The 226,332-nt window shown below is 64.4% G+C and carries 213 protein-coding genes, 1 tRNA gene, 2 pseudogenes and 1 riboswitch; of the genes and pseudogenes, 147 read left to right on the top strand and 69 right to left on the bottom strand.

Annotated elements, in window-relative coordinates:
• Window positions 1–139: 139 nt before the first annotated feature.
• Complete coding sequence (locus IVA81_RS21910) at window positions 140–1,024, top strand: hypothetical protein (protein WP_247321765.1); 885 nt, start codon at window positions 140–142, stop codon at window positions 1,022–1,024.
• A gap of 57 nt (window positions 1,025–1,081) precedes the next feature.
• Here IVA81_RS21910 and pepT read toward each other — a convergent pair whose 3' ends face one another.
• The 6 genes from pepT to IVA81_RS21880 form a co-directional block, all read right to left on the bottom strand.
• Window positions 1,082–2,332: a peptidase T gene (gene pepT / locus IVA81_RS21905; protein ID WP_247321763.1), complete on the bottom strand. Its 1,251-nt coding sequence runs from the start codon at window positions 2,330–2,332 to the stop codon at window positions 1,082–1,084.
• A gap of 102 nt (window positions 2,333–2,434) precedes the next feature.
• Window positions 2,435–2,779 carry an HU family DNA-binding protein gene (locus IVA81_RS21900; RefSeq protein ID WP_247321762.1) on the bottom strand — a complete coding sequence of 115 codons (345 nt, stop codon included), beginning with the start codon at window positions 2,777–2,779 and terminating at the stop codon, window positions 2,435–2,437.
• 207 nt (window positions 2,780–2,986) lie between these two features.
• Window positions 2,987–3,063, bottom strand: a tRNA-Asp gene (locus IVA81_RS21895).
• A 159-nt stretch (window positions 3,064–3,222) separates the two neighbouring features.
• Complete coding sequence (locus tag IVA81_RS21890; protein WP_063194782.1) at window positions 3,223–3,426, bottom strand: hypothetical protein; 204 nt, start codon at window positions 3,424–3,426, stop codon at window positions 3,223–3,225.
• Window positions 3,427–3,563: 137 nt separating this feature from the next.
• Window positions 3,564–4,859 carry an MFS transporter gene (locus tag IVA81_RS21885; protein ID WP_346659410.1) on the bottom strand — a complete coding sequence of 432 codons (1,296 nt, stop codon included), beginning with the start codon at window positions 4,857–4,859 and terminating at the stop codon, window positions 3,564–3,566.
• A gap of 57 nt (window positions 4,860–4,916) precedes the next feature.
• Window positions 4,917–6,107, bottom strand: a complete 1,191-nt coding sequence (locus IVA81_RS21880) for an aromatic ring-hydroxylating dioxygenase subunit alpha (RefSeq protein WP_247321758.1) — start codon at window positions 6,105–6,107, stop codon at window positions 4,917–4,919.
• Window positions 6,108–6,275: 168 nt separating this feature from the next.
• Between IVA81_RS21880 and IVA81_RS21875 the strand changes: the two genes are divergently transcribed.
• The 26 genes from IVA81_RS21875 (at window position 6,276) to mtnK (ending at window position 31,333) form a co-directional block, all read left to right on the top strand.
• Window positions 6,276–6,791, top strand: a complete 516-nt coding sequence (locus IVA81_RS21875; RefSeq protein WP_247321756.1) for a MarR family transcriptional regulator — start codon at window positions 6,276–6,278, stop codon at window positions 6,789–6,791.
• 171 nt (window positions 6,792–6,962) lie between these two features.
• Window positions 6,963–9,215, top strand: coding sequence for a TonB-dependent siderophore receptor (locus IVA81_RS21870; protein WP_247321853.1), 2,253 nt, complete (start codon window positions 6,963–6,965; stop codon window positions 9,213–9,215).
• A gap of 22 nt (window positions 9,216–9,237) precedes the next feature.
• Window positions 9,238–10,374, top strand: a complete 1,137-nt coding sequence (locus IVA81_RS21865; RefSeq protein WP_247321755.1) for a PepSY-associated TM helix domain-containing protein — start codon at window positions 9,238–9,240, stop codon at window positions 10,372–10,374.
• A complete protein-coding gene (locus IVA81_RS21860) occupies window positions 10,374–10,604 on the top strand; it encodes a hypothetical protein (protein ID WP_247321753.1) in 231 nt (76 codons plus the stop codon). The genes IVA81_RS21865 and IVA81_RS21860 overlap by 1 nt, the downstream gene beginning before the upstream one ends.
• 246 nt (window positions 10,605–10,850) lie before the next feature.
• On the top strand, window positions 10,851–11,216 hold the full coding sequence (locus IVA81_RS21855) for an NADH-quinone oxidoreductase subunit A (RefSeq protein ID WP_008136158.1): 366 nt from the start codon (window positions 10,851–10,853) through the stop codon (window positions 11,214–11,216).
• Window positions 11,207–11,794: an NADH-quinone oxidoreductase subunit B gene (locus IVA81_RS21850; RefSeq protein ID WP_247321751.1), complete on the top strand. Its 588-nt coding sequence runs from the start codon at window positions 11,207–11,209 to the stop codon at window positions 11,792–11,794. The genes IVA81_RS21855 and IVA81_RS21850 overlap by 10 nt, the downstream gene beginning before the upstream one ends.
• 11 nt (window positions 11,795–11,805) lie before the next feature.
• The gene (locus tag IVA81_RS21845) at window positions 11,806–12,420 is read left to right on the top strand and encodes an NADH-quinone oxidoreductase subunit C (RefSeq protein ID WP_247321750.1); all 615 of its coding nucleotides are present in this window, start codon (window positions 11,806–11,808) and stop codon (window positions 12,418–12,420) included.
• A gap of 2 nt (window positions 12,421–12,422) precedes the next feature.
• Window positions 12,423–13,619 (top strand): NADH-quinone oxidoreductase subunit D, encoded by a 1,197-nt coding sequence (locus IVA81_RS21840; RefSeq protein WP_247321749.1) that lies wholly within the window; start codon window positions 12,423–12,425, stop codon window positions 13,617–13,619.
• Complete coding sequence (locus IVA81_RS21835; RefSeq protein ID WP_247321748.1) at window positions 13,619–14,581, top strand: FkbM family methyltransferase; 963 nt, start codon at window positions 13,619–13,621, stop codon at window positions 14,579–14,581. Before IVA81_RS21840 ends, IVA81_RS21835 begins: the two co-directional genes overlap by 1 nt.
• Before the next feature lie 12 nt (window positions 14,582–14,593).
• Window positions 14,594–15,205: an NADH-quinone oxidoreductase subunit NuoE gene (nuoE, locus tag IVA81_RS21830; RefSeq protein WP_007603551.1), complete on the top strand. Its 612-nt coding sequence runs from the start codon at window positions 14,594–14,596 to the stop codon at window positions 15,203–15,205.
• On the top strand, window positions 15,205–15,411 hold the full coding sequence (locus tag IVA81_RS21825; RefSeq protein ID WP_246929283.1) for a hypothetical protein: 207 nt from the start codon (window positions 15,205–15,207) through the stop codon (window positions 15,409–15,411). Before nuoE ends, IVA81_RS21825 begins: the two co-directional genes overlap by 1 nt.
• 15 nt (window positions 15,412–15,426) lie before the next feature.
• Window positions 15,427–16,752 carry an NADH-quinone oxidoreductase subunit NuoF gene (gene nuoF / locus IVA81_RS21820; protein ID WP_247321747.1) on the top strand — a complete coding sequence of 442 codons (1,326 nt, stop codon included), beginning with the start codon at window positions 15,427–15,429 and terminating at the stop codon, window positions 16,750–16,752.
• A 5-nt stretch (window positions 16,753–16,757) separates the two neighbouring features.
• Window positions 16,758–18,833 carry an NADH-quinone oxidoreductase subunit NuoG gene (nuoG, locus tag IVA81_RS21815; protein ID WP_247321746.1) on the top strand — a complete coding sequence of 692 codons (2,076 nt, stop codon included), beginning with the start codon at window positions 16,758–16,760 and terminating at the stop codon, window positions 18,831–18,833.
• A gap of 10 nt (window positions 18,834–18,843) precedes the next feature.
• Window positions 18,844–19,911, top strand: a complete 1,068-nt coding sequence (gene nuoH, locus IVA81_RS21810; RefSeq protein ID WP_018320148.1) for an NADH-quinone oxidoreductase subunit NuoH — start codon at window positions 18,844–18,846, stop codon at window positions 19,909–19,911.
• Window positions 19,912–19,925: 14 nt separating this feature from the next.
• Window positions 19,926–20,414, top strand: a complete 489-nt coding sequence (gene nuoI / locus IVA81_RS21805; RefSeq protein WP_028149056.1) for an NADH-quinone oxidoreductase subunit NuoI — start codon at window positions 19,926–19,928, stop codon at window positions 20,412–20,414.
• A 9-nt stretch (window positions 20,415–20,423) separates the two neighbouring features.
• The gene (locus IVA81_RS21800) at window positions 20,424–21,062 is read left to right on the top strand and encodes an NADH-quinone oxidoreductase subunit J (RefSeq protein ID WP_247321745.1); all 639 of its coding nucleotides are present in this window, start codon (window positions 20,424–20,426) and stop codon (window positions 21,060–21,062) included.
• A complete protein-coding gene (gene nuoK / locus IVA81_RS21795) occupies window positions 21,059–21,367 on the top strand; it encodes an NADH-quinone oxidoreductase subunit NuoK (RefSeq protein WP_008547737.1) in 309 nt (102 codons plus the stop codon). The genes IVA81_RS21800 and nuoK overlap by 4 nt, the downstream gene beginning before the upstream one ends.
• A gap of 8 nt (window positions 21,368–21,375) precedes the next feature.
• Entirely contained in the window at window positions 21,376–23,481 is a 2,106-nt protein-coding gene (gene nuoL / locus IVA81_RS21790; protein WP_247321737.1) for an NADH-quinone oxidoreductase subunit L, read from the top strand.
• A complete protein-coding gene (locus IVA81_RS21785) occupies window positions 23,482–24,990 on the top strand; it encodes an NADH-quinone oxidoreductase subunit M (protein WP_247321735.1) in 1,509 nt (502 codons plus the stop codon). It abuts the gene before it with no gap.
• Window positions 24,991–25,012: 22 nt separating this feature from the next.
• Window positions 25,013–26,449, top strand: coding sequence for an NADH-quinone oxidoreductase subunit NuoN (gene nuoN, locus IVA81_RS21780; protein WP_247321725.1), 1,437 nt, complete (start codon window positions 25,013–25,015; stop codon window positions 26,447–26,449).
• Window position 26,450: 1 nt separating this feature from the next.
• The gene (locus tag IVA81_RS21775; protein ID WP_247321723.1) at window positions 26,451–27,257 is read left to right on the top strand and encodes a biotin--[acetyl-CoA-carboxylase] ligase; all 807 of its coding nucleotides are present in this window, start codon (window positions 26,451–26,453) and stop codon (window positions 27,255–27,257) included.
• Complete coding sequence (locus IVA81_RS21770; protein WP_247321721.1) at window positions 27,257–28,927, top strand: ribonuclease J; 1,671 nt, start codon at window positions 27,257–27,259, stop codon at window positions 28,925–28,927. The genes IVA81_RS21775 and IVA81_RS21770 overlap by 1 nt, the downstream gene beginning before the upstream one ends.
• A gap of 12 nt (window positions 28,928–28,939) precedes the next feature.
• The gene (gene mce, locus IVA81_RS21765; RefSeq protein ID WP_247321720.1) at window positions 28,940–29,344 is read left to right on the top strand and encodes a methylmalonyl-CoA epimerase; all 405 of its coding nucleotides are present in this window, start codon (window positions 28,940–28,942) and stop codon (window positions 29,342–29,344) included.
• A gap of 9 nt (window positions 29,345–29,353) precedes the next feature.
• Window positions 29,354–29,629, top strand: a complete 276-nt coding sequence (locus IVA81_RS21760; protein ID WP_247321719.1) for a DUF1467 family protein — start codon at window positions 29,354–29,356, stop codon at window positions 29,627–29,629.
• Between the two features lie 34 nt (window positions 29,630–29,663).
• Window positions 29,664–30,011 carry a hypothetical protein gene (locus IVA81_RS21755; protein WP_247321718.1) on the top strand — a complete coding sequence of 116 codons (348 nt, stop codon included), beginning with the start codon at window positions 29,664–29,666 and terminating at the stop codon, window positions 30,009–30,011.
• A 35-nt stretch (window positions 30,012–30,046) separates the two neighbouring features.
• Window positions 30,047–31,333: an S-methyl-5-thioribose kinase gene (mtnK, locus tag IVA81_RS21750; protein ID WP_247321717.1), complete on the top strand. Its 1,287-nt coding sequence runs from the start codon at window positions 30,047–30,049 to the stop codon at window positions 31,331–31,333.
• Between the two features lie 150 nt (window positions 31,334–31,483).
• Here mtnK and IVA81_RS21745 read toward each other — a convergent pair whose 3' ends face one another.
• Complete coding sequence (locus tag IVA81_RS21745; protein ID WP_247321716.1) at window positions 31,484–32,368, bottom strand: hypothetical protein; 885 nt, start codon at window positions 32,366–32,368, stop codon at window positions 31,484–31,486.
• A 289-nt stretch (window positions 32,369–32,657) separates the two neighbouring features.
• Here IVA81_RS21745 and IVA81_RS21740 point away from each other — a divergent pair, with 289 nt between their 5' ends.
• The 5 genes from IVA81_RS21740 to IVA81_RS21720 are packed head-to-tail and all read left to right on the top strand — an operon-like array spanning window position 32,658 to window position 38,065.
• Entirely contained in the window at window positions 32,658–34,250 is a 1,593-nt protein-coding gene (locus tag IVA81_RS21740) for an ABC transporter substrate-binding protein (RefSeq protein WP_247321715.1), read from the top strand.
• A 60-nt stretch (window positions 34,251–34,310) separates the two neighbouring features.
• A complete protein-coding gene (locus IVA81_RS21735) occupies window positions 34,311–35,234 on the top strand; it encodes an ABC transporter permease (RefSeq protein WP_247321852.1) in 924 nt (307 codons plus the stop codon).
• A complete protein-coding gene (locus tag IVA81_RS21730; RefSeq protein ID WP_247321714.1) occupies window positions 35,231–36,052 on the top strand; it encodes an ABC transporter permease in 822 nt (273 codons plus the stop codon). Before IVA81_RS21735 ends, IVA81_RS21730 begins: the two co-directional genes overlap by 4 nt.
• The gene (locus IVA81_RS21725; RefSeq protein WP_247321713.1) at window positions 36,049–37,029 is read left to right on the top strand and encodes an ABC transporter ATP-binding protein; all 981 of its coding nucleotides are present in this window, start codon (window positions 36,049–36,051) and stop codon (window positions 37,027–37,029) included. Before IVA81_RS21730 ends, IVA81_RS21725 begins: the two co-directional genes overlap by 4 nt.
• Window positions 37,022–38,065, top strand: coding sequence for an oligopeptide/dipeptide ABC transporter ATP-binding protein (locus IVA81_RS21720; protein WP_247321712.1), 1,044 nt, complete (start codon window positions 37,022–37,024; stop codon window positions 38,063–38,065). Before IVA81_RS21725 ends, IVA81_RS21720 begins: the two co-directional genes overlap by 8 nt.
• 166 nt (window positions 38,066–38,231) lie before the next feature.
• Here the strand turns inward: IVA81_RS21720 and IVA81_RS21715 are convergent, their stop codons facing one another.
• Window positions 38,232–39,308: a serine hydrolase gene (locus tag IVA81_RS21715; RefSeq protein WP_247321709.1), complete on the bottom strand. Its 1,077-nt coding sequence runs from the start codon at window positions 39,306–39,308 to the stop codon at window positions 38,232–38,234.
• A 172-nt stretch (window positions 39,309–39,480) separates the two neighbouring features.
• Window positions 39,481–40,107 carry a LysR family transcriptional regulator gene (locus IVA81_RS21710; RefSeq protein WP_247321707.1) on the bottom strand — a complete coding sequence of 209 codons (627 nt, stop codon included), beginning with the start codon at window positions 40,105–40,107 and terminating at the stop codon, window positions 39,481–39,483.
• Between the two features lie 128 nt (window positions 40,108–40,235).
• Between IVA81_RS21710 and IVA81_RS21705 the strand changes: the two genes are divergently transcribed.
• Window positions 40,236–40,628: a RidA family protein gene (locus IVA81_RS21705; RefSeq protein WP_247321705.1), complete on the top strand. Its 393-nt coding sequence runs from the start codon at window positions 40,236–40,238 to the stop codon at window positions 40,626–40,628.
• Window positions 40,629–40,660: 32 nt separating this feature from the next.
• Window positions 40,661–41,362: an L-2-amino-thiazoline-4-carboxylic acid hydrolase gene (locus IVA81_RS21700; RefSeq protein ID WP_247321703.1), complete on the top strand. Its 702-nt coding sequence runs from the start codon at window positions 40,661–40,663 to the stop codon at window positions 41,360–41,362.
• 234 nt (window positions 41,363–41,596) lie between these two features.
• Here IVA81_RS21700 and IVA81_RS21695 read toward each other — a convergent pair whose 3' ends face one another.
• The 4 genes from IVA81_RS21695 to IVA81_RS21680 all read right to left on the bottom strand — a co-directional run bounded on the left by IVA81_RS21695 (window position 41,597) and on the right by IVA81_RS21680 (window position 45,727).
• Window positions 41,597–42,625: an ABC transporter permease gene (locus IVA81_RS21695; RefSeq protein WP_247321700.1), complete on the bottom strand. Its 1,029-nt coding sequence runs from the start codon at window positions 42,623–42,625 to the stop codon at window positions 41,597–41,599.
• 12 nt (window positions 42,626–42,637) lie between these two features.
• Window positions 42,638–44,140, bottom strand: coding sequence for a sugar ABC transporter ATP-binding protein (locus tag IVA81_RS21690; protein WP_247321698.1), 1,503 nt, complete (start codon window positions 44,138–44,140; stop codon window positions 42,638–42,640).
• 21 nt (window positions 44,141–44,161) lie between these two features.
• A complete protein-coding gene (locus tag IVA81_RS21685; protein ID WP_247321696.1) occupies window positions 44,162–45,184 on the bottom strand; it encodes a sugar ABC transporter substrate-binding protein in 1,023 nt (340 codons plus the stop codon).
• Window positions 45,185–45,322: 138 nt separating this feature from the next.
• Entirely contained in the window at window positions 45,323–45,727 is a 405-nt protein-coding gene (locus IVA81_RS21680; protein ID WP_247321694.1) for a globin, read from the bottom strand.
• Window positions 45,728–46,209: 482 nt separating this feature from the next.
• Between IVA81_RS21680 and IVA81_RS21675 the strand changes: the two genes are divergently transcribed.
• The 10 genes from IVA81_RS21675 to IVA81_RS21630 all read left to right on the top strand — a co-directional run bounded on the left by IVA81_RS21675 (window position 46,210) and on the right by IVA81_RS21630 (window position 57,067).
• On the top strand, window positions 46,210–46,584 hold the full coding sequence (locus tag IVA81_RS21675) for a DUF2946 domain-containing protein (protein ID WP_247321691.1): 375 nt from the start codon (window positions 46,210–46,212) through the stop codon (window positions 46,582–46,584).
• A 95-nt stretch (window positions 46,585–46,679) separates the two neighbouring features.
• The gene (locus IVA81_RS21670; RefSeq protein WP_247321682.1) at window positions 46,680–49,106 is read left to right on the top strand and encodes a TonB-dependent receptor; all 2,427 of its coding nucleotides are present in this window, start codon (window positions 46,680–46,682) and stop codon (window positions 49,104–49,106) included.
• Window positions 49,107–49,132: 26 nt separating this feature from the next.
• Window positions 49,133–50,344, top strand: coding sequence for a sialidase family protein (locus IVA81_RS21665; protein ID WP_247321680.1), 1,212 nt, complete (start codon window positions 49,133–49,135; stop codon window positions 50,342–50,344).
• Window positions 50,341–50,838 carry a TlpA disulfide reductase family protein gene (locus tag IVA81_RS21660; protein WP_247321851.1) on the top strand — a complete coding sequence of 166 codons (498 nt, stop codon included), beginning with the start codon at window positions 50,341–50,343 and terminating at the stop codon, window positions 50,836–50,838. Before IVA81_RS21665 ends, IVA81_RS21660 begins: the two co-directional genes overlap by 4 nt.
• A 27-nt stretch (window positions 50,839–50,865) precedes the next feature.
• A complete protein-coding gene (locus IVA81_RS21655) occupies window positions 50,866–51,402 on the top strand; it encodes a copper chaperone PCu(A)C (protein ID WP_247321678.1) in 537 nt (178 codons plus the stop codon).
• 28 nt (window positions 51,403–51,430) lie between these two features.
• Window positions 51,431–51,958 (top strand): YcnI family protein, encoded by a 528-nt coding sequence (locus tag IVA81_RS21650; protein WP_247321676.1) that lies wholly within the window; start codon window positions 51,431–51,433, stop codon window positions 51,956–51,958.
• Window positions 51,958–53,520 carry a CopD family protein gene (locus IVA81_RS21645; protein ID WP_247321674.1) on the top strand — a complete coding sequence of 521 codons (1,563 nt, stop codon included), beginning with the start codon at window positions 51,958–51,960 and terminating at the stop codon, window positions 53,518–53,520. Before IVA81_RS21650 ends, IVA81_RS21645 begins: the two co-directional genes overlap by 1 nt.
• Window positions 53,521–53,664: 144 nt before the next feature.
• Complete coding sequence (gene proS / locus IVA81_RS21640) at window positions 53,665–54,984, top strand: proline--tRNA ligase (RefSeq protein ID WP_247321672.1); 1,320 nt, start codon at window positions 53,665–53,667, stop codon at window positions 54,982–54,984.
• Window positions 54,985–55,074: 90 nt separating this feature from the next.
• Window positions 55,075–56,355 carry a lipoprotein-releasing ABC transporter permease subunit gene (locus tag IVA81_RS21635; protein ID WP_247321670.1) on the top strand — a complete coding sequence of 427 codons (1,281 nt, stop codon included), beginning with the start codon at window positions 55,075–55,077 and terminating at the stop codon, window positions 56,353–56,355.
• A gap of 7 nt (window positions 56,356–56,362) precedes the next feature.
• Complete coding sequence (locus IVA81_RS21630) at window positions 56,363–57,067, top strand: ABC transporter ATP-binding protein (RefSeq protein ID WP_018320184.1); 705 nt, start codon at window positions 56,363–56,365, stop codon at window positions 57,065–57,067.
• 91 nt (window positions 57,068–57,158) lie between these two features.
• Here the strand turns inward: IVA81_RS21630 and IVA81_RS21625 are convergent, their stop codons facing one another.
• Window positions 57,159–58,238, bottom strand: a complete 1,080-nt coding sequence (locus IVA81_RS21625) for a zinc-binding alcohol dehydrogenase family protein (RefSeq protein WP_247321668.1) — start codon at window positions 58,236–58,238, stop codon at window positions 57,159–57,161.
• 110 nt (window positions 58,239–58,348) lie between these two features.
• Here IVA81_RS21625 and IVA81_RS21620 point away from each other — a divergent pair, with 110 nt between their 5' ends.
• The gene (locus tag IVA81_RS21620) at window positions 58,349–59,122 is read left to right on the top strand and encodes a helix-turn-helix transcriptional regulator (protein ID WP_247321666.1); all 774 of its coding nucleotides are present in this window, start codon (window positions 58,349–58,351) and stop codon (window positions 59,120–59,122) included.
• Between the two features lie 118 nt (window positions 59,123–59,240).
• On the opposite strand, the gene IVA81_RS21615 is transcribed toward IVA81_RS21620, so the two are convergent.
• A complete protein-coding gene (locus IVA81_RS21615) occupies window positions 59,241–60,149 on the bottom strand; it encodes a LysR substrate-binding domain-containing protein (protein WP_247321664.1) in 909 nt (302 codons plus the stop codon).
• A gap of 107 nt (window positions 60,150–60,256) precedes the next feature.
• Here IVA81_RS21615 and IVA81_RS21610 point away from each other — a divergent pair, with 107 nt between their 5' ends.
• Together IVA81_RS21610 and IVA81_RS21605 are read left to right on the top strand one after the other, a co-directional pair.
• Entirely contained in the window at window positions 60,257–61,633 is a 1,377-nt protein-coding gene (locus IVA81_RS21610; RefSeq protein WP_247321661.1) for an FAD-binding oxidoreductase, read from the top strand.
• Between the two features lie 112 nt (window positions 61,634–61,745).
• The gene (locus tag IVA81_RS21605) at window positions 61,746–62,645 is read left to right on the top strand and encodes a GNAT family N-acetyltransferase (RefSeq protein ID WP_247321659.1); all 900 of its coding nucleotides are present in this window, start codon (window positions 61,746–61,748) and stop codon (window positions 62,643–62,645) included.
• Window positions 62,646–62,735: 90 nt separating this feature from the next.
• On the opposite strand, the gene IVA81_RS21600 is transcribed toward IVA81_RS21605, so the two are convergent.
• On the bottom strand, window positions 62,736–63,992 hold the full coding sequence (locus IVA81_RS21600) for a hypothetical protein (RefSeq protein ID WP_247321657.1): 1,257 nt from the start codon (window positions 63,990–63,992) through the stop codon (window positions 62,736–62,738).
• Between the two features lie 232 nt (window positions 63,993–64,224).
• Here IVA81_RS21600 and map point away from each other — a divergent pair, with 232 nt between their 5' ends.
• The gene (gene map, locus IVA81_RS21595) at window positions 64,225–64,974 is read left to right on the top strand and encodes a type I methionyl aminopeptidase (RefSeq protein WP_247321655.1); all 750 of its coding nucleotides are present in this window, start codon (window positions 64,225–64,227) and stop codon (window positions 64,972–64,974) included.
• A 22-nt stretch (window positions 64,975–64,996) separates the two neighbouring features.
• Here the strand turns inward: map and IVA81_RS21590 are convergent, their stop codons facing one another.
• The gene (locus tag IVA81_RS21590; protein WP_247321850.1) at window positions 64,997–66,406 is read right to left on the bottom strand and encodes a PLP-dependent aminotransferase family protein; all 1,410 of its coding nucleotides are present in this window, start codon (window positions 66,404–66,406) and stop codon (window positions 64,997–64,999) included.
• Window positions 66,407–66,521: 115 nt separating this feature from the next.
• On the opposite strand from IVA81_RS21590, the gene IVA81_RS21585 reads away from it, so the two are divergent.
• The gene (locus tag IVA81_RS21585; RefSeq protein WP_247321653.1) at window positions 66,522–66,983 is read left to right on the top strand and encodes a carboxymuconolactone decarboxylase family protein; all 462 of its coding nucleotides are present in this window, start codon (window positions 66,522–66,524) and stop codon (window positions 66,981–66,983) included.
• Window positions 66,984–67,027: 44 nt separating this feature from the next.
• Window positions 67,028–67,666, top strand: a complete 639-nt coding sequence (locus IVA81_RS21580) for an HD domain-containing protein (protein WP_247321652.1) — start codon at window positions 67,028–67,030, stop codon at window positions 67,664–67,666.
• Between the two features lie 20 nt (window positions 67,667–67,686).
• On the opposite strand, the gene IVA81_RS21575 is transcribed toward IVA81_RS21580, so the two are convergent.
• Window positions 67,687–67,953, bottom strand: a complete 267-nt coding sequence (locus IVA81_RS21575) for a DUF3551 domain-containing protein (protein WP_247321650.1) — start codon at window positions 67,951–67,953, stop codon at window positions 67,687–67,689.
• A 1-nt stretch (window position 67,954) separates the two neighbouring features.
• Window positions 67,955–68,275 carry a DUF3551 domain-containing protein gene (locus IVA81_RS21570; RefSeq protein ID WP_247321649.1) on the bottom strand — a complete coding sequence of 107 codons (321 nt, stop codon included), beginning with the start codon at window positions 68,273–68,275 and terminating at the stop codon, window positions 67,955–67,957.
• Window positions 68,276–68,527: 252 nt separating this feature from the next.
• Here IVA81_RS21570 and IVA81_RS21565 point away from each other — a divergent pair, with 252 nt between their 5' ends.
• The 16 genes from IVA81_RS21565 (at window position 68,528) to fabZ (ending at window position 89,708) form a co-directional block, all read left to right on the top strand.
• The gene (locus tag IVA81_RS21565) at window positions 68,528–69,247 is read left to right on the top strand and encodes an outer membrane beta-barrel protein (protein WP_247321648.1); all 720 of its coding nucleotides are present in this window, start codon (window positions 68,528–68,530) and stop codon (window positions 69,245–69,247) included.
• Between the two features lie 486 nt (window positions 69,248–69,733).
• On the top strand, window positions 69,734–73,237 hold the full coding sequence (gene dnaE / locus IVA81_RS21560) for a DNA polymerase III subunit alpha (RefSeq protein WP_247321647.1): 3,504 nt from the start codon (window positions 69,734–69,736) through the stop codon (window positions 73,235–73,237).
• A gap of 116 nt (window positions 73,238–73,353) precedes the next feature.
• Window positions 73,354–74,097 carry a carbonic anhydrase gene (locus tag IVA81_RS21555; protein WP_247321646.1) on the top strand — a complete coding sequence of 248 codons (744 nt, stop codon included), beginning with the start codon at window positions 73,354–73,356 and terminating at the stop codon, window positions 74,095–74,097.
• Between the two features lie 140 nt (window positions 74,098–74,237).
• On the top strand, window positions 74,238–74,765 hold the full coding sequence (locus IVA81_RS21550) for a DUF2846 domain-containing protein (protein WP_247321645.1): 528 nt from the start codon (window positions 74,238–74,240) through the stop codon (window positions 74,763–74,765).
• 221 nt (window positions 74,766–74,986) lie between these two features.
• A complete protein-coding gene (locus IVA81_RS21545) occupies window positions 74,987–77,662 on the top strand; it encodes a caspase domain-containing protein (protein ID WP_247321644.1) in 2,676 nt (891 codons plus the stop codon).
• A gap of 198 nt (window positions 77,663–77,860) precedes the next feature.
• A complete protein-coding gene (locus tag IVA81_RS21540) occupies window positions 77,861–78,856 on the top strand; it encodes a 30S ribosomal protein S2 (RefSeq protein WP_247321643.1) in 996 nt (331 codons plus the stop codon).
• A 131-nt stretch (window positions 78,857–78,987) separates the two neighbouring features.
• A complete protein-coding gene (gene tsf / locus IVA81_RS21535) occupies window positions 78,988–79,911 on the top strand; it encodes a translation elongation factor Ts (RefSeq protein WP_247321642.1) in 924 nt (307 codons plus the stop codon).
• Window positions 79,912–79,971: 60 nt separating this feature from the next.
• Entirely contained in the window at window positions 79,972–80,688 is a 717-nt protein-coding gene (gene pyrH, locus IVA81_RS21530) for a UMP kinase (protein WP_247321641.1), read from the top strand.
• A gap of 66 nt (window positions 80,689–80,754) precedes the next feature.
• The gene (gene frr, locus IVA81_RS21525; protein ID WP_246931230.1) at window positions 80,755–81,318 is read left to right on the top strand and encodes a ribosome recycling factor; all 564 of its coding nucleotides are present in this window, start codon (window positions 80,755–80,757) and stop codon (window positions 81,316–81,318) included.
• Window positions 81,319–81,330: 12 nt separating this feature from the next.
• On the top strand, window positions 81,331–82,089 hold the full coding sequence (locus tag IVA81_RS21520) for an isoprenyl transferase (protein WP_247321640.1): 759 nt from the start codon (window positions 81,331–81,333) through the stop codon (window positions 82,087–82,089).
• Window positions 82,086–82,928 (top strand): phosphatidate cytidylyltransferase, encoded by an 843-nt coding sequence (locus IVA81_RS21515; RefSeq protein ID WP_247321638.1) that lies wholly within the window; start codon window positions 82,086–82,088, stop codon window positions 82,926–82,928. Before IVA81_RS21520 ends, IVA81_RS21515 begins: the two co-directional genes overlap by 4 nt.
• Before the next feature lie 4 nt (window positions 82,929–82,932).
• Entirely contained in the window at window positions 82,933–84,156 is a 1,224-nt protein-coding gene (gene dxr / locus IVA81_RS21510) for a 1-deoxy-D-xylulose-5-phosphate reductoisomerase (RefSeq protein ID WP_247321636.1), read from the top strand.
• A gap of 44 nt (window positions 84,157–84,200) precedes the next feature.
• A complete protein-coding gene (gene rseP, locus IVA81_RS21505) occupies window positions 84,201–85,352 on the top strand; it encodes an RIP metalloprotease RseP (protein WP_246926325.1) in 1,152 nt (383 codons plus the stop codon).
• Window positions 85,353–85,528: 176 nt separating this feature from the next.
• Entirely contained in the window at window positions 85,529–88,057 is a 2,529-nt protein-coding gene (gene bamA, locus IVA81_RS21500; RefSeq protein ID WP_247321634.1) for an outer membrane protein assembly factor BamA, read from the top strand.
• A gap of 125 nt (window positions 88,058–88,182) precedes the next feature.
• On the top strand, window positions 88,183–89,250 hold the full coding sequence (gene lpxD, locus IVA81_RS21495) for a UDP-3-O-(3-hydroxymyristoyl)glucosamine N-acyltransferase (RefSeq protein ID WP_247321632.1): 1,068 nt from the start codon (window positions 88,183–88,185) through the stop codon (window positions 89,248–89,250).
• Window positions 89,247–89,708 carry a 3-hydroxyacyl-ACP dehydratase FabZ gene (gene fabZ / locus IVA81_RS21490; RefSeq protein ID WP_018320213.1) on the top strand — a complete coding sequence of 154 codons (462 nt, stop codon included), beginning with the start codon at window positions 89,247–89,249 and terminating at the stop codon, window positions 89,706–89,708. The genes lpxD and fabZ overlap by 4 nt, the downstream gene beginning before the upstream one ends.
• Before the next feature lie 25 nt (window positions 89,709–89,733).
• Here fabZ and IVA81_RS21485 read toward each other — a convergent pair whose 3' ends face one another.
• Window positions 89,734–90,057, bottom strand: coding sequence for a KTSC domain-containing protein (locus IVA81_RS21485; RefSeq protein WP_247321630.1), 324 nt, complete (start codon window positions 90,055–90,057; stop codon window positions 89,734–89,736).
• 176 nt (window positions 90,058–90,233) lie between these two features.
• Between IVA81_RS21485 and lpxA the strand changes: the two genes are divergently transcribed.
• From lpxA to lpxB, 3 genes are read left to right on the top strand one after another with little or no spacing between them, the layout of a single operon-like run.
• On the top strand, window positions 90,234–91,025 hold the full coding sequence (gene lpxA, locus IVA81_RS21480; RefSeq protein ID WP_247321628.1) for an acyl-ACP--UDP-N-acetylglucosamine O-acyltransferase: 792 nt from the start codon (window positions 90,234–90,236) through the stop codon (window positions 91,023–91,025).
• Window positions 91,026–91,044: 19 nt separating this feature from the next.
• Window positions 91,045–91,902, top strand: coding sequence for a UDP-2,3-diacylglucosamine diphosphatase LpxI (gene lpxI / locus IVA81_RS21475; RefSeq protein ID WP_247321626.1), 858 nt, complete (start codon window positions 91,045–91,047; stop codon window positions 91,900–91,902).
• Window positions 91,899–93,077 carry a lipid-A-disaccharide synthase gene (gene lpxB, locus IVA81_RS21470; protein WP_247321624.1) on the top strand — a complete coding sequence of 393 codons (1,179 nt, stop codon included), beginning with the start codon at window positions 91,899–91,901 and terminating at the stop codon, window positions 93,075–93,077. Before lpxI ends, lpxB begins: the two co-directional genes overlap by 4 nt.
• Window positions 93,078–93,190: 113 nt before the next feature.
• On the opposite strand, the gene IVA81_RS21465 is transcribed toward lpxB, so the two are convergent.
• The 8 genes from IVA81_RS21465 to gltX form a co-directional block, all read right to left on the bottom strand.
• Complete coding sequence (locus tag IVA81_RS21465) at window positions 93,191–93,958, bottom strand: SDR family oxidoreductase (protein WP_247321622.1); 768 nt, start codon at window positions 93,956–93,958, stop codon at window positions 93,191–93,193.
• Window positions 93,955–95,070, bottom strand: a complete 1,116-nt coding sequence (ugpC, locus tag IVA81_RS21460) for a sn-glycerol-3-phosphate ABC transporter ATP-binding protein UgpC (RefSeq protein WP_247321620.1) — start codon at window positions 95,068–95,070, stop codon at window positions 93,955–93,957. Before ugpC ends, IVA81_RS21465 begins: the two co-directional genes overlap by 4 nt.
• A gap of 10 nt (window positions 95,071–95,080) precedes the next feature.
• Window positions 95,081–95,938, bottom strand: a complete 858-nt coding sequence (locus tag IVA81_RS21455; protein WP_247321618.1) for a carbohydrate ABC transporter permease — start codon at window positions 95,936–95,938, stop codon at window positions 95,081–95,083.
• Window positions 95,931–96,836, bottom strand: a complete 906-nt coding sequence (locus tag IVA81_RS21450) for a sugar ABC transporter permease (RefSeq protein WP_247321849.1) — start codon at window positions 96,834–96,836, stop codon at window positions 95,931–95,933. The genes IVA81_RS21455 and IVA81_RS21450 overlap by 8 nt, the downstream gene beginning before the upstream one ends.
• Window positions 96,837–96,850: 14 nt before the next feature.
• A complete protein-coding gene (locus IVA81_RS21445; RefSeq protein WP_247321616.1) occupies window positions 96,851–98,137 on the bottom strand; it encodes an ABC transporter substrate-binding protein in 1,287 nt (428 codons plus the stop codon).
• Between the two features lie 58 nt (window positions 98,138–98,195).
• Entirely contained in the window at window positions 98,196–99,374 is a 1,179-nt protein-coding gene (locus IVA81_RS21440) for an ROK family transcriptional regulator (protein ID WP_247321615.1), read from the bottom strand.
• A 279-nt stretch (window positions 99,375–99,653) separates the two neighbouring features.
• Entirely contained in the window at window positions 99,654–100,958 is a 1,305-nt protein-coding gene (gltA, locus tag IVA81_RS21435; protein ID WP_247321613.1) for a citrate synthase, read from the bottom strand.
• 147 nt (window positions 100,959–101,105) lie between these two features.
• Window positions 101,106–102,533 (bottom strand): glutamate--tRNA ligase, encoded by a 1,428-nt coding sequence (gltX, locus tag IVA81_RS21430; protein WP_247321611.1) that lies wholly within the window; start codon window positions 102,531–102,533, stop codon window positions 101,106–101,108.
• A 155-nt stretch (window positions 102,534–102,688) separates the two neighbouring features.
• On the opposite strand from gltX, the gene IVA81_RS21425 reads away from it, so the two are divergent.
• From IVA81_RS21425 to IVA81_RS21410, 4 genes are all read left to right on the top strand, one after another.
• Window positions 102,689–104,365, top strand: coding sequence for a glutamine--tRNA ligase/YqeY domain fusion protein (locus IVA81_RS21425; protein WP_247321602.1), 1,677 nt, complete (start codon window positions 102,689–102,691; stop codon window positions 104,363–104,365).
• 7 nt (window positions 104,366–104,372) lie between these two features.
• The gene (locus tag IVA81_RS21420) at window positions 104,373–104,759 is read left to right on the top strand and encodes a nuclear transport factor 2 family protein (protein WP_247321600.1); all 387 of its coding nucleotides are present in this window, start codon (window positions 104,373–104,375) and stop codon (window positions 104,757–104,759) included.
• An 87-nt stretch (window positions 104,760–104,846) separates the two neighbouring features.
• Window positions 104,847–105,080, top strand: coding sequence for a DUF2171 domain-containing protein (locus IVA81_RS21415; RefSeq protein WP_024341296.1), 234 nt, complete (start codon window positions 104,847–104,849; stop codon window positions 105,078–105,080).
• Between the two features lie 93 nt (window positions 105,081–105,173).
• On the top strand, window positions 105,174–107,450 hold the full coding sequence (locus IVA81_RS21410) for a ComEC/Rec2 family competence protein (protein WP_247321598.1): 2,277 nt from the start codon (window positions 105,174–105,176) through the stop codon (window positions 107,448–107,450).
• A gap of 127 nt (window positions 107,451–107,577) precedes the next feature.
• On the opposite strand, the gene IVA81_RS21405 is transcribed toward IVA81_RS21410, so the two are convergent.
• The 3 genes from IVA81_RS21405 to glp all read right to left on the bottom strand — a co-directional run bounded on the left by IVA81_RS21405 (window position 107,578) and on the right by glp (window position 110,495).
• Window positions 107,578–108,012, bottom strand: a complete 435-nt coding sequence (locus IVA81_RS21405) for a hypothetical protein (protein ID WP_247321596.1) — start codon at window positions 108,010–108,012, stop codon at window positions 107,578–107,580.
• A 393-nt stretch (window positions 108,013–108,405) separates the two neighbouring features.
• The gene (lexA, locus tag IVA81_RS21400; RefSeq protein ID WP_247321594.1) at window positions 108,406–109,107 is read right to left on the bottom strand and encodes a transcriptional repressor LexA; all 702 of its coding nucleotides are present in this window, start codon (window positions 109,105–109,107) and stop codon (window positions 108,406–108,408) included.
• Window positions 109,108–109,283: 176 nt separating this feature from the next.
• Entirely contained in the window at window positions 109,284–110,495 is a 1,212-nt protein-coding gene (glp, locus tag IVA81_RS21395; RefSeq protein ID WP_247321592.1) for a gephyrin-like molybdotransferase Glp, read from the bottom strand.
• 134 nt (window positions 110,496–110,629) lie between these two features.
• Between glp and IVA81_RS21390 the strand changes: the two genes are divergently transcribed.
• On the top strand, window positions 110,630–110,857 hold the full coding sequence (locus tag IVA81_RS21390; protein WP_247321590.1) for a hypothetical protein: 228 nt from the start codon (window positions 110,630–110,632) through the stop codon (window positions 110,855–110,857).
• A 70-nt stretch (window positions 110,858–110,927) separates the two neighbouring features.
• A complete protein-coding gene (locus IVA81_RS21385) occupies window positions 110,928–111,131 on the top strand; it encodes a type II toxin-antitoxin system RelE/ParE family toxin (protein WP_247321588.1) in 204 nt (67 codons plus the stop codon).
• 102 nt (window positions 111,132–111,233) lie between these two features.
• Here the strand turns inward: IVA81_RS21385 and IVA81_RS21380 are convergent, their stop codons facing one another.
• From IVA81_RS21380 to IVA81_RS21370, 3 genes are all read right to left on the bottom strand, one after another.
• Window positions 111,234–111,440: a hypothetical protein gene (locus IVA81_RS21380; RefSeq protein WP_246929868.1), complete on the bottom strand. Its 207-nt coding sequence runs from the start codon at window positions 111,438–111,440 to the stop codon at window positions 111,234–111,236.
• Window positions 111,441–111,606: 166 nt separating this feature from the next.
• Window positions 111,607–112,230: an HAD family phosphatase gene (locus IVA81_RS21375; protein ID WP_247321586.1), complete on the bottom strand. Its 624-nt coding sequence runs from the start codon at window positions 112,228–112,230 to the stop codon at window positions 111,607–111,609.
• Window positions 112,231–112,297: 67 nt separating this feature from the next.
• Entirely contained in the window at window positions 112,298–113,431 is a 1,134-nt protein-coding gene (locus IVA81_RS21370; RefSeq protein ID WP_247321584.1) for an alpha-hydroxy acid oxidase, read from the bottom strand.
• 291 nt (window positions 113,432–113,722) lie between these two features.
• Between IVA81_RS21370 and IVA81_RS21365 the strand changes: the two genes are divergently transcribed.
• A complete protein-coding gene (locus tag IVA81_RS21365) occupies window positions 113,723–115,060 on the top strand; it encodes a S41 family peptidase (protein WP_247321583.1) in 1,338 nt (445 codons plus the stop codon).
• 135 nt (window positions 115,061–115,195) lie between these two features.
• On the opposite strand, the pseudogene IVA81_RS21360 reads toward IVA81_RS21365, so the two are convergent.
• A pseudogene (locus tag IVA81_RS21360) lies at window positions 115,196–117,928 on the bottom strand (EAL domain-containing protein).
• A 314-nt stretch (window positions 117,929–118,242) separates the two neighbouring features.
• Here IVA81_RS21360 and IVA81_RS21355 point away from each other — a divergent pair.
• The gene (locus tag IVA81_RS21355; RefSeq protein WP_247321581.1) at window positions 118,243–118,407 is read left to right on the top strand and encodes a Flp family type IVb pilin; all 165 of its coding nucleotides are present in this window, start codon (window positions 118,243–118,245) and stop codon (window positions 118,405–118,407) included.
• Between the two features lie 3 nt (window positions 118,408–118,410).
• Here the strand turns inward: IVA81_RS21355 and moaC are convergent, their stop codons facing one another.
• From moaC to IVA81_RS21335, 4 genes are read right to left on the bottom strand one after another with little or no spacing between them, the layout of a single operon-like run.
• On the bottom strand, window positions 118,411–118,938 hold the full coding sequence (gene moaC, locus IVA81_RS21350) for a cyclic pyranopterin monophosphate synthase MoaC (protein WP_247321579.1): 528 nt from the start codon (window positions 118,936–118,938) through the stop codon (window positions 118,411–118,413).
• A gap of 1 nt (window position 118,939) precedes the next feature.
• On the bottom strand, window positions 118,940–119,761 hold the full coding sequence (trpC, locus tag IVA81_RS21345; RefSeq protein ID WP_247321578.1) for an indole-3-glycerol phosphate synthase TrpC: 822 nt from the start codon (window positions 119,759–119,761) through the stop codon (window positions 118,940–118,942).
• Between the two features lie 8 nt (window positions 119,762–119,769).
• A complete protein-coding gene (gene trpD / locus IVA81_RS21340) occupies window positions 119,770–120,783 on the bottom strand; it encodes an anthranilate phosphoribosyltransferase (protein ID WP_247321576.1) in 1,014 nt (337 codons plus the stop codon).
• A 14-nt stretch (window positions 120,784–120,797) separates the two neighbouring features.
• On the bottom strand, window positions 120,798–122,696 hold the full coding sequence (locus IVA81_RS21335; protein ID WP_247321573.1) for a SurA N-terminal domain-containing protein: 1,899 nt from the start codon (window positions 122,694–122,696) through the stop codon (window positions 120,798–120,800).
• A 223-nt stretch (window positions 122,697–122,919) separates the two neighbouring features.
• Here IVA81_RS21335 and tpiA point away from each other — a divergent pair, with 223 nt between their 5' ends.
• The 9 genes and pseudogenes from tpiA to IVA81_RS21290 all read left to right on the top strand — a co-directional run bounded on the left by tpiA (window position 122,920) and on the right by IVA81_RS21290 (window position 132,810).
• Entirely contained in the window at window positions 122,920–123,675 is a 756-nt protein-coding gene (gene tpiA, locus IVA81_RS21330; RefSeq protein ID WP_247321571.1) for a triose-phosphate isomerase, read from the top strand.
• A 138-nt stretch (window positions 123,676–123,813) separates the two neighbouring features.
• Window positions 123,814–124,200, top strand: a complete 387-nt coding sequence (gene secG / locus IVA81_RS21325) for a preprotein translocase subunit SecG (protein ID WP_247321569.1) — start codon at window positions 123,814–123,816, stop codon at window positions 124,198–124,200.
• 166 nt (window positions 124,201–124,366) lie between these two features.
• Window positions 124,367–125,998, top strand: coding sequence for a CTP synthase (locus IVA81_RS21320; RefSeq protein WP_247321568.1), 1,632 nt, complete (start codon window positions 124,367–124,369; stop codon window positions 125,996–125,998).
• A gap of 82 nt (window positions 125,999–126,080) precedes the next feature.
• On the top strand, window positions 126,081–126,407 hold the full coding sequence (locus IVA81_RS21315) for an NIPSNAP family protein (protein WP_247321567.1): 327 nt from the start codon (window positions 126,081–126,083) through the stop codon (window positions 126,405–126,407).
• 117 nt (window positions 126,408–126,524) lie between these two features.
• Window positions 126,525–127,373 (top strand): 3-deoxy-8-phosphooctulonate synthase, encoded by an 849-nt coding sequence (kdsA, locus tag IVA81_RS21310; RefSeq protein WP_247321566.1) that lies wholly within the window; start codon window positions 126,525–126,527, stop codon window positions 127,371–127,373.
• A complete protein-coding gene (locus IVA81_RS21305) occupies window positions 127,373–128,581 on the top strand; it encodes an MFS transporter (RefSeq protein WP_247321563.1) in 1,209 nt (402 codons plus the stop codon). The genes kdsA and IVA81_RS21305 overlap by 1 nt, the downstream gene beginning before the upstream one ends.
• Before the next feature lie 65 nt (window positions 128,582–128,646).
• Window positions 128,647–128,862 (top strand): hypothetical protein, encoded by a 216-nt coding sequence (locus IVA81_RS21300; RefSeq protein WP_247321562.1) that lies wholly within the window; start codon window positions 128,647–128,649, stop codon window positions 128,860–128,862.
• A 91-nt stretch (window positions 128,863–128,953) separates the two neighbouring features.
• A pseudogene (locus IVA81_RS21295) lies at window positions 128,954–129,139 on the top strand (glutaminase); the annotation flags it as partial.
• Window positions 129,140–129,429: 290 nt separating this feature from the next.
• Window positions 129,430–132,810: an autotransporter outer membrane beta-barrel domain-containing protein gene (locus tag IVA81_RS21290; RefSeq protein WP_247321561.1), complete on the top strand. Its 3,381-nt coding sequence runs from the start codon at window positions 129,430–129,432 to the stop codon at window positions 132,808–132,810.
• Between the two features lie 17 nt (window positions 132,811–132,827).
• On the opposite strand, the gene queF is transcribed toward IVA81_RS21290, so the two are convergent.
• A complete protein-coding gene (queF, locus tag IVA81_RS21285; RefSeq protein ID WP_165637764.1) occupies window positions 132,828–133,280 on the bottom strand; it encodes a preQ(1) synthase in 453 nt (150 codons plus the stop codon).
• Between the two features lie 159 nt (window positions 133,281–133,439).
• On the bottom strand, window positions 133,440–134,417 hold the full coding sequence (locus tag IVA81_RS21280) for a lyase (RefSeq protein ID WP_247321560.1): 978 nt from the start codon (window positions 134,415–134,417) through the stop codon (window positions 133,440–133,442).
• A 176-nt stretch (window positions 134,418–134,593) separates the two neighbouring features.
• Here IVA81_RS21280 and eno point away from each other — a divergent pair, with 176 nt between their 5' ends.
• The 16 genes from eno to IVA81_RS21200 all read left to right on the top strand — a co-directional run bounded on the left by eno (window position 134,594) and on the right by IVA81_RS21200 (window position 151,516).
• On the top strand, window positions 134,594–135,877 hold the full coding sequence (gene eno, locus IVA81_RS21275; protein ID WP_247321559.1) for a phosphopyruvate hydratase: 1,284 nt from the start codon (window positions 134,594–134,596) through the stop codon (window positions 135,875–135,877).
• Window positions 135,878–135,926: 49 nt separating this feature from the next.
• Window positions 135,927–137,060, top strand: coding sequence for a zinc-binding dehydrogenase (locus IVA81_RS21270; protein WP_247321558.1), 1,134 nt, complete (start codon window positions 135,927–135,929; stop codon window positions 137,058–137,060).
• 118 nt (window positions 137,061–137,178) lie between these two features.
• The gene (locus IVA81_RS21265) at window positions 137,179–138,177 is read left to right on the top strand and encodes an MBL fold metallo-hydrolase (RefSeq protein ID WP_247321557.1); all 999 of its coding nucleotides are present in this window, start codon (window positions 137,179–137,181) and stop codon (window positions 138,175–138,177) included.
• Between the two features lie 270 nt (window positions 138,178–138,447).
• Window positions 138,448–138,999, top strand: coding sequence for an NADPH-dependent FMN reductase (locus IVA81_RS21260; RefSeq protein ID WP_247321556.1), 552 nt, complete (start codon window positions 138,448–138,450; stop codon window positions 138,997–138,999).
• A gap of 105 nt (window positions 139,000–139,104) precedes the next feature.
• Window positions 139,105–139,422 carry a septum formation initiator family protein gene (locus IVA81_RS21255; protein WP_028141594.1) on the top strand — a complete coding sequence of 106 codons (318 nt, stop codon included), beginning with the start codon at window positions 139,105–139,107 and terminating at the stop codon, window positions 139,420–139,422.
• Window positions 139,423–139,634: 212 nt separating this feature from the next.
• Window positions 139,635–140,594, top strand: coding sequence for a GAF domain-containing protein (locus IVA81_RS21250; RefSeq protein ID WP_247321554.1), 960 nt, complete (start codon window positions 139,635–139,637; stop codon window positions 140,592–140,594).
• 330 nt (window positions 140,595–140,924) lie between these two features.
• Window positions 140,925–142,442 (top strand): aldehyde dehydrogenase, encoded by a 1,518-nt coding sequence (adh, locus tag IVA81_RS21245; protein ID WP_247321552.1) that lies wholly within the window; start codon window positions 140,925–140,927, stop codon window positions 142,440–142,442.
• A gap of 268 nt (window positions 142,443–142,710) precedes the next feature.
• Window positions 142,711–143,733, top strand: a complete 1,023-nt coding sequence (gene pdhA, locus IVA81_RS21240; RefSeq protein WP_247321550.1) for a pyruvate dehydrogenase (acetyl-transferring) E1 component subunit alpha — start codon at window positions 142,711–142,713, stop codon at window positions 143,731–143,733.
• A gap of 29 nt (window positions 143,734–143,762) precedes the next feature.
• Window positions 143,763–145,151, top strand: coding sequence for a pyruvate dehydrogenase complex E1 component subunit beta (locus IVA81_RS21235; RefSeq protein ID WP_247321549.1), 1,389 nt, complete (start codon window positions 143,763–143,765; stop codon window positions 145,149–145,151).
• Window positions 145,152–145,154: 3 nt separating this feature from the next.
• Complete coding sequence (locus IVA81_RS21230; protein WP_018320291.1) at window positions 145,155–145,457, top strand: DUF5076 domain-containing protein; 303 nt, start codon at window positions 145,155–145,157, stop codon at window positions 145,455–145,457.
• Window positions 145,458–145,459: 2 nt separating this feature from the next.
• Complete coding sequence (locus IVA81_RS21225; protein ID WP_247321548.1) at window positions 145,460–145,912, top strand: nucleoside deaminase; 453 nt, start codon at window positions 145,460–145,462, stop codon at window positions 145,910–145,912.
• Between the two features lie 62 nt (window positions 145,913–145,974).
• Window positions 145,975–147,324 carry a pyruvate dehydrogenase complex dihydrolipoamide acetyltransferase gene (locus IVA81_RS21220; RefSeq protein ID WP_247321547.1) on the top strand — a complete coding sequence of 450 codons (1,350 nt, stop codon included), beginning with the start codon at window positions 145,975–145,977 and terminating at the stop codon, window positions 147,322–147,324.
• Between the two features lie 22 nt (window positions 147,325–147,346).
• On the top strand, window positions 147,347–147,580 hold the full coding sequence (locus tag IVA81_RS21215; protein WP_247321545.1) for a hypothetical protein: 234 nt from the start codon (window positions 147,347–147,349) through the stop codon (window positions 147,578–147,580).
• 17 nt (window positions 147,581–147,597) lie between these two features.
• On the top strand, window positions 147,598–149,019 hold the full coding sequence (gene lpdA, locus IVA81_RS21210) for a dihydrolipoyl dehydrogenase (RefSeq protein ID WP_247321543.1): 1,422 nt from the start codon (window positions 147,598–147,600) through the stop codon (window positions 149,017–149,019).
• Window positions 149,020–149,220: 201 nt separating this feature from the next.
• Window positions 149,221–150,462, top strand: a complete 1,242-nt coding sequence (locus IVA81_RS21205; protein ID WP_247321542.1) for a threonine synthase — start codon at window positions 149,221–149,223, stop codon at window positions 150,460–150,462.
• An 82-nt stretch (window positions 150,463–150,544) separates the two neighbouring features.
• On the top strand, window positions 150,545–151,516 hold the full coding sequence (locus IVA81_RS21200; protein WP_247321539.1) for a tripartite tricarboxylate transporter substrate binding protein BugD: 972 nt from the start codon (window positions 150,545–150,547) through the stop codon (window positions 151,514–151,516).
• A 150-nt stretch (window positions 151,517–151,666) separates the two neighbouring features.
• Here IVA81_RS21200 and IVA81_RS21195 read toward each other — a convergent pair whose 3' ends face one another.
• From IVA81_RS21195 to IVA81_RS21180, 4 genes are all read right to left on the bottom strand, one after another.
• Window positions 151,667–152,053, bottom strand: coding sequence for a response regulator (locus tag IVA81_RS21195; protein ID WP_247321537.1), 387 nt, complete (start codon window positions 152,051–152,053; stop codon window positions 151,667–151,669).
• Between the two features lie 95 nt (window positions 152,054–152,148).
• The gene (locus IVA81_RS21190) at window positions 152,149–152,820 is read right to left on the bottom strand and encodes a response regulator transcription factor (protein WP_247321536.1); all 672 of its coding nucleotides are present in this window, start codon (window positions 152,818–152,820) and stop codon (window positions 152,149–152,151) included.
• Window positions 152,817–154,802 carry a PAS domain S-box protein gene (locus tag IVA81_RS21185; protein ID WP_247321535.1) on the bottom strand — a complete coding sequence of 662 codons (1,986 nt, stop codon included), beginning with the start codon at window positions 154,800–154,802 and terminating at the stop codon, window positions 152,817–152,819. Before IVA81_RS21185 ends, IVA81_RS21190 begins: the two co-directional genes overlap by 4 nt.
• 805 nt (window positions 154,803–155,607) lie before the next feature.
• Window positions 155,608–155,832, bottom strand: coding sequence for a hypothetical protein (locus IVA81_RS21180; protein WP_247321534.1), 225 nt, complete (start codon window positions 155,830–155,832; stop codon window positions 155,608–155,610).
• A 155-nt stretch (window positions 155,833–155,987) separates the two neighbouring features.
• Here IVA81_RS21180 and IVA81_RS21175 point away from each other — a divergent pair, with 155 nt between their 5' ends.
• On the top strand, window positions 155,988–156,176 hold the full coding sequence (locus IVA81_RS21175; RefSeq protein WP_247321532.1) for a hypothetical protein: 189 nt from the start codon (window positions 155,988–155,990) through the stop codon (window positions 156,174–156,176).
• Window positions 156,173–156,514, top strand: coding sequence for a hypothetical protein (locus tag IVA81_RS21170; protein WP_247321529.1), 342 nt, complete (start codon window positions 156,173–156,175; stop codon window positions 156,512–156,514). Before IVA81_RS21175 ends, IVA81_RS21170 begins: the two co-directional genes overlap by 4 nt.
• 75 nt (window positions 156,515–156,589) lie before the next feature.
• Here the strand turns inward: IVA81_RS21170 and IVA81_RS21165 are convergent, their stop codons facing one another.
• Window positions 156,590–158,779 carry a lytic transglycosylase domain-containing protein gene (locus IVA81_RS21165; protein ID WP_247321527.1) on the bottom strand — a complete coding sequence of 730 codons (2,190 nt, stop codon included), beginning with the start codon at window positions 158,777–158,779 and terminating at the stop codon, window positions 156,590–156,592.
• A gap of 318 nt (window positions 158,780–159,097) precedes the next feature.
• Here IVA81_RS21165 and IVA81_RS21160 point away from each other — a divergent pair, with 318 nt between their 5' ends.
• From IVA81_RS21160 to IVA81_RS21120, 9 genes are all read left to right on the top strand, one after another.
• Window positions 159,098–160,834 (top strand): adenylate/guanylate cyclase domain-containing protein, encoded by a 1,737-nt coding sequence (locus tag IVA81_RS21160; protein WP_247321848.1) that lies wholly within the window; start codon window positions 159,098–159,100, stop codon window positions 160,832–160,834.
• A gap of 105 nt (window positions 160,835–160,939) precedes the next feature.
• Complete coding sequence (locus IVA81_RS21155; protein ID WP_247321525.1) at window positions 160,940–161,116, top strand: hypothetical protein; 177 nt, start codon at window positions 160,940–160,942, stop codon at window positions 161,114–161,116.
• A 135-nt stretch (window positions 161,117–161,251) separates the two neighbouring features.
• Window positions 161,252–161,461, top strand: coding sequence for a hypothetical protein (locus IVA81_RS21150; RefSeq protein ID WP_247321523.1), 210 nt, complete (start codon window positions 161,252–161,254; stop codon window positions 161,459–161,461).
• 149 nt (window positions 161,462–161,610) lie between these two features.
• On the top strand, window positions 161,611–161,862 hold the full coding sequence (locus tag IVA81_RS21145; protein ID WP_247321522.1) for a hypothetical protein: 252 nt from the start codon (window positions 161,611–161,613) through the stop codon (window positions 161,860–161,862).
• A 48-nt stretch (window positions 161,863–161,910) separates the two neighbouring features.
• A riboswitch (cobalamin riboswitch) is annotated at window positions 161,911–162,125 on the top strand.
• A gap of 114 nt (window positions 162,126–162,239) precedes the next feature.
• Entirely contained in the window at window positions 162,240–164,477 is a 2,238-nt protein-coding gene (locus tag IVA81_RS21140; RefSeq protein WP_247321520.1) for a TonB-dependent receptor, read from the top strand.
• 48 nt (window positions 164,478–164,525) lie between these two features.
• Window positions 164,526–165,107 (top strand): hypothetical protein, encoded by a 582-nt coding sequence (locus IVA81_RS21135; RefSeq protein ID WP_247321518.1) that lies wholly within the window; start codon window positions 164,526–164,528, stop codon window positions 165,105–165,107.
• Window positions 165,108–165,209: 102 nt separating this feature from the next.
• Window positions 165,210–165,542, top strand: coding sequence for a hypothetical protein (locus tag IVA81_RS21130; RefSeq protein WP_247321516.1), 333 nt, complete (start codon window positions 165,210–165,212; stop codon window positions 165,540–165,542).
• A 541-nt stretch (window positions 165,543–166,083) separates the two neighbouring features.
• Window positions 166,084–167,805 carry a dihydroxy-acid dehydratase gene (gene ilvD / locus IVA81_RS21125; protein ID WP_247321514.1) on the top strand — a complete coding sequence of 574 codons (1,722 nt, stop codon included), beginning with the start codon at window positions 166,084–166,086 and terminating at the stop codon, window positions 167,803–167,805.
• A complete protein-coding gene (locus tag IVA81_RS21120) occupies window positions 167,792–168,619 on the top strand; it encodes a tetratricopeptide repeat protein (RefSeq protein WP_247321513.1) in 828 nt (275 codons plus the stop codon). The genes ilvD and IVA81_RS21120 overlap by 14 nt, the downstream gene beginning before the upstream one ends.
• Window positions 168,620–168,764: 145 nt before the next feature.
• Here the strand turns inward: IVA81_RS21120 and xth are convergent, their stop codons facing one another.
• On the bottom strand, window positions 168,765–169,562 hold the full coding sequence (xth, locus tag IVA81_RS21115; RefSeq protein WP_247321511.1) for an exodeoxyribonuclease III: 798 nt from the start codon (window positions 169,560–169,562) through the stop codon (window positions 168,765–168,767).
• Window positions 169,563–169,696: 134 nt separating this feature from the next.
• Between xth and IVA81_RS21110 the strand changes: the two genes are divergently transcribed.
• On the top strand, window positions 169,697–172,027 hold the full coding sequence (locus tag IVA81_RS21110) for an ATP-binding protein (protein WP_247321509.1): 2,331 nt from the start codon (window positions 169,697–169,699) through the stop codon (window positions 172,025–172,027).
• Window positions 172,028–172,115: 88 nt separating this feature from the next.
• Here IVA81_RS21110 and erpA read toward each other — a convergent pair whose 3' ends face one another.
• The 3 genes from erpA to IVA81_RS21095 all read right to left on the bottom strand — a co-directional run bounded on the left by erpA (window position 172,116) and on the right by IVA81_RS21095 (window position 173,790).
• The gene (erpA, locus tag IVA81_RS21105; protein ID WP_247321507.1) at window positions 172,116–172,445 is read right to left on the bottom strand and encodes an iron-sulfur cluster insertion protein ErpA; all 330 of its coding nucleotides are present in this window, start codon (window positions 172,443–172,445) and stop codon (window positions 172,116–172,118) included.
• A 185-nt stretch (window positions 172,446–172,630) separates the two neighbouring features.
• Entirely contained in the window at window positions 172,631–173,302 is a 672-nt protein-coding gene (locus tag IVA81_RS21100) for a hypothetical protein (protein WP_247321505.1), read from the bottom strand.
• A complete protein-coding gene (locus tag IVA81_RS21095; protein WP_247321503.1) occupies window positions 173,299–173,790 on the bottom strand; it encodes a helix-turn-helix transcriptional regulator in 492 nt (163 codons plus the stop codon). The genes IVA81_RS21100 and IVA81_RS21095 overlap by 4 nt, the downstream gene beginning before the upstream one ends.
• Before the next feature lie 1,399 nt (window positions 173,791–175,189).
• Here IVA81_RS21095 and IVA81_RS21090 point away from each other — a divergent pair.
• The 12 genes from IVA81_RS21090 to surE all read left to right on the top strand — a co-directional run bounded on the left by IVA81_RS21090 (window position 175,190) and on the right by surE (window position 187,301).
• Entirely contained in the window at window positions 175,190–176,398 is a 1,209-nt protein-coding gene (locus IVA81_RS21090) for a deoxyguanosinetriphosphate triphosphohydrolase (protein ID WP_247321501.1), read from the top strand.
• 9 nt (window positions 176,399–176,407) lie between these two features.
• Entirely contained in the window at window positions 176,408–178,198 is a 1,791-nt protein-coding gene (gene argS / locus IVA81_RS21085) for an arginine--tRNA ligase (protein ID WP_247321499.1), read from the top strand.
• A gap of 140 nt (window positions 178,199–178,338) precedes the next feature.
• Window positions 178,339–179,931 carry an SPOR domain-containing protein gene (locus IVA81_RS21080; RefSeq protein WP_247321497.1) on the top strand — a complete coding sequence of 531 codons (1,593 nt, stop codon included), beginning with the start codon at window positions 178,339–178,341 and terminating at the stop codon, window positions 179,929–179,931.
• Window positions 179,932–179,977: 46 nt separating this feature from the next.
• Window positions 179,978–181,006, top strand: a complete 1,029-nt coding sequence (nagZ, locus tag IVA81_RS21075) for a beta-N-acetylhexosaminidase (protein WP_247321496.1) — start codon at window positions 179,978–179,980, stop codon at window positions 181,004–181,006.
• Window positions 181,003–181,842, top strand: a complete 840-nt coding sequence (locus IVA81_RS21070; protein ID WP_247321495.1) for a ScpA family protein — start codon at window positions 181,003–181,005, stop codon at window positions 181,840–181,842. The genes nagZ and IVA81_RS21070 overlap by 4 nt, the downstream gene beginning before the upstream one ends.
• A 21-nt stretch (window positions 181,843–181,863) precedes the next feature.
• Window positions 181,864–182,628 (top strand): SMC-Scp complex subunit ScpB, encoded by a 765-nt coding sequence (scpB, locus tag IVA81_RS21065; protein ID WP_247321493.1) that lies wholly within the window; start codon window positions 181,864–181,866, stop codon window positions 182,626–182,628.
• A gap of 166 nt (window positions 182,629–182,794) precedes the next feature.
• Window positions 182,795–183,028, top strand: coding sequence for a twin-arginine translocase TatA/TatE family subunit (locus IVA81_RS21060; protein WP_018317874.1), 234 nt, complete (start codon window positions 182,795–182,797; stop codon window positions 183,026–183,028).
• Between the two features lie 86 nt (window positions 183,029–183,114).
• Window positions 183,115–183,630 (top strand): Sec-independent protein translocase protein TatB, encoded by a 516-nt coding sequence (gene tatB / locus IVA81_RS21055; protein WP_247321490.1) that lies wholly within the window; start codon window positions 183,115–183,117, stop codon window positions 183,628–183,630.
• Complete coding sequence (gene tatC, locus IVA81_RS21050) at window positions 183,627–184,442, top strand: twin-arginine translocase subunit TatC (protein WP_247321488.1); 816 nt, start codon at window positions 183,627–183,629, stop codon at window positions 184,440–184,442. The genes tatB and tatC overlap by 4 nt, the downstream gene beginning before the upstream one ends.
• A gap of 139 nt (window positions 184,443–184,581) precedes the next feature.
• On the top strand, window positions 184,582–185,913 hold the full coding sequence (serS, locus tag IVA81_RS21045; protein ID WP_247321470.1) for a serine--tRNA ligase: 1,332 nt from the start codon (window positions 184,582–184,584) through the stop codon (window positions 185,911–185,913).
• 152 nt (window positions 185,914–186,065) lie between these two features.
• On the top strand, window positions 186,066–186,428 hold the full coding sequence (locus tag IVA81_RS21040; protein ID WP_247321468.1) for a hypothetical protein: 363 nt from the start codon (window positions 186,066–186,068) through the stop codon (window positions 186,426–186,428).
• 105 nt (window positions 186,429–186,533) lie between these two features.
• The gene (gene surE / locus IVA81_RS21035) at window positions 186,534–187,301 is read left to right on the top strand and encodes a 5'/3'-nucleotidase SurE (RefSeq protein ID WP_247321466.1); all 768 of its coding nucleotides are present in this window, start codon (window positions 186,534–186,536) and stop codon (window positions 187,299–187,301) included.
• A gap of 3 nt (window positions 187,302–187,304) precedes the next feature.
• Here surE and IVA81_RS21030 read toward each other — a convergent pair whose 3' ends face one another.
• Window positions 187,305–187,676 carry a response regulator gene (locus IVA81_RS21030; protein WP_008547195.1) on the bottom strand — a complete coding sequence of 124 codons (372 nt, stop codon included), beginning with the start codon at window positions 187,674–187,676 and terminating at the stop codon, window positions 187,305–187,307.
• A 227-nt stretch (window positions 187,677–187,903) separates the two neighbouring features.
• Here IVA81_RS21030 and IVA81_RS21025 point away from each other — a divergent pair, with 227 nt between their 5' ends.
• Complete coding sequence (locus IVA81_RS21025; RefSeq protein WP_247321464.1) at window positions 187,904–188,551, top strand: protein-L-isoaspartate(D-aspartate) O-methyltransferase; 648 nt, start codon at window positions 187,904–187,906, stop codon at window positions 188,549–188,551.
• 109 nt (window positions 188,552–188,660) lie between these two features.
• The gene (locus IVA81_RS21020) at window positions 188,661–190,034 is read left to right on the top strand and encodes a peptidoglycan DD-metalloendopeptidase family protein (protein ID WP_247321462.1); all 1,374 of its coding nucleotides are present in this window, start codon (window positions 188,661–188,663) and stop codon (window positions 190,032–190,034) included.
• A gap of 181 nt (window positions 190,035–190,215) precedes the next feature.
• On the opposite strand, the gene IVA81_RS21015 is transcribed toward IVA81_RS21020, so the two are convergent.
• The gene (locus IVA81_RS21015; RefSeq protein WP_247321460.1) at window positions 190,216–191,208 is read right to left on the bottom strand and encodes an ATP-binding protein; all 993 of its coding nucleotides are present in this window, start codon (window positions 191,206–191,208) and stop codon (window positions 190,216–190,218) included.
• Window positions 191,209–191,390: 182 nt separating this feature from the next.
• On the opposite strand from IVA81_RS21015, the gene yajC reads away from it, so the two are divergent.
• From yajC to IVA81_RS20985, 6 genes are read left to right on the top strand one after another with little or no spacing between them, the layout of a single operon-like run.
• Window positions 191,391–191,768, top strand: coding sequence for a preprotein translocase subunit YajC (yajC, locus tag IVA81_RS21010; RefSeq protein WP_247321458.1), 378 nt, complete (start codon window positions 191,391–191,393; stop codon window positions 191,766–191,768).
• Between the two features lie 47 nt (window positions 191,769–191,815).
• Window positions 191,816–193,420: a protein translocase subunit SecD gene (gene secD, locus IVA81_RS21005; RefSeq protein WP_247321456.1), complete on the top strand. Its 1,605-nt coding sequence runs from the start codon at window positions 191,816–191,818 to the stop codon at window positions 193,418–193,420.
• Between the two features lie 11 nt (window positions 193,421–193,431).
• Window positions 193,432–194,451 (top strand): protein translocase subunit SecF, encoded by a 1,020-nt coding sequence (secF, locus tag IVA81_RS21000; RefSeq protein ID WP_247321454.1) that lies wholly within the window; start codon window positions 193,432–193,434, stop codon window positions 194,449–194,451.
• A gap of 60 nt (window positions 194,452–194,511) precedes the next feature.
• On the top strand, window positions 194,512–194,895 hold the full coding sequence (locus IVA81_RS20995; protein ID WP_247321452.1) for an Mth938-like domain-containing protein: 384 nt from the start codon (window positions 194,512–194,514) through the stop codon (window positions 194,893–194,895).
• Window positions 194,896–194,902: 7 nt separating this feature from the next.
• Complete coding sequence (locus IVA81_RS20990) at window positions 194,903–195,766, top strand: phytoene/squalene synthase family protein (protein WP_247321450.1); 864 nt, start codon at window positions 194,903–194,905, stop codon at window positions 195,764–195,766.
• Between the two features lie 45 nt (window positions 195,767–195,811).
• On the top strand, window positions 195,812–197,056 hold the full coding sequence (locus tag IVA81_RS20985; protein WP_247321448.1) for a threonine ammonia-lyase: 1,245 nt from the start codon (window positions 195,812–195,814) through the stop codon (window positions 197,054–197,056).
• Between the two features lie 7 nt (window positions 197,057–197,063).
• Here the strand turns inward: IVA81_RS20985 and IVA81_RS20980 are convergent, their stop codons facing one another.
• The 5 genes from IVA81_RS20980 to IVA81_RS20960 form a co-directional block, all read right to left on the bottom strand.
• Window positions 197,064–198,245: an aminotransferase class V-fold PLP-dependent enzyme gene (locus IVA81_RS20980; RefSeq protein ID WP_247321447.1), complete on the bottom strand. Its 1,182-nt coding sequence runs from the start codon at window positions 198,243–198,245 to the stop codon at window positions 197,064–197,066.
• 89 nt (window positions 198,246–198,334) lie between these two features.
• A complete protein-coding gene (locus IVA81_RS20975; RefSeq protein ID WP_247321847.1) occupies window positions 198,335–198,889 on the bottom strand; it encodes a CAP domain-containing protein in 555 nt (184 codons plus the stop codon).
• Window positions 198,890–198,983: 94 nt separating this feature from the next.
• The gene (locus IVA81_RS20970; protein ID WP_247321445.1) at window positions 198,984–200,078 is read right to left on the bottom strand and encodes a serine/threonine protein kinase; all 1,095 of its coding nucleotides are present in this window, start codon (window positions 200,076–200,078) and stop codon (window positions 198,984–198,986) included.
• 7 nt (window positions 200,079–200,085) lie between these two features.
• A complete protein-coding gene (gene trmFO, locus IVA81_RS20965) occupies window positions 200,086–201,513 on the bottom strand; it encodes a methylenetetrahydrofolate--tRNA-(uracil(54)-C(5))-methyltransferase (FADH(2)-oxidizing) TrmFO (protein WP_247321443.1) in 1,428 nt (475 codons plus the stop codon).
• A 126-nt stretch (window positions 201,514–201,639) separates the two neighbouring features.
• Window positions 201,640–201,792, bottom strand: a complete 153-nt coding sequence (locus IVA81_RS20960; RefSeq protein ID WP_007590701.1) for a DUF1127 domain-containing protein — start codon at window positions 201,790–201,792, stop codon at window positions 201,640–201,642.
• A gap of 625 nt (window positions 201,793–202,417) precedes the next feature.
• On the opposite strand from IVA81_RS20960, the gene IVA81_RS20955 reads away from it, so the two are divergent.
• On the top strand, window positions 202,418–202,747 hold the full coding sequence (locus IVA81_RS20955; protein WP_247321441.1) for a hypothetical protein: 330 nt from the start codon (window positions 202,418–202,420) through the stop codon (window positions 202,745–202,747).
• A 57-nt stretch (window positions 202,748–202,804) separates the two neighbouring features.
• Here IVA81_RS20955 and IVA81_RS20950 read toward each other — a convergent pair whose 3' ends face one another.
• Together IVA81_RS20950 and IVA81_RS20945 are read right to left on the bottom strand one after the other, a co-directional pair.
• On the bottom strand, window positions 202,805–203,629 hold the full coding sequence (locus IVA81_RS20950) for a lytic murein transglycosylase (protein WP_247321439.1): 825 nt from the start codon (window positions 203,627–203,629) through the stop codon (window positions 202,805–202,807).
• Window positions 203,630–203,759: 130 nt separating this feature from the next.
• Window positions 203,760–204,668: a DUF2189 domain-containing protein gene (locus IVA81_RS20945; RefSeq protein ID WP_247321438.1), complete on the bottom strand. Its 909-nt coding sequence runs from the start codon at window positions 204,666–204,668 to the stop codon at window positions 203,760–203,762.
• Between the two features lie 335 nt (window positions 204,669–205,003).
• Here IVA81_RS20945 and IVA81_RS20940 point away from each other — a divergent pair, with 335 nt between their 5' ends.
• Window positions 205,004–205,396, top strand: a complete 393-nt coding sequence (locus IVA81_RS20940; RefSeq protein ID WP_247321428.1) for a DUF3597 domain-containing protein — start codon at window positions 205,004–205,006, stop codon at window positions 205,394–205,396.
• Window positions 205,397–205,448: 52 nt separating this feature from the next.
• Here the strand turns inward: IVA81_RS20940 and IVA81_RS20935 are convergent, their stop codons facing one another.
• Window positions 205,449–205,724 (bottom strand): GNAT family N-acetyltransferase, encoded by a 276-nt coding sequence (locus tag IVA81_RS20935; protein ID WP_247321426.1) that lies wholly within the window; start codon window positions 205,722–205,724, stop codon window positions 205,449–205,451.
• Between the two features lie 316 nt (window positions 205,725–206,040).
• On the opposite strand from IVA81_RS20935, the gene IVA81_RS20930 reads away from it, so the two are divergent.
• Window positions 206,041–206,436, top strand: a complete 396-nt coding sequence (locus tag IVA81_RS20930; protein ID WP_247321424.1) for an SPW repeat protein — start codon at window positions 206,041–206,043, stop codon at window positions 206,434–206,436.
• A gap of 49 nt (window positions 206,437–206,485) precedes the next feature.
• On the opposite strand, the gene IVA81_RS20925 is transcribed toward IVA81_RS20930, so the two are convergent.
• Both IVA81_RS20925 and IVA81_RS20920 read right to left on the bottom strand, forming a co-directional pair.
• Window positions 206,486–206,761 carry a GNAT family N-acetyltransferase gene (locus tag IVA81_RS20925; protein ID WP_247321422.1) on the bottom strand — a complete coding sequence of 92 codons (276 nt, stop codon included), beginning with the start codon at window positions 206,759–206,761 and terminating at the stop codon, window positions 206,486–206,488.
• A gap of 87 nt (window positions 206,762–206,848) precedes the next feature.
• Complete coding sequence (locus IVA81_RS20920; protein ID WP_247321420.1) at window positions 206,849–207,208, bottom strand: hypothetical protein; 360 nt, start codon at window positions 207,206–207,208, stop codon at window positions 206,849–206,851.
• 94 nt (window positions 207,209–207,302) lie between these two features.
• Here IVA81_RS20920 and IVA81_RS20915 point away from each other — a divergent pair, with 94 nt between their 5' ends.
• The 6 genes from IVA81_RS20915 (at window position 207,303) to IVA81_RS20890 (ending at window position 213,808) form a co-directional block, all read left to right on the top strand.
• On the top strand, window positions 207,303–207,800 hold the full coding sequence (locus IVA81_RS20915; protein WP_247321418.1) for a hypothetical protein: 498 nt from the start codon (window positions 207,303–207,305) through the stop codon (window positions 207,798–207,800).
• A 105-nt stretch (window positions 207,801–207,905) separates the two neighbouring features.
• Window positions 207,906–209,513 (top strand): acyl-CoA synthetase, encoded by a 1,608-nt coding sequence (locus tag IVA81_RS20910; RefSeq protein WP_247321416.1) that lies wholly within the window; start codon window positions 207,906–207,908, stop codon window positions 209,511–209,513.
• 9 nt (window positions 209,514–209,522) lie between these two features.
• On the top strand, window positions 209,523–210,383 hold the full coding sequence (locus tag IVA81_RS20905) for a DUF296 domain-containing protein (protein ID WP_247321414.1): 861 nt from the start codon (window positions 209,523–209,525) through the stop codon (window positions 210,381–210,383).
• An 88-nt stretch (window positions 210,384–210,471) separates the two neighbouring features.
• A complete protein-coding gene (locus IVA81_RS20900; RefSeq protein ID WP_247321412.1) occupies window positions 210,472–211,239 on the top strand; it encodes an AAA family ATPase in 768 nt (255 codons plus the stop codon).
• Between the two features lie 1,031 nt (window positions 211,240–212,270).
• On the top strand, window positions 212,271–212,837 hold the full coding sequence (locus IVA81_RS20895) for an SRPBCC family protein (protein WP_247321410.1): 567 nt from the start codon (window positions 212,271–212,273) through the stop codon (window positions 212,835–212,837).
• A gap of 17 nt (window positions 212,838–212,854) precedes the next feature.
• Window positions 212,855–213,808, top strand: coding sequence for a cytochrome D1 domain-containing protein (locus tag IVA81_RS20890; protein WP_247321845.1), 954 nt, complete (start codon window positions 212,855–212,857; stop codon window positions 213,806–213,808).
• Between the two features lie 48 nt (window positions 213,809–213,856).
• Here the strand turns inward: IVA81_RS20890 and IVA81_RS20885 are convergent, their stop codons facing one another.
• Window positions 213,857–214,531, bottom strand: a complete 675-nt coding sequence (locus tag IVA81_RS20885) for an HAD family hydrolase (RefSeq protein ID WP_247321409.1) — start codon at window positions 214,529–214,531, stop codon at window positions 213,857–213,859.
• A 72-nt stretch (window positions 214,532–214,603) separates the two neighbouring features.
• On the opposite strand from IVA81_RS20885, the gene IVA81_RS20880 reads away from it, so the two are divergent.
• Together IVA81_RS20880 and IVA81_RS20875 are read left to right on the top strand one after the other, a co-directional pair.
• A complete protein-coding gene (locus IVA81_RS20880; RefSeq protein ID WP_247321408.1) occupies window positions 214,604–214,825 on the top strand; it encodes a DUF433 domain-containing protein in 222 nt (73 codons plus the stop codon).
• A gap of 3 nt (window positions 214,826–214,828) precedes the next feature.
• Window positions 214,829–215,179, top strand: coding sequence for a DUF5615 family PIN-like protein (locus IVA81_RS20875; RefSeq protein WP_247321407.1), 351 nt, complete (start codon window positions 214,829–214,831; stop codon window positions 215,177–215,179).
• A gap of 22 nt (window positions 215,180–215,201) precedes the next feature.
• On the opposite strand, the gene IVA81_RS20870 is transcribed toward IVA81_RS20875, so the two are convergent.
• The 6 genes from IVA81_RS20870 to IVA81_RS20845 form a co-directional block, all read right to left on the bottom strand.
• Entirely contained in the window at window positions 215,202–215,525 is a 324-nt protein-coding gene (locus IVA81_RS20870) for a hypothetical protein (RefSeq protein WP_247321406.1), read from the bottom strand.
• Between the two features lie 70 nt (window positions 215,526–215,595).
• The gene (locus IVA81_RS20865; RefSeq protein ID WP_247321405.1) at window positions 215,596–216,165 is read right to left on the bottom strand and encodes a DinB family protein; all 570 of its coding nucleotides are present in this window, start codon (window positions 216,163–216,165) and stop codon (window positions 215,596–215,598) included.
• Between the two features lie 128 nt (window positions 216,166–216,293).
• Complete coding sequence (gene uvrA, locus IVA81_RS20860; RefSeq protein WP_247321404.1) at window positions 216,294–219,275, bottom strand: excinuclease ABC subunit UvrA; 2,982 nt, start codon at window positions 219,273–219,275, stop codon at window positions 216,294–216,296.
• 286 nt (window positions 219,276–219,561) lie between these two features.
• Window positions 219,562–220,314: an outer membrane beta-barrel protein gene (locus IVA81_RS20855; RefSeq protein WP_247321403.1), complete on the bottom strand. Its 753-nt coding sequence runs from the start codon at window positions 220,312–220,314 to the stop codon at window positions 219,562–219,564.
• A 227-nt stretch (window positions 220,315–220,541) separates the two neighbouring features.
• Window positions 220,542–221,207, bottom strand: coding sequence for an outer membrane protein (locus tag IVA81_RS20850; RefSeq protein ID WP_247321402.1), 666 nt, complete (start codon window positions 221,205–221,207; stop codon window positions 220,542–220,544).
• A gap of 229 nt (window positions 221,208–221,436) precedes the next feature.
• Complete coding sequence (locus IVA81_RS20845; RefSeq protein WP_247321400.1) at window positions 221,437–222,192, bottom strand: outer membrane beta-barrel protein; 756 nt, start codon at window positions 222,190–222,192, stop codon at window positions 221,437–221,439.
• A gap of 447 nt (window positions 222,193–222,639) precedes the next feature.
• Between IVA81_RS20845 and IVA81_RS20840 the strand changes: the two genes are divergently transcribed.
• Both IVA81_RS20840 and gyrA read left to right on the top strand, forming a co-directional pair.
• Entirely contained in the window at window positions 222,640–223,137 is a 498-nt protein-coding gene (locus IVA81_RS20840) for a single-stranded DNA-binding protein (protein ID WP_018317913.1), read from the top strand.
• A gap of 355 nt (window positions 223,138–223,492) precedes the next feature.
• Window positions 223,493–226,225 carry a DNA gyrase subunit A gene (gene gyrA, locus IVA81_RS20835; protein ID WP_247321399.1) on the top strand — a complete coding sequence of 911 codons (2,733 nt, stop codon included), beginning with the start codon at window positions 223,493–223,495 and terminating at the stop codon, window positions 226,223–226,225.
• Window positions 226,226–226,332: the final 107 nt, after the last annotated feature.

Here is a 226,332-nt window from a genome sequence, read left to right as displayed (position 1 = left end):
ACGTTCCTCATTCCTCCTGATTAGCCACCATAAATGCCTGAGGAGGATGGGACTATGGACGGACTGATTTATCTCATCGGCTTGATCGTCGTGATCATGGCGATCCTGTCGTTCTTCGGCCTGCGCTGAGAGAACGGCAATGGAAACCCTCGTACGGGACAACATGATGGAGGGCGGTGCCGCTGCCGACGACCGCCGGACCATCCAGTGGAGTTCGGTGTTCGCAGGCGCGCTCTCCGCCGGCGCGATGTCGTTCATCCTGGTCGGCTTCGGCGTTGCCATCGGCCTCGGTGTCAGCTCGGCCTCGCCGACCTGGCGCGATGCCTCGGCGGCGCTGGCGCTGCTCTCCGGGCTGTATCTGATCATCCAGGCGATCATCAGCTTCGGCTTCGGCGGCTACATCGCCGGACGGACAACCCGCCCGGCGCCTGCGCTGGCAACGATCGAGGAAGATGGCGAGCGGCGCGACGGGCTGCATGGCCTGACCTCGTGGGCGCTGGCCGTGCTGGCTGGCGCAGCTCTGCTGGCGCTTCTTGGCGCTGCTGCGATCGACCGTTCGCCGCTGCGCAGCTCGGCGAGCAATACGTCCGCGGCTGAGCCTCTGTTGAGCTATGAACTCGACAAGCTGTTCCGCGCACCCCGCCGCGCGCCAAACACTGATCTGAGGGAAGTCCGCGCCGAAGCGGGTCGTGTCCTCATGACGTCATCCAGCCACAGCGGCGTCAGCGCCGATGACCGGACCTACCTCATCCAGCAGGTCGCCGCGGTGACGGGACTGGCAGCCCCCGACGCCGAACGGCGCGTCGATGCGCTGATCGCAGACTCCAAGACGGCCATCAACCGCGCACGGCGCAACTCGATCATCGTGGCCTTCTCGGTCGCAGCCGCGACCCTGATCGGCGCCGCGGTGGCTTGGGCTGCGGCTGTCGCTGGCGGGCGCCATCGCGATGGAGAGCCGTTGCCGAACTGGATGGCGAGCTCCAACCGCTTCCATCGCAGCCCGCGCGCAATGCCGGTGCCGTAAATCTCCAGGCGGATTGGCCGGGCGCGAGCCCGGCCATAACGGAGAATTGCCGCTAGCTCAGGCCTTCTCTTCCCAGATCATGGCGAGGTGCACGATGGTCTGCACGGCTTTCTCCATGTCCTGCCGGCTGACCCATTCGAGCCGCGAGTGAAAGGCGTGCTCGCCGGCAAAGATGTTGGGGCAGGGCAGGCCCATGAAGGACAGGCGCGAGCCGTCAGTGCCGCCGCGGATCGCGGTGCGCATCGGGCGCAGGCCGGCACGGCGGATCGCCTCGATGGCGTATTCGAGCACGTGCGGGTGACGGTCGATCACCTGCTTCATGTTGCGGTACTGCTCCCGGACCTCGAGCTTGTAGGTCGAGCGCGGATAGTCCTTCATCACGTCCTTGACGATGGACTCGAGCAGGTCCTCTTTCTCCTTCAGCCCTTCCTCGGTGAAGTCGCGGACGATGAAGGACAGCCTTGCCTGTTCCAGTGTGCCCTCGATGCCGATCGGATGCAGAAAGCCCTGCTTGCCTGAAGTCGTCTCCGGTGAGCAGCCTTCCTTCGGCAGCCGCTCGACGATGGCGGCCGCGATCTTGATTGCGTGCTCCATCTTGCCCTTGGCGTAGCCGGGATGGGCGCTGACGCCGTTGATGGTGATGGTGGCGCCGTCGGCGGAGAAGGTCTCGTCCTCGACGCAGCCCGCGCTTTCGCCGTCCATGGTGTAGCCGAAATCGGCGCCCAGCTTCTTCAGGTCGACATTGTCGACGCCTCGGCCGATCTCTTCGTCCGGCGTGAACAGGATCTTGATGGTGCCGTGCTTCACATCGGGGTTGTTGATGAAGAAATGCGCGGCATCCATGATCTCAGCGACGCCGGCCTTGTTGTCAGCGCCCAATAGCGTCGTGCCGTCGGTGGTGATGATGTCGTTGCCGATCTGGTTCTTCAGCGCAGGGTGCTCGGCGAAGCGGATCACCTGGCTGGTGTCGCCCGGCAGCGTGATGTCGCCGCCGCGATAGTTCTTCAGCAGTTGCGGCTTGACGTCCTTGCCGGTCACGTCGGGCGAGGTGTCCATGTGCGAGCAGAAGCAGATCACCGGCACCTTCTTGTCGGTGTTGGCCGGGATCGTGCCGTAGACGTAGCCATACTCATCGAGATGCGCGTCCTCGACGCCCATGGCTTTCAGCTCGGCGGCGAGCACGCGGCCGAGATCTTTCTGCTTCTCGGTCGAGGGCGAGTGAGGGGATTCCGGATCGGACTGGGTGTCGATGGTGACGTAGCGCAGGAAGCGCTCGGTCACGGTATGCGAGAAGGTGAGGGAGGACATTTCTGGTCAAACCGCCGGGGTCAGGGGGAAGCGGCGGTATATCAGAAAAAGCGGGCCAGGATGCGGCCGGAACGGCGCGGATCGGCTTAACGAACGGCTACCTCAGATCGCCTCTTTCAGTTCCTTGACCGGGCGGAAGGTGACCTTCTTGCTGGCCTTGATGTGGATCGGCTCGCCGGTGGCGGGATTGCGGCCGGTGCGGGCGGCGCGCTTGCGGACCTGGAGGATGCCGAGCCCGACAATGCGGACGCGGTCGCCCTTCTTCAGGTGCTTGGTGACCAAATCGACCATGTCGGTGAGGACAGCTTCGGCGTGCTTTTTCGACAGGTCCTGGCTCTCGGCGATATCGGCAGCGAGGTGCTTGAGGGTGATGGTGGCGGGAGCGGCTGCCTTCTTTGCCGTATCCTTCTTAGCCAAATCCTTCTTAGCCAAATCCTTCTTAGCCATGACTGGCCTCCTCGATGGTCCAATGACGGGGCATCCCTGGAAAAGCCGAGAATGGATGGGGATCCCTCCAAGTCCTTTGACGCCTAGACGATTCGGGCGCGGGCCGACACCGCCGCGAGCCCAGCCGGGCGAACGTCGTCCACGGCTCGCCGCAGCTGCGACAGGCCTCAAGGAGTTCAGGCTAAGACTATGAAGGGATTGCCAAAATGGCGCGAGAGACGGGGCTCGAACCCGCGACCTCCGGCGTGACAGGCCGGCGCTCTAACCAACTGAGCTACTCCCGCGTGGTTCGCTTGATGCGCGCGGAACGAGGGGGACTTAAAGGCGGGGCTGGGTGAAGTCAAGGACGTTGCGCTTCACCGGTGTATCTCGGCTAAGCATTGCTCTGGAAAACGAAAAAGGCCGCCCGGAGGCGGCCATGGGTCAGCCCGGAAGAGGACGTTTCAGCGAATCTCCGACGTCCCGGCGCTCGTCACCACCACCGGCTTGCCGGCCTTGATCACGTGGGTGGACTGGGCGGTCTGGCTGTAATCGGCATTGGTGCGGGCTGCGATGCCGAAGCCGGCCACCATGATGCCGGCCACCAGCGCCACCACCACGATCTTCAGGTGGGTCGCACGATCAGCAGAGTGGATGGAGTGGTTCATCTGAGCCTCCCGACGGGCTTTGCCGCCGTCTATGGCTCTGTCTTAAGGACCATCTGTTTCCGGATGGTTTCGCGGGTTCCGCAAAATGGTTTCATCTCGCCGCCCGGCTGGTTTCGCCGGGCGGGCCGGGTCCGGTTTCAGGCGGCGGCACGGCCGATGTCATCCCGGATCGCGCGGGCGGCCCAGATGAACAGCAAGGCGCCGAGCGTGGTCGTGACCGCCGCCGAGAGCAGGGAATAGCGCACGGCCTCCGCGCCATAGCTGCCCTTCAACGCGTCGTTGACCATGCCGACCGCGAGCGGGCCGATGCCCTGGCCGAAACAGGTGGCCGTGAGCGCGATCAGCGCGGAGGCGAGCGCGCGCATACTCGGTTTCGCCACCGTCTGTGCGATCGCGAAGATCGGGCCGAGATGGAAGCCGACCAGGAACGAGGTCAGTGCGAGCATGGCGACCATCATCGCGAAATCCTGCGTCAGCATGCACAGCGCGAACACCGGGCCGGCGAGGCCAGAGGTGATTGCGGGCGCCCACAGCTTCCAGCGGTCGTCGCGGCGGCTCACTTGCGCCACCACGAAGCCGCCGAACAGGGTGCCGGCCATGCCGGCGAGGCCCTTGAAGGTGCCGGCATAGGTGCCGATCTCGGCGCTCGACAGATGGTGCACGCGCGCCAGGAACGGCGGGATCCAGGCCGCGGTCGCGTAGTTGGTGTAGGTGGTCAGGCAGAAGCCGATCAGCACGATGATGAAGCTGCGCTGCGAGGCCAGGAAGCGCAGCGTCGGCCCGAGTGGCTCGGGCACAAAACTCTCCTGCATCGCGCCGCGCTTCGGCTCGGAGATCGTCAGCCATAGGACCAGCGCGAGCAGGATGCCGGGTAGGCCGGCGACGTAGAACGCCGTCCGCCAGCCATAGTGCTGGTTGACGTAGCCGCCGACGAAATAGCCGAGGAAGACGCCGAGATAGGTGCCAACGGCGTAGATGCCGAGCGCGCGCGGACGCTCGTTCTTGGCAAAGAGATCGGCGACGATCGATTGCGACGCGGGTGAGCCCGCGGATTCGCCGATGCCGACACCGATCCGCGCCAGCGCCAGCGAGGTCACGCTGGTGGCCGCGCCGCACAGCGCCGTCATCGCGCTCCAGAACGCAAAGGCGACGGCCACGATGTTGCGCCGGTTGAGCCGGTCGGCGACGCGCGCAATGGGGATGCCGAGCAGGGAATAGAACAGCGCAAAGCCGAAGCCCGCGAGCAGGCCCATCATGGTGTCGCTGAGCGCAAACTCCTTCTTGATCGGCTCGATCAGCACGTTGAAGATGGTGCGGTCGAGGAAGTTCAGCGCGTAGATGATGGTGAGCAACCCCAGCGCATAGTAGCGCCGCGCCGAGGGTTTTGCCGCGGCAGCCGTTTGCACCGACATCTGTGACGTCACATCCACCATAGCTTCCCCCAATTTGTCTTTGTTATCTTTGGCGGTCCAGCTCTTCGAGCTGGCAGCTCAGCCTTCGCGGATGTAATTCCCCGCTTCGAATTCGACCGGAGGCGCGCTCGCATCGAACGAGACGCCGATCGGATCGCGGCCTGCGGCGAGCGCGTCGAGCTGATCGCTCAGCATGCGCCGGATCATGAGGATGCCGCGGTCGCTCTGGCCGAAATGCTCCTCGGAATGAACCGTCACCTCGCCCTGGCCGACCTGGGCCTCGTAATCACCCGGGAATTGCTGGTGCTCCTGCTCGGTCATATCCCACCAGAACTTGCCGTTGAATTTCGAGCGCATGCGGCCGATGTCGCCGGAGTTCTTGACGCGGCCGGCGACATAGATGCGGAAAGACGTGTCGTCGATCGGCAGCGTCCAGCCGATCGATTCGACGCGGGCGAATTGCGCCACACGCGGGTTCGGCACGACGCGCAACGTCGGCAGCGCGGCTTCGGTGACGCGATAGAACACCTTGCCGTCGTCTTGCTTGCGGATCGAGCGCACCGCGATGCCGCGCGGCGTCTTGTCGAACTTCACCTCCGGGATCGAGGCCATCATGTTGGTGAACTGCGGCCCTGAGAACGAGCCATGCAGCACCGGCACGTGATAGGGATCGACCACGTTTTCGAAATGCTGCAGCCAGTTGCAGGGGATGATGGCGGGGCCGCCGCCGCCGATCGAGGTATCATCGGCCTCGACGAGCTCGCCGTCGTCCATCTTCTCCAGGCATTCGTAAGCCGGCAGCACCGGGCGTTTCTCGGCCGGGCCCATATAGGCGAAGATCAGGCCGTAGCGCTCCTCGACCGGATACCAGGGCTGGCGCACCTTGTCCTTGAACTGACCGCCATCGGGCTCGCAGGGCTGCTCCAGGCAATGGCCCTCGGTGTCGAATTTCCAGCCGTGATAGCAGCAGCGGATGCCGTCCTCCTCGACCTTGCCGTAATAGAGCGTGGTGCCACGATGGCAGCAGCGGGCGTGCAGCAGGCCGGCGCGGCCCTGCTTGTCGCGAAACAGCACCAGATCCTCGCCCAATGCGCGCACCTTTTTCGGCGTGTCGCTGGCATCACCGACGAGCCCGACCGGGTGCCAGTAGCGGCGGAGCAGCTCGCCCATCGGTGTGCCGCGCACGACCGAGGTCAGCTCGGTGCGGGTGTGCGCCGGCTTCATCGCATAGGCCGTGCCGAGATCGCGATCCCGCTGGGTGATGGTCATGCCGGTCCTCCCGCTTCGGCCAGTGACGGCCGGGCCCTTTCTGGGCGTCTTGCTGCCAGTGGAAAATAATTCGATGACAATGTCAACGATACTCCAAATGCCTCTTAGTCGCATTTGATGAGGCGGCCGGCGCTTGGCAGGTCCCGGCTTTCTTGGCAGAGGTGGATCATGAGCCAGACCGAGAGCAGGGGCGGGGTGACGTCGCCCGCAGCGGACGAGAGCGAACCGTCGGCCCCGATCACAGTAATGCTGTCGTCGCGACTGATGGTGCTTGCCAATTTGCTCAAGCGTGGCGCGATCCTGCGCTACAAGCGCCTCACCGGATTGTCCTCGGTCGAATTCGGTCTCGTCGCCTCGCTCGGCCGCCGGCCGCCAATGAGCGTGGCGCGGCTCGCCGAGGCCGTCGGCCAGGACAAGGGACAGATCAGCCGCGCGCTGGCCAATCTGCTCTCGCGCAAGCTGATCGCGAAGTCGGCTAATCCGAAAGACAGCCGCGAGGTGCTGATCTCGCTGACCCCTGCGGGCCTCGCCGCGCATGACGCGATCGTCGAAGGCGCGCAGGAGCGCAATCGGCGCCTGCTGGAACAATTGAGCGAAGCCGAGTTCCATACGCTGATGCGGCAGGTCGACCAGCTCACGGCGATCGCCGCCGACATGCTCGAGAGCGAGAAGAGTTCGCGCTGATCTCGCAGCAATCTCCGGAATTGTTGGAGCGCTTCTAAGAGTCGTTCTAAGAAGCTTTCAATTAGGGAAATCGCGTTCCCTCCCATAAGCGTCATCGCAGTGCACGCCGTCACGGGACTGACGGCATGACGCATGCAGATACGTTTGGGGTGGCGCGTGAACAGTCTGGGAATGCTGCGGTCGGTCGTGTTGGCGACCGCGTCCGCTTTGGTTTTGGTGCCGCAGGCATCGCTTGCACAATCCTCCGCGCAGAGCGGCGCAACGAGCCTGCCGTCGGTCACCGTCACCGCGCCGGAAGCGCGCCGGCGTGCTGCCGCGACGCCGCAGCGTCGCGCGCCGCGGTCGGTGCAGACCGCCGCCAGGAGCAAGCCCCAGCCGCAGCGCAATGTCGGCTTCGTCGAGACGCCGCGTGGCCCGGTGAACGGCTACGTCGCGGGCCGCAGCTCGTCCGGCACCAAGACCAACACGCCGATCATGGAGACGCCGCAGTCGGTGTCGGTGATCGGTGCCGAGCAGATCCGCGACCAGAAGCCGAACAAGCTCGACGAGGTGCTGCGCTATACCGCCGGTGTGCGGGCAGGAACGTTCGGCACGGACACCCGCAACGATTGGTGGCTGATCCGCGGCTTCAAGTCCGAGGACATCGGACTGTTCCTCGACGGCATGCAGCTGTTCTACACGTCCTATGCGAGCTGGAAGCTTCAGACTCCCAACATGGAGCGGGTCGAGGTGCTGCGCGGTCCGTCCGCGGTGCTCTACGGCGGATCGAGCCCGAGCGGCATCGTCAACGTCATCAGCAAGATGCCGCCGGCCGAGCCGATCCGTTACGTCGAGACCGGCGTCAACAATTTCGGCAACGCTTATGTCAGCTTCGACATGGGCGGACCAGTCACGGTCGCGCCCGAAAACGGCAAGCTGTTCTACCGTGTCGTCGGCCAGGTCCAGAACGGCCCCACGCAGGTCAACTTCACGCCCGACAACAACTACTTCATCGCGCCGTCCTTCACCTGGAAGCCGGATGCCGATACGAGCTTCACGGTGCTTGCCTCCGCCTCGAGGCAGGACACCCGCGGCATCAACTTCCTGCCTTACCAGGGCACGGTGACCAACGCGCCGTTCGGCAAGATTCCGACCAGCTTCTTCGTCGGCGACCCCAGTGTCGACAAGTTCACGCGCGAGCAGGAGATGCTCGGCTATCAGTTTTCGCGCAATCTCACCGACGACCTGACGTTCCGTCAGAACGCCCGCTTCGCGCATGTCGACATCACCTATCGCGGCTATGTCGGCAACGGCTGGGATAACATCAATACGGCCACAATGGGCCGCTATAATTGGTATGCGAAGAACACCGCCAACCAGGCCAATCTCGACAACCAGCTCGAGTACCGCTTCAACACCGGTGCGGTCAGGCACACGATGCTGTTCGGCGTCGACCTGAGGGGCTACCAGATCGACGATTATCAGGCCTTCGGCTTCGGCGTGCCCGCGATCAATGTCTTCAATCCCGCCTACGGGGCGGCCGAGGTTCCGCTACCGAGCGCGCCGTTTCGGAACTTCCTGATTACGCAGAAGCAGGCCGGCACGTATCTTCAGGACCAGATGAAGCTCGGCAACTTCACGCTGGTGCTGAGCGGCCGCAATGACTGGGTGGAAACGACGCAGGAAGCGCGCGACACCGGCGCTATGGTCGGCAGCCGTGACGACAGCAGGTTCAGCGGCCGCGCCGGACTGATCTACAATTTCGACAACGGCATCGCGCCCTACGTCTCCTATTCGACAAGCTACAATCCGATCATCGGCCTCAACGCCCAGAACCAGCTGTTCCTGCCGGAGACCGGCAAGCAGGCTGAGATCGGCGTGAAGGTCGCGCCAAAGGGCTTCGACGGCTATTTCACGGTCTCGGCTTTCGATCTCGTCCGTCAAAATGTCGCGACGACATTGCCGGGCAGTGTTCCCGTGCTGCAGAACCAGACCGGCGAGGTGACCTCGCGCGGCATCGAACTCGAGGCGGTGGCCAATGCCACGAAGGAGCTGAAGTTCATCGGCGCCTTCACGGCCTATCATCTCTTCAACAGCCGGGATCTCGATCCGTCGCTGGTCGGCAAGACGCCGACCAACACGCCTGAACTCCTGGTCTCGGGCTGGGCCGATTACACCTTCAAGGACGGGCCGCTGGAGGGATTTGGTTTCGGCGGCGGCGTACGCTACATCGGCTCGTCCTGGGCGGACGCCGCCAACACCCTTGAGGTTCCCGCGGTCGTGCTCGGCGATCTCGCGGTCCACTACGAATGGCAGAACTGGCGGACGGCGCTCAACGTGATCAACCTGACCGACAAGATGTATGTCGCGAGTTGCGCGTCGGCGACCTCCTGCTTCTACGGCGACCGCCGGCGCGTCACCGCCAGCGTCTCCTACAAGTGGTAAGCGCCGGCGAGGGGAGCGCCTCGTGAAGGCGCGCACGGTCAGGCTCTGGTCCGTGGTCCACACCTGGACCAGCCTGATCTCGACCGTCTTCCTGCTGCTGCTCTGCCTCACCGGCCTGCCGCTGGTGTTCCACCACGAGATCGATGAGCTCCTGGGCTATGCCCCCCAGCCCGAAGCTCATGCGAGCGCGGCGCGCGCGAGGCCGCAAGCCATCGCCGACGCCGCGCTCGCCGCCGATCCGGGCCGGGTGATGCAGTATATCTCCTGGGACAAGGACGAGCCCGGGATCGTGATGGCGTTCACCAACAACGCGCCTGACGGGCTTCCCGACAATGCGACGGTGCGGGCCTTCGACGCCGTCTCGGCAAAACTGCTCGGGCCGGTCGGTGTCGGGCCGATGCTGATCGTGCTCAAGCTGCACACCGACATGTTTGCCGGGCAGGCCGGAAAGCTGTTTCTCGGCGCGATGGGGCTGCTGTTCGCCGTCGCCATCGTCTCCGGCGTCGTGCTGTATTGGCCGTTCACTCGCCGCTTGCGCTTTGCCACCATCCGCGATCATGCGTCCCGACGCGTGCGCTGGCTCGACTGGCACAATCTGATCGGAGTGGTGACGGTGGCCTGGGCGCTGGTGGTCGGACTGACCGGTGTGGTCAACACCTGGGCCGAGCTGATGCTGAACCAGTGGAAGGCGACCGAGCTCGCCAGCATGGTCGCACCCTATGCCGGCAAGCCGCCGCCGACCCATCTCGCCTCGCTCGATGATGTCGTCTCCCGCGCGAAGGGGGCGGCACCCGGCATGGAGATTGCCTTCATCGCGTTTCCGGGCACGCCGTTCACGTCCTCGCATCATTTTGCCGCCTTCATGCGGGGCGACTCGGCGCTGACATCGCGGCTGCTCAAGCCGGTCCTGCTGGACGGCGAAAGTGGGGAGGTCGCCGACAGCAGGGCACTGCCGCTTTATCTCCAGGTCTTGCTGATCTCGCAGCCGCTGCATTTCGGCGATTACGGCGGCATGCCGCTCAAGGTGATCTGGGCCGCGCTCGACCTGCTCACCATCGTTGTGATCGGCAGCGGGCTCTACCTCTGGCTGGCACGGCGGCGGAAGCGGACGTCCGTCCGCGCCGACGCATTCGCCAGACGAGCCCCGGTCCCGTCGTGATGCATGGCTCGTCTGACCACTCGCGTCTGTGGATACGTGTCTTTGCTGCACCAATCCTGCTCGGGGCCGCGACCATCACCGGCCTCCTGGCTGCGCTGCTGTGGGGGACGGCCGGCCAATATGTCGCCTGGGTGACGGTGGGGGCTCCCGTGCTGGTCATTGCCTCAGTTTGGGTGCGCTGCCGCACCAAGAAAACCGAGCAGTTTTCGCGGACACTACGCGGCAAATAGCCGGCTCGGTCCTCGAGCCGCAATCTCAGAGCTGCTACCCTGCAAAACTGTGGCTGCCCTTGCTGGGCCCAGCGATCTGCTCCATACCAACGCGGGGTGATTCCGGGATTTTCACCGTTCTGGGGGCGGCAAAGGGCCTAAAAAGAGCGTGTCTTGCGCCCATTGGTGCACTGCGCTAAGGCTCAGAATAATTCCAAATCGGACGAATCCGTGGCTGTCCCGAGGCTGCGGGAAAAAGGGCTCGCCATGAGCGGCATTCTGCAGAACTATCTTCCACTCGTCGTCTTTATAGGGGTAGCGGGCCTCATTGGCCTTGTGCTGCTGATTGCGCCCTTCATCGTGGCGTTCCAGCAGCCGGACCCGGAAAAGCTGTCGGCGTATGAGTGCGGTTTCAACGCGTTCGACGACGCTCGCATGAAGTTCGACGTCCGCTTCTACCTGGTCGCCATCCTCTTCATCATCTTCGACCTCGAGGTGGCGTTCCTGTTTCCCTGGGCGGTGGCGTTCGGCAAGCTTGGCGCGACCGGTTTCTGGTCCATGGTGGTGTTCCTCGCCGTGCTGACGGTCGGGTTCGCCTATGAATGGAAGAAGGGAGCACTCGAATGGGATTGAACCCTGCATCGTCCACAGGTCCGGTCGTCGCGCCGGCCCCCAAGGGCATCCTGGACCCGTCGACCGGCAAGCCGGTCGGGGCCACTGATCCGTTCTTCCTCGAGGTCAATTCCGAACTGTCCGACAAGGGCTTCTTCGTGGCCGCGACCGACGACCTCATCACCTGGGCGCGCACCGGCTCCTTGATGTGGATGACCTTCGGTCTCGCCTGCTGCGCGGTCGAGATGATGCAGGTGTCGATGCCGCGCTACGACGTCGAGCGCTTCGGCTTCGCGCCGCGTGCCTCGCCGCGCCAGTCCGACGTGATGATCGTCGCGGGCACGCTGACCAACAAGATGGCGCCCGCGCTGCGCAAGGTCTACGACCAGATGCCGGAGCCGCGCTACGTCATCTCGATGGGCTCCTGCGCCAATGGCGGCGGCTACTATCACTATTCCTACTCGGTCGTGCGCGGCTGCGACCGCATCGTGCCGATCGACATCTACGTGCCGGGCTGCCCGCCCACGGCGGAAGCGCTGCTTTACGGCGTGCTGCTGCTGCAGAAGAAGATCCGGCGCACCGGCACCATCGAACGCTAAGGTTTTACGTCATGGACGACGCCAAGCTCGACGCCCTGGGGCAGACGATCGTTAGCGCGCTTCCGGGCGCCGCCACCGGTCATTCGGTGGCCTTCAACCAGCTCACGGTTGATGTCGAGGCCAGCAAGATCGTCGAGGTGGTCAAGTACCTCCGCGACGACCCGAATTGCCGATTCATCAACTTCACCGACATCACAGCCGCGGACTATCCGGCGCGCGAGAAGCGCTTCGACGTGATCTATCACTTCCTGTCCCCGACCCTGAATGCGCGGATCCGGCTCAAGGCCCAGGCCGACGAGACCACGCAGGTGCCGTCGCTGATCGAAGTGTTCCCCGGCGCCGACTGGTTCGAGCGCGAGACCTACGATCTTTACGGCGTGTTCTTCGTCGGCCATCCCGACATGCGCCGCATCCTCACCGATTACGGGTTCGAGGGTCATCCGCTGCGCAAGGATTTCCCGACCACCGGTTTCGTCGAGGTCCGCTACGACGACCAGGAGAAGCGGGTGGTGTACGAGCCCGTCCGGCTCAACCAGGAATTCCGCAAGTTCGACTTTTTGTCGCCGTGGGAGGGGGCCGATTACCCGGTCCTTCCAGGCGATGAAAAAGCAGGGCCGAAGGTCTGATCATGAACGAGCAACCCGAACAGCTTCGCAATTTCACCATCAACTTCGGGCCGCAGCATCCTGCGGCGCACGGCGTGCTGCGCCTCGTGCTGGAGCTTGACGGCGAAGTCGTCGCCCGCGTCGATCCGCATATCGGGCTGCTTCACCGCGGCACCGAAAAGCTGATCGAGCAGAAGACCTATCTGCAGGCGATCCCTTATTTCGACCGCCTCGACTACGTCGCGCCGATGAACCAGGAGCACGCCTTCTGCATGGCGGCCGAAAAGCTGCTCGGCATCGAGGTGCCGCGCCGCGGCCAGCTGATCCGCGTGCTCTATTGCGAGATCGGCCGCATCCTGTCGCACCTGCTCAACGTCACCACGCAGGCGATGGACGTCGGTGCGCTGACCCCGCCGCTGTGGGGTTTCGAAGAGCGCGAGAAGCTGATGGTGTTCTACGAGCGCGCCTCGGGCAGCCGTATGCACGCAGCTTACTTCCGCGTCGGCGGCGTGCATCAGGACCTGCCGCAAAAGCTGGTCGACGACATCGAGGCCTGGTGCGATCCGTTCCTCAAGGTGGTGGACGACCTCGACCGTCTGCTCACCGCCAACCGCATCTTCAAGCAGCGCAACGTCGACATCGGCGTGGTGCCGCTGAAGGAGGCCTGGGAGTGGGGGTTCTCGGGCGTGATGGTGCGCGGCTCGGGCGCAGCCTGGGACCTGCGCAAGTCGCAGCCCTATGAGTGCTACGCCGAGATGGATTTCGACATTCCGATCGGCAAGAACGGCGACTGCTACGACCGCTACCTGATCCGCATGGAAGAGATGCGGCAGTCCATCCGCATCATGAAGCAGTGCATCCAGAAGCTGAACGCGCCTGATGGCAAGGGCCCCGTCGTCGTCGAGGACAACAAGGTCGCTCCGCCGCGCCGTGGCGAGATGAAGCGCTCGATGGAAGCGCTGATCCACCACTTCAAGCTCTACACCGAAGGCGTCCACGTGCCGGCCGGCGAGGTCTATGCCGCGGTCGAGGCGCCCAAGGGCGAGTTCGGCGTCTATCTGATCTCCGACGGCACCAACAAGCCCTACAAGTGCAAGATCCGCGCGCCGGGCTTTGCGCATCTGCAGGCCATGGACCACATCTGCCGCGGCCACCTGCTCGCTGACGTCTCGGCGATCCTCGGCTCGCTCGACATTGTGTTCGGAGAGGTCGATCGGTGATGGGGCAGGCGCCAATCCAGTTTGACCGTGCCTCGGGGGCCCTTGAAGGGGCCAACCTGTGGGAGCGGACGGCTGCCTTGGCGCTGGTGACGGGATCGAAGATCTCCTCGCACTTCTCGCATATGGGCTACATCGCCTGTGCCAACCTGCTGCGGAAGACGCTGCCCGAGCGCAACATCGCGATCAGGCTCAATCCCGACGCCGTGTTCGAATTCCCCTACGGCGACGGCTATTGGAGCAAGCTGCTCAACCGCTCCTACAACTACGAGGACGAGCTCGAGCTGCTGTTCGCCGACTCCATCGACGTCGACTACACGTTGCTCGATTGCGGCGCCAATTACGGCTATTGGTCGGTGCTGGTCTCGAGCAAGCCGTTCGGTTCGCACAAGGCGATCGCGATCGAGCCGTCGGGGCAGAACTACCCGAAGCTCGCCAACAACGCCCGCGTCAACGGCAATCGCTTCGAGACCATGAAGTGTGCGATCGGCGCATCGCGCGGCACCGCGCGGCTGTCGGGCACCAAGCACGAAGCCTTCAGCATCGCCGGCGATCCCTCGGCCGGCGGTGAGGACGTGCCGGTCATCGCGCTCGACAATCTGATCGAGGACGGCAAGGTCGCGAGCACCGGCAAGTACCTGATCAAGCTCGACGTCGAGGGCGTCGAGATCGAGGCGATCAAGGGCGGCGCACGGCTGCTCCAGGCCGACAGCGTCATCATGTGCGAGGAGCACGGCAGCGACCGCTCTCATGCCGTGTCGCGCTTCATCCTCGAACAGACCCCGCTGAAGCTGATCGTGTTCGATCCGCGCAGCAACCGGATGGAGACCGTGACCGAGCTGTCGATCCTCGACCGCATCAAGGTCTCGACCCACGTCGGCTACAACGTTTTCGGCACCGCAAGCGCATTTTGGCAGGACAGGATCGAAGCCCTGAATGCGAAAACAGCGCGCCGCATGCAGTGAGAGATTGAAGAGATGTCCGTTCGCCGATTAGCACCGAAGGAAGTACAGCCCGCGAGCTTCGCGTTCACGGAGGAGAACCTCGCGTTCGCCAAGCAACAGATCGCGAAATATCCGGCGGGACGTCAGGCCTCCGCGGTCATCGCGATCCTCTGGCGCGTCCAGGAGCAGCATGAGGGCTGGGTCTCGGAAGCCGCGATCCGCGCGGTCGCCGACCTGCTCGACATGCCCTATATCCGCGTGCTGGAAGTGGCGACCTTCTACACGATGTTCCAGCTCGCGCCGGTCGGCAAGAAGGCCCACGTCCAGGTCTGCGGCACCACGCCGTGCCGGCTGCGCGGTGCCGAGGATCTGATCCACGTCTGCGAGCACCGCATCCATCACGAGCCGTTCCATCTGTCCAAGGACGGCAATTTCAGCTGGGAAGAGGTGGAGTGCCTGGGTGCCTGCGTGAACGCGCCGATGGTGCTGATCGGCAAGGACACCTATGAGGACCTGACCAAGGAGAGTTTTGGCAAGGTGCTGGACGGCTTCGCCTCCGGCAATCCGCCGAAACCCGGTCCGCAGAACGGCCGCCAGTTCTCGGCGCCGACGGGCGGACCGACCACACTGAAGGAGATCACCTGATGCGTGATCTCTCGTCGCAGGCCATGCAGGGGAGCGGTGCCATGAAGAAGTGGGGCTTCATCGCGATGCATGCCGCTGTTGCGGCCGCCTTCATTTTCCTGCTGCAGCGTTTCAGCCTGAACGCGTCGCTGGAATCCAGTCTGCTCTGGGCGCTGACCTTTGGCATCTGCGCCGCCGGACTTGCCTACAAGCAGTCCAATAGTTGATCGGAAAGCACTGATATGCTCGAGGACAAGGACCGCATCTTCAAGAACCTCTACGGCCTCCACGATTGGGGGCTCGAGGGTGCGCGGCGCCGCGGCGCCTGGGATGGTACCAAGAACATCATCGACAAGGGCCGCGACTGGATCATCAACGAGATGAAGGCCTCGGGCCTGCGCGGCCGCGGCGGCGCCGGCTTCCCGACCGGTCTCAAGTGGTCCTTCATGCCGAAGGAATCGACCGACGGCCGGCCGAGCTATCTCGTCGTCAACGCCGACGAATCCGAGCCCGGCACCTGCAAGGATCGCGAGATTATGCGGCACGATCCGCATCTCTTGATCGAGGGCTGCCTGATCGCGAGCTGCGCGATGAACGCGCATGCCTGTTACATCTATGTCCGCGGCGAGTTCATTCGCGAGCGCGAGCATCTCCAGGCCGCGATCGACCAGGCCTATGAGGCCAAACTGGTCGGCAAGGACAACGTCCACGGCTGGCCGTTCGATATCTACGTCGCCCATGGCGCCGGCGCTTACATCTGCGGCGAGGAAACCGCGCTGCTCGAAAGCCTCGAAGGCAAGAAGGGCCAGCCGCGGCTGAAGCCGCCGTTCCCGGCCAATGTCGGCCTGTTCGGCTGCCCGACCACCGTCAACAACGTCGAGTCCATCGCGGTTGCGCCGGACATCCTGCGCCGTGGCGCGGCCTGGTTCGCCGGCATCGGCCGTCCGAACAATGTCGGTACCAAGCTGTTCTGCATCTCCGGTCACGTCGAGCGGCCCTGCAACGTCGAAGAGGCCATGGGCATTCCGTTCCGTGAGCTGATCGACAAGCATTGCGGCGGCGTTCGCGGCGGCTGGGACAACCTCAAGGCCGTGATCCCCGGCGGCTCGTCGGTGCGCATGGTGCCGGCCGAGCAGATTATCGACACGCCGATGGATTTCGACTCCTTGAGCAAGCTGCGCTCGGGCCTCGGCACCGCGGCCGTGATCGTGATGGACAAGTCGACCGATTTGATCCGCGCGATCGCCCGCATCTCCTATTTCTACAAGCATGAGAGCTGCGGCCAGTGCACGCCGTGCCGCGAGGGCACGGGGTGGATGTGGCGCGTGCTCACCCGCATGGCCGAAGGCCGCGCCCACAAGCGCGAAATCGACATGTTGCTCGAGGTGACGAAACAGGTCGAAGGCCACACCATCTGCGCGCTCGGCGACGCAGCCGCTTGGCCGATCCAGGGCCTGATCGCGCATTTCCGTCACGAGATCGAAGCGCGCATCGACCAGTATTCGCACAGGGCTGACATTGACGATATCGGCGTCCGCGATCCCATGAACATGGTCGCGGCGGAGTAAGAAGAATGACCAAGCTCATCATCGACGGCAAAGAGATCGATGTCCCCGCCGAGTTCACGCTGCTGCAGGCGTGCGAAGCGGCCGGCGCCCAGATTCCGCGCTTCTGCTATCACGAGCGGCTGTCGATCGCCGGCAATTGCCGGATGTGCCTCGTCGAGGTGAAGGGCGGCCCGAAGCCGGTCGCAAGCTGCGCCTGGGGCGTGCGCGACTGCCGTCCGGGTCCCAAGGGCGAGCCGCCGGAAATCTCCACGCGATCGCCGATGGTGAAGAAGGCGCGCGAAGGCGTGATGGAATTCCTTCTCATCAACCATCCCTTGGACTGCCCGATCTGCGATCAGGGCGGCGAGTGTGACCTGCAGGACCAGGCGATGGGCTACGGTGTCGACACCAGCCGCTTCGCCGAGAACAAGCGCGCGGTCGAGGACAAATATCTCGGCGCGCTGGTCAAGACCTCGATGAACCGCTGCATCCAGTGCACGCGCTGCGTCCGCTTTTCGGCGGAAGTCGCCGGCGCTCCCGAAATGGGCGCGACCGGTCGCGGCGAGGACATGGAGATCACGACCTATCTCGAGCACGCGCTGACGTCGGAATTGCAGGGCAATCTCGTCGACATCTGCCCGGTCGGCGCGTTGACCTCGAAGCCTTATGCCTTCGCGGCGCGCCCGTGGGAGCTCGGCAAGACCCAGTCGATCGACGTCATGGACGGCATTGGGTCTGCGATCCGCGTCGACACCCGCGGCCGCGAGGTGATGCGCGTGCTGCCGCGCATCAACGAGGCGGTGAACGAGGAGTGGATCTCCGACAAGACCCGCCACGTCGTCGACGGCCTGCGCACCCAGCGTCTCGATCGGCCCTATATCCGCGAGGCCGGCAAGCTGCGCGCGGCGAGCTGGACCGAGGCCTTCGCTGCGATCGCGGCCAAGGCGGCGCGCAGCGACGGCAAGCGCATCGGCGCGATCGCCGGCGACCTCGCCGGCGTCGAGGAGATGTTCGCGCTGAAGGATCTCCTGGCCAAATACGGCTCGGGCAATCTGGCGGTGCAGGGCGGCGACGCCTTCGACCCCGCGCTCGGCCGCGGCTCCTACATCTTCAACCCGACGCTGGCAGGCGTGGAGCAGGCGGATGCACTGCTCATCATCGGCGCGAATCCGCGGAAAGAGGCGGCCGTGTTCAACGCCCGCATCCGCAAGCGCTGGCGCGCCGGCGGCTTCAAGGTCGGCGTGATCGGTGCTAAAGCCGATCTGACCTACGATTACGATCACCTCGGCGCGGGCACCGAGACGCTCAGTGAGCTCGCGGCGGGCAGGCACTCCTTCATGGACGTGCTGAAGAACGCCAAGAAACCCATCATCCTGGTCGGCGGGGGCGCGGCCTCGCGCCACGACGGCGCCGCCATTCTCGCGGCCGCTGCCAAGCTCGCGCTCGATGTCGGCGCGCTCAAGGATGGCTGGAACGGCTTTGGCGTGCTGCACGAGACCGCCTCGCGCGTCGGTGCGCTCGATATCGGCTTCTCCGCAACCGGTGGCGGGCTGAACGCTGCGCAGATGACGACGTTCGGCACGCTGGACTTGCTGTTCCTGCTTGGCGCCGACGAGATCAACGCGCCGGACGGCACCTACGTCGTCTATATCGGCACCCATGGCGACCGCGGTGCACACCGCGCCGACGTGATCCTGCCTGCGGCGGCCTACACCGAGAAGTCCGCGATCTACGTCAACACCGAAGGCCGCGTGCAGATGGCAGGCCGCGCCGCGTTCCCGCCGGGCGAGGCCCGCGAGGACTGGGCGATCGTCCGCGCACTGTCGGAGGCGCTCGGCAAGAAGCTCGGCTATGACTCGCTTGCCGCCCTGCGCCAGGCGATCTTCAAGGCCGTGCCGCATCTGATCCGTCTCGACCAGATCGAGGCCGGTTCGGCCGACCAGATCAAGAAGCTGGCGGGGAAGGGCGGCACGCCGGAGAAGGCGCCGTTCAAGCCGCTGGTCGAGGACTTCTACCTGACCAACCCAATCGCGCGTGCCTCCGCCGTGATGGCGGAATGCTCGCGCCTCGCCTCCGGGCATATGCTGACCGCAGCGGAGTGAGCGTGATCTGATGGAATTTTTCGAAAGCGCATTCTGGACCGGATTCCTCTGGCCGCTGATCATCATGGTCGCGCAGAGCGTCCTCGTGCTCGTCGTCCTTCTGGTCGCGATCGCCTACATCCTGCTCGCCGACCGCAAGATCTGGGCGGCGGTGCAGATCCGGCGCGGCCCGAACGTGGTCGGCCCCTGGGGCCTGCTGCAATCCTTCGCCGACCTGCTCAAGTTCGTGCTGAAGGAGCCGATCATCCCGGCCGGCGCCAACAAGGGCGTGTTCCTGCTGGCGCCGCTGGTGTCGTGCGTGCTCGCACTTGCCGCCTGGGCGGTGATCCCGACCAATCTCGGCTGGGTGATCTCCGACATCAATGTCGGCATCCTCTTCATCTTCGCGATCTCGTCGCTGTCGATCTACGGCATCATCATGGCCGGCTGGTCGTCGAACTCGAAGTATCCGTTCCTGGCCGCGCTGCGCTCCGCGGCGCAGATGGTGTCCTACGAGGTCTCGATCGGCTTCGTCATCATCACGGTGCTGCTCTGCGCCGGCACGCTGAACCTGTCGGCCGTGGTCGAGGCCCAGCATGTCCGCGGTCTTGCCAGCCTGATCGGGCTGCCGCAGCTCACCATCCTGAACTGGTACGTCTGGCCGCTGTTCCCGATGTTCGTGGTGTTCTACGTCTCGGCGCTGGCCGAGACCAACCGTCCGCCCTTCGACCTCGTCGAAGCGGAATCCGAGCTCGTCGCCGGCTTCATGGTCGAGTACGGCTCGACGCCGTATCTGCTGTTCATGCTGGGCGAGTACGTCGCGATCGTCACGATGTGCGCGATGGCCACGATCCTGTTCCTCGGAGGCTGGCTGCCGCCGGTCGACCTGCCGCCCTTCAACTGGGTGCCGGGGATCATCTGGTTCTCGCTCAAAGTCTTCTTCATGTTCTTCCTGTTCGCGATGGCAAAGGCGATCGTGCCGCGCTACCGCTACGATCAACTGATGCGCCTCGGCTGGAAGGTGTTCCTGCCGCTGTCGCTGGCGATGGTGATCGTGGTGGCCGGCGTGCTGCATTTCGCCGGCATCGCGCCGAAGTGAGGGCCGTCATGGGTATCAACGTCAACGCCACTGCACGCTCGCTTCTGCTGTCGGAATTCGTCTCGGCGTTCTTCCTCGCCATGCGCTATTTCTTCCAGCCGAAGCCGACGCTGAACTATCCGTTCGAGAAGGGCCCGATCTCGCCGCGCTTCCGCGGCGAGCACGCGCTGCGTCGCTATCCGAACGGCGAAGAACGCTGCATCGCCTGCAAGCTGTGCGAAGCGATCTGTCCGGCGCAGGCCATCACCATCGAGGCCGGCCCGCGCCGCAACGACGGCACCCGCCGCACCGTGCGCTACGACATCGACATGGTGAAGTGCATCTATTGCGGCCTCTGCCAAGAGGCCTGTCCGGTCGACGCCATCGTCGAAGGTCCGAACTTCGAGTTCGCGACCGAGACCCGCGAGGAACTGTTCTATGACAAGGCCAAGCTGCTCGCCAACGGCGACCGCTGGGAACGCGAGATCGCGAAAGCGATCGAGCTCGATGCGCCGTACCGGTGAGGTGAGGGCATGATCCTTCCCGCGCTGTTCTTCTATCTCTTCGCCGGCGTCTGCGTCGCCTCGGCCGTGATGGTGATTGTCTCGCGCAATCCCGTGCACTCCGTGCTGTACCTGATCCTGGCCTTCGTCAACGCCTCCGGCCTGTTCGTGCTGATGGGCGCCGAATTCCTGGCGATGATCCTGATCGTCGTCTATGTCGGCGCCGTCGCGGTGCTATTCCTGTTCGTGATCATGATGCTCGACGTCGATTTCCTCGAGCTGCGCGAGGGCTTCATCGAGTACCTGCCGGTCGGCCTGGTGATCGGCGGCATCTTCATGTTCGAGCTGCTGCTCACCGTCGGTTTCTGGGTCATCAACCCCGGCGTCGCCAAGACGATCACGGCGGCGATCCCGGCCAACGTCTCGAACACCGAGGCGCTGGGTCTCGTGCTCTACACGAAGTACATCCACTACTTCCAGCTCTCGGGCATGGTGCTGCTGGTCGCCATGATCGGCGCCATCGTGCTGACGCTGCGCCACAAGGCGAGCGTGAAGCGGCAGGACATCAACGTTCAGAACGCGCGCACGCCCGATATGGCGATGGCGATGCGCAAGGTGGCTCCGGGGCAGGGGCTCTCGGATGCCGATGCGGCGGAGTGGGTGAAATGACGATCGGGCTCGGACATTATCTGGCGGTCGGCGCGATCCTGTTCACGCTCGGCATTCTCGGCATCTTCCTGAACCGCAAGAACATCATCGTCATCCTGATGTCGATCGAGCTGATCCTGCTCTCGGTCAACATCAACCTCGTCGCGTTCTCGACCTTCCTCGGCGACATCGTCGGCCAGGTCTTCGCGCTTTTGGTGCTCACCGTCGCAGCCGCTGAAGCCGCGATCGGTCTCGCCATCCTGGTGGTCTATTTCCGCAACCGCGGCTCGATCGCGGTTGAGGACGTCAATCTGATGAAGGGCTGAGCTCAGTCATGGTTCAGGCAATTGTCTTTCTGCCTCTGCTGGGCGCCATTCTGGCCGGCTTCATCGCGCTGTTCGGCGCGCATGCCCGCAATCCCTCAGGCGACGAGCTCGAGCATCACGGCGACCATGGTCACGGTGCGCATGCGCATGCGTCCGATACGATCAACGAGGATGCCTCCGTCATCCACGAGACGCATCATGAGCCCGGCGACGGGCACGATGATCACGGTCATGGCCCGGCCGAGCCGGCGGCGGCTGGCTCGCGCGGCGCCGAGCTGATCACGACGGCTTTGCTGTTCGTCTCGGCGGCGCTGTCCTGGATGACGCTGGTCGATGTCGGCTTCATGCACCACGACTACAGGATCCAGCTGCTGCCCTGGATCTTCTCCGGCGACCTCCAGGTCTGGTGGACGCTGCGGGTCGACACGCTCACGGCCGTGATGCTGGTGGTGGTGACCACCGTGTCCTCGCTCGTGCACCTCTATTCCATCGGCTACATGGACGAGGATCCGAACCGGCCGCGCTTCTTCGGCTATCTCAGCCTGTTCACCTTCGCCATGCTGATGCTGGTGACGGCGGACAACTTGGTGCAGCTGTTCTTCGGCTGGGAAGGCGTGGGTCTGGCGAGCTATCTGCTGATCGGCTTCTGGTACCAGAAGCCGTCGGCGAACGCCGCGGCGATCAAGGCCTTCGTCGTCAACCGCGTCGGCGACTTTGGTTTTGCCCTCGGCATCTTCGCGGTCTTCATGCTGGCCGGCTCGACCGATCTCGAGACGATTTTCCACGCCGCGCCTGGCCTTACCGGCAAGACCATCAACTTCCTCGGCTGGCACGCGGACGCGCTGACCCTGACCTGTCTCCTCCTGTTCATGGGCGCGATGGGCAAGTCGGCGCAGTTCCTGCTGCACACCTGGTTGCCGGACGCGATGGAGGGCCCGACCCCGGTCTCCGCGCTGATCCACGCCGCGACCATGGTCACCGCCGGCGTGTTCATGGTGGCGCGCCTGTCGCCGCTATTCGAGCTCGCCCCGAACGCGCAGGCCGTCGTGATGTTCTTCGGCGCCACCACGGCGTTCTTCGCCGCGACCATCGGCCTCGTCCAGAACGACATCAAGCGCATCGTCGCCTATTCGACCTGTTCGCAGCTCGGCTACATGTTCGTGGCGATGGGAGCAGGGGCCTACTCGGTCGGCATGTTCCATCTGTTCACGCACGCCTTCTTCAAGGCGCTGCTGTTCTTGGGCTCCGGCTCGGTGATCTACGCGATGCACCATGAGCAGGACATCCGCAACATGGGCGGCCTCTGGAAGAAGATCCCCTACACCTATGCGGTGATGGTGGTCGGCACGCTGGCGCTGACCGGCTTCCCGCTCACCGCCGGTTACTTCTCCAAGGACGCGATCATCGAGTCCGCCTACGCCTCGCACAATCCGTTCGGGGTGTACGGCTTCCTGATGACGGTCGTCGCCGCCGGCTTGACCTCGTTCTATTCCTGGCGCCTGATCTTCAAGACCTTCCACGGCGAGCCGCATGACGAGCATCACTACGAGGCCGCGCATGAAGCTCCGATCTGGATGCTGATCCCGATCGGCGTGCTGGCGGTCGGCTCGATCCTGGCCGGTTTCCCGTTCAAGGAATTGTTCGCCGGTCACGGTATCGAGGAGTTCTTCCGCGAGTCCGTGAAGATGAACCCGCACATCATCGAGGAGATGCACCACATCCCCGCGACCATCGCTTTCCTGCCGACGGTGATGATGGTGCTGGGCTTCCTGATCTCGTACCTGTTCTATATCCAGCGGCCTTACATCCCGGTCCAGCTCGCCAAAGAACAGCCGGGGCTGTACCAGTTCCTGCTCAACAAATGGTACTTCGACGAGCTCTACGACGTCATCTTCGTCCGTCCGGCGAAGTGGATCGGCTACCAGCTCTGGAAGAAGGGCGACGGCTTCATCATCGACGGCCTCGGCCCCGACGGCGTCTCGGCCCGCGTGCTGGACGTCACCCGCAACGTCGTGAAGATCCAGACCGGCTATCTCTATCACTACGCGTTTGCCATGCTGATCGGCGCCGCCGGCCTGATCACCTGGTTCATGTTCGGCTTTGGAGGCCAGTAAATGACAACCTGGCCCATTCTTTCGGTCACGACGTTTCTGCCGCTGGTCGGCGCGCTGATCGTCTATCTCAGCCGCGGCGATGACGAGGCGGCCAAGCGCAATTCGCGCTGGATCGCGCTCTGGACCACGCTGATCACCTTCGCGGTGTCGGTGATTCTGGTCATGCGCTTCGACCCGTCGAACCCCGACTTCCAGTTCGTCGAGAAGGCGAATTGGCTTGCCACCGGCATCACCTACCATATGGGCGTCGACGGCATCTCTCTGCCGCTCGTGATCCTCACCACCGCCGTGATGCCGTTCTGCATCATCGCGAGCTGGAAGGCGATCACCAACCGCGTCCGCGAATACATGATGGCGTTCCTGATCCTGGAAACGCTGATGATCGGCACTTTCTCGGCGCTCGATCTCGTGCTGTTCTATCTGTTCTTCGAGGGTGGCCTGATCCCGATGTTCCTGATCATCGGCGTCTGGGGCGGCCCGCGCCGGGTCTATGCATCCTTCAAGTTCTTCCTCTACACGCTGCTCGGCTCGGTCCTGATGCTGCTCGCCATCATGGCGCTGTACTGGAACGGCGGCACCACCGACATCCCGACCCTGATGCACACCGCCGTGCCGCGGTCCTTGCAGACCTGGGCCTGGCTCGCCTTCTTCGCTTCGTTTGCGGTGAAGATGCCGATGTGGCCGGTGCACACCTGGCTTCCCGACGCGCACGTCGAGGCGCCGACCGCGGGCTCGGTGGTCCTGGCCGCGATCCTGCTGAAGATGGGCGGCTACGGCTTCCTGCGCTTCTCGCTGCCGATGTTCCCGCTGGCCTCGCATGATTTTGCGCCGCTGATCTTCACGCTCTCGGCCATCGCCATCATCTACACCTCGCTGGTGGCGCTGATGCAGGAGGACATGAAGAAGCTGATCGCGTACTCCTCGGTCGCGCATATGGGCTTCGTCACCATGGGCATCTTCGCCGGCACCATGCAGGGCGTTGCCGGCGGCGTGTTCCAGATGATCTCGCACGGCATCGTCTCCGGCGCGCTGTTCCTCTGCGTCGGCGTCGTCTACGACCGCCTGCACACCCGCGAGATCGCGGCCTATGGCGGCCTCGTCAACCGGATGCCGCTCTACGCGCTGACCTTCATGGTCTTCACCATGGCCAATGTCGGTCTGCCCGGCACGAGCGGTTTCGTCGGCGAGTTCATGACGCTGCTCGGCACCTTCAAGGTCTCGATCCCGACCGCGTTCTTCGCCAGCTTCGGCGTCATCCTGTCGGCGTGCTACGCGCTGTGGCTCTACCGCAAGGTCGTGTTCGGGGCGCTGGTCAAGCCCTCGCTGGCGAGCATGAAGGATCTCACCTTCCGGGAGTGCTTGACGCTGTTCCCGATGATCGCGCTGACGATCCTGTTCGGCGTCTATCCGAAGCCGGTGCTCGACATGTCGGCCGCCTCGGTCCAGCAACTCGTCAACAATTACAACACCGCTGTGACGGCCGTGAAGGCCGCCGCACTGCTCCAGTGATCGAGCAGGTCAGGATATCGCCATGAGCTTTGAGACTGCAGGTTATCAACTGGCGCCGGTGCTGCCCGAGATCGTGCTCGCGATCGGCGCCATGGCGCTCCTGATGCTCGGCGCCTATCGCGGGCAGGAGACGACCAAGACCGTCACCTCGCTGGCGGTCGTGCTCCTGGTCGTGGTCGGCGTGCTCGAATACATGCTGCCCGCGGGCAAGCATGTGACCTTCGGCGGCAGCTTCATCGTCGACGACTTCGCTCGCTTCATGAAGATCCTCGCCCTGATCGGCTCGGCGGTGACGCTGGTGCTGTCGACCGAGTTCCTGTCCGACCCCTCGCGCCGCATCTTCGAGTACGCCATCCTGGTGCTGCTCTCGACCCTCGGCATGATGGTGCTGATCTCGGCCGGCGACCTGATCTCGCTCTATCTCGGCCTCGAATTGATGTCGCTGGCGCTCTACGTCGTGGCGGCCTCGAACCGCGACAACGCCAAGTCGACCGAAGCCGGTTTGAAGTACTTCGTGCTGGGCGCGCTGTCCTCGGGCATGCTGCTGTACGGCGCCTCGCTCATTTACGGCTTCACCGGTACCGTCAGCTTCACCGGCATCGCGGCGGCCGCGACGGTCTCGAATGTCGGCCTCGTGTTCGGCCTCGTCTTCCTGCTTGTCGGCCTCTGCTTCAAGGTCTCGGCCGTGCCGTTCCACATGTGGACGCCGGACGTGTATGAGGGCGCGCCGACCCCGGTCACCGCCTTCTTCGCTTCGGCGCCGAAGGTGGCCGCGCTTGCCGTGTTCACCCGCGTCACGCTGACCGCATTCCCGGGCATCGTCTCGCAGTGGCAGCAGATCCTGGTGTTCGTGGCGATCGCCTCGATGGCACTGGGTTCGTTCGCCGCGATCGGCCAGAGCAACATCAAGCGCCTGATGGCCTATTCCTCGATCGGCCATATGGGCTTCGCGCTGGTCGGCCTTGCCTCGGGTACGGTCGAGGGCGCGCAGGGCGTCTTGATGTATATCGTGATCTATGTCGCGATGACGCTGGGTTCGTTCTCGATCATCCTCGCGATGCGCCGCAACGGCCAGGCCGTCGAGCAGATCAGCGATTTCGCAGGTCTGTCGCGGACCAATCCGCTGCTCGCCTTCATGTTCGCGATGCTGCTGTTCTCGCTGGCCGGCATCCCGCCGCTCGCCGGCTTCTTCGCCAAATGGTACGTCTTCGTCGCGGCCATCAAGGCGAACCTGTTCACGCTCGCCGTCATCGGCGTCCTGACCAGCGTGGTCGGCGCCTACTACTACCTCGCCATCGTCAAGACGATGTATTTTGACGAGCCGGCCGGCGAGGTCGATCCGGTGCGCGTTGAAGTGAAGACAGTGCTGGCGGTCGCGGGCCTGTTCAACATCCTGTTTGCGCTGTTCGCAGGTCCGGTGGTGAGCGTCGCCTCCGCCGCCGCAAAGTCGCTGTTCTAGGATGGCTTTCGCGCTCGGTCCTCGCGCATCGGCCGCGGGCTACAAGCTCGCGGCGTTCGAACGGACCGGTTCGACCAATACCGAGGCGATCGAGCACGCGAGGGCCGGGGAGCCCGGTCCGATGTGGTTCGTCACATCGGAACAGACCGCCGGTCGCGGCCGCCGTCAGCGCGCCTGGATCGCGCCGAAGGGCAATCTCGCCGCCAGCATCCTCGAAGTCATGGACGTCGCCCCTGCCATCGCCGCCACGCTCGGTTTTGCCGCCGGGCTCGCCGAAGAGGCGGCCCTGGAGAAGGTCAGCCTCGAGGCGGCGCTGCGCCTCGGCGAGGGTCGTCCCCGTTACGCCCTGAAATGGCCCAATGACGTGCTCGCCGGCGGCAAGAAGCTGGTCGGCATTGCGCTCGAAGCCGAGGCCATCGGGGATCGCCTCGCTGTGGTGGCGGGCATCGGCACCAATGTCATCGCTGCACCCGAGGGCACGCCAACGCCCGCCGTGTCCTTGGCTGCGCTCGGCGTCCAGATCAGTGCGGAGGAGCTGTTCTCGGCGCTATCCGACGCCTGGGTCGAGTTCCGAGGTATCTGGGACAATGGCCGCGGCTTTGCCGAGATCCGCAAACTGTGGCTGGAGCGCGCCGCCGGTCTCGGCGAGAAGGTCGCAATCCACACGGGAACGATGACGCTGGAAGGCATTTTTGACACCGTCGACGACACTGGCTGCCTGATCGTCCGCACCGCGGAGGGCCGCCTTGTGCCCGTGGCCGCGGGCGAGGTGTTCTTCGGCCCGGTCGCCTCCGTGGGAGCTGCGTGATGGCGAAGCCCGAGGAACTTGTATTTGCGCCGCTCGGCGGCGTCGGCGAGATCGGCATGAACCTGTCGATCTACGGCCTCGGCAACCGCCAGCAGCGCGCCTGGCTCGCGGTCGATCTCGGCGTTTCCTTCGGCGACGAGGAGCATCTGCCGGGCATCGACCTGATCATGCCCGACATCAGCTTCCTGGAGAAGGAACGCAAGAACCTGATGGGCCTGGTGCTGACCCACGCCCATGAGGACCATTTCGGCGCCATCATCGATCTCTGGCCGAAGCTGAAATGCCCGATCTATGCGACGCAGTTCAGCGCCGCGCTGTTCGAAGCCAAATGCGCCGCCGAGCGCAACGCGCCGAAGATCCCGGTGACGGTGGTGCCGTCGGGCGGGCGTATCGATGTCGGCCCGTTCAACGTGGAATTCATCCCCGTCGCGCATTCGATTCCCGAGGCGCACGCGCTGGCGATCCACACCTCGGCCGGCACGGTGCTGCATACCGGCGACTGGAAGATCGACCCGACCCCGACCCTGGGACGTCCCACCGACGAGAAGCGGCTGCGCGAGCTGGGCGAGGAGGGCCTGCTCGCTCTGATCGGCGATTCCACCAACGCGGTGCGCGACGGTCGCTCGCCCTCGGAAGCCGAGGTCGCCCGGACCATCATCGACCTCGTGAAATCAGCCAAGGGCCGCGTCGCCGTCACGACCTTCGCCTCCAACGTCGCGCGCATCAAGGCCGTGGCCGCCGCCGCGAGAGCCGCCGACCGTGAGGTCGTCGTGGTCGGCCGCGCCATGGAGCGCGTGGTTCAGGTGGCGCGCGAGACCGGCTATCTCGACGGCGTGCAGAATTTCCGCTCGCCCGACATCTACGGCCACCTGCCGCAGGACAAGGTGCTGGCGCTCTGCACCGGCAGCCAGGGCGAGCCGCGCGCGGCGCTGGCGCGCATCGCCAATGACGACCACCCCGAGATCACGCTCAATCGCGGCGACAGCGTCATCTTCTCCTCGCGCACCATCCCGGGGAACGAAAAGGCCGTCGGCTCGATCGTCAACAATCTGGTGCTCCAGGGCGTCGAAATCATCACCGACCGCGACCATCTGGTCCACGTCTCCGGCCATCCCCGTCGCGACGAATTGCGCGACCTGATCGCCTGGACCAGGCCGCAGCTCCTGATCCCCGTCCATGGCGAGGCCCTGCATCTGCACGAGCACGCCAAGCTGGCGCGCGCTGCCGGCGTGCCGCGCGTGCTGGTCTGCCGCAACGGCGATCTCGTCAAGCTCGGCCCCGGCGATCCCGGCATCGTCGGCGAGGTGCCGTCGGGCCGCCTCTACAAGGACGGCACGATCCTGGAGGATTCCAAGTCCCGCGCCGTGGTCGAGCGGCGCCGCATGGCCTTCTCCGGCTGCGCCTTCGTCGCCATCGCCATGACCGAGCAGGGCGAGCTCGCCGACGATCCCGCGGTCGATCTCGTCGGCATCCCCGAGAAGAACAGGGCAGGCGAGCCTTTCGACGACATGGTCTTCGATGCCGTGATGGCGACGATCGAGGGACTGCCGAAGGCGCGCCGCCGCGATGCGGACGCTCTCGCCGAGTCGGTGCGGCGCGCTGTCCGGGCCGTCATCAACGAACATTGGGGCAAAAAGCCCCCCTGTCTGGTACACGTACTGACAGTTTAACGGGAGAGAACCATGCTGGGCCGGCTCAACCATGTCGCCATCGCGACCAAGGATGCCGTCAAGGCCGCCAAGATCTATGGCGCGGCGTTCGGGGCCGAGATTTCCGAGGCCGTCCCGCTGCCCGAGCATGGCGTCACCACCGTGTTCGCGACGCTGCCCAACACCAAGATCGAGTTCATCGAGCCGCTCGGCGAGACCTCGCCGATCGCAAAGTTCCTCGAGCGCAATGCCGACGGCGGCATCCACCATGTCTGCTACGAGGTCGTGGACATCATCGCCTCGCGCGACACGCTGGCGAAGGAGGGCGCGCGGGTGCTCGGTGACGGCGTGCCGAAGATCGGCGCTCACGGCAAGCCGGTGCTGTTCCTGCACCCGAAGGATTTTTCCGGCGCGCTGGTCGAAATCGAGCAGGCATAAGGCCGTCCCATGGCCATCCAGATATCGACCGCGATCGCGATCTACTTCGTCATCTGGTGGGTCGCGCTGTTCCTGACGCTGCCGTTCGGCGTGCGCAGCCAGCACGAGGACGGCGTCGGCGCGCCCGGCACCGACCCCGGCGCCCCGATCCTGACCCGGATGGGCCGCAAGCTGATCTGGACCACGATCATCTCGGCGATCATCTATGGCTTGGGCCTCGCCGCCTATCACGCCGGCTATCTCTCGATCGAGCGCCTGTCGAAGATGATGGGAATGCCGTTTTAGTCACTTTTGCTGACGACATTGTTTTGGGGGACACATGACTTTTCAGAGGATCGTCATTGCGCTTCTGGTGCTGATCGTCGCGGGCCTCGGCGCCATCGGCTATGTCGAGTGGAAGATGGCGGCGCAGGTGCGGACGTTGAAGGCATTCGTTGAGGGCTATGTCTTCAACGAAGCCGTGATGGCCTGCGAGCAGACCAAGAGCTCGACGCCGTTCAAATGGAACGGCGGCAAGAGCACCTCGGTGATCGGCCTGAACTCGGTCAAAACGGACAAATACACCGTCAGCGCCAGCTACACGCTGGTGGCGGACCTCGTTTATTGTGATTACGATCCGATCAAAAGAAAGGCCGAGATCGGCTCGAGCTTCCTGGAGCGGGAGTAACGATCCGGCCGTGCCAAGCATGGGATGGGATCGTCATGGCGCAGGGGCAGGGGGACTACCGGATTCTGCATGAGGCGGCCTTGCGGGATTATCTCGCGGGCTTGCCGGAGCTCAAGGCGGTTCTTGGCGGCGAGCCGGCCCGCTGGACGATCACCGAAGTCGGCGACGGCAATCTCAACCTCGTCTTCATCGTCAAGGGCGCGAGCGGCGGCGTCGCCGTCAAGCAGGCGCTGCCCTATGTCCGCCTCGTCGGCGAAAGCTGGCCGTTGCCGCTGTCGCGGGCCCATCACGAATATCTGGCGCTGTCGAAGCAGGCCCAGCTCGCGCCCGGCCTCGTGCCGGCTTTGCTGCATCACAACGAGAGTCTGGCGCTGACGGTGATGGAGCTGCTCGAGCCCCACATCATCATGCGCAAGGGGCTGGTTGCGGCAACGCAATATCCCGGCTTCGTCGGTGACATCTCAACCTTCATGGCGCGAACGCTGTTCTTCACCTCCGATCTCGCGCTGACCGCGGCCGAGAAGAAGGAGGGCATCGCGGCTTTCGCCGGCAACCACGCGCTCTGCAAGATCACCGAGGATTTGATCTTCACCGATCCCTACCGCATCGCCGAACAAAACCGCTGGACCGCGCCGTATCTCGACGCGCTCGCTGCGAGCCTGCGCGATGACATGGAGCTGCATGTCGCGATCTCCCGGCTCAAGCTGAAGTTTATGGCAAGCCCCGAGGCGCTGCTGCACGGCGACCTCCACACCGGATCGATCATGGTCACGGACAGTCAGACGCGGGTGATCGATCCCGAATTCGCGTTCTATGGCCCGATGGGGTTCGACGTCGGCGCCGTGCTCGCCAACCTCTTGATGGCCTATTTTGCATCGAGCGGCCACGAGCGAGCGCCGGGCGGGCGGGCTGCGTTCGAGGCCTGGGTGCTGGAGACGGTCGAGCAGGTCTGGAACGAGTTTTCCCGCAAATTCCTCGACCTCTGGCGCGCGGGCGCCGCCGGCGACGCCTATCCGGTTTCGCTCTTCGCCAGCGAGAAGGGGGCCGCGCGGCTGGAGGTCGAGCGCCAAACCTACATGCAGCGCCTGTTCACGGATGCGGTCGGCTTCGCCGCCGCAAAAATCACCCGGCGCATCTTCGGCCTCGCCCACAACATCGATTTCGAGCTGATCGAGGATTCGAAGAAGCGCGCCATCAGCGAAGCCCGCGCTGTGCGGCTGGCGCGCGCGATGATGGTGGAGACGGGGGCATTTCGGACGATCGCCGACGTCACCGGCGCCGCGCGAAAATTGCGGGTTTGGCGTCCGGAATTGTCAAGCTGAAGACGTCGCGCCAGCGTTCCGTCATTGCGAGCGCAGCGAAGCAATCCAGACTGCCGCTCCGGGAAGACTCTGGATTGCTTCGTCGCAACGGCTCCTCGCAATGACGGTGGAGAGAGCTGCGCTCGCAATGACGAGGTGAGAGAGGCGCCTTCAATAAAGCCGTATCGGCAGCGGTGCACCCTCAGGACCGACCAGCAGGCCCCAGGTCTCGTCGGCCGCGACCTCGAATTCCCGCTTCTGCGCCGCGCTGCCTTCGAGCTTGAGGGTGACCTTGTACCTGCCCGGCGGCAGATCGATCTTCTGGCTCTCAGGCAATTCGTCCGCGGCGGCGTCGGAGTTGATCAGTTTCTCTCCGGCGTGAGCCGCCAGTCTGATGGTTCGCTCATCGACGGTGATGTCGGCCGCTTCATCCGTCTTGTTGCCGAGCAACAACGTCACTCGGCCCGGCGCCGGCCGGATGCTGGACGTGGCGGCCAACAGCTTGCGCAGCGACAGGTCGGCAATCGTCGTGTTGTCCTGACGGACAAGCCGGAGCAGCGCCGGCCCATCTGACGTCGTGAAGGTGACAACGGCCCTATCAGGCCCGACGACCGCACCGTCGTTTTCAGTCCAGCCGCGCTTTTCGAGTGCAATGCGATAGAAGCCGAGCACGGCCTCGAGACCGAGCGGCGTCTCGACGTGAGCCGACCGGATGAAGGGTGAATTCTTCGCGGTCATCAGGCCCCAACGGTCGGCCAGCGGCAGGCCCACATCGTCGGACATTTTGGCTTCGAACGTTCGGCTGGTGGCCCCCGCCAAAAGCCCGATGGCATCGCAGAGCAGGCGCTCGCCAAGGTAGTCCGGGGCGCAACGGTCCCTGAGGGCCCACCATGTATCGTCGACATACCCGTTGGACCGCGTGGTGTGGGACCAGTTGATATGGATGGTGTTCGTCGGGCGGTCGCGGACAGGGTCCGGCGTGACCGGGATCGCCATCGCCGCCGTCGCGGCGACCAGACTGCCGGCGAGCAGGATACCTAGCTTTCGGCGTTTCATGTTTCCCGCGATCCGTGTTTTTCGCGATTCCTGAGGCTCAGGTAACGATCCAGAGCTTGGTCGCGTCGACCGCGAAAAATGTTCACTGGTCCCGGCCGCCTGATGACGCACCGCGTCAATCGGCGGCTTGTATCGCTGCGGGGATGCAACCCGGTCTCGGAGGTTTCCTCGTTGAAAACGGGCCGCCCTCGGAACCGACATTGGTCTCCATCAAAAACGAAGCTTGCCTTCGACTGGCTGCGAATGATCAAATCTCTGATCGGCATGCACCTGCGTTGTTGGGGGACTCATGATGTTCAGGATGATTGCGATCGTCGCTGGTTTGGGACTGGCGCTCGCCGGATCGGCGGCGGAGGCCCAGACCCCACGCAAGGGCGGAACCATCCGCATGACCGCGCCGTATGGCTCGAGTTTCACGAGCCTCGACATTCACACCACGCAGCGCGCCCAGGACGAGATCTACGCCAAGGCGCTGCATCGCTCGCTCTACATCTGGAATTCCGCTGAGGGTAAGCCGGTGCTGGAACTGGCCAAGGAGGATTTGGTCTCGGGCGGCGGCCTCGTTCACACCTTCAAGCTGCGCGACGACGCCTATTTCCACAACGGCCGCAAGATGACGGCTGACGACGTCATCTGGTCCTACACCCGCATCATGGACGGCACCAAAGCCTTTCCCGGTGCGCGTTTCGTCCGCGTGATCGAGGGCGCGGCCGCGGTCGAGAAGGGCCAGGCCAAGGAGATCTCCGGCCTGAAGAAAATCGACGATTTCACTCTCGAAATGAAGCTGACAGAGAAGGTCGATCCCGGCTTCTACTTCTTCACCGCGCTGACCTCGATCTATCCCGCCGACGAAGGGGCCAAGGAAAGCTTTATCCAGAAGCCGATCGGTCTCGGACCGTTCAAGTTCGTCGAGCACGTGCCGGGATCGCGCATCGTGCTGGAGCGGTGGGAGCGGTTCTACAAGCCCGGCAAGCCCTATGCCGACAAGATCGTCGTGTCGGTCATGGGCGAAGCCGCGGCCCGCGATGTCGCCTTCCGCAACAAGGAGATCGACACCTCGGTGCTGGGGCCGGCGCAATACGTCGCCTATCAATCCGACGCCGCCCTCAAGGGCACCATCGTCGAGGTCGCCGAGGTCTTCACGCGCTACATGGGCATGAATCCCTCGTTCAAGCCGTTCGCCGATAAGCGCGTCCGGCAGGCCATCAACTACGCGATCGACACCGATTTGATCATCAACAAGCTGGTCAAGGGCAAGGCCTACCGCGCCACCAGCTGGCTGCCGCTGACCGCTCCGGCCTACGACAAGGCGATGAAGCCGTACCCCTACGATCCCGCCAAGGCCAAGCAACTGCTCGCCGAGGCCGGCTATCCCAACGGCTTCGAATTTGAATGGACCACCAGCCAGAATGAAAGCTGGGGCCTGCCGATCGTCTCAGCCGTCATCCCGATGCTGGACAAGGTGGGCATCAAGGCCAAGGTCAAGCAGGTCGAGACCGCGGTGCTGGCGGAGGTGGTTCGCAGCGGCGACTATCAGGCCTTCATCTATTCCCAGGCGAGCGGTCCGGATCCGCAGGCCGCGCTCAAATGCTTCCACTCGTCGACGCCGCAGCCGGCCTGCAACTACATGACCTTCAAGAACGCCGAGTTCGACAAGATCGTCGACGAGGCCGGGCAGGCCGACGATCCCGCCAAGCGCATCCAGCTGCTGCAAAAGGCCAATGCGCTGCTCTATGAGGAGGCGCCGGTCTGGTTCTTCAACTACAACAAGGCGGTCATGGCGGTGCAGCCTTGGCTCAAGGGCGTTCAGCTGAATGCGACGGAGCTGACCCATCAGAACGTCGAGGACCTCTGGGTCGACGAGACCTCGCCCGCGAAGTGACGCGCGCTGTCGCGCTCCCTCCATCGCGTCATGTGATGGAGGGAGAGAGGAAAAGTGCCGATGCTCTCGTTCCTGTTCCGTCGACTCCTGCAGACCATTCCGACCGTGCTTGCCGTCGTGCTGCTGGTCTTCGTGCTGTTCAGCGTCGTTCCCGGCAGCATCGCTTCGAGCATGAGCGATGATGCGGATCCCCAGGTCGAGCTGCGCATGAAAAAGCAGCTCGGCCTCGACGATCCCGTCTATGTGCGCTTCGGCGTCTACATTGCCAAGCTCGCGACCGGTGATTTCGGGACCTCGTTCCGAACGCGCGAGCCGGTCACGGCCATGATCGCCAAGCGGGCATGGCCGACGCTGCAACTCATATTTGCCGCCATGGCGTTTGCCGTCGTGATCGGCGTGCCGCTTGGTTTCATCGCAGCGCTCCGCCCCGGCGGTATCGTCGACACGCTTGCGATGGTCGTGGCGGTCTCGGGCCTGTCCATCGCCAAATTCTGGCTCGGACTGGTGCTGATGTATCTATTTGCGTTGAAGCTCGGCTGGCTGCCGAGTTTTGGCTATGGCGACGGCGGACTGAAATATCTGCTATTGCCGGCCGTGACGCTCGGTGTCTCGCCCATGGCGCTTTTCGCCCGCACCACCCGCGCCGCGGTCCTCGAGATCATGACCGCTGATTTCGTCCGCACCGCACGCTCGAAGGGCATGAGCGAGACCAGGGTCGTGAAGTGGCACGTGATGCGCAATGCGCTCGTCATCATCCTCACGACCGTCGGCCTGCAATTCGGCGGACTGATGGGGCAGGCCGTCGTCGTCGAAAAGCTGTTCTCCTGGCCAGGCATCGGCTCACTACTGGTCGACAGCGTGCTCCAGCGTGACATTCCAGCCGTCCAGGGCTCCATTCTCGTGGTGGTGCTGGCCTTTCTCGCGATCAATCTGCTGATCGACGTGCTCTACGGCGTGATCGATCCCAGGATCAGATACGCATGAAGCTCCGCGCCAATCTCGTCATCGGTGGGGTGTTGTTCGCGCTTGCGATCTTCGTCGGCCTGCTAGCGCCCTGGCTGGCGCACACCGATCCCGTCATGGACGCCAACCTCATGAACGCGGAGGAGCCGCCGAGCTGGACCTGGTGGTTCGGGACCGATGACCAGGGCCGCGATATCTATTCCCGCGTCGTGTACGGCGCGCGGGTCTCGCTGACGGTTGGCATCATCTCGCAGCTGATCAACAGCGTCATCGGCGTGGCCCTGGGCCTGAGCGCCGGCTATTGGGGCGGCTGGTGGGACGATGTCGTCAACGCCCTGACCAATGTCATGCTCGCGATCCCCTCGCTGATCTTCGCGCTCGCCATCATGGCGGTGCTCGGTCCTGGCCTGACGAGCCTGCTCATCGCTCTCGGTCTGACCAACTGGTCCTTCACCTGCCGGATCGCACGGGCCTCGGCGCTGTCGCTCAGGAGCCAGGGTTATGTGCAGGCAGCAACCGTGCTCGGCTATGGCGATTTGCGGATCATGATCACGCAGCTGCTACCCAACATGCTCGGACCGATCGTCGTCATCGGCACGCTCGGCATGGGCAGCGCGGTGCTGTCCGAGGCCGCATTGTCGTTCCTCGGCCTCGGCGTCCGTCCGCCTTTTCCGAGCTGGGGCAGCATGCTGTCGGAAGCCCGCGAGCAGATCACGACGGCGCCGTGGCTCTCGATCTTTCCGGGCCTTGCCATCTTCCTGACGGTGCTCGGCCTCAATTTGCTCGGCGACGGCCTGCGCGACATCCTCGATCCCCAATCGCGGAGCCGGCGGACATGACCGGCACGCCGCTGATCGAAGTCGAGGATCTGCGCATCGATCTCGATGACGGGTCCAGGCGCGTTGCGGCAGCCGAGGGCGTTTCGTTCCGCATCGATCGCGGCGAGACGTTTGGCCTCGTCGGCGAATCCGGCTGCGGCAAGAGCATCACGGCGCTCGCTTTGATCGGCCTGTTGCGGCACCCCTTGTCGATCGGCGGCGGCGTCATCCGGTTCGAGGGGCGGGAGATCCAGCACCTGTCCGCCGCCAGGCAGCGGGAGCTCCGCGGCAATCGCATCGCCATGATCTTCCAGGAGCCGATGACGGCGCTGAACCCGGTCTCACCCGTAGGCCGGCAGATCGCCGAGATGTTCGTGCTGCACAAGGGCAAGAGCTGGCGGGAGGCCGACCAACTCGCGGTCGAGGCGCTGGCGAGTGTGCGCGTTCCCGCACCCGAGCGGCGCGTAAAGGACTATCCGCATCAGCTGTCCGGCGGCATGCGCCAGCGCGTGATGATCGCCATCGCGCTCGCATGCGGCCCGGATCTGCTGATCGCCGACGAGCCGACCACCGCGCTCGACGTGACCGTGCAGGCCGAAATCATCGAACTGATGCGGAATTTGTGCGCGGAGCGAGGAACGGCGACCCTGATGATCAGCCACGATCTCGGTCTGGTCGCCAATGTCTGCCGCCGCGTCGCCGTCATGTATGCCGGCCGCATCGTCGAGGAGCGCGGCTCGGCGGATATCTTCCGCTCGCCCTCGCATCCCTATACGCAAGGCCTGGTCGCCTCGCTGCCGCGGCTCGGCAGCCGCGCCGCGCTCGGGCGCAGCAGGCTCAAGGAGATCGCGGGCGTCGTCCCGGCCATCACGAATTTCCCTGATGGCTGCCGGTTCAACCCGCGCTGCGCGCAGGCGACCGATATTTGCCGGACCCGCGCGCCGGAGACAGATCCGCTGGAGGCGGGCGGTCTGGTCAGGTGTCATCACCATGCATGAGCCGCAACTCGTGCAGGGCAAGGCGAGGCCGGACGACGATCTCATCCTCGGCGTCGAGGATCTCGCGGTGCATTTTCCGCTGGGCGGCGGCTTGCTGGGCGGCGGCCGGCGGCTGCTCCGGGCCGTCGACGGCGTCGACCTCAGCTTGAGGCGGGGTGAATGCCTCGGCCTCGTCGGCGAGTCCGGCTCCGGCAAGTCGACGGTCGCATTGTCGATCCTCGGCCTCCTGACGCCGACGCGCGGCCGCATCGTGCTGGATGGCGAGGTCGTCACGAACCGGCAATCCGGCGATCGCAAGGCGTTGGCCCGCACCGTGCAGATGGTGTTTCAGGATCCCTACGCTTCGCTCAATCCGCGCCAGACCGTGCGTCGCACGCTTGAAGATCCGCTGCGCGTGCACGGCGTGACCGCGAAAAGCGAGATCGAGGATCGCGTTGCGACGATGCTGCGACATGTGGGCCTGCGGCCGGAACAGTCGGGCCGCTACCCGCATGAATTCTCCGGCGGCCAGCGCCAGCGCATTGGCATTGCGCGCGCCCTGATCCTCAATCCCAAGATCGTCATCTGCGACGAACCGGTCTCGGCGCTCGACGTCTCCATCCGCGCCCAGATCATCAATCTGCTGCTGGAGTTGAAGGAGACGCTCGGCCTCTCCTACATCATGATCAGCCACGACCTCGGCGTCGTCGAGCACATGAGCGACAGGGTCGCCGTGATGTATCTCGGCCGCATCGTCGAGAACGGCGACTGGCGCGAGATATTCGAACGCCCGGCGCACCCGTACACGCAAGCCCTGATCGCCGCCATCCCCGATCCGCTGCGCCACGCACCGCTGGCGACGACGGGCGGCGATCTTCCCAACCCGCTCAACCCGCCGAACGGATGCGCCTTCAGCCCGCGCTGTCGGTATGCGGAAGACATGTGCCGGAGAGAGCCGGGGCCGTCGCTGGAGACGCGCGCCGACGGGCATGCGGTGAGGTGCTGGCGGAGTGAGGAGATCGGTGCAGCGAGCCTCGCTCTATCTCCGTCACCCTAAGGTGGCCGTTTCTTCAGCGGCCCTCGAAGGGCGATGGCCCCGGCCTGTGCATCTCGGCCGTTCATCCTTCGAGGCTCCGCATGCGATGCTTTTCGCATCGCTCGCCTCGCACCTCAGGATGACGGGTCATCGCTTGCGGTGAACTGCGAAGTTCGAAGTGCTCCGCTCACCTCAGCCCGGCCAATACGACGTCGCGGATCACCCGGATCGGCGGCATCCATTGCTTCTCGTCGGCGTAATTTCCGCAGGTGATGGCGACCACGACGCCGAGGTCAGCCATTGCGAACAGACGCTGGCCGCCATAGCCGAAGCCGCCGACCCAGTGTGTGATCGGGCGGTTCGGCGGATGGCCGTACTGCAGATCGCCGCTGTACCAGAAATAGCCGTATCGGCGCTGCTCGTCGCAGGGCACGCAGGGCTGGAACGATTTCGCGAGCCAGTCCGCCGAAACGATCTGACGCCCGTCCCATTGCCCGCGGTTGAGGATCAATTGGCCGATGCGGGCAAGATCGCGCGGCGTCATGCGCAGGCCGGATGCGGGCGCGGGTTGCCCGTTGAATCCCTTGGTCCATTCGGTCGGGCCGATACCTATAAGATCGAACAGGTTTGCGCGCGCAAAATCCGGCAGCGATTGGCCGACGCCTTTCACCAGCAACTGTCCGATGAGTTCGGTGCCGGCCGCGCCGTAGATCCAGCGCGTGCCCGGATCGGAAATGAAGGGGCGGCTGAAGATGTAGCGCAGGCGATCGGGCGCCTTCTCCATCTGAATTTCGCTGTTGTTCGGCTCCTGGTAGGGAATGTCCTCGTTCCAGTCGAACCCCAGCGTCATGGTGAGCGCGTGCGCGATGGTGAGACGCTGGAGGCGGGGATCAGTAGCGGCGTCGGCATAGTCGGGGAATTGCGCGATCAGCTTCTGGTCAGGTGCGGGCACCTTGCCGAGATCGAGCGCGATACCATAGAGCAGGCCGAGAATGCTTTTCGTGACCGAGCGCAGGTCGTGCAGCGTTTCGGGACCGAACGCGACGCGGCCGCGAGGAGCGCCCCAGACTTCATCCTCGCCGGCGAAATAACGTTCGAGCACGAGCTTGCCCATGCGCGTCACGACGACGCCATGCAGGCCCCAGGCGCGATTGTCCGTGATCAGCTTGTCGAGCCGCGCATCGAGATCAGGCGCAAAGCCTGCATCGGGCGGCGTTACCGACTGCCACTCGAATAGAGCGGCCGCAAGCGGGTTTGTCGCCATGAGAAGGGCTCCCCCACCCATGAGAACGGTTCGACGATCGATTGCAGCCATCACGAGCTCAGGGCTCCCCCAGACATAAGACCGGCGTCACGTTGAATTTGTGATCCTGTTTCGCCCGACGTGTCAAACGTCCTTCGCGCCAGCTCAAACCACGGCCTGTCAGCAAGCCCCCTCAGCGTCCGCTGATGCCGACCAGGCGAGGGCGGTGGCTTGCGCGCGGCTTCTCAGCCTGCAGGGTGCGCAGCCATTCGCGAAAACTGACGACCTCGGGGCAGTCCGCCGTGCCTTCGGGCGCAACCAGCCAATCACCCAAACCCGATCCCTCATCGATCCGGTCGCAGCGATAGCCGGGATGGTGGCCAAGACCGCGAGCTATCAGCAGGTCGACCTTGCCTTCGACCAGCTCGTGCAGGCCGGCGGGCTGCAGCACCCGCAGACCGATCTCCGCATGCGTGCTGCGAAACTCTTCCAACGCGAGGCGGCGCAGGTCGAGGCTGCCATGGACCCCCAATTGCAGCAGCACCGCACCTGCCGGCTTCAGCTGTGAGGTCGCCTCTGCAATGTGACGAAAGCCTTCGGATATCCCGGGCAGATAGGCCTGGCCGGCCGCGGTGAGGATGAGCTGCTTATGCAGCCGATCGAACAGGCGCACGCCGAGGCGTGCCTCCAGCGCCTTCACCTGCTGCCCCACGGCGGCCGGCGTCACATGCAACTCGTGCGCGGCGAGCTTGAAGCTGAGATGCCGGGCGGCGGCCTCGAAGGCGAGGAGCGCGTTGAGTGGGGGAAGGGCGTAGGTCATCGCGCCGCACTTTGACACCGATGGAGCACGGCCTTGCAATAGATTTTCTTGCGCTGAACCGCAGGAATGATGCTTTGCGCCGCCGCGATGCCGCCGGATAGGGTTCGGCCCGCAACCCGGAGAAGCCCATGCCCCCAGCTCACATCGTCAGCCACAATCCTGCAACGGTCCACGCGCCCGCCGGCGGCTACAGCATGGGACTTGAACTGAAGCAGCATCGCCGCCTGTTGTTCATCAGCGGCCAGGTGCCTGAAAGCTCCGACGGCGCCGTGCCCGAAGGCTTTGAGGCGCAATGCGAGCAGGCCTGGCGCAACGTCAAGGAAGTGCTCGCCGCAGCCGGCCTCGGCGTCGCGCATCTAGTCAAGGTCACGACGTTCCTGACTGACCGCAACCAGGTTGTGACCAACCGTACCATTCGGCGCGCGATGCTCGGCGATCATCAGCCCGCGTTAACTGTCGTGATCGTCGAGACCGTTGACAGCAAATGGCTGCTGGAGATCGAGGCGATCGCCGCGGAATGAAGTGACAGTCCAACCCGATCGAGAAACATCCAATGCCTGAGACGATCCATCCCTTTTACGAAGCGCATCGCGGTGCCATGGAAGCCGTCATGCGCCATCGGCTCGACCTCGCCGAAACGATGTTGTCCAAGCGTGCCCTTCTGTCCGATACCAACGCCATCCGGCGGGAGGTGATGGACGAATTCGAGCTCGTGCTCACCCAAATGCCCTATGTCGGGGGCGCGGCAAGCCGCATGAGCGATTTCTTCATGCGTCTCATGGGCTTCATGGCCATCAGCCGCGTGCTCCGGCGACACGGCGTGCCGCTGCCCGTGATCGGCGACATCGAGCGGGAAACCTACAAGGCACAATTGCTCACGGTGCCCGAGGCGGAGCGTCTCGCCGCGGGGCGCCAATTCATGTCGCCGGAGAACCAGGCGTTGCTCCGCGAGCAGGCCGCAGAAAGCGTCACGAAGAGCCATCGGGACGCGTTTCCGGGAGATTTCGTCTACGATTTCGTCGAACCGGGCCCGGGTGACCACTTTGAGTTCGGTATCGACTACAAGGCTTGCGGCTTCTGCAAATTCGCCGCGCGCCACGGAGACAAGGACATCCTGACGAACATCTGCGGGCTCGATTTCGACGCCTACGCAACGCGCGGCATCCGCCTGGAGCGGACGCAAACGCTGGCCGGCGGCGCAGACCACTGCGATTTCAGATTTTCGCGGCTAGCGGATATCGAACCGTCACCCTGAGGTGCCGGAGCCTTGCGGCGCAATTGCGCCGCTGGGCGGAGGCCTCGAAGGGCGATGGCCCGGCTGAATCTCGGCCTTCATCCTTCGAGGCTCCGCAGGCGATGCGTTCGCATCGCCTGCCTCGCACCTCAGGGCGACGGATCACCCTTTGTGCGTCGCCGGCAAGCCATTGATTCCGCTAGCCCCGGCTACTGTGCATGGGGTTGTTTTCGCACTTTTTGTTTTGAGGGAAGGCTACTCCGCCGCTTTTTCCCTCAGTCGCTGCGCATAGACGTTGATGACCAGTGCTGCCAGCAGGATCAGGCCGCGGATCAGGATCTTCAGGAAACTGTCGATGTTGACGTGGTCGAGGCCGTTGTTGAGAACGCCGAGAACCAAAAGCCCGACGATGGTGTTGCCGATGCCGCCGCGGCCGCCGAACAGGCTGGTGCCGCCGACGACGACGGCGGCGATGGAGTCGAGCAGATAGGTGTCGAACTCGTTCTGCTGCGCGCTGCCGAAATGGGCGACGCCAAGCATGCCGCCGATGCCGGAGCAGACCGCCGAGATCACCATGACGGCGCCGAGGATGAGCTTGACGTTGAGGCCGGAATATTCGGCCGCCTCGCGATTGCCCCCGACCATGTAGACGTAGCGGCCGAAGCGCGTGTAGGTCAGCACCAGATGGCCGGCGAGCAGCATGATAGCTGCGACGATGACGAGCCAGGGGATGCCGCCGATCGAGCCCGAGCCGAGCGTCGTGATCAGGCTCGGAACCTTGTAGGCGATCTGGCCGCGCACCAGCAGCGCCGAGATGCCGGCGGCGATCTGCATCATCGCCAGCGTCATGATGAAGGAGGGGATTCCGATCACGGTCAGCCCGAGCGCATTGACGAGGCCGAGCAGGGCGCAGAGCAGGATCGACACGATGATCGCGACGGCGCCGGGCAGCGGGATGTTGGCGATGTTGACGTAGGAGTCCTGGAGCGTGAAGTAGGCGACCGCGATGCCGGTGACGTTGGCAATGCTGGCGATCGACAGATCGATCTCCGCGCACAGGATCACGAAGGTGAGGCCGACCGCGATGATGCCTGTCACCGACACCTGGGTCAGGATGTTGCCGAGATTGTCCAGTGTCGCGAAGGAGGGGCTGGCGAAGGCGAAGAAGCCGGACAGGAAGATCAGCGTCAGGAACGGCGCGATGTTGCGCATCTGCGAGCGCAGGAAGGGCGCGAGGCCCCGCGCCCGCTGACCAGCCGCCGGAACCGTTTCACTGCTCGCCATGGTGCTTCTCCGTCACGCCGCTTCCAGCAGGCGGTCCTTGCTGACCGGCTCGTTCCTGAATTCCCGTACCACTGCGCCGCGCTTGAGCACGAGAATGCGGTCGGCCAGCGACAGCACCGTTTCCGGCTCGGTCGACAGCACGATGATCGCAAGGCCCTTGGCGCGGAGGTCGCGGACGATGTTGATGACGTCGTTCTTGGCGCCGACATCCATGCCGCGGGTCGGCTCGCACAGCACCAGCAGCTTGGGCGGGTAGGTCAGCCACTTTGCCAACGCGACCTTCTGCTGGTTGCCGCCGGAGAGCATGCCGAGGTCGAGGCCGACCACCGGCGGCCTGATCTGGAGTTGCTCGACCTGGCGCTGCGCAATGTCGCGCTCCTGGGCCGGCTTCAGCAGCAGGGCCGAGATACGGTCCAGAATGCTGATCGAGATATTCTTGTAGACCGGCTCCTGGTGAAACAGCATGTCGCGCCGGCTTTCGGGCACCAGCGCCACCCCGGCACGCCGCGCTGCCGCCGTGCTGGCGAAGGTCTTTGGCCTTCCCTCGACGGCGAGCGTGCCGCTGTCCGGCTTCAGCTTGCCGAACAGGATACGCGACAGCTCCTGCTGGCCGCAGCCCATGAAGCCGTAGATGCCGAGCACTTCGCCGGCACGGGCCTCGAAGGAGACGTCCTGAAGACTGCGGGCGAGGGACAGCTGGTCGACTTTCAGGATCACCGAGCTTCCGCTCGGCTGTGGCAACATCAGATCGTCGGTGTAGCTGTGCTCGAGCGCCTCGCCGCCGCGGCCGATCATCGCTTCGATCAGGGCGCCCTTGCTGGTCGCGGCGCTCGCTGTCTCCGCAACCTTCCGTCCGTTGCGGAACACAGTCACCGTGTCGGACACGCGCAAAATGTCCTCGATGAAATGCGAGATGAAGACGATGGCAGTGCCTTCCTCGCGTAATCGTCGGAGTGTTGAGAAGAGCCGCTCGACCTCGGGCGGGGAGAGGGCGGAGGTCGGCTCGTCCAGGATGACGATGCGAGCGCCGGAGAACAGCACGCGGGCGATCTCGATCAGCTGCTGCAGCCCGATGGGTAAGTCGCCGAGCCTGCTCATCGGATCGACGTCGATGCCGAAGCGGGCGAGCTGCTCGCCGGCCTCGCGCGCCATGCGCCGCCATTGCACGAGGCCAAACCGGTTGGTCGGCTGGTTGCCGAGGAAGACGTTCTCGGCGACCGTGAGGTCAGGCGCGACAGAGAGCTCCTGATGCACCATGGCGATGCCGGCCGCGTGCGCGTCGCGGGCCGAACGGAAATGCGTTTCCGCGCCGTCGATCAGGAAGCGGCCGGAGAACTCGGTGTGCACGCCGGCGATGATTTTCATCAGCGTGCTTTTCCCAGCGCCGTTCTCGCCGACGAGACCGTGGATCTCGCCGGGAAGAAGCGCGAAGTCGACACCACGAAGCGCTTCGACACCGCCGAAGCTCTTCGTGATGCCCTGCAGTTCAAGGATGGGCGAGCGACCCTCTGACATGAAGGTTCAGATCTTGCAGGCTCAGATCAGGAAGTGATCCTGCATCCACTGCATCCCGGCGGCGTTGGCCTTGGTCACGACCGGGCCGTCAGTGACGACGTTCTTGGGAATGCCCTGTCCGCTCTTCTCGCCGCCGACCACGGCCGAGACGCCCGCGATGATGGCGCCGCCATGGATGCGGCATGAGGGATTGCGGACGGTCGCGAACATGCGGCCTTCGCTCACCGCCTGGATCGCCGGCGGCATGGCGTCGACGCCGCCGATCAGGATGTTGGTGCGGCCCCGTGCCTTCATGATGTTGGCGGCGGCGAGCGCCATGTCGTCATTGTGGAAGAACGCCGCATCGATCTGCGGATACTTGGTCAGATACGTTTCCCAAAGACGCGCCGTCTTGGAGACGTCCCAGTCGGCCGGCTGGGTGTCGAGCACCTCGATCCCCGGGAATTGCTTGACCACCGAGGTGAAGCCCTTGGCCCGTCCTTGCGCGCCGGTATGGCCGAGCGCGCCTTGCGTCATGATGATCTTGCCCTTGCCGCCCATGGCGTTGCAGAGGGCCTGGGTCACCGAAGCGCCCATGAACTCGTTGTCGGGAGCGAGGAAGGAGTGGACGTTGATCTGATCGAGCGGCGCAATCAGCGTGTCCATGTCGATCATCGGCGTGCCGGCGTCGATCATCTTCTGCACGGGTTGGGTGAGGGTGCCGATGCCGAAGGCCTGGATCGCGACGAAATCCCATTTCTGCGAGGCCATGTTGTCGATCGCCGCGCGCTGCTTCACGGCGTCGAGCTGGCCATCGAACCAGGTGACCTCGACGTTGAACAGCTTGCCCCAGAATTCGGCGGCCTGCTTGCCCTGCGCGCACCAGGTGGCCTGGAGGCCCGCATTGGAGAACGCCGCCTTCAGTGGTTTCTCGCTGCGTCCGACTTCGGCGGCCAGTGCTGGATTTATGCCCATGCTGCCGAAGAGGGCAGCTCCGGCGCCGGCGGTCGCTGCCGCCTGAAGAAGATCGCGCCTCGTCGTCGAGAAATCTTTCGTCCCGGACATCGCTCGCTCCCATACATTTTATCGTCGGCGCGTCATTGATTGCGCGACCGATGTCCGAAAGTGTCTCACAAGAGTTGACGCCACTCAATCTGCAATCACTCGCCATCGCAGCAAGCCGGGTTGGTGCAGCGCAAAGCGTCAGGCCGTCGTCCCGGTGAGTGCGTCGATGTCGACGAGCAATGTGTCCCAGGCCTGCGCGATCTCGGTTGACCATTCATCGCCGAGCAGATCGCGCAGCGTATCCCTGATGATAGTGAAGAAGGCGCTGAACAGCTGGCGCGACGTGCCATAGGCGTCGTGGGAGGCGACCTCGCAGGCAATCAGCCGGAAATGGCCATGACGCGCGCCGGCGAAATCGAGAATGGCCGCGATCGTCAGCGCGAGCATCGAGCCCTTCACGAGGTCACTGCCGTCCGAGCGGAACATCGCTTGTGCTTCGGGATGCGCGTCGAACAGGCGTTGGTAGACGAGGGGCGTGAGATCCGCGCAGCGCGAGGCCGCGAGTTCGAAGCTGATTTCGATCGGATGGGACGAAGCCTTCATCGGGACTTCAGCCTCGTGGACAAAAAAAGAGCGGGGCCCTAGCCCCGCTCAAAAATTGTGTCGACCCTATTTTCCCCGATTCTAAGATTTGCTCTTGATTGACGGGGCGACGCTGCGTTTTGCGCGCCAGGGGCTCCTCCCGAGACTTGGACCACCAGACTTCGACCTCACGGTCTGTCTGAGCAAGAGGATGCTAGATCAACTTTTCTCACTTGTCATCATTTTCGGCAACGAATGTTCAAAATTCGAGCAGTTGACGAAATGATCGGGCTTTTTGCCTCCCAAGTATATGACAAATATAAGAAATCTGTGGGTGGCGGGGCGGTTTGACATGCCTCAAATGCCCGACTCCGGTCCCGTGGTGGGTTAGTTCCGCCCACGGTTCTCGACCAAATTTGCGCTGGGCCAAGAAGGCGGCGGAACTGTCCTCGACTTGGGCCGGGCACGGTGTTTAGTTAGCGGGCGAACGAATGGTTCGGCGGATGCGCGCACGGCTACAGAAATTCTTACCCTTGGTCCTGCTCGCCCTGGTGATGCAGGTGCTGGCGCCGATTGCCGCCTGCTGGGCTACCGGCCTGGCCGTTGCCGATCCACTGTCCGCCGCCGTCATCTGCCACAGTGCGAGCGATCAAGGCGGCCTGAGCGACCAGACCGGCGCGCCGATCGCGCATGCCGGTGCGTGCGCCCTGTGTTGCCTGGCCCAGGCCAACGCGTCGCTCGATTCGCCGGCGCACGCGGCGCTTCCGATCCCCTTCCGCCATGCCGAGCCCGTGGTGTGGCATCCGGCGGATGCGCTCGCCATCGCCGTTCACGAGGGCTCGAGCGCCCAGGCGCGCGCCCCGCCTCAACTTTCCTGACGTAGCAACAAACCGAACCGTTGGCGCGAGCCGTTGCCGTGCCGATGGCGTGCTCAATAGACCGGCCGACGTGCCGGATGTCAGGAATTCAAGTGATGTTACGCATTCGTGCGATCGGAAGCGCGGGTTTGCCCGTGCTTTTCGGGCTGGTGTCCCCGATCGGTTCAGACGCGCTCGCCCAGGCTGCCTCGGAAACGCTGCCCGCGGTGACGGTCGAGGCGCCACAGGCCACCCGTCCCAAACCAATCACCCGGCCATCGCGATCGCGCGCCGCTTCGGCGGCTCGCGTCGTGAGGCCGGTCGCGCGGAACGCGAGCGATGGCGCCCAGGGGCAAAACAACACGAGGAGCGCCGGCGAGTTGCGGGCTAGCCTCAATCAGTCGCCGGCCGGCCAGACCGCGACGACCATCGATCGCAGCCAGTTCGACAATCGCCCGTCGTTTTCGGTCAGCGACGTCTTGCGGGACAGTCCGGGCATTTCGATCAAGCAGGGCAACGGTCCTCGGGACTTCGGCATCTCGATTCGCGGATCCAACGCCCGGAACGGTTTCGCGATCCGCAATCTCGTGATCTTCGAGGACGGCTTCCCGGTGACGCAGCCGGACGGCCTGTCGCGCAGCGACCTGATCGATCCTCACGCCTATGGTGCGATCGACGTGATCCGCGGCCCCTCGTCGGCGCTCTATGGCAATTACGCAACCGGCGGCGCGCTCAATTTCCGGACACGGCCGGGCGGCACGATCGACGGCGTCGAATATGGCGTCGACGGTGGCAGTTACGGCTACCTCAACAATTACCTCGCTGCCGGCAAGAAGGTCGGGAATTTTGAGGGCTCGCTGTTCGCAAGCGAGACGCGGGGCGACGGCTATATCGGCAACAGCTGGTTCAATACCCAGACCGTCAATTTCCTCGGCACCCTCCAAGCGACGCCGGACGACCGCTTCACGGTCAAGATCATCAACAACGACCTCAGCGCGCGGCTGCCGATCCGGCAGTCGCTGAACCAGTTCTACACCAATCCCTTCCAGCAGGGGTGCACGACCGGTGCGACGGCGGCTGCCGGATGTCCCACCGTGTCTCTATTCAGGAACGGCTTCAACGCAAGAACGGGCGTCGCCGCCGACAGAGACCCGGAGACGGCGACGCAAGCAGGTCTCGGGCGAAACGATCGACGGACCATTGTCGGAGCACGATGGGAGCACGACTTCGATAACACGATGATTTGGCGGAACCAGTTCGTCTTCGACGACAGGAACATCAGCCAGCCTACCGGCGCGACCAGCGCGATCGGCGATTTCCCCTCGTACAACTACATGAGCGACATTACGAAGCGCGGCGAAATCTTCGGCATGGAGTCCACCACATTGGTCGGCGCCTGGTACAATACACTCGTGGCGTCGAGCGATACGCGTAACGTCATGCCGGGCGGAAACGCCACGTTGGGGCTGCCCTCGGCCAATACCTTCAGCGATACATCCAACTACGGGATACGTGCGAGGGAGGAACTGAAGCTCACTCCTGACTTGACCGCGATCGCCGGAATTGGGTGGGAAACCACCATCCTGAAGGGTGTCAATACCCTCTACAAATACAACACGTTCAACGTTCCGGTAGCTACGATACCTACGCCCACCACCGTCGATCGCAGGATTGAGAATACGGCTCCCGAGTTGGCGCTGCTCTACAGGCTCAATCAAGAATGGCAGTTTCGCGGACGGGTAGCGACCGGATACGGAACGCCGCAGGTGTCGAATCTGTTCGTTCTTCCAAACGGTGATTTCGGCAACAACACTCAGCTCCAGACGCAAACCAATGTCGGCTATGATCTCGGCTTTGATTGGACGCCAAGCAATGCGGTCAAGCTGAGTGCAACGGCATTCTACGAGTTCTTCCGGAATGAATTGGTCAGCCAAGCCGCCAGCAATCCCAGCGCGAGCAACGCGACCTATATGTTCAACGCGCCGCGATCGGAGCACCGAGGCTTCGAGCTTGCAGCCGACTGGAAATTCTATCCGGGCTGGCGGTTCATGGCGGCGTACACCTATCTCGACGAGGTCTATACCGAATATGTCGAGAACATCACCAATGGCGCCATCTTCAGCTTCAACCGTGCGGGCAACAAGATTCCCGGTATCTCGCCTCATGAACTGACAGCCCGCATTGGCTACGACGAGTTCGCCGGGCCGCTGGCAGGCCTCGGGGGCTTCGTCGAGGTCCAGTGGAAGGACTCCTTCTACATGGACAATGCGAATCTGCTGAAGGCGCCGGGCTATGAACTGGTCAATGTGAACGTCCACTACAAGACCGATCTGGTGTCCGACACTTTCAGGTCACTCAATCTGTTTCTCGAAGTCAGGAACGTATTCGATCGCACCTATGTTGCGTCGGCAAACAACATCGCAAATACGGTGACGGCGGCCGGCCTTCAAATTCCCGGGAGCACGCTCGCAAACACGACGGGATCGATCTATGCGGGCTCGCCGCGCCTGTTCGTTGCGGGTATGAAGGTGGCGTTCAAATGATCCGGGCTCTCGAAGGGAGTAGGGCCATGATCCGAACTGGCTTGCTTGGGATAGTCGCCTGCGTGTTCCTGCAAAGTGCGGCACAGGGACAGATGCACGGCAAGCACGCGTCCGAAGCGGCCTGTGAGGAGCCGACGCTGCGCTGTGCGACCAAGGCGACGCCCGCCTTCGGCCCGGACGGAACGTTGTGGCTGGTCTGGATGGCGGGAGGGCAGGTCTCGGTCGCAAGTTCGCAGGATGCGGGCCGCAGTTTTTCGGTGCCCACCCAGGTCACGACGACACGGCTGAACCTCGATTGGGGGCCGGATGCGCGGCCGAAGATCGTGGTCGATCGCAAGGGCGGCATCGCGCTCGCGTTCTCGACCTTCAGAGACGAGGCCTTCAACGGTCAGGTGCTCTACACGCGCTCGGCCGACGGGGGTAAGAGCTTTGCGAAGCTGAAGCCCATCACTGCAAACAATGAGAGCCAGCGGTTTGAAGCGCTGGCGCTTGATCAGGATGGAACGGTCTTTGCGGCGTGGATCGACAAGCGCAATCGTGTCCCTGCCAAGGAGGCAGGACGCAAGTACGAGGGAGCGGGGTTATTCTTTGCCTCGTCGCGGGATGGCGGTGCTACCTACACAGAGGCCGGTCTCGCGCGTGACAACACCTGCGAATGTTGCCGATTGGGGCTGACGTTTGCGGCGCCCGGGCGGCCGGCAGTGATCTTCAGAAATATCTTCGACGGCGGCGTGCGCGACCACGCCGTCATGACCTTCACCGACCTGTCGACACCGGGTGAAATCCGTCGGGTCAGCGACGACGACTGGCAGATCAATGCCTGCCCGCACCACGGGCCGAGCCTCACCGTTGCGCCGAACGGAACCTATCACGTTGCCTGGTACACGAACGGGAAGGCGCGGAAGGGATTGTTCTACGCCCACTCGCGCGACGAAGGACGGACCTTCTCCGCGCCCATGGCGCTGGGGCACCCAGGCCGCAACCCGACGCGCCCCTACGTGCTTGCGGGCGCGAAGGGAACGGTGATGGTCTGGAAGGAGTTCGATGGCGAGACGACTTCGGTCCAGATCGCGACCTCCCGCGACGATGGCGAGACCTGGTCGCCGCCGAAGGCGATATCGATCACGACCGACACCTCCGATCATCCCTTGCTCGTTTCCAACGGCGGGCAGATCTACCTGTCATGGATGACGAAGGCGGATGGCTATCGTCTTATAGCGATCGAGGACCAACCATGAGACGTCGACTTGCAGCTATTCTGGGTCTGGGTGTCCTGATCGCATCGGCGTCGGCGCTTGGGGCGCCGCCCAGCCTTAAACCGTTCGAACGCGGCACCTGGCAAAGCGTACTGAGGGGGCATACGGGGCGTCCGACGCTCGTGCACTTCTGGGGCGTGACCTGCGGGCCGTGCAAGGTCGAGTTGCCGTTGCTCGGGCGGTTTGCAAAGGACCATCCGGAGATCGACGTCGTCACGATCAGCGCCGATCTCGTGCCAAACCTGCCGGCCGCCACGCAATCGATGCTCGACAAGGCCGGGCTGTCGTCGACCGAGAACTTCGTCTTCAACGACGGCTTTGCCGAGCGCTTGCGGTTCGAGATCGACCCTGCCTGGCAGGGCGACATCCCCAGGACCATGCTCATCTCCCGGGAAGGGGCCATCACGACGATCGAAGGCTCCGCCGAAATTGCCGATCTCGAAAAATGGTCGGCGCAACAACTCTCCAAACACTGAAGTTCAGTCTGCAAAGGGATTACCGATATGAAGACAATGTTGAAAGGCGTGCTGCTCGCTGCGTTCGCTGTTGCGCTCTGCGCGGCACCGGCGGTCGCGGACGACGTCAAGGCCGGTGATCTCGTGATCTCGCAGGCGTGGAGCCGCGCGACGCCGGGCGGCGCGAAGGTCGCCGGCGGCTATCTGACCATCGAGAACAAGGGGACGGCGGCGGACAAGCTGGTCAGCGTGTCCGCCGATATCGCAGGCAAGGCCGAGATTCATGAGATGGCGATGGACAATGGCGTCATGAAGATGCGTCCGCTCGACAAGGGGGTCGCGATCGATCCCGGCAAGACGGTGAAGCTCGCGCCCGGTGGCAATCATTTGATGCTCCAGGAGCTGAAGGGCCCGTTCAAGCAGGGCGACAAGGTGCCTGTGACGCTGCAATTCGAGAAGGCCGGCAAAGTCACCGTCTCCCTCGATGTTCAGGGCGTCGGTGCGCAGGCGCCTGGCGATGCCGGGCATTCAGGTCATATGGACATGAAGAAGATGCCAGATCATTCGGGAATGAAGATGAAATGAGATTGATCTGGGCTCTCGGAGACCGAACATGAAGCGATCCTGCCTGTTCCTGATTGCCGCGCTCGCCGCCTCGCCGGCGGCGGCGCATGTCTCGCTCGAGACCAAGCAAGCCACAGTCGGTGCGTCGTACAAGGCTGTGTTCACCGTGCCGCACGGCTGCTCGGGCTCGCCGACGGTGAAGATCCGCGTTCAGATCCCGGAAGGGGTGATCGCAGTGAAGCCGATGCCAAAGGCGGGCTGGAATGTCGACGTTGTCGAGGGCAAATATGCCGGTGAATATGACTATCACGGCAACAAGCTCTCCTCCGGCGTCAAGGAGGTGGCGTGGTCCGGCGGCAAGCTGCCGGACAAGAACTATGACGAGTTCGTCCTTAGCACGTTCCTTACCGACAGCCTGAAGGCGAACACGACCCTGTACTTCCCCGTCGTCCAGGAATGCGAGACCGGCGTCAGCCGCTGGATCGAGATTCCCGCGGAGGGGGCAAAACATTCGCACGAGGGCAAGTCCGAGGGCAAGTCGCCGGCGCCGGGCGTGAAATTGTTGCCAAAGCCCTGATGCGCCTGCTCGCCGCGCTTGCGACGCTGCTCCTCGCTGCCGGCTTCGCGAGCGCCGCGTGGGCGCACGCCGCGCTGATCTCGGTCGAGCCGGCGAGCGGCAGCATGCTCAGGTCCGCGCCCAAAGCGGTGGAGCTGCGCTTCAACGAGACGGTGACGCCGGGCGCAATCCGGCTGATCGACGGTGCGGGCAGGGCGCGGAACGATACCCGTGTCAGTGCATCGGGCGAGACGATTTCGGTCGCGATGCCGGCGGATCTGCCTGAGGGGACCGCGGTCGTCAGCTATCGCGTGATCTCGCAGGACGGTCATTCCGTCACGGGATCGGTGACCTTCTCGATCGGCGTGCCGACGGCGACGAAACCTCCGGCCGCCGCGGACGACCGGTTGGGCGTGCTGATCTGGCTGGCGCGGGTCGGCCTTTATGTCGGACTGTTCGTCGGAATCGGCGGCGCGTTCTTCGCGCGCTGGGTTGCGTGGTCGATGACCGGGATGGCCGTTCCGCGCCTGGCGCTCGCCATCGGCCTTCCGAGCGCGGTGGTCTCCGTTGGCGCATTAGGCCTCGATCTCCTCGGGCTGCCTCCGACTGCTCTCGCGACGGCTGGTCCCTGGAAGGTGGCATTTGCGACCAGCGCAGGCCCTGCCTTGATGGTTGCCCTCGCAGCCATGCTGTTCGCATGGATGGCGCTGCGCAGCGCATGGTACGCGCGCGCTTTTGCGATGATCGCATTCATCGGTGTCGGACTGTCGCTCGCCATGACCGGGCACGCCGCAACGGCACCGCCGCAGGCGTTGACACGTCCGGCGGTCTTTCTCCATGGCCTCGGTGTTGCCTTCTGGATCGGTGCTCTCGCCCCGCTCGTCGCGCTGGTGTCGAAGCCGACGACTGCGACGATCGCCGTCGTGAGCCGATTTTCCCGCGTTGCCGTGCCGGCAGTCGGAGTTCTGGCATTGACCGGCCTTGGACTCGCGATCGTTCAGCTCGACAAGCCGGCTGCGCTGATCGAGACGCGTTATGGCCTCATCCTCGTGGTCAAGCTGATGTTGGTCGCAGTGTTGCTGGCGCTGGCCGCGTTCAACCGCTTCCGCCTGACCCCGGCACTTGCGGGAGCTCGCAAGGCCGCGGCCACCCTCAAGCGCTCGATCATGCTCGAAAGCATTGTCGCTCTTGCCATCCTGGCTGTGGTCGCCGGCTGGCGCTTCACGCCGCCGCCGCGGACAATGGTTCCCGAGACCCCTTTGGCGATCCACATCCACAGCGACAAAGCGATGTTCCAGGTCCTGGTCTCTCCGGGCAAGCCGGGGCTCGACGATTTCGTGCTCCAGCTCATGACCGGCGAGGGGACGCCGCTGGCGGCCAAGGAGGCGACGTTGACGCTGAGCCTGCCCGAGCGCGGCATCGAGCCGATGGAGTGGAAGGCCTCGCTAGGGCCGGATGGCTATTGGCATGTGCGCAAGGTGGAGCTTCCCTTTGCGGGCCGCTGGCATGTGCGCATCGACGCGCTGGTAACCGACTTCGAGCAAATCACGCTCGAAGATGAACTCGACGTCACGTTGCCATAACGCACAGCTCAAGCTGAACCTGAAGTCCGACGGAAAAATGACAGGAATTCCGTTGCCTTAGCGGCTTTTCCTCATTCCCGGTCTTGTGTTTTCGCTCTCAATCCGGTTTCACTGCAGGCGATCACTGATTCCCAGAGTATTGCCATGCGGTTGTCGCGGTTCTTTCTGCCCATCCTGAAGGAAAATCCGAAAGAGGCGGAGATCGTCTCGCATCGGCTGATGCTGCGTGCGGGCATGATCCGGCAGGAGGCGGCCGGCATCTATGCCTGGCTGCCGCTCGGCTTCCGCGTGCTGAAGAAGATCGAGCAGATCGTGCGCGAGGAGCAGGACCGCTCCGGTGCGCTGGAACTGTTGATGCCGACGCTCCAGCTTGCCGACCTCTGGCGCGAGAGCGGCCGCTACGACGCCTATGGTCCGGAGATGCTGCGCATCGCCGACCGTCACAAGCGCGAGCTGCTGTACGGGCCGACCAACGAGGAAATGATCACCGAGATCTTCCGCGCCTATGTGAAGTCCTACAAGAACCTGCCGCTGAATCTCTATCATATTCAATGGAAATTCCGCGACGAGCAGCGTCCGCGTTTCGGCGTGATGCGCGGCCGCGAGTTCCTGATGAAGGACGCCTATTCGTTCGACCTCAACGAGGCCGCCGCGCGCGTTGCCTACAACAAGATGTTCGTGGCTTACCTGCGCACCTTCGCGCGGATGGGGCTGAAGGCGATCCCGATGCGGGCCGAGACGGGCCCGATCGGCGGTGACCTCAGCCACGAGTTCATCGTGCTGGCCGAAACCGGGGAATCCGGCGTCTTCATCAATCGCGACGTGCTGGACCTGCCGGTGCCCGGCGAGGACGTCGATTATGAGAGCGACCTGACGCCGATCATCAAGCAATGGACATCGGTCTATGCTGCGACCGAGGATGTGCACGATGCCGCGCGCTTCGAGCAGGAAGTGCCCGCGGACAAGCGGGTGAACACACGCGGCATCGAGGTCGGCCAGATCTTCTATTTCGGCACCAAATATTCCGACGCAATGAAGGCCCTGGTCGCCGGCCCCGACGGCGTCGACGTGCCGATCCATGGCGGTTCCTACGGCGTCGGCGTCTCGCGCCTGCTCGGCGCCATCATCGAGGCCTGCCATGACGATGCCGGCATCAAATGGCCGGAGGCGGTGGCACCGTTCCGCGTGTCCATCCTCAACCTCAAGCAGGGCGATGCCGCCGTCGATGCGGCTTGCGAGAAGCTCTATGCCGAGCTCGCCGCCAAGGGCGTCGACGTGCTCTATGACGACACCGATCAGCGTGCCGGCGCCAAGTTTGCCGCCGCCGACCTCATCGGTATCCCCTGGCAGATCATGATCGGGCCGAAGGGGCTCGCCGACGGCAAGGTCGAGATCAAGCGGCGAAGTGACGGCTCCCGCGAGACCATGTCGCCTGCCGACGCGGTCGCAAGACTTGTGGGCTGATAAGGCTGGTCGGCTGAATATTGTTCATCGCGCGAGATCGCGGCCGCCAATCCGGCCACATTTGACCCCGAATCATGGGATTATCGATCGATGGATGAGACCATGACCGAAACCGTGCAGACCGCGCCTTTTGCGCCATTCGAGTGGATGCTGTCGGGGCGCTATTTGCGGGCGCGCCGCAAGGAGGGATTCATCTCGGTCATCGCCGGGTTCTCCTTTCTCGGCATCATGCTGGGCGTGGCGACGCTGATCATCGTCATGGCCGTCATGAACGGCTTCCGCAAAGAGCTGCTCGACAAGATCCTGGGGCTGAACGGCCACATCCTGGTCCAGCCGCTGGAATCGCCGCTGACGGACTGGAAGGACGTCGCCGACCGCCTCAGCCAGGTCCAGGGCATCCGGCTCGCCGCGCCCGTGGTCGACGGTCAGGCGCTGGCGTCATCGCCGTGGAACGCCTCTGGCGTGCTGGTGCGCGGCATCCGCTCCGACGACCTCAACAACCTCACCTCGATCGCCAAGAACATCAAGCAGGGTTCGCTGGAGGGCTTCGACGACGGGCAGGGTGTCGCGATCGGCCGGCGCCTCGCCGACCAGCTCTCGCTGCATGCCGGCGACAGCATCACGCTGGTGGCGCCGAAGGGCGCGGTCACGCCGATGGGCACGACGCCGCGCATCAAGCCGTACAAGATCGCCGCCGTGTTCGAGATCGGCATGTCCGAATACGATCTCGGCTTCGTGTTCATGCCGCTCGCCGAAGCGCAGGCCTATTTCAATCGCAGCAACGACGTCACCTCGATCGAGGTGTTCACCACCAACCCCGACAAGATCGACGCCTTCCGCAAGGCGGTGACGGAGGCCGCGGGCCGTCCGGTCTTCCTGGTCGATTGGCGGCAGCGCAACTCGACCTTCTTCAACGCGCTCCAGGTCGAGCGCAACGTGATGTTCCTGATCCTGACCATGATCGTGCTGGTCGCGGCGCTGAACATCGTGTCCGGCCTGATCATGCTGGTGAAGGACAAGGGCAGCGACATCGCGATCCTGCGCACGATGGGCGCCTCGCAAGGATCGATCATGCGGATCTTCCTGATCACGGGCGCCTCGATCGGCGTGGTCGGCACGCTGGTCGGCTTCTTCGTCGGCCTCGTGATCTGCCTCAACATCGAATCGATCAGGCAATTCCTGTCCTGGCTGACCAGCACAGAGCTGTTCTCGCCGGAGCTCTATTTCCTGTCGAAACTGCCCGCCGAGATCGACGTCGGCGAGACCACGGCCGTCGTCATCATGGCGCTGACGCTGTCGTTCCTGGCGACGTTGTATCCGTCGTGGCGCGCCGCGCGCCTCGATCCCGTCGAAGCGCTCCGGTACGAGTGAGGGGCTGATGGAGCAGCAGCAGGGGGCTGAAGATGTACCGGTCATTTATCTCCACGAGATAAAGCGGCAGTACTTGCAGGGCGAGGTGCCGCTGACGATCCTCGACGGCGCCAAGCTTGCGCTGTGGGCCGGCCAATCGGTCGCGCTGGTCGCGCCATCAGGCTCGGGCAAGTCGACGCTGCTGCACATCGCAGGGCTGTTGGAGGCACCCGATTCCGGCGAGGTCTATGTCTCGGGCGCGCCGACCTCGCAGCTGCCCGACATCGAGCGCACGCAGCTGCGCCGTACCGATATCGGCTTCGTCTACCAGTCGCACCGGCTGCTGCCGGAGTTCTCCGCGCTCGAGAACGTCATGATGCCGCAGATGATCCGCGGCCTCAAGAAGTCCGAGAGCGTCAAGCGCGCCAAGGAGATCCTTGGCTATCTCGGCCTCGGCGACCGCATCACCCATCGCCCCGCCGAGTTGTCGGGCGGCGAGCAGCAGCGCGTCGCAATCGCGCGTGCGGTTGCCAATGCGCCGCGCGTGCTGTTTGCGGACGAGCCGACCGGCAATCTCGATCCGCACACCGCCGATCACGTGTTCCAGGCGCTGATGCAGCTCGTCAAGGCAACCAAGGTCTCGATGCTGATTGCGACTCACAACATGGAGCTCGCCGGCCGCATGGACCGGCGCGTCTCGCTGTCGAACGGCCAGGTGGTCGAGCTCGAATAGAAACGCGAAAACAACCCCATGCACAGTAGCCAAGTGCCTGGTTGGACTGACGAAAAAAGTTGGCGACGTCGCTCCGTCGCCGCCCGAATGCTCAAGGCCTGATCACCGTCATTTTGAACGGTCCGCCGTTGGCGGCGGCATGAGCGATGGCTTCGTTGGCATGGTCGAGGTCGAAAGCCGTGGCCTCGTACTCGTCGAGCCGCAACAGCTCCGCGCGCACCAGCGCGATCAGGCGGCTCGCAGCATCCGGCGGGTACATCCAGACGCCGTGAATGCTGATGCAGTTGCGCATGATCCAGGGGTAGGGCAGCTCGAGCCCCGGACCGCCCGCCATGCCGACGCCGCCCATCAGCACGACTCGGCCATAGGGGCGCACCGTCATGACCGCCGCCCGCACGACGTTGGTGCCGACCGAAGGCGGCATGATGTCGAACACGCAGTCGACCGGGCCTGATGCGGCGCGCTTCATGCTTTCGCGGTCGTCGTCCTCATTGCCGGTGAGCTTCACCGGCTTCACGCGGGGGCCGAAGCGGCGGACGAGGTCGGCCAGGATCGTCTCGTTGCGGCCGGGCGCGACCACGCAGGCGGCGCCCGTCGCCAGCGCGACCGAGACGGCGGCGCTGCCGAAATTGCCGGTGGCCCCGCTCACCAGCACGGTTTCGCCTGGTCGCAGGTTCGCAGCGAGGAAGCCGCCGTAAGGCACCAGCATTGTCCCGAGGGCACACCAGTGCGTCGCTTGCTCCGACGTGATTGCGCCGAGGGGTTTGACGTTCTCGGTCGGCAGGCGCATCTGCTCGGCGAACGAGCCGTGGCGGAAATGCTTTTGCAGGCGCATGCCGCCGGCGCCGGCAGCGGTCAGTCCTTGCAGCGCGATGTCGGGCGCGATGGCGTCGTCGCGCGAACGCACCGTCGGATCGCAGAACACCCAGTCGCCGACAGCAAGCTTGGTTGCGTCCGGCCCGATCGCACGCACCCGGCCGATGCCGCCGGGGCCCGGGATGATCGGCAGGTCGAGTGCGTAATTGCGCGCCCCGCTAAAAACCTCGTTCATGTAGGACAGCACGCGCGTGGCGACGATATCGACGATGACCTCGCCGGTGCCAAGCACCGGTTCGGGGACATTCTCGATCACCAGCGGCGATCCAAAGGATTTGAGTACGGCAGCTTTCATGATGTTCACCTCAAAGTCGGGTGAAGCCCATATGCGCCGCCTTGGAGGAGCCAAGAAGGCCTGGTATTATCCTAGTATTCCAGAGGCCCTCCATCGCGGGAGCGACAGCAATGGCCGACCCACGCCGCGTCGAATTCGGCGATTTCCTTAGGTCCCGCCGCGAAAAGCTGTCGCCGAAGACCGTGGGCCTTCCGGCGGGCCACCGGCGGCGCACCGCGGGCTTGCGGCGTGAGGAGGTCGCGCAGCTCGCCGGCATCGGCGTCGACTGGTACATCCGCCTCGAGCAGGGCCGCACCGTCAGCCCGTCCGTCACCACCATCGACGCGCTGGCCCGCGCTCTTCGTCTCAGCAAGACCGAGCACGCGCACCTGAAGGCGCTGGCCCGCGACGGCGCAACAAGCGCGTTCACGCGCGAAATCGTGCCGCCGCCGATCCGGCGGATGATCGAGAGCCTGCCCCAGCCGGCCTACATCACCGGGCGGCGCTGGGACGTGCTGGCCTGGAATGCGGCGGCCGAGGAGATTTTCGGTTTCGGGCAGTTGCCGGAGCGGGATCGCAATACGCTGCTCTTGGTGCTGACGAACAAGCAAACGCGAAAGTTCTACGGCGCGAGCTGGACGGATGTGGCCAAGAGCATGGTTGCGATGTTTCGCGCCACCCACGACGTCTGGGCCGGCGATCCCGCCTTCACCGAGCTGCTGACGCGGCTGCGCCAGGGCAGTCCGGAATTCGTCAAATGGTGGGAAGCTCACGACATCCGCAACACCGCCTCGGGCCTCAAGACCATGAACCATCCGACCAGGGGCGTGCTGAATTTCGAGCACACGAGCTTTCAGGCCAACGACGATCCTGCGCTGAAGCTGGTGATTTACACGCCCGTGTGAGGTGTGGAGACTTGAAAGGTCAGCGCGTCTGCCGTCGAAAGGCAAGGTGAGGCGTTGCGGTCAGTCCGGATGCACCGCTTGAGCCGCATTGGACATGTCGAGGGCACCGAGCCGCGGATCAAGGACTTGACCGCAACCACTCCGAGAAAGCGCGGATGGTCCGCGCGCGAGGATGGCTCGGCTTGCTGACCACATGGAAGCCGTAGCCAGGCAAGCTCAACTTGAACACTTTCACGAGCGTCCCAGCTGCGAGGTCGTTTGCGACGAGCACATCACTGAAAACCCCCACTCCCTGTCCGGCGATCACCGCCTCGATGGCGTGCAGTTCCTCCCTGAAGCTCAAGTGCTGCATGTCCTTGAATTGGGGCACTTCGCGCCACCTGCGCTGGGCCGTGGCGAGCCATCTCTGCCATGTGGGTGGCTCGCGATCGGCAGGCGACCAATAGGAGTGGATCAGAACGTGGCTCGCAAGGTCGAGAGGTCTCTTCAGCCGCCCCGTTGCAAGGAGACGCGGGCTGCAGACCGGCCAGAATGTATCGGTGAAGAGATCATCGACGAGCCCGTCTGTCGGCCGGGCTCGGCTGGTCGCATAGCGAATGGCCACGTCGCCATCTCCGGCCTGCAGATCGAGCACAGTGTCAGTGCCGATGACTTCGAGCCGCACGTCGGGATGCAACTTCCGCCAGAGCGGCAGGCGGGGCACGAGCCAGCGGCTGGCGAAAGCGTTGGTCGTCGTCACCCGAAGAGGCTGTTGGTCGCCTTCCTGCCTGACGGCCATGATTGCAGCCGCAAACCCCTCGAGCCCGTCGCGAATGGCGGGAAAAAGCCGCGCTCCGGCATCGGTCAGGGAAAGAGGCCGTGGCCTGCGGCGGAACAGAGCGCGACCGCAATACTGCTCAAGCAGCCCGATCTGGTGGCTGATCGCCGTTGGCGTCACGCCGAGTTCTGCCGCGGCCTTCTTGAAGCTCAGGTGGCGGGCGGCAGCTTCAAAGGCGCGAAGCTCGATCAGGGGCGGCAGCTTGTGCATGGGGTCAGTCTAGGTGAAATCAATTCACCGTCACCTGAATTCTTCGGATTTGCGCCGAGACAGCCCACGATCGAGGATATCGCCAGTCAGGCTGAGGAGACCATGTCATGTCGTCGATCGCATCTGTCGCCAGCGCTGCCGCCGATCTTGGCGCCTCCTTCGGAGGCCAACTCCTCAAACCAGCGGACGAGGGCTACGAGGAGGCGCGAAAGGTTCACAATGGGCTGGTCGACAAACGGCCGGCATTGATTGCCAGATGCCGCAGCGTGGCCGACGTCGTTGATGCCGTGGCGCTTGCGACCAAGCTCGGCCTCGAGGTCGCGGTTCGCGGCGGCGGCCATAATGTGGCAGGGCGCGCAACCATCGACGGCGGGATCATGATCGACCTCTCGCCCATGAAGGGCATTCGGGTCGACCCTGTCGGCAAGACCGTATGGGCGCAGGGCGGGGTCACCTGGGGCGAGGTGAATCGCGAAACGCAACTTCACGGGCTTGCGGTCACCGGCGGCGTGGTCTCGACCACCGGGATCGCCGGCCTGACCCTCGGCGGAGGGCTGGGCTGGCTGATGGGCAAGTACGGCCTCGCGCTGGACAATTTGAGGGCGGTCGAACTCGTCACCGCCGACGGCAAGGTTTTGCGGGCCAGCAAGCAAGAGGAGCCCGATCTGTTCTGGGCCATCCGCGGAGGCGGCGGAAACTTCGGGATCGCCACCGGCCTCGAGTACGATCTTCATACGGTCGGGCCAATCATCACCGGCGGCCCGATCATCCACCCGATCGAGCGCTCCCGGGATGTGCTCGAATTCTTCAGGGCCAGTACGCGATCGCTCGCGGACGAGCACATGCTGTTTGCATCCCTGACCCACGCGCCCGACGGGTCCGGCACGGAGGTCGCCGCCCTGGTCACCAGCCATTGCGGTCCGGTGGCGGATGCCGAAGGCGCGATGCGGCCGCTGAAACAGTTCGGGACTCCGATCCTGGATGCGGTCGGACCGATACCCTATTGCGAGCTCAACCGAATGCTCGACGCCAACTATCCGAAAGGCGCCTTCAATTACTGGAAATCGAACTTCCTCGCGGAGCTGAGCGATGGTGCGATTGCGACGATGATCGAATGTTTTGCGCGTTGCCCGACGTCCATGGGGCAGTTCCTCCTCGAACACATCCATGGTGCGGCGGCCCGCGTCGATACAGCGGATACGGCATTTCCGCACCGGCAGGAGGGCTATAATTTCCTGATCCTTGCGCAATGGATGCAGCCCAGCGACACGAGCCGCAGCATCTCATGGGCACGCGAGACCTACGAAAGGATGCGGCCCTTCTTTGCCTCCGGTCGCTATGTCAATTATCTCGATGACGACGAGACAGGCGATCCGGTCGTTGCCGCCTATGGACCGAACTACCGGCGTCTGCAGCGGATCAAAGCGAAATACGACCCGGCAAACTTCTTCCGGATGAACCAGAACATCCGCCCCCTGGCTTGATGCTCAGATCAGGATTTCGTCGCTCTCATCGTGTTAAGATGTCGGTAGAAGATGACCATGGTGCGACCGGCTTGGTAGTTTGCCGGGCGTAGCGATTCCTGGGAGGACTCGAATGGCTATCGTGTGCCGGCCCGCTCGCATGGAGGACTTGAAGCAAGCCGACGAGATGGTGGTCGCCAGTATCAACGAACTCACCGAGCGGCGGGGCTTCGGAAGGATGGCGTCCTCTCGCCCGCAGAATTTCCAAGCCTTCTCGCTAGCGGACGATCCCGAGGGTCTTTGGGTAGCCGATGACGACGGAGAAGTTGTCGGTTTCGCGTGGAGCTGGGTCTGTGGGGAGCTTTGGTTTCTGGCGCAGCTGTTCGTGGCCCCTGATCGCCAGAGCGATGGCATTGGCAATCAACTCATCAGTAAAACGTTCGCCCAGGCAGAGATGCGCGGAGCATCCATCAAGGCGCTGATCACCTTCACATTCAACAACGTTTCTCAAGGATTATACATCCGCCACGGACTGTTCCCGCGGTTTCCGATCTACATGGTCAGCGTACCCCGTGACCGCCTGGCGTCACGGTTGACTGAGCCGCGGCTCCGTCTTGAATCTCTCGCGGCCGGGACCGCCGGGTTCGATGAGCTGGGACTGATCGATGTCGGCGCTCTCGGCGTTTCCAGGGCGAAGCATCATCGCTATCTCCTGCGCGAGGGCACGACGAGCGGGTTCACCATTCAATCGGACGGCGAGTGCGTTGGGTATGTCTATATTTCGGATGGACACATTGGCCCGCTTGCAGTCCGCCGGCCAGATCTCGTGGGCTCCGCGCTTGCTGCTACGTTGTCGTACGCGGCGAAGAGTGATTTTCCGACCATTTCGGCCTTCATACCCGGCGCGAGCGAGCCAGCGCTCAAGGCCGCGATCGACCACGGGATGCATCTGACATTCCCGATGCTGCTGATGTCGAATCGACCATTCGGAGATTGGGCCAGCTACCTCCCGCGCAATCCGGGTTTCATGTAGTTCAATCCAGGCCTGTGCTTGGACCCGAGTTCGAGTGGCGACACGGGCGAAATCGAACGTTCGAAGCCGATCAGACCAATTCGGCCCCTCTTATGGCGACGGCGCGGACGCGGGCGTTGTGCCGACGTTCGGCACCGTGGCGGGCCAAGGGCTGATCGGACTGAGCGTCGACAAGGCGCACGATGACTTGAGCTGGGTCCACGCCGACGCCAGGCCGGTCAAGTCAATGTCGAATCTCGTCGTGTCCGTCTTGTCGTCCGGCATCGTCGTGGTTTCGCGGACATGCAGGGCGCGGGACGCCAACATCGCCTTGACGGTGTCGGAGTCGATGCTGCCCCGCCAGAGCTCGTACTTGCCGGACCGCACTGGGGATCCTCCGGCCTCCTTGCCCATCTCCGCATCCGCCGTCATCAGGATCGTGCTTTTTCCGACGGCCGCCTCGTCGACCTCGCCCGCGAATGTCAGCGGCACACGCTTGCTGCTTTCGCAAGACAGCCGCCACTCCATCGTGCGGAACGAGGTGCCGTTCTCCTTCTTCATGACCGCGACCTTGCGGACGAACGGCCGCGCTTGCTTCTCCAGCTTCCACATCGTCTCGGCAAGCGGCCGCGTGTCGATTCCGAAACGATGGAGCTCGGGCCGCGTCAGCACGTGCAGGCTTTCGAACTTCACGGTGCGGATCAGAGCATCAAGCTCGCTGCTGATTCCCATCGCAGCAATGAAGGCGGCGCGGTCGCGGTCGGCGCTGGCGATCCGACGCTGCCTTAGCTCCGCGACCACCTCCGGAGGCGGACTCCCTCGAAAGCGGAGGATCAGCCTGGAGTTATGGACTGCCAGCGCGGCATCGGGGGCAACCTCGCGCGAGGTCGCTCCGAGAAACAGATAACCGCAGGCCGAGTTGCACATCGCGTGGTGGGTGGTGAGTTCGGCCTCGACCTCGCCGGTCGCGTTCTTGATCTTCAGGCACGCGGCGTCCACCTGCGTGCCCGCGGCGCACGCCGTCGCGATCGTTCGGCCAACCCGCGCGACCGCCTTGCGGCTGCGTAGCAGCCGGCCGATCACATAGGACTGCTCCACGTTTCCACCGGGCGAATGAAGGTAGATCGGCCGCTGCGTGTCCTTGACGCCGGCGAGGAAGCGGCGAACGCGCGACGCTGCGTCCTGATCGACCTCGCCCTCGATTGCGATCCAGCGGTCGCAACCCGGCCCGCACGCATCGGGAGCGCCCTTGGCCAGATAGATCGTCAGCTTGGATGCAAATCCGGGTTTCTCGGCTGGCGCTGCCGCGGCATGCAATGCGCCTGGAAACAACAGCGAGGCCAGGAGAAACAATATTCGGGAGAGCATGAAACGATCGACTACGTAAGATGAGGGACCGTGACTGACGCTATACGACGATTGGCGCGATCACAACTTGCGGTGGCATGACGGTTCACGTTTATTCGCCGTCGTCCGGGCTGCGGGCCTGCACCCCCCGCGGAATTGCCGGCGCGTCTGCGGCAAGATTCTCCGGTGCGCGCTCCGGTTTGCAAGCCGCCTTCACAAGCGCTATGTCCCGGTTTTCGTAGAGAGCCCTGACATGACGATCTCTGATGACGACGACCTCATGCGCCTGAAAGAGATCGGACGCATCGTCGCCAATGCGCTGGAGGCGATGGGGAAGGCGCTCGAGCCGGGCATGACCACCTCTGAACTCGACCTGATCGGGCGAAAGCTCCTGGAGGCCGCCGGGGCGCGTTCGGCCCCGGAGCTGGCCTACGAGTTTCCCGGGGCGACCTGCATCAGCGTGAACGAGGAGATCGCTCACGGCATCCCTGGCGAGCGGCGGATCGCGCGCGGCGACCTCGTGAACATCGACGTGTCAGCCGAGAAGAACGGCTTGTTTGCCGATACTGGCGCCTCGTTCGCCGTTCCGCCCGCAACCCGCGCTGTCGAACGTCTTTGCAGGGATGGCCGGCGCGCGATGTGGACGGGCCTCCAGCAGGTTGGAGCCGGCAAACCGATTGCCGGCATCGGTCAGGCCATCGGGACGTTTGCGCGCAAGAACGGCTACAGCCTGGTTCGCAATCTCGCCAGTCACGGTGTCGGCCTGTCACTCCACGAGGAGCCGACCGAGATCGCAACATGGCCCGACCGCTCCGAGCGCCGCATCATGAACGAAGGCCTGGTGTTCACCGTCGAGCCATTCCTGTCTCTTGGCGCCGAGTGGGCAGAGGATGGCGATGATCCGTGGACGCTCTACAGCAGCCCCGCGGCACCGACGGTCCAGTACGAGCACACCGTGATCGCGACGCGAAACGGGCCTTTGATCGTGACGCTGGCGGGTTAAGACCATCGAGGCCGGAGTCGGATCACGTCAGGCGGTCGATGATCTGAAGGAGCCGGTCGCAGGACGCCTCGATCCTCTTGAGCGGAGACGTTGCGACGCCCAGCAACAATCCTTGGCGCGCCGAAGCCTTCGACGCATACCAGAGCGACAGCGGCGTAGGCGCCAGTCCAAGCGGTGCTGCTTCCTTGGCGATGGCAAGATCGGATGCCCGCCCCGGCAATCGCAGCACCGCCGCCAATCCGTTAATCGCAACGTTTGCGGTGCGCGGGCGAAGGTATTTCAGCAATGCATCGCCTTGCGCGGCGTAGGCGCGCTTGGTGCGTCGCAGATGCCTGAGATAATGGCCCTCGCGCATGAAATCGGCCGTGGCGAGCTGCACCCCGGGCCCAGGCGCCGGCGCGAGGCACGCCGCCGTCTCGGCAAACCGCGACGCCAGAGCGGCCGGTGCAACGATAAAACCGAGCCGTAAGGCAGGAGTTACGGTCTTGCTGAAAGAGCCGATGTGAATGACGCGGCCGGCGCGATCGAGCGAGGCGAGCGCCGGCGTGGCCCGGCCCTTGAGTTGAAGTTCGCTGAGATAGTCATCCTCGATCACCCATGCCTTGTTTTGGGCCGCCCAATCGAGAAGGCGCGAGCGCCGCACCAATGACAGCGTGGATCCAAGCGGCGCCTGCTGCCCTGGCGTCACGACAACCAGCGCCGCGTCGGGTGCATGTTGCAGGCCGAAATCGACATCGATGCCATCAGCGTCAACCGCGATCGGCACGATCGACAATCCCGCAAGCCCGAGCCCGTGCCGGGTGAAGGGAAAGCCGGGATCCTCCATCCAGACCTTCTGCTTTTGCTCGATGCCGAGGACACGAAGCGTCAGGCCGAGGCCGCCGCTGAAGCCGCTGGTGATAACGATCTGGGACGGCGCGCACTCGATCCCGCGCGCCAGCGCAAGGTAAGCCGCGATCTCGCGTCGCAAGTCCGGCTCGCCGCGCGGGTCGGGGTAAATCGCAGGAGCGCTCATTTCGGCACGAACCGCCCGCGCCCGCATTCGCGCGAGCAGCGTCGCAGGAAAGGTCTCCTGTGCAGGCACGCCCATCTGGAAGATCGCCGGGCCCGCCGTGAGCTCCTGGTACATTTCCATGAATGAGCCGGGGGCCGGGGCCTTGTCCCGCCGCACGGGGAAGCGCGGCCGGTCGGCAACATGCGTGCCTGTCGCGCGGGCCGCGACGATCAGTTGGGCGGATGCGAGCTTTTCATAGGCTGAGCGCACGGTGCCGCGCGCGACGCCAAGCTGGGCCGCCAAGTCCTGCCATGAGGGCAGGCGCGCGCCCGGGGCGAGCACGCCGCTCTCAATGGCGGCCCTGATCCCTTTGTGGATCTGCTCTGTCAGCGGTGTCTTCGCAGACCGATCGAGCTCAAGCCGCAGCGGTTTGGTCATGGTCCTTGGTACATGATTTTCGTGCGTTCTTGGTCCTTTTTTATGGACCATGGCAGGGGCATCTGAGGCATGAAAGGGAGTGCTTTGCTCCCCTCGGTCATCAAGGAGAAAGCGGATGAGTGAACGCCTCAACTACAACCACATTGCACCGGCAGGCGCGAAGGCGCTGGGCGGCGTCTATGGCTACGTCATGCAGAGCGGGCTTCCCGCGACGCTGGTGACCCTCGTTTACCTGCGCGTCTCGCAGATCAACAACTGCGCCTATTGCCTCGACATGCACACCCGCGAGCTGCTCAAGAGCGGAGTGAGGGTCGACAAGCTCGCGCTGCTGCAGGCATGGGTGGAGGCCGGCGATCTCTTCGAGGAACGCGAGCGCGCGGCCCTCGCATGGGCCGAAACGGTGACCAGCGTCGCCGAAACCGGCGTGCCGGATGAGGCGTATCAGGCCGCGCGCGCGGTCTTCGGCGAGCGCGAGCTAGTCGATCTCACGATCGCCATCAGCCTGATGAATGCGTACAATCGCATGTCGATCAGCTTCCGAAATACGCCGCAGGCCGCGATTGAGAAGGCAGCCTGACGGATCGCGCGGCATCAGCCGAAACGCAAAGCAGGAGCTTGAAAATGACGAGCGTGATTTCCGGCGTCAAAATTCCCGACAGCCAACTGGCGCGCGAGGCCACTGAGCTGGTGCGCAGCTACGAAGACGAGATGCTGTTCAACCATTCCGTCCGCGTCTACGTGTTCGGCGCGATGAAGGGGCTGCGTCAGAAGCTGAAATTCGATTCCGAGCTGCTCTATGTCGCGGCGCTGTTTCACGATCTCGGCCTTGTCGATCACTACCACACGCAGACAAAGCGATTTGAGGTCGACGGAGCCGACGCTGCGCGTGAGTTTCTCCGGGCGCGCGGTATCGCCGAGCCGCAGGCCGATCTGGTCTGGGAAGCAATCGCACTGCACACCACGCCCGGCATTCCACAATATATGAGGCCGGAGATCGCGCTCACCAACGCAGGCGTTCTGGTGGACGTCGTCGGCGTTGGATATGACGACTACACACCGGAGCAGCGCGACCAGGTGATATCAGCGTTTCCGCGCGGCGACTTCAAGAACGAATTCCTCAAGGTGCAGACGTGTTCAGCCCTGAGGAAGCCGCAGACGACGTTCGGGACAGTCAATTTCGACTACATCGAAGATCACGATCCGAGCTTCCGCAAGCCGAACGCATGCACGCGCATCCGCAATACCCCTTGGCAAAGCTGAAGCCGAGCGATAGTGCGGACTCATTCAGCGCTAGTAGCGTCGCGTCTGGAGCGACGAGGGGGCGGCGGTTTCTTCCGCGGAAAATACGGGTTCACCACACAACTCGCCGAACGTCCAACGGCGAGATATCTGCACTGCTCGAGCGAACCGTAACGGCAGTCGAAATAGCCGACGGGGCCGTAGATCTGCATGCACACGGGATAGCTCGGATCATAGGTCTGCGCGCGTGCAGATCCGCCCACGAGGAGCAGGACTATCGCAGCGACCGCGTGACAGGCGCCGCGCATCTCAGCGCGGCAGGTAGTAGCCGGGCGAATAACCCGGCATCTGCCCGCGCGGACGATTTTGATACGCGTAGGGATCATCGCTCTGTCCGGCGAAGAAGGGATTCGCGATGCAGGTCAGCGCGCGTCCCGATGCGCTTGCTTGACACTGCGCGTAGGTGTCGAACCTGCAATTGCTCAGACCCGGCCATTCATCACCGGTAAGGCAGAACGGATGGTGCGTGCCGAACGCGCGCGCCGGTGTGCTTGCACTCGACGCGAGTCCAAATGTGGCGAGTGCGAGCGAAAATGTGGCGACAATGGGGAGGGCGACTCGTCTAGGCATCTCAATTCTCCATCACGCGAACGTGCGCGCGACGTCGTTACGCGCGCATGCAATTTATCTCGTCTCGCCGACATTGGAACTACAGAAAACACTTGTTTCAAAGGGTTTCCAGCACGCGCTGATAAACCTTCATTCATGAAGCGCGGGCCTTTGGAGCGAACTGTTGCGTCGAGGTTACAGCAATTCCGTTGTCCGCTGTTATGACCACTGCGTGGCCAGGGGGCCTAACGACGAAACTGGAACGGGACTCAAATGAAGAAGAATTTGTTGCTTGCCGCTGTGAGCCTTGTCGCGCTGAGCGCGACTGCGCCGGCGCTGGCTGCTGACCTCGCGGCACGGCCCTACACCAAGGCGCCTGCGATGGTCGCCGCGGTCTACGACTGGAGCGGTTTCTACATCGGTATCAACGGTGGCGGCGGTTCGGCCGACACGTCGTGGAACCTCGTCGGCTTCGGCTCCGAAGGCTCCCACAACTCGACCGGCGGCACGGTCGGTGGTCAGGTCGGTTACCGCTTGCAGTCGGGCCAGTTCGTGTTCGGCGTCGAAGGCCAGGGCAACTGGGCCGACTTCTCGGGCGACAACATCAGCGGCATCACCGGTTTCCGGAACCGCACGCGCATCGACTCGTTCGGTCTGATCACCGGCCAGGTTGGCTATGCCTGGAACAACATCCTGCTCTACGCGAAGGGCGGTGCGGCTGTCGTCAGCAACAAGTACGACGTCTACAGCACCGTCACGGGTGCGAACCTCGACCGGGCCGACGAGACCCGCTGGGGTGGGACGATTGGCGCGGGCCTGGAGTTTGGTTTTGCTCCGAACTGGACGGTCGGCGTCGAATACAACCACATCTTCCTCGGCGACCACGACGTCACCTTTGCCAGTGGCGCTGTCGAGCGCGTCAAGCAGGACGTCGACATGGGCCTCGTCCGCCTGAACTACAAGTTCGGTGGCCCGATCCTCGGCCGCTACTGATATCAATCGCTCCTTTCGAGCGCTTGTCGAAAGCCCCGGCCTTGCGCCGGGGCTTTTTTATTGTTCGAATTCAACGAGTTAACCATTCGATTGCGGGATGGTTGAGGTGGCTTGACTCCTGAGAACAAAATGAGAACAATGTTCTTCATACGTTCTAGCAAGGGAGCGAGATCATGTTCAAGATTTTCGTGGAAGAAGCGGCAGCCCTGGCGTCCATCACGCTGTTCGTCGGGATGATCGCGATCTGGGCCCAAGTCATACCGCAGCTCTGATTCCGCAGCTCCAGGGCAGCGGCTTGTGAACCGGTGTTCCTCCTTACCGGTACCCCATGGGGAAAAGCGGGACGACGCGGCCAATTGGCCGCTCCGGCGTGGACTCTGGAGCAGTGACGCCCCACCATTGTGAGGCGAGTCGGCCGGGCGGTGCATGATGCCTTGAAGAGCCGGCGACCGCTCCATCTCATCTGCAAGAGGCCGTCACGCGACCATGCCGAGCGCCGGATTTGTTCACCTTCACGTTCACTCGGCCTATTCGCTGCTCAAGGGCTCGATCAAGATCGCCAAGCTCGCCGAGCTTGCCAAGAAGGATCACCAGCCGGCCCTGGCGCTGACCGACACCGACAATTTGTTCGGTGCGCTGGAGTTCTCCGACAAGATGGCGGGCTCCGGCATCCAGCCGATCGTCGGCTGCGAGCTGGCGATCGATTTCGGCGACCAGGATCCGAATGCGCGCAGCGCAATGGGGCCCTCGCGCGTGGTGCTGCTGGCGGCGCAGGAGCGCGGCTATCGCAGCCTGATGCGGCTGAACTCGCGCGCGTTCCTCGAATCGCCGGACAGCCATGCTCCGTTCGTCAAGCTCGACTGGTTCGACGGCGAGACCGAAGGACTGATCGCGCTGACGGGCGGACCGGACGGGCCGATCTCGCTGGCGCTGGCCGGCGGTCACGCCGAGCTCGCCGCGCTGCGCTGCGAGCGTCTGGCCGGCCTGTTCGGCGACCGCCTCTACATCGAATTGCAGCGCCACAACACCGACAAGGAGCGGCGCGTCGAAAGCGGCCTGATCGACATGGCCTACGCCAAGGGATTGCCCCTGGTTGCGACCAACGAGCCGTATTTCGCCTCGACCGACGATTACGAAGCGCATGACGCGCTCTTGTGCATCGCCGGCGGGCGGCTGATCGCGGAGACCGAGCGCGAGCAGCTCACGCCCGATCATCGCTTCAAGACCCGCGCCGAGATGGCGGTGCTGTTCGCCGACATTCCGGAGGCGCTGGCCTCGACGGTGGAGATCGCCGAGCGCTGCTCGTTCCGACCGATGACGCGCAAGCCGATCCTGCCGTTCTTCACCGTCGGCGCGGCGCAGAGCTCGGACGCCGCCGCGGTCGAGTCGGCGGAATTGAAGCGCCAGGCGGAGGCGGGTCTTGCCAACCGCCTCAGTGTCCACGGCCTGTCGCAGGGCACCACGGAAGAGGACTACAACAAGCGCCTGGCGTTCGAGCTCGACGTCATCATGCGCATGAAATACGCGGGCTACTTCCTGATCGTGTCGGACTTCATCAAATGGGCGAAGTCGCAAGGGATTCCGGTCGGGCCGGGCCGCGGCTCCGGCGCAGGCTCGCTGGTCGCCTGGGCGCTGACCATCACCGACCTCGATCCGATCAAGTTCGGCCTGCTGTTCGAGCGCTTCCTCAATCCCGAACGCGTCTCGATGCCGGACTTCGACATCGACTTCTGCCAGGACCGCCGCGGCGAGGTGATCAGTTACGTGCAGCAGCGCTACGGCCGCGACCAGGTCGCGCAGATCATCACCTTCGGTACGCTGCAGGCGCGCGGCGTGCTGCGCGACGTCGGCCGCGTGCTGCAGATGCCCTATGGCCAGGTCGACAAGCTGACCAAGCTGGTGCCGCAGAATCCGGCCGCGCCGGTGACGCTGGCCGCCGCGATCGAGAGCGAGCCAAAACTCCAGGCGTTTCGTGATGAAGACCCGGTGGTGGCGCGCGCCTTCGACATCGCCCAGCGCCTGGAAGGCCTGACGCGCCACGCCTCGACGCATGCGGCCGGCATCGTGATCGGCGATCGTCCCCTGAGCGAGCTCGTGCCGCTCTACCGCGATCCCAAATCCGACATGCCGGTGACCCAGTTCAACATGAAGTGGGTCGAGCCGGCCGGCCTCGTCAAGTTCGACTTCCTCGGCCTGAAGACGCTCACCGTGCTCGACGTCGCGTGCAAGCTGCTCAAGCCGCGCAACATCGACGTCGATCTCGCCACGCTGCCGATCGACGATGCCGAGAGCTACCAGATGCTGGCGCGCGGCGAGGTGGTCGGCGTGTTCCAGGTTGAAAGCCAGGGGATGCGGCGCGCGCTGGTCGACATGCGCCCGGACCGTTTCGAGGACATCATCGCGCTGGTCGCGCTGTATCGCCCGGGCCCGATGGCGAACATCCCGACCTATTGCGCGCGCAAGCACGGCGACGAGGAGCCGGAATATCTGCATCCCGTGCTGGAGCCGATCCTCAAGGAGACCTTCGGCGTCATCATCTACCAGGAACAGGTGATGCAGATCGCGCAGGTGATGTCGGGCTATTCGCTCGGCGACGCCGACCTGCTGCGCCGCGCCATGGGCAAGAAGATCCGCGCCGAGATGGACAAGCAGCGCGACATCTTCGTCGCGGGCGCGGTGAAGAACGGCGTGCCGAAGGGACAGGCCGAGACTATCTTCGAGCTGCTCGCCAAGTTCGCCGATTACGGCTTCAACAAGAGCCACGCGGCGGCCTATGCGCTGGTGTCCTACCACACCGCCTACATGAAGGCGCATTATCCGGTGGAGTTCATCGCGGCGTCGATGACGCTGGATCTCAACAACACCGACAAGCTCTCCGAATTCCGCTCGGAGGCGCAGCGCCTCGGCATCAAGGTCGAGCCGCCGAACATCAACCGCTCCGGCGCAACCTTCGAGGTCGGCGAGAAGACGATCTACTATGCGCTTGCAGCGCTCAAGGGCGTCGGCATACAGGCGATCGAGCAGATCATCGATGAGCGCACCAAGCGGGGATTGTTCACCTCGCTCGCCGACTTTGCCGCACGGGTCAATCCGCGCGCGATCAACAAGCGCATCATCGAAAGTCTCGCGGCCGCCGGCGCCTTCGACACGTTGGAGCCGAACCGCGCGCGAGTCTTCGCCGGCGCGGACTCCATCCTTGCCGCCTGCCAGCGCGCGCACCAGGCCGAGACCGTCGGCCAAAACGACATGTTCGGGATGTCGGCGGATGCACCGACCATCATGCTGCCGCAGATCGAGCCCTGGCTGCCGGCCGAACGGCTGCGCCGCGAATATGATGCGATCGGCTTCTTCCTGTCGGGACATCCGCTGGACGACTACGCCACCGTGCTGAAGCGCCTGCGGGTGCAGAGCTGGGCCGAGTTCTCGCGCGCGGTGAAGACCGGCGCCACCGCCGGCAAGGTCGCAGCCACCGTGGTCTCGCGCATGGAGCGGCGCACCAAGACCGGCAACAAGATGGGCATCATGGGCCTGTCTGATCCGACCGGCCACTTTGAGGCGGTGCTGTTCTCCGAAGGCCTCGCGCAATATCGCGACGTGCTGGAGCCCGGCGCCGCCGTGCTGCTGCAGCTGGGGGCCGAGCTTCAGGGCGAGGACGTCCGCGCCCGCGTGCTGCATGCCGAGCCGCTGGATGATGCCGCCGCCAAGACGCAGAAGGGGCTGCGCATTTTTGTGCGCGACACCAAGCCGTTGGAGTCGATCGCCAAGCGGTTGGCCAACCCCGACATGGCCGCATCGAATGGCGCCGCGCCAAAGATCGGCAGTCCGGGCATCGCACCGCGCTCGAACGGCGACGGCGAGGTCTCGCTGGTGATGATGCTCGACCTCGAGACCGAGGTCGAGATGAAGCTGCCCGGCCGCTTCAAGGTCTCGCCGCAGATCGCCGGCGCGATCAAGGCGGTCGCGGGCGTGGTGGACGTGCAGCAGCTCTGAGCTTGCCTGCGCTTTGCCGCAAACCAAAGCTTAACTATCAAGCTCGCGCGTGGTTTCGAAGTCTGCCGGGCACAGCTATCAGTTGTTGCCCGGCGCAAAACCAAGGAGGAAGAATCATGTGTGACAAATGCTCTGAAAATCTGCATCAATCGCATGCTCCCTCCCGGCGCTCGATGATGCTGTTCGCCGCCTCCGCGCTCGGGGTGGCGGCGTTTGGCGGGGGCGCGTCGGCCAAGGAGGCGAAGGCGCCGCCAAAACCCCAGAACGTGCTGTCGCCCGATGCGTCGCTGAAGCGGCTGATGGAGGGCAATTCGCGCTATGTGTCGGGCGTGTCGCGCCGCCACGATTTCACGCATGAGCGCGAGGCTCTGGTTGGTGGTCAGAATCCCTACGCAGCCGTGTTGAGCTGCGCCGATTCTCGGATCGCGCCTGAATATGCCTTCGACAGCGGGCGCGGAGACCTGTTCGTGTGCCGCGTCGCCGGAAACTTTGCCGGCGATGAGACGGTTGCGAGCATGGAGTACGCGGTCGCCGTGCTCGGCACGCCCCTGATCCTGGTGCTCGGCCACGACAATTGCGGCGCCGTCGACGCGACGATCAAGTCGCTGAAGGACGACAAGCCGCTGCCGGGGCACATCCCCACGCTGGTCTCCGCGATCGCGCCGGCGGTGAAGACGGCGGCCCAGCAAAGCGGGAACGCGCTCGACAACGCCATTCGCCAGAATGTCCTCGACAACGTTGCCAAGCTGAAATCGGCCGCCCCGATCCTCAACGCAGCGGTCGAGCAGGGCAAGCTCAAGGTGGTCGGCGGCATCTATCGGTTGAGCACCGGGACCGTCGAGTTGCTTGCCCAGGGCTGAGCCCGGCTTGGAGAATCGGGCGTCGTGTGCAAGCAGCTCGACGCCCGGTCTGCCCCATCCACGTAGGGGTCGTCGGACTTGTTGCAACCTGTCGCTGATTCCAGCTAGCGTGCATCCCGGGGAATAGGCTGGGGTGTGCGATGCTGCGACGGGGCGCGTTGTTGTTGGCCGTTGGTGCGATGCTGGTGGGCTGTGTCAGCGATCAGGTCGGAACCGACTTTGCATCGGTGTCAAAGAAGGTCGGGCCTCCGCGCGCCGGGCACTCGCGCGTCGTCCTGCTCCAGGACAAGAGGAATGGCCTCAGCATGGCTATCTGCGCCTGTGAGGTGAAGCTCGACGGTGCGCCGCTCGGCAAGGTCGTGGCTGGGAAATATGCCTATGCTGATCGGCCGGCGGGTCGCCACGAATTGCTGGTAACGGAGCTGATGTTTCCGGGGGACACCAAGCGCGAGATTGCGATGGAAGCCGGCCGGACGCACTTCTACCTCATCAAGAGCAGCCCCAGGCACGATGCCGCGACGGGCGGCGCGATCCTCGGCGGCCTGGCCGGGCTTGCCGTCGTTTCCGTCGCGACGGCAGGAGAGGCCAATCCCGGGCCGGCCGAACTCGTTGCGCTGGACGAGGCGACCGCGCGAACGAAGCTCGCCGAGCTGCAAGCTGTCGAGTAAGCTGTGCTGCAAAACGGATGCTCGATCTGATCGCGCAAGGTCGGGACTCCGAAGGAGCCTTGCGCCGTTTCGAAGCTGATTTGAGGCTGACCTCGAGCTGACGCCGGCAGCGGCGTGGCCACGTCACCGCCTCAATCCGAGCTTTTCGTTCAACCGCCGTTCAGCCGGCTGCGCGCCTCTTGCGTGGTGGCACCTCAACTAGAATAGTGGGCAAGCAAGCCATGCGTGGGACGCTCAGGGTCTTTATCTGCCTTCTGCTGCCGATCGTGGCCTTTGCCGCCGGCGCGCCGGGATCGGTACGCGCCCAGCAGCAGGAAAAGCGCATCGCGCTCGTTGTCGGCAACGGTGCCTACGCCAAGTCGCCGCTGGCGACGACCGCGAACGATGCCGGCCTGATCGCCCAGACGCTGCAGGCGGCGGGCTTCGACGTGGTCGGCGCGCGCGACCTCGACGGCGACACGCTGCGCAAGAGTTTTCGCGATTTCGTCCAGAAGGCGCAGGCGTCGGGACCAGGCACAGTCGCGATGGTCTATCTGGCGGGCTATGGTGTGCAACTCGCCGGCGAGAACTATTTCATCCCGGTCGACTCCAACATCACCCGCGACACCGACATCCCGACCGAGGCCTTGCGCATCAGCGACTACGCGCGCCAGCTTGCGGCCGTTCCGCTCAAGGCCAACATCGTCGTGCTCGATGCCGCCCGCGCGCAGCCCTTCATCGAGGGCGGCCAGCCGATCGCCAGTGGTCTGGCGCTGGTCGAACCTGATCCGAACATGCTGATCGCCTTCAACGCGGCGCCCGGCACGGTGGCGCCGGAGGAGCCGGGGCCCTACGGCATCTACGCCCAGTCGCTGGCCGAGATGATCCGCACCGGCGGCCTGCCGCTATCTGAAGTATTCGACCGGGTCCGCCTGCGCGTCAACGAGGCCTCCAAGGGTGCGCAAGTGCCCTGGAACGAGCAGAAGATCACTGCCCCGTTTTCGTTCTTCGAGCGTGGGCCCGACGCGCCGCCGCCGGAGGCCGCGCCCGACCAGGTCGCCGCGATCAGGAGCAAGCCGATCCGCGATCTCGGCGTGCAGGATGCCTATGCCGCCGCGCTCGAGCGAGACACGCTGCCGGCCTATGAGGAATTCCTCGCGGCCTATCCCGGTGATCCCTTGTCGAAGCGCGTGATGGCGATCGTCGCGGCGCGCCGTGAGGCGATCACCTGGCGGCGCACCTACCGGAACGATACGCCGGAGGCCTATTGGTCGTATCTGCGCCGCTATCCGCGCGGGCCGCACGCGGCCGATGCGCGTCGGCGCCTTGCGATTCTGACCGCGCCGGCCGAGCCGCCGCCGACCTTTGCGATGATCGACTACGACGTGCCGCCACCGCCGCCGGAGGAGGTGGTCTATGTCGATCGCCCGGTGCTGTATTTCAGCGACCCCGATTTCGGCTTCGCACCGCCACCGCCGCCGCCGGTCTATTACCTGCCGCCGCCGCCGCCGGATTTCGTCGTGCTGCCGCCGCCGCTGCCGGTGGTCGGCCTGTTCGTGCTGCCGCAGCCGGTGTTCGTGCCGATCCCGGTGTTCGTCAGGCCGCCGGTCTATGTCGCGCCGCCGCCGAACAACATCATCTACCAGAACATCCACAACACCACGGTCATCAACACCGTGATCAACCGCCCGCCGGCACCGGCTGCCGGGGCAGGGGCCGGACCCGGCAATCTGGCGCCCGCCGTGGCCGGCCGTGCCAACCCGGCCGGGCCCGCCGTGCCGCAGGCGGTCGTGCAGCGAGCCGCGCTGATCCAGCAGGGCAAGGCGCCGATGCCGCCGAGCGCGACCATCCAGCCGACGGCAAGGCCTGCTCCCGCGGCACCGTCTCCGGCCAATGTCTCTCCTCTCACAACTGCGCAGCCGCCGGCCGGCGCCAAGCCGCCGCAGGCCAATACCTTGCCGGCGCCTGGGACTCCTGGCGCTCCGCCCGCCGCGGCGGGGGTGATGCCCGGCGTTGTCACGCCGAACGGCACGCCGAGTCCGACCGCGACGGTCCCAGCTGGCAACGCTGCTGCGAGCCCGCAAGCACCGGCACCGGCCAAGTTGCCGCAGGCCAATACGTTGCCGCAGACTAATACGCTGCCGGTGCCCGGAACACCTGGCGGACCGCCGCCCCCAGCACGGGCAGGGGGCACGCCCGGCGCCGCCCCATCCCATGGCAAACCCGTTGCGACCACCACGTCGCCCGCCGGCAATATCCCCGCGGCGCAGCCGAACGCGGCAACCTCTACGGCGCCCAACCAGCCGCCGGCTCCCGGAGGTGCGACCCCGTCCGCTGGGCTGCCCAGGCCGGCGGCATCGCCTCCATCCGCGACTGACCCGCGCGGCAGGCCGACCGGCCCCCCGCCGGGCGGTTTGCCGCCGCCGAGCGCGGCTGCGGGCAAACCGGCCGCCCCGCCGAACACGGTCAAGCCGGTGGCACCTCCACCGCCACCAGTGGCAGCACGGGAGCCGTCCAGGGTTCAGGGTCAGCGGCCCGCTGCGCCGCCGCAGGCCGCCAAGCCCGTTGCGCCCCCAGCCCATCCACAAGCTCTGGCGAGACCGACCCCGCCGCCACCGCCACGGGTCGCACCCCCTCCGCCGCCAAGGGCTGCGCCTCCGCCCGTGGCCGTGGCGCGCCCGGCACCACCACCGCCCATTGCCCGGCCCGCACCGCCCCCCATGGCGCGTCCAGCGCCACCTCCGCCGATGGCGCGTCCAGCGCCACCTCCGCCGATGGCACGGCCTGCGCCACCGCCACCTCCCGTGGCGCGGCCGGCGCCGCCTCCCATAGCCGCCGCGCCGCGTGCGGCACCACCGCCGCCGCGGCCGGCCGGACCGCCGCCAAAGCCTTGCCCGCCCGGCCAGCCGAAGTGCTAGGCGTCCGGGGCGCCCGGGAAGCGAAGCTTCCAGGTGCCCAGATGGACCGTTATTTCCTTGCTTCTGGCCGAAATGGCGCTATATAGCGCGCCATCTCACACGGAAACATGGCTCACAAGGCCGTCCGGTGGCAGCCGGGGCGACAACGCTCCGTCTTGCTCACACGTTTCCGGAGGAACCAACCGGAGAATTAGAACGATGGCGCTACCCGATTTCACTATGCGTCAGCTGCTTGAAGCTGGCGTGCACTTTGGTCACCAGTCTCACCGCTGGAATCCGAAAATGGCTCCGTTCATTTTCGGCGCTCGCAACAACATTCACATCGTCGACCTCGCGCAGACCGTGCCGATGCTGCACACGGCCTTGCAGGCGGTCAGCGATACCGTCGCCAAGGGCGGCCGCATCCTGTTCGTCGGCACCAAGCGCCAGGCGCAGGACGGCGTCGCGGACGCGGCCAAGCGCTGCGCGCAGTATTTCGTCAATTCGCGCTGGCTCGGCGGCACGCTGACCAATTGGAAGACGATCTCGGCTTCGATCAAGCGCCTGCGTCACCTCGACGACGTGCTGGCGGGCGGCGATGCCAGCTCCTACACCAAGAAGGAGCGCCTGACGCTTCAGCGCGAGCGCGACAAGCTCGACCGCTCGCTCGGCGGCATCAAGGACATGGGCGGTCTGCCCGACCTGATCTTCGTGATCGACACCAACAAGGAAGACATCGCGATCCAGGAGGCCCAGCGCCTCAACATCCCGGTCGCCGCGATCGTCGACACCAATTCGGACCCCAAGGGCATCACCTATGTGGTGCCGGGCAACGACGACGCCGGCCGTGCCATCGCGCTCTATTGCGACCTGATCGCGCGCGCGGCGATCGACGGCATCTCCCGTGCCCAGGGCGATTCGGGCATCGACGTCGGCGCGTCCGCCCGTCCGCTCGCTGAAGAGCTGCCGGCGGCCTCGTCGAGCGGCTTCCAGGGCCTTGCAGGTCCGCGCGGCACCGCCGACGACCTCAAGAAGCTCCCGGGCGTGTCGGGCGCGATCGAGAAGAAGTTCAACGACCTCGGCATCTTCCACTACTGGCAGCTCGCCGAGCTCGACCACGACACCGCGCACAAGATCGGCGAAGAACTCGGTTTGCCGAGCCGTGCGGACGCCTGGGTGGCCAAGGCCAAGGCGCTGACCGCGGAAGCGGAATAGTCAAAAAGAGCGAAGGATTGGCCGGATAGGATCCGGCCACCACTTCAGTTGACGCGAATCCCTGAGATGGACCGCGGCGAGGCGATCAGGCCGCGCCGCGGCGAACCGGCAGGCACAAAGGATTTTCAACGATGGCAACGATCACAGCTGCGATGGTCAAGGACCTGCGCGAGTCGACCGGCGCGGGCATGATGGACTGCAAGGCCGCGCTGACCGAGAACGACGGCAACATGGAAGCCGCGCAGGATTGGCTGCGCAAGAAGGGTCTGTCCAAGGCCGCCAAGAAGTCGGGCCGCGTTGCGGCCGAGGGTCTGATCGGCGCGCTCACCAAGGGCACCAAGGGCGTCGTGGTCGAGGTCAACTCCGAGACCGACTTCGTGGCGCGCAACGGCCAGTTCCAGGGCCTGGTCAAGATGGTCGCCCAGGTCGCATTCGACGCAGGCTCCGACGTCGAGAAGATCAAAGCCGCCAAGGTCGGTGACGTCACGGTCGAGGCCGCGATCAATGACGCGATCGCCACCATCGGCGAGAACATGACGCTGCGCCGCGCGGCTTCGCTCGAAGTGGGCCAGGGCGTGGTGTCGAGCTACGTCCACGGCGCGGTCGTCGAGGGTGCCGGCAAGATGGGCGTGATCGTTGCGCTGGAATCGCCGGGTAAGGCCGACGAGCTCGCGACTCTCGGCCGCCAGATCGCGATGCATATCGCGGCCACCAATCCGCTGGCGCTCGATCCGTCCGGCCTCGATCCGGCGGTCGTCAAGCGCGAGAAGGACGTGCTCGCCGACAAATATCGCCAGCAGGGCAAGCCCGAGAACGTGATCGAGAAGATCGTCGAGTCCGGCCTCAAGACCTACTACAAGGAAGTCTGTCTGCTCGAGCAGGCCTTCATCCACGACACCGGCAAGTCGGTGGCGCAGGCGGTGAAGGAGGCCGAGGGCAAGGTCGGCGGCGCTGTGAAGATCGCGGGCTTTGTGCGCTATGCTCTCGGTGAGGGAATCGAGAAGCAGGAAAGCGACTTCGCAGCCGAGGTCGCCGCGGCCAGCGGCAAGAAGTAAGCGCCGGAACGTTCCTTCCGGCGTGCCGCCGGAAGCGGCGCCCGGACAAGGAAAGTGCTCATGACTGATCCGGTCTATCGTCGCGTCGTGATCAAGCTGTCCGGCGAATATCTCGCGGGACAGCAAGGCTTTGGCATCGATCAGCCGACCGTCGACCGGGTTGCGGACGACCTGATCGCGGCCCGCAAGCTCGGCACCGAGGTTGCGGTCGTGATCGGCGGCGGCAATATCGTGCGCGGCGTCGAGGTCTCGGCCCGCGGCGTGTCGCGCCCGACCGGCGACACCATGGGCATGCTCGCCACCATGATGAACTGCCTCGCCCTGGAAGCGGCGATCGAGCGGAAGGGCACGCCAGCGCGCACGCTGTCGGCCTTCGTCATGCCCGAGATTTCCGAGCTGTTCACCCGCACTGCGGCGCACAAATATCTCGCCGAGGGCCGCATCGTGCTGCTTGGCGGCGGCACCGGCAATCCGTTCTTCACCACCGATACGACCGCGGTGCTGCGCGCCGCCGAGATCGGCGCTCAGGCGGTGCTGAAGGCGACCAATGTCGACGGCGTCTACTCGGCCGATCCGAAGAAGGATCCGTCCGCCACGCGGTTCGACCGGCTGTCCCATTCGCAGGCGATCGAGGGCGGCTACAAGGTGATGGATGCGACCGCCTTCGCGCTTGCCCGCGAGACATCGCTGCCTATCATCGTATTCTCGATCGCGGAGCCGGGGTCGATCGGCGCGATTCTGCGCGGCGTCGGCCACGGAACCATCGTCGCCGGCTGACGGCTCATCTGGCGCGTCCGAGGGAAGGGCGTCGAGCAGCCGCCGGGATTTTGAAGGAGAAACGTGATGCCCACGGAAAATTTCGACCTCAACGAAGTGAAGCGCCGCATGCAGGGCGCCGTCGCCTCCCTCAAGCACGAGCTCGGCGGCCTGCGGACGGGGCGCGCCTCCGCCTCGATGCTCGATCCGGTGCAGGTCGACGCTTACGGCAGTCACATGCCGCTGAACCAGCTCGCCACCGTCAGCGTGCCGGAGCCGCGCCTGATCTCGGTGCAGGTCTGGGACAAGTCGATGGTCAAGGCGGTGGAGAAGGCGATCGTCGATTCCAATCTCGGCCTGTCGCCCGCGACCGAGGGCCAGGTGCTGCGTCTGCGCATCCCCGAGCTCAACGAGGAGCGGCGCAAGGAGCTGGTGAAGGTCGCGCATAAATATGCGGAAGCCGCCAAGGTCGCCGCGCGCCACGTCCGCCGCGACGGTCTCGACGTCCTCAAGAAGCTCGAGAAGAACCACGAGATGTCGGAGGACGACCAGAAGCGCCACGCCGACGAGGTGCAGAAGGCGACCGACAGCACGATCGCCGAAATCGACCAGCTGCTGGCCGCCAAGGAAAAAGAAGTCCTCACTGTTTAAGGCATCGTCTTCATGTCCAACGCCGCCGCGCCCGCAACGGAAGGACCGGATCGGTCCGAGGCGCCCGCGCATGTCGCCATCATCATGGATGGCAACGGGCGTTGGGCGGCCGCGCGCGGTCTGCCGCGTGCGGAGGGGCATCGCCGCGGCGTCGAGGCTCTGCGCCGCGTCGTGCGTGCCTCGCACGAGCTCGGCATCCGCTATCTCACCATCTTCTCCTTCTCTTCGGAGAACTGGTCGCGCCCGGCGAGCGAGATCGGCGATCTCTTCGGTCTGCTCCGCCGCTTCATCCGCAACGACCTGGCGAGCCTGCATCGTGACGGCGTCAAGGTCCGCATCATCGGCGAGCGCGAAGGGCTGGAGAGCGACATCTGCGCGCTTTTGAACGAGGCCGAAGAGCTGACACGCGACAACACGCGCCTCACGCTCGTCGTCGCCTTCAACTACGGCTCGCGGCAGGAGATCGCGAAGGCGGCGCAGAAGCTCGCCCGTGAGGTCGCGGAGGGCAGGCGCGACCCTGATTCGATCGACGCCGAGACGCTTGGCGCGCATCTCGATGCGCCCGATATTCCAGATCCCGACCTCATCATCCGCACCAGCGGCGAGCAGCGCCTGTCCAATTTCCTGATGTGGCAGGCCGCCTATAGCGAGCTCGTGTTCGTGCCGATCCACTGGCCCGATTTCGACAAGGCGGCGCTGGAAAGCGCGATCGCCGAATTCGCCAGGCGCGAGCGCCGTTTCGGCGGTCTGGTCGCGAAAACCGCCTCGTGAGCGAACAAGACGCCGCACCGGCGGGCGCCAAGCCTGCCCCGAGCAATCTCGTGATGCGAGTCCTCGCAGCGCTGGTGCTTGCGCCGCTCGCCATTGCGCTGGCTTATGCCGGCGGCTGGTTGTGGGCGCTTCTCGTCACCCTGGTATCGATCGGGCTGTTCGCGGAATGGCTGACGGTGGTGGGCGCGGGATCGGCCGCGCTGACCGGGGCAGGGACGGTGGTCATCGCGATGATGGGGGCCGCTGTCGCTTTTGGCGCACTCAAGACCTCCGTCATCGTCGGCCTCATCGGCGGCGCGATCGTAACGCTGATGGCGCGCGGCAAGTTCGTTTGGGCTGCGACCGGGTTCGCGTATGCGGCGGCGGCGCTACTCGCCTCGATCCTGCTCCGGAAGGATCTCGTCAACGGCTTCTCGGCATTGATGTTCGTGCTGCTGGTGGTGTGGGCGACCGATATCGGCGGCTATTTCGCCGGCCGCAGCATCGGCGGACCGAAGCTCTGGCCGCGCGTGAGCCCCAAGAAGACCTGGGCGGGCGCTCTCGGCGGCTTTGTCGCAAGCCTCCTGGTTGCGGTCGGCTTTGCCGCTTGCGGGCTCGGAAAGATGGCGCCATTGCTGCTCGTCAGCGCCATCCTCTCGGTGGTGTCGGCGCTCGGCGATCTGTTCGAATCCGCGGTGAAGCGGCGCTTCGGTGTCAAGGATTCCAGTCACTTAATTCCCGGCCATGGCGGGCTACTCGACCGCCTGGACGGCTTTGTCGCCGCCATCCTGGCGGCATGGATTATCGGCTTTCTCCGCCATGGTGTGCATAGCGCCGGAAGCGGTCTTATGGTTTGGTGAGGATATGAGCGCGGTCCCATTGCGTAACAACAAGGCTGCGGCGGCGACCGTCCGCAGCGTCACGGTTCTCGGCGCCACCGGCTCGATCGGCGACAGCACGATGGATCTGCTGCGCGCCTCGCCCGAGCGCTACCGCGTCGAGGCGCTGACGGCGAACGGCAACGTCGAAGCGCTGGCGAAGCTCGCGAAGGAATTTTCCGCGCGTTACGTCGCAATCGCCGACACCTCCAAGCTCGCCGAGCTCAAGTCCGCACTCGCGGGAACGAGCACGGAATGCGGCGCCGGTGAAAGCGCGGTGATCGAAGCCGGCGCGCGTCCGGCCGATTGGGTGATGGCGGCCGTGAGCGGCGCCGCCGGATTGAAGCCGGCACTGGCAGCGGTCGATCGCGGCGCGCATGTGGCGCTGGCCAACAAGGAATGTCTGGTCTGCGCCGGTGACTTCTTCATGCAGCGCGCGGCCAAGGCGGGGGCCTGCATCCTGCCGGCCGATTCCGAGCACAATGCGCTGTTCCAGGCGCTCGCTTCAGGCAATCGCGATGAGCTCGTCCGCGTCATCATCACGGCCTCGGGCGGCCCGTTCCGGACCTGGAAGCCGGCCGACATCGAGCAGGCAACCCTCGCGCAGGCCCTGAAGCATCCGAACTGGAGCATGGGCCAGAAGATCACGATCGATTCCGCCTCGATGATGAACAAGGGGCTCGAGGTGATCGAGGCGTCCTATCTGTTCGCGCTCACGCCCGACGAGATCGACGTCCTCGTTCATCCGCAGTCGATCATCCACGGCATGGTTGAGTTTTCCGACTGCTCGGTGGTGGCCCAGCTCGGCGCGCCCGACATGCGCACCCCGATCGCGCACTGCCTCGGCTGGCCCGATCGCATCAAGGGGCCGGCGGCCAAGCTGGACCTCGCCAAGATCGGCCAGCTGACCTTCGAGGCGCCCGATTTTGAGCGCTTCCCCGGGCTTCGGCTGGCTTTCGATTCGCTCCGGACCGGGAAGGGGGCGACCACCGTCTACAACGCGGCCAACGAGGTTGCGGTCGCCGCGTTCATCGCCGGCAAGATCCGATTCGGCGCGATCGCCCGGCTGGTGGAGGCGACACTGGACGACTGGATCCGCAGCGGGAACCAGGCGCCCCTGACGTCCGCCGACGATGCAATCTCTGTTGACCATGTCGCTCGAAATAGGGCTGCCGCCCTATTGCCTCAAATTGCCTTAAAGGCATCCTAGATGGTTCGCGGCCAGGGCCTTGCGGCGCTGGATGAGGGAATTCGATGATCGACTTTTTCGTCCATAGTTTCAATACGTTGAGCCATGGGCTCCTCGGCTACGCGGTTCCCTTCCTGTTCGTCCTGACGATCGTCGTGTTCTTCCATGAGCTCGGCCACTTTCTGGTCGCGCGCTGGGCGGGCGTTCGCGTGCTAACTTTTTCGCTCGGTTTCGGGCCTGAGCTGGTCGGTTTCAATGACCGCCACGGCACCCGCTGGAAGATCTCGGCAATCCCGCTCGGCGGCTACGTCAAGTTCTTCGGCGACGAGAGCGAGGCCTCGACCCCGTCCGCCCAGACTCTCGCGGCGATGACGACCGAGGAACGCGCCGGCAGCTTCCACCACAAGAAGGTCGGCCCGCGCGCCGCCATCGTCGCGGCCGGACCGATCGCCAATTTCATCCTGGGCGCGCTGATCTTCGCGGGCATGGCGCTGTACTACGGCAAGCCGAGCACGATCGCGCGCGTCGACGGCGTCGTCGCCGACGGCGCCGCGGCGGCGGCCGGCTTCAAGATCGGGGACGTCGTCGTCCAGATCGACGGCAAGCCGATCGAGAGCTTTGCCGACATGCAGCGAATCGTTGCGATGAATGCGGGTTCGGCGCTTGCCTTCCAGGTGAAGCGGGACGGTACCATCGTCTCGCTGACCGCAACGCCGGCGCTGCTCGAGCGCAAGGATCCGTTCGGCAACAGCCACCGTCTCGGTGTGCTCGGCGTCGAGCACAAGTCGCAGGCCGGCGAGGCCTCGACCGCGCCGGTGGGCGTCGGCGAGGCGCTCAAGATCGGGGTCGAGCAGGTCTGGTTCATCATCACCAGCACGTTCAAGTTCCTGGGCTCGCTGTTCGTCGGAAACGGCAATCCCAACGAGGTCAGCGGCGTCCTGGGAATCGCGAAGATGTCGGGGCAGGCGGCCAGCGCCGGGTTCCAGTTCGTGATCAACCTGTGCGCGGTGCTGTCGGTGTCGATCGGCCTGTTGAACCTGTTCCCGATCCCGCTGCTCGATGGCGGTCACCTTATGTTCTATGCGGCCGAAGTGGTTCGCGGCCGGCCCTTGTCCGAGCGGACTCAGGAGATGGGGTTCCGGATCGGGCTCGGCTTGGTGCTGATGTTGATGGTGTTTGCGACCTACAACGACATCCTGCGGATGGCGGCATCTTGATGGAGGCTTTTTTGTGGCGTTGCTGTTGAGCAACGTCTTGGAATGAAATTGAAATCACGACGCTTTCGGCCGTTTGCGGCGTCGGCGAAATTGGCTACAAGCGGCCTCGACTTGGGGAATCTCCGGACCGGCGTTGGGGTTGGGTCTGGCTCGGAATGATAAGGGCGCGTTGCGCGATGAAGTTTGGACTGCGACTCCGGGGGGGCTTGCTCGCAACCCTGATCATGTTCGGCGCGCCGGTGGTTGCCCCGGTCGGGGCTGTTTTTGTGTCTTCGTCTGCGCTCGCTCAGACCGTTCAGTCGATTTCCGTCGAAGGAAATCGCCGCGTCGAGGTGGAGACGATCCGCTCCTATTTCAAGCCGGGTCCGGGCGGTCGCCTGGATCAAGGCGCCGTCGATGACGGCCTCAAGGCGTTGATCGAGACCGGCCTGTTCCAGGACGTCAGGATCAACCGCGGCGCCGGCGGCCAGATCATCGTCTCGGTGGTGGAAAACCCGGTGATTGGCCGGGTCGCCTTCGAGGGTAACAAGAAGATCAAGGACGAGCAGCTCACCACTGAGGTCCAGTCCAAGGCGCGCGGCACCTTCTCCCGCGCCATGGTGCAGTCCGACACGCTGCGAATCGCCGAAATCTATCGCCGGTCCGGCCGCTACGACGTGCGCGTCACGCCCGAGATCATCGAGCAGCCGAACAACCGCGTCGACCTCATCTTCACGGTCGAGGAGGGCGCCAAGACCGGCGTCAAGTCGATCGAGTTCGTCGGCAACGTCGCATTCTCGTCGTACCGCCTCAGGGACGTCATCAAGACCCGTGAATCGAACCTGCTGAGCTTCCTCGCCAGCGGTGACATCTACGATCCCGACCGCGTCGAAGCCGACCGCGACCTGATCCGCCGCTTCTATCTCAAGAACGGTTTCGCCGACGTCCAGGTGGTAGCCGCGCTCACCGAATACGATCCCGAGAAGAAGGGCTTCAACGTTACCTTCAAGATCGAGGAAGGATCCCAGTACCGCGTCGGCGCGATCGACTTCCGCTCCAGCATTCCGAACTTCGATCCCTCGTCGATGCGCGGCTATTCGCGCGTCAATGTCGGCTCGCTCTACAATGTCGAGTCGGTCGAGAAGTCGGTCGAGGAGATGCAGATCGAGGCCTCGCGCCGCGGCTATGCCTTCGCCGTGGTCCGGCCCGGTGGCGACCGCAACTTCGAGGCGCACACCGTCTCCGTCGTATTCAACATCGACGAGGGCCCGCGCACCTATATCGAGCGCATCAACCTGCGCGGCAACACGCGCACGCGCGACTACGTGATCCGCCGCGAGTTCGACATCTCCGAGGGCGATGCCTACAACCGCGCCCTGGTCGACCGTGCCGAGCGGCGCCTGAAGAACCTCGACTATTTCAAGAGCGTGAAGATCACGACGGAGCCCGGCTCGTCGAGCGACCGCGTGATCCTGATCGTCGACATGGAAGAGAAATCGACCGGCGACTTCTCGATCTCGGGCGGCTACTCCACCACCGACGGCGCGCTGGCCGAAGTCTCGGTCTCCGAGCGCAATCTGCTCGGCCGCGGCCTGTTCGCCAAGGCGGCGGTGACCTATGGCCAGTATGCACGCGGCTACTCGCTGTCGTTCGTCGAGCCGTATCTGCTCGACTACCGCGTCGCGCTGGGCCTCGACCTCTATCAGCGCCAGCAGCTGTCCAACAGCTACATCTCCTACGGCACCAAGACGCTCGGCTTCTCGCCGCGCCTCGGCTTCTCCCTGCGTGAAGATCTGGCGCTGCAGCTGCGCTACTCGATCTACCAGCAGGAAATCACGCTGCCGAATTACCTGGCGAACTGTAACAACAATCTGGGTACGTCGGCGTTCAATCCGAGCCCGGCTTTCGCCGCGTCGCAGATTCCGCCGATTGACCTGACCTCCTCCAACGGCCTCGGCTGCTACAGCGACGGCGAAGCCTCGCTGCCGGTGCGCAAGGAGCTTGCCAACGGCAAGACCCTGACCTCGGCGCTCGGCTACACGCTGACCTACAACACGCTGGACAACAACAAGAACCCCAGCGACGGTCTGCTCGTCGACTTCCGTCAGGATTTCGCCGGCGTCGGCGGCGACGTCTCCTACCTGAAGTCGGTCATCGATGCGAAGTACTACACTCCGCTGGTGTCGGACATCGTCGGCCTCGTCCGCCTGCAGAGCGGCATGCTGAACAAGATCGGCAGCGATCTGCGCATGCTCGATCACTTCCAGATGGGTTCGAACCTCGTCCGCGGCTTTGCCCCGAACGGCATCGGCCCGCGCGATTTGAACCCCTTCGGTACGCAGGACGCCCTCGGCGGCACCAAGTACTGGGGCGCATCGGTCGAACTGCAGATGCCGTTCTGGTTCCTGCCGAAGGAAGTGGGTCTGAAGGGTGCGGTTTATGCCGATGCCGGCGGCCTCTACGACTACAAGGGACCGACCAGCTGGACCACGACCAACGAAGTCAATGTGCCGGGCTGCATCCCCTCGAGCATCAATCCGTCGTCTGCGGGCACCTGTACCGGCCTCGTGTATGACGACAGCAAGGTGATCCGCTCGTCGGTCGGCGTCGGCCTGATCTGGCAGTCGCCGTTCGGTCCGCTGCGCTTCGACTACGCCGTGCCGCTCAGCAAGGGCAAGTACGACCGCACGCAGGAGTTCCGGTTCGGCGGCGGCACCACGTTCTAATTCGATCAGCACGGCACGATCCGGATCACTGGAGCCGGTTTCCGAAAGGGATCGTGCCATTCCAAGAGATGGGGCATGATGCGGCCTGACCGCTTCATGCCGAAGCCGGACCGCGACGGGGTGGAATGGCGCAGCCGATCTTCTTCACAAAGCCGCCTGCCTCCGCGCTGGCTGACATTGCCGCGCTGACCAAGGCAGAGCTGGTCGATCCCGGCAGGGGCGGCCAAATCATCACGGGCCTTGCTTCGCTTGACGAAGCGGGCCCGATGCATTTGGCGTTCTTCGACAACCTGAAATACGCCGACGAGCTCAAGGCGACCAAGGCTGGCGCGTGCCTGGTGAGCCCGCGCTTCGAAGCCCAGGTGCCCGCGCATGTGGCCGTGCTGCGGGTGGCGCAGCCGTTCCGGGCCTTCGTCAGGCTCGCGCGGGAATGGCATGGCGACGCGCTCAGGCCGCAATCCTGGGTCGGCAATGACGGCATCGCGCCGTCGGCGATCATCGATCCCACGGCCCGGCTCGAGGACGGCGTGATCGTCGATCCCCTGGCCGTGATCGGCCCGGACGTTGAGATCGGCAGCGGCACGGTGGTCGGCGTCGGGGCGGTGATCGGTCCCGGGGTCAAGATCGGCCGCGATTGCAACGTCGGCGCCCGTACCGCCATCCAATGCGCCCTGATCGGCAACGACGTGCTGATCCATCCCGGCTGCTCGATCGGCCAGGACGGCTATGGCTTCATCTTCTTCGGCCCCGAGGGCCACCTGAAAGTGCCGCAGACCGGCCGCGTGCTGATCCAGAACAATGTGGAGGTCGGCGCCGGCACCACCATCGATCGCGGGTCCTTGCGCGACACCGTGATCGGGGAGGGCACCAAAATCGACAATCAGGTCCAGATCGGCCACAATGTGACCATCGGCCGGAATTGCCTGCTGGCGGCTCAGATCGGGCTGGCCGGCAGCCTGACCATCGGCGACAACGTGGCGCTGGGAGCCAAGGTTGGCATCAACAACCACCTCAAGATCGGAGATGGAGCCCAGGTCACCGCGATGAGCGGCGTCAAGGACGACATCCCGGCGGGCGGACGCTGGGGTGGTTTTTTTGCCAAACCGACCAAGCAATGGTTCAAGGAGATCATCGCGGTGGAGCGCCTGGTACGCGACACCAAAGCCGATGCGAAGGACGAGGGACGGGAATGACGGCGGAATCACCTGTTAAATTCGAGCTGGTGGATATCAACGCCATCCTCCAGACCCTGCCGCACCGCTTTCCGATGCTGCTGATCGACCGCGTGATCAATATCCGCGCCGACTACAGCGGCATCGGCATCAAAAACGTCACCTTCAACGAGCCGGCCTTCCAGGGGCATTTCCCGGAGCGTCCGGTCTATCCCGGCGTCATGATGATCGAGGCGATGGCGCAGACCGCGGGCGTGATCGGCATCAAGTCGGTCGAGGGCACCGAGAAGCCGCGGGCGGTCTATTTCCTCACCATCGACAAGTGCAAGTTCCGCAAGCCCGTGCTGCCCGGCGACACCATCGAGTACCACATGCGCTCGGTCGGCCGCCGCAAGGCCATGTGGTGGTTTCACGGCGACGCCAAGGTCAACGGGCAGGTGGTTGCGGAAGCCGATGTCGGCGCCATGCTGACAGACTGAGCGCCTTCGGCCCGCGGTACGGGGCTCACGCGCTGCAATCGTAGCGGGTGCCGGCGGCCTCGCGCCTGATATGCCGGTTGAAGAACTGGCCCATGGACGGCGCCCCCAGAAGGTGGTCGACCGTCTCGGCCGCGACGCCGCAATAGCGCGCATAGAAGCCGCCAGTGGCGACGACGAGGTCGTGCTGCGCGCGATCATAGCAGACACGCTGAAGCACCGTGCTGCGACTGATGTCGTGGCATTCGAATGTCGCGAGATCGATGGGCCGGCGATCGCCGGTCTCGACCGTCTCGGACACGATCGGTGCGGTCACAAGCTGTGCGAGCAGAAGTGCCAAGGCCCTGACCACGAGTGCTGAAACTCCACATGAACGTGTTGACGGACCGGGAAGGCCGCCTCATCCAGTACTTCACACAGGCAGAGATGATACGTCACTGGACAGATCGGGCATAGTCGCGCTAACCACCGGAAAACTGAGCGACTTCAACACATAATCAGAGCTTCCTAACGAGTAAGATTTGCTTGATGAGCAAGATTGATCCCACCGCACGGGTCGCGGACGGCGCCGTGATCGGCGAGGGCACCGAGATCGGACCCTATTGCATCATCGGCCCGAATGTCGTGATCGGCGCGAACTGCAAGCTGATCGGGCATGTGCATGTCACCGCGCAGACCACGATCGGCGACGATTGCACCATCTACCCGTTCGCCTCCCTCGGCACGCCGCCGCAGTCGCTCAGTTATCGTGGCGAGCTGACACAGCTCAAGATCGGCTCGAGCTGCACCATCCGCGAATCCGTGACCATGAATGCCGGCACCGTCGCCGGCGGTGGAGTCACCACGGTTGGCGACCGCGGCTATTTCATGAACTGCAGCCATGTCGGCCACGATTGCCATGTCGGCAATGACGCAATCTTCGCGACGTCGGCAACGCTCGGCGGTCATTGCGAGCTTGGCGACTTCGTCTTCATCGGCGGACTGTCCGCCGTGCATCAGTTTACCCGCATCGGGCCGCAGGTCATGGTCGGCGGCGTATGCGGCGTGCGCGACGACATCATCCCGTTTGGCCTCGCCAACGGCCAATATGCAGTGCTCGAGGGCCTCAACCTGATCGGCATGAAGCGGCGCAAGTTCACCAAGCAGAGGCTCGCGACCGTGCGCGGGTTCTACCAAAAACTCTTTCACGGCTCCGGCACCTTCGCCGAGCGGTTAGAGGCGTCCAGGCCGCTCGCGGGCGAGGATCCGGCGATCGCCGAGATCCTCGACTTCATCGGTAAGGGCAAGCGCCCGCTCTGTCTTCCCGCCATAGCGAAGTGATGTTGGGATGGCCGCGGGCATGACATCGGCGGCGTCGGAAATTGCATCGCCGGTCGGCATCGTCGCCGGCGGCGGCGCGATGCCGTTCGCGGTCGCCGACTCGCTCGCCGCCCGCGGCATCACGCCGGTGCTGTTTCCCCTTCGCGGCGCCTGCGATCCGGCGCGGCTGGAGAAATTCCGCCATCGCTGGATCTCGGTCGGCCAGCTCGGCCGCGCCATGCGGCTGTTTCGCGAGGAAGGCTGCCGCGACCTCATCTTCATCGGCACGCTGGTGCGGCCTTCGCTCTCCGAGATCAGGTTCGACGTCAAGACGCTGCGCCTGCTCGGCAACGTCATCCGCGCCTTTCGCGGCGGCGACGATCATCTCTTGTCCGGCGTCGGCCGCATCCTCGAGCAGGACGGCTTTCGCATGGTCGGCATCAAGGACGTCGCGCCTGATCTTTTGATGCCCGAGGGCTGCATCAGCCGCGCCTGGCCCAGCGACACTGGCAAGACCGACATCGCGCGCGGCCGTGCGGTGCTGACCGCGCTCGGTCCGTTCGACATCGGCCAGGCTGCGGTGGTGATCGACGGCCATGTGGTGGCGGTCGAGGACATCGAGGGCACCGACGCGCTGCTCGCCCGCGTTGCGCGGCTGCGCGAGGAGGGGCGCATCCGCGCCGCAATGGGCCGCGGCGTGCTGGTGAAGGCGCCCAAGAGCGGCCAGGATCTGCGCTTCGACCTGCCGACGATCGGGCCGCGCACTCTTGAAGGTGTTGCCGCCGCGGGCTTGGCCGGCATCGCCGTCATCGCCGGCAACACCATCGCCGCCGAGCCGCAGGCGATGATCGCCTTCGCCGACGCGAAATATCTCTTCGTCATCGGCCTGCCGGCGTGATGCAGTCGCGCGATCCCAAGCGCAAGATCTTCCTGATCGCCACCGAGGAATCCGGCGACCGGCTCGGCAGTGCCTTGATGAAGGTGCTGCGCCAGCGCCTCGGCGACGGCGTGCAGTTCGTTGGCGTCGGCGGCCGCACCATGGCGCGCGAGGGGCTGGAATCCCTGTTTCCGATCGAGGAGCTGTCGATCGTCGGCTTCGCCGCGGTGGTGCAGCAATTGCCGAAGATCCTGCGGCTGATCCGCGAGACGGCCGACGCCGTGACCGAGGCCGCGCCGGACGCGCTCGTCATCATCGACAGCCCCGATTTCACCCATCGCGTCGCGCGCCGCGTGCGCGCGAAGAACCCCGCGATTCCGGTCATCGATTACGTTTCGCCGCAGCTCTGGGCGTGGCGGCCGGGGCGCGCGCGGACCATGCTCGGCTATGTCGACCACGTTTTAGGTCTCCTGCCGTTCGAGCCGGAGGAATACCGCAAGCTCGGCGGACCGCCATGCAGCTATGTCGGTCATCCCCTCATCGAGCAATTGCCGTCGTTGCGGCCAAACGCAGAGGAGCAGGCCCGCCGCAACAGTGAGCCGCCGGTACTGCTGGTGCTGCCCGGCAGCCGCCGCAGCGAGGTCAGGCATCATCTCGAGGTGTTTGGGGCAACGCTCGGCCGGTTGCAGGCCGAGGGGCGTGCGTTCGAGCTGATACTACCGACGATGCCGCATCTCGAAGCCACCATCCGCGAGGGCATCGCGAACTGGCCGGTCAAGCCAAGGATCGTGACCGGCGAGAACGAGAAGCGTGCCGCGTTTCGCATCGCGCGTGCGGCACTGGCCAAATCCGGCACGGTGACGCTGGAGCTCGCATTGTCGGGCATTCCGATGGTAACGGCCTATCGCGTCGGCGCCATTGAGGCCTTCATCCTGCGCCGCGCGATCCGCGTCTCCTCCGTGATCCTCGCCAATCTCGTGATCGGCAAGGACGTGATTCCGGAGTTTTTGCAGGAGGAGTGCACGCCGGAGAAGCTGGCGCCGGCGCTCGCCGAGGTGCTGACAGATTCGCCGCTGCGCCGGGAGCAGGTCGAGGCGTTCGCCAGGCTCGACACCATCATGTCGACCGGCAACAAATCGCCGAGCGTACTCGCCGCCGACATCGTGCTGGCCACGATGCGCAAGGGGCGGCGATAAGAGACGGTCTCGTAGACGGTTTCGTAGGGTGGGCAAAGCGAAGCGTGCCCACCACATCTAGCTCGGTCGCGGAAAGATGGTGGGCACGCTGTCGCTTTGCCCACCCTACAAGACTACGCAAGCCCGCCGTCGACCCGAAAACACTGGCTGGTGATGCGCTGGCTTTCGTCCGAGGCCAGAAACAGCGCCATGTTGGCGATGTCCTCGGGCGTCACCGCATCGGGAACGGCCTGACGCGAGCGCATTTCGGTGATGACCTGCTCGTCCGGATACCACAGCCGGCGCTGGCGCTCGGTGATCACCATGCCCGGTGCAATCGCGTTGACGCGAATGCGGTCGGGGCCGACCAGCCGGGCCAGCGAGTTGGTGAAGCCGACGATCGCCGCTTTCGCCGCGGCATAGGTCGGCAACGCCGGTGGGCCGCGCATCCACGCGATCGACGACATGTTGATGATAGAGCCGCCGCCGCGCGCCTGCATCTGCGGCACCACCGCCTGCGCTGCAAAGAGAACGTGCTTGAGATTGACGCCGATCATCCAGTCGAACTCGGTGGGCGTCACCTCGGAGAGAACCTGGCGTTGATCGTTGGCGGCGTTGTTGACGAGGACCGCGGCGTCACCGAGCGATCGCCGGACCTCTGCCATGGCGGCGCGCAAGGCGTCGATGTCCAGGAGATCGCAGGGCACGAACAGCGGTGCGGTGCCGGACGCCGCCGCGACCTCGGCGACCAGCGCCCCGCCTGCAACCTGGTCGATGTCGAGGAAGGCGACGCGCGCCCGTTGGGCGGCGAAGGCGCGCACGAAGGCGGCGCCGATGCCGCTGGCACCACCGGTGATCAGCACCACGCGGTCCGCGAGGCCGGCATAGCTCGTCTTGGTCATGCGATCAGTCGCTCCGTCTCGGGGTCGAACAGGCAAATGCGGCGGGTGTCGAGTGCGAAGGGGGCGGAGGTGCCGGGCGTGGGGCGGACGTCCGGCGAGATACGCGCCTGCGCCGGTTCACCGCCGAGCCGGAGCAAGACGATGGTCTCGGCACCGGTGGGCTCGACCATCTCGACCGGCGCGGTGATTACAACCGGCCCGCTGACGGCGCCGGAGAACGCGCGGTCTCCCTCGGCAATGCACTCCGGCCTGATCCCGAACACCACCTCGCGGCCGAGATAGGGGGCCGCCGCATCGTAGCCCTGCAGCTGCAAGCGCACCTCGTCCGATCGTCCTGCGCCGATCACGACCATCGGCCCGCCGCCATCTGCCTCGAGCCGCGCCGGCATTGTGTTCATCGGCGGCGAGCCCATGAAGCGCGCCACGAACAGATTGGCCGGGTAGCGATAAACCGTATCGGGATCGGCAAACTGCTGCACCACGCCGCGATGCATCACGGCGATCCGCGTTGCCATGGTCATTGCCTCGATCTGGTCGTGGGTGACATAGACGATGGTTGCGCCGATGCGCTGGTGCAGGCGCTTGATCTCCATCCGCATCTCCACGCGCAGCTTGGCGTCGAGGTTGGAGAGCGGCTCGTCGAACAGGAAGAGTAGGGGATCGCGCACCAGCGCGCGTCCCATCGCCACGCGCTGGCGTTGGCCGCCGGACAATTGCGAGGGTTTTCGGCCGAGCAGCGGCTCGATCTGCAGCAGTTTTGCGACATTCGCAACCGCCTTCTCCTGCTCGGCCTTGGCTACACCTCGGCATTCCATGCCGAAGGTGATGTTCTGGCGTACCGTCATCGACGGATAGAGCGCGTAGGACTGGAACACCATGGCGATGTCGCGGTCTTTGGGCGGGATGTCGTTCACCACGCGCCCGCCGATTTCGACTGTCCCCGCGCTCGGACGATCGAGCCCGGCAACGATGTTGAGCAGCGTGGACTTGCCGCAGCCGGATGGGCCGACCAGCACCGTGAACTCGCCGCTTTCGATGTCGAGATCGACGCCCTTCAGCACCTCCAGATTGGCGTAGCGCTTCGACAGGGTGCGGATGCTCAGTGCTGCCATGACGGCCTCATCATTTCACGGCCCCGGCGGTAAGGCCTCGCACGAAGTACCTGCCGCCAAGGACATAGATCAACAAAGTGGGGAGCGCTGCGATGATTACCGCGGCGCTCTGCACGCCATGCTGCGGGATGTCTGCCACTGCGGCAGATAGCGCGATGAGCGCGGCCGTGACGGGCTGCTGTTGGCCGCTTGTGAACGTCACGCCGTAGAGGAACTCGTTCCAGATATGTGTGAACTGCCAGATCACGGTGACGATCAGGATAGGAGGCGACAGCGGCAGGATGATGCGCCAGAAGATGCGAAAGAACCCGGCGCCGTCGATCCGCGCGGCCCTGATCAACTCGTGGGGAATGGCGACATAGTAGTTGCGGCAGAACAGCGTGGTGAAGGACAGCCCCTGGATCGTGTGAATCAACACGAGGCCCGCCAGCGTGTTGATGAGGCCGATGTCCCGCAGCACGATGGTCCAGGGCAGCAAGCGCATCTGCTGGGGAAGGAAGAGGCCAAGGGTGACGATGGCATAGATCCAGGTATCGCCGCGAAAACGCCAGAGCGACACGGCGTAACCGGCGACCGCACCGAGCAAGGTCGAAAAGACCATCGCGGGAATCGTGACGAGCGCGGAGTTCAGCATGTACGGCCGGATGCCGGCGCAGGTCTCGGCGACGCAGAAGCCGCTCCAGGCTGCGGCGTAGTTGCCCCAGGCCCATTGTTTCGGCCAGCCGATCATCGAGGCCTGCGCGATCTCCTCGTTGGTACGGAGCGAGTTCAGCACGACGACAGCCAATGGCGCGAGCCATGCTGCCGCGATCAGCAACACGATGAGGTAGATCAAAACCCGGCTTGGTGCGAAGGTTCGCTCACGCATGGCTCGCCCGCCGCCGCTGGAGATATCGCCACGCTGCATAGGGCAGCAGGACTGCGAGAAGAATGAGCAACATGAGGACTGCCGCTGCCGCCCCGCGGCCGAGCAGGCTGCGCTGGAACATCAGGTCGTAGACGACGAGGGCCGGCAGCTGGGTCGCTATACCCGGTCCACCGTTGGTAAGCGCGCGGACGAGATCGAACGTCGAAATCGCGAACTGCAACTGGATCACGACGACGGTGATGGTGATCGGCCAAAGCGACGGCAGAATGATGCGCCGATACATCCGGATCGGTCCCGCGCCGTCGATCTGCGCGGCCTTGATGATGTCGGCGTCGACGGAGCGAAGGCCGGCAAGGAACAGCGCCATGGCGAAGCCAGAGGATTGCCAGATCGCGGCGATGACGATGGTCCAGATGGCCATGTCGCGGTCGATCAGCCAGTCGAACTTGAAGGAGGTCCAGCCGAGGTCGTGGACGAGCTTCTGGATTCCAAGGCCAGGATTGAGCAGCCAGCTCCAGACCGTGCCGGTGACCACGAAGGACACCGCGAGGGGATAGAGGAAGACGGATCGCAGCACGTTTTCGCCGCGAATGCGCTGATCGAGCAGGATCGCAAGGATGAGGCCGGTCGCGGCGCTCAGCAGCACGAAAGCGCTGCCGAACAGCAGCAGATTGTCGAAGGCGATCTGCCAGTTCCGCGATGCCGCGACCGCCGTGTAGTTGCGCAACCCCACCCAGCCCGTAACAGGGACCAGGGTGGATGGCGTGAACGAGATCCAGATCGTCCACAGCGAGAACGAGACGAGGTGCGCGGCTGACAGCAGCAGCGGCACCCAGATCATCAGACATTCGGGCAGCCGGCGCACCCATTCAGGAAGCGCCGGCCGATCCGGTTTCATCGCGGCGGCATTGGTCAACGCGCGCCCTCGACAGCCTCGGCAAGACGGGCGACCGCCTGCTCCGGCTTGATCGTCTTGTTCTTCACATATTCGGTGATCACGTCGATCATCGCCGCGGTCATACCGTTTTCCTGGGCCATATTGTGCGCAAGGCTCAGGACTGCCTGATTGCTGGCGATGGCCTCCTTCAGAGCTGCGCCGGTCCGGCGTTGACCATCCGACCAGCCTTCACCGGACAGATCGACATCGGTGCGCACGGGGATCGATCCCGTAATCTGCGAATACATCGTCTGGATCGCCGGATCCATGACGAGCTGGGCCATCAGCGTCTGGCCGGCTTGCAGGTCGGGCTCCTTGCGCTGCCAGAAGATGAAGGCATCGGCATTCAACAGGAACACCGGCTTGCTGTTGTCGCTCGGTCCCGGGGCGATGATGAAGTCCTCGAACTTGAAACCGGCGTTGCGCAATACGCCTTGCGCCCAGCCGCCCATGATCATCATGCCCATGTCGCCGTCGATGAAGCGCTTCAAATTGGTCGAAAAGTGCTGGGCGCCGACGTTGGGGTCCATCCAGTCGGCGATCTTGCGCACTTGCGCGAACGCAGCCTTGACCTCGGGACCCTCGAGGGCCTTCTTCTCGAGATTCATGATGGCGGCGCGGTAAGCGAGAGGACTGATGCCCGCCAAGGCGGCCTCGAACTTTTGCCCGTCGTCCGGGCGGGTCCCGCCGTTGGCGATCGGATAGGCGACACCGCCCGCTTTCATCTTTTCGGCGAGGTCGTTGAAGTCAGCCCAGGTGACGGGGATCTTGTCGGCCTTGGCCTTGTCCATCGCGCGTTTCGAGAGAAACAGCATGTTGGTGCTGTAGATCTGCAACGGCAGTGCAATCCATTTGCCGCCCGGCTTGTGCAATTTCGCAAGGTCCGGAGCGACGACCTTTTCGTAACCGGCGGCAGCGACAAGGGCGTCGAGATCGACGGTCGGCGCAATCTTCGACCAGGCCGCAATCTCGGGGCCCTTGAGTTGCGAACAGGCCGGCGGATCGCCGGCCATGATCTGCGCCCGTAGCTTGTTCATCATCTCGGTGGTGAATCCGGGCACTGGCGAATGCTGCCAAACGCCGCCTTTCTCCTCGAACTTCTTGCCGAGCGCCGTGATGGCCGCGCCATCGCTGCCAGCGGACCATTGCGAGATCACGGTCAGGCGCGGCTTGGCTGCGCTTTGCGCGCGGACAAGGGCCGGCAGAGCGAGCGTAGCAACGGATCCAGCGAGCAGACGACGCCTTGTTGTTGTGATCGGCATGGCAGTTCCTCCCGGTGTGAAATCTCAGCGCGTGTGGGCCGTGCATGCTCAGCGCATATCAGGCCGCCTCCGTCGATGCCGCGGGCATGCCGCCGCGGCTGGCGAGACGGAAGGCGGCGAAGGCAAGCGCTGCCTGCGGATCGTTGCCGGTCGACGGCGGCACGAAGGCGAGGGACACCTGCGCCAGCTTGCGGCCGCCCAGCAGGCACGCGTCAATTCCTTCGACCACGGCGTTGCGATCCTCGTCAGCGAGAAGCGACGGCCAGCCGCTGATCGCGACCCCACCGCACGGCTTCACGTTCAGCGTGTTGCCGATCGCAAGGCCAAGTCGGAACAAGCGCCGGCGCAGCTCCTGGCGCACGCGCGAGGCGAGCGGGATCGTGTTCACCCATTCGCTGCCGAGCTGGAGCAATTCGGCTTCGGCAATGCCGAGAAGCTCCGCCAGCGCAGGAAGCGACGTGTACGCCTCGACGCAGCCATAGTGGCCGCAGCGGCAACGTGGCCCGTCGGGGCCGAACACCATGTGGCCGAGTTCGACCGGCTGGAGGGCATCGGCCTCAGTTGGATCATCCATCCAGGCGCCGGCAACGCCCTGGCTGACAAAGACGAACAGATGGGTGTCGCTGAACGGATAGTTTTCCGTGCGGCAACGGTGAAAGGTGGCGTGCGCAACGACCGAATTGGTGAATTCGAGCGGCACGTCGGCGAACATCTCGCCGAACATGTCGCTGATACGCGCGACGTCGCAGGGGATGATCGGATTGGCCGATCTGCTGAGACGGCCGAGGCCGGGAATGGAGACGCCGATCTGGGCGAGGGTGATCCGGCGGCGCCGTGTCCAGTCGCGCAACAATGTCATCGCTTCGCGAAACGCCCGGCCGACGCTCTCGACGGTCGGCGTCTTCGGCAGCGGCACACGCTCGGTGTAGTGCAGTTCGCCCGACAGGCCGCCGACGCCGACGCTGAGCCGCTGAGCCGTCAGCTCGAAGGCTGCGAGGGCGACCGAGCCATCGAGCAACACGAGGCCGGTCGGGCCGCCGACGTAAGGGGCAGGGCGCCGCACTTCCTCGATCAGGCCTTCGGCCTTCAGATCAAACAGGATGCGCGATAGGCTCGCCTCGGACAGGCGCACGGCCTTGGCCAGAGGCGGACGAAACGAGCCGCCCGACTGTAGCAGATGAGTCAAAATGGCAGCGCGCGTCTGCCGCCGACTTCTCGGCTGCTCCGGCATTTCCATCCCTGTCGTCATTCTTACTTAGGGTAAGAATGCGCGCGGAAGGTTTCGACTGTCAAGGCGCTTTGCCGCCTGGGCATGGACTCGTTGTTGTGCGCGGCAGCACGAACGGGAGTCGTCCGATCGGTTCCGTAGGGTGGGCAAAGCGAAGCGTGCCCTGACTTCGTACCTGTCGCGGACAGGTGGTGGGCACGCTGCGCTTTGCCCACCCTACAAGCGCATGCCCGAACAAAAACGGCGCCATCTTGCGATGGCGCCGTTTCGAAAGCCCTGAGGCAGATCTTACTTGCGATCCTTGATCGCGACGTAGTCGCGGCGGGTGACGCCGGTGTAGAGTTGGCGCGGACGGCCGATCTTCTGCTGCGGGTCCTCGATCATCTCGCTCCACTGGCTGATCCAGCCGACGGTGCGGGCGACCGCGAACAGCACGGTGAACATCGAGACCGGGAAGCCCATCGCCTTCAGCGTGATGCCCGAATAGAAGTCGACGTTCGGGTAGAGCTTGCGGTCGATGAAGTACTGGTCGCTGAGCGCGATCTTCTCGAGCTCGAGCGCCACCTTCAGCATCGGATCGTCGCCATGGCCGGTCTCCTTGAGCACGGCGTGACACATCTTCTGCATGATCTTGGCGCGCGGATCGTAGTTCTTGTAGACGCGATGACCGAAGCCCATCAGGCGGACTTCGGAGTTCTTGTCCTTCACCTTGGCGATGAACTCGGGGATCTTGTCCACGGAGCCGATCTCGGCGAGCATCGCGAGCGCGGCTTCGTTGGCGCCGCCATGCGCCGGGCCCCAGAGGCAGGCGATGCCGGCGGCGATGCAGGCGAACGGGTTGGCGCCGGAGGAGCCGGCGATGCGCACCGTTGAGGTCGAGGCGTTCTGCTCGTGGTCGGCGTGCAGGATGAAGATCTTGTCCAGCGCGTCAGCCAGCACCGGGTTGATCTTGTAGTCCTCGCACGGCACGGCGAAGCACATGTTGAGGAAGTTCTCGGAGAACGAGAGCGAGTTCTTCGGATACACGAAGGGCTGGCCGACCGTGTACTTGTAGGCCATCGCCGCCAGCGTCGGGATCTTCGCGATCATGCGCATGGAAGCGATCATGCGCTGCTTCGGATCGTTGATGTCGGTGCTGTCGTGATAGAACGCGGCGAGCGCGCCGACCGAGGCGACCATAACGGCCATCGGATGGGCGTCGCGGCGGAAGCCCTGGAAGAAGCGGGCCATCTGCTCGTGCACCATCGTGTGACGGGTCACACGGTCGTCGAAATCCTTCTTCTGCGCGGCGGTCGGCAGGTTCCCGTAGAGCAGGAGATAGCAGGTCTCGAGGAAGTCACCGTTCTCGGCGAGCTGCTCGATCGGGTAGCCGCGGTATTCCAGCACGCCGGCGTCGCCGTCGATATAGGTGATCTTGGACTGGCAGCTCGCGGTGGAGGTGAAGCCGGGATCGTAGGTGAACAGGCCGGACTGGCCGTAGAGCTTGCCGATATCGACGACATCAGGCCCGACGCTGCCGCTATGGATCGGGAGATCGTAGTTCTTGTTTCCGACCGTCAGCGTAGCGGTCTTATTGCTCGGTTTTGCGTCCATCAGAGGTCCCCGATGTATGGTGAAACGGGCCGGAGCCGGAGGCCCCTTTCACGAGATGATGGGGCAGGCCGGATGTTCCAGAAGGTACGGGGCAGATGGGTATATTATTGCTGTGTGCGCTGCAAGATCGCCGCACGCATGGTCGACTTACGTCGTAGCCTGATCTTTAAGCCGGGCGAGGCTTTCCTGGCGTCCCAGGACGTCCAAAACCTCAAATATACCAGGCGACGTCGTCCGTCCGGTCAGTGCCGCCCGCAAGGGCTGGGCGACCGCGCCGAGCTTGAGACTATTTTCCTCGGCAAAAGTGCGCAGCGCGGCTTCGGTGGCGGCGCCGCTCCAGGTCTCGACTTTCTCCAGCGCGGAATGAAGCTGGCCGATCAGCTTGCGGTTCTCTTGTGTCAGCAGCGCTAGCGCCTTGGGATCGAGCTCCAGCGGCCGGTCGGCGAAGATGAAATAGGCGCTGTCGATCAGCTCGATCAGTGTCTTGGCGCGCTCCTTCAGGGCCGGCATGGCTTTGAGAAGCTGCGCGCGCGTGGTGTCGTTTAACTTGGCCTTAAGCTCGTCGCGGCTGGGCACGAGATGGTCGAGCACGTCCTCGAACATCTTCACGAGTGATTGATCGTCGGCGTGGCGGATGTAGTGGCCGTTGAGATTTTCCAGCTTGGCAAAATCGAAGCGGGCAGCGGCGCGGCCGACGCTGGCGAGGTCGAACGCCGTGATCATCTCCTCGGTCGAGAAAATCTCCTGGTCACCATGGCTCCAGCCCAGCCGGACGAGATAGTTGCGGACCGCTGCCGGCAAATATCCCATGGCGCGGTAGGCATCGACGCCAAGCGCGCCGTGCCGCTTGGACAGCTTTGAGCCGTCCGGGCCGTGGATCAGCGGGATGTGGGACATGCTCGGCAGGGTCCAGCCCATCGCATCGTAGATCTGCTTCTGGCGGGCCGCGTTGATCAGATGATCGTCGCCGCGGATCACATGGGTGACGCCCATGTCGTGGTCATCGACCACCACGGCGAGCATATAGGTCGGGTTGCCATCGCCGCGCAGCAGGACGAGGTCGTCGAGGTTCTCGTTCTGCCAGACCACGCGGCCCTGGACCTGGTCCTCGATCACGGTCTCGCCGGTCTGCGGCGCGCGCAGGCGGATGGTCGGCTTCACGTCCGAAGGAGCAGTGGCCGCGTCGCGGTCGCGCCACATGCCATCATAGAGCCGGGTGCGGCCCTCGGCACGCGCCTTCTCGCGCATCGCGGCGAGCTCCTCGGCGGTGGCGTAGCAGCGATAGGCCTTGCCGTCGGCGAGCAGCTGCTCGGCGACCTCGCGGTGGCGCGCGGCGCGGCTGAACTGGTAGATGACCTCGCCGTCCCAGCCGAGCTCCAGCCATTTCAGGCCGTCGAGGATGGCGCCGATCGCCGCCTCGGTGGAGCGCTCCCGGTCGGTGTCCTCGATCCGCAGCAGCATCTTGCCGCCGTGCTTCTTCGCATAGAGCCAGTTGAACAGCGCCGTGCGAGCGCCCCCGATATGGAGGAAGCCGGTCGGCGAGGGGGCAAAGCGGGTGACGACGGAATCGGTCATTCTTGGCAGGGCCTATGCATTGGAGGCGGTGGTGTATAGCAGGAACGGGACATAACTAAAGCCCGTCGGCGGACCTGCCATGCCTTGCTTAAGCTCTTGGCTCAGCCTTCCGAATTTGGCAGAAGGGCCGCTGATTTCCCGACAGGATTTTCGTAATGACAGAACCGGTGGCAGCTGAGGTTGGGCGCGATTTCATTCGTGACATCATCCAGGCCGACCTCGATCAAGGCAGGTACCTGGAGATCGTGACCCGGTTCCCGCCGGAGCCGAACGGTTACCTGCATATCGGCCACGCCAAGTCGATCGCACTGAATTTCGGCATCTCCCAGGAGTTTCCGGGCCGATGCCACTTGCGCTTCGACGACACCAATCCGGTCAAGGAAGAGCAGGAATATATCGATTCCATCCAGGCCGACGTGCGCTGGCTCGGCTTCGACTGGGGCAAGAATCTGTTCTTCGCCTCGGACTATTTCGCGCGCCTGTACGAATGGGCGGAGCAGCTGATCCGCGACGGGCTCGCTTATGTCGACGACCAGACCCAGGAGGAAATCCGCACCTCCCGCGGCACGCTGACCGAGCCGGGCAAGAACTCGCCGTTCCGCGACCGCAGTGTGGAGGAAAACCTCGACCTGTTCCGCCGCATGAAGGCCGGTGAATTCCCGAACGGTGCGCGCGTGCTGCGGGCCAAGATCGACATGGCGGCGGGCAACATCAATTTGCGCGATCCCGTGCTGTACCGCATCCTGCACGCGCACCATCCGCGCACTGGCACCGAATGGAGCATCTATCCGAGCTACGATTATGCGCACGGCCAGTCGGATGCGATCGAGGGCATCACGCACTCGATCTGCACGCTGGAGTTCGAGGACCACCGGCCGCTCTACGACTGGTTCATCGAGAAACTGCCGGTGCCCTCACAGCCGCACCAGTACGAGTTCGCGCGGCTGAACCTGACCTACACGCTGCTGTCCAAGCGCGTGCTGACCCAGCTCGTCCGCGACGGCCATGTCGCAGGCTGGGACGATCCGCGGATGCCGACCATGGCGGGCATGCGCCGCCGCGGCGTACCTCCGGCCGCCTTGCGCGAATTCGTCAAGCGCATCGGGGTTGCGAAAGCCAACAGCGTAGTCGACGTCGGCATGCTGGAGTTCTGTATCCGCGAGGAGCTGAACCGCACGTCGCAGCGGCGCATGGGCGTGCTGCGGCCGCTCAAGGTGGTGATCGAGAACTATCCGGAAGGCCAGACCGAGGAGCTCGAGGCGATCAACCACCCGGATGATCCCAGCGCGGGCACGCGGAAAATCACGTTCGGCCGCGAGCTCTATATCGAGCAGGACGACTTCATGGAGAACCCGCCGAAGAAGTTCTTCCGCCTGTCGCCGGGCAACGAGGTGCGGCTGCGCTACGCCTATTTCGTCAAGTGCACCGGCGTGATCAAGAACGATAAGGGCGAGGTGGTGGAGCTGCGCTGCACCTATGATCCCGCGACCAGGGGCGGCAACGCGCCCGACGGCCGCAAGGTCAAGGCGACCATGCACTGGCTGCCGGCGGCGACGTCCGTGCCTGCCGAGATCCGCATCTACAACCAGCTGTTCTCCAATCCGAGCCCGGACGCCTCAAATTTCGCGGCAGATCTCAATCCGAATTCGCTGGAGATCCTGACAGAGGCGCGGATCGAGGCATCAGTTGCGAAGAGCAATTCGACCGAGCCGATGCAGTTCGAGCGGCAAGGCTATTTCGTGCGCGACAAGGACTCGACACCCGGCAAGCCGGTGTTCTCGCGCACCATCGGCCTGCGCGACACGTTCGCGAAAGAAGTCGCAAAAGGTTGAGGCGCCCATGACCAGAGAAGCCGACGCTATCGTTTCCACCATCATCGCGAAATGGTGCGCCGGATTCGCGGCCCTCGATGCAGCCGCGCTGTCGTCGCTGTATTCGAAGAACGCGTTCTTCTTCGGCTCCAACCCAAAGCTCTATCGGGGCAGGGACGGCGTCGCCGACTATTTCAACGGCCTGCCGCGCTGGCGCAAGCCGAGCGCTGTGTTCTCCGACGTGAACGTGGCGCAGGCCGGCCCTGATCTGATCAACATGGGCGCGACCATCTCATTTGATCTTGCGGGCGAGCGGGACGATCTCGTCGTCAAGATGAGCTGGGTCATCGTCCGCGAGGACGGCGACTGGAAGATCGTCAATCACCACGCCTCGTCGCAGGCGCCGCTGATCTGAGCGCTATCGCACACACGGCATCGTCATTCCCGCGAGAGAACGGACGCGCTTCCTGCGCGTTGGGGTGGGTTCAACAAGGAACCCACCATGCAGAACATCGCAGAGCATATGGAAGTCATCGGCGCCGACGGCGTCCATGTCGGCACGGTCGATCGCGTCGAGGGCAACCGCATCAAGCTGACCAAGAAGGACAGCGGCGAGGGCAGCCACAAGGGCCATCATCACTTCATCGACAAGGGCCTGGTCGCCGACGTCGAGGGTAACAAGGTCCGCCTCTCGGCCAAGGCCTCGGTGGCCGTGACGATGGAGGAGGAAAAGTAGGGCGCCGCGAGCCCGTTCCTGATCCGTACCCTATTCGGCCATCTGCACGTTCCGGTAGCCTCTGCACCCATCGCGTAGCGTAGGGTGCAGGGGATGGCGGAGTCGGGCCGGCCGGTACGGTCCCAAGGTATCGCGGGGACCTGGCCCGTCGGGCGCGCTATACCTGCTGGCGGGCTTGTGCCGGCAGGCTTTGGCCTTTGGCCGGCGATCGTCGAGACATTGCGCGAGTGGGTGCGCGCCGAGGCCGGTCCCGGGCGGCTGTTGCCGTGGGTGCCTGTCGCTTTTGGCGGCGGCATCGCGCTCTATTTTGCCGCCGATCATGAGCCGGTGCTGTCGCTTGTTGCGACGACGGCAGCCGCACTCCTGCTCGGCGCGATCCTGTTGCGGCGGAGCCGGCTGTTCGCCCCGGCGATCATGATTGCGGCGGTTGCGGCCGGCTTTGCCGTGGCGACCTGGAAGACGGTGCGCATCGCCCACCCCGTGCTGGCCAAGCCGCTCTATTCGGTGGCGCTGTCGGGCTTCGTCGAGACGCGCGACATCCGCGAGCGCACCGATCGTTTCGTGCTGCGGGTCACCGCCATGGAGGCGCAGCGCAGCGACGTCAAGCTGGAACGCGTCCGCCTCTCCGTGCGCAAGGGCACTGCGCCCGAGGTCGGCAGCTTCGTGCAACTCAAGGCGCGGCTGATGCCGCCGCTCTCGCCGGTGCGCCCCGGCAGCTACGACTTTTCGCGCGATATGTTCTTTCAGAGCATCGGCGCCTCCGGCTTCGTCATGGGCGCGATCACGGCTTCAATGCCGCCCGATGCCGGCGGCCTGCGGCTGCGCTATGCCGCCTTCATGCAGGGCCTGCGCGATGCGATCGACGCCCGCATCCGCGCGACGCTCGAAGGCGACAACCGTGCGATCGCGACTGCGCTGATCACCGGCCGGCGCGATGCGATTTCCACGCCCGTGAACGATGCGATGTTCATCTCGGGGCTCGGACACGTTCTCTCGATCTCCGGCTATCACATGGCGGTGGTCGCGGGCGTCGTCTTCTTCGCGGTGCGCGCGCTGCTGGCTTTGATCCCGGGCCTGGCAGTCGGATTCCCCATCAAGAAATGGTCGGCCGCCGCCGCGCTGGTGGCGGCCGCGTTCTATCTGTTGCTGTCGGGTGCGGAGGTCGCGACGCAACGTTCGTTCTTCATGACCGCGGTGGTGCTGATCGCGGTGATGGTCGATCGCCGCGCCATCACCTTTCGCACGCTGGCCGTGGCGGCGATGATCGTGCTCGCGGTCGCGCCGGAAGCACTGGTGCATCCGAGCTTTCAGATGTCGTTTGCGGCAACGCTTGGGCTGGTGGCCCTGGTGCAGATCGGCATGCCGAACTTGTTTGCCTCGCCCGATCATTCGGCGACAGCGCGCGTCGCGCTGTGGGGCGGCCGCGAGATCGCGATGCTGTTCCTGGCTTCGCTGATCGCGGGGCTGGCGACCACGCCCTATGCCGCCTTCCACTTCCACCGCGTCACGCCCTACGGCGTGCTCGCCAATCTCGGCGCGATGCCGGTGGTCTCTGCGCTGGTAATGCCGGCAGGGCTGCTGGGATTGCTCGCCGCACCCTTCGGGCTCGATGGCGTGTTCTGGTGGCTGATGGGGATCGGCATCGACTGGATGGTCGCCGTCTCGCGCTGGGTGGCGGCCTTGCCGGGCGCGGTCGGCCGCATCCCGGCGTTCGGTATCGCACCGCTGATCGCCGCGAGCCTCGGCATCATCCTGATGGGCCTGTTGCGCACGCCACTGCGCTGGTGCGGTGCCATGGTGCTGCTGGCTTCCATTGCCTGGGGGCTGTCGGTGCGGCAGCCCGATATCCTGATTGCGGGGGACGGCGCGAGCGTTGCGGTGCGGGGCGGGGACGGGCGGTTGCACCTGATCAGGACGGGCAAGGATAGTTTCCTGCTAAGGGAGTGGCTGGCGGCCGACGCCGATCCGCGCGATGCCGGCAGTGGCGCACTGGCCGAGGGCGTCTCGTGCGACGAGTCCGGCTGCGTGACGCCGCTTGCCGACGGGCGGCTGGTCGCGCTGGCCTCGCGCATCGACGCGTTGGCGGACGATTGCAGCCGGGCCGCACTGGTGGTGACGTCACGGCCCGCACCGCCCGATTGCGCGGCGATGGTGGTGGATCGGCAGCGGCTCATTCGTCAGGGGGCACTGGCTCTGAAGCGGCATGGCGACGGTTTTTCGGTTCAGGCGGTGAGGGCGAGAGGCACGAACCGCCCGTGGTTACCGGCCGGTGCGGGCGAAGGTGATTTCGACGGCAGCCTTGCGCCGAAGGCAGCTCCTCGCAACCGCGACGCAACGCCATCGGAGACTGATCTGCAGGCCGACGATTGAGGAGAGATGCGGAAGGTGGTGTCGGTCCGATGCGATTCCGCGAGGACACAAACCACACCATCTCGCCGGCCTCGGCCGGCGATGGCATTTCAATCCTGGCCCCGACCTATGGTCAGTCGAGGCGGCGTCAGCCGATCGGCAGGCGCGTGACCGGCGGCCGACTGTCGGCGACGATCTGCGGCTTGTGCTCGCGCTCGCTGACGGGCTGGGTCACCGGCAGTTGCAGCACGGTTGCGCGCTGGCCTTCGACGAGCTGCGTCACCAGCACGTATTTGCCATCCGGGAATTCGATCGCGTCGTGATGGCGATCGGGAATATGCGGATCGATCTTGCCGAACTTGCCGACGCGAGAGTTGACGGTACGCGTCCAGATCCAGCGATTGTCGTAACGGACGTTGTCAGCGAAGGCGAGCTCCGTCCCCGGCAGCAGGCAGACGGCCACGGTCGGATCGGCCGCAGAAGCAAAACCACGCGTCGAGGTGCCGCGGAACGTTGTCGACACGATCGTCTCGCCGACTTCAGCGGGGCGCGATGCAACGGCATGCAGGCTGTAGTCACACATCGGGTGCTCCTCATTCGAAGATAGCAACCCGCGCCTCCCTCGGAGGCGCAAGCCTCTATCAGAGTGGAAGCACGCAAAGCTCTGCTTGGTTGTAGGCAAATCTGCGGCTGGCGTGCGGGATGCGATCAAATTATCTTTTCGAATCCGCTAGGAACAAAGCTCACATCAATGCATTCGGCCAAGACGAGCGTCAGCGGCCCCGCGGACGCCGATGCATCATGCATCATTGTCCGCTCGAGGCCTTCGAAGTGATGAGTGCTTGGTGGCGACACGTCGAGGCGTCGCGCTGGAAAGGGGCCGGACAATCTGCGCAAGACCAGAAGACCGCCCAGCAGGAGCGGATCAGATCCGCTCCAATCGGAATCACTGGTATCGAATGACCGCCGAGGGGTCTCAATACTTCCGGTAAAGCCCGATCAGCTTGCCCTGAATCTTCACGCGGTTCGGCGGCAGGATGCGCACCTCATAAGCGGCATTAGCGGGCTCGAGTGCAATCGAGGCGCCGCGGCGGCGGAAGCGCTTGAGCGTGGCCTCCTCGTCGTCGATCAATGCCACCACGATGTCACCGGTATCGGCACTCTCGTTGCGCTGGATCAGCGCCATGTCGCCGTCGAGGATACCGGCCTCGACCATGGAATCGCCGCGCACTTCGAGGGCGTAGTGCTCGCCGGAGCCGAGCATGTCCGGCGGCACGCTGATGGTATGGCTGCGGGTCTGCAACGCCTCGATCGGCGTGCCGGCCGCGATGCGGCCCATCACGGGCACTGCAACGGGCCGCTCGCCCTCGTCCACGGACGGGCTGGAGCTTGCGCGGACCTTGCCGAGATTGCCCTCGATGACGCTCGGCGTGAAGCCGCGTCGATTGCCGGCAGCAGCCTGAAGCTCCGGCAGCTTGATCACTTCGATGGCCCGGGCGCGGTTGGGCAGGCGGCGAATGAAACCGCGCTCCTCGAGCGCGGTGATCAGGCGATGGATGCCTGACTTCGAGCGCAGGTCGAGCGCATCCTTCATCTCGTCGAAGGACGGCGGCACGCCGCTTTCCTTCAAACGCTCGCTGATGAACCGCAGAAGCTCGTATTGTTTGCGCGTTAACATCTCGACCAAAGTCCCCCGGTTGATGTCGTTCGATTCCGAGACGATGAATTCAGCGATAAGCCGCTACATCATCGAAACAAATCATGAACGGACACTATATGTTCGATACATGTTCCGCAACTGCTTAATTTACCGTGAACAGAGACAAACTCGCGGAATGCGTGTGGCGGTGCCGCTCAAGCGGGGAGCCGCAGCACCTCGCAAGGGCTGCCGGCCTCGGCCTTCGGCGCGAACGGTGCGCGCACGAGAAGTACCTGTGCTGCAGCAAGATTCGCAAGCAGAGAGGAGTCCTGATGGCTGACAGGAACGGCCACGAGCGTGCCGTCGTCGCGCAGTTCCAGGCGCGCGCGCAGATAATCCTCGCGCTGGTCGTTGGCGCCGAGATCGCGGCCCAGCACGGCGCGCTCGCGACGATGATGAATCACTGAACGGCCCGACAGCGCGCGAATCAGCGGCACCATGAACAGGAAGGCGCACACGTAGGAGGACACGGGATTGCCGGGCAGGCCGATCACGCGCATCGCGCCGAGCCGTCCGTGCATCATCGGCTTGCCGGGCCGAATCGCGATCTTCCAGAACGCCATCGAGATGCCTTCGTCCCTGAGCGCCTGCTGGACCAGATCGTGATCGCCGACCGACGCGCCGCCGGTCGTGATCAGGATGTCGGCACCGCTCTCGCGGGCGCGGCGGATACCGGCGGAGGTCGCTGCAAGCGTATCGGCGGCAACGCCGAGGTCGATGGTCTCGGCGCCCTCGCTGCGGGCGAGCGCGTGCAGGGCGTAGCCATTGGAATAGACGATCTGGCCGTGCCCGGGCGTGGTGCCCGGCATCACCAGTTCGTCGCCGGTGGCGAGGATCGCGACCTTCGGGCGGTGGCAGACGGCGAGATGCGGGTGATTCATTCCGGCTGCGAGCGCGAGATCGCGCTCCGTCAGACGGGTGCCCTTGCGCAAGAGGACGTCACCCTCACGGAAGTCGACGCCCGCCGGGCGGATATGACGTCCGGCGATCGCGGCTTCCTTGATCGTGACGCTACTGCCGTCCGCGACGGTGTCCTCCTGGATGACGACCGCGTCCGCACCGTCGGGAATGACGCCGCCGGTGAAGATCCGTACGGCTTCGCCGGCGCCGACCGTTGCCGCGAAAGGACGGCCCGCCGCGACCTCGCCGATGACCGTCAGCTGCGAATCGATCGTTGCGGCATCGGCCGCGCGCACGGCATAGCCGTCCATCGCCGACATCGCTTCCGGCGGCTGCGTGCGCAGCGCCGCGACGTCGCGCGAGAGCACGCGATGGTAGGCCTCGTCGAGGGAAGCCATCTGTTCAGGCAGCGGCTCTGCACCCGCCAGCACCGCGGCAAGCGCGTCAGAAACCGGCATCAGGGCCACGGGCGAACTCCGCAACAAATCAGGACAGGGTCGGCATGGTTCTAGCCGAGCGGAGGGACTGACGCAAAAGGGTCCTCCAGTCGAATGAAGAGACGCACTTCCTTTCGGCGCAACCTGGCCTTATCTTTCTGTCGATGACACAATTGCTCGAGAAGGCGCTCCAAGCCGTGCGGCAGCTTCCTGCGGATAGCCAGGACGAGATCGCGCGCGCGATGTTAGCTCTGACCGGCAACGCGGGGGAGCCCGAAGAAATCGATCCCGGCCATCTTCCGGCGGTTCTTGAGGGACTTGCACAAGCGAACCTCCGGCAGTTTGCGTCTGACGCAGAGGTCGAAGCCGCGTTCCGCCGCTTCGAGCGATGAAGCTCAGATTCACGCCACGTGCGACACAAGATCTGATTGGCATTGCCGCAGCCCGCGGGGCGCGTTGCGCGTGCGCGCTGCGATCCTTGAATCGCTTCAAAATCTTGTTCGCTTTCCCCGGCTTGGGAGGCCACAGAAAGTCGAGGGCGTACGCAAGCTAGTGACGCGGCGGTACCCTTATCTGGTTTATTACCAACTGGACGAAGATGCTGGTGAAATTGTCATTCTGGCGATCCAGCATCCCGCGCAGGAACGCGAGGATTCGGACGCCTGAGGCGGCTCAGGGCCGTCGCGGCATGATCCGGAAGGCGAGACAGACCGGGATGAGGATGGCCATGGCGAGCACGAGAAGGACGAATGCCACGGCCAGCATCGGTCAACTCCCGCTCGGTCGGCCCGAGCCGTCGTCCAGTGCGACGTCGGGAGCTTTGGGACCTTGATCCTTGTCGGGCAGCGGATCGGCCTGGGATTTCAGGTCGGCGGCCTTGCTGATCAGCTTGGCGGAAAGGTCAGAATCCGAAGTGGTTCTTGCGAATTCAAGCAGGAGAGAGGCTTGCTTGGTGAGATAGGTTTTGCCCAGCACGTCATAAGTCCGATGTAGAAGTCCCAACGGACTCATGAGTCCGAAGGGTGGTATTCCGTTCCCGGAACTCTGTACAAAAATGCACAAAGGGATTGGGTTCCTCATTTTCCGCAGATTTAGTCCCGGGAACCGGCCCCGTGGTGGGTTCGCGCGCGACCGGTTGGCCTCAGATGCCCAGTGCCTTCAAGGCGTTCCCGACATCGCGCGGCGACGTGACATGCACGGCGGTCAGGCCGCGCGCCCGCGCTCCCTCGACGTTCTCGGCGAGATCGTCGAAGAACACGATGCGCTCCGCCGGCACGCCGATCGCCGCGACGACATGGTCGAAAGCCTCCGCATCCGGTTTGCGCAGGCCGATGCTGGACGACAAATACAGCCCGCGGAAATGGCCGAGCAGATCGGCATATTCCTTCGAGAAATAGTCGACATGCGGCCGGTTGGTGTTGGAGAAGGCGTAGAGCGGCATCTGCCTCGCTGCCCGCGGCAGCAGCTCGGCGATATCGGGCATCTCGCCGGCGAAGATCGCGTTCCAGCCCTCCAGGAACTGCGCGTCCGAAATGCCGATGCCGAGCGATGCACGTAGCGAGGCAAAATAATCCTCGTCGCTGATCTTGCCGACCTCGTGCAGCCGGTAGGCCTCGTCACGCACATAGCGCGCGACGATGGCCTCTGGCTGGCACCCGGCATGTCCCGCCCAGCAGGTGATCGCCTTGGAGAAGTCGATGTCGAGCACCACGCGCCCGAGATCGAACAGTAGCGCATCCGCGCTGCCGGGAGAGAGCGATGTCACCTGCGTCCTTTCACTTCGGTATCGGCAAGAGTCGGCAAGTCATTATGAACAAGTCAGTATCGGCAAGTCAGTATCGATAAGGCTCGTGGTCGAACAGCGGGAACGCGCTGAACACGCTCGGCGCGTTGGTGGCGGTCGCCGGATGCAGGCAGGATTTGTCGACGTCGGCAAACGAGGTGGCGCCCAAGAGGCCGAGGCAACGCAGCACCTCGTCTTCCAGGAGCTCCAGCATCCGTGCGATGCCGGCTTCGCCGGCCGCCGCCAGTGCCCAGCATTGCAGCCGGCCGATGCCGACGAGGTCTGCGCCCGCCGCGATCGCCTTGACGATATCGGTGCCGCGACAGACGCCGCCATCGACCATGATCTTGGCGCGGCCCTTCACGGCCTCGACAATCTCGGGCAGCACATGCATGGCACCGCGGCCATGGTCGAGCTGGCGTCCGCCATGGTTGGAGACGTAGATCCATTCGACGCCGTGATCGACCGCGATCAGGGCGTCCTCGGCGGTGGCAATGCCCTTCAGGATCAGCGGGATCTTGAACTTGTCCTTGACCATCTTCACCGTCCGCCACTCCAGGCCCTTCTGGAAGTCGCCGCCGGTGGCGCGCAGGCGGCTCTCGCGAACGTAGCGCTTGGCGATGTCACGTTCGCGACGGCTGTAATGGGCGGTGTCGACGGTCAGGCAGAAGGCGGCATAGGCGTTCTTCTCGGCGCGGCTGACGACATCGGCAACGAAGGCGTCGTCGCCGCGGACATAGAGCTGATAGAGCCGGAGCGCATCGGGGGCCATCTCGGCGGTCTTCTCCAGGCCCGGCTCGGACACCGAGCTCAGCATGTGCGCCGCGCCGAAGGTGCCGGCACCGCGCGCGACGCTGGCCGCGCCATCGGGGTCGAAGATCTCGAGCGCGCCGACGGGGGCGAGCACCACCGGCAGGCGCATCTTGCGGCCGAAGTGCTGAACCGAGCCGTCCACCTTGCGGACGTCGCGCAGCACGCGCGGGCGAAAGGCGATCTCGTCCAGCGCCATGCGGTTGCGGCGCATCGTGGTTTCGGTCTCGGCGGCGCCGACAATGTAGTCCCAGGCGTTCTGGTTGAGGTTGGCCCGCGCCTTCCGGATGAACTCATGCAGGTTCTGGAACGCCTCGTTGCTGGCGCCGAGCTCGACGTTCCGTTCCGGCCGGATGCGGGGTGCCTCGTTCATTGTTATCCTCCCGAGAATTTGAAGCCTTATGTCATCGCCTAACCCGTCCAGCCCTCCAAAACTATCCTAAAATCGCATGGCTGCGAGGCGTGACCGGCCCACCGATTCCCCTTGCGGGCGGACCAGTCCTGCAACGTTGCCAAAAGTTTAGGCCCGAACGAAGCGATTTCTGCGGAGGTACCCACCAGCGTGGCATCGCGGCCTTGAAGAAACCAGAATGGTATTGTGAGAAACGGACTGGATCGCCAATTGCATGGCGCCCCAAAGCCCCAAGCGAAAAGGTCAGACTACATGCGGAAATCCCTGCTGTTCCCTCTGGGCGCGCTCACCGGAGCGTCTCTGACCCTTCTGGTAGCCAGCCCGCACGGCGGCGTTTGGGCGGCGCGGGCGGCAGCGGGTGCGAATGATGCCTATTCCCAGCTCAACCTGTTCGGCGAAGTGTTCGAACGCGTGAAGGCGAGCTATGTCGAGAAGCCTGACAATGCCAAGCTGGTCGAGGGCGCGATCACGGGCATGGTGACCTCGCTCGATCCGCATTCGCGCTACATGAACGCGAAGGCCTGGACCGAGATGCAGGAGACCACCTCCGGCGAGTTCGGCGGCCTCGGCATTGAGGTCACGATGGAGGACGGCCTCGTCAAGGTCGTCTCGCCGATCGACGATACGCCCGCCTCGAAGGCCGGCCTGATGTCCGGCGACCTCATCAGCAAGATCGACGGCGAGGCCGTGCAGGGCATGACGCTCGAGCAGGCCGTCAACAAGATGAAGGGCCCGGTCGACACCCAGACCAAGCTCACCATCGTGCGCAAGGGCGCCGACGCCCCGCTCGATGTCGCGATCAAGCGCGAGATCATTCATGTGCGCCCGGTGCGCTTCCATGTCGAGAACGGCGACATCGGCTATATCCGCGTCACCTCGTTCAACGAGCAGACCACCGATGGCCTGAAGAAGGCGATCGCCTCGATCACCAGGGACGTATCGCAGGACAAGCTCGTCGGCTACGTGGTGGACCTGCGCAACAATCCGGGCGGACTGCTCGACCAGGCCGTGTCGGTGTCGAGCGCGTTCCTGCAACGCGGCGAGGTCGTTTCGACCCGTGGCCGCAGTCCCGAAGAGACCCAGCGCTTCACCGCGCATGGCGGCGACCTCACCAAGGGCAAGCCGCTGGTGGTGCTGGTCAATGGCGGCTCGGCCTCGGCCTCGGAGATCGTGGCCGGCGCGCTGCATGACCACAAGCGTGCCACGATCATCGGCACGCGCTCGTTCGGCAAGGGCTCGGTGCAGACGATCATTCCGCTCGGCGCCGGCAACGGTGCGCTGGCGCTGACCACGGCGCGTTATTACACGCCGTCGGGCCGCTCGATCCAGGCCCAGGGCGTTGCCCCCGACATCGAGATCCTGCAGGACGTGCCGCCCGAGCTGAAGGGCAGGATGGACACCATGGCGGAGTCGCAGATGCGCGGGCATCTGTCGGCCGGCGAGGGTGGCGAGCAGACCGGATCGCAGTCTTACGTTCCTCCGAAGGAGGAGGACGACAAGGCCCTGCATGCGGCTTACGACTTCCTGCACGGCGTCACCGCGAATGCGGTTGCGGCGAAGCGCGCGCCGAAGGCTGCGGTGCCGAACTAAGCTCTACGACTTCGAGACATCGAGATCGCCCGGGAGTGCATCGCCGCTCCCGGGCGATTTCGTTTGGGGGACTGTCGGTGATCCGTAGCCCGGATTACGCTGCGCTCCATCCGGGCTACAGCGCTACGTTCGGACCTAACCGGCCTCGCGCCGGCGGCTGCCGCTGCCTTCGCGCTGGGCGAGACGGCTGCGATGCAGCGCGAACAGCTCCAGCACCTTGTCGGCGGGCTTCGCGGCGCTGAAAAGATAGCCCTGCATCTCGGAACAGCCGAGCGCGCGGAGCAGACGCTGCTGCTACTCGGTCTCGACGCCCTCGGCTGTGGTGGTCATGCGGCGGGCGGCCGCCAGATTGACGACGGCCTGGACGATGCTGGCGGAGCCGTCGGGACCGGCGATGTCGTCGACGAAACAGCGGTCAATCTTGATCTTGTCGAACGGGAAGCGGTGCAGATAGCTCAGCGACGAGTAGCCCGTGCCGAAATCGTCGAGCGCGATGCGCACGCCGATGGCCCGGAGCTGATGCAGGATCGTAAGCGCAGTGTCGTCGTCGCGGATCAGCACCGCCTCGGTGATCTCGAGCTCCAGCCGGCTCGCCGGCAGGTTCGAAGCGGCGAGCGCCGCCATGATCTTCAGCGCCAGGGTGCCGCTCTTGAACTGCACCGGCGAGACGTTGACGGCGAGGCGGATGTCGTCGGGCCAGCTCGCCGCGTCCCGGCAGGCGGTCGCCAGCACCCATTCGCCGATCTCGTTGATCAGGCCGGTATCTTCGGCGATCGGGATGAACTCCGCCGGCGAGACCATGCCGCGCTCGGGATGGCGCCAACGCACCAGTGCCTCGCAGCCGGTGATGCGATCATCCTTCAGGCCGAGACACGGCTGGTAATGGACCTCGAGGCCGCCTTCGAGACCCCCTTGGGCGATGGCGTGGCGCAGATCGCTCTCGAGCTGCCGGCGTTCGCGGACCTTGGCGTCCATTTCCGGCTCGAAGAAACGATAGGTGCGGCGTCCGGCGGACTTGGCGGCGTACATCGCCATGTCCGCGTTCTTGAGGATCTGGTCGAGCGCGGTGCCGTGTTCAGGTGCGAGCGCAATGCCGATACTGGCATCGGTGTTGAGATGATGGCCCAGACAGTCGAACGGCGCGCGGATAGCCTCGAAGATCCGCGCGACGAGCTCGTTGACCTGATCCAGCGACGTCACCGGGCTCTGTACGATGGCGAATTCGTCACCGCCGAGCCGCGCCACGAAATCCGCCGGTCCCGCACAGCGGCGCAGGCTTGCGGCAACTGATTTCAACAGCTCGTCGCCGACGAGATGGCCGAACGCGTCGTTGACGCCCTTGAACTCGTCGATATCGATGTAATGCACCGCGATCTCTTCGCCGTTGCCGACAGCAGCGAGCTCTTCGCGCAGATGCTCGTGGAACATGGTGCGGTTGGGCAGATCGGTCAGAGCATCGTAATGGGCGAGGTGGGTAATGTGCTCTTCGATGCGGCGGCGCTCCGTGATGTCCTCATGGGTTGCCACCCAGCCGCCGTCCGCGAGCGGTTCGTTGAGGACATGGATCGAGCGGCCATCGGAAGTATCGACCACCATCGAGTTGCGCGCATGGACGTCCTTCAGCACGCGCCCGACATAATCGTCGACGTCGCCCGTGAACGAGCCGGTCACCTTGCGATGGGCGACGATGTCGTGGAAGCTGCAACCAGGCAATACGATCTCGGCCGACAAGCCGTACATTTCGAGGTAACGCTGGTTGCAGACCACCAGCCGCTGCTCGGCATCGAACAGCAAAAGGCCCTGCGTCATGTTGTTGACGGCGCGGTCGAGCCGCTGCTTTTCCAGCGTCAACCGTTCCCGCGAGCGGCGGTGCTGCTCCAGCAGCTTGCGTACGACCGCGATCAGCACGCCTGCGATGGCGAGCGCGGACGAGGCGGCGACCGAGATCAGGATGCCGATCTGCTCGCGCCAGTCCGTCAGTGCAGCCGAGCGCGTCGTGGTGGCCATCATCAGGATCGGGAAGTGGGGCAGCGCGCGCGAGGAGATCAGCCGGTCGTCGCCGTCGACCGGGCTTACGAAACGGCCGGTGAATTGATCGAGGCCGAAAACCCTCTGCTGCGCGAATGAGCCGTTCTTGAAATTCCGCCCCATCAATTCGCTGGAATGCGGATACCGAGCGAGCAGCGTACCGTCGCGATGCAGCATCGAGATCGTCGCGTCTTCGCCGAGCGCGACGGAGGCGAAGAACTTCTCGAAACTGGCGGGCTCAATCCCGCGTCCGACGACACCCAGGAACTCGCCGCTTGGCCCGACGATCTTGCGCACGATCAGAACGGTCCAGGCGCCGGAGATGCGACTGTGCAGGGGCTCGATCAGGACGTCCGGTGAATAGGGATCGTATTTGAAGGTGCGAAAATAGCCGCGATCGGCGACGTTCACTTTCGGAGCCGGCCATGCCGCCGAGGAGTTGATCAGATCGCCGTCGGCATCGATGATGTTGACGCCGCCGATGTAGGGCAGCGCCTCGATCTTCGAGCGCAGCATCCCGTGGACGTCCTGGCCCGAGAGGCGTTTGCGATAGTCCTCAGCATTATTGATTCCGGTCGTGCGGACGTGGTCGACGAAATCCTTCTGGATGACCGCGAAATCCTGCAATTGCTGGTCGAAATGGTGGGCGAGCAGCAGCACCGTGTTGTCCAGCTCGCGGCTGGAGTTGCGCAGCGCCCGCTCGCGGAAATTCTGCGCCATCAACACCGAGCCTATGGCAATTGCTGCGATCAGCAGCGTGCCGCCCACCACCAGCCAGCGGATCGGTCCGCTGCGCACGAAGGCCTGGTCAAAGAGGCGATTGCCGAATCTCGTCATCATGCTGGATCATTGCGGTGCACACGTCAGGGTCAATTCTTGGCCCCGCAAACATCCGTTGGTTTACGGAAACGGTGTGGAGGCGAAGTTAGGAAGCGCGGTTAATGCGATGTGAACGGCCGCGCGCAAAAGCAATCGATGTGCAGGGCGCAAGACCGTGCAGGAATTGCCGCAAGCTCCCGCGATGCCGGTCAATTCCTGCCGGCCGTGCCGTGATCAACCAAGGCTTAACCATCTAACATGTTGGCAGTCCTAGAAAACGCATTGGCACGCGATTTGCGAACTCATCTGCCAACGACACAGAGAGGGACACGATCATGACGAACATTCTGAAGAGCTTCATCGCCGACGAGCGTGGTGCGACCGCGATCGAATACGGCCTGATCGCCGCCGGCATCGCGCTTGCGATCATCACGGTCGTGAACGGCATGGGCAGCAGGCTCAGCACGAAATTCGCATCGATCAGCACGTCGCTGAAGTAACGATCACGCGCGATAGTGGCCGGACTTGCCACCGAGCTTCTCGACCAGATGGATGCCTTCGATGCGCACGCCGCGCTCGACCGCTTTGATCATGTCGTAGATGGTGAGGCAGGCGACCGACACGGCCGTGAGGGCCTCCATCTCGACGCCGGTCGGGCCCGTCACCTTCACGCTGGCGCGAACGAGGCAGCCCGGCAATTTCACGTCGGGCTCGATGTCGAGCGTTACCTTCGACAGCGCGAGCGGATGGCAGAGCGGGATCAGCTCCGAGGTGCGTTTGGCGGCCATGATGCCGGCGATGCGGGCTGTGCCGAGCACGTCACCCTTCTTGGCATTGCCTGATACGATCAGGTCGAGCGTCGCCTTGGTCATGACGACGCGGCCTTCCGCGACTGCAAGCCGCTCGGTCGCCGGCTTGTCAGACACGTCCACCATCCGCGCCTCGCCCGAGGCGCCGATATGAGTGAGGGCGGGGCCGGCCTTGGTCGGCTTGGTCTTCGCGGGCTTGGTCTTGAAAGGCTTGCGCGCCATGTCAGCGCGTGCCCGTCGCGCGGGCCGTGGTCTCGCGCGCGAGCAGGGTGCGCGTCGCCGCGGTGACGTCGGCCTGCCGCATCAGGCTTTCGCCGACCAGGAAGGTCGACATGCCGACGCGCTCGAGCCGGGCGAGATCGGCGGGCGTGAAGATGCCGCTCTCGCCGACCATCAGCCGCCCCTCGGGGATCAGCGGCGCCAGCGTTTCGCTGGTCGCGAGCGTGGTCTCGAAGGTGCGAAGATTGCGGTTGTTGACCCCGATCATCGGCGAATGAAGTTTCAGCGCGCGGTCGAGCTCGGCGCGGTCGTGAATCTCGATCAGCACGTCCATGCCATAGGCGAGGGCGGCATCTTCGAGGTCATTTGCGGTGGCATCGTCTAGCGCCGCCATGATGATCAGGATGCAGTCGGCGCCGTGCGCACGGGCCTCGACCACCTGATAGGTGTCGAACATGAAATCCTTGCGCAGCACGGGGAGTGACGTCGCCGCGCGCGCTGCCACCATGAAGTCGAGATGGCCCTGGAAAGAGGGCGTGTCTGTCAGCACCGACAGACAGGCCGCGCCGCCGGCTTCATAGGCCTTGGCAAGCTGGGGCGGGTCGAAATCGGCACGGATCAACCCCTTCGACGGCGAGGCCTTCTTGACCTCGGCAATCAGCGCGTAATCGCCATTGGTGTGCTTGGCCTTGATCGCACGCACGAAGCCGCGCGGCGCACCTTGCGCCTTGGCCTTCGCCTCGACGGCCGAGAGCGGCTGCGCGCGCTTGGCCGCGGCGATCTCCTCGCGCTTGTAGGTTTCGATCTTGGTCAGGATATCCGACATGGGGGCGCTCAGCCGTTCGAGACCGCGATCAGGTGCTTCAGCCGCGCGTTTGCCGCGCCGCTATCAATCGACTTCGTGCCGATTGCGACGCCCTCCTTGAGGTCCTTGGCGCGGCCGGCCACGACCAGCGCGGCGGCGGCGTTCATCAGGGCGACGTCGCGGTAGGGGCTCGGCTTGCCGTCGAGCACACTTTGCAGTGCGACCGCATTGGCGTCGGCGTCACCGCCCTTGAGTGCGCCGGCCTCGCAGCGCGGCAGGCCGGCGTCCTCCGGCGTCACCTCGAAATTCCGGATCTCGCCATTGTGGAGCGCGGAGACGAAGGTCGGGCCGGTGAGGGTGATCTCGTCGAGGCCGTCGGAGCCGTGCACGACCCAGGCGGATTGGGAGCCGAGGTTCTTCAGCACCTGCGCCAGCGGCTGCACCCATTGCCGCGAGAATACGCCGACCATCTGGCGCTTGACGCCGGCAGGGTTGGACAGGGGCCCGAGCAGGTTGAAGATCGTGCGTGTCGCAAGCTCGACCCGGGTCGGACCGACGTTCTTCATGGCGGGATGGTGGGCGGGGGCGAACATGAAGCCGATGCCGCATTCGCGCACGCAGTGTCCGACCTGCTCCGGCCTGAGGTCGATCTTCACCCCGAGCGAGGCCAGCACGTCGGCCGCGCCCGAGCGCGACGACAGCGCGCGGTTGCCGTGTTTGGCCACCGGCAGGCCGGCGCCCGAGACGATGAAGGAGGCGCAGGTCGAGACGTTGACCGAGCCGGAGCCGTCGCCGCCGGTGCCGACGATATCGACGGCGTCAGGCGGCGCCGTCACGGTCAGCATCTTGGAACGCATCGCCGTAACCGCGCCGGTGATCTCGTCCACGGTCTCGCCGCGCACCCGCAGCGCCATCAACAAGCCACCCATCTGCGAGGGTGTGGCCTCGCCGGACATCATGGCGTCGAAGGCGGAAGCGGCTTCGTCACGCGACAGGCTGGCACCGGTCGCCACTTTTCCAATGATCGATTTCAGGTCGTCCATCGCGTGCTTTCAACTCACTGGTTCGCGCCGGTCACCTGCGCGAAGGCGGCCTGATTAATGGTGGTCCCGATGTCGGTTTCAAGCCTGTTGACGTAGGAAGCGACTTGCTCCTCGGTCTGGGCGCGGTCGAGGCTCTCCTTCAACTTCTTGAACGCGTCGGAGGCTGCGTCGACGGCGGGATCGACGATGTCGGTGACGCGGAAGACGACCACTTCGCTGCCGCCGCTGACAGCCGTCTGTCCGACGCCGTCCTTGGCGGTCCGGAAGGCGGCCGACACCACGGCTGCGGGCACGCCGGCGGGAGAATCGTCGCGCTTGAAGCCGGTCGCGGTCTCGACCTTGGCGCCGATCGCTGCCGCTTCATCAGCGAGCTTGCCGCCCGCTTCGAGCTTCTGCACCATCTCGGTCGCCTTGGCCTTGAGCTTGGCCGCGATCTGGTCCTGGCGCCAGCGCGCCTCGACCTGGTCGCGGACCTCGTCGAGATTGCGATCGCGCGAGGGCGTGATGGCGAGCACGTCGTACCAGACATAGCCGCCCTTGAACGAGATCGAGTCGTTGTCGACGCCGACATCGGTGTTGAAGGCCTGTGACACCACGTCGAGGCCTTGCGGAATGTTGGCGACCGCCTGGCCGTTCGGGGCGCGGCCGGAGCGGTCGACGGCGTCGATGGTCACGGCCGTGAGGCCGAGCTTCTGCGCCGCGTCGATCACGCTGGAGCCGCCGCCACGCTCGTCTTCCATCTTGTCGCGGAGATCGGCGACCTTGACGCGCGCGCGCTCGGTGGCGATCTCGCGTTTGATGTCGCCGGCAAGGCTGGCGTAGTCCGCCTCTTTGCCCGGCTCGATCTTGTCGACCCTGACGATCGCGACGCCAAGCCCGCCCTGGATCGGCTGGCTGATCTCGCCGGCGGGAAGCGCGAAGGCGGCATCGCCGACTGCGGCAGCGAGCGAAGACTTGGTCACGAGCCCGAGGTCGACGTCGGAGGCGCTCAGCCCGCGCTCCTTGCCGAGGTCCTCGAACGACATTCCGCCGACGAGGCGCTCGCGTGCGGCCTGCGCGTCGGCGACGTTCGGAAACACGAGTTGCTGGATCTGGCGCTTCTCCGGCGTGCCGAGCCGGTCCTTGCGCTGCTCGAACATTTTCTTGGCGTCCTCGTCCGACACCTCGGTCCACTTGCCGATCTCCTCCGGCGAGACCACGACGAAGGCCAGCTTGCGATATTCGGGCGCGCGGAACTGGACCTTGTGATCCTCGAAATAGGCGGCGAGCGTCTCGGGCGAGGGCGCATCGATGGTGCCTGCCTGGGCGGCGTCGAGCTTGACGAACTCGATGGCGCGCTGCTCGTTCTGAAAGCGTGTCAGCACGTCGAGCATGGTCTTCGGCGGTTCGAGGCCGGCGCCGATCGCGCCGGTGATCTGCCGGCGCAGCGACACCTTGCGCTGTTCGGCGACGTAGCGCTGCTCGGTATAGCCGAAATTGCGGATCACGGCCTGGAAGCGGTTCGCATCGAAATTGCCGCCGACGCCCTTGAAGTTGGGATCGTTCATGATGAGCTGGCGGATCTGCTCGTCGGACTGCCCGAGCCCGAGCCGGCGCGCCTCCTCGTCGAGGGCGGCTTCCGCGATCGTCTGCTGCAGCACCTGGCGGTCGAGGCCGAAGGCACGCGCCTGATCGGGCGTCAGCGGACGGCCGAACTGGCGGCTGATCTGTTGCAGGCGGTCTGTGTAGATCTGGCGGAACTCGTTCAGCGAAATCTCGGTGCTGCCGATCTTGGCCACCGTGGACTGTCCGAAGCCTTTGAAGATGTCGGCGATGCCCCAAACGCCGAAACTGACGATCAACACGCCCATCACCACGGCCATAATGGTCTTGCCGAGCCAGTTTGATGAGGCCTTGCGCATTCCTCGAAGCATTTGGTCCAACTTGTTTGAGCAGGAGGGGAACGGGAGCGCGTCTTAATGCAGATTCAGCAAAAGCGCCTCACCAAATTGATCAATCATCATAAAGTGGTGGCTTTCCCCCCGCAACCTCAGGCCAATCGACGGCTCGAGGCTGCGGTTAAAGGCCTCTGGTCTCTGGAAGTGCCGCGGCAGCTCTGCTAGCGCATGCAGAAACCTCATTTTGCTGGAAATTGACATGACCGACGCCATCCGCCCCCTGATCGCCGGCAATTGGAAAATGAACGGCCTAAAGGCCCAGGCTGCCGAGTTCGACGGCATGCTCAACGGCGTGGCAGACGTGGCCGGCAAGGCCGACCTGCTGGTCTGCCCGCCCGCGACCCTGATCGCCGCCTTTACTGAGAAGGCCCGCGGCAAGAGGGTCGCAGTAGGGGCTCAGGATTGCCATCCCAAGGCCTCCGGCGCGCATACCGGCGATATTGCCGCCGAAATGCTGGTGGATGCGGGCGCAACCGCAATCATCGTTGGCCATTCCGAGCGGCGCGCCGATCACGGCGAGGGCGATGCCCTGATCCGTCAGAAGGCTGAAGCGGCCTGGCGCGCCGGGGCGACAACGATCGTCTGCGTCGGTGAGACGCAAGCCCAGCGCGACGCCGGTCAGACCCTGGACATTCTGCGCGGGCAGCTCGCCGGCTCGCTGCCTGATAGCTCGACCGCCGCGAATCTGATCGTGGCCTATGAGCCGGTCTGGGCGATTGGCACCGGCCTGACCCCCACAGCTCAGGATGTTGAGCAGATTCATGGGTTTATCCGGGAACTCCTGACCTCGCGGTTCAAGGCCGACGGTGCCAAAATGCGCATCCTCTACGGCGGCTCGGTCAAGCCTTCGAATGCGGCCGAGCTGATGGCGGTCAAGAACGTCAATGGCGCGCTGGTCGGCGGTGCCAGCCTGAAGGCGGCCGATTTCCTTGCGATCGCGAAGGGCTGCCCCTAGCTAACCCAAAGCAGGATCCGGACCCGATCGGGGGTGGCAATACCCCCTCCGATCGTGTAACACCGCGCAACTTCAGGAAAACCCGCGAAGCGCGATCGGCCGCCGTCAGGCGCCGCCCGCTTGTGACGGAAGGGCACTATGCAGACTGTTGTCATCGTCATCCACCTCATGATCGTCGCCGTCATGATCGGCGCCGTCCTGCTCCAGAAGTCGGAAGGCGGCGGCCTCGGCATGGGCGGGGGCGCGGGCTTCATGTCGAGCCGCGGCACCGCGAACCTTTTGACGCGGACCACCGGGATTTTGGCTGCGGGCTTCTTCCTCACCAGCATGTTCCTGTCATGGCACGCGGGCTACAGCCGTGCGCCGTCGTCGATCATTGGCACGCCGGCCTCGCAGACCCAGCCGGCTGGCGGATCGCCGATCGCGCCGCCGACCTCGGGCGGCATTCTGGATTCGCTGAAGAAGGCCGACGAACAGCAGCAGGCCCCGGCCCCGACCGGCCCGCAGGTGCCGCGCTCACAATAAAGCAGGGGGGCCATGCAGGGCGGCTTCTACCGTCCTGCATCAACAATCCCCATCAAGGCACTGTCACCACTCTTAGTTTTGGCTCACCCACAGGCCCGCAGAATCTTTGGGGCGGAATACGAATCGCTTTGGCGAATCGAATTCGAGGGATTAGAGGTTAAGTCCCATGGCGCGGTACATATTCATCACCGGCGGCGTGGTTTCTTCGCTCGGCAAGGGTCTGGCTTCAGCGGCACTCGGTGCGCTGTTGCAAGCCCGGGGCTACAAGGTCCGCCTCCGCAAGCTCGACCCCTATCTCAACCTCGATCCCGGAACGATGTCGCCGTATCAGCACGGCGAAGTGTTCGTGACCGATGACGGCGCGGAGACCGATCTCGATCTCGGTCACTACGAGCGCTTCACGGGCCGGCCTGCGACCAAGCAGGACAACATCACCACGGGGCGCATCTACCAGGACATCATCTCCAAGGAGCGCCGCGGCGATTACCTCGGTGCGACCATCCAGGTGGTTCCGCACGTCACCAACGCCATCAAGGAATTCGTCCTCTCCGGCAATGACGATTATGATTTCGTGCTGGTCGAGATCGGCGGCACCGTCGGCGACATCGAGGGCCTGCCGTTCTTCGAGGCGATCCGCCAGCTCAAGAACGAGCTGCCGCGCGATCACGCTATCTACATTCACCTCACGCTGCTGCCTTACATTCCGAGCGCCGGTGAATTGAAGACCAAGCCGACGCAGCACTCGGTGAAGGAGCTGCGCTCGATCGGCATCCAGCCGGACATCCTGCTCTGCCGCACCGACCGCGAGATTCCAAAGGAAGAGCGGCGTAAGCTGGGTCTGTTCTGTAACGTGCGTGAAAGCGCCGTGATCGAGGCGCGCGACGCCGACAGCATCTATGCCGTGCCCGAAGCCTATCACGCGGCGGGCCTCGACGACGAAGTGCTTGCCGCCTTCGGTATCGGATCGCGAATCCCGCCGGTGCTCAAGAGCTGGCAGCAGATCAACGAGCGCATCCGCAATCCCGAGGGCGACGTCACCATCGCGATCGTCGGCAAATACACTGGTATGAAGGATGCGTATAAGTCGCTGATCGAGGCGCTCTCGCATGGCGGCATCGCCAACAAGGTAAAGGTCAATCTTGACTGGATCGAGAGCGAGATCTTCGAGAAGGAAGATCCGGCACCGTTCCTCGAGCACGTCAACGGCATCCTGGTGCCGGGCGGATTCGGCCAGCGCGGCGCCGAAGGCAAGATCCGTGCGGCGCGGTTCGCGCGTGAGCGCGACGTGCCGTATTTCGGCATCTGCTTCGGTATGCAGATGGCGGTGATCGAGGCGGCGCGAAATCTCGTCGGCATCGAGGACGCCAACTCCACCGAGTTCGGTCCCACCAAGGAGCCGCTGGTCGGCCTGATGACGGAATGGCTGCGGGGCAACGAGCTCGAGAAGCGCTCGCAGGCCGGCGATCTCGGCGGCACGATGCGGCTTGGCGCTTATCCCGCTGCGCTCAACCGCGGCAGCCGCGTCTCGCAGGTCTATGGCGGCGCCACCGAGATTTCCGAACGCCACCGCCACCGCTACGAGGTCAACACTGCCTACAAGGATCGTCTCGAGCAGCACGGCTTGAAATTCTCAGGCCTGTCGCCCGACGGCGTGCTGCCGGAAATCGTCGAGTACGAGGATCATCCCTGGTTCATCGGCGTCCAGTTCCATCCCGAGCTGAAGTCGCGGCCGTTCGAGCCGCATCCTCTGTTCGCCTCCTTCATTCAGGCGGCGATGGTGCAGAGCCGGCTGGTGTAGCGCTTTCTCTGCCTTTGACGTTCGCTCGGTTTGTTGCGACAACTCCTTGCCGCAAGAACAACAATACAGGGAGTGAACTCCGATGATTTACGAAATGCGCATCTATCGCTGCGTGCCCGGCCGCCTGCCGGCGCTCTTGAAGCGGTTCGAGACCGCCACGCTGAAGATCTGGGAGAAGCACGGCATCAAGCAGGCCGGGTTCTTCACGACGCTGATCGGTGACTCCAATCAGGAGCTGACCTATTTCCTGGCCTGGGACTCGCTCGCCGAGCGCGAGAAGAAGTGGGCCGCGTTCATGACCGATCCGGACTGGATGAAAGCCCGCGCCGAGAGCGAGGCCGACGGCCAGATCGTCGGCAACATCGTCAGCCAGATCCTGACGCCGACCGCCTTCTCGGCGGTGAAGTAGCAATCCTTGCCGCAGCGGGGAACTCTGGCGCAACCCTGATATTCGAACGGCCCGGTCCGAATGGGGTTGATCCGACCCCCATGGCGGCTATGGTCGCGCCGAAACGAGGGATTTGCCTTGAGCTCTTCGCATTCAGCGGCGCCGGTCGTCACCATTGGCACGGTCAAATTCGGCAATGATCTGCCGATCGCGATCATTGCCGGGCCGTGCCAGCTCGAAAGCCGACAGCATGCGCTGGAGGTCGCCTCCGCACTCAAGGAGATCGCCGCGCGGCTGAACATCGGCCTCGTCTACAAGACCTCCTTCGACAAGGCCAACCGCACCAGCGCGTCGGCGGCGCGCGGACTTGGGCTGGCGCAGTCGCTGCCGATCTTCGCCGAGATCCGCTCCTCGCTCGGCCTGCCTGTCCTGACCGACGTGCACGATGCCACGCAATGCGCCGAGGTGGCGCAGGCAGTGGACGTCCTGCAAATCCCGGCCTTTCTATGCCGGCAGACTGATCTGCTGCTCGCTGCCGCTGCGACCGGCAAGGTCGTCAACGTCAAGAAGGGCCAGTTCCTGGCGCCGTGGGACATGGCGAATGTCGTCACGAAGATCACTGGCGCCAACAATCCCAACGTGCTCGTCACCGAGCGCGGTGCATCCTTCGGCTACAACACGCTGGTCTCTGACATGCGCGCGCTGCCCATCCTGGCGCGCACCACGGGCGCGCCCGTCATTTTCGATGCCACCCATTCGGTGCAGCAGCCGGGCGGGAAGGGGACGTCCTCGGGCGGCGAGCGCGAATTCGTGCCGGTGCTGGCACGCGCAGCCGTTGCGGTCGGCGTTGCCGGCGTCTTCATCGAGACCCATCCCGACCCTGATAGCGCGCCCTCGGACGGCCCCAACATGGTGCCGCTGCGCGAGTTCGAGGGGCTGATCGCCAGGCTGATGGCGTTCGACGCGCTGGCAAAGAACCCGCGCTGATGCAGCAAGGCGAGGCGCGGCCGCACGATCACGGCTTGCCGACAGCGCTCTACGTCATCTCAGGGGCAAGCTTTGCCGCAGCGCTGTCGGCGCGCGCGCTCGATCCGGTGCTGCCGCACGTCGCCGAGGATTTTGGCGTCAGCATCGCGACCGCCGCGGGCTTTGCCGCGGTGTTCGCCTTCACCTTCTCGATCATCCAGCCGATCGTCGGCGCCGCCGCCGATCTGTTCGGCAAGACGCGGCTGATGATCGGCTGTCTCGCGCTGCTCGGCCTTGCCAACATCCTGGGCGCGCTCTCGTCCTCGTTCTCGGTTCTGTTCGCGACCCGCGTCCTTGCCGGCATCGGCTCGGGCGGCGTGTTTCCGGTGGCGCTGAGTCTGACCAGCGATCTCGTCGGGCCCGAGAAACGCCAGGTCGCGATCAGCCGCACGCTTGCCGGCGCGATGACCGGCAATCTGCTCGGTGCCTCGGCCTCCGGGCTGATCGGCGATTTCCTGGGCTGGCGCGGCGTGCTGGCGGTGCTCGGTGGGCTCGTGATCGTCGCCTCGATCGCGGTCGCGGCCGGCTTCCACGGCGCCAAGGTCAAGCATCCGCCGAAGACGAGCCTGTCGGCGCTGAAGGCCGGCTATCGCACCATCTTCACCAATCCGAATGCCTATGTCTGCTATTCGGCGGTGTTCATCGAAGGCTGCTGCGTGCTCGGCCTGTTTCCCTACATCGCCTCGTTCCTGTTCGAGCTCGGACAGACCTCGCTCTCGATCGCCGGCATCGTCATCGCGGGCTTTGCGGTCGGCGGGCTGTTCTACACGCTGACGGTGTCGCGCCTGCTGCCCTGGCTGGGCGTGAAGGGCATGATGATCTCCGGCATGACGCTGGTGGCCTCGCAGCTCATTGCCGTCGCCTTCGGCCCGCGCTGGGAAGTGCAGGCACTGAATCTCATCGTGATGGGATGGGGTTTCTACATCGCCCATGGCTGTCTGCAGGTCTTCGCCAGCGAGCTCTCGGTCGAGGCGCGCGCCACCGCGCTGTCGCTGCATTCGTTCTTCTTCTTCATGGGGCAGACCGTGGGACCGCTCGCCTATGGCTTCGGGCTCCAGCACGCCGGCAAGGTCCCGACCCTGTTCGCGAGCGCAGTGATCATGGTGGTGCTGGGCGTTGTCTGTGCCCGGCTGCTCAAGCCGCGGGCGCCGTCCGACGCGCGCAACTGACGAAAGTGCGCAGGAAGCCCTGCAACTAAATCGGACGTCCTGCCCTGGTCGTGCTACAGCCGGGAATGACAAAATTCCTGATCGCCGCGCTGCTCGCCATGGGTCCGGTCGCCGCGCAGACCTCTCATGCGCAGCCTAAGCCAACGGTGACGGATCGCGAGCAGGTGCAAGCCGACCGCGCGAAAGCGGCTGCCGAGGAAAAGAACGCGCCGACCACGCGCCCATGGGACAGAGATGCCAACGGCAAACGTCCCTGGGAAAGGTCATCCGTCTCCAAGTAGCGCGGCGCGGCATTCGCTTTGTCGCTGGCGAACACGTCGAACTTCTCCGTAGCAGGATCGAAGCGAACGATGGCATTCGCGGAGAAATCGAGGCGACAGTGCGGTGCCGTTCACGATCCAGTCGGTATCGAAGGCGTTCGTCTTTGCGCTGGCGCTCGAGATGGTCGGCGAACAGCGCGTGGCCGCCACCATCGGCGCCGAGCCGAGCGGCGAAGCGTTCAACTCGATCCGGTTCACCAACGACAACCGCCCCTTCAACCCGATGGTCAATGCCGGCGTATTAGACGCATTGACGGCGCCTACGGTTGACCCGCCAATTCCTGGACCGGCTCGGCGGGTGCCCGAGAACTGTGCAACCTTTTGTTGCCTTGCAGCCACACCGCCGTGGAATCGCCGATTGGCCCGGCGACGCAACCGATCATCGATGGTTCGCAGGTGGCCAAGCAGCTAGATATTTCCCGTTTGAAATATTTGGCAATCAGGGCAGCGCACGGCCCGGCGGAATTTTCAATGATTGGGGCAGGCGGGGTAGGGCCCACGCGGGGGTCGCTCTTAACCAAGGCTTTGTTGGCCGGCACCGCTCTTGCGACGGTCGCATTGTTGCCGTCCCTGGCGCGAGCGCAGGTCTGGCAGGATGGCGGCGTCGCCAACGGCAATTACAACGAGCCGACCAATTGGACGACGAACACCGTCCCCGACACCGCTGGCGAAACCGCGACCTTTTCCAACACGGGCACGACGGCCGTCACAGTTACCCTTGGACCCATCTCGCCCCAGTCCTGGATTTTCGACGCTGCGTCCCAGGGCTACGCAATAAGTGGTCAGGCGGTGAATTTTGTCACCGGCATCACCAACAATGCCGTCGGCGTCGGCACTTTCATCTCGATCAGCAACAACATGACGGGCGCCACGATCTCGCAGGCTGGATCGAGCCGGTTGACGCTGTCCGGCACCAACTCTTTCACCAGCACCAGCGTTACCGCCGGGACCTTCGTCAACACCGGCACTCTGAACACGTCGCTAACCAACAGTGCGATCGCGAGCAATCAAGGTACCCTGACCGGCGACATCACCAACACCGGCACTTTCTCCAACGTTCCCGGCGGCGTCGTCTCCGTGACCACAATTGCCAACAACGGTGGCACGTTCTTCAACAATGGCTCGATCACGACGACCGGAGGCACGACCAATGCCGCCGGCGCCACCTTCAACACGACGGGCACGGTCAACGGCGGACTGACGAATGCGGGCACGGCCAACGCGAGGGGCGCCTTCAATGACGGCATCACCAACCAGGGCAGCGGCTCCTTCGCGCTGATCGGCGATCTCACCACTAATGGTGCGGTGACCAACAACGGGACGTCGAGTCTGGCCGTGCAGTTCGGCAGCTTCACCGGCATCACGACGCTGACGAACAATTCAACCTCGGCCACCGCGGTCCAGGTCTCGGCAGGCCGGACGCTGAGCGCGACCAGCATCGTCAACAACGCCGGCACCTTCACCAACGGAGGTACGGTGACGACGACTGCCGGGACGACGAACGCAGCCGCCGGGACCTTCACGACGACTGGAACGGTCAATGGCGGACTGACGAATTCCGGCACGGCGAACGCAGCCGGCACGATCAACGGCAACGTCGACCATCAAAGTGGTACTTTCACGGTGACCGGTGCGCTCACCGTCAACGGTACCCTGACCACCGGTGCAATATCCGACCTTTTTGTCTCAGGCGGCGATCTCACCGTAACGACGCTGATCAACCAGTCCAATGCGATGATTCACGCCACCTGGATCGACGCCGGCCGGACGGTCAATGCGACGACCGTGACCAACAACGGCAATCTCGCAGTCACGGGAACGCTGAATGCGACAAACACCATCAGCAACGCCATCGGCGCCAATATTGTCGTCGATCCCACCGGGACGATCAATGGATCGATTAACGCCGCTGGCGGATACATCCAGGTCTATGGGACGATCAACGGCAATTTGACACTGTCCGGCAGTCTCGCTTCGATGAACACCTATGGCGGAAGCGTCACGGGACGGGTGGATCTGACGGCTGCCGGCGCGAATGTCTACTCGACCTCTGGTGGTGCGGCCTACGGTTCGCTTGCCGGCGTAGCGGGCACCCAGCTGGATACGGGCGCATTTGTCTTCACCGTCGGGGGCGACAATTCGTCCTCGACCTTCGCGGGATCCGTGATCGGCACGGGCAATTTCGCCAAGGTCGGCAACGGCGCGTTGACCCTGTCAGGCGACAGCAGCGCTTACACCGGCACCACAACGGTCAACGCCGGCACGCTGCTCGTGACCGGTTTGCTGGGCTCCTCCGCCGTCACCGTCAGCTCCGCCGTGCTTGGCGGGTCAGGAACCGTCGGCGCCACGCAAATCAACGCGGGCTCCTTTTTCATTCCAGGGACGGGCGGTGCGCCGGGCACGTCCATGACATTGGCGAGCCTCGCGATGCAATCCGGGGTGACCTATCTCATTTACGCCAACCCGACGACGTCGACCTTCGCGAACGTGACCGGCAATGCGACGTTAGGCGGAGCGTCCGTTGTCGTTGGCTTTGACGCAGGCAGCTATGTTGCGAAGCAGTATACCATTGTCAGCGCTGGCAGCATCACCGGCGCGTTCAATCCCGCCGTCACCAATTTTGGCCTGCCGTCGGGTTTTCATACGTCGTTGAGTTACGACGCCACCCATGCCTACCTGAACCTCGTGCTGAATTTCGCGCCGCCGTCCGGCAACCTGAATTTCAATCAGCAGAACGTCGGCAACGCGATCATTGGCTACTTCAATGCGAACGGCACCATCCCGATCGCGTTCGGCGGCCTGACGCCCGCCGGCCTGACCCAGCTCTCCGGCGAGGTCGGCAGCGCGCCGCAGCAGGCGACGTTCAACGCGATGAACCAGTTCATGGGCGTGATGACGGATCCGTTCATCGCGGGCCGCGGCGATCCCGTCAGCGCGGGCGGCACGCCGAACGCTTATGCCGACGAGAGCTTGGCCTACGCGGCAAAGAACGCCGGTCGCAACAAGAGCGAGCGTGATGCATATGCTGCGATCTACACCAAGGCACCGATCGCACCCTCGTTCGAGCAGCGCTGGAGCGTCTGGGCGGCGGGCTTCGGCGGCGCGCAGCAGACCGACGGCAGCGCGGTCCTCGGCTCCAACACCACCACAAGCAATCTCTATGGCACGGCTGTCGGCGCGGATTATCGCATCTCCCGTGATACGCTGGTCGGCTTCGCGCTCGCCGGCGGCGGCACCAACTTTACCGTGGCAAACGCGCTCGGCGGCGGCCGGTCCGACCTGTTCCAGGCCGGCGCCTTCTTCCGGCACATCGTGGGCCCTGCCTACATCACCGGCGCGCTCGCCTATGGCTGGCAGGACATCACCACCGATCGCACCGTGACGGTGGCCGGCGTCGATCGTCTGCGCGCCGAGTTCAACGCCAACGCCTATTCCGGCCGGCTCGAAGGCGGCTACCGGTTCGTCACGCAGGGCGTGGGTCTCACCCCTTACGCCGCAGCGCAGTTCACGACGTTCGATCTGCCGGCTTACGCTGAGCAGACCATCGTCGGCAGCAACCAGTTCGCGCTGGCCTATGGCGCCAAGAGCGTCACCGACACCCGCACCGAGCTCGGCATGCGCACCGACAAATCCTTCGCCCAGGCCGACGGCATCGTCACGCTGCGCGGCCGAATTGCCTGGGCGCACGGTTTCAATCCGGACCGCGTGATCGGTGCGACGTTTCAGTCGCTGCCCGGCGCCAGCTTCGTCGTGAACGGCGCGGCGATGGCCTCGGACTCCGCGCTGGTGACGGGATCGGTCGAGAAGAAGTGGCTGAACGGCTGGTCGGCCGCCGGCACGTTCGAGGGCGAATTCTCGAATGTGACGCGATCCTACGCGGGCAAGGGCTTGGTGCGGTACGCGTGGTGAGACGGCGGGTGCGCGGCTCAGCCTCGTCCGCGATAGGGCGCGACGCCTTGCTCGGGCACCCACAGGCCCTTCGGCACGCGGCCGGTCTGCCAGAATACGTCGATGGGAATGCCGCCGCGCGGATACCAATAGCCGCCGATGCGCAGCCATTTCGGCTTGATCTCGCTCGCAATGCGCTTGCCGATCATGACGGTGCAGTCCTCGTGGAAGGCGCCGTGATTGCGGAAGCTCGCGATGTAAAGCTTGAGCGATTTCGACTCCAGCAACCACGGCCCCGGCGCGTAATCGATCATCAGATGCGCGAAATCCGGCTGTCCCGTGACCGGGCAGAGCGAGGTGAATTCCGGCACGGTGAAACGCACCAGATAGTCGGTGCCCTTTTGCGGATTGGGCACGCGGTCGAGCTGAGCGTCTTCCGGTGTGTGCGGCCACTCGACCGCGCGGCCGAGCTGGAGGGATTTCTTCGCCATCGTCGTCACATCCTGTGGAGCATGATCCGGACCCGGAGGGCCGCGTTAGCGCAAAGTGGGCACCGGTTTTCCGAAAGATCATGCTCAGTCAAAAAACGGCTAGAGCGCGATAAGGTCGCGCTCTAGAGGGTGTCGGGATGGACGCAAATGCCGCTGCCGTCAACCGGCGGCGATGGTCTGGATCATGACGATCCGGTCGTTGCCGGACTCGCAGCCCCAGAGCTCGCCCGGTCGTCCGTCGAGCTGGCGCACGGCGGCATTGGGCTTGTCGCTGGCGAACACGTTGAATTTCTCCGTGGCAGGATCGAAGCGGACGATGGCGTTGGCGGAGAAGTCGGTCAACCAGACCTTGTCCTTGTCGTCGACGAAGACAGCGTAGGTGCGGGGGCGTTCGCCCGGCAGCTTCCAGGTCTTCCACGACCCATCGGCGGGATCGTGCACCGAGACGTGGCCGCTGTTCCACTCGCTGACCCAGATCCGGCTTTTCGAGTCCGACCACACGCGCCGCGAGCCCTGGTTCGGCGTCGGTGGCTCGACCATTGCGGCATCACCCGTCGCGCGATCGATTTTCGCGATGTGGCTGCCGGCGAGCGAGGCGTACCAGATATCGCCCTTGGGCGTTACCGTGATGCCGTAGGGGCCAACGCCTTTGGGCGCCCTGAACACATTCATTTCGCCCGACTTCGGCGCGAGGCGGCCGTAATAGCCGGACTGGCCGGTGAACCAATAAGTGCCTTCCTTGTCGAACACGCCGGTGTTGAGATTGGCGGAGGCGAACTTTTCCGGCAGGCGGAATAGTGTGACCTTGAGATCGCCGGGATCGACCCGCGCGATCGCGTTCTGGCCGCCCTCGGTGATCCAGGGCGCGCCGTCGGGGCCGATGGTCACGCCATGCGGAGCGGCGCCCTGACCGAGGCTGACCGTCTTGAAACGGCCATCCCGGGGATCGAGCCTGCCGAGCAGGCCCTTGCCCTGCGCCGTGAACCAGACCGAACCGTCAGGGGCGGGGGCGAGATCGTGCAGGCCGATGCCGGCACTGACCGGGAAATATTTCGTCCGGAACGGGGCCTCCTGGGCAAAACCTGGGCGGGCCACCAACAGGACGGCACTCGAGGCGAGAAACTGGCGGCGATTCATGGCGTTACCCCGGCTGGTTCAGATTGAGGTTGGACGCGCAGATCAATCGATTTCAAGCTTAGCCCCGGCCGCTTCACGCGTCAGTCGAAGCGGCACGTCCAAGCGTTCACATTTGCTTGCGGCCCGTGTAAGACCCGCGGCGAACCGATCAGCTCCAACGAACGGAAGTGCACATCATGACCGCCATCATTGACATCATCGGCCGCGAAATCCTCGATAGCCGGGGCAATCCCACCGTCGAGGTCGATGTCGTGCTGGAGGATGGCGCGCTCGGCCGCGCTGCCGTGCCCTCCGGCGCGTCTACGGGCGCCCATGAGGCCGTGGAACTGCGCGACGGCGACAAGGCCCGCTATCTTGGCAAGGGCGTCACCAAGGCCGTCGGCGCCGTCAACGGCGAGATCTTCGAGGCCCTGAGCGGCCTCGACGTCGAGCAGCAGGCCCAGATCGACCAGATCATGATCGACCTCGACGGCACGGCGAACAAGAGCCGGCTGGGCGCCAACGCCATCCTCGGCGTCTCGCTCGCCTGTGCCAAGGCAGCCGCGAACTCGCTCGACATGCCGCTCTACCGTTATGTCGGCGGCACCTCGGCGCGCCTCCTGCCGGTGCCGATGATGAACATCATCAATGGCGGCGTGCACGCCGACAACCCGATCGACTTCCAGGAATTCATGATCCTGCCGGTCGGTGCGTCATCCTTCGCCGAGGGACTGCGCTACGGCGCGGAGGTCTTCCACACGTTGAAGTCCGAGCTGAAGAAGGCCGGTCACAACACCAATGTCGGCGACGAGGGCGGCTTTGCCCCGAACCTGCCGTCGGCCGATGCCGCGCTGGAGTTCGTCATGAACGCGATCGGCAAGGCCGGCTTCAAGGCAGGCTCCGACATCGTGCTCGGCCTCGACTGCGCCTCGACCGAGTTCTTCAAGGGCGGCAAATACGTCTATGAAGGCGAGGGCAAGACCCGTTCGATCTCCGAGCAGGCCAAGTACCTTGCCGACCTCGTCTCGCGCTATCCGATCGTCACCATCGAGGACGGCATGTCGGAAGACGACATGGACGGCTGGAAGGAGCTCACCGACCTCGTCGGCACGAAGTGCCAGCTGGTCGGCGACGACCTCTTCGTCACCAACGTCAAGCGCCTCGCCGACGGCATCAAGGCGGGCCGCGCCAACTCGATCCTGATCAAGGTCAACCAGATCGGCACCCTGACCGAGACGCTCGCCGCCGTCGAGATGGCGCACAAGGCCGGCTACACCTCGGTGATGTCGCACCGCTCGGGCGAGACCGAGGATTCCACCATCGCCGACCTTGCGGTCGCCACGAACTGCGGTCAGATCAAGACCGGCTCCCTTGCGCGGTCCGATCGCACCGCCAAATACAACCAGCTCCTGCGCATCGAGCAGCAGCTCGGCAAGCAGGCGCTGTACGGTGGCAAGGCGGCACTGAAGGCGTTGGCATAAGCCGGCGCATCCCGCGAAAGCGCGAAAACGAAGACATGGGAGGATCGACATGAGCGATGGCAAGTCCGGACTGCAACTGCGTTCGCTGCTGAAGAAGAGCGGCGAGCTGGAATTGTCCCTCGTGGATGTCCCGACGCCGGAGCCGGCCGACGACGAGGTCGTGGTCCGCGTCAAGGCAACGCCGATCAACCCGTCGGACCTCGGGCTCCTGATCGGGGCCGCCGACATGTCGGCGGCCCAGGCTTCCGGCACGAAGGAGATGCCGGTCATCACCGCGAAAATGCCGGAGGCTGCGATGCGGATGATGGGAGCCCGGCTCGATCAGTCGCTGCCGGTCGGCAACGAGGGCGCCGGCACGGTAATCCAGACCGGCTCGTCGGATGCGGCGAAAGCCCTGATGGGCAAGACGGTGTCGATGATCGGCGGCGCGATGTACACGCAGTATCGCGTGCTGAAGGTTCGCGACGTCATGGAGCTGCCGGCGGGCACCACGGCCGCGGACGGTGCGTCCTGGTTCGTCAATCCGCTGACCGCGCTCGGCATGACCGAGACAATGCGGCGGGAGAACCACAAGGCGCTGGTGCACACCGCCGCTGCGTCCAATCTCGGCCAGATGCTCAACAAGATCTGCATCAAGGACGGCATCGGGCTCGTCAACATCGTCAGGAGCAAGGAGCAGGCCGACATCCTGCACAAGATCGGCGCCAAGCACGTCGTGGATTCCAGCGCACCGAGCTTCACCGAAGATCTCACCAATGCGCTGGTCGAGACCGGCGCCACGATCGCCTTCGATGCCATCGGCGGCGGCAAGCTCGCGAGCCAGATTCTGACCGCGATGGAAGTTGCGGCCAACAAGACCGCGAAGGAATACAGCCGCTACGGCTCCAACGTGTACAAGCAGGTCTATATCTACGGCAGCCTCGACAATCGGCCGACCGAATTGAGCCGGTCCTTCGGTCTGACCTGGGGCGTCGGCGGCTGGCTGCTGACGCCGTTCCTCCAGAACATCGGTCCGGCCGAGATCGGTCGCCTGCGCCAGCGCGTCGCGTCCGAGCTCAAGACCACCTTCGCCAGTCACTACACCAAGGTGGTGTCGCTGACCGAGGCGCTCGATCTCGCCAACGTCGCCGTGTACGCCAAACGCGCGACCGGCGAAAAATTCCTCATCAACCCGAATAAATAATCGTGATCTGCAACGGCAGGTTACCGAAGGAAGGTCTTGCCTTCTGAGCGCAGCCGGAGATTATTCCGCCGCCATTGCAAGCGGAGAAACCGCGGGGCGCTCAGAAGGGGACCTCTCCATGACTGATCTCAATCGCCGTCATTTGCTCACAGGCGCCGCCGCCCTCAGCGCGGCCGCCGCATCCGGCTTCGTGCAGACCGCGGCCAATGCCTCAGTGCCGCCGACCGGCACGCAAGCGCCGGGCTTCTACCGCTACAAGGTCGGCAGCTACGAGTGCACCTCGATCAATGACGGCGCGCGCACCTTCCCGATGCCGGACAAGTTCGTCGCCAACATCTCCAAGGACGAAGCGCTGGCCGCGGGCGAAGCAGCCTACATGCCGAAGGGCATGGTCACGGTGCCGTTCAACCCGCAGCTCATCAACATCGGCTCCAAGCTGGTCCTGATCGACACCGGCAACGGCATTGCGAATTTCGAGGCGAGCAAGGGCGCGGTCGGCCGCACGCTGCAGAACCTCCAGGCTGCCGGCGTCGAGGCGAAGAACATCGACGTCGTGCTGCTCTCGCATCTGCACCCCGATCACACCAACGGCATTCGTCTTGCCGACGGCGGGCTCGCATTCCCCAATGCCGAGATCATGGTGCCGGGCAAGGACTGGGAGTTCTGGACCAGCGAGGAGAACGCGGCCAAGGCCGAGTCCAATCCGATGATGAAGAACTACTTTGCCAACGTGAAGAAGACCTTCGCGGGCCTGGAATCCAAGGTCACCAAATACGAGTGGGGCAAGGAGGTCGCGCCGGGCATCACCTCGATCGCAACCCCCGGCCATACGCCGGGCCACACCTCGTTCGCGGTCGCCTCGGGCGATGCCAAGGTGCTGATCCAGTCCGATGTCACCAACATCCCGGAATTCTTCCTGCGCAATCCCGACTGGCACGTGATGTTCGACTACGACGCCGCGCTGGCGCAGGAGACGCGCCACAAATTCTACGACATGGCGGCGGCGGAGAAGGCGACGGTGGTCGGCTTCCACTTCACGTTCCCTTCGGTCGGCCATGTCCAGAAGGACGGCGCGAAGTACCGCCTGATCCCGTCGGCGTGGAATCCGACGATCTGATCTGAATTAGATTTGCGCGAAAGATCGGGCCGCCGCTTGGCGGCCCGATTGTTGAGATCGTAGCCCGGATGGAGCGCAGCGTAATCCGGGGTCTTGCCCCAAGCTATGCCGGCCCCGGATTGCGCTGCGCTCCATCTGGGCAAGGGGTCCCAACGTCTGCTTTCGCGAAACACAGCGTTTCCAAATCAGGCTAGTTCATGCACTTGCATCCATCGATCCGGACCGCTTAAGTGCCGCCCGGCACTTCCCTCAAGGTTTCAAGGACAACCCATGGCCTACAACATCGTCGTTATCGCCGGCAGCCTGCGCAAAGAGAGCTTTTCGCTGAAGATCGCCAACGCGCTGGCCAAGCTCGCGCCTGGTTCGCTCAAGCTCGAGGTCGTCACGCCGGCGGGCATCTCGTTCTTCAACCAGGACCTCGAGGGTGCGCCGCCCGCGGACTGGCTGGCCTTCCGCGACAAGCTCCAGAAGTCGGACGGTGTCCTGTTCGTCACGCCTGAATACAATCGCGCCATCCCGGGCGTGCTGAAGAATGCCATCGACGTCGCCTCGCGCCCCTATGGCAAGAGCTCCTTCAACGGCAAGCCGGTCGGCATCATCTCGAACTCCCCGGGGCCGCTCGGTGGCGTCAGCGCCGCCAAGACGCTGCAGAACATCCTGCCGGGCATTGCCGGCCCGATCATGCAGCAGCCCGAGATCTATCTGAACGCGGTCGGCGACGCCTTTGATACTGAGGGGAATCTGACCAAGGAGTCGCTGAAGCCCGTGCTCCAGGCCTATATCGACGCCTTCGCGGCCCACGTCGCGAAGCACCACGGCTGAGCACTCGCTTCTCCGTCATGGCCAGGCTTGTCCCGGCCATGACGATTAGCGGCTCGGGCAGGGGCAATTAGCACTCCCTTAACCAACCTGTCCCATCTTCCCAAGATGGTCTCCCGCGCGCGCCTGAAATCGATCCTGACCGGCCTTGCCCTCTACGCGATGGCGGCGGCCATCGTCGGCTATTTCGGCGTCAACGCGTATACCGGCAAATACGGCCTCAACGCCCGCCAGGAACTCGACCAGGAGATCATCGCGCTGACCAGCGAACTGGCCCAGCTCAAGCGCGAGCGCGCCAGGAGCGAGCAGCGGGTGTCGCTGCTGCGGTCCGAGAGGATCGATCCCGACATGCTGGACGAGCGGGCACGCTTTCAGCTCGACTACGTCAATCCGCGCGATCTCGTTCGGATGATCCCGGCGAAGTAGCGTTTTCCGCAGCTTTCGAAAACGACCCGACCATTGCCGAAAACCGACCACCGTGTCCGTGGCTCCTGCGAAGGTCGTAAGTCCGAAACCCACCGGTTGCCTTGACGGCAGTGCGTCAGCGGGCTCATGGCTTGCGTGGCGCTCGCCAAAGTTGACGCAGATCAATCAGGCAGCGCCAGCACGTTCTAGTCTGCCATCCGGAGGAAACAGTGATGAATGGGACAATGCCCCGGCATCACGCGGCCCGTGTCGAGGCCGCCATCGCGTCAGGCCAGGCGGCACGATCCGCGCTCGTGGCCTCGTGGCGCCGTTCGTCCAGATTGCATCATCTCGATCCCAGCGGCCGCACCTCGACGATGCGGCTGACCGAAGCCGAGCTGCACCAGGCGCGCGAGCGCGTCGCGCCGCTCCTGGCCGCCGCGCAAGGCGTGATGGACCGGCTCTATCAGGCCGTCGGCGCGAGCGGCTGCTGCGTGCTGCTCGCCGACGGCGAAGGCGTGCCGGTCGATCGCCGCGGTACGGCGGCGGACGACGCGACGTTTCAATCCTGGGGCCTGTGGACCGGTGCGCTCTGGAGCGAGGAGCACGAGGGCACCAACGGCATCGGCACCTGCCTCGTCGAGCAGCGTCCGCTGACGATCGACCGTGACCAGCATTTCTTCACCCGCAACACGCTTCTGAGCTGCAGCGCCGTTCCGATCTACGACCATGAGGCGGCGCTCGCGGGCGTGCTCGACGTGTCCTCCTGCCGCGCCGACCGGACCGACGCATTTTCCAGCCTGATCGCGCTTGCGGCAGGCGAGGCGGCCAAGCGCATCGAGGCCGATCTGTTCCGCAGGGCCTTTGCCCATGCGCGCATCGTGCTGACGCAAGCTGCGGACGGCCAATCCGGAGGCCTCATTGCTGTCGATGCCGATGATCTCGTGATCGGCGCGACCCGCTCCGCGCGGGTGGCGCTCGGCATCGCCCCGGGCCGAGCATTGCAGCCAGTGCCGGCGGCGGATCTGCTCGGCGGCGATACCGCGCGCGATCATCTTGCCGGCGGTCAACGTGCCGTGGTGCAGCGGGCGCTGCTCCGCGCCGGCGGCAATGTGTCGGCGGCCGCCAAGGCCCTCGGCGTCAGCCGTGCCACGCTGCACAGGAAGCTGAAGCGGTTCGAGCTGAACCACTGAGTCCTGCTGTTTACTCAAACTCCGATCTCGTGCCCCGGATGCAGCGCAGCGCGTCGCCCTTGCGACGTGATGCGTTGCTGAGCCGGGGCCCATGTCTACGCATTCTCCCGTGCCGCCTTCTGGGTCCCGGCTCTGCGCAGCAACGCGAAACGCGTTGCAGCGCGTCCGGGACACGATGGTGATGGCCTCGCCCCGCGACTGTCGCAGAACTGCGACAGGTCCGCTCCATCATCGCTCTCCCCAGGGCTGACAGAAAACGCCTGCCGCGACATCGTCCGCGCAAGTCGCGAGCACGCGACGAATTGCGCAAGCAAACATCGGGAGTGATCAATGAACAAGGTGGAATTCCTCAGCGTCACCAAAGTTCCCTTCGCCGAACGCTACGACAATTTCATCGGCGGCAAGTTCGTCGCGCCGATCGCCGGCAAATATTTCGACAACGCCTCGCCCGTGAACGGCCAGGTCGTCTGCAAGATCGCGCGGTCCGACGCGCAGGACGTCGAGGCGGCCCTCGACGCGGCGCATGCGGCCAAGGCCGCCTGGGGCCGCACCAGTGTCGCCGAGCGCGCTGCGGTCCTGAACCGGATCGCCGATCGCATGGAAGAAAATCTCGAGCGTCTCGCCATCGCCGAGACCTGGGACAACGGCAAGCCGATCCGTGAGACCCGCGCCGCCGACATCCCGCTCGCCATTGATCACTTCCGCTACTTCGCCGGCGTCGTCCGCGCCCAGGAAGGCTCGATCGGCGAGATCGACCACGACACTATCGCCTATCATTTCCACGAGCCGCTCGGCGTGGTCGGCCAGATCATCCCCTGGAACTTCCCGCTGCTGATGGCCTGCTGGAAGCTCGCGCCTGCGCTCGCCGCCGGCAATTGCGTCGTGCTCAAGCCCGCCGAGCAGACCCCGGCCTCGATCATGGTCTGGGCCGAGATCATCGCCGACATCCTGCCGCCCGGCGTCCTCAACATCGTCAACGGCTTTGGCCTCGAGGCCGGCAAGCCGCTGGCCTCCAGCCCGCGCATCGCCAAGATCGCCTTCACCGGCGAGACCTCGACGGGCCGGCTGATCATGCAATACGCCAGCCAGAACCTCATTCCCGTCACGTTGGAGCTGGGCGGCAAGTCGCCCAACATCTTCTTCAACGACGTCACCGCCGAGGACGACGATTTCTTCGACAAGGCGATCGAAGGCTTCGTCATGTTCGCGTTGAACCAGGGCGAGGTCTGTACCTGTCCGAGCCGCGCGCTGGTTCATGCCGACATCTATGACCGCTTCATGGAGCGGGCGCTGAAGCGCGTCGCGGCGATCAAGCAGGGCGACCCGCGTGCGGCCGATACCATGATCGGCGCGCAGGCATCGGGCGAGCAGCTCGCAAAAATCCTCTCCTATATCGACATCGGCAAGCAGGAGGGTGCCAAGGTGCTGGCCGGCGGCGGCCGCGCCGAGCTCGGCGGCGATCTCTCGGGTGGCTTCTACGTCCAGCCGACCGTGTTCGAGGGGCACAACAAGATGCGAATCTTCCAGGAGGAGATTTTCGGCCCCGTGGTCTCGGTCACGACCTTCAAGACGGACGAGGAAGCGCTCGAGATCGCCAACGACACACTCTATGGCCTCGGGGCCGGCGTCTGGAGCCGCGACGCCAACCGCTGCTACCGCTTCGGCCGGGCCATCCAGGCCGGCCGGGTCTGGACCAACTGCTACCATGCCTATCCCGCGCATGCGGCGTTCGGCGGTTACAAGCAGTCGGGCGTCGGTCGCGAGACCCACAAGATGATGCTCGATCACTATCAGCAGACCAAGAATCTTCTGGTCAGCTACAGCCCGAAGAAGCTCGGTTTCTTCTGATCGGACGGCCGGAGAGGGCGGCGCCACTTCGGCGCCGTCCGCTCTGAAGGATAGGATTGGCGTGGCCCACCGTTCTTGATCCGGTCACGAATCTGCGCACGCCGTGACACGCATAGATTTGTTGCCCGATCGGCGCCAAAGATTTTCCAATATTTCGACCACGTTGCACTGCGGCATAATGAAAGTCGTGCCATGTCGCCGCGGTGCTTTCCAAGGGTGTTTGACTTGGGTTAGAGAGGACGAAAGTTTTCTCTGACCCGGAATTCCTATGGCCGCACCCAAGAAAGCCGCCGCAAGCACTCCACAGGATAAGCCCGACGGCGGTTCGCCCCCGGAATTCACCAGGGAGCAGGAGCTCAAGGCGCTCCGCGACATGCTCCTGATCCGGCGGTTCGAGGAAAAGGCCGGCCAGCTCTACGGCATGGGCGCGATCGGCGGCTTCTGCCACCTCTATATCGGCCAGGAGGCCGTGGTGGTCGGCATGCAGATGGCCCTGAAGCAGGGCGATCAGGTCATCACCGGCTATCGCGATCACGGCCACATGCTTGCCACCGGCATGGACGCCAACGGCGTCATGGCCGAGCTCACGGGCCGCCGCGGCGGCTATTCCAAGGGCAAGGGCGGCTCCATGCACATGTTCAGCAAGGAGAAGCACTTTTACGGCGGCCACGGCATCGTCGGCGCCCAGGTCTCGCTCGGCACCGGTCTCGCCTTCGCCAATCACTATCGCGGCAACGACAATGTCAGCGTCACCTATTTCGGCGACGGCGCGGCCAACCAGGGCCAGGTCTATGAGAGCTTCAACATGGCGGAGCTCTGGAAGCTGCCGGTGATCTTCGTCATCGAGAACAACCGCTACGCCATGGGCACCTCGGTCTCGCGCGCCTCGGCGCAGCAGGATTTCTCCAAGCGCGGCGCGTCCTTCAACATCCCCGGCAAGCAGGTCGACGGCATGGACGTCCGCGCCGTCAAGGCTGCGGGCGAGGAGGCGGCGGCCTGGTGCCGTGCCGGCAAGGGCCCCTACATCCTGGAAATGCAGACCTACCGCTATCGCGGCCACTCGATGTCCGATCCTGCAAAATATCGCACGCGCGAGGAGGTCGAGAAGGTCCGCCACGACCAGGATCCGATCGAGCAGGTGCGTAACCGCCTGCTCGCGGCCAAGGTCAGCGAGCAGGACCTGAAGGCGATCGACGCCGAGGTGCGCGACATCGTCAACGCGTCCGCCGATTTCGCCCAGCATGATCCCGAGCCGGATGCCGCCGAGCTCTGGACCGACATTTACCGCTGAACGCGCGCAAGCTTTCTTTTGGAGCCGATATGCCAATTCAAGTGCTGATGCCCGCGTTGTCGCCCACGATGGAAAAGGGCAACCTCGCCAAATGGCTGAAGAAAGAGGGCGAGACGATCAAGTCCGGCGATGTCATCGCCGAGATCGAGACCGACAAGGCGACCATGGAGGTCGAGGCGACCGACGAGGGCACGCTCGGCAAGATCCTGATCCCCGAGGGCACCGCTGACGTCGCGGTGAACACGCCGATCGCAACCATCCTCGCCGACGGCGAGAGCGCCGCCGATCTTGCCAAGGCGTCCGCGCCGGCGAAGCAGGAGAAGGCCGCGGAGTCCGCGCCGCCTGCCGCTGCGAAGGCCGAAGCGCCCCAGCCCAAGGCTGCTCCCGCACCGCAGGCCGTCGCCGAGCCGGATCCGGAAGTGCCCGAAGGCACCGAGATGGTGACGCAGACCATCCGCGAAGCCTTGCGCGATGCCATGGCCGAGGAAATGCGCCGCGATCCCGACGTCTTCGTGATGGGCGAGGAAGTCGCCGAATATCAGGGCGCCTACAAGGTCACGCAAGGGTTGCTCCAGGAATTCGGCGCCAAGCGCGTCATCGACACCCCGATCACCGAGCACGGCTTTGCCGGTGTCGGCGTCGGCGCCGCGATGACTGGGTTGAAGCCGATCGTCGAGTTCATGACTTTCAACTTCGCCATGCAGGCGATCGACCAGATCATCAACTCCGCTGCCAAGACGCTCTATATGTCCGGCGGCCAGATGGGCTGCTCGATCGTATTCCGCGGCCCGAACGGAGCGGCCGCCCGCGTCGCCGCCCAGCACAGCCAGGACTATTCGGCCTGGTATTCGAACGTTCCGGGCCTCAAGGTCGTGGCGCCGTTCTCGGCGGCGGATTACAAGGGCCTGCTCAAGGCTGCAATCCGCGATCCCAATCCGGTGATCTTCCTCGAGAACGAGGTGCTCTACGGTCACACTGGCGAGGTGCCCAAGCTCGACGATTTCGTGATCCCGATCGGCAAGGCCCGCATCGTGCGTTCGGGCAGCCATGTCAGCATCATCTCCTGGTCGAACGGCATGACCTATGCGCTGAGGGCGGCCGACGAGCTCGCCAAGGACGGCATCGAGGCCGAGGTGATCGACCTGCGCACGCTGCGCCCGATGGACACCGAGACCATCATCAACTCGGTCAAGAAGACCGGCCGTGCCGTCACGGTGGAAGAGGGCTGGGCCCAGAGCGGCGTCGGCGCCGAGATCGCCGCACGCATCATGGAGAACGCCTTCGACTATCTGGACGCGCCAGTCGCACGCGTATCCGGCAAGGACGTGCCGATGCCCTATGCCGCCAACCTTGAGAAGCTCGCGCTGCCCTCGGCGGCGGAAGTCGTCGAGGCCGCCAAAGCCGTCTGCTACAGGTAGATCATGGCGGGCCCGAAGGAGCAGCCACTGCCGCCCGACGTCATGACCCGCGATGACGCGGTCGAGATCCTGCGCGTATTCGTGCTGGATGGCGGGCTGTCGATGGCGTTCCAGCGCGCCTTCGAGGAGCCCGACATGTGGGGCCTGTTGCTCGTCGATCTCGCCCGCCACGCCGCGCGAGCCTATGCCCGCGAGAGCGAATATACCGAAGAGGACGCCCTGAACCGGATCCTGGAGATGTTCCAGGCCGAGATCGAGCGTCCCACCGACACCGGCACCACGACGCCGCGCGGCAAGGGACACTGACCGTGGCGATCGAACCCCATCACTTTGATTTCATGCTGGAGGCGATCCGCGAGGCGGAGGCTTCGATCGCGCAGGGCGGCCTGCCGATCGGTGCCGTGCTGACGCGCGACAACAAGATCATCGCCCGCGGCCACAACAACCGCGTGCAGGAGAACAACGTGATCCTGCACGGCGAAATGAGCTGCCTGCGCGAAGCTGGCGCGATCTCGTTCCACGACACGATCATGTACACCACGCTGTCGCCATGCTCGATGTGCGCCGGCGCGCTCGCGCTGTTCAAGGTCAAGCTCGTGGTGATCGGAGAGTCCGTCACCTTCGAGGGCTCCAAGGACATCCTCGACAAGTTCGGCATCCCCTGGATCGACCTTGCCGACGACCGCTCCATCACCATGATGAAGAATTGGCGTTCCAATCCTGCCAATGAGCGCCTGTGGCAAGGCGACATCGGCAACTAAACCTGGTCTGTTCGTCTTCGCTTCCGGAGACGACGTTTTGAGAAGTTCTTCGTGAGGTCAGCATGCCCATCAACATCCTGATGCCCGCTCTTTCGCCGACGATGGAGAAGGGCAACCTCGCCAAGTGGCTGAAGAAGGAAGGCGACAAGGTCAAATCCGGCGACGTTATCGCCGAGATCGAGACCGACAAGGCGACCATGGAGGTCGAGGCCATCGACGAGGGCACGATCGCCAAGATCCTGGTGCCCGAGGGCACGCAGGACGTCCCGGTCAACGACGTGATCGCGGTGCTGGCCGGCGAGGGCGAGGACGTGAAGGCGGCGGGCGCTGCCAAGCCCAGCGCTTCGGCTGCACCTCCGAAAGCTGCTGAGGCACCCGCCGCAGCGCCGGCTCCTGCACCTGCGCCTGCTGCCCCCAAGGCAGCGCCGCCGCCCGCCGCACCGGCGCCGCAGGCCGCACCGGCCGCGCAGAGCAACGGCCATGGCGGCCGCGTCTTCTCATCGCCGCTCGCGCGGCGTCTGGCCAAGGACGCCGGCATCGACGTGTCGATGGTGACAGGCACCGGTCCGCATGGCCGGGTGGTCGCGCGCGACGTCGAACAGGCCAAGTCGGGCAAGGGCCTCAAGGCTCCCGCGGCGGCGCCGTCAGGTGCGCCTTCGATCGCGCCGACCATGTCGGACAAGCAGATCCTGTCGCTGTTCGAGCCGGGCTCCTACGAGGTCGTCCCGCATGACGGCATGCGCCGCACCATCGCGCAGCGCCTGACGGCGTCGATCCAGAACGTCCCGCACTTCTACCTCACCATCGACTGCGACATCGGCAAGCTGCTCACCGCCCGCGAGGAGATCAACGCGGCTGCGCCGAAGGACAAGGAGAAGAAGCCGCTCTACAAGATCTCGGTCAACGACTTCGTCATCAAGGCGATGGCGGTCGCGCTGCAGAAGATCCCGAACTGCAACGTCAGCTGGACCGAAAGCGGCATGGTCAAGCACCATCATTCCGACGTCGGCGTCGCCGTGGCGATGCCGGGCGGGCTGATCACGCCGATCATCCGCAAGGCCGAGACCAAGACGCTCTCGACCATCTCCAACGAGATGAAGGATTTTGCCGCGCGCGCCCGTTCGCGCAAGCTGAAGCCCGAGGAATATCAGGGCGGCACCACCGCCGTCTCCAACCTCGGCATGTTCGGCATCAGTCACTTCACCGCCGTGATCAACCCGCCGCATGCGACCATCCTCGCGGTCGGCACCAGCGAGGAGCGTCCCGTCGTGCGCGGCGGCAAGATCGAGATCGCGCACATGATGAGCGTGACCCTGTCCTGCGATCACCGCGCCATCGACGGCGCGCTCGGCGCCGAGCTGATCGGCGCCTTCAAGCAGCTGATCGAAAATCCTGTGATGATGATGGTCTGAGGCGGCGGCAGAGGGGGCAACCTTGCATGTCCATACCCGCTGGCCATGGATATCGCTGCTGCTCGGCGCCCTCGTCGCGCTCAACCCGATTGGGTTCGATTTTCTTCACTCTGCGTTCTTTGCCGGCGAGCAACTGGCACGGAACATCGCTCAGCCTATCGTGCTCACCGCGCTGGCCGTCATAGTCCTGGTGGTGGTGCTCGAATGGCTGGTGAGGTCTTTTCTGGTCAAGCGCCGCGCTCGCGGCGCCTCTTGAGTTGAACGGGAGCCGCCATGGCCGATACATCCTTCGACGTCATCATCATCGGCTCCGGCCCCGGCGGCTACGTTACCGCCATCCGCGCCGCCCAGCTCGGCTTCAAGGTCGCGATCGTCGAAAAATCCTATCTCGGCGGCATCTGCCTGAACTGGGGCTGCATCCCGACCAAGGCGCTGTTACGCTCGGCCGAGATCTATCACTACATGCAGCACGCCAAGGATTACGGGCTGTCGGCGGAGAAAGTGTCGTTCGACCCGAAGGCGGTGGTGCAGCGCTCGCGGGGCGTCTCCAAGCGGCTGAATGACGGCGTCGGCTTCCTGATGAAGAAGAACAAGGTCAGCGTGATCTGGGGCGCGGCCTCGATCGACGCACCCGGCAAGGTCACCGTGAAGAAGTCCGACGTCGAAGCGCCGAAGGGCACGCTGGGCGAGGGGAGCTATCAGGCCAAGCACATCATCGTCGCGACCGGCGCGCGGCCGCGCGTGCTGCCGGGGCTCGAGCCCGACAAGAAGCTGATCTGGACCTATTTCGAGGCGATGGTGCCGGAGAAGATGCCCAAGTCGCTGCTGGTCGTCGGCTCCGGCGCGATCGGCATCGAGTTCGCCTCGTTCTTCCACACCATGGGAAGCGACGTGACCGTGGTCGAGGTGCTGCCGCAGATCCTTCCCGTGGAGGACGCCGAGATCGCCGGCCTTGCGCGCAAGCGCCTGGAGAAGCAGGGCATCAAGATCATGTCCTCGACCAAGGTGACGAAGCTCGAGAAGAAGGCCGACAGTGTCGTCGCCACCATCGACGACGGCAAGGGCAAGCCTGTCACGACCGAGTTCGAGCGCGTGATCTCGGCCGTCGGCGTCGTCGGCAACATCGAGAATCTCGGCCTCGAAAAGCTCGGTGTCAAAACCGACCGCAGCTGCATCGTGATCGACGGGTACGGCAAGACCAACGTCCCCGGCATCTACGCCATCGGCGACGTCGCCGGCCCCCCGATGCTCGCGCACAAGGCCGAGCATGAAGGCGTGGTCTGCGTCGAGGCGATCAAGGGACTGCATCCGCACCCCATGGACAAGAACCTGATCCCGGGCTGCACCTATTGCCAGCCACAGGTGGCCTCGGTCGGCCTCACCGAAGCCAAGGCCAAGGAGAGCGGCCGCGAGATCCGCGTCGGCCGCTTCCCCTTCGTCGGCAACGGCAAGGCGATCGCGCTCGGCGAGGACCAGGGCCTGGTCAAGGTGATCTTCGACAAGAAGACCGGCCGGTTGCTCGGCGCCCACATGGTCGGCGCTGAGGTGACCGAGCTGATTCAGGGCTACGTCGTCGCGATGAATCTGGAGACGACGGAAGAAGAGCTGATGCACACGGTGTTCCCGCATCCGACCCTGTCGGAGATGATGAAGGAAGCGGTGCTGGATGCCTATGGACGGGTGTTGAATATTTGAGGGACGAGCCGTCGGGTGGTGAGACCCGTCATCCTGAGGCGCTCGCGCAGCGAGCCTCGAAGGATGAAAGGCCGAGGTGCAGCAGCCGGGCTCGCCGCCCTTCGAGGCCTCCGCCCAGCGGCGCAATTGCGCCGCAAGGCTCCGGCACCTCAGGGTGACGGTCAGACACTGAACAAGCAGAACAACAAAAGGGATGAACCCATGCACGACAACGACAACCTCACCATCGAACGCCCCACCTTCGTCACCCATCTCGAATGCGCGATGGAGGGCGACCATTACGCAGCCGACCAGGTCCATAACCTCTCCAAGGCCGGCAAGCCGCTGCTCGTCCGCTACGACCTCGCCGGTGTGAAGAAGGCGCTGACCAAGGACGCGCTTAGCCACCGGCCCGGCGACATGTGGCGCTACCGCGAGCTGCTGCCGGTGCGCAAATGCAAGGACATCGTCTCGCTTGGCGAGGTGACGACGCCGCTGATTCGGCTGCCGAAACTCGGCGCAAAACTTGGTGGCGGCGAGATCATCGTCAAGGACGAGGGCCGCCTGCCGACCGGCTCGTTCAAGGCGCGCGGTCTCGTGATGGCGGTGTCGATGGGCAAGGCGCTCGGCATCAAGCACATGGCAATGCCGACCAACGGCAATGCCGGCGCGGCGCTGGCCGCTTACGCCACGAGCTGCGGCATCAAGACCACGATCTTCTGCCCGGCCGATACGCCTGAGGTGAACGTCAGCGAGATCGAGCTGCAGGGGGCGACCGTCTACCGCGTCAACGGCTATATCGACGATTGCGGCAAGATCGTCGGCGAGGGCAAGGCCAAGGTCGGCTGGTTCGACACCTCGACGCTGAAGGAGCCGTACCGGATCGAGGGCAAGAAGACGATGGGCCTCGAGCTCGCTGAGCAGCTCGGCTGGGACGTGCCCGACGTGATCTTCTATCCGACCGGCGGTGGCACCGGCCTGATCGGCATGTGGAAGGCGTTCGATGAGCTCGAGAAGATCGGCTTCATCGGAAGCAAGCGTCCGCGCATGGTCGCGGTGCAGGCCTCCGGCTGCGCGCCGATGGTGCGCGCCTATGACGCCGGCACCGAGCATGCGACACGCTGGGAGGACGCCCACACCATTGCGTCGGGTATCCGCGTGCCGCAGGCGATCGGTGATTTCCTGATTTTGCGGGCGGTGCGCGAGAGTAAGGGCTTTGCCATCGCGGTCGATGACGACAAGATCTCGGTGGCGCTGAACGAGGTTGCACGCGAGGAGGGGCTGCTGCTGTGTCCCGAGGGCGCCGCCACCTATGCCGCCTACAAGGACAGCCTCGCCGACGGTCGCGTCTCGAAGGGTGACCGCGTGATGCTGTTCAACTGCGCCACCGGCCTGAAGTATCCGCTGCCGCCGGTCACCCGCACGCTCGACCGCCACAAGCCGATCGACTATTCCCAGTTCTAGCGCGGCATCACGCCACGAATGATCCCTCTTCCCGTACGCGGGAAGAGAAAAAATACTACGCGACACCGCTGGGGAGAAGACAATGACGAAGGCCGTCTGGGCTACGCTGTTTGCTATTCTCGCTGTGACCGGCGCTGCGCGCGCTGATGACTATCCCTCCCGTTCCATCACCATCATCGTGCCCTTCTCGGCCGGGGGGCCGTCGGATGCGATGGCTCGCGTGCTCGCCGAGCGGATGCGGACCTCGCTCGGCCAGCCGGTCGTGGTCGAGAACGTCACCGGCGCGGGCGGCTCGATCGGGGTCGGCCGTGCGGTGCAATCGCCGCCGGACGGCTACACCATCTCGTTCGGCCATCTCGGCACCCACGTCGCCAATGGTGCCGTCTACAAGCTCAAATACGACCTCGTCGCCGACCTCGAGCCGGTGGTGCTGCTGCCGAGCAATCCGATGATCATCGTCAGCAAGAACGCGGTGCCCGCGACGTCGCTGAAAGAGCTGATCGAATGGCTGAAGTCGCGGCCCTCGCCACCGATAGCGGGCACCGCCGGCGCCGGCTCCGGCAGCCACATCGCCGGCGTCTATTTCGAAAGCGTCTCCGGCATCAAGCTGCAATACGTGCCGTATCGTGGCACCGCGCCGGCCCTGAACGATCTCATCGCCGGCCAGATCGACATCATCGTCGACCAGACCTCCAACTCCATCGGCCAGGTCCGTGCCGGCACCATCCGCGCCTACGCCATCACCGATAGCAAGCGCCTGTCCTCGGCACCTGAGATCCCGACCGCGGAGGAGGCGGGCCTGAAGGGCTTCAACATGACGCTGTGGTCGGGCCTATGGGTGCCGAAGGGCACGCCGAAGGAGATCGTAACGAAACTCAACGCCGCGGCCGTGGAGGCGCTGAACGATCCTGCAGTGAAGAAGCAGCTCGAAACCCAGGGGCTCGAGATGACACCGAAGGATCAGCTTACGCCCGAAGCACTCGGCACCCGTCAGAAGGCCGAGATCGCAAAATGGTGGCCGATGATCAAGGCGGCGAACATCAAGGTGGATTGAGGCGGACGGCGCGCGCTTCGGCGGCATGCCGCCAGGTGATGCGGTCCCATCGTGACGAGGCCGCAAATGCGGCCGTCTCGCGGGAGGCCTCGCCAGAAGCGGGATTGATCCTGGCCGCTGTCACCGTCTCCATTGCCGGCCGTCGGGCAATCACTCCATGGTTTCGTCACCTGCTGCCAGCGCCCGGTCCAGGCATTGCATTAGATCCGAGGTGGCAAACGGCTTACCGAGGAAACAGATCGCCCCGGCCTTGAGCGCACGCACACGCACGCTCTCCTCCGGGAAAGCTGTGATGAAGATGAACGGCGTAGCCGAACCGTGCGTGCGCATCTGCGTCAGCAGATCGATTCCGGTCATCAACGGCATCTGGACGTCGGCGATCACGCACGAGGTGTTGTTCGAATCGGTCGACCTCAAAAACTCCTCGGCGGAGGCGAAGGTGTGGACGATGTATCCGCGCGATTCCAAGAGATTGTTGACCGCCGCCCGTACGAAAGGGTCATCGTCAAGCACCGAAATGACCGAAGCCACTGACAAGACGTCCGCTCCTCGCCCCGGATTGAGCTTGCCGTCGCTACGGCCACACCTAAACACGCAAGGTGGACCTGCCAGTCATCATTGGAAACTCATACTTAGGTTTGCACGTCGGACTTGCTGGGCCGAATCCCGAGCGCCTCGCTCATTCTCACCAGATCGGCCAGCGACTTCGCGCCCATTTTCCGCATGATCTGGCCGCGATAGATTTTGACGGTGATTTCCGCCAATCCGAGCTTGGCGGCCACTTGCTTGTTCATCAGGCCGGATGTCACCAGTGACAATACGTCTCGCTCCCGCGAGGACAGAGTGTCGAAGCGTGATTTGACGGTCGAGACTGTCCTGTTGAGGTCGCGGCGCTCGCGGTCCCGCTCGATCGCGGCCTGGACTGCGTCCAGGATGTCCTGGTCGCGAACTGGCTTTGTCAGGAAGTCGATCGCGCCGCTTTTCATGGCCCGAACGGTCATGGGAATATCGCCATGACCGGTGATGAAGATGATCGGGGTGTGGATATTTGCCTTCGCGAGGTCGGTCTGCAGGTCGAGGCCGCTCGCTCCGGGCAGGCGAATGTCGAGCACCAGGCAACTGGGGACTTCCGGCGGCTTGGCCTGGAGCAGTTGCGGTGCCGAGCCGAAGGCTTCGACCTTGAGGCCGACCGACTCAAACAGATTGGTGAGCGCACGGCGCATGGACGCGTCGTCGTCGACGATGAAGACGATTGGCTGATCGCCGTCCTCCTGCGGCGGCAAAGGCTTTGCACGCTCGGTCACGATGTTTCCTCTTGATGGAGGGGCAGGGTGATCTGAAAAGTTGCGCCGTGGTGCTGGTTCGGTGCGGCGGAAAGTCGTCCGCCATGGGCCTCGATGATGGAGCGGCAGATCGACAGCCCCATGCCCATGCCGGAAGCCTTCGTGGTAAAGAAGGGCATGAACAGGCGGTCTCTCGTCTGTTCACAGATGCCGACGCCGCAGTCGGAAACGCTCACCAGCACCGCGCCATCGCCGCCCACTGCTGAACGGATCGCCAGCTCGCGCGGGCGATCACGGACGCCTTCCATGGCCTCGATCCCGTTCATGATCAGGTTGATCAGGACCTGTTGCAATTGGATTCGATCGCCAAAGACCCTGGGCAGTGCCGACCACAGCTCCATCCGTACCGACACGGCATGGCTGGCCATCTCGCGCTGAACGAGCGCGACGGCCTCGCGCACGACGATGTTGGGGTCGAGAGGAACCATCTCGATATCGGACCGCTTGGCGAGTGCCCGAACGTGACGGATAACGTCGCCGGCACGCTTGCCGTCCTCGATGATCCACTCCACGGAGCGGCGGGCCGCCTTGAGATCGGGCGGATTGCGCTGGAGCCAGGCGATGCAGGCATCGGCATTTGCGATGACGGCGGCGAGGGGCTGGTTGATTTCGTGGGCAATGGAAGCCGTCAACTCGCCCAGTGTCGTGACCCGCGTCACATGGGCGAGCTCGGCTTGGGCCTTGCGCAGCGCGTCTTCGGCCTGATCGGCCCGGATAGCCGCAGTTACGTCGGTGCAAACGCCACGATAGCCCAGAAAAGCGCCGTCGGCGTCGAAGAACGGCTTGCCGCTGGTCCGAACGTAGATCGTCTGCCTGTTGCGGTCTTTGCTGCGATACACCAGGTCGCGGAACGGAACGTGGGCGTCGAGCGCGGCCCGATGTTGTCGCCATTTTTCGGGTTCTAGATCTGCGTCCGGAGCGATGTCCCAACGCGTCAGTCCGATCAGGCCCGCAGGCGCGGTGATGGTATCGGAATGTTCGGATATGTGGGTCACGCGATGGTCTGGCCCCGTCTCCCAGAACCAGTCAGACGCGGTCTCGGCATAGTCGCGAAAACGCTGCTCGCTCTCACGAAGCCTGCGCTCTGCCTGCTTGGTGGCCGTGATGTCGGTCACTGATCCGACGAACTCCACGTGACCGCTGGGATCTCGCATCGCCCGGGCGACCGCTCTGACGTGCTTGATGGAACCGCCGGGCATCAGGAGCCGGTATTCGTGGTCGTAATCTTTTCCCTCTCGGGCCGCCCGCCCCGTGGTCTTCTGCACCACGAGCCGGTCCTCCGGATGGATCCGCTGGAGCATGAACGGGATCTCTGGCTTGGTCCCTTCGTCGCATTGGAAGATGCGATAGGTCTCCTTGGACCAGGTGATCTCGCCGGTTGCTGACTTCCAGCCGAAACTACCGGTGTGGCTCAATTCCTGCGCTTGGGCGAGATAAGCCTCGCTCTGTCGCAGCGCATTCTCCGCTTCCTTGCGCTCGGTGATGTTCTCGCAGGCGACCAGCACGATCGGCCCGCCATCGGCCCGCAGCATGGTCTTGGCATTCTCGCGCACCCACAGCACCGAGCCGTCCTTGCGCACCTTCCGGATCTCCCAGGTGTGGGATTGATCGACTGTCTCAAGGCACAGCGCGACACACGCGCGCACGAAGTCGCGATCCTCCTCGAAGAAGACATCGAGCACCGATCGGCCGATCAACTCCGCGGCCGTATAGCCCAGTTGCCCGGCGCCGAACGTGTTCACGTTGATCACGGTTCCACCCGGATCGACCATGAAGTACATGACCGGGTTGTGCTCGAAGACTTGCTGCCACTGCTTGACCGCTTCCAGCAAACCGGCGTCACCGGGCCGAATCCGCGGCTTAGCGGTAACAGCTTGCCTGACCCAGCCGGCGAGGGATTGCGCGGCTGACTTCCCGAACGTGACGGCCCGGACAGGCTTCATCGCAGACGCTCCCGGCGCTCTCTGCGTGAATACAAGTAGAGCACGTTGACGCCAGAGGAGCAATTCCGGCCAAAGTCGGATGGGCGTCACGACGTCGCCTTCGAATGACGGCTCGCCCGATCCATTGCGGCGCATCAACCACGCCATGCCCGCAAGTTTTTTCACGGTGACCGTGCAACCGAAGCGCCGTGCGCCGTCTCGTTGAACGTGAGCGAGCGCGGGAGCCCCGGGCGATACAAACCTAGGTATAGCTCCTCCATTCCTAGTCATGTCGACCATTTACCTCCGTACAATTGGGCGCTTCGTGCCGGTGAACTAACCTCATGACCAATCGGGAGCGTCGACCAGCCAATCGGCAAGCGTACGGGAACCGGATTTGATGTTTGCGGCCGAGGCGCCTTATCGACAGGCGGCGATCAAGGAGGGGCCGCTGCAGTTCTCGAGACGGAGCCGCGATCGGGATTCAGGACCGCATGAGGTCCAAGGGAACGAACGAACTGGCAAACGCGCAAGCAACAGAGGGAGACAACAATGTGCGATACATCGCTACTTCCTGAGCGTCGCCTATCCGAGTCCGAACGCTGCGTTTCAAACAACGGTTGTGCGGTGTGTAGCGGCAAGTTTGGTTTGATCCGCTACTATTCATGGCGCACTGCGCTCTGCTCCAAGAAGTGCGTCGATCGCTTCCGCACACGCCGCGAACGCGACCGAAGGTGGTTGTTCCGGGCTCAGGCCGCATGAGGCTGAATTGGAGAGCCGACATCGTTCGGTAGGTCTGATCCGGGAGCCCATTGTGTTGAACCGCTCATGCAAGCTCTTCTGCTGGTTGGTTCTCCTCGGCTCCGCGGCGACCGTCCAGGCGCAGGAGACAGGACATGGTGCCGTTCATCGTCAGCACCCACCCCAGGACCAGGGGCTGCACGAAAAATTCTATTCGACCTGGCACATGCCCGACAATCCGAGCCTCAGCTGCTGCAACAGCGCTGACTGCTATCCGACCGACATCAAGTACATCGATGGCCAGATCCATGCACGGCGCAGGGAGGACGGGAGATACATTCTGATCCCACCGCAAAAAGTGGAGCGAAACAGGGATAATCCCGACGGCCGAAACCATCTTTGCGCTCCACCACCCGCACTATCTCCGTTGGACAGCGTTTACTGCTTCGCTTTGGGAGGTGCCACATGAGATTCGCGTTCGTGCTGGTGAACGACCGGACCCCGTTCCGGCAGACCTGGTGCTTGCAGTGCTGCGAGCCGATCGGCGGCAGCTATCTCCGCGAGATCGCCACCCGTCTGCCATACTGCGACTATCAGTGCTACGCGCTGTTCTGCGAGGCGATCGCGGAAGATCGCGTGAGGGCGGCTTCATGAAATTCGTGGTGGTCAATCACGCGCCTCCATTGCACGCCGCCACGTGCAGCACATGCTCGCGGTCACTCCGCTCCGGCTATGTCCGGCATGTGCGGACACAGCGCCGCTACTGTAACGACGACTGCTACCGGCGCGGCGAATTCATGACGCTGTGGCGCACAGGATGGGCCACCCCGCACGTCGAGCTCGCCGCTGGCAACATGATCGAGATGGTGGCGGTTTTCAGTGCCGTCTCGTGCTGGAGCTGGACGATACACGCCTGGACCTTCGCAAGAGCCTTGACCGGCGCATACTTGGACGGTCGCGATTTGAGCACGATGGAAGGAGGTGACACCTAGCTGCGCGATTGCACTCGCGTGGTAGCCGCAGCAACGTAACCGTGCAGGCGCCGCGTCCAGCCCCGGCGGCGCCGACTAGGGAGCGGGTGCTGCGGCCGCCACGGGTGCTGTTGCGCCGACCCCGTGCGTCACCACGCGCTGATCGCTTTTCCCCGCGATCATGCCACTATCCTCGAACCTTGCGCGATAGACGAGGACGTTCTCGATCACGCGCTGGACGTAGTTGCGCGTCTCCGACAGCGGGATGCGCTCGACCCAATCGACGGGATCGACCTTGGGATCCCTGGGATCGCCGCGCGCCTGCACCCATTCGCGCACGCGGCCACGGCCGGCATTGTAGCCGGCGAAGGTCATGATCTGGTTGCCGCGATATTCCGACAAGAGCGCGCTGAGCTCGGCCGCGCCCATTTGCGTGTTGTAGACGGGATCGGAGACCATCTTGTCCCAGTCGTAGGTCAGGCCGAAGCGCTTGGCGGTATCGCGGCCGGCTTCAGGCGTCACCTGCATCAGCCCGACCGCATTGGCGGGTGACTTGTCGCGCTGGTCGAACGAGCTCTCGGTGCGCGCCACCGAATAGATCACGCTGGTCTCGATCGCGGGTGCGACCTGCTGGTGCTCGGGGATGCCGATGGTGGGGAAGGCGTAATGGTCGAGCGCAAGCCCGCGCGCCAGCGCCGACTTGCCGACTTCCAGCATCACGCGCGCATCTTTGCGCTGGCCGGCGAGTGCGCCGAGTCCTTCGAGCGCGGCGACATCGGTGCTCTCCTTGGCGAAATCCTCGGCGTAATAGAACACGACGTCGCGCTCGCCGATGCCGTAGAGCATGTCGGCGGCACGCACGCGCTCGTCTGCGGGCGGCGTGTCGATTGCGGCCAGCACGGGCGAGGGCGGACGCAGCTCGATGCGGTCAAGGCCGAGCTTCGAACGCGCAAGCTGGCCGTAATAGGCGGTCGGATAGCGCGCGGCCGCCCGATAGCTCATGCGCGCATCGGCGATCGCGCCCATCGCCTCGGCGGCACGGCCGCGCCAGTAATGGGCGCGCGACAGCGCGATCGGATTGGCCGAGCCTTCGTCGATGGCGGCGAAGTGCACCATCGCCGCGTTGGGATCGTCGAGGAATCGCAGCGCGATCCAGCCGCACATGAAATGATAGTCGACGCGGTAGACTTCCTTGTCCGGCACCGCGGCCGTACGCACCACATCATACGCCGTTTTGAACTTGCCCTGGTCGAGCAGCTTGCGCGCGAGCAGGCGACGCTCGCGCCACCAGGCATCGGTATCCTGGGCCGCCATGGTGTCGGGCGCGGCGGCCAGGACCACCTCGGCCGCGTCGTCGATGCGGTCCTTCTGGAGGTGCCATTGCGCGCGGCACAGCACATAGCCGAGATCGCGGCGCGCGTCAGCCGGGACGTCCTCGAGAAAATCCTTGGCCTTGCTGGCCTTGCCGGTGACGGCGGCGCAGGCCTTGACGATGGCGAGCGCATCCTCGCCGAGCCGTTTTGCGGCGCGCCGCGCCCCCGAATAGTCCTTGGCGCCGAGCCGCTTGTCCATGCGGGCGCGATGATCGTCCGCCGTGAGGAGATCGCGGAACGCTTCGTAGGAATCCTGCTCACTGCGCTCCGACAATTCGTCCGTGCGCCAGGCCTCGCGCACGAGCCGCGTCGCCCTGTCGGCATCGCCCTCAGTGAGCAACACGCGGGCAAGCGCGAACTTACCCTTGGCGCTGGTCGGCCGGTCCATGGTGAATTTGTGCACAATGGCGGCGTCGCTCTTCTCCTGCCACAGCCGTGCCTCGGCGCGCCGGCGCAGAAGCGCGCGGCTCGGCCAGTCCGGATTGGCCTCGAGGAAGGCGGCGTAGCGCTTGAAATTCGCCGTGCTCTCGGAGTGGCGCAGCATGAACCAGTCCGCGAGCTTCTGTCCGGCGGGGTCGGCGATGCGGTCGCGCGCCGCGCTCGCGTCATCGGTCTTGCCCTTGCGCGCGAGATCGATCGCGTCCTTCAGCGCGGCGAGGTCGCCGGTCAGCGGCGGGGTTGCGGGCTTGTCAGACGGCGCGTCGTCGGTTTTCTTCGACTTGCGCTTGGCCTCGGCGTGCTTGCCATGCCGCGATTTGCCGGTCGCAGCATGGCGCTGCTTGCCGGCTTTCGCCTCATGCGTCTTCTTCGGCGCTGACGATTTGTGACTGCTCTTGGCCGCGAGCTCGGTGGGAAGAAGGGCCATTGCCGCCACGGCAACGACACACGCGAGCGAGCGTAGGCACTGGTTCATTCCATGGTCCCCCTGCGAAACCACCACAAACCAAGGTCCGCGACGACATGCGGCTTGAGAATCAAAGCACCGACACGATGCATCGGCGTCGTGTCGCATCCTCACGGTGTCGCAACAATGCGGCAAAATACGGATGCGGCAAGGGAACTTCCGCAAAGGAGAAAGGGCGAAGTGCTTTAACCTTTGTTAACGATGTGGGCTCGCGCGACGGTTGTGCGCAGCTTTGAGCGTCACAGGGGCCGATTGCGCGTGTTCCCGTGGGCCAATCCGGTGTATGAGTTCCCTCAATCCGTCCTTTCAGCCTTTGCCCCCGTGCCTATGCCGATTTTCAACCAGTCGATCCGGCGCAAGATCGTCGGCATCGCCCTCGGATTGATCGTCCTGATGCTGGTCACCTCGATCCTGTCGATGGTGATGTCGAGCCAGGTCGGCGTCCTCCTTGACGAGCTGACCAACCGCTACATCCCGGCCTATAGCCATCTGGCCCGCGCCAACATCCGCTCGCTGGAGCGGGGGCTGGCGCTGCGGCGGATGGTCATGACCAGGATGGAGGCGCCGTCGGACGAGGAAGCCTATACGGCACGCCTGCGCGAGTTCGAGCAATCGGACCGCAAGATCGAGGAGGAGGCTGAGGCCGCGCGCAAGCTCATCAACGCGATCATCGACGACCCCAGGACTCCCTCCGACAATGCCGCGCTGGCGCGGATCGATATCCGGGTCGAGACGGCCGTCACCGAGCTGCGCCGCGATCTGAACGAGGACCACGGCAGGCTGGTCAAGCAGGTCGACGCCAAACAGATGGTGGAGGCCCGCGGCACGCTGGAGCACATCGACGTGTTGCGCGACCAGTTCAACCGGAAGATCGACGCGATCCGCGCCGACATGCTGACGCAGGTCTTCGCCTCGACATCGCAGGTGATCAGCCGCCAGCACCAGGCAATCGTCATTTCGGGCGTCGTGACATTGCTTGCGGCGATCGTCGGATTTGCCTTTGCGCTCCTGGTGTCCAGCGGCATCACGCGGCCGGTGCGGCTGCTGCTCGCCGGCACCCGCGAGGTCGAGGCGGGCCGCTTCGACAAGACCATCTCCGTCTCGACGCAGGACGAGATCGGCGAGCTCGCCGCGGCCTTCAACCGCATGACCGAGCAGCTCAGGCACAACGAGCGCATCCGCGAGACCTTCGGCCGCTACATCGATCCCAAGGTGGTGCAGGGGCTGATCGACCGGCCGGAGGTCGCGATCGACGGCGAGCGCCGGGTCATGACCATCATGTTCTGCGACATGAGCGGCTTCACCGCGATGAGCGAGGGCATGACCCCGCGCGGCCTCGTCAGGGTGATGAACCACTATTTCACGGTCATGTCCGGCCCGATCAGGGGCAATCGCGGCATCATCGACAAGTATATCGGCGATGCCATCATGTCCTATTGGGGCCCGCCCTTCATCGAAGAGGACGAGCAGGCGCTGCTCGCGGGCCTTGCCGCCATCGAGATGATCGACCAGGTGCCGGCACTTCAGAAGCAACTGCCCGACCTGCTCGGCATCCGCGCGATGCCCGCGCCGTGCGATTTGCGGATCGGCATCGCCACCGGCGAGGTCCTGACCGGCAGCATCGGCTCCGAATTGATGATGAGCTTTACGGTGATGGGCGATGCCGTCAACCTGGCCTCGCGGCTGGAGGCCGTCAACAAGGCCTACGGCACCCGCATCCTGATCTCGCAGGCAACCGCTGACGCGATTGGATCGCGGCTCGAACTGCGCGAGATCGATCGTTTGGCCGTCGCCGGCCAGAGCGCACCGCAGGCGATCTTCGAGGTGATGGCGAGGGCAGGCGCACTCACGGGCGCACAGGGCAGCTTGCGCACGCACTATGCCGAAGCGCTCGCTGCCTATCGCGCCCGGCGGTTCGATGAGGCGCGCGCTGCCTTCAACGCGGCGCTCGAAGCCGTCCCCGGTGACGGCCCCTCGCGCACGATGCTCGGCCGCATCGCGCAATTCGAAGCCAACCCGCCGGACGCCGGCTGGGATGGCGCCTGGCGGCTGGACAGCAAATAGGCTGCCGCACCGCAAAAATTGATTCTACTCGATAACGATGTTCGCCGTGACCTATTTCCCGGGCTTAGGTTGGATGTCCTTGAGGCGTTTGACGGGGACACGCCGATGACAGACCTTCAGAACAGACTGGAACGGTTCGAGACGCTCACCGCCGAATGCGAGCTGATTGCCAAGCTCGCCACCGACAGCACCAAACGCGAGTTCTATCTGAAGCTCTCGGAGCAGTACCGCCAATTGGCGGCGGACATGCGCCAGGCGATCGCGACCAAGGCTGCTGCCTGACGCCGCCTGCAATCCGTTCTTAATGTTTGGCGCGCATCCTTGAAGCATGCGAGCGATTGCTCGTGTTGGAAGGCCGGGGTCGCTGCAGTGCAGCGCCTCGCGAGTGTCATTTGCCATGCTTGACAGGGCAATCACATGCGCCTCGTTGCCGTGATCATATTCGCGTTTATGACGGCGGCCTGCGATCAGGAGCAGGACATCACCGGCTCGACCTCGGCCTGCCCGATGCGGAACTACAGCTACAACGCCCGCGACATGAACCAGTGCGTCAACGCCTGCAAATCGTGCGATCGCGGCACCACGGTCACCTGCACGACGTCCTGCACCCTCAAGGGCGCGCGCTGAGATCCTGACGCCTACGGCGGCCGGGAACGGCGAGCCTGAGATCGCCGGCTTCTAAGGAACAGGAGCTGGCGGTGCTGGGGCACCGGAACGATTCACTTGGGTTAAACATTGAAGGAGGCGGCAGGACGCGGAGTCCGATGGAAATGGGTATGCTCGATCCCGGTCGATTTCTGGTGTCGTGCTCGCATTGCGACGCTTGGCCGATGGCGGCCAATGTGAAGCGGTCGAGCTGGTGGGCGTCCCCGCACGAGGTCCGCTTTGTCTGCACGCGATGCCGCCGCGAGGAAACCGCGATCGTCTCGGCCTCCGGCGAATTGACCCCGATCAAGCGCGTCGATGTTCCGCCACGCGACGTCGCTGCCGCCTGGGCCCAGGCCCAGCGTTTGCGAGGGCGGACCTGAGGGCGGTGACAGCAGCCGCCGGTCGATTGACTCCCCGGCGGAACGACACGTAAGTTGATCGGTGACGGTTCTCCTCACGGAGACCAAAAGGGAATGTGGTGCGGGATTGTCCCAACGTGGGATTTGTCTCAACGCCACGGCTGCCCCCGCAACTGTAAGCGGTGAATCTTTCGTCCTATGCCACTGGGAATCTCGGTCCTGGGAAGGCGACGCAAGGTAACGACCCGCGAGCCAGGAGACCTGCCGTCAGCCGTGGTCACACGCGAAGATGTCGGTCGGGGAGTACAGACATTAGCTTCACCGGAGCAGTCCATCGCTCTGCCGTGAAACCTCGTTCGCTGTGACGTGCCACTGACGTCCTACCGAGGTTTACAATAGTGTCCCGTCTTGTCTCTGCCGCCAGGCGCCTCAGCGCCGGCCTGTTCGCGTCCGTTTCCCTCCATTCGCTCGAGCTATCTCCCGCCTTCGCCCAGCAGGCCTTTGCCGAGCAATTGCCGCCGATCGAAGTGACCAAGCCCGACGATCAGAACCGCACCCGCGCCAGGGCGATCGGTGACGGCGAGCCGACGAGGCGCCGGGGAACCGCGAATGTCGCGCCGGCAGGCAATGGCGCCGGCTCATCCGGCTCGGGCTCCGAGGCTGTCGCCAGCAATGGCGGTATCGTCGGGGCTGCCACAACCGTCATCACGGCCGCGGATATCGCGCATTCGCCGTCGCAGACGCTAGCCGAGATCATCGCGACGCAGACCCCGGGGGCCCAGATCACGACGTTCTATGGCGGTCAGATCGGCGCCAAGACCAGCGTGGATCTGCGCGGCTTCGGCGCGTTTGCCACCGCCAACACGCTGGTGCTGGTCAACGGACGGCGGCTGAACGACGTCGACATGGCACAGGTGGACCTCTCCACCATCCCGCTCAATTCCATCGAGCGTATCGAGATCACGCGCGGCAATTCCGGAGCGGTGCTCTACGGCGACAACGCCGTCGGCGCCGTGATCAACATCGTCACCAAAAACGGCGTCGGCGGACCGCCGGTGACCGCACGCATCGAGGCCGGCTTCGGCTCGTTCAACACCAGGCTCGGCAACGTCTCAACCTCGCTCAATTCCGGTCCGTGGTCGGCCTCGTTCTATGGCAATGCCGTCAGGACCGATGGCTATCGCGACAACAATCGCTATTCCCAGCAAAACGGCGTCGGCAATCTCAACTACACGACACCAGGCCTGACCGCTTTTCTCACCGTCGCGGGCGACAATCAGGAGCTGCGACTGCCGGGCGGGCGCACCGTCGATCCCTCGATCGGCCTCGACGAGCTCGCGACCAACCGACGAGGGACCAGCACGCCGTTCAATTACGCCAACCAGCAGGGTTTTGGCGCGACCGCGGGCTTCACCAAGACCCTGGTCAACGGCGTCGATCTCATCGTCGACGGCGGCGTGCGCGACAAGAAGCAGCAGAGTGCGTTCTTCTCCAGCCCGGCGCCGGTTCCGGGTTTCTTCACGTCGACCTATGTCGATTCCAATCTGACCACTTGGTCGATTACGCCGCGGCTCAGCGTGAAGAGCCTGATGCTCGGAATGCCGTCGCAGCTTTTGACCGGCATCGACTATTACGATGCGAGCTTTCAGCAGAACCGCGGCGCCGGGCAGGGGCTCACGCCCTGGCACAATTACGACCTCAGGCAGCAGACGGTTGCGGGTTATTTTCAGCACACATTGGGTGTGGCGCCCACGACCGACATCTCCTATGGCGCGCGGGTGCAGACCATCAGTCTTGCGGCACGCGACAATTTCGACCCGGCGGCGCCGTTCAACGCCGACACCGGCGCGCTGCCGCTGCGGAGCGATGAAACGCAATATGCGCTGCATCTCGGGGCCGAGCATCGCCTCAACGACATGGTCTCGCTGTTCGGCCGCGCCGCGCGCGCGTTCCGCGCGCCTGACGTCGACGAGCGCCTGTCCTCAGGACCTTCGTTCGATCCCCTGACCTTCGCTGCGATCCCGCAAACGTTCCAGCTCAAGACCCAGACCTCGCAGGACATCGAGGGCGGTCTGCGCATCAAGGGAGGCGGGCTGCAGCTGCAGAGCAGTCTCTATCTGATGGACCTCACCAACGAGGTCCATTTCAACCCGGTCCTGTTCTACAACACCAATCTTGATCCGACCCGTCGCTACGGCTCGGAGACCAGCCTGTCTTATCGCGTCAACGACGTCCTGCTGCTGCGCTCCGGCGTGGCCTATACCGGTGCCGTCTTCCGCGAAGGCGTGTGGGCCGGCAAAGACGTGCCGCTGTTGTCGCGCTACACCGCGAGTGCGGGTTTCACCTGGAACATCTGGCAGAATTACGTGGTGCTCGATGCCACCGCGCGCTTCTGGAGCGAGCGGCGCATGGACAACGATCAGGCGGGCACCCAGAAGCCGATTCCTGCCAACGGCACGATCGACCTCAAGCTCAGCGGTCAGTACGAGCGCTACTTCTGGTCGCTCAGCGTCAACAATTTGCTGAACGCGCTCTACTACGACTACGGCATCGCAAGCACCTTCACGGACGGCCGCTTCAGCGCCTATCCGCTGCCCGGCCGCACCTATCTGCTCAAGGCCGGCGCAACGTTCTGATCACATTCCCTGAAATGGACGCGAATTCGAAAGAGAAAGAGATCACCCATGCCTCTTAACATCCTGCCGTCTCACGGCGACCGTTTCCGACTTCACCCGGTCGCGCCGCGCCTTGCGCCGATGTTCTGCTTTGCGCTGCTGACGGCGACATGCGCGTTCGCGAGCTTTGCCTTCGCCTGCGCAACGCCGTTCGCGGCCTTCGCCGTGGTTGCCGCGGCGATGCTGCCGCTGCGCCCGGCGCTGCTCGTCGTCACCGGCGCCTGGCTCGTCAACCAGACCATCGGTTTCGGCGGGCTGCATTATCCCGTTGACGCCGGCACCATCGCCTGGGGCTTTGTCATCGGCGCTGCTGCGCTTCTATCGGCCGCGGCCTCATCGACGGTGCTCGGCATGCTGCCGCAGGGCCGTACGCCGGTGGCGCTGGCGATCACGTTGGTCGCCGCCTACGCGACCTACGAGATCGCGCTGCTCGCCACGACGCCGTTCCTCGGCGGCGAGAGCGCTTTCACCGCTGCCATCGTCACGCGCATCGGGCTGACCAGCGCCGCCTGGCTCGCGGGCCTCGTCGCTGCCTGCGAGATCGTCCGCCTGGTCGACCCGCTCGGACGCAAGGGCGCGATGTCGGCCTGAGCGGCCGATCGTAGCCCGGGTGAGCGCAGCGATACCCGGAATCCGCTCGCTGGGATCCAGATGTCGTTTCGCTCATCCGGGCTACAAGACCGGAGTTCGGTCATGGCGATGACTGGTGATTGTGTCCATCAACTCGCTGCGGCGGCTGCCCTGCAGCGACACGAAGAGCTTTGCGGAAAGACACCTTGGCTCGATCAGGAAGAAGATCGCCGAGCTGCGTGCGCTGGAGTCGACCGTGGCAGCGCTGGTCAGCGGCTGCGCGACGACATGCTGCGGCAGTGCCGCGCCAGACTGCGTGATCTTGCAGCCCAACGGCACCTGACCATTTCCACGCGGGTCGGAGTCAATCCGTTCCGTCAAAAATATTCCACTTTACCGAAATGCGGTTTTTTCTTCGCCGAGGCTTCGGCGGACAAGTCGCTTCGTTCGCAATGACGACGTTGACAAAGCCTGCGCCATACCTCGCTCTCGTGCCCGGGACGCAGCGCAGCGTCGCTTCGACGGTGCGCTGCTGAGCCGGGGCCATCCATCCGTATTGTGCCGTGTAGCTTCTGGGTCCGGCTCTGCGCAGCAGCGCTAAGGCGCGCTGCGGCGCGTCCGGGACACGAGAATGCGGAAGAGGGCCGACTCACTTGTGTGCACCTCGTCAGCGAGCCGGAGCGAGGGGCGCGTCCAGCATCGCGAAATCTGAAGTTGTAGACCGCCAGCTTCGCGAGGGTATTTTGGTAAGCCGGGCCCGTGTCTTCCCGGTAACGATTGTGCTGTCCATGCAACACCCGCCCCGGATTTAAGCCTCATCACCGGCGGTTCGCATCACCGCCGCTTTTTGGCCACACCCAAACATGAATAAAATCGCTCTAATGTTTTGGAGGCAGCGGGCGGTCTTCGAAGACGACGAAAAAAATCCCAAGGTCGATTCAAATCTTGGCTGTGATTTTTCGGGTCTGAAAGGGTTGACCGGGGAAACTGGTTTGCGATGGGCGCGAAGATTGACAAGCAAAGGCTGCCGAGCCGTCACGTGACGGAAGGCCCTGCGCGCGCGCCCCATCGCTCGTACCTCTACGCCATGGGTCTGACCACCGAGCAGATCCACCAGCCCTTCGTTGGCGTCGCTTCGTGCTGGAACGAGGCCGCGCCCTGCAACATCTCCCTGATGCGCCAGGCGCAGGCGGTGAAGAAGGGTGTGGCGTCGGCCGGTGGCACCCCCCGCGAATTCTGCACCATCACCGTCACCGACGGCATCGCCATGGGCCATGACGGCATGCGCTCCTCGCTGCCGTCGCGCGAATGCATCGCCGACTCCGTCGAACTGACTATCCGCGGCCATGCCTATGACGCGCTCGTCGGGCTTGCCGGCTGCGACAAGTCGCTGCCGGGCATGATGATGGCGATGGTCCGCCTCAACGTGCCTTCGATTTTCATCTATGGCGGCTCGATCCTGCCCGGCAATTTCCGCGGCCAGCAGGTCACCGTGCAGGACATGTTCGAGGCGGTCGGCAAGCACTCGGTCGGGGCCATGTCGGACGAGGACCTCGACGAGATCGAACGCGTGGCGTGCCCCTCGGCGGGCGCCTGCGGCGCGCAGTTCACCGCCAACACCATGGCAACCGTCTCCGAGGCGATCGGTCTCGCACTGCCTTACTCGGCCGGTGCGCCGGCACCGTATGAAATCCGCGACGCCTTCTGCATGACCGCGGGCGAAAAGGTCATGGACCTGATCGCTCAGAACATCCGGCCGCGCGACATCGTCACCCGCAAGGCACTGGAGAACGCGGCTGCCGTGGTCGCGGCGTCCGGCGGCTCGACCAATGCTGCGCTGCACCTGCCGGCGATCGCGCATGAGTGCGGCATCAAGTTCGACTTATTCGACGTCGCCGAAATCTTCAAAAAGACACCATATGTCGCGGATTTGAAGCCGGGTGGCCGTTATGTCGCCAAAGACATGTTTGAAGTAGGTGGCATACCGCTTCTGATGAAGACGCTGCTCGACAACGGCTTCCTGCACGGTCATTGCCTTACCGTCACGGGCCGCACGATCGCCGAAAACCTCAAGAGCGTGAAGTGGAATCCGCACCAGGACGTGGTGCACCCGGCAGACAAGCCCATCACCGTCACCGGCGGTGTGGTCGGCCTGAAGGGCAATTTGGCGCCAGAAGGTGCGATCGTGAAAGTCGCGGGAATGTCCAACCTCAGGTTTACCGGTCCGGCCAGGTGCTTCGACCGTGAGGAGGATGCTTTCGAGGCGGTCCAGAAGCGCACCTACCGCGAAGGCGAAGTCATCGTGATCCGCTACGAGGGGCCGAAGGGCGGCCCCGGCATGCGGGAAATGCTCCAGACCACCGCAGCGCTGACCGGCCAGGGCATGGGCGGCAAGATCGCGCTCATCACCGATGGCCGCTTCTCCGGCGCCACCCGCGGCTTCTGCATCGGCCATGTCGGGCCGGAAGCCGCCATTGGCGGCCCGATCGGGCTGCTCGAGGACGGCGACATCATCGAGATCGACGCGGTTGCCGGTACCCTTAACGTAAAATTGAGCGACGCCGAGCTCGCCCAGCGCAAAACCAAATGGAGCGCCCGCGCGACTAACCACACGTCGGGTGCGCTCTGGAAATATGCTCAGCAGGTTGGACCAGCGGTCGGGGGGGCAGTGACCCATCCGGGCGGCGCGCACGAGAAACAGTGCTATGCGGACATCTAGGCGTGCCATAGTTGCGTTTGTGTTAGGGGCTGCTGCGCTGGCCGCGCCGGCGCTTGCCTTCGACGGCGCTCCGGTCAACCCGAAGGACGCGACTATTCCGGTCGTGACCACCTTGCCGGGGACCGCGGCGGCCGTGCGCGGCAAGGTCGCGCCGGCGGCTGTGCCCCAGGAGACCTCGCTCAGTGCGCTGCAATATGCTGCCGAGGGTGGCCACCCCATCGCGCAGTGGAAGCTCGGCCGCATGTACGCCAATGGCGACGGCGTCACCCAGGACGATCTGCGCGCCTTCGAATATTTCAGCCGGATCGCCAACGCGCATGCCGAGGATAGCCCGTCTGCGCCGCAGGCGCAGATCGTGGCCAACGCCTTCGTCGCGCTCGGCCGCTATTATCTCAGCGGCATCCCGAACTCGAAGATCAAGTCGGACCCGGAGCGGGCGCGGGAGATGTTCTCCTACGCAGCCTCCTATTTCGGCAACGCCGACGCGCAGTACGATCTCGCCCGGCTGTACCTGAAGACGCCCGACGCCTCGCGGGAGGATTACCGCTATGGCGCGCGCTGGCTCGGCCTTGCCGCCCAGAAGGGCCAGCACGAGGCGCAGGCACTGCTCGGCCAGATGCTGTTCAATGGCGACCGTCTGCCGCGGCAGGCCGCGCGCGGCCTGATGTGGCTGACCCTGGCGCGCGACAGCGCCGGCATTGAAGAGACCTGGATCAAGGAAAGCTACAACCGCGCCTTCGCCAAGGCCTCCGACGACGACCGCGCCATGGCCCTGCAAATGCTGGAGCAGTGGGTGCAGGGCCGCCGGGAGTAGGGTGGATCCCGTAGGGTGGGCAAAGCGAAGCGTGCCCACCACCTGTTTCGATCATGGAGAGATGGTGGGCACGGCGCTTTGCGCCTTTGCCCACCCTACGGCAGGTGCGAATGCCGGGTTCTTACCGTGCCCACGATCCCGCTGCTCACGCCGCCTCCAGATCCAGATCCGCCCACACCGGCACGTGGTCCGACGGCTTCTCCCAGCTGCGCACATAGCTGTCGATCCCGACATTGGCGAGCCGGTCGCTGGCCTGGGGCGACAGCAGCAGATGGTCGATCCGCAGGCCCTGGTTCTTCTGCCAGGCGCCTGCCTGATAGTCCCAGAAGGTGTAGAGCCCAGGCTCGTCGGTGACGGCCCGCAAGGCGTCGGTGAGGCCAAGGCCGAGCAGGGACTGAAAGCTCTCGCGGGTCTCGGCCTTGAACAGGGCGTCCTCGGTCCAGGCGGCGGGGTTGTGCACGTCGCGGGCGTGCGGGATGACGTTGAAGTCGCCGGCGAGGATCAGCGGCTCCTCGGTCTTGAGACGCTCCCTCGAATAGTCAAGAAGCCGCGACATCCATTTGAGCTTGTAGGGATATTTTTCGGTCCCGACCGGATTGCCATTGGGCAGATAGAGACAGGCGATGCGCAAGACCCCGCGCTTGAGCGTCACCACGCCTTCGAGGAAGCGGGCATGGGCATCCTCGTCGTCGCCGGCGAGGCCCGACTTGGTCTCGTCGAACCGGAGCTTGGAGAGCAGGGCGACGCCGTTGAAGGTCTTCTGGCCGTGCGTGATCACGTTGTAGCCGAGCGCCTCGATCTCCAGCCGCGGGAAGGCCTCGTCGACGCATTTGATCTCCTGGAGGCAGACGATGTCCGGCTGGCACTCCTTCAGCCAGGTCAGCAGGAGGTCGATCCGCTGCCGGACCGAGTTCACGTTCCAGGTGGCAACTCTGATGGTCATGTCGGCAGGCTCCGGGCAGGGGCCATGGTTAGAACAAACTGCAAACGCGCCCGTCAAGGACGCCGCAAAATCTCCCACAAAATTAACCCGGCTTAAGCAGGCAGCAGGCCATTGATCGTCAAAAGGTTCCACGGATGGGATGGCCGGACAAATCGATGAAGGGAACTGAGCCGCGTGACGGTTTGATCGGCGCGTTCCTGTATTGGCTCGGGGGCTTCGAGATCGAGGACGGCCTGACTGCCGGTCTCAGCGAGCGCGAGATCCGCCGCATCCGCGCCAAGCAGATCGACGCGGTGACGCAGTTGATCCCGGTGACGATGGCGGTGACGATGCTGAACGTCGCCATCGTGCTGATCCTGTTCTGGGGCAGGGGCTGGAACGACTTCCTCGCGATCTGGGGCCTGACGCTCGCCACGACCGCCTCGCTGGCGGTGCGCGCATGGCGCCGGTCGCGTCAGAACCCGCTGCAGGAGGCCTCACCCCGGGCCGCGCGGCAGATGCTGCGGCAGGCGGTCCTCCTCGCCGCGATCTGGGGCGCGCTGCCGCTTGCTTTGTTCAGCCGCATCGAGCCGACCAGCCAGCTGCTCCTGGCCTGCCTGATGGTCGGCATGATGTCGGGCGGCGCCTTCACGCTCTCGACGTTCCCGCGTGCCGGCCTCGTCTATCTCGCCACCATGACGGTCGCCTGCGCCGGCGCGCTGCTGCTCTGCGGCGCCGGGCCGTATCTGGCGACGGCGGTGTTCCTGCTGCTGTTCGCATTCTTCATGGCGCGCAACATCGTCTCGCAGGGCAATCTGTTCCTCGGCAATCTCAAGGCCCAGCTCGAGCTCGAGCGCCAGACCGAGATCATCTCGCTGCTGCTGAAGGATTTTCAGGAGAACGCCAGCGACTGGTTGTGGCAGACCGATGCCGAAGGGCATCTGATCGACGTGCCCGAACGGTTCGCAGACGTCGCCCAGTTGCCGCTGCCGCTGCTGAAGGGATCGCATTTCGTCGACGTGCTCGACATGTTGTGTCCCGAAGACAAAAGCGCGGCGTACAACGTCGTCGGCCTGATGGAGCAGAACGAGCCTCTGCACGAGATGAACCTCAAGGTCGTCGCCGGGGGCGAGGCGCGGCTGTGGTCGCTGACGGCCAAGCCGGCCTATGACCGCGAGGGCCAGTTCCTTGGCTATCGCGGCTTCGGGCGCGACGTGACCGAGCGCTGGCGCGCGGAAAAGGCCGAGGCAGAGAGCCGCGCCAAGTCCGACTTCCTCGCCGTGATGAGCCACGAGATCCGCACGCCCATGAACGGCGTGCTCGGGCTTGCCAGCATGCTGCTGGAGACAAAACTCGATCCGGAGCAGCGCGAGGCCGTTACCACGATCCGCGAGTCCGGCGACAATCTCCAGCGCATCCTCAACGACATTCTCGACCTGTCCAAGCTCGAGGCCGGGCGCTTCACCTTCGAGGTGATCGACTTCGCCCCGCAGGCGCTGGTCGAGACGGTCGCAAACGTCGCGCGCGCGAGTGCCAAGAGCAAGGGGCTGGCGGTCAAGGTCGAGCTCGATCCGAACCTGCCGCCGACGCTGCGCGGCGACGTCGCGCGCATCCGTCAGGTGCTGCTCAATCTCGCGTCCAACGCGGTGAAGTTCACCGATGAAGGCGGGGTGACGATCTCTGCCACCTGCCAGGCGCGGCGCGATCTGCTCGCGACCGTCGAATGGACCGTGACCGACAGCGGTATCGGCATCGCCCCGGAAAAACTCGGCCAGCTCTTCAGCGATTTCGCCCAGGCCGATGCCTCGATCAGCCGCCGCTTCGGCGGCACGGGCCTCGGCCTTGCGATCTCCCGGCGCATCATCGAGCAGATGGGCGGCACCATCGGCGTCACCTCGACGCCAGGGGAGGGCTCGACCTTCCGCTTCACGCTGGTGCTGCCCTGGAGCCAGGCGCAGGCCTCCGAGCAGACGGCCGGCCGCGACGAGGCCGACGAGCTCAAGGTCCGTATCGCCGGCCTCGATCGGCCGCTGAAGGTGCTGGTCGCGGAGGACGATACGGTCAACCGCATGGTCGTGAGCAAGATGTTGGGGGCGTTCGACGTCGAGCTGCGGGTCGTCACCGATGGCGCCGAAGCCGTCGCGGCAGCCTCCGAAGGCAATTACGATGTCGTGCTGATGGACGTGCGCATGCCCGACATGGACGGGCTCGCCGCCACCCGCGCGATCCGCGCGCAAGGCGGGCGCTTCGAGGCCTTGCCCATCATCGCGCTGACCGCGAACGCCTTCCCGGAGGACGTCAGGATCTGCCGCGAGGCTGGCATGTCGGACTTCCTGGCCAAGCCGCTGCGCAAGCCGGCGCTGGTCGCGGCATTGCTGCGTGCGCTGGACGGCCACGTGATGTCGGAGGACGCGCCGCTCCAGCCGGAGCTGATGCCGGTCGACATGGAGTGGACGGACGAGGAAAGGCAGATGACCGGCGCATAAGCATGATCCGGAAAAAGTGTGCAGCGGTTTTCCGAAAAGATCATGCTCAAACAAAAAGCTAAAGCGCGATCGCGTCGCGCTTTGGCGCTCAGATCGAAAAACTCGTCCCGCAGCCGCAGGACGCCGTGGCGTTGGGATTGTTGACGCGGAACGAGGCGCCGATCAGATCGTCGACGAAATCGACCTGTGACCCCTCCAGGAACGGCTGCGAGGCAGAATCGACCAGCACCACCGCATTGTCCTGCTCGATCACGAGATCGTCGTCGGTGCGGGCACGGTCGATGTCGAACTTGTACTGGAAGCCCGAGCAGCCGCCGCCCTCGACCGAAATGCGCAGCATCGCGCCAGAACCTTCGCCCTTGAGGATCTCCCCAATCCGGCGTGCGGCCTTGTCACTGATGGTCACGGCAGTCGTCATGGTCAGTCTCCGATCGTCCCGCGTCATACCCATTTCATTTGGTATCCCGCGTCCGGCATAGTTAAGTGCCACCATACGCAGAATCAAATGGCTATTCTTAGTTTCTTTAGTTTCAAAGACTTAGCAGCTTAATTCTCAAATCCGATTTCGGTTTTCCCACCTTGCCGGACCCCTGGCGGCCTCTTTTATGAGCCATCCAGCGCCAATCCCTCCAATGTCTGCATAAGATCGATCAACTCTTGGGTCGGGAGGGGGCCGCTGCAATGCCATCGGTTTTCGGAGTGGGGCTCCCCTGCCTTACGCTCAATCCAGAAATCAGAGACCAGTGCATTATTGACTATCGTGTGCGGATCGCCTCGCCACTGAAGGCGGTAAAGATCAACATTCTTGTCAAAACCGTACCGGTCTTGAGTGCTCGCATTCAACAACGCCTGTATTTTCACCCATGACTTGAAGATGTTCTTGAAGTCAGGAGAAAACTCCACGGTGATGTGGCTGATAAAGATGTCCTTCGGTGGCCGGATGAAGTCTCTAAATCCTAGTTCTGCTCTCGCCCACTTGAATATTTCATCCAAGACCAGCTTGGCGTCGTCGGTGTTAGTGCAATCGACGCCAAGCCCATCAGTATAGCTCTCCAGCTTGTGGATCGCGATCAACGTGCCATCCACCACCGCTGCGCCATCCGTAAACTTTGCACTAGCATCCGACACAAGCGGAAATGTGGGCCGAGTTTGAAATCCAAAGCGTTCGGAGAGTGCCGCCGCTAACATTGTGGGGCCTAATCCATGCACGGGACGCACCTCTTCCCATGAGAAGAGATTAAGACAGCGGCCAACGGCTGACGAAATAAACTTCACGCAGCAATTCCTTCTGCCGCACTTGCCCTCATCAACCCCCCGTGCGGTCTGTATTCCACATTCGGAGACTCGCTGCGGCCAGCCGCAGAAGACTTAGAGGGGGCGCCAAGACCGGCACTTTGCAATGTGCCCAGAGAACTCGGATAATCGTCAACGGATGCAGCGGCCGACCGATTTGCACGGCGATTAATTTCAAGCAATCTATTCGCGTCGAAGCTTCGTTTGCGAAGCGCGCTGGGCGACATATTCGACATGCGCGTCAGCCAGTCGTCCCACTCCACAAATTGGACGAGAAGCGGAAGATCATAGGCAACTGCAATTTCTAGGCAGGATTGCAAGCTCAACTTGCCATAATCAGGGTCTTCAAGGCGAGAAATCACGCTTTGAGTTTTGCCAGCCGCCTTTGCCAGATCGCCCTGATTCCAGCGTCGCTGCTCCCTGAGCGCGCGCATCTGAAAGGCAATGTACGAGCGGACTTTGTCCATCATGTACTCATGACGGAACTCCTCATCCGCTAGTTCGCGGACAAGTTCATCACTGAAGTGGGAGCCAGAATGGGCAACATCTGGAAGCATTGTTCTCGATTTCCTTTTTTCTGCCTTCAGCTATCTCAATCGCTCGACGCGGATCGAACTTGCCGCCTCTTTCTTCAGCGCAGATGACAATCGTGAAAACCATTCCGGGGCTGAAAAATCCAAGCGGCCTGTGTTGAACGCCGTCAACGTTGAAACGGATTTCGCCTAACTCGCCGCCGTGAAGTAGATCGAACGGCTCGCGCTTCCATCCCGATCTAGGGGTTTGGGCAAGGAATTGAACACGACCGAGGAACTTCGCACGGCACCGGGCCGACTGTTTTCCGTACCAACTTCGAATCTCATCGACACCACGCTCGGAGACATAAGATCTGATCGTCCAAAGGACAGGCATAGCGAATATCGCATTTTTGTGATCCGGCGCAACCCCGCCGCGTGACGCTACATCGCAAATTTGCGATATGGTGAGGGAGTGGATAAAAAACCCGCCTAACCTTTTCAGATTAGACGGGTTTTTCAAAACGGAGGTGTCGCAGATTTGATTTACGCTTCAGAAGCCCCTGGGGTTGAGCCCCGACGCCATGACCATCTAGATGATATACGCTTTGTGGATCGTGTTTTCTAGAGTTCCCACGTTATCCAATTTTCGTTCCATTGCTGCGGCCGTCGATCATGACAATTACGCCGACGGTCCTGAAAATCTGTGCGGCTGTTGCCCGCTCGCAGGGAAAGAAGAGTGAGGTCATCTGAATTGGCCGGGGGCAGCCAAACGGGATCAGCCGGTTCTTCGGCGGCTGTCCTGCGAGGGATTCACGTTCCTAGCCAAATGCCCTAATCTGCCTTCGCGGGTGCCTAATGAGAACAGCATCCAATATCGCAAGGTGTGTTGATCGCCGAGGCCGGGGATCATGCCAATTACACCGAGGGGCATCCTGAACATCTGTGCGGCTGTTGCCCGTTCGCATGGAAAGCAGGGCGAGGTCATTGCCATCGCAATCGGCCGGATCGATCTAAACGAACTTTTCGGACCCGGTCGTGGTAAATTGGCCGTAACGCGCTTGAAGTACATCTATCGCAAAGCCCAAGGGGGGCGTGAGTACGTTTACTTTCGCATGCCGAACGGCCGCCTCTTCCCCCTCCCTGTGGATGAGCATTCGGCTGAGTTTGACAGGCAATATAAGCGCTGTCTTCAAAGGTTGCCCCTGTTTCGGCGGCGGTCGCCGAAAACATCGGTGTGGAGACTTCCCAAAAACACAGCGTGAACGACTATGGAACGAAACCGGGGCAAAAGTTGTGGGAAGTCTTTGAATAATAACAATGACTTAGTGACAAATGGATAGGGACTAAATTCGCCGTGTCCGTCGGAATGGCAGCCCCCCGCGCGCCCTATGCCTGCGACCCCGATCGCAGCCGCGGCCGGTTGGTTGCCGAGCCGCCGAGCCGGACCCGCAGCCCGTTCCGGCGGGATTGCGACCGGGTGATCCATTCCACCGCGTTCCGCCGCCTCAAGTATAAGACCCAGGTGTTCGTGTTCCACGAGGGGGATCATTACCGCACCCGGCTGACCCATTCGCTGGAGGTGGCCCAGATCGCCCGTGCGCTGGCCCGCCAGCTCGGGCTGGACGAGGACCTCACCGAAACCCTGGCGCTGGCCCATGATCTCGGTCATCCCCCGTTCGGCCATGCCGGCGAGCGGGCGCTGGACGCCTGCCTGAAGGAGTTCGGCGGCTTCGACCACAACGCCCAGACGCTCCGCGTCGTCGCCTCGCTGGAGCACCGCTATCCCGAGTTCGATGGGCTGAACCTGACCTGGGAGTCGCTGGAAGGCGTCGTCAAGCACAACGGCCCGCTAACCGATCGCAGCGGCGCGCCGGTCGGGCGCTATCGCGAGCACGGCATTCCCGTCGGAATCGCCGACTACATCAAGACCTACGACCTCGAATTATGGAGCTTCGCCTCACTGGAGGCGCAGGTCGCCGCGATCGCCGACGACATCGCCTATGACGCCCACGATATCGACGATGGCTTGCGCGCCGGCCTGTTCCATCTCGACGATCTCAAGGTCATGCCGCTCACGGCTGAGATCATCGCCGAGACTTCGGCCCATTACCCTGAACTCGAAGACCTCAGGCGCGGTGCTGAGCTGGTGCGCGAGCTGATCTCGCACCTGATCGGCGCGGTGTTCGCGGAGGCGCAGAAGAACCTTGCCGCGGTGAAGCCGCAGTCGGCCCAGGACGTGCGGCAGCAGAGCCGGGCGCTGGTCGCGTTCCCGGCCGAGGTCGCCGAGGAGGAGGCCGCCATCAAGCGCTTCCTGTACCAGCACATGTACCGCCACAAGCGGGTGATGCGGGTGATGGGCGAGGCGGAGCAGATCCTGTTCGACCTGTTCGCCAAATACCTTAAGGAGCCGGCCGAGCTGCCGCCGGAATGGCTGCTGGGGGCGGAGGCGGACAACGAGGGCGACCGAGCCCGCCGGATCGGCAATTTCATTGCCGGAATGACCGACCGTTTCGCCCTGACCGAACACCAACGGCTTTTTGACTCGACCCCGGATTTGCGTTAGGCGGCGCCCATGCCCCAGACATCCTCAGCACTGCATTTGTTCGCCGACGTGCTTGCACGCGTGCACGCCGCTTGCCGTACGCTTGCGGCGGAAGCCAACTGGCCCGAGGGCATAGATTTCTCGCGCGTGGTGGTCGAGCCGCCGCGCGATGCCTCCCATGGCGACATGGCGACCAACGCCGCGATGGTGCTGGCGAAAGAGGCAAAGGCAAAGCCGCGCGATCTCGCCGAGCAGATCGCCGAACGGCTGCGCGCCGACGCGCTGATTGCCAAGGTCGATGTCGCCGGTCCCGGCTTCATCAATTTGACGCTGAAGCCGGCCGCCTGGGCGGAGGCGCTGCGGACCGTGCTGCGCGAGGCCGCTGACTACGGCCGCGTCCGCGGTGGCTCCAAGGTCAATGTCGAATACGTCTCGGCCAATCCGACCGGGCCGATGCATGTCGGCCATTGCCGCGGCGCCGTGTTCGGCGACGCGCTTTCGAGCCTGCTCCAGTTCGCCGGCCACGACGTCACGCGCGAATATTACATCAACGATGCCGGCGCCCAGGTCGACGTGCTCGCACGCTCCGCCTTCCTCCGGTATCGCGAGGCGCTCGGCGAGGATATCGGTGCGATCCCGGAGGGTCTTTATCCGGGCGACTACCTCAAGCCAGTCGGCGCGGCGCTGGCGAAAGAGCACGGCGACAAGCTGCTCGCGATGAGCGAGGCCGGATGGCTGCCAACGGTGCGGGCCAAGGCGATCGCGATGATGATGGACGAGATCAAGGACGATCTCGCCGCCCTCAACATCCGCCACGACGTGTTTTTCTCGGAACGCTCGCTGATCGAGGCCGGCAACAACAAGGTTGCCGAAACGATCGATTTCCTGAAGGCCAAGGGCGACATCTACGAGGGCCGCCTGCCGCCGCCGAAGGGCGCCCCGGTCGAGGATTGGGAAGACCGCGAGCAGCTGCTGTTCAAGGCGACGGCTTACGGGGACGATGTCGATCGTCCGCTGATCAAGTCGGACAATTCCTACACGTACTTCGCCTCCGACATCGCCTACCACAAGAACAAGTTCGACCGCGGCTTCGCCGAGATGATCGACGTCTGGGGCGCCGACCATGGCGGCTACATCAAGCGCATGCAGGCGGCGGTGAAGGCGACGACCTCAGGGAAGGGGTCGCTCGATGTCAAGATCGTCCAGCTCGTCAAGCTGCTGCGTAATGGCGAGCCGGTGAAAATGTCCAAGCGGAGCGGGGACTTCGTCACCTTGCGTGAGGTGGTGGATGAAGTCGGCCAGGACGCCGTCCGCTTCATGATGCTCTATCGCAAGAACGACGCCGTGCTCGACTTCGACCTCGCCAAGGTCATGGAACAGTCGCGCGACAACCCGGTGTTCTACGTCCAGTATGGGCATGCCCGCGGCCACTCGATCTTCCGCAACGCGCGAGCTGAGGTGTTCCCGGAACTGCCGGAGGATTCGGGCAAACGCATCGCCTGGCTCAGTGAGTCGGCGGTGGAACGGCTGTCAGACCCGGTCGAGCTTGAACTTCTCAAGCGCCTCGCAATATATCCGCGCATGCTCGAAGCGGCTGCCGCGGCCCACGAGCCGCACCGAATTGCCTTTTATCTCTATGATTTAGCCAGCGAATTTCATGCGCTTTGGACGAAGGGGCGCGATTTGCCCTATTTACGCTTCATTATCAATAATGATGCAGATCTAACAAAGGCGCGGCTGGCCATGGTCCAGGGCGTCGTCTCGGTTCTGGCATCGGGCCTCGCCATCCTCGGCGTCCATGCCCCGAACGAGATGCGGTAGTTTGGGGCGAACTACTTAAGGGAAATTCGGGGGTAACCGGCAGAAGCCGGATCGCTTAGACTTGGTTGAAAGCCTTGTGGGTCGAAAGCCGTGCCTTGGTCGAGGGGCGCGCGGCTTTCCCGAAGGGACGCATCATCACGATGGCCGAACGATATCAGGACAGACCGTTTCCTTCCGATGACTATGGTCGCGGTGGCGACCCGCATGGAAGGACGGAAAGCGATCCCTTGGCTGAGCTCGCCCGCCTGATCGGACAGACCGATCCTTTCGCTGCGCAGGCGCGGCCCGGCGCGCGCCCGCCGGCAGGCGCTGCGCCCTCACAGAGCTATCAGGCCGACGACGATCGGCAGGGCGATTATCAGCAGGACTATGCCGAGCCGGCCCCGCCGACACCGCCCGGGCCGCCCTCATGGATGCGACGTGCCAATGTGCAGCCGCCGCCGGCACCCGCGCCGGAGCCTGACTATCCCGTCTCCGTGAATCCGGTCCATCCGCTGCATCGCTATTCAGCCCAGCCCGCCGCGCCGGAGGCTGATCATCATCAGCCGCAGGCCTATCAGGATCACGCCTATCAGGATCGCGCCTACCAGGGGCAGGCTTACCAGCAGCAGGATCACGCCTACCAGCAACAGGCCTATCCGGAGTCGCATCAGCAGCCCGACCCGGCGCGCTACGACGATGCGCTCTACGGCCGGCTGGAGGCAGGCGAGCAGGACTATCAGCGCGATCCGGCCTATCCCGACGATCCCTACGCCTACCAGAACGATTATCCCGAGGCAGAGCTCGAGGAGCCGAAGAAGCAGCGCGGCGGCATGATGACAGTCGCGGCGATCCTGGCGCTTGCCGTGGTCGGGACGGGCGCCGCGTTCGCCTACAAGACCTATGTCGGCTCGCCCCGCAGCGGCGAGCCGCCGATCATCAAGGCCGACAACACCCCGACCAAGATCGTGCCCGCGCCAGCGGATTCCTCGGCCAAGGTGCCGGATCGCATGGTGAGCGGCGATGGCTCCGAAAAGATCGTGCCGCGCGAAGAGGCGCCGGTCGACGTCAATGCCAAGGCGGGCGGTCCCCGCGTGGTGTTCCCGCCGTTGAACCAGAATGCGAACCCGCCGTCGGTCGCGAGCGTGTCGCCGTCCACGGTGCCGCCGCCGGGCGCGGGGGTGGCCGCGAGCAACGGCACGCTGCCGAACAATTCGCCGCGCGCGATCAGGACCGTGGCCGTGAAGGGCGATCAGACCGATAGCGCCACGCCGCAATCGGCCGCTGCCGCGAGGCCCACGCCCACGACGACTGCACCGAGGCCTGTTGCTGCGCCCGTCATCGCACCGGCCGCGCCGCGCAATCCGCCGACCTCGGCCAATGCCAGCGCCAACCAGCCGATGTCGCTGGCGCCGCAATCGGCACCGGCGACTGAGCCGCCGCAACGGATGGCTGCGACCGCCCCGACGCAAATCGCGCCCGCGAGCAGCGGCGGTGGCGGCTACATCGTGCAGGTCTCCTCGCAGCAGAGCGAGGATAGCGCCGCCGCGTCGTACCGCGTGCTTCAGAACAAGTATGGCAGCGTGCTCGGCTCCCGTTCGCCGGTGATCAAGCGCGTGGACCTCTCCGACAAGGGCAAGGGGGTCGTCTACCGCGCCTTCGCCGGCCCCTATGGTTCGGCGGAGGAGGCGACGCACGCCTGCAACAGCCTGAAGTCTGCCGGCTTGTCCGCCTGCTTCGTCCAGAGGAATTAATGGCCGTTTCCTTGACCCCCTCGCGGGTCAGGGTTAATCGGCCGTTATGAGCACGCGGGCCTTCATTACCGGCGTATCCGGAACCGAACTGACCGCCGTCGAGCGGGAGTTTATCCGCGACCAGCGCCCATGGGGCTTCATCCTGTTCAAGCGCAATGTCGCAACGCCAGTTCAAGTCGCTGCATTGGTTGCGGAATTGCGGGCAGCGGCAGGTGTCGCCGACGCGCCTGTCCTGATCGATCAGGAGGGCGGACGGGTGCAGCGGCTGGGTCCGCCGCACTGGCCGGTCTATCCGCCGGGCGCCGTTTTCTCGACCTTGTACGACACTGATTCGAACCTTGGGCTCACCGCGGCACGCCTTAGCGCTCGCCTGATGGCGGCCGATCTCGCCGATCTCGGCATTACCGTGGATTGCCTGCCGCTGGCCGACGTGCCGGTGCCGGGCGCGGACGCCGTCATCGGGAACCGGGCCTACGGCACTGAGCCGGCCAAGGTCGCGGCAATTGCGCGCGCCGTCACCGAAGGGCTGGAGCAGGGCGGCGTGCTGCCGGTCCTCAAACACATTCCCGGCCATGGCCGGGCCACCGCCGACACCCACTTCAAGCTGCCGACGGTGGATACGCCGAGGAACGAGCTGGAACAGACCGACTTCGCGGCGTTCAAGCCGCTGGCGGATCTCCCAATGGCCATGACTGCACATGTTGTGTTTAGCGCGGTCGACCCCGCCCATCCGGCGACGACATCTGCGACAATGATTGCTGACGTGATTCGCGGCGTAATCGGGTTCCAGGGTTTGTTAATGAGTGATGACGTGTCGATGAACGCGCTGTCGGGGAATATCGCGGAGCGAACCCGCGCCATCTTCGCGGCCGGTTGCGACGTGGCCCTGCATTGCAACGGCAATATCGAGGAGATGCGCGAGGTCGCCGGCCAGACACCTGAACTGTCCGGCCGGGCACTGGAGCGGGCGAACGCCGCGCTCGCCGCGCGCAGGGCGCCGCAACCGCTCGATCGCGTCGCCGCACGCACTGAGCTGGACGCATTGATCGCACGGGCAAACACGGCATCCGCATGACCGCAGAAATTCTATCCTTCGAAACCGGGCGGCCCGCAGAGCTTGCCGAGGGTGAGCCGGCGTTGGTGGTGGACGTCGAGGGCTATGAGGGCCCGCTCGACCTGCTGCTCGCGCTGGCGCGGCAGCAGAAAGTCGATCTCGCCAAGATCTCGATCCTGGCGCTGGCGGACCAGTACCTCCACTTCATCGAAGCCGCGCGGAAGATCCGGCTGGAGCTTGCCGCCGACTACCTCGTCATGGCGGCCTGGCTCGCCTTCCTGAAGTCGCGCCTGCTGCTCCCGGAGCCGCCGAGTGCGGAAGGCCCGAGCGCGGAACAGATGGCGACGGCGCTCGCCAACCGCCTGCGCCGGCTGGAAGCCATTCGCGAAGCCGCCAACCGGCTGATGAACAGGCCGCAATTGCAGCGCGACATTTTCCCGCGCGGCGAGCCCGAGCAAATCGCCGAGATCAAGCATCCGAAATACACGGCGACGCTGTACGATTTGCTCACCGCCTATGCCTCGCAGCGCCAGTCGCGCGTGCTGGCGAGCGTGCATCTGGCCAAGCGCACGGTGTGGTCGCTCGCCGAGGCGCGCGCCACGCTGGAGCGGCTGGTCGGCAGCATCAGCGAGCAGGATGACTGGGGCGTGCTCGACGACTTCCTGGTCCGGCATGTCGCCGATCCGACGCAGCGCGCGACGGTGTTCGCCTCGAGCTTTGCCGCTGCGCTCGAATTGGTGCGCGAAGGTCAGCTGGAGCTGAACCAGAAAGAGGCGTTTGCGCCGATCTATTTCCGAAAGGGGCGCCCGAAACCGGTCCCGGACGCAGTTCCTGCGCCTGATGCGCCGGTCGGTTAAGTGCAAGAAGGAGAAGCTACCATGGCAAGCCTGGCTGAAGTGCGGGTAGAAGAGGCCGAGCCGATGGAGAACGAAACCCAGGCACGTCCCGAGGAATTGCGGCTGCTGGAAGCGCTGCTGTTCGCTTCGAGTGAACCGCTGGACACCGCGACGCTGGCCAAGCGCATGCCCGAGGGCGTCGACGTCAAAGCCGCGCTCGAGCAACTCCAGGCCGACTATTCCTTGCGCGGGGTGAATCTCGTTCGCGTCGCCAACAAATGGACCTTTCGCACCGCCGGCGATCTCGCCTGGCTGATGACGCGGGAGAGCACCGAGACCCGCCGCCTGTCGCGCGCGGCGATCGAGGTGCTGGCGATCATTGCCTATCACCAGCCGGTGACGCGCGCCGAGATCGAGGAGATCCGCGGCGTCGTCACCTCGAAGGGCACGCTGGACGTGCTGCTGGAGACCGGCTGGATCAAGCCGCGTGGCCGCCGCAAGACGCCCGGCCGTCCGCTGACGTTCGGAACCACCGAGGACTTCCTGTCGCAGTTCACCCTGGAACAGCTCGGCGATCTGCCAGGTCTCGAGGAGCTGAAAGGCACGGGTCTGCTGGATTCGCGCCTGCCAACGGGATTCAGCGTGCCGACGCCGTCGGACGACCCGCAGCTCCGCGAGGACGAGGATCCGCTGGAACCGGGCGACGACCTCGATTTGGCGCTGGCGCCTGCGATCGAGCCGGAGTCCCCGGAAGAGACGGCGGACAGCGGCAAAGAGGACGGCGGCGAGGGTGGCACCGAGGAGTGACACCCGGGCTATTTGCGGGCTCCTGCGACCGGTTAACACTAGCAAGATTACGTAGTGCCGACAGCGAATTGGCACTGCCTTGGTCCTTGTTTTTGAGCCTTGCCAAGCCTAGGTTTCGGTGAAGATCGGCCGGGTCCCCGGCCATGCGCGTTTGGAGGGTTGCAGGATGGGTTCACTCAGCATTTGGCACTGGATCCTGGTGATCGCAGTGGTCCTGCTGCTGTTCGGCCGCGGCAAGATTTCGGATCTGATGGGCGACGTGGCGCAGGGCATCAAGGCATTCAAGAAGGGCATGCAGGACGACGACAAGCCCGCCGAGAAGCCGGAGCCGGCCAAGTCCATCGAACACAATGGCGCGCCGACTGCGGCGCGGTCCGACGTCGGCAGCAAGGCCGTCTGAGCCAGAGAGCACGCGAGACGCGGCCAGCGCCCCGATCCTGCGCGCAAGGGTTGGGCCGGCTGCGGCTGTCGTGAACGGAAGACCTCATGTTCGACATCGGGTGGAGTGAACTGGTCCTCATCGGGGTCGTGGCCCTGATCGCCATCGGCCCGAAAGAGCTGCCGGGCGTGCTGCGCATGGTCGGACAATGGTTGGGCAAAGCGCGCAAGATGGCCGCCGAATTCCAGGGCCAGTTCCAGGAAGCGATGCGCGAGGCCGAAATGGCCGACCTCAAGAAGAGCTTCGACGAGGTCAAGGAAGCCGCCACGGGATTCAATCCGCTGACCTCGCTCCAGAAGGACGTCAGCGACGCGCTGCGCGTTGATGCGCTCGACAAGCCGGCCGAGACCTCCACGACGACTGCCGGTGAACCTCCGACGGCTTCAAGTGAAGCGCCGACGACGCCCACAACGCCGGAGGCCCCGACGCCCGCGACCTTCATTGAAGCCGAGGCGCATGCGGCCGCGAACGAGCCGCTCGCGATCACCCGCGAGGTCGAGCAGGCAGCGGTTGCGCAGGACACCGCGCCATCCGAAGCGATCAAGGACGCCAAAGCGTCATGAGCGACGCCGATATCGAGGCCAGCAAAGCCCCGCTGATGGACCATTTGATCGAGCTGCGTTCGCGGCTGATCAAGGCTCTGCTCGGCTTCGGCATTGCCTTCATCTTCTGCTTCTTCTTCGCCAAGCAGATCTACAACGTGCTGGTCTGGCCGTTCGTGTGGATCGCGGGTCCGGAGAATTCCAAGTTCATCTACACGGCGCTGCTGGAGTATTTCATCACCCAGCTCAAGCTCGCGCTGTTCGGCGCCGGCTTCATCTCGTTCCCGATTATCGCGACGCAGATCTACAAATTCGTCGCGCCGGGGCTGTACAAGCACGAGAAGCAGGCCTTCCTGCCGTATCTGGTCGCGACCCCGTTCTTCTTCGTGCTCGGCGCGGCGCTGGTCTATTTCGTCGTGCTGCCGATGCTGGTTCGCTTCTCGCTCGGCATGCAGCAGGCCGGCAGCGACGAGACCGCGCAGATCCAGCTCTTGCCCAAGGTCGGCGAATATCTGTCGTTGATGATGTCGCTGATCTTCGCCTTCGGCATCGCCTTCCAGCTTCCGGTGATCCTGACTCTGCTCGGCCGCATCGGCATCGTGACCTCGAAGATGCTGCGCGAGAAGCGCCGCTATTTCATCGTCATCGCCTTTGTCATCGCAGCCGTTCTGACCCCGCCCGACGTGCTGAGCCAGTGCTCGCTCGCGATCCCGCTCATGGCGCTCTACGAGGGCTCGATCATCGCGGTCGGGATCGTGGAGAAGAAGGCGGCGGCAGCCGCGCAGGCGACCACCGGCACCGACGTCTCGACGCCAGCCAATCCGGCGGAGTAGGGCGCGCTTTCGCTCTATCATAGCGCCGTTCAGCCAATGATTCGTCGTGCCCGGGCTTGACCCGGGCCTCCACGACTTGATCTAAGGCGGCAGACACGTGGATGGCCGGGATGAACCCGGCCATGACGGGAAGACAGCCATGCACGACATCAGATCGATCCGCGACAATCCGCAAGCCTTCGACGCCGGCCTCGCACGGCGGGGTCTGAAGCCGTTGGCGGCCTCGCTGCTCGCGATCGACGAGAAGCGGCGGGCGGCGATCCTGGCTTCCGAACAGGCGCAGGCGCGGCGCAACGCGGCCTCCAAGGAAATCGGCGACGCCAAGAAGGCGAAGGACGAGGCACGCGCGGCCAAGCTGATGGCGGAGGTCGCCGAGCTCAAGACCACGATGCCGCAGCTCGAGGCCGCCGCGAAGACCGCCGACGATGAGCTGACGAAAGAGCTGTCCGCGATCCCGAACATTCCGTTGGACGAAGTGCCCGACGGTGTCGACGAGCACGGCAACGTGCAGCACCACGTGTTCGGCAACAAGCGCAACTACAGCTTCGCGCCGAAGCTGCATGACGATCTCGGCACCGCGCTCGGTGACATGGATTTCGAGGCGGCGGCAAAACTCTCCGGCGCGCGTTTCGTCGTGCTCAAGAAAGGGCTGGCTCGGCTCGAACGCGCGCTCGGCCAGTTCATGCTGAATTTGCACGTCGACGAGCACGGCTATACCGAGATCAATCCGCCGCTGCTGGTGCGCAACGAGATCATGTTCGGCACCGGGCAATTGCCGAAATTCGAGGACGACCAGTTCTGGGCAATCAAGGGCGAGCTTCTCGCTGCGCCCGACCAGGAGCGACTGAGGACAGAGCGCCTCGGCCTCATCCCCACCGCGGAAGTGTCGCTCACCAATCTCGCGCGCGAATCCGTTCTTGACGAGAAGCAATTGCCGATGCGGCTGACGGCATTGACGCCGTGTTTTCGTGCGGAGGCAGGCGCCGCCGGGCGCGACACGCGCGGCATGATCCGCCAGCACCAGTTCACCAAGGTCGAGCTGGTTTCGATCACGACACCCGAAACAAGCAAGGACGAGCACGAGCGGATGCTCGCGTGTGCCGAGGAAGTGCTGCGCCAGCTCGATCTGCACTATCGCGTCATGACGCTCTGCACCGGAGATATGGGTTTCTCGTCGCAAAAAACCTATGACATCGAGGTCTGGATGCCGGGGCAGGGTGAGGGCGGGGCATTCCGCGAGATCTCGAGCTGCTCGGTCTGCGGCGACTTTCAGGCGCGCCGTATGGATGCGCGCTCGCGCGGTCCCGACGGCAAGCCGCGTTTCGTGCACACGCTGAACGGCTCCGGCACCGCGCTCGGCCGTGCGCTGATCGCCGTGATGGAGACCTATCAGCAGGAGAACGGCTCGATCGCGGTCCCCGACGTGCTTCAGCCCTATATGGGCGGCGTGAAGGTGATCGGGCGCGAGTAAAGCGTTTTCGAGCGAAGTGGATACCGGTTCGCGTCAAGAAAAACGCGTCAAGACAAGAATCGCCTCGCCCGTCTGAAATGCTGGAAACGATCGGTTGCGAAGATCGGGCGGCCGGCTATCCTGCCGGCCCGTCGACGAGAACCCCACCGTTCATGGCCTTGCACCGCGACATCTTCTGGGTCGGCAGACAATGGGCGGTGACGGCTGCCGGCATCCAGGCCGTGGACCAGCGCCTGCGCGGCGTGCTCGACATCGAGATCGCGCGGCTCTGGGACGACGATCTCGTGCAGAGCCGGCGGGCCAAGCCCGGTGTGAATGCAGCAGATTTCGACAAGGCGCTCACGGTGGCGCGCGAGCGCTTTCCGCAGGCGCCGGAGTCGAACCCGTTCGTTGCGCAATTGGAAGCGCTCGGCGTGATCGAGGCTCCCGTCGCGAGCCCGGTGCTGCCGGTGATGAAGCTGCGTGCGGAGGGCAGGCTGGCGCGTTTTCTGCCGCAATGGCGCATCCGCCGGTAACGGGATTGAGCCGGAACCTGCCACCGGACCCCGAGCGGCCGGTTTGCCTGATCGGCCAGAGCCGGATAAGACGGCTCAGACCCCCTTCTGGAATCGACCTTTCGCATGCGCATTCTCTGCACCAATGACGACGGCATTCACGCCCCCGGCCTCAAAGTCGTGGAGGAGATCGCGCGCGCTCTGTCCGACGATGTCTGGGTCGTTGCCCCCGAGCTCGACCAATCCGGCGTGTCGCATTCGCTGTCGTTGAATGATCCGTTGCGTCTGCGCGAAGTCGGGCCCCGGCACTTTGCCGTGCGCGGCACGCCGACCGACTGCGTCATCATGGGCGCGCGCCATATCCTTGGGCCCAAACTGCCCGACATCGTGCTGTCCGGGGTCAACAAGGGCCGTAACGTCGCCGAGGACGTGGTCTATTCCGGCACCATCGCCGGCGCGTTGGAGGGCACCATTCTGGGATTGCCGTCGTTCGCGCTATCGCAGGAGTTCAGCGTCGAGACCCGCGAGCGCCCACCGTGGGACACCGCGCGCAAATTCGGGCCCGACATCCTGCGCAAGGTGATCGCCGCCGGCATCCCCAAGGACACCGTCATCAACGTCAACTTCCCGTCCTGCGCGCCGGAGGATGTGCTGGGCATCCGCGTCACGCGCCAGGGCAAACGCAATCTCGGCTTTCTCAGGATCGACGAGCGCAAGGACGGTCGGGGCAATCCCTATTTCTGGATTGGCTTCGAGCGCGCGGCGATGATGGACACGCTGGCCGACGGCACCGATCTCGCGGCGTTGCGCGAGCGCTATGTCTCGGTCACGCCGCTCAGGCTCGACCGCACCAACGAAGCGTTTTCGGAAGAGCTCAGCGCGACGCTGAAATAGCGGCTAGCCGCCGCGGAGTGCGGCTTCGATGGTCTTGCCGAGTGCGTCGAGCTGAAACGGCTTCTGAAGCGCCGGACGGTCGCGGTACTGCTCGGGCAGGCCGGAGGAGCCGTAGCCGGTGGCAAAGATGAACGGGCAGCCCTTGGCCTTGATGACATCGGCGACCGGCGAGATGACCTTGCCGTTGACGTTGACGTCGAGAATGGCGATGTCGAACTCGGTCGCCTGGGCGAGCCGCATGGCCTCGGTGATGTCGCCCGCCTCGGCAGCCACCTTGTAGCCGAGCTCTTCGAGCATGTCCGCGACCATCATCCTGATCATCACCTCGTCCTCGACGAGAAATACAGAGCGGCCGGAAAGCCCTGTCGCGGTCATGATTGAGTCCTTGCCCATTGCCAAAAACGTTCGCAGATAACACGAATTGACGCAATCCGTGTTTCGACCAACGAATGCCTGAAAATGGTCATCGCGGCTCGTTCGTGGCAAGCCAATTTGTGGTCAAATGCTCCACCCGAAGGCTATCATGAGTTCCTGGACAGGAACATGGTTCTCGCGTCCGGGCTTAACGCCCACTGGCCCCGGCAGGACAACGTAATCAGGCAATGACCGATCAGCACCCGCCGGAAAAGATGATGTTTCAGCTCACGCTGAGGCGTCGGGGCATCAGCGATCAAGCCGTGCTGCGAACCATGGAGGAGGTGCCGCGCGAGCTTTTTGTCGACGAGGCCGATCGCGACGGCGCCTACCGCGACAGTGCGCTGCCGATCGCCTGTGGACAGACCATCAGCCAGCCCTTCGTCGTGGCCTATATGACCGAGCAGCTCCAGCTCCGGAAGCAGCACCGCGTGCTCGAGATCGGGGCAGGTTCCGGCTATCAGGCGGCCGTGCTGTCGCGGCTCGCCGGCCAGGTCCTGACGGTCGAACGCTATCGCAAGCTTGCGGACACCGCGCGCGCCAGGCTTGAAAAACTGGACTGTCACAATGTCGAGGTGATGCTTGGCGACGGGCTCAATCTGCCGACCAATATCGGCCCGTTCGATCGCATCATCGTCACCGCCGCGGTGGAGCAACTTCCCGAGAATTTGGTCGAGCGGCTCGAGGTTGGCGGCATCCTGATCGCGCCGGTCGGCCCGCATCAGGGCGTGCAGACGTTGGTCCGCCTGACCCGCGGTGAATCCGGGATCGAGCGCAAGGAACTCGTCGAGGTCCGCTTCGTGCCGGCACTGCCCGGGGTGGCGCGGGAGCTGTAGATTTCCGGATTGGCTGTGCTGCCAACATCTTATTGGGAGGGTTAAGCCGTTATTTACTCGGCGCGTGTTTACTTAAAAGACCAGTTCTGTTGCGTACGAGTGAGTAACCATGTCCGCTGTCGCCGAGTTGCTTTACTCGCGCCGCGTACCGCAGGTCGCGGTGCTGGCGCTGATTTCCTTCAGCTTCGCAGGGTGCAGCGCCGACATGTCGTCGCGGCTGTCCCAGTCGAACTTCTCCAATCCCTTTGCCTCAGACCAGACCGGTTCGGTGCAGCAGGCACCGCCGCCGCAGCGTGAGCTGCCGCAATATTCGCGGCCGCAGACGCAGCCCGGCTATTATCAGTCGCAGCCCTTACCGCCGCCGGTGTCCGCGCCGCAATCCTATCCCGTCGCGGCAGGTGGCGGGGTGTCCGGAGGCGGGCGCGGCGTCAGCTCCTACGCGCCCCCGACGCAGCCGCATCTGGAGACCACGGCCACCGTGCCGCCGCGCTCCGTTGCCGCCGCTCAGCCGACCGGCGGGACCAAGATCATCGTCGGTACCAGCGACACGCTCGACCTGCTCGCCAAGCGCTATCACGTCACGCCGCAGGCGATCCTTGCCGCCAATGGCTACAAGGGCCCGCGCGCGCTCTCGCCTGGCCAGCAGCTGATCATCCCGCATCCGGCCACGGCCGCTGCGCCAGCGATGGCTCCCGTTGCGGCGGCTCCCGCTGCGAGGCCCGTTGCTACCATGGCTGCGCCATCGAGCACCCACTTCGTCAATCATGGCGACACGCTCGCCAGCATTGCCCGCAAGAACCATATTTCGTCGGCCGAGCTTGCCCGTGCCAACGGCCTCGATCCCTCGACCAAGCTCAAGCTCGGCACCAAGCTGACCGTGCCCGGTGTCAAGACCGCCGCCGTTGCAGCTCCGCTTGCTGCGGCTCCGGTCGGGGCCGCTCCGGTTGTGGGGACGCTGCAGCCGGTTGCCGCAGCTCCCGCGCCCGCCACCAAGATGGCCGCGGTCGCCGCTCCGGTGCAGAGCGCGCGCCTGGCCCAGGCCACCGCGAACGTCGACGAGAAGCCCGCCGAGACCCCAAAGGCTGCGGAGACCACCAGCGCGCTGCCGACCTTCCGCTGGCCGGTGCGCGGCAAGGTGGTCACGAGCTACGGCGCCAAGACCAACGGCAAGTCCAATGACGGCATCAATCTCGCGGTGCCCGAGGGGACGCCGGTCAAGGCGGCAGAAGATGGTGTCGTCGCCTATTCCGGCAACGAGCTGAAAGGTTACGGCAATCTGGTCCTGGTTCGGCATTCCAACGGCTACGTCACCGCATATGCCCATGCGAGTGAGCTGCTGGTGAAGCGCGGCGATCCCATCAAGCGCGGTCAGGTCATTGCCAAGTCGGGTCAATCCGGGGAGGTGGCGTCGCCGCAGCTCCACTTCGAGATCCGTAAGGGATCGAGCCCGGTTGACCCGCTTCAATTCCTGAACGGGGCGTGAGGCGAGGGCCCGCCGGGTCGGGCCACGCGATCACCACACGCAAGCTGTCATCGCCCGCCCTGTGCGCAATTGCGCACAGGAGCGGGCGATCCAGTATTCCAGAGACAGTTGTTGTTGAACCGATAAGCCGTGGCGTACGCCTTCGCGGGGAATGACAGTGTTGGTGTGGTGGCAGTTTCGACTAATTCGCCGTCAGCTTCACGCCCAGCCGGCCCGCCAGCTCCTGCACGAACTGCCAGGCGACGCGGCCCGAGCGTGAGCCACGGGTGGTCGACCATTCCAGCGCCTCGCGCTCCAGCGCCTCGTCGTCGACCTCAATGCGGAAATGGGTGCAATAGCCGCGCACCATGGCGAGGTATTCGTCCTGGCTGCAGCGGTGGAAGCCGAGCCACAGGCCGAAGCGATCGGACAGTGAGACCTTCTCCTCGACCGCTTCGCCGGGGTTGATCGCAGTCGAGCGCTCGTTCTCGATCATCTCGCGCGCGAGCAGATGCCGACGGTTCGAGGTGGCGTAGAGGATGACGTTATCGGGCCGGCCCTCGATGCCGCCTTCGAGCACCGCCTTGAGCGACTTGTACGAGGCGTCGTTGCCGTCGAAGGAGAGGTCGTCGCAGAATACGATAAAGCGGAAGGAGGAGGCCCGAAGCTGCTCCATCAGCGCGGGCAGGGTCTCGATGTCCTCGCGATGGATCTCGATCAGCTTCAGCTTCTCGGCCGCTTTGCGCTCCGCGTTGATGCTGGCATGCGCGGCCTTCACCAGCGACGATTTGCCCATGCCGCGTGCGCCCCAGAGCAGGGCGTTGTTGGCAGGCAGGCCGCCTGCGAAGCGCTCGGTGTTCTCCATCAGGATGTCGCGCATCCGATCGACGCCCTTCAGCAGGAACAGCTCGACGCGGCTGACCCGCGGTACGGCCGACAGGCGGCCGTCGGGGTGCCAGACATAGGCATCCGCCCGTTTGAACGATTCGCGTTCGGCTGCCGGCTGGCCCTGGACTGCGAGGTGCGCCGCAATAGTCTCCAGCGCGCGGACGATGCGGTCCTGGGAGAGGTCTGGGGCTGGCTGAGAAGTGGCCTTGGAGGCCGTCGTGGGGCGTTTTGCCGCGACGCGGGCAGGCTTCCTGGCAGGGGTGCGGGGGCCTTTGCCGGCCGGGCTTTTGCTTGATTTTTTGGGCATGTCCGAAGTTCCTGAGAACGCAGCCTTTATCGGGCCTGAGGGCGCGCCGCAAGGTGGCCAAAAGGGCGGTCTGGCAGCGTTGCAATTGGGGCAATGGCCGCTATAGTCCGCGCGAATTTGACCGAGCCGGTCGCCTTTGAGGGCCTGACCGGCTTTACCCCGTTCTCACGAGGATCGTCCGAATGCTGATTACTCCTGCGTATGCCCAGGCCGCGGGCGCCGGCGACACCAACAGCATGTTGATGTCGCTGCTGCCGTTCGCCCTGATCTTCGTGATCATGTACTTCCTGATTCTGCGCCCGCAGCAGAAGAAGGTCCGCGACCACGCCGACCTCGTGAAGAACATCCGCCGCGGCGACACCGTCGTGACTTCGGGCGGCCTCGTCGGCAAGGTCACCAAGGTCGTCGATGACGACCAGATCGAGTTCGAGATTTCCGACGGCGTGCGGGTGCGGCAGATGCGCCAGATGATCTCCGGCGTGCGCGCCAAGGGCGAGCCGGCCAAGGAATCCAAGGAAAGCGCGAAGGAAGCCGCCAAGGACGACGCCGCGTCGAAGTGAGCGCTTCCGCGAGCATCTCAAGTCTCCTGATCTGACAGGTCCAGTCGATGTTGTATTTCACGCGGTGGAAGGCGCTCGGGATTATCCTGACGGCGCTGATCGTGTGCCTCTGCGCGGTCCCGAACTTCTTCCCCGAGGCCCAGGTCAAGACCTGGCCCGCCTGGGCGCAGCGCCGGCTCGTGCTCGGCCTCGACCTCCAGGGCGGCTCCTATCTGCTGCTCGAGGTCGACTCCGCCTATGTGAAGAAGGAGCGGCTGGACCAGGTTCGTGACGACGTTCGCCGGACGCTGCGTGATGCCAAGATCGGCTTCACGGGTGGCGTGACCGTGCGCAACGACGCGGCCGAGGTGCGCATCACCAAGGAATCCGACGTTCAGGCTGCGCTCGCAAAGCTGCGCGATTTGTCTCAGCCGCTGGGCGGCCTGATGGGATCCAGCGGTCAGCGCGACCTCGAGGTGACCGATGCCGGCGGCGGGGTGATCCGTCTGACGGTCCCGCAGGCCGCAATGCTCGATCGCCTGCGCAAGACCATCGAGCAGTCGATCCAGATCGTCGAACGCCGCGTCAACGAGCTCGGCACCGTCGAGCCCGTGATCCAGCGCCAGGGCAATGACCGCATCCTGGTCCAGGTCCCCGGTCTTCAGGACCCGACCCGCCTGAAGGAATTGCTGGGCAAGACCGCTAAGATGGAATTCCGCATGGTCGACACCTCCGTGCCGCCGGATCAGGCGCAGCAGGGCAGGTTGCCGCCGGAATCCGAACTGCTGATGAGCGCCTCGCCGCCGCCCACACCCTATGTGGTCAAGAAGCAGGTGCTGGTCGCCGGCGGCGACCTGACCGACGCGCAGGCGAGCTTCGACCAGCGCACGGGGGAGCCGGTCGTCAGCTTCAAGTTCAACACCTCCGGCGCGCGCAAGTTCTCGCAGGCAACGCAAGAGAATGTCGGGCTGCCGTTCGCGATCGTGCTCGACAACAAGGTGATCTCGGCGCCCGTCATCCGCGAGCCCATCACCGGTGGCCAGGGCCAGATCTCCGGCAGCTTCACCGTGCAATCGGCCAACGATCTTGCGATCCTGCTGCGCGCCGGCGCGCTGCCGGCGCCGCTGACCGTGGTCGAGGAGCGCACCGTCGGTCCGGGCCTCGGCCAGGACTCGATCGAGAAGGGCGAGCTGGCGGCTTATGTCGGCTCGATCCTCGTCATCGTCTTCATGCTGCTGACCTACCGGCTGTTCGGGGTGTTCGCCAACATCGCGGTGGCCATCAACGTCGCCATGATCTTCGGCCTGTTGTCCCTGCTCAATGCCACGCTGACGCTGCCCGGCATCGCCGGCATCGTGCTCACGGTCGGAATCGCGGTGGACTCCAACGTGCTGATCTATGAGCGCATCCGTGAGGAGCTGCGCGGCGGACGCAACGCGATCTCGGCTATCGACGCCGGATTCAAGCGGGCGCTGGCGACCATCCTCGATTCCAACATCACCACCTTCATTGCCGCTGCGGTGCTGTTCTACATCGGCACCGGCCCGGTGCGCGGCTTTGCCGTGACGCTCGGCATCGGCATCATCACCACGGTGTTCACCGCCTTCACCATGACCCGGCTGATCGTCGCCTGGTGGGTGCGGTGGAAGCGGCCGCAGAGCGTGCCGATCTAGGAGCTAAGACCGTGACTCACTACGTTCTCATCGGGCTTGGCATCTTGATTGCCGTCCTCACCGTGGTCGCAGCCCTCGGCCTGCTGCCGTCGCTGCGTATCGTCCCGGACGACACGCATTTCGATTTCACGCGCTTCCGCCGCATCAGCTTCCCGATCTCGGCGGCGCTGTCGATCGTCGCGATCACGTTGTTCTTCACCCATGGGCTGAATTTCGGCATCGACTTCCGCGGCGGCACGCTGCTGGAGGTCAGAGCGAAGTCGGGCACCGCGGACATCGCCGCGATGCGCACGACGCTGGATTCCTTGCGTCTCGGCGAAGTGCAGTTGCAGCAATTCGGCGATGCCGCGAACGTCCTAATCCGAGTAGCCGAGCAGCCGGGCGGCGATGCCGCGCAGCAGCAGGCAGTGCAGAAGGTTCGTTCCGCGCTCGGTGATTCCGTCGAGTACCGCCGCGTCGAAGTGGTCGGCCCGCGCGTTTCCGGCGAGCTGTTGGCCTACGGCATGCTCGGCCTGATGCTCGCGATCGTCTCGATCCTGATCTATCTCTGGTTCCGGTTCGAATGGCAGTTCGCGCTGGGCGCCATGATCGCCAACGTGCACGACATCGTGCTGACGATCGGCTTCATGTCGATCAGCCAGGTCGATTTCGACCTGACCAGCATTGCCGCGCTGCTGACGATTCTCGGCTATTCGCTCAACGACACCGTCGTCATCTACGACCGCATCCGTGAAATGCTGCGTCGCTACAAGAAGATGCCGATGCCGCAGCTGCTCAACGAGTCCATCAACTCGACGCTGTCGCGCTCCATCATCACCCACTTCACCGTGACGCTCGCGTTGCTGGCGTTGCTCTTGTTCGGCGGTCACGCGATCCACAGCTTCACCGCGGTGATGATGTTCGGCGTGGTGCTGGTCGGCACCTATACGTCGATCTTCATCGCTGCGCCGATCCTGATCTATCTCGGCGTCGGCGAGCATCGCGAGGATGCGCCCGATACGGCTACGCCGGCGAAGAAAAACAAGGCATGATCCGAACCGCATGCCCTCGCACGAGTTGGCGAGGGCAGTAAGCTCATTCGGACCAAGCTCATGGCCGGCGATCCCAACGCTCCCCATTTCCCGCGCTCGGCGCCGATCGAGGCCTATGGCAAGGGCGGCTTCGCCTTCGCCGGCATGTCGCATCGCGGCTCGCTGCTCTGCCTGCCGGACGCGATCTGGGCCTGGGACGTGACCGATCCCGCGAAGATCGACCGCTATTCGCTGGATCGGGTCTTCACGGCCGCCAACAGCATCGACACGCTCCTGGTCGGCACCGGAACCGGGGTCTGGCTGCCGCCGCCGGAGCTGCGCCAGGCGCTCAAAGCGGTGAGGGTGGTGCTGGACACGATGCAGACCGGGCCTGCCGTGCGCACCTACAACATCATGATCGGCGAACGGCGGCGGGTCGCCGCTGCGCTGATCGCGGTGCTATGAACTGCACATGAGCAGCGCCGCTCCGCCGCCCGATTCCGTCACCTTCTGCGCCGATCTCGTGCGCAGCCATGACTTTCCGCGCTATGCCGCGACGCTGTTCGCGCCCGCCGCCGAGCGGCGCGCGTTGCTGGCGCTCTACGCCTTCAATGTCGAGATCGTCCGCGTCCGCGACCAGGTGAGCCAGCCGCTGCCCGGCGAGATCCGCTTTCAATGGTGGACCGACCTGTTTTCGGGCCTGGTCCACGGCAGTGCCGAGGGCAACCCGGTCGCGGCGGAGCTGCTGCGTGCGATCCGTGATGTCGACTTGCCGGTCGAGCCGCTGTCGCTGCTCGTCGACGAGCACCAGTTCGACCTCTACAACGACCCGATGCCAACGCTGACCGCGCTGGAGGGCTATCTGGCCGCGACCTGTTCGGCGTTGTTTGGTCTGGTGGCGCAGGTTCTGGGGCCGCCATCGGAGGCGGTCGAGCATCTCGCCCGTCATGCGGGACTGGCACAGGGCATCGTGCAGGTCATTGCGAACCTGCCGCGCGATGCATCGCACCGGCAGCTGTTCCTGCCGCAGCAGGTGCTGGCGAGCCATGGCTGCGAGATGGAGGACGTGTTTGCCGGCAAGGACAGTTCGAACCTCCGCGCCGTGCTGGAGCAGCTCGTGGGCGAGGCGCAGCAGCATTTGACCACGGCCCTGTCGCTGCTGGCGCAAGTGCCGGTCGCCGTGCGTCCGGCGTTTCTGCCGCTGAGTCAGGTCAAGGCCGATCTCAAGCGCCTGTCGCACCCCGGCCGCAATCCGTTCGCGCCGCAGCCGACGTCGCGGCTGCGCACGCTCTGGACGCTGTGGCGGGCTTCACGTTCCCGGGAATTTACCAAATAGCGGCTGGCATATCGCCTCGAACCGCCGGATGCTCTATGCTGTCCCATGGCTGAGTTGTCCCAAAGCACGTCGTCCGATCTAAGCGGTTTTCCGGTCGCGCCAGGCGACATTCATGCCGCCGCCGCCACCATCCGGGGTGCCGTCGTCGAGACGCCCTGCAGCTACAGCCGCACGCTGAGCAACATCTGCGGCTGCGAGATCTGGCTCAAATTCGAGAACCTCCAGTTCACCTCCTCCTTCAAGGAGCGCGGCGCGCTCAACCGCCTCACCGCGCTGACGCCGGAGGAGCGTGCGCGCGGTGTCATCGCCATGTCGGCCGGAAACCACGCGCAGGGCGTTGCCTATCACGCCAAGCGGCTCGGCATTCCCGCCACCATCGTCATGCCGGTCGGCACGCCCATGGTGAAGATCGAGAACACCCGGCATCACGGCGCGGAAGTGCTCGTCACGGGCGCGACGCTGGAGGAGGCGGCCGCGTTCGCGCGGGGCCACGGCGAAGCCCGCGGCATGATCTTCGTCCACCCCTACGACGATCCGCTTGTGATCGCGGGGCAGGGCACCATCGGGCTCGAGATGATGAGAGCCGTGCCGGAGCTCGAGACGCTGGTCGTCCCGATCGGCGGCGGCGGCCTGATCAGCGGCATCGGCATTGCCGCGAAATCGATCAAGCCGTCACTGCGAGTCCTGGGCGTCGAGGCCTGGCTTTATCCCTCGATGTACAACGCCATCCATGACGGCAATCTGCCGGCGCGCGGCGATACGCTGGCCGAAGGCATCGCAGTGAAATCGCCCGGCAAGATCACGACCGAAATCGTCCGCCGCCTCGTCGACGACATCGCGCTGGTGAACGAAGCCGAGCTCGAGCGCGCGGTGGCGACCCTGATCTCGATCGAGAAGACGGTGGTCGAGGGTGCCGGCGCCGCCGGCCTCGCCGCGCTGATGTCCGATCCCTCCCGCTTTGCCGGCCAGAAGGTCGGCTTGGTACTCAGTGGCGGCAATATCGACACGCGGCTGATCGCATCCGTCCTCACGCGCGAGCTCGCGCGCGAAGGGCGGCTGACGCAGCTTTCGCTCGATATTCCTGATCGCCCCGGGCAGCTGGCCGCCGTCGCGGCGCTGCTGGCCGAAGCCGGCGCCAACATCATCGAAGTCTCGCACCAGCGGACGTTCTCCGACCTGCCGGCCAAGGCGACGCTGCTGCAACTCGTCATCGAGACCCGCGACAGCGCCCATCTCGACGAGGTCATGGCAAGGCTCAGTGCGTCCGGCTTGAGCGCGCGCTGCACCTGAGTGCGCGCTACGATCGCCGCGTCAATCCCGCGAGGTGGCCGATCAGCCGGTCGACCTCGGCTTCCGTGTTGTAGTAGTGCGGCGACGCCCGCACGACATGCGGCAACGCGCGACGTTCGGCATCGATGCGCGTGCTCGGCGGATCGGAAGCGCCGATCGTGATGGCGGCCGCAGCGGCACTGGCGACAATGGCGTCCGCCTCGTGTCCGTCCATCGTGAAGCTGACGATGGCACCCGGCGCGCGTCCGAGGTCGCGAATGGTGATGCCGGGAAGGGCCGCGAGGCCGCTGCGAAGACGGCCGGCAAGCATGCGGCAGCGTTGTTCGATCGGAGCAATGCCGATCTCGAGGGCGTAGTCGACGGCCGCGCCGAGCCCTAGCCGGGCCGCGTAGTTGTTCTCCCAGGTCTCGAAGCGGCGGGCATCGTCGCGCAGCCGGTACTCGTCGCGCAAGACCCAGGGCGCGGCGAAGTGATCGATCATCGGAGGCTCGAGCCGCTGCAGCATCGCCCTGCGGACGTAGAGAAAGCCGGTGCCGCGCGGGCCGCGGAGGAATTTGCGCCCCGTGGCCGACAGCATGTCGCAACCGATCGCCTCGACGTCCACCTCCATCTGGCCGACCGCCTGACAGGCGTCGAGCAGATAGGGGATGCCGTGCGTCCGCGCAATCTTGCCGATCGCAGCCGCCGGATTGACCAGCCCGCCATTGGTCGGAACCCAGGTGATGGCGATGAGTTTGACGCGCTCATCGATCATGCGTTGGAGCGCGAGGACGTCGAGCTCGCCGCTGGCATCGCTTGGCACCACATCGATGACTGCGCCGGTACGTTTGGCGACCTGAAGGAACGCCACGTAATTGGCGGCATATTCCGCCTCGGCGGTCAGGATGCGATCGCCCTTGCGAAACGAAAGCGAATAGAACGCCATCTGCCAGGCAACCGTCGCATTCTCCACGAGCGCGATCTCGTCGGGCGCAGCATTCAGCAGGCGCGCCACCGAGCCGTAGACCGCTTCGAGCCGTGCGGCCTCCCGGTCAGCCGCGGCATAACCGCCGATCTCACTCTCCAGATCGATATGCTGCTTCATCGCCACGACAACAGGGGTCGGCATGAGTGCCGCACCGGCGTTGTGGAGATAGGCAAGCCGGCTGGTGGCCGGCGTGTCGGCTCGTATTTCACCGATGTCGATCACTTATGCCTCCACTTCTCGCAATCCGCATTCACGCATTAGATGCGTCGAGCGGTCTGAGCAAGATGTCAGGCCCAAGGGCTTGCCAGATCTCAGATGCAGAGGCTGAGCAGCTTGATGTGACAGTTGCTGGACTTCGGCTTGCTCGCCGGCGCGCCCTCGCGTTTCACGGCAACGAGCGGCTCCTTGTCCTTCTTCTTGCCTTTGCCCTTTGGCTCGTAATCGCCCGCGATCACCATGGCCCAGTAGGTGCGCTTGCCGCCGGCGTTTTTGGCGCTGGCGATGCCGACGCGGGAGGCGTTGTGCAGCAACAGGTTCTTGCGGTGCCCGGACGAGTCGATCCACTGTCCCAGGGTCTTCTCGAAATTATCGTAGCCGTAGGCGATGTTCTCGGCGGCGCGGCCGGCGCCGGCCGGCGCGACACGGCGGTTGAACGGGCCGAGCGCGTCGTGGCTGAGATCGTCCTTGGCGGCCATCGCGCGGGCCTGGTCCATGGCGATGCGGTCGAGGGTGGCATCGCGGACGACGCGGACTTCACCGTGTTTGAGGCGGAAGCTGGAGATCAGCTCGGCCGGAGAATCCGCCCTCGCGGGCGCGCCCGCCAGCAGCAGCAGGCCGGCGATCATTCCGCCGACCCCACGACGCATCATCGTCCACCGAGTGCCCATAACCCCACCGAGCCCAAATTGCCCGACCGCTTCTCTATCGCCAATGTGGACGCTTCAAGGCGCGGGCGGCCTGTCAGCTCGTCGGCAGGTCCGCTTCAAAGTTGAAGCGGTCGCGCAGATTCTTCCGTTGTTCCAGGATGTCCTTGAGGAAGGCGCGGTCCTGGTCGTTCTTCATCATCGGCTCGATCAGGTCGAGCTGATTCATGGCGACCAGTTGCAGGATTTCGGTCCGCGGCTTGCCGCTGGTATCGCGCGGCAGCGCGTGCACGACCTGGATGTGTTCCGGCGGCTTCGGCCCCTTCGCTGCCGTGAGCTCGTTCCGCAACTGGCCTTCGAGCGTGGCTTGATCCGCCTCGACGAAGGCATAGAGCCCGACGCCGGAGCGGCGGTCGGCAAAAGCGACGATTGCCGTGTCGCGCACGGCCGGGTTCTTGCGGATCAACTCGGTCAGCACCGGCGCGTCATTGACCAGCCTGCGGCCGCCGCCCTCGCGGTCGGTGAAGTTGAACAGGCCGCGGGTGATGGCGCGATAGACCTTCTTACCGGTGGCGAGCCACAGGCTTGCCGCGAACGACTTCTTGGCCAGGATCTTGCGCTCGCGCGGCGTCAGCGCCTCCGGCGCGTAGGAGCGCTTGTGCTTGAGCAGATGCCGAAGGTCTTCGTAGGCGAGGATGCGATAGAGCCGACCGCGCCGCGCAAAGCACGCCGCGAGCTGGAAGTCGGTCACATAGGCGCGGCCGTCGCGGCCGACCAGCCAGTTCTGTTCCTTGGCAAGATCGTTGTGGCAGATGCCGGCGCGGCGCAGCCGGCGCAGGGCCACCTTGGCCGAACGGAAATAGGCGAGGTCGCCATGCGGCTTTGCCAGATGCAAAGCGGCGCCGTCGACGAAGCCGCGCACCAGCGCGCGGCGGCCGGCCCAGAGCAGCTCGGGTCCGACGTTGAGGCCTTTGGCGAGCACCAGCGCATGCTTCTCGCGGGCGAACAGGTGGCGCGCCAGCAGGAACGACCACCACGGCACTTCGTCCAGCCGGCGCAGCACCGCGTCGACTTCGCCGCTCTCGCCGCGGAAACGCCCGCGCTCGACGGTCGAGAACACGTCGCGCTTGAGCAGCACGCCCTCGGTCCAGCGCGCCGAAAGCGTCGCGGCGTCGTCTTTGGGGAGGCTCATTGCAAACTCACGCGGCTGCGGCCATGCGCAAATGATCGGCGATCCAGCGATCGAGATCGGCGAGTGCCAAGGCGCTCATCGCCTGCTTCTTGGCCACCGTCTTCTCGTTGCCGCGCAGGCGCGTGCCGTCGGGCTTCTTCGTCGGCACGGTCGCAAGCGGCGGGAACAGGCCGAAATTGATGTTCATCGGCTGGAACGACCGTGTCCCGGGCTCGATGGTCTCGATATGGCCGCCGGTGATGTGGCCGAGTAGAGATCCCAGCGCGGTGGTCCCCGGTGGGCTCGCCAGGGTTTCGCCGCGTGCGTCGGCCGCCGCATAGAGACCGGCGATCAGACCGACGCTGGCAGACTCCACATAGCCCTCGCAGCCCGTCATCTGCCCGGCAAAGCGCAGCCGTGGCTGCGCGCGCAGGCGCAACTGACTGTCGAGCAGCTTTGGCGAGTTGAGGAAGGTGTTGCGATGCAGGCCGCCGAGGCGGGCGAACTCAGCCTTCTCCAGACCGGGAATGGTGCGGAAGATGCGCTGCTGCTCGCCGTATTTCAGCTTCGTCTGGAAGCCGACGATGTTGTAGAGCGTGCCGAGCTTGTTGTCCTGACGCAGCTGCACGATGGCGTAGGCCTTCGTGGCGGGATCGTGTGGATTGGTAAGGCCGACCGGCTTCATGGGGCCGTGGCGCAGCGTCTCGGGGCCACGCTCTGCCATCACTTCGATCGGCAGGCAGCCGTCGAAATAGGGCGTGTCGGTCTCCCACTCCTTGAACTCGGTCTTCTCACCGGCGATCAGCGCGGCGACGAAGCCATCATACTGCTCCTTGGTCATCGGGCAGTTGATGTAGTCCGCGCCGGTGCCACCGGGGCCGACCTTGTCGTAGCGTGACTGGAACCAGGCTACCGACATGTCGATGGATTCGCGGTGCACGATCGGCGCGATCGCGTCGAAGAAGGCGAGGGCGTTCTCGTCGGTCAACTCTCGGATGGCATCGGCCAGCGGGGCGGAGGTGAGGGGGCCGGTGGCAACGATCACATTGCTCCAGTCGGCCGACGGCAGGCCTGCGATCTCGCCGCGGGCGATCTCGATCAGGGGATGGTCGTTCAGCGCCTTGGTGACGGCCGCGGAGAAGCCATCGCGGTCGACCGCAAGGGCGCCGCCGGCGGGCACCTGGTTGGCATCAGCCGCTCGCATGACCAGCGAATCGAGCCGGCGCATCTCGGCATGCAGCAGGCCGACGGCGTTGTTGGCGGCATCGTCCGAGCGGAATGAATTGGAGCAGACGAGCTCGGCGAGCCCGTCGGTGCGGTGCGCCTCGGTCATGCGGGTGGGCCGCATCTCATGCAGCACCACGGGGACGCCGGCTTTCGCGACCTGCCAAGCTGCCTCTGAGCCGGCAAGGCCGGCGCCGATCACGTGCACAATGTTGGATAGGGGTCCTGTCATGGGGCGGACAGGTAGCGCTTTTCGGCGATCAGTGGAATCGTCGAGATCGAGTTTTCTGCCACCAGATACGACAACGCCCGCACGAGGCGGGCGCTATCGGTTCGTCCGGTGGAGGGCTGAACGATATCAGCCCTGATACTGACCGGCGGCAACGCGCGGGATGTCCGAGCGATCGAGGCCGATATCGGCCAGTTCGCGATCGCTGAGCTGGGACAGCTCGGCAACATTGCGCTGATAGTCCCGGAAGGCCTGGATCATGCGGATGAGCGAGAGCAGCATTGGTAGTCTCCTGTAGTTCGATTCAGCCCTTGCCCGGGCCTCATCGTTGAAATGAATATAGTGGAGAGTGGTGCAGTGCGAAAGTTCCGATGTTGCGATGCAGCTAAGCGGAAAGCGCATAGCGCGAGTAAGGAAGACTTAACTCCTAGGCGATCCCCACCCAAGCGGTAAGCAGGGGGCGCCGAATCTTCAGGGCCCGTGAAATCACGGGCTTAGTAGCGGATATTTGATTTTGATCATCACGGAAATAGGTTGCGAGGCTGTCGCCGGCAAGTAGGCGCCTTCAGCGTCTACACCCAAGTCCGATATGCGCGAATCGCATGAGATGAGAAATCAATTTATTGAATTTAAATTCATTTTTTGAGTTGAGTGCAGCGAAGCCGCGAGTGTGAAGCGGCTTCGCCAGCGCAGATCTCGCGGCGGGAGGCGGCGCTATGGCTCCTCCAGGGTTTGTCTCGGCCGCATTCGCGCTCCTTGGCGGCACGTCCGCACGCCCAGCGTGTGGTTTGATGACAAGGATGTAATGAAAAACAGAATTCTTGCATGACGCTCTGCGCGGCGCGCAACATCACGCAATTCTCGCGAGGAATTTATTGCGGCAAGTTGCCGCGCCCGGAGGAAGGTGTTGTCGCAGAGTCCGGCAATGTCGCTGGGTCTGTCCCAAGAACAAGAGAAGGAAAGTAACATCATGACGAAGTTACTCGGGGTTATCGCAATTGCCGCCGTCGCGCTCGCCGTTGCGCCGGCCCAGGCCGCCAAGCACGCCGCCATGGGCGGCTGCAGCTCGGCCAATCTGGAAAAGACGGAAACTGCGATCGAGGCCATGCCCGACGGTGACGGCAAGCTCGTCGCGCAGAAGGAGATCGCTGCTGCGCAGGATTCGCTGCTCAACGGCAAAATGGGTGCGTGCGGCGCGCATCTGAACAAGGCGCTGCACGCCACCATGGGCAAGTAAACGCACCAGAGAGGGCCGGTCGTCGGACGATCGGCCCTACGCGTTGTAGATGGTTCTCTAAGGAGCGCGCGCCAGCTGCGTGGCGAAATAGGCGATGGTCTTGGAATAGACCTCGCTCTTGTTCCACTGCTTGAGCACCTCGAAATTCGGACTGCCCGGCTGCCAATCCTTGCCCTTCTGCCAGCCATAGCCGGCGAGATAATTGGCGGTGGAGGCGAGCACGTCGGGCGCGTTGTGCAAGAGATCGCGCTTGCCGTTGCCGTCGAAATCGACCGCGTATTTCATCCAGGACGACGGCATGAACTGGGTCTGACCGAGCTCGCCGGCCCAGGCGCCCTTCATCTCGGCTGGTGCGAGATCGCCGCGCTGGACGATGCGCAGTGCATCCAACAGCTCGGCGCGAAACTGCTCGGCGCGCCGGCAATCATAGGCCAGCGTCGCCAGCGAGCGGATGGTCGCGAACTTGCCGGTATTGACGCCAAAATCGGTCTCCAGACCCCAGATCGCGACCAGCACTTCGCCGGGAACGCCATAGGTCTGCTCGATGCGCGACAGCACCGAGCCGTATTGCTTCATCCTGTTGGAGCCGCGCTCCAAGCGGGGCGGCACCATGCGGCCGGAAAATTCCTCGAAGGTCTGGGCGAAGACCTTTTGCGAACGGTCGCGGTTGAGCACGCTCTGATCCAGCGTCACGCCGGCGAGTCCCGATGCAATGGCCTGTTGTGAGATGCCCTTGGCCGCAGCGTCAGTCTTGAGGTCGGTCAGCCAGGCATCGAAATTGCTCGAACCGCAGGCAACCGCGGCGGACGCCGGCTGGGCAGACAGGATTGACGCGGAGAGGGCGAAGGCTGCGAGAGCGAGACGAGAAATCGTCGAGGTCATTCGAGTAAATGAATTCCGTGAAGCGATCTGACCGGTGGGCGCAATCTCGGTCCGAACCGCGGCCAAAGCAAGGCGTGTGACACAGCGCGATCCTGCCCGAGCCGGGGCAGGATCGCATGTCACGATATCGTCAGACGTCCGTCCGGTTACGCCAGGGGAAGAGGTTGGCCGGGAAGTCGGCAGCCGGCTTGCGCGGACGATGCGGCGGGGGCGGCACCGGACGTGCACCGGGCTCCGAGACGATCACCTTGCGGTAGAGATGCCAGGTGGCATGGCCGAGCAGGGGGATCACCACGGTAAGGCCGAGGAAGGCCGGGATCGTGCCGAGCGCGAGCAGCACCGCCACGATCAGGCCCCAGGCCGCCGTCGGCACCGGGTTCCTCGCGACAACGCGCAGTGAGGTGCTCATCGCCTCGAACGCGCCGGCATGGCGGTCCAGCATCAAGGGGAACGACACGGCGCTGATGCAGAGTGCGGCGAGCGCGAACAGGAAGCCGGTGCCACAGCCGACCACGATCAGCCACCAGCCCTGCTGCGTCGTCAGCACGCGCGTCATGAAGTCCGAGATCCCGGTCACGCCCTCATAGCCGAACGCCGCGACATAGATCGCCTGCGCGGTTGCAACCCAGGTCACGAACAGAGCGAGTAGCAATGTGCCGAGGCCGAGCATCGCTCCGAACGAAGGCGAGCGCAGCACTTCCATGGCATCCCAGGCGCTGGCTTCTTCATAGCGTTCGCGCCGGCTGGAGAGCTCGTAGAGACCGAGCGCTGCGAAGGGGCCGATCAGTGCGAAGCCGGCGGCAAGGGGAAACAACAATGGCAGCACCGAATAGCCCATCACCACGCGGGCGAGCACGAGGCCGAGCACCGGGTAGATCACGCAGAGAATGATGGCGTGGCTCGGAACGGCCTTGAAATCCTCCCAGCCGCGCCGGAGCGCATCGTGCAGATCGGACAGCTGGATGGTTCGAATGACAGGTCCAGCCGCATCCGCGCTCTGGCCCATTGTGGGGACATTGCCCTGGTAGAGTGTGGCCATAGTCGCTAGCTCCCTTGCCGAGCGGCCGCCATCCGGCGCCGGCAAACGGCGCGAGCGGCCGCCATTTTTGAGTTTCGCGATTCCAACCAGACGCGAATTCCGGAAGGCATCGCGAGCTGAACGCGAAGCGTACGCCTATTTCCGAGTCCTGTCCCTTACGCTCGGGTGAGATTCGATGCCGCAGCGCAACCTCGACGATGTCATTCGGTCGTCATTTCGCCGCAGATAAGCTGATGCTGCTCGTTGGTTCGCAGAACTTCGCGGGCGCAACGCAGTAACTTGGTCTATAAGTGCCACTCAAGGCCCTTCCAACGGATCCTTTTCGGGGAGCAGATATGAGCATTTTCGGGAAAATCATGGGCGCGATCTTCGGTAGCCAGCCGGCTTCCGCCGCGCCCGCCGGTGGCGCAGCTTCGCCCGCTGGAGCGGCGCCGGGAGCATCGGCGCCGGCCGGAGCGCCCATGGCCGCGGTCGACGTCGCCGCGGTCGTCGACAAGGCGGTGGCCGCGCACAAGGGCGAGAAGCTGGAATGGCGTACCTCGATCGTCGACCTCATGAAGGCGCTCGACATCGATTCCAGCCTTGCAGCCCGCAAGGATCTCGCCAAGGAGCTGGGCTACACCGGCGACATGAACGACTCGGCGAGCATGAACGTCTGGCTGCACAAGCAGGTGATGTCCAAGCTCGCCGCCAATGGCGGCAAGCTGCCGCCGGAGATCAAGCACTGACCGACCGTCGGTCGTGCCGCAAGGGCCCGCGATCTCGCGGGCCCTTTTGCGTTCAGGCGACCAGATCCGCATCCTCCGGATGCCTGTCGAGATAATCGACGACGAAGCCGCAGCCGGCGATCACCTTCCTGCCGTCGCGCCGGATCAAGTCCAGCGCGCCCTTGACCAGCTCGGAGGCGATGCCGCGACCGCGGAGCGCGCGGGGCGTTTCGGTGTGGGTGATGATGACCGCCGTCGGCGTCAGCCGGTAATTGGCGAAGGCGATATCGTTGCCGACATCGAGTTCGAAGCGGCTCCTGTCCTTGTTGTCCCGTACCGATGCGGCCATGCAAGATCCTTCCGACGTGCGTCTTACGCATTGATCTAGGAGCCCGTCCCCGTCCTTGGCAAGGCGCGGCCAAGGGAGACTTGCCGCACGGCAGATATCTGCAACGCGCGTGCCTGTAGCTGCAGTGCAGTATGAGAAGTCATCCTTGGTGAACACCACGCCGGCTCCAATAATTGCGGCGCCGCTCTTGCAAGTTCCACGGCGGCTCCCACGTCCTCTCAAGGACATACGCCCGAATGCGGCCGGCAGGGTCGCTAGACATTCGGAGTGTCATGATTGCCAGCCGCAGACGTATGCCTCTTTGTAGGAGGTTACGATGTCGGACTTTGGTTTCTTGAATACTCATCGAACATGGGAAGACTGGTGCGGGATGCTGCTCGGCGCGCTCATCGTGGCTTCGCCGTGGTTTCCCATCCAGGATCCGGCGATTGCCGGGCACCAGACGGCGATCCTGAATACGGTCGCAATCGGTCTGGTCGTGTTTGGCATCAGCCAGCTCGAATATGTCGCCTTGCAGCGCTGGCAAGAGGTAACGACGATCCTCGTCGGACTGTGGCTCATCGCCTCGCCTTACGCCCTCGGCTATTCCGCTGACGGCTTTCTCCGCATCTACCACACGAGCCTCGGCGCGGCGGTGGTGCTGCTGGGCATACTTCAGCTTTGGCAGGACTGGGATCTGAATGATCAGGACATGCTCAAGCACGGACAATAGACCGTAGATGTCGGCCGGCCCGCTGGCTACGGGCGGCGGGCCTGTGCTCTCATCGCGCTACGAGGTCTGCATAGTCCGGATGCTTTTCGATCCACGCCTTCACGAACGGGCATTGCGGGATCAGCTTCAATCCGTCGGCGCGGACCTGGTCGAGCGCGCCTTGCACCAGCTTCGAGCCGACGCCCTTGCCGCCGAGCTCCTTCGGCACGTCGGTGTGCTCGAACGTGATCACGTCGCCGTCGAGCTTGTAATGCTCGGTCGCAAGATGGCCTTCCACCGCGAGCTCGTAGCGGCAATGGTCCTTGTTGTTGATGACGTTGCTCATGTTGTCGACCTTCCAGCTGCCAGCCTCGCGCACCAAGTCATAACGCACGGTCGGGCCGGCCGGTTTCGGATGTTGAGGTCGTTCGGTTCAATCGGCCGCTTTGGCGAGCCTGGAATCTTCGGGCTGTTGCTGCGGACGCAGGCATCCCTGGCAGATCACCAGGGAGCGGTTGACCCTTGCATCCTGCTCAGCTTCGCTGCCGTCCTGCGCTTGCCACCACTCCTTCGAATGGGGCTGAAGCCCGGCCTGCGCGCTGCTTGGCTCGGTTCGGGCCGCGGTCCGTGTTGGTTGTGGGGCAGCACGCGGCCGATTGGGATCCTCGCCGGCGCCATCCCAGGCATAACGGGCCGGCTTGAAGGCCGGATCGGACGCCAGATGCGCCTGCGGCGCCACGGCACATCCGGCGAGCGCCAGCGACAACAGAAGGAAGGCAGGCGCTTTGACCATGATGCGGCACTCTGTACGCGAGAACTGAGCGAGGGTGCGCCGATCATGTTTAAAATTCCCTGAACGATTGCGGCCGCACCGGCGACCAACCCGCATGCGTTATCTGATCCTGATGCTCGCTCTGTTCAGCTCTGCCGTGCGCGCCGAGGATACAAGGACGTTCAATCCAGCCGACTATCCGGCCGGCGTGCAGAAGGCGCTGCGCTACGCCAATGAGGAATGCACCAGTCAGGACGGCGGCGAGGTGAGCTTCGCGCCGGATACGGTGCGCAGGATCGATCTCACCGGTGATGGCCGCGACGACTACATCGTCGATTTCGGCGAGACCAAATGCGGAGATCGCGAGACCACCTATTGCGGAACCGGCGGTTGCGTCATCAAGATCCTGGCGACGTTGCCAGATGGCAACTTGCGCGAGGTGTTTGACGGCTACGTCCTCCGCTACAAGATCATGCCCCCGCCGACGAAGCGCGGTGCTGCGCGCAGTATCCGCTTCGATCTGCATGGCAGCTTCTGCGGCGGCTTTGGTCCGCAGGCCTGCGTCAAGCAGAAGACCATCACGGCGACGCCGTTTGCATTCAAGCAACCGTAGGGGAGCCGTGCATCCGGCGGCCTTGCAGGGGCGCGGGGGATGGCGATAAATGGGCTGCAATGAGCGGGTAGCCAGCGTGCCGTCCGCCTTCGAAGAGGAAGCCCCATGCAGCCCCTGCGCATGTCCCGCCGCGTCATGAATCTCGCTTACATGCTGACCCAGAATGCGCGGCGGCATGGGCCGCGTCCCGGCTTCGTCTGGGGAGACAAATCCTGGACCTGGCGCCAGATCGACGCGCAGGTCTCGGCGCTGGCGGCGGCGCTCGCCGCGCGCGGCATCACCAAGGGCGACCGCATCCTGGTCCATTCCAAGAATGGCGACGAGATGTTCTTCTCGATGTTCGCGGCATTCCGGCTCGGCGCGGTCTGGGTGCCCACCAATTTCCGCCTGATGCCGGATGAGGTCACCTATCTCGCGCAGGCCTCCGGCGCCAAGGCGTTTTTATGCCATGTCGATTTTCCCGAGCACGCCGCGGCCGTGAAGGGTGGGGCGCTCGAGTTCACCTGGAGCATCGACGGCAAGGCCGCCTTCGGCGAGCGCTCGGTTGCTGATGCCATTGCCGCGCAAGCTGGCGCCAGTGTCGCGAATGCCGATGTCGAGCATGACGATCCCTGCTGGTTCTTCTTCACCTCCGGCACCACCGGGCGCTCCAAGGCGGCGGTGCTGACCCACGGCCAGATGGGATTTGTCGTCACCAACCATCTCGCCGATCTCACCCCCGGCGTGACCGAGGCGGATGCCTCGCTGGTGGTCGCGCCGCTGTCGCATGGCGCCGGCGTGCATCAGCTGGTGCAGACCGCGCGCGGCGTGTGCACCGTCTTGTTGCCGACCGAGAGGTTCGACATCGACGAGGCGTTCCGCCTGATCGAAGAGCATCGGGTCGCCAATCTCTTCACCGTGCCGACGATCTTGAAGATGATGGTCGAGCACCCCGCCGTCGACAAATACGATCATTCCTCGCTGCGTCACGTGATCTATGCCGGCGCGCCGATGTATCGCGAGGACCAGAAGACCGCGTTGAAGAAGCTCGGCAAGGTCATCGTGCAGTATTTTGGCCTCGGCGAGGTCACCGGCAACATCACCGTGCTGCCGGCGGCGCTGCACGATCCCGAGGACGGCCCGCACGCCAAGATCGGCACCTGCGGCTTCGAACGCACCGGCATGCAGGTTTCGATCCAGGACGACGCGGGCCGCGAGCTCGCGGCCAACCAGAGCGGCGAGATCTGCGTGATCGGCCCTGCCGTTCTCGCCGGCTATTACGACAACCCTGAAGCCAATGCGAAGGCATTCCGCAACGGCTGGTTCCGCACCGGCGATCTCGGCCACATGGACGAGGAGGGCTTCGTCTACATCACCGGCCGCGCGTCCGACATGTACATCTCCGGCGGCTCCAACATCTATCCGCGCGAGATCGAGGAAAAGATCCTGACGCATCCCGCGGTCGGTGAGGTCGCGGTGCTCGGCGTGCCCGATGCGACCTGGGGCGAGGTCGGCGTCGCCGTTTGCGTTGCGCGGGACGGCGAGAAGCCGGTGAGCGAAGCCGAGATGGCGGCGTTCCTCTCGCCGAAGGTGCCGCGCTACAAGATGCCGAAGCGGTTCTTCTTCTGGGAGGCGCTGCCGAAATCCGGCTATGGCAAGATTCCCAAACGCATGGTGCGCGACGAGCTCGAGGCGCGCGGGCTGCTCGATCTCGACAAGACGAAAGCTGGCTGAGCGGTGGCGATGCGGAGTATCAAGCAGCCGGGCGCGCCCATCGCAGAACGCACCCAATGGGTGGAGGCGAGGGGACGTGCCTTCTCGTTCACGCTTCCGGCAGGGCTGCCGCTGCTGGAAGCCGCCCGGCGCGGCTTTGCGGCCGAAGGTTTTACGAGCGGCGTGCTCAGCTTCCGGCGCGGCGCGCTCGGGCCGTTCGGCTACGTCATGCCGGCGCTGTCGAAGACCGGCGAGAACGCCGCCTTCTACAGCGACACGTTCCGGCCGGCTGGCGTGACGCGCACGAGGCTCGGCAGCATGACGCTCGGCATGCGGGACGGCGCGCCGTTCTTTCATTGCCATGGGCTCTGGACCGAAGCCGACGGCGGGGACAGTGGTGGCCACATGCTGCCGGACGAGACCGTCGTCGCCGAACCGTTCGAGGTCGAGGCCTTCGGTCTGGACGGTGCGATGTTCACCGCCGAACCCGATCCGGAGACTAATTTCAAGCTGTTCGGCCCGGTGGCCGCTGAGAGCACGGGCGCGCCCACGACCAGCCGCGCTTTCGCGCTCCGGCTGCGCCCGAACCAAGATTTTGCTGGCTCGCTCGAAGAGTTCTGCCGCGCGCACGGCATGATGCGGGCGAGGATCCATGGTGGCGTCGGTTCGACCATCGGCGCACGCTTCACCCATGGCGGCGTGACCGAGCCATTTGCGACTGAGGTTGCGGTGACGGCCGGGCTGATCGCGCCCGGGCACTCTGGCGCGCTCGAAGCTGCGCTCGACGTTGCGCTGATCGACTACACCGGCGGCTTGGCCGAGGGCCGTCTGATCCGCGGCGACAATCCCGTGCTGATGACGATGGAGCTGGTGCTGGAGGCGCTGGACTAGCTTTGGAACGGGTGGCGCGAGAAGCCTCTTTGCAATCATTATCGTTCCCGTTATGTTCCGATCCCAGGGAGAGGCTCGGAGGCTGGCAATGGCGCGGAGAGGCTATCGGACGATCAACTTGCCGGCGCCGTATCTGAAGCGGGTCTGGCTCGACCCGCTGCAGGTGGGTGATCGCGAGGCCTATCCGTTTTGTCTGCCCATCTTCTCGGATGATTTCGAGCTCAACTTCGACACCGCCATCACGATCATCGTCGGAGAGAACGGCACCGGTAAGTCGACGATCCTCGAGGGCATCGCATCGCTCGCCGGCTACGATGATGCCGGAGGCGGCAAGGGTTATAGGCCGGTCGACCACTCCGAAGCACGCGAGAAGATGGGCGGCCAACTCTCCAAGGCGCTGCGCGCGAGCTGGCTGCCGAAGATCACCAACGGCTGGTTTTTTCGCGCCGAGAGTTTTTTCTCGGTGGCGCGGTATCTGGACAAGGCCGCACGTGATGCCGGCCAGGTCGGCCCCGATTTCCTGTCCCACTCCCACGGCGAAGGCTTCCTGCGCTTCTTCGAGGAGCGCTGTCAGCGCCAGGGCATCTTCATTTTCGACGAGCCGGAATCGGCACTGTCGCCGGCACGTCAGATCGAGTTTTTGAAGCTGCTGCGGCAGATGGAGGATTCCCGGATCTGCCAGGTCATCATGGCGACCCACGCGCCCATGCTGATGGCTTACCCGAATGCGCGGCTGCTGCGGCTCGGGAAATACGGCCTGGAGCCTGTTACGGTCGAGGAGACGGATCATTATCGCTTGATGCGGGAGTTTTGTGCGGACCCGCGCGGATTTGTTGAGGCGACGCTGAGGGAGTGATGAGCGCGGTTGGCACTCGCTCTCTCCGCCGTCATTGCGAGGAGCACTTGCGACGAAGCAATCCAGAATCCCTCCGCGGAGAGGGTCTGGATTGCTTCGCTGCGCTCGCAATGACGGCGTGTGGAGCAGCAGCATTCTCTTCTCTCGTGTCCCGGACGCGACGCAGCGCGTAGCGGTGCGGCGCAGAGCCGGGACCCAGGAAGTCGCACGGATTGCTGCTGGATGGGCCCCGGCTCTGCATCGCACCGCCGAAGGGGCGCTGCGCTGCGTCCGGGGCACGAGCGCCAAATACCAATCCAAATCGCACACGCGCCCCTGCGTTCTCGCGGCGTATTCCGCCCGAGCTTTGCGGCCGTTGCCGCCCTCGAAAACGCCGAGGGCGCAGGGAAGGCCGGGTGCCGGCTGGCACCCGCGGTCCACTGTGCGAAGCGTGTGCTAAAACAGCTGCACAGCGGCATACAGGTGAAGCCAAACATCCGGCCTTCCCTGCGCAGTGGTTTTACGGCTTATGTCGTGATCTCCCCGGGGAGCGATGCACTATTGCCCCCGTCGCCTTGCGGATGGCTGATGCGCGGACCCGGTTGGGCCGCCACATCACCGCAACACTTGGCGCACAGACCCCGGGCGCCAGGACCACACGATTTTGCCGTACGCAGGCTGCGCCGGTCGTATGCGCGCGGGTGAGCTGCTCACGGTGTGACCCGCCCTGCAATCACCCTCGCGCCGACGCCGCCTGCATCCACCACGTCCCATCCCGCGTGTCGTGACGATCGCGATGCGCCCCTCGGCCGGGTTGGGATGGCTTTCTATACGATAATCCGAAGTTCTGATAAAGAGAAATATTTTGACGCGATGGCGTTGACCCTCCCATGGGGTATTTTGCCCGACGGGCAGCGCAACAGATTGTGGGTTGGGCCGAGCGTCGCCGCAACGGCGCCACGAACCGGTCTCCCCTCGGCCCCAAAATACGCTAGGATGACCGGAGCGCGCCTTAAGTCGCGCGTGATCAACTGGACGTATGAGGAAACGAGATGAGGGTGACGATTGGACGGCGCACGGCCGTGGCTGCGGCGCTGGCTGTAATTGGGGCGGCAGGCTTGACGGCGACCTTTGGCCCGGCCTGGGCGCATGGGCCGACCCGGCAGAAGGTGCGGGAATCCATCGAGATCAGTGCGCCGCCGGCCAAGGTCTGGGCCGCGATCTCCAACTTCCAGGACATGAGCTGGCTCCCGATCGTCACCAAGACCGCGGGTGAGAAGGGCAACGAGATCGGCGCGACGCGGACGCTGACCCTGACGGGCGGCCCGACGGTCGAGGAGGAGCTCTACAAATACGAGCCGGACATGCTGAGCTATTCCTACCGGATCACCAAGGTCGACGTGAAGGTGCTGCCGGTGACCAATTATTCCTCGACCTTGACGGTGTCGCCGGCGCCTGACGGCAAGTCCAAGCTGGAATGGGCCGGCGCGTTCTACCGCGGCTTTCCCAACAACGATCCGCCGCCGGAGCTGAGCGACGAGGCCGCGGTGAAGGCGGTGAGCGGGCTTTACAAGACCGGCCTCGAGGCGCTGAAGAAGAAAATCGAAAGCGGTAGCTGATCGTGCGGGCACCGGACTTGCGGGCGCTGCTCCTGGCGGCGCTCGCCGCCGGCCTTTGCTGGGCCGGTCTCGGCAGCGCGTGCGCCGAAGAGGCGTTCGTCACCAACCAGCTCAGCGACGATCTGATGGTCGTGGACCTCGCGACCTCGCGGAGCGTGGCAACCATCGCCATCGGCGGCAAGCCGGCGGGGGTGGCCGTCAGCGCGGACGGGCGCTTTGCCTATGTGACGAGCCCCGACGCCAAGGCGGTGACGGTCGTCGACGCCGCAGCACGCCAGGTCGCGGGCCGGATTGAGGTCGGCGGCGGGCCGCTCGGCATTGCGGTGGCGCCCGATGGCAAGACCGTCTATGTCGCCGACTGGTATGCGGCTGCGGTGCGGGTGATCGATACGGCCACGCGCAGCGTCACCGCCAGCATCGCGGTCGGCGCCTCGCCCTCGGGGCTGGCGGTGACGCCTGATGGCAAGCTGCTGCTCTCGGCGGATCGTGACGACGACAGCGTCTCGGTGGTGGACACGACAACGGGCCAGCGCAAGACGACGATCAAGGTCGGGACCCGTCCGTTCGGCGTCACCATCGATGCCGATGGCAAGCGCGCCTACACCGCCAATGTCGGCTCCGACGACGTCTCCGTGATCGACATCGCGGAGGCGCGCGAGATCGGCCGCGTGCCGGTCGGCATGCGGCCCTATGCAGTGGCGCTGACGCATGGCCGCGGCTTCGTCAGCGATCAATATGGCGGCACCGTCAGCGTGTTCGACCTGGCGAGCCTGAAGCCGATCAAACGCATCAATGTCGGCGACTATCCCGAAGGCATTGCCGCGACATCGGACGGCAAGCGCATCATCGTCGCCTGCTGGGAGAGCAACACGCTAAGCATCATCGACGCGACTGATCTGAAGGTGATCGGCGAGATCAAGACCGGCGACGGCCCAAGGGCGTTCGGGGCGTTTCTGCGGAGGACGGAGTAGGGGGCGGTAGCCCGCGTGAGCGCAGCGACATGCGGGGCAGAGCCCTCCTTATCCACCGGCATTCCCGGATATCGCTTCGCTCATCCGGGCTACGGCACCGGGGCACAGCGCCGATATAATCTCATCCATCCGCTCGAACGTATGGTCCGGCCCGAGCGCCCGCAGCGCCGCCGGTGCCGCGTAGCCCCAGCACACGGCACCGCAAGCAATCCCGACCGCGCGCGCCGCCTCGATGTCGCGGACCTCGTCGCCGATCGCAATGACGCGGGCAGGCTCGACGCCCGCGCGGCGGATGACGCGGCGGAATTTCGCGGGCTTGCCGAACAGCGATGCCGCGCAATCGAAATGCGCGAACAGGGCGGCAGCCTCGCCGAGCTTTTCGCGCGCATTGGCCTCGCTGTCCGACGTCACCAGCGCGAGCTGCATGCCGTTGTCGGCCAGCGTCCGCAGCATTGCTTCGACACCCGCAAACAGCGAAATCTCCGCCGCTGCCTCCGCCTTCAGCCGCCGCGCATGCCGCGCGATCGCCGGCAGCTTCCACAGCGGCACCTCAAGCTGGCTGAGGATCTCGCGGCTCGACGCATGCCGCAGCCCCTCGATGTCCTCATCCCTCACGCGGCGAAAGCCGAAGCGGTCGGCGACATCGTTGATGGTGCGCAGGAACCACGGAAAGCTGTCGGCGAGGGTGCCGTCGAGATCGAAGATGGCGAGGGCGTAGGGCATGGAGCCGGATTGTTGAGCTCGCTGACAAGCGAAATGTGGCGTGCTATCATTCGACAGAATTCGAGGATAGCCATGCGGCACGAACGCATTGAAATCAACCCGGCAATCATGGCCGGCAAACCCGTGATCCGCGGGACGCGCGTGCCGGTCGAACTTGTGTTGCGCGAACTGGGTGCGGGTATGACCGCCGAGGCCATCATCGCGGAGCACCCGCGGTTGACGGCCGACGATATTCGGGCATCTCAGGCTTTTGCGGCCGACTATTTGGCCGACGAAGACATCATTTATCGCTGAACCATGCTCTGGCTCGCTGACGAGTGCGTCACGGTCTCTCTGGTTCGAGAGCTCCGGGGCGCCGGTCACGACGTGCTCTATATTGCTGAATTTGCTGCCAGTCTGAGCGACGTGGAGGTCATCGCGCTGGCGTCGCGGGAGGGACGTCTTCTCCTCACGGCTGACAAGGATTTCGGCGAGCTTGTCTTTCGTCGCGGCCAAGCCGTTCCAGGTCTCGTCTTGTTACGTATCGATCCGGAGAGCGGACCGCTCGGACGCAGGCGGCTATTGGAAGCAGTCGATCAGTTTGGCCAAAGGCTCTTCGGCCGCTTTGTCGTGGTGGACGAGGTTCGTTTTCGATCCCGTCCTTTGTAGCGTCATCCCGACATCGAACGAGTCACCGCAACTTGCGGACGTGGACATTGATGTCGAGACCGACGTTCTTGACGCAAGTCTGGGTGGTCCGATGTGAGCCGCCCTCGTGCCAGCGACCGTCCCGCGCCCGGACACCGCTGACATTGGCCAGCTTCAGGCACCGCCATTGCGGCAGCGGTCCGCTGCTCTTGCCGGCAAATTGCCAGGCGAGCACAGCTTCCTCGCCGCTCTTGTCGGTGCCGATGATGTGCGGGCATAGTTCGCGATGTCGGCCCTCGTAGACGCAGGTCGCCTGCTGTCCATCGAGGATCGCGTTGCGGAAGAGTGTATAGGTTCGGCTGGGCATCGCTCCCTCCAGATCGCCTCATCTGGCGTGTGGCTGACCGACGATGCGCCGCCGGAGTTTTTGGCGTAGCTTACGTCCGGGATTTCCAGACGGTCTCTTCGGTCCAGCCGAACTTGGCGAACTCGGCAGCCCGGAGTGGCGCTTCGCCTTCCGCAAAGAACTCGTCGAGTTGCGGCGGCGCGACGGTTGTCTCGGACAGCATGGCATGCGCCTGTCCCCGATGATGGATCTGGTGCTGGAAGAGATGCATGAGCAGCCGGTCACACCGCTCGGTCTGCACGCGTGTATCGCGGTTGATCTTTACGACGCCATCGAGCCGCGCGGGCGTCAGTGCATCGCAGATGGCGATCAGGCGCCTGTCCATTGCAGCTTGCGCAGACTTCAGCGCAGCGAGAGCAGGAAAAGGCACCTCGTTCTTCCAGGCCGCCGGCCCGAGCCAGCCACCCTCGAGTGCATCGATGTAGAACAGGTCGATGATGTAGATGTGGTTCAGCGTACGCTGCAGGCTTGGAAAGAAGCCGGTGCGGTGGGCTTCGAGTTCCGGCTGGGACAACGCGGCGCAGGCCGCGAGCAGCCGATGGTTCGCCCAGGCATTGTTGTAGGCGAAGGCGCGATAGGTTTGCACAAGTCCTGCGGACATGTCGGTTCTTCCCCGATCGTGCGTGGTTCGTCGGGCGGGATCACGATGCGTGGTCCAGCTCGTTGCGCAGGAAGAGCAGTGGCGGATTACGCTTCGCTAATCCGCCCTACGGCTTCGGTTCAGAGCAACTACTCCGCCGCCTCGCTCGTGCTCCGCCGCTTCGGCTTCCCTGCCTTCTTCAGCACCGGCGCCAAAAACTTCCCCGTGTAGCTCCTTGGCGCCTTCGCGATATCCTCCGGCGGGCCCCAGGCGACGATCTCGCCGCCGCCGTCGCCGCCTTCGGGGCCGAGGTCGATGACCCAATCTGCGGTCTTGATGACTTCGAGATTGTGCTCGATGACGACAACCGTGTTGCCCTGCGCGACCAGCTCGTGCAGCACCTCCAAGAGCTTCTTGACGTCGTGGAAGTGCAGGCCGGTGGTCGGCTCGTCCAGGATGTAGAGCGTGCGGCCGGTGGCGCGCTTGGACAGCTCCTTGGCCAGCTTGACGCGCTGGGCTTCGCCGCCGGAGAGCGTCGTCGCCTGCTGGCCGACGTGGATGTAGTCGAGACCGACGCGGTGCAGCGTCTGGAACGTCTCGCGCACGCGCGGCACCGCCTTGAAAAAGTCAGCGGCTTCCTCGACGGTCATGTCGAGCACGTCGGCGATGCTCTTGCCCTTGAACAGCACCTCCAGCGTCTCGCGGTTGTAGCGCTTGCCCTTGCAGACGTCGCAGGTGACGTAGACGTCGGGCAGGAAGTGCATCTCGATCTTGATGACGCCGTCGCCCTGGCAGGCCTCGCAGCGGCCGCCCTTGACGTTGAAGGAGAAGCGGCCGGGCTCGTAGCCGCGCGCCTTGGACTCGGGCAGGCCGGCGAACCATTCGCGGATCGGCGTGAAGGCCCCGGTGTAGGTCGCGGGGTTGGAGCGCGGGGTGCGGCCGATCGGCGACTGGTCGATGTCGATGATCTTGTCGATGTGCTCGAGGCCCTCGATGCGGTCGTGCGGGGCTGCGCCTTCGCTGGCATTGTTCAGCTTGCGGGCGATGGCGCGATAGAGCGTGTCGATGAGGAGCGTCGACTTGCCGCCGCCGGACACGCCGGTGACGGCGGTGAACAGGCCGAGCGGAATTTCGGCGGTGACGTTCTTGAGGTTATTGCCGCGCGCGTTGACCACCTTGATGGTGCGGCGATGGTTCGGCGGGCGCCGCTCCGGCACCTCGACCTCGAGCTCGCCGGTCAGATACTTGCCGGTGAGCGATTTCGGGTTGCGCATGATCTCGGCGGGCGTGCCTTCGGCGATGATGTTGCCGCCATGCATGCCGGCGCCGGGGCCGATGTCGAGGACGTGGTCGGCGAGGAGGATGGCGTCCTCGTCATGCTCGACAACGATCACGGTGTTGCCGAGGTCGCGCAGTCGCTTGAGGGTGTCGAGCAGGCGGGCGTTGTCGCGCTGGTGCAGGCCGATCGAGGGCTCGTCCAGCACGTAGAGCACGCCTGTCAGGCCCGAGCCGATCTGCGAGGCCAGGCGAATGCGCTGGCTCTCGCCGCCGGACAGCGTGCCGGAGGAGCGGGACAGCGTGAGATAGTTGAGACCGACGTCGAGCAGGAAGGTGAGGCGCTCGCGGATCTCCTTGAGGATGCGGCCGGCGATCTCGTTCTGCTGTGCGTTCAGCGCGTCGGGCACGGTCTCGAACCATTCGCCGGCCTTCCTGACCGACAGCTCCGAGATCTCGCCGATATGCTTGGTCCCGATCTTGACGCAGAGCGCCTCGGGCTTGAGGCGGAAACCCTTGCAGCCCTCGCATGGCACGTCGTGGAAATACTTCGCCAGCTCCTCGCGCGCCCACTCGCTTTCGGTTTCGCGGTAGCGGCGGTTGATGTTGGTGATGACGCCCTCGAACGGCTTCTTGGTGTCGTAGGAGCGCACCCCGTCCTCGTAGGAGAACTTGATCTCGTCCTCGCCGGAGCCGTGCAGGATCGCGTCTTTCGTTTTCTTCGGCAGATCCTTCCACTTGGTGGTCAGCGTGAACTTGTAGTGCTTGCCCAGCGCAGTCAGCGTTTGCACATAATAGGGCGAGGACGATTTGGCCCAGGGCGCGATCGCGCCCTTGCCGATAGCGAGCTCCTTGTCGGGGATCACGAGATCCTCGTCGACATGCTGCTCGACGCCGAGGCCGCCGCAGGCGGGGCAGGCACCGTAGGGGTTGTTGAAGGAAAAGAGCCTGGGCTCGACCTCGGGAATGGTGAAGCCGGAGACCGGGCAGGCGAACTTTTCCGAGAACAGCATGCGCTCGGGACCGCTCTTGTCGTGGATCTTCGCGGTCTTCTTTTTCTCTTTCTCTTCGGCGGGTGCCGCCGCCGGCGCGTCGGCGAATTCGACGACGGCAAGGCCCTCGGTGAGCTTCAGCGCGGTCTCAAAGCTCTCGGCGAGACGCTGGCCGATGTCGGCGCGCACCACGATGCGGTCGACGACGACGTCGATGTCATGCGGGAATTTCTTGTCGAGCGTCGGCGCTTCCGCCAGCTCATGGAAGGTGCCGTCGATCTTGACGCGCTGAAAACCCTTCTTGAGCCATTCGGCGAGCTCCTTGCGGTACTCGCCCTTGCGGCCGCGCACGACCGGCGCGAGCAGATAGAGGCGCGTCCCCTCGGGCAGCGCCAGCACGCGGTCGACCATCTGCGAGACGGTCTGGCTCTCGATCGGAAGGCCCGTGGCCGGCGAATAGGGCACGCCGACGCGCGCCCAGAGCAGGCGCATGTAGTCGTAAATCTCCGTCACGGTGCCGACGGTGGAGCGCGGGTTCTTCGAGGTCGTCTTCTGCTCGATCGAGATTGCCGGCGACAGGCCGTCGATCTGGTCGACATCAGGCTTCTGCATCATCTCCAGGAACTGGCGCGCATAGGCCGACAGCGATTCGACGTAGCGGCGCTGGCCTTCGGCGTAGATCGTGTCGAAGGCGAGCGAGGATTTTCCGGAGCCTGACAGGCCCGTGAACACCACCAGCTTGTCGCGGGGAATCTCGACATCGATGTTCTTGAGGTTGTGCTCGCGCGCGCCACGGATCGTAATTGCGCGCAGGTGTGCCCCCGCGTTCTGCTGTTGGCGCTTCGCCTTGATCACTTCATCCATCCGAGTTGCCCTCAAGGAAGCCCAAAGGCTCGCGATCGCGCCAACGTCAAGGCGCGCTTCGCCCGGAACCGGGATCGGCGCCGATGGGGTTGGCAGCGAACGTAGGAAGAACGCGGGCCGATTTCCAGAGGGAGTTGCGAATCGTCAACGGATTGTTGGCGCACTGGCGGCATCTGGCAGGAGCGCGGCGGGCGGAACCTCGCGGGCAGTGCCGCGCACCAACAAAAAGGCCGGCGCGAGGCCGGCCTTTCGTGACGATGACGCGTCGGTAGATCGGGACGTCCGATCAATATCGGGCGACCACCGGGCCGCCAAAGGTGTAGTTGAGGCGGACGGTGCCCATGTCGACGTCCTGCTTGATACGGTCGATGCGGTCGTTGACACCGAGAATCGTGAACGAGTTGTTGCGGCGGCCCATGAACAGATGGTCGTATTCGATGGCTACGGACCAGTTCGGGGCGAAACCGAATTCCACGCCAGTGCCGACCGCGCCACCCCAGCGCGTCTCGCTGGCGCTATCGAGGACGACGCCGCCCAGCAGACCGTTATATTTGGCGTGCGTGACGGCCGCGCCACCCTTCACATACCAAAGCACGTTGTTCCAGGCGTAGCCGATCTGGCCGGTGAACAGGCCCAGCGCATCGATCTTGGTCTGGTTGACCAGCGGCGGCGGCCCAAGCACCAAGCTCGTATTCGAGCCCTTCAGGTTGGCCCAGTCGCCCTGAGCTTCGAGACCGAACACCCAGTTGGCCGACTGCCAGCGATAGCCAACCTGGCCACCGACGACGCCGCCGGTCGCGTTGTGACAGCCTTCGGGCGTGTCCGGTCCTGCAATGCCGAAGATATTGTTGACGTCCCAGCAATTGCGGCTCGAGGCGCCACCGCCGTTGATGCCGATGTAAAAACCGCTCCAATTGTACATTGCGATCGGCGCGATCGGCGCCTTGGTGTAGGGGCGGGCCGCCAAATCGGCCGCCGAGGCCGGTGCCAACGCGCTGAGTACGAGCAAACCAGCCGAAGCCAGCAAAATCTTCTTCATATCGATTCCCCAGTTCCGTTTCTCGTTTCTGCCTTCCGGAAAGCGGAAGAGCAGCGGACGCTATGATGATCCGACCAATGCCATTGTTTTACACCAATGAAGCCAAAGGTTGTGTCACCCGGGCGCCACATCTCTCCAAAAACGCTGGCTGGCAAGCGGGTTGTCGCGCACAAACAAAAAGGCCGGCGCGAGGCCGGCCTTTCGTAACGCGAAGCGTTGGAGCGAGCTCAGTACTTGGCGACCACCGGGGCGCCGAAGTGATAGTTCACGCCGACCTGCACGGTGTGGAAGTTGAGCGTGCCGGAGGGCACGGCGCCCGAGAAGTAGGTCTCGCCGCCGAGGCTGCGATAGAGATACTCGCCCTTGACCGACCACTGCGGAGCGAAGAACGCTTCGACGCCGGCGCCGACGGTCCAGCCCGAGTGCCACTTGCTGTCGGAGACGGTCACACCGAGCGCCGAGAGGCTGAGCTTGTTGTCGATCCAGGCGTAACCACCGGTGCCGTAGAACAGGACGTTGTTCACGGCCCAGCCGATACGGCCGCGCACGGTGCCGAGCGCGTCGGTCTTGGACGATACGGTCAGGCCGAGCGCGGTGGCGGAGGCGCTGACGTCAGCCCACGAACCATCGGCCTCGAGGCCGAACACGACGTTGCCGGTCTGCCAGTTGTAGCCGGCGGTGCCGCCGACGAAGCCGCCCTTCATCTTCGGGTCGCCCGAAGAGGCTTCCCAGGCGCCGCCACCGACGATACCGAGGTAGAAGCCGGTCCAGTTGTAGACCGAAGCCATCGGAGCGACCGGAGCCTTGGTATAGGGGCGGGCTGCGAGATCAGCAGCCGAAGCGGGAGCTGCCAGAGCGAACAAACAGGCCGAAGCCAACAAAACCTTCTTCATTTTCAACTTAATCCCAGTCCCAGTTTCTGTTGTTGCCTTCCGCGGGCGGAAGGGCAGCGGACTCTGTGTCCAACTGAGGCCGTACTTACACCACCAAAGCCGCAAGTTGTGTCTCCTAAAAGCCACACGGCTGCCCAAAACGTAAGCGTGACTGACTCATCCGGCTTGCGGTCAAACGAAAAAGGCCGGCGCGAGGCCGGCCTTAGACTTCAATGATATCAGAGGGATATCAGTACCTGGTGGTGCCCAGCCCGCCCCAGTTGAAGTGATAGTTCACGCCTGCCTTGACGGTGTGAACGGTATCGGTCCACTCGGAGCGGTTGGCGGGCACTGGGGTGTACTGGATCGTGCTGCGGCCGAAGTCGATGTAGTTGTATTCGATCTTGGCCGACCAGTTCGGAGCGAACATGTATTCCGCGCCGGCGCCGACGGTCCAACCCCAGCGCCAGTCGTTTTGGGCGAAGGTTGGGGAGGGGACCAAAGCGGGATCATAACGATGCTGGATGTCGCCGACCGCGGCACCGCCGCTGACGAAGAACAGAGCGGGGCCGGTTGAATAACCGAGGCGGCCCTTGATGTCGCCGAAACCGCGAATCCTCGTGAAGTAGGTATCGCCAAGGCCGGCATTGATCTCGGCGGAACGGCCGTTGATGTCAGCCCAGTGGTAATCACCCTCGATGCCGAATACGACCGGACCCGACTGCCAGTTGTAGCCGAACACGCCACCGACAAAGCCGCCCGTGGTGTCGTAGTCTTGAGATCCAGCAAAGATCGCCGTATTCGGAGCGCCAAAGAAGGTTTCGTCGCTGCGGCCCCAGGCACCGCCGCCCTGCACACCGACGTAGAAGCCGGTCCAGCTATAGATCGGAGCGGGGGGCGCGACCGGCGCCTTCGTATAGGGACGGGCTGCGAGGTCCGCAGCACCGGCCGGAGCCGAGAGGGTCAGCGCAACCGCGCCGGCGAAGCCGATCAGGATCTTCTTCATTGCAATCTCCCCAGTCGTATCCGCCTCTCAGAGTTCCCCGAGGCGGACTATCAGGCGCGAGGCCCATTTGCATCAATTCGAAGCACAACGATAGCTCGATTGGGCGGCAGAGTCCGTGCCCGGAGCGCAACAGTTGGGGGTAATCGACCTGTCCGTAACTTAATGAATGTTAAGTGGTATTTGCCATTCACGGGAACTCGATCCGGTTCCATCCCAATTGCCATCACAGCGCCATTTTGCCGCCATCCCGTCTCCACATTTGGCGGTGATTTCTGTAGGAACAAATCTGGAACAGATTGCCAGTCGGTGCTATATAGTGGGGATAACCTTGGGGTGACGGGCTGAGCGGCGCCTGCAAGTGTATAGGGTCGCCTCAACAGGCGCAGAGGAACGCGGTTAGCGCGCTCGGCCTTTTGAATTCAGTGGCATTCGGAGTGGAGAGCGGCGATGGCGGGAAGCGTCAATAAGGTCATTCTGGTTGGAAATCTCGGCAAGGATCCTGAAATCCGCCGCACCCAGGACGGGCGGCCGATCGCGAATCTGAGCATCGCCACCTCGGAGACCTGGCGCGACAAGAATTCCGGCGAGCGCAAGGAGAAGACCGAGTGGCACCGCGTCGTGATCTTCAATGAAGGTCTCTGCAAGGTCGCCGAGCAATACCTGAAGAAGGGCGCCAAGGTTTACATCGAGGGCGCGCTCCAGACCCGCAAATGGACCGATCAGAGCGGCGTCGAGAAGTACTCGACAGAGGTGGTGCTCCAGGGCTTCAACTCGACGCTCACGATGCTCGACGGCCGCGGCGGCGGCGGTGGAGGCGGCAGCTTCGGCGACGAGCCGGGCGGCGATTTCGGCTCCTCCGGCCCCGTCAGCAGCGCACCGCGCCGTCCCGTGGCCGCCGGTGGCGGTGGCCGCAACAGCGACATGGACGACGATATCCCGTTCTGAGGACGACCGGACAATCAGGGGGCGCGGGCCGCTTGAGCCGCGCCTGCCACGTCGTGTCAGCAAACCTTACTAATCGACAGGAAGGGCTCGGGATTTCCGGGCCCGCTTCATATTTGAGTTGAAGTCGGGCGGCGCCAGCGCAGACAGGCCGATGAGGTGCGCTCTTCGCCCGATTAACGAGGTGTCAGCGGCGATTTCGGAAGGCCTGTTCCAGGCCCGTCCGAGACGCTCCCCGTAAGGCCGTAAGTTATTGGAAAAATGGGCGGAAAAAGCGCTTCCCTGGAGCCTGCAAGGGTGGTTATCAGGGGCTCGATGCGCTATATGATTCCCAGATAAAACCTCACCGGATTTCCCCTTGGCTGACGACGACGACAAGCCCGGCGACCAGCCGGCGCAACCCTCGGATATTCGCCCTGTCTCCATCTTCGAGGAGATGAAGAAGTCCTATCTCGACTACGCCATGAGCGTGATCGTGGCGCGGGCGCTGCCTGATGCCCGCGACGGTCTGAAGCCGGTGCACCGCCGCATCCTGTTCTCGATGAACGAGCAGGGGCACACGCCCGACAAGAAGTACGTCAAGTCCGCCCGCGTGGTCGGTGACGTCATCGGTAAGTATCATCCGCATGGCGACCAGTCGATCTACGACGCCATGGTCCGGATGGCGCAGGACTTCTCCATGCGCGTGCCGCTGATCGACGGCCAGGGCAATTTCGGCTCGGTCGACGGCGATCCCCCGGCCGCCTATCGATACACCGAAGCCCGCCTGACGAAGGTGGCGCTGGCTCTGCTCGCCGACATCGACAAGGACACGGTCGACTTCCAGCCGAACTACGACAACAACGAGACCGAACCCTCGGTCTTGCCGGCCAAGTTCCCGAACCTTCTGGTTAACGGTGCGGGCGGCATCGCGGTCGGCATGGCGACCAACATCCCGCCGCACAATCTCGGCGAGGTCATCGACGCCTGCGTCGCGCTGATCGACAACCCCGCGCTCACCATCGACGAGCTCATCAACATCGTGCCGGGACCGGATTTCCCGACCGGTGGCGTCATCCTCGGACGGCAGGGCATCCGCTCGGCCTATCACCTCGGCCGTGGCTCCATCGTGATGCGCGGCAAGGTCGCGATCGAGACCATCCGCAAGGAGCGCGAGGCGATCATCATCACCGAGATTCCCTACCAGGTGAACAAGGCGACGATGGTCGAGCGCATCGCCGAGCTGGTCAAGGAAAAGAAGATCGAGGGCATCGGCGACCTGCGCGATGAATCGGACCGCGATGGCTACCGCGTCGTCATCGAGTTGAAGCGCGACGCCGTGCCGGACGTCGTGCTGAACCAGCTGTACAGATTCACGCCGCTGCAGACCAGCTTCGGCGTCAACATGGTGGCGCTCGACAGCGGCCGTCCGCGGATCATGCATCTGAAGGACCTGCTGGCCATCTTCGTCGACTTCCGTGAGCGGGTCGTCACGCGGCGCACCAAGTACCTGCTGGCCAAGGCGCGCGATCGCGCGCACATCCTCGTCGGTCTCGCGATCGCGGTCGCCAATATCGACGAGATGATCCGCGTGATCCGGACCTCGCCCGACCCGACTACCGCCCGCGACACCCTGATGTCGCGCGACTGGCCCGCGCGGGACGTCGAGGACATGCTGACCCTGATCGACGATCCGCGCCATCGCATCAGCGCCGACGGCACGATCCGGCTGTCGATGGAGCAGGCGAGGGCCATCCTCGATTTGCGCCTGCAACGCCTCACCGCACTCGGCCGCGACGAGATCCGCGAGGAGCTCGACAAGCTCGCGGGCGAAATCGCCGATTATCTCGACATCCTGCGCTCGCGCGACCGCGTGCTGGGCATCATCAAGACCGAGCTCGCCGAGGTGAAGTCCGAATTCGCCACGCCGCGGCGCACTGTCATTATCGAGCAGGAAGGCGAAGTCGAGGACGAGGACCTGATCCAGCGCGAGGACATGGTCGTCACCGTCTCCCACGCCGGCTACGTCAAGCGCGTGCCGCTGTCGGCCTATCGGGCGCAGCGCCGCGGCGGCAAGGGCCGTGCCGGCATGCAGACCCGCGACGAGGATTTCGTCTCGCGCCTATTCGTGGCTTCCACGCACACGCCGGTGTTGTTCTTCTCCTCGCGCGGCCAGGTCTACAAGGAAAAGGTCTGGCGCCTGCCCATGGCCGCGCCGAACGCGCGCGGCAAGGCGCTGATCAACATCCTGCCGCTGGAGCAGGGCGAGCGCATCACCACCATCATGCCGCTGCCGGAGGATGAATCGACCTGGGGCAACCTCGACGTGATGTTCGCCACCACGGGTGGCAACGTCCGGCGCAACAAGCTGTCGGACTTCGTCGACGTCCGCCGCTCGGGCATCATCGCGATGAAGCTCGACGACAACGAGGCGATCGTCGACGTGCAGATCTGCACCGAGCGCGACGACGTGCTGCTGACCGCCGCCGGCGGCCAGTGCATCCGCTTCCCCGTCACGGACGTGCGCGTGTTCACCGGGCGCACCTCGATGGGCGTGCGCGGTATCGCCCTTGGCGACGGCGACAAGGTGATTTCGCTGGCGATCCTGCGCCATGTCGAGACCACCTCGGACGAGCGTTCCGCGTACTTGAAGATGCGCCGCGCGGTCGCCGGCGAAGCCGCGGCCGAGGAGACGGCCGTGGACGGCGAGGCCGAGGAGACCTCCGGCAGCTTCCAGCTCGCGCAGGAGCGTTACGCCGAGATGTCGGCGCAGGAGCAGGTCGTGCTCACCGTCTCTGTCAACGGTTATGGCAAGCGGACCTTGTCTTACGAGTACCGCACCACGGGCCGCGGCGGCAAAGGCATCGTCGCCATGAGCGTCAACAACCGCAACGGTAATCTGGTCGCGTCGTTCCCGGTCGAGGAGGCTGATCAGATCATGCTGGTCACCGACAAGGGCCAGCTGATCCGCTGCCCGGTCGAAGGCATCCGCATCGCCGGCCGCTCGACGCAGGGCGTGATCGTGTTCGACACCGCCGAGGACGAGCACGTGGTGTCGGTCGAGCACATCACGGAAGAGGCGGAGAGCGGGAATGGCGAGAACGGGTCGTAGGACCGACCCGTAGATGGGGTAACGGGCCGGCCGCCCGCTCGCTACGGCGCGATTTGGAAGCGCGCTCGCGAGCGGCCTGTTGGTTGGAAGGCGGTCGTCCCTCAAAC

Source organism: Bradyrhizobium sp. 141 (genome assembly GCF_023074055.1).
GTDB lineage: Bacteria > Pseudomonadota > Alphaproteobacteria > Rhizobiales > Xanthobacteraceae > Bradyrhizobium.
Note: the sequence above shows the minus strand (reverse complement) of the source record. Positions and strands in the feature narration are given on the sequence as shown.

Coding starts and splice junctions, on each gene's coding strand:
- IVA81_RS21910 (WP_247321765.1), top strand. CDS start 140: ATGGAAACCCTCGTACGGGACAACATGATGGAGGGCGGTGCCGCTGCC.
- pepT (WP_247321763.1), bottom strand. CDS start 2,332: ATGTCCTCCCTCACCTTCTCGCATACCGTGACCGAGCGCTTCCTGCGC.
- IVA81_RS21900 (WP_247321762.1), bottom strand. CDS start 2,779: ATGGCTAAGAAGGATTTGGCTAAGAAGGATTTGGCTAAGAAGGATACG.
- IVA81_RS21890 (WP_063194782.1), bottom strand. CDS start 3,426: ATGAACCACTCCATCCACTCTGCTGATCGTGCGACCCACCTGAAGATC.
- IVA81_RS21885 (WP_346659410.1), bottom strand. CDS start 4,859: ATGGTGGATGTGACGTCACAGATGTCGGTGCAAACGGCTGCCGCGGCA.
- IVA81_RS21880 (WP_247321758.1), bottom strand. CDS start 6,107: ATGACCATCACCCAGCGGGATCGCGATCTCGGCACGGCCTATGCGATG.
- IVA81_RS21875 (WP_247321756.1), top strand. CDS start 6,276: ATGAGCCAGACCGAGAGCAGGGGCGGGGTGACGTCGCCCGCAGCGGAC.
- IVA81_RS21870 (WP_247321853.1), top strand. CDS start 6,963: ATGCTGCGGTCGGTCGTGTTGGCGACCGCGTCCGCTTTGGTTTTGGTG.
- IVA81_RS21860 (WP_247321753.1), top strand. CDS start 10,374: ATGCATGGCTCGTCTGACCACTCGCGTCTGTGGATACGTGTCTTTGCT.
- IVA81_RS21855 (WP_008136158.1), top strand. CDS start 10,851: ATGAGCGGCATTCTGCAGAACTATCTTCCACTCGTCGTCTTTATAGGG.
- IVA81_RS21850 (WP_247321751.1), top strand. CDS start 11,207: ATGGGATTGAACCCTGCATCGTCCACAGGTCCGGTCGTCGCGCCGGCC.
- IVA81_RS21845 (WP_247321750.1), top strand. CDS start 11,806: ATGGACGACGCCAAGCTCGACGCCCTGGGGCAGACGATCGTTAGCGCG.
- IVA81_RS21840 (WP_247321749.1), top strand. CDS start 12,423: ATGAACGAGCAACCCGAACAGCTTCGCAATTTCACCATCAACTTCGGG.
- IVA81_RS21835 (WP_247321748.1), top strand. CDS start 13,619: ATGGGGCAGGCGCCAATCCAGTTTGACCGTGCCTCGGGGGCCCTTGAA.
- nuoE (WP_007603551.1), top strand. CDS start 14,594: ATGTCCGTTCGCCGATTAGCACCGAAGGAAGTACAGCCCGCGAGCTTC.
- IVA81_RS21825 (WP_246929283.1), top strand. CDS start 15,205: ATGCGTGATCTCTCGTCGCAGGCCATGCAGGGGAGCGGTGCCATGAAG.
- nuoF (WP_247321747.1), top strand. CDS start 15,427: ATGCTCGAGGACAAGGACCGCATCTTCAAGAACCTCTACGGCCTCCAC.
- nuoG (WP_247321746.1), top strand. CDS start 16,758: ATGACCAAGCTCATCATCGACGGCAAAGAGATCGATGTCCCCGCCGAG.
- nuoH (WP_018320148.1), top strand. CDS start 18,844: ATGGAATTTTTCGAAAGCGCATTCTGGACCGGATTCCTCTGGCCGCTG.
- IVA81_RS21800 (WP_247321745.1), top strand. CDS start 20,424: ATGATCCTTCCCGCGCTGTTCTTCTATCTCTTCGCCGGCGTCTGCGTC.
- nuoK (WP_008547737.1), top strand. CDS start 21,059: ATGACGATCGGGCTCGGACATTATCTGGCGGTCGGCGCGATCCTGTTC.
- nuoL (WP_247321737.1), top strand. CDS start 21,376: ATGGTTCAGGCAATTGTCTTTCTGCCTCTGCTGGGCGCCATTCTGGCC.
- IVA81_RS21785 (WP_247321735.1), top strand. CDS start 23,482: ATGACAACCTGGCCCATTCTTTCGGTCACGACGTTTCTGCCGCTGGTC.
- nuoN (WP_247321725.1), top strand. CDS start 25,013: ATGAGCTTTGAGACTGCAGGTTATCAACTGGCGCCGGTGCTGCCCGAG.
- IVA81_RS21775 (WP_247321723.1), top strand. CDS start 26,451: ATGGCTTTCGCGCTCGGTCCTCGCGCATCGGCCGCGGGCTACAAGCTC.
- IVA81_RS21770 (WP_247321721.1), top strand. CDS start 27,257: ATGGCGAAGCCCGAGGAACTTGTATTTGCGCCGCTCGGCGGCGTCGGC.
- mce (WP_247321720.1), top strand. CDS start 28,940: ATGCTGGGCCGGCTCAACCATGTCGCCATCGCGACCAAGGATGCCGTC.
- IVA81_RS21760 (WP_247321719.1), top strand. CDS start 29,354: ATGGCCATCCAGATATCGACCGCGATCGCGATCTACTTCGTCATCTGG.
- IVA81_RS21755 (WP_247321718.1), top strand. CDS start 29,664: ATGACTTTTCAGAGGATCGTCATTGCGCTTCTGGTGCTGATCGTCGCG.
- mtnK (WP_247321717.1), top strand. CDS start 30,047: ATGGCGCAGGGGCAGGGGGACTACCGGATTCTGCATGAGGCGGCCTTG.
- IVA81_RS21745 (WP_247321716.1), bottom strand. CDS start 32,368: ATGAAACGCCGAAAGCTAGGTATCCTGCTCGCCGGCAGTCTGGTCGCC.
- IVA81_RS21740 (WP_247321715.1), top strand. CDS start 32,658: ATGATGTTCAGGATGATTGCGATCGTCGCTGGTTTGGGACTGGCGCTC.
- IVA81_RS21735 (WP_247321852.1), top strand. CDS start 34,311: ATGCTCTCGTTCCTGTTCCGTCGACTCCTGCAGACCATTCCGACCGTG.
- IVA81_RS21730 (WP_247321714.1), top strand. CDS start 35,231: ATGAAGCTCCGCGCCAATCTCGTCATCGGTGGGGTGTTGTTCGCGCTT.
- IVA81_RS21725 (WP_247321713.1), top strand. CDS start 36,049: ATGACCGGCACGCCGCTGATCGAAGTCGAGGATCTGCGCATCGATCTC.
- IVA81_RS21720 (WP_247321712.1), top strand. CDS start 37,022: ATGCATGAGCCGCAACTCGTGCAGGGCAAGGCGAGGCCGGACGACGAT.
- IVA81_RS21715 (WP_247321709.1), bottom strand. CDS start 39,308: ATGGCGACAAACCCGCTTGCGGCCGCTCTATTCGAGTGGCAGTCGGTA.
- IVA81_RS21710 (WP_247321707.1), bottom strand. CDS start 40,107: ATGACCTACGCCCTTCCCCCACTCAACGCGCTCCTCGCCTTCGAGGCC.
- IVA81_RS21705 (WP_247321705.1), top strand. CDS start 40,236: ATGCCCCCAGCTCACATCGTCAGCCACAATCCTGCAACGGTCCACGCG.
- IVA81_RS21700 (WP_247321703.1), top strand. CDS start 40,661: ATGCCTGAGACGATCCATCCCTTTTACGAAGCGCATCGCGGTGCCATG.
- IVA81_RS21695 (WP_247321700.1), bottom strand. CDS start 42,625: ATGGCGAGCAGTGAAACGGTTCCGGCGGCTGGTCAGCGGGCGCGGGGC.
- IVA81_RS21690 (WP_247321698.1), bottom strand. CDS start 44,140: ATGTCAGAGGGTCGCTCGCCCATCCTTGAACTGCAGGGCATCACGAAG.
- IVA81_RS21685 (WP_247321696.1), bottom strand. CDS start 45,184: ATGTCCGGGACGAAAGATTTCTCGACGACGAGGCGCGATCTTCTTCAG.
- IVA81_RS21680 (WP_247321694.1), bottom strand. CDS start 45,727: ATGAAGGCTTCGTCCCATCCGATCGAAATCAGCTTCGAACTCGCGGCC.
- IVA81_RS21675 (WP_247321691.1), top strand. CDS start 46,210: ATGCGCGCACGGCTACAGAAATTCTTACCCTTGGTCCTGCTCGCCCTG.
- IVA81_RS21670 (WP_247321682.1), top strand. CDS start 46,680: ATGTTACGCATTCGTGCGATCGGAAGCGCGGGTTTGCCCGTGCTTTTC.
- IVA81_RS21665 (WP_247321680.1), top strand. CDS start 49,133: ATGATCCGAACTGGCTTGCTTGGGATAGTCGCCTGCGTGTTCCTGCAA.
- IVA81_RS21660 (WP_247321851.1), top strand. CDS start 50,341: ATGAGACGTCGACTTGCAGCTATTCTGGGTCTGGGTGTCCTGATCGCA.
- IVA81_RS21655 (WP_247321678.1), top strand. CDS start 50,866: ATGAAGACAATGTTGAAAGGCGTGCTGCTCGCTGCGTTCGCTGTTGCG.
- IVA81_RS21650 (WP_247321676.1), top strand. CDS start 51,431: ATGAAGCGATCCTGCCTGTTCCTGATTGCCGCGCTCGCCGCCTCGCCG.
- IVA81_RS21645 (WP_247321674.1), top strand. CDS start 51,958: ATGCGCCTGCTCGCCGCGCTTGCGACGCTGCTCCTCGCTGCCGGCTTC.
- proS (WP_247321672.1), top strand. CDS start 53,665: ATGCGGTTGTCGCGGTTCTTTCTGCCCATCCTGAAGGAAAATCCGAAA.
- IVA81_RS21635 (WP_247321670.1), top strand. CDS start 55,075: ATGGATGAGACCATGACCGAAACCGTGCAGACCGCGCCTTTTGCGCCA.
- IVA81_RS21630 (WP_018320184.1), top strand. CDS start 56,363: ATGGAGCAGCAGCAGGGGGCTGAAGATGTACCGGTCATTTATCTCCAC.
- IVA81_RS21625 (WP_247321668.1), bottom strand. CDS start 58,238: ATGAAAGCTGCCGTACTCAAATCCTTTGGATCGCCGCTGGTGATCGAG.
- IVA81_RS21620 (WP_247321666.1), top strand. CDS start 58,349: ATGGCCGACCCACGCCGCGTCGAATTCGGCGATTTCCTTAGGTCCCGC.
- IVA81_RS21615 (WP_247321664.1), bottom strand. CDS start 60,149: ATGCACAAGCTGCCGCCCCTGATCGAGCTTCGCGCCTTTGAAGCTGCC.
- IVA81_RS21610 (WP_247321661.1), top strand. CDS start 60,257: ATGTCGTCGATCGCATCTGTCGCCAGCGCTGCCGCCGATCTTGGCGCC.
- IVA81_RS21605 (WP_247321659.1), top strand. CDS start 61,746: ATGGCTATCGTGTGCCGGCCCGCTCGCATGGAGGACTTGAAGCAAGCC.
- IVA81_RS21600 (WP_247321657.1), bottom strand. CDS start 63,992: ATGCTCTCCCGAATATTGTTTCTCCTGGCCTCGCTGTTGTTTCCAGGC.
- map (WP_247321655.1), top strand. CDS start 64,225: ATGACGATCTCTGATGACGACGACCTCATGCGCCTGAAAGAGATCGGA.
- IVA81_RS21590 (WP_247321850.1), bottom strand. CDS start 66,406: ATGACCAAACCGCTGCGGCTTGAGCTCGATCGGTCTGCGAAGACACCG.
- IVA81_RS21585 (WP_247321653.1), top strand. CDS start 66,522: ATGAGTGAACGCCTCAACTACAACCACATTGCACCGGCAGGCGCGAAG.
- IVA81_RS21580 (WP_247321652.1), top strand. CDS start 67,028: ATGACGAGCGTGATTTCCGGCGTCAAAATTCCCGACAGCCAACTGGCG.
- IVA81_RS21575 (WP_247321650.1), bottom strand. CDS start 67,953: ATGCGCGGCGCCTGTCACGCGGTCGCTGCGATAGTCCTGCTCCTCGTG.
- IVA81_RS21570 (WP_247321649.1), bottom strand. CDS start 68,275: ATGCCTAGACGAGTCGCCCTCCCCATTGTCGCCACATTTTCGCTCGCA.
- IVA81_RS21565 (WP_247321648.1), top strand. CDS start 68,528: ATGAAGAAGAATTTGTTGCTTGCCGCTGTGAGCCTTGTCGCGCTGAGC.
- dnaE (WP_247321647.1), top strand. CDS start 69,734: ATGCCGAGCGCCGGATTTGTTCACCTTCACGTTCACTCGGCCTATTCG.
- IVA81_RS21555 (WP_247321646.1), top strand. CDS start 73,354: ATGTGTGACAAATGCTCTGAAAATCTGCATCAATCGCATGCTCCCTCC.
- IVA81_RS21550 (WP_247321645.1), top strand. CDS start 74,238: ATGCTGCGACGGGGCGCGTTGTTGTTGGCCGTTGGTGCGATGCTGGTG.
- IVA81_RS21545 (WP_247321644.1), top strand. CDS start 74,987: ATGCGTGGGACGCTCAGGGTCTTTATCTGCCTTCTGCTGCCGATCGTG.
- IVA81_RS21540 (WP_247321643.1), top strand. CDS start 77,861: ATGGCGCTACCCGATTTCACTATGCGTCAGCTGCTTGAAGCTGGCGTG.
- tsf (WP_247321642.1), top strand. CDS start 78,988: ATGGCAACGATCACAGCTGCGATGGTCAAGGACCTGCGCGAGTCGACC.
- pyrH (WP_247321641.1), top strand. CDS start 79,972: ATGACTGATCCGGTCTATCGTCGCGTCGTGATCAAGCTGTCCGGCGAA.
- frr (WP_246931230.1), top strand. CDS start 80,755: ATGCCCACGGAAAATTTCGACCTCAACGAAGTGAAGCGCCGCATGCAG.
- IVA81_RS21520 (WP_247321640.1), top strand. CDS start 81,331: ATGTCCAACGCCGCCGCGCCCGCAACGGAAGGACCGGATCGGTCCGAG.
- dxr (WP_247321636.1), top strand. CDS start 82,933: ATGAGCGCGGTCCCATTGCGTAACAACAAGGCTGCGGCGGCGACCGTC.
- rseP (WP_246926325.1), top strand. CDS start 84,201: ATGATCGACTTTTTCGTCCATAGTTTCAATACGTTGAGCCATGGGCTC.
- bamA (WP_247321634.1), top strand. CDS start 85,529: ATGAAGTTTGGACTGCGACTCCGGGGGGGCTTGCTCGCAACCCTGATC.
- lpxD (WP_247321632.1), top strand. CDS start 88,183: ATGGCGCAGCCGATCTTCTTCACAAAGCCGCCTGCCTCCGCGCTGGCT.
- fabZ (WP_018320213.1), top strand. CDS start 89,247: ATGACGGCGGAATCACCTGTTAAATTCGAGCTGGTGGATATCAACGCC.
- lpxA (WP_247321628.1), top strand. CDS start 90,234: ATGAGCAAGATTGATCCCACCGCACGGGTCGCGGACGGCGCCGTGATC.
- lpxI (WP_247321626.1), top strand. CDS start 91,045: ATGACATCGGCGGCGTCGGAAATTGCATCGCCGGTCGGCATCGTCGCC.
- IVA81_RS21465 (WP_247321622.1), bottom strand. CDS start 93,958: ATGACCAAGACGAGCTATGCCGGCCTCGCGGACCGCGTGGTGCTGATC.
- ugpC (WP_247321620.1), bottom strand. CDS start 95,070: ATGGCAGCACTGAGCATCCGCACCCTGTCGAAGCGCTACGCCAATCTG.
- IVA81_RS21455 (WP_247321618.1), bottom strand. CDS start 95,938: ATGCGTGAGCGAACCTTCGCACCAAGCCGGGTTTTGATCTACCTCATC.
- IVA81_RS21450 (WP_247321849.1), bottom strand. CDS start 96,836: ATGAAACCGGATCGGCCGGCGCTTCCTGAATGGGTGCGCCGGCTGCCC.
- IVA81_RS21445 (WP_247321616.1), bottom strand. CDS start 98,137: ATGCCGATCACAACAACAAGGCGTCGTCTGCTCGCTGGATCCGTTGCT.
- IVA81_RS21440 (WP_247321615.1), bottom strand. CDS start 99,374: ATGGAAATGCCGGAGCAGCCGAGAAGTCGGCGGCAGACGCGCGCTGCC.
- gltA (WP_247321613.1), bottom strand. CDS start 100,958: ATGGACGCAAAACCGAGCAATAAGACCGCTACGCTGACGGTCGGAAAC.
- gltX (WP_247321611.1), bottom strand. CDS start 102,533: ATGACCGATTCCGTCGTCACCCGCTTTGCCCCCTCGCCGACCGGCTTC.
- IVA81_RS21425 (WP_247321602.1), top strand. CDS start 102,689: ATGACAGAACCGGTGGCAGCTGAGGTTGGGCGCGATTTCATTCGTGAC.
- IVA81_RS21420 (WP_247321600.1), top strand. CDS start 104,373: ATGACCAGAGAAGCCGACGCTATCGTTTCCACCATCATCGCGAAATGG.
- IVA81_RS21415 (WP_024341296.1), top strand. CDS start 104,847: ATGCAGAACATCGCAGAGCATATGGAAGTCATCGGCGCCGACGGCGTC.
- IVA81_RS21410 (WP_247321598.1), top strand. CDS start 105,174: ATGGCGGAGTCGGGCCGGCCGGTACGGTCCCAAGGTATCGCGGGGACC.
- IVA81_RS21405 (WP_247321596.1), bottom strand. CDS start 108,012: ATGTGTGACTACAGCCTGCATGCCGTTGCATCGCGCCCCGCTGAAGTC.
- lexA (WP_247321594.1), bottom strand. CDS start 109,107: ATGTTAACGCGCAAACAATACGAGCTTCTGCGGTTCATCAGCGAGCGT.
- IVA81_RS21390 (WP_247321590.1), top strand. CDS start 110,630: ATGACACAATTGCTCGAGAAGGCGCTCCAAGCCGTGCGGCAGCTTCCT.
- IVA81_RS21370 (WP_247321584.1), bottom strand. CDS start 113,431: ATGAACGAGGCACCCCGCATCCGGCCGGAACGGAACGTCGAGCTCGGC.
- IVA81_RS21365 (WP_247321583.1), top strand. CDS start 113,723: ATGCGGAAATCCCTGCTGTTCCCTCTGGGCGCGCTCACCGGAGCGTCT.
- IVA81_RS21355 (WP_247321581.1), top strand. CDS start 118,243: ATGACGAACATTCTGAAGAGCTTCATCGCCGACGAGCGTGGTGCGACC.
- moaC (WP_247321579.1), bottom strand. CDS start 118,938: ATGGCGCGCAAGCCTTTCAAGACCAAGCCCGCGAAGACCAAGCCGACC.
- trpC (WP_247321578.1), bottom strand. CDS start 119,761: ATGTCGGATATCCTGACCAAGATCGAAACCTACAAGCGCGAGGAGATC.
- trpD (WP_247321576.1), bottom strand. CDS start 120,783: ATGGACGACCTGAAATCGATCATTGGAAAAGTGGCGACCGGTGCCAGC.
- IVA81_RS21335 (WP_247321573.1), bottom strand. CDS start 122,696: ATGCTTCGAGGAATGCGCAAGGCCTCATCAAACTGGCTCGGCAAGACC.
- tpiA (WP_247321571.1), top strand. CDS start 122,920: ATGACCGACGCCATCCGCCCCCTGATCGCCGGCAATTGGAAAATGAAC.
- secG (WP_247321569.1), top strand. CDS start 123,814: ATGCAGACTGTTGTCATCGTCATCCACCTCATGATCGTCGCCGTCATG.
- IVA81_RS21320 (WP_247321568.1), top strand. CDS start 124,367: ATGGCGCGGTACATATTCATCACCGGCGGCGTGGTTTCTTCGCTCGGC.
- IVA81_RS21315 (WP_247321567.1), top strand. CDS start 126,081: ATGATTTACGAAATGCGCATCTATCGCTGCGTGCCCGGCCGCCTGCCG.
- IVA81_RS21305 (WP_247321563.1), top strand. CDS start 127,373: ATGCAGCAAGGCGAGGCGCGGCCGCACGATCACGGCTTGCCGACAGCG.
- IVA81_RS21300 (WP_247321562.1), top strand. CDS start 128,647: ATGACAAAATTCCTGATCGCCGCGCTGCTCGCCATGGGTCCGGTCGCC.
- queF (WP_165637764.1), bottom strand. CDS start 133,280: ATGGCGAAGAAATCCCTCCAGCTCGGCCGCGCGGTCGAGTGGCCGCAC.
- IVA81_RS21280 (WP_247321560.1), bottom strand. CDS start 134,417: ATGAATCGCCGCCAGTTTCTCGCCTCGAGTGCCGTCCTGTTGGTGGCC.
- eno (WP_247321559.1), top strand. CDS start 134,594: ATGACCGCCATCATTGACATCATCGGCCGCGAAATCCTCGATAGCCGG.
- IVA81_RS21270 (WP_247321558.1), top strand. CDS start 135,927: ATGAGCGATGGCAAGTCCGGACTGCAACTGCGTTCGCTGCTGAAGAAG.
- IVA81_RS21265 (WP_247321557.1), top strand. CDS start 137,179: ATGACTGATCTCAATCGCCGTCATTTGCTCACAGGCGCCGCCGCCCTC.
- IVA81_RS21260 (WP_247321556.1), top strand. CDS start 138,448: ATGGCCTACAACATCGTCGTTATCGCCGGCAGCCTGCGCAAAGAGAGC.
- IVA81_RS21255 (WP_028141594.1), top strand. CDS start 139,105: ATGGTCTCCCGCGCGCGCCTGAAATCGATCCTGACCGGCCTTGCCCTC.
- IVA81_RS21250 (WP_247321554.1), top strand. CDS start 139,635: ATGAATGGGACAATGCCCCGGCATCACGCGGCCCGTGTCGAGGCCGCC.
- adh (WP_247321552.1), top strand. CDS start 140,925: ATGAACAAGGTGGAATTCCTCAGCGTCACCAAAGTTCCCTTCGCCGAA.
- pdhA (WP_247321550.1), top strand. CDS start 142,711: ATGGCCGCACCCAAGAAAGCCGCCGCAAGCACTCCACAGGATAAGCCC.
- IVA81_RS21235 (WP_247321549.1), top strand. CDS start 143,763: ATGCCAATTCAAGTGCTGATGCCCGCGTTGTCGCCCACGATGGAAAAG.
- IVA81_RS21230 (WP_018320291.1), top strand. CDS start 145,155: ATGGCGGGCCCGAAGGAGCAGCCACTGCCGCCCGACGTCATGACCCGC.
- IVA81_RS21220 (WP_247321547.1), top strand. CDS start 145,975: ATGCCCATCAACATCCTGATGCCCGCTCTTTCGCCGACGATGGAGAAG.
- lpdA (WP_247321543.1), top strand. CDS start 147,598: ATGGCCGATACATCCTTCGACGTCATCATCATCGGCTCCGGCCCCGGC.
- IVA81_RS21205 (WP_247321542.1), top strand. CDS start 149,221: ATGCACGACAACGACAACCTCACCATCGAACGCCCCACCTTCGTCACC.
- IVA81_RS21200 (WP_247321539.1), top strand. CDS start 150,545: ATGACGAAGGCCGTCTGGGCTACGCTGTTTGCTATTCTCGCTGTGACC.
- IVA81_RS21185 (WP_247321535.1), bottom strand. CDS start 154,802: ATGAAGCCTGTCCGGGCCGTCACGTTCGGGAAGTCAGCCGCGCAATCC.
- IVA81_RS21180 (WP_247321534.1), bottom strand. CDS start 155,832: ATGGATCTGGCCATCGATGTACTTGATGTCGGTCGGATAGCAGTCAGC.
- IVA81_RS21175 (WP_247321532.1), top strand. CDS start 155,988: ATGAGATTCGCGTTCGTGCTGGTGAACGACCGGACCCCGTTCCGGCAG.
- IVA81_RS21170 (WP_247321529.1), top strand. CDS start 156,173: ATGAAATTCGTGGTGGTCAATCACGCGCCTCCATTGCACGCCGCCACG.
- IVA81_RS21165 (WP_247321527.1), bottom strand. CDS start 158,779: ATGAACCAGTGCCTACGCTCGCTCGCGTGTGTCGTTGCCGTGGCGGCA.
- IVA81_RS21160 (WP_247321848.1), top strand. CDS start 159,098: ATGCCGATTTTCAACCAGTCGATCCGGCGCAAGATCGTCGGCATCGCC.
- IVA81_RS21155 (WP_247321525.1), top strand. CDS start 160,940: ATGACAGACCTTCAGAACAGACTGGAACGGTTCGAGACGCTCACCGCC.
- IVA81_RS21150 (WP_247321523.1), top strand. CDS start 161,252: ATGCGCCTCGTTGCCGTGATCATATTCGCGTTTATGACGGCGGCCTGC.
- IVA81_RS21145 (WP_247321522.1), top strand. CDS start 161,611: ATGCTCGATCCCGGTCGATTTCTGGTGTCGTGCTCGCATTGCGACGCT.
- IVA81_RS21135 (WP_247321518.1), top strand. CDS start 164,526: ATGCCTCTTAACATCCTGCCGTCTCACGGCGACCGTTTCCGACTTCAC.
- IVA81_RS21130 (WP_247321516.1), top strand. CDS start 165,210: ATGGCGATGACTGGTGATTGTGTCCATCAACTCGCTGCGGCGGCTGCC.
- ilvD (WP_247321514.1), top strand. CDS start 166,084: ATGGGCGCGAAGATTGACAAGCAAAGGCTGCCGAGCCGTCACGTGACG.
- IVA81_RS21120 (WP_247321513.1), top strand. CDS start 167,792: ATGCGGACATCTAGGCGTGCCATAGTTGCGTTTGTGTTAGGGGCTGCT.
- xth (WP_247321511.1), bottom strand. CDS start 169,562: ATGACCATCAGAGTTGCCACCTGGAACGTGAACTCGGTCCGGCAGCGG.
- IVA81_RS21110 (WP_247321509.1), top strand. CDS start 169,697: ATGGGATGGCCGGACAAATCGATGAAGGGAACTGAGCCGCGTGACGGT.
- erpA (WP_247321507.1), bottom strand. CDS start 172,445: ATGACGACTGCCGTGACCATCAGTGACAAGGCCGCACGCCGGATTGGG.
- IVA81_RS21095 (WP_247321503.1), bottom strand. CDS start 173,790: ATGATGGACAAAGTCCGCTCGTACATTGCCTTTCAGATGCGCGCGCTC.
- argS (WP_247321499.1), top strand. CDS start 176,408: ATGCCCCAGACATCCTCAGCACTGCATTTGTTCGCCGACGTGCTTGCA.
- IVA81_RS21080 (WP_247321497.1), top strand. CDS start 178,339: ATGGCCGAACGATATCAGGACAGACCGTTTCCTTCCGATGACTATGGT.
- nagZ (WP_247321496.1), top strand. CDS start 179,978: ATGAGCACGCGGGCCTTCATTACCGGCGTATCCGGAACCGAACTGACC.
- IVA81_RS21070 (WP_247321495.1), top strand. CDS start 181,003: ATGACCGCAGAAATTCTATCCTTCGAAACCGGGCGGCCCGCAGAGCTT.
- scpB (WP_247321493.1), top strand. CDS start 181,864: ATGGCAAGCCTGGCTGAAGTGCGGGTAGAAGAGGCCGAGCCGATGGAG.
- IVA81_RS21060 (WP_018317874.1), top strand. CDS start 182,795: ATGGGTTCACTCAGCATTTGGCACTGGATCCTGGTGATCGCAGTGGTC.
- tatB (WP_247321490.1), top strand. CDS start 183,115: ATGTTCGACATCGGGTGGAGTGAACTGGTCCTCATCGGGGTCGTGGCC.
- tatC (WP_247321488.1), top strand. CDS start 183,627: ATGAGCGACGCCGATATCGAGGCCAGCAAAGCCCCGCTGATGGACCAT.
- serS (WP_247321470.1), top strand. CDS start 184,582: ATGCACGACATCAGATCGATCCGCGACAATCCGCAAGCCTTCGACGCC.
- IVA81_RS21040 (WP_247321468.1), top strand. CDS start 186,066: ATGGCCTTGCACCGCGACATCTTCTGGGTCGGCAGACAATGGGCGGTG.
- surE (WP_247321466.1), top strand. CDS start 186,534: ATGCGCATTCTCTGCACCAATGACGACGGCATTCACGCCCCCGGCCTC.
- IVA81_RS21030 (WP_008547195.1), bottom strand. CDS start 187,676: ATGACCGCGACAGGGCTTTCCGGCCGCTCTGTATTTCTCGTCGAGGAC.
- IVA81_RS21025 (WP_247321464.1), top strand. CDS start 187,904: ATGACCGATCAGCACCCGCCGGAAAAGATGATGTTTCAGCTCACGCTG.
- IVA81_RS21020 (WP_247321462.1), top strand. CDS start 188,661: ATGTCCGCTGTCGCCGAGTTGCTTTACTCGCGCCGCGTACCGCAGGTC.
- IVA81_RS21015 (WP_247321460.1), bottom strand. CDS start 191,208: ATGCCCAAAAAATCAAGCAAAAGCCCGGCCGGCAAAGGCCCCCGCACC.
- yajC (WP_247321458.1), top strand. CDS start 191,391: ATGCTGATTACTCCTGCGTATGCCCAGGCCGCGGGCGCCGGCGACACC.
- secD (WP_247321456.1), top strand. CDS start 191,816: ATGTTGTATTTCACGCGGTGGAAGGCGCTCGGGATTATCCTGACGGCG.
- IVA81_RS20995 (WP_247321452.1), top strand. CDS start 194,512: ATGGCCGGCGATCCCAACGCTCCCCATTTCCCGCGCTCGGCGCCGATC.
- IVA81_RS20990 (WP_247321450.1), top strand. CDS start 194,903: ATGAGCAGCGCCGCTCCGCCGCCCGATTCCGTCACCTTCTGCGCCGAT.
- IVA81_RS20985 (WP_247321448.1), top strand. CDS start 195,812: ATGGCTGAGTTGTCCCAAAGCACGTCGTCCGATCTAAGCGGTTTTCCG.
- IVA81_RS20975 (WP_247321847.1), bottom strand. CDS start 198,889: ATGCGTCGTGGGGTCGGCGGAATGATCGCCGGCCTGCTGCTGCTGGCG.
- IVA81_RS20970 (WP_247321445.1), bottom strand. CDS start 200,078: ATGAGCCTCCCCAAAGACGACGCCGCGACGCTTTCGGCGCGCTGGACC.
- trmFO (WP_247321443.1), bottom strand. CDS start 201,513: ATGACAGGACCCCTATCCAACATTGTGCACGTGATCGGCGCCGGCCTT.
- IVA81_RS20960 (WP_007590701.1), bottom strand. CDS start 201,792: ATGCTGCTCTCGCTCATCCGCATGATCCAGGCCTTCCGGGACTATCAG.
- IVA81_RS20950 (WP_247321439.1), bottom strand. CDS start 203,629: ATGACCTCGACGATTTCTCGTCTCGCTCTCGCAGCCTTCGCCCTCTCC.
- IVA81_RS20945 (WP_247321438.1), bottom strand. CDS start 204,668: ATGGCCACACTCTACCAGGGCAATGTCCCCACAATGGGCCAGAGCGCG.
- IVA81_RS20940 (WP_247321428.1), top strand. CDS start 205,004: ATGAGCATTTTCGGGAAAATCATGGGCGCGATCTTCGGTAGCCAGCCG.
- IVA81_RS20935 (WP_247321426.1), bottom strand. CDS start 205,724: ATGGCCGCATCGGTACGGGACAACAAGGACAGGAGCCGCTTCGAACTC.
- IVA81_RS20930 (WP_247321424.1), top strand. CDS start 206,041: ATGTCGGACTTTGGTTTCTTGAATACTCATCGAACATGGGAAGACTGG.
- IVA81_RS20925 (WP_247321422.1), bottom strand. CDS start 206,761: ATGAGCAACGTCATCAACAACAAGGACCATTGCCGCTACGAGCTCGCG.
- IVA81_RS20920 (WP_247321420.1), bottom strand. CDS start 207,208: ATGGTCAAAGCGCCTGCCTTCCTTCTGTTGTCGCTGGCGCTCGCCGGA.
- IVA81_RS20915 (WP_247321418.1), top strand. CDS start 207,303: ATGCGTTATCTGATCCTGATGCTCGCTCTGTTCAGCTCTGCCGTGCGC.
- IVA81_RS20910 (WP_247321416.1), top strand. CDS start 207,906: ATGCAGCCCCTGCGCATGTCCCGCCGCGTCATGAATCTCGCTTACATG.
- IVA81_RS20905 (WP_247321414.1), top strand. CDS start 209,523: ATGCGGAGTATCAAGCAGCCGGGCGCGCCCATCGCAGAACGCACCCAA.
- IVA81_RS20900 (WP_247321412.1), top strand. CDS start 210,472: ATGGCGCGGAGAGGCTATCGGACGATCAACTTGCCGGCGCCGTATCTG.
- IVA81_RS20895 (WP_247321410.1), top strand. CDS start 212,271: ATGAGGGTGACGATTGGACGGCGCACGGCCGTGGCTGCGGCGCTGGCT.
- IVA81_RS20885 (WP_247321409.1), bottom strand. CDS start 214,531: ATGCCCTACGCCCTCGCCATCTTCGATCTCGACGGCACCCTCGCCGAC.
- IVA81_RS20880 (WP_247321408.1), top strand. CDS start 214,604: ATGCGGCACGAACGCATTGAAATCAACCCGGCAATCATGGCCGGCAAA.
- IVA81_RS20875 (WP_247321407.1), top strand. CDS start 214,829: ATGCTCTGGCTCGCTGACGAGTGCGTCACGGTCTCTCTGGTTCGAGAG.
- IVA81_RS20870 (WP_247321406.1), bottom strand. CDS start 215,525: ATGCCCAGCCGAACCTATACACTCTTCCGCAACGCGATCCTCGATGGA.
- IVA81_RS20865 (WP_247321405.1), bottom strand. CDS start 216,165: ATGTCCGCAGGACTTGTGCAAACCTATCGCGCCTTCGCCTACAACAAT.
- uvrA (WP_247321404.1), bottom strand. CDS start 219,275: ATGGATGAAGTGATCAAGGCGAAGCGCCAACAGCAGAACGCGGGGGCA.
- IVA81_RS20855 (WP_247321403.1), bottom strand. CDS start 220,314: ATGAAGAAGATTTTGCTGGCTTCGGCTGGTTTGCTCGTACTCAGCGCG.
- IVA81_RS20850 (WP_247321402.1), bottom strand. CDS start 221,207: ATGAAGAAGGTTTTGTTGGCTTCGGCCTGTTTGTTCGCTCTGGCAGCT.
- IVA81_RS20845 (WP_247321400.1), bottom strand. CDS start 222,192: ATGAAGAAGATCCTGATCGGCTTCGCCGGCGCGGTTGCGCTGACCCTC.
- IVA81_RS20840 (WP_018317913.1), top strand. CDS start 222,640: ATGGCGGGAAGCGTCAATAAGGTCATTCTGGTTGGAAATCTCGGCAAG.